The 229096-nt window shown below is 60.1% G+C and carries 221 protein-coding genes, 1 tRNA gene, 1 pseudogene and 2 riboswitches (1 of these 225 cut by a window edge); of the genes and pseudogenes, 112 read left to right on the top strand and 111 right to left on the bottom strand.

The window, feature by feature from the left end; genetic code table 11:
* On the bottom strand, positions 1 to 300 hold the beginning of the coding sequence (locus tag FHT28_RS23690) for a rhomboid family intramembrane serine protease (protein ID WP_092573765.1). It extends 471 nt beyond the left edge of the window; only the first 300 of its 771 coding nucleotides appear in the window; it begins with the start codon at positions 298 to 300; its stop codon lies off the left edge, out of view.
* A 318-nt stretch (positions 301 to 618) separates the two neighbouring features.
* On the opposite strand from FHT28_RS23690, the gene FHT28_RS23685 reads away from it, so the two are divergent.
* From FHT28_RS23685 to FHT28_RS23655, 7 genes are all read left to right on the top strand, one after another.
* Positions 619 to 1281, top strand: coding sequence for a PAS domain-containing protein (locus FHT28_RS23685; protein WP_052212158.1), 663 nt, complete (start codon positions 619 to 621; stop codon positions 1279 to 1281).
* An 84-nt stretch (positions 1282 to 1365) separates the two neighbouring features.
* Positions 1366 to 1995, top strand: coding sequence for a PilZ domain-containing protein (locus FHT28_RS23680; RefSeq protein WP_037202247.1), 630 nt, complete (start codon positions 1366 to 1368; stop codon positions 1993 to 1995).
* A gap of 45 nt (positions 1996 to 2040) precedes the next feature.
* Positions 2041 to 3027, top strand: a complete 987-nt coding sequence (gene pip / locus FHT28_RS23675) for a prolyl aminopeptidase (RefSeq protein WP_168597514.1) — start codon at positions 2041 to 2043, stop codon at positions 3025 to 3027.
* A 390-nt stretch (positions 3028 to 3417) separates the two neighbouring features.
* Entirely contained in the window at positions 3418 to 4023 is a 606-nt protein-coding gene (locus tag FHT28_RS23670; RefSeq protein WP_037202251.1) for a transglutaminase-like cysteine peptidase, read from the top strand.
* Between the two features lie 337 nt (positions 4024 to 4360).
* Positions 4361 to 5131 carry a hypothetical protein gene (locus FHT28_RS23665; protein ID WP_168597513.1) on the top strand — a complete coding sequence of 257 codons (771 nt, stop codon included), beginning with the start codon at positions 4361 to 4363 and terminating at the stop codon, positions 5129 to 5131.
* 117 nt (positions 5132 to 5248) lie between these two features.
* Positions 5249 to 6754 carry a serine hydrolase gene (locus FHT28_RS23660; protein ID WP_168597512.1) on the top strand — a complete coding sequence of 502 codons (1506 nt, stop codon included), beginning with the start codon at positions 5249 to 5251 and terminating at the stop codon, positions 6752 to 6754.
* Positions 6755 to 6883: 129 nt separating this feature from the next.
* A complete protein-coding gene (locus FHT28_RS23655; RefSeq protein WP_037202255.1) occupies positions 6884 to 7159 on the top strand; it encodes a hypothetical protein in 276 nt (91 codons plus the stop codon).
* Positions 7160 to 7172: 13 nt separating this feature from the next.
* Here FHT28_RS23655 and FHT28_RS23650 read toward each other — a convergent pair whose 3' ends face one another.
* Complete coding sequence (locus FHT28_RS23650; RefSeq protein ID WP_037202257.1) at positions 7173 to 7607, bottom strand: DUF1489 family protein; 435 nt, start codon at positions 7605 to 7607, stop codon at positions 7173 to 7175.
* Between the two features lie 107 nt (positions 7608 to 7714).
* On the opposite strand from FHT28_RS23650, the gene FHT28_RS23645 reads away from it, so the two are divergent.
* On the top strand, positions 7715 to 8734 hold the full coding sequence (locus FHT28_RS23645) for a serine hydrolase (RefSeq protein WP_168597511.1): 1020 nt from the start codon (positions 7715 to 7717) through the stop codon (positions 8732 to 8734).
* 39 nt (positions 8735 to 8773) lie between these two features.
* Here the strand turns inward: FHT28_RS23645 and FHT28_RS23640 are convergent, their stop codons facing one another.
* The gene (locus FHT28_RS23640) at positions 8774 to 10183 is read right to left on the bottom strand and encodes an L-serine ammonia-lyase (RefSeq protein WP_047556677.1); all 1410 of its coding nucleotides are present in this window, start codon (positions 10181 to 10183) and stop codon (positions 8774 to 8776) included.
* Between the two features lie 199 nt (positions 10184 to 10382).
* Here FHT28_RS23640 and FHT28_RS23635 point away from each other — a divergent pair, with 199 nt between their 5' ends.
* Genes FHT28_RS23635 through FHT28_RS23625 form a run of 3 tightly spaced genes read left to right on the top strand, consistent with a single transcriptional unit; the run spans position 10383 to position 12592 of the window.
* On the top strand, positions 10383 to 11075 hold the full coding sequence (locus FHT28_RS23635) for a DUF599 family protein (RefSeq protein WP_037202261.1): 693 nt from the start codon (positions 10383 to 10385) through the stop codon (positions 11073 to 11075).
* 41 nt (positions 11076 to 11116) lie between these two features.
* Positions 11117 to 12106, top strand: a complete 990-nt coding sequence (locus FHT28_RS23630) for a DUF1624 domain-containing protein (RefSeq protein WP_037202264.1) — start codon at positions 11117 to 11119, stop codon at positions 12104 to 12106.
* A gap of 12 nt (positions 12107 to 12118) precedes the next feature.
* Positions 12119 to 12592, top strand: a complete 474-nt coding sequence (locus FHT28_RS23625; RefSeq protein WP_168597510.1) for an isoprenylcysteine carboxylmethyltransferase family protein — start codon at positions 12119 to 12121, stop codon at positions 12590 to 12592.
* Between the two features lie 26 nt (positions 12593 to 12618).
* Here the strand turns inward: FHT28_RS23625 and FHT28_RS23620 are convergent, their stop codons facing one another.
* Together FHT28_RS23620 and mgtE are read right to left on the bottom strand one after the other, a co-directional pair.
* The gene (locus FHT28_RS23620) at positions 12619 to 13008 is read right to left on the bottom strand and encodes a MerR family DNA-binding transcriptional regulator (RefSeq protein ID WP_034504922.1); all 390 of its coding nucleotides are present in this window, start codon (positions 13006 to 13008) and stop codon (positions 12619 to 12621) included.
* Positions 13009 to 13096: 88 nt separating this feature from the next.
* The gene (gene mgtE, locus FHT28_RS23615) at positions 13097 to 14494 is read right to left on the bottom strand and encodes a magnesium transporter (RefSeq protein ID WP_168597509.1); all 1398 of its coding nucleotides are present in this window, start codon (positions 14492 to 14494) and stop codon (positions 13097 to 13099) included.
* 194 nt (positions 14495 to 14688) lie between these two features.
* On the opposite strand from mgtE, the gene FHT28_RS23610 reads away from it, so the two are divergent.
* Complete coding sequence (locus FHT28_RS23610) at positions 14689 to 15183, top strand: peptide deformylase (protein WP_047556673.1); 495 nt, start codon at positions 14689 to 14691, stop codon at positions 15181 to 15183.
* Between the two features lie 64 nt (positions 15184 to 15247).
* On the opposite strand, the gene FHT28_RS23605 is transcribed toward FHT28_RS23610, so the two are convergent.
* Entirely contained in the window at positions 15248 to 15787 is a 540-nt protein-coding gene (locus FHT28_RS23605) for a hypothetical protein (RefSeq protein WP_037202275.1), read from the bottom strand.
* 238 nt (positions 15788 to 16025) lie between these two features.
* Positions 16026 to 16946 carry an ornithine cyclodeaminase family protein gene (locus FHT28_RS23600; protein WP_168597508.1) on the bottom strand — a complete coding sequence of 307 codons (921 nt, stop codon included), beginning with the start codon at positions 16944 to 16946 and terminating at the stop codon, positions 16026 to 16028.
* Between the two features lie 362 nt (positions 16947 to 17308).
* Here FHT28_RS23600 and FHT28_RS23595 point away from each other — a divergent pair, with 362 nt between their 5' ends.
* The 5 genes from FHT28_RS23595 to FHT28_RS23575 all read left to right on the top strand — a co-directional run bounded on the left by FHT28_RS23595 (position 17309) and on the right by FHT28_RS23575 (position 19238).
* A complete protein-coding gene (locus tag FHT28_RS23595; RefSeq protein WP_168597507.1) occupies positions 17309 to 17476 on the top strand; it encodes a hypothetical protein in 168 nt (55 codons plus the stop codon).
* Positions 17477 to 17696: 220 nt separating this feature from the next.
* The gene (locus tag FHT28_RS23590) at positions 17697 to 17858 is read left to right on the top strand and encodes a hypothetical protein (RefSeq protein WP_168597506.1); all 162 of its coding nucleotides are present in this window, start codon (positions 17697 to 17699) and stop codon (positions 17856 to 17858) included.
* A 481-nt stretch (positions 17859 to 18339) separates the two neighbouring features.
* Complete coding sequence (locus FHT28_RS23585; protein WP_168597505.1) at positions 18340 to 18612, top strand: Sf3a2-prov protein; 273 nt, start codon at positions 18340 to 18342, stop codon at positions 18610 to 18612.
* A 119-nt stretch (positions 18613 to 18731) separates the two neighbouring features.
* The gene (locus FHT28_RS23580) at positions 18732 to 18971 is read left to right on the top strand and encodes a hypothetical protein (protein ID WP_037202280.1); all 240 of its coding nucleotides are present in this window, start codon (positions 18732 to 18734) and stop codon (positions 18969 to 18971) included.
* 60 nt (positions 18972 to 19031) lie between these two features.
* Entirely contained in the window at positions 19032 to 19238 is a 207-nt protein-coding gene (locus tag FHT28_RS23575) for a dehydrogenase (RefSeq protein ID WP_168597504.1), read from the top strand.
* Positions 19239 to 20110: 872 nt separating this feature from the next.
* On the opposite strand, the gene FHT28_RS23570 is transcribed toward FHT28_RS23575, so the two are convergent.
* Positions 20111 to 20195 (bottom strand) — tRNA-Leu (locus FHT28_RS23570).
* Positions 20196 to 20437: 242 nt separating this feature from the next.
* On the opposite strand from FHT28_RS23570, the gene lipB reads away from it, so the two are divergent.
* Entirely contained in the window at positions 20438 to 21154 is a 717-nt protein-coding gene (gene lipB / locus FHT28_RS23565) for a lipoyl(octanoyl) transferase LipB (protein ID WP_168597503.1), read from the top strand.
* Here lipB and FHT28_RS23560 read toward each other — a convergent pair.
* Positions 21151 to 21573 carry a helix-turn-helix transcriptional regulator gene (locus tag FHT28_RS23560; RefSeq protein WP_037202283.1) on the bottom strand — a complete coding sequence of 141 codons (423 nt, stop codon included), beginning with the start codon at positions 21571 to 21573 and terminating at the stop codon, positions 21151 to 21153. The two genes, lipB and FHT28_RS23560, sit on opposite strands and share 4 nt — an antisense overlap.
* A gap of 193 nt (positions 21574 to 21766) precedes the next feature.
* On the opposite strand from FHT28_RS23560, the gene FHT28_RS23555 reads away from it, so the two are divergent.
* From FHT28_RS23555 to sugE, 6 genes are all read left to right on the top strand, one after another.
* Positions 21767 to 22702, top strand: coding sequence for a DMT family transporter (locus FHT28_RS23555; protein WP_037202284.1), 936 nt, complete (start codon positions 21767 to 21769; stop codon positions 22700 to 22702).
* Positions 22703 to 22783: 81 nt separating this feature from the next.
* Positions 22784 to 24793, top strand: coding sequence for an acetyl/propionyl/methylcrotonyl-CoA carboxylase subunit alpha (locus FHT28_RS23550; protein ID WP_168597502.1), 2010 nt, complete (start codon positions 22784 to 22786; stop codon positions 24791 to 24793).
* A gap of 90 nt (positions 24794 to 24883) precedes the next feature.
* Positions 24884 to 26011, top strand: a complete 1128-nt coding sequence (locus FHT28_RS23545; RefSeq protein WP_168597501.1) for an S-(hydroxymethyl)glutathione dehydrogenase/class III alcohol dehydrogenase — start codon at positions 24884 to 24886, stop codon at positions 26009 to 26011.
* Between the two features lie 71 nt (positions 26012 to 26082).
* The gene (locus FHT28_RS23540; RefSeq protein ID WP_168597500.1) at positions 26083 to 26550 is read left to right on the top strand and encodes a YaiI/YqxD family protein; all 468 of its coding nucleotides are present in this window, start codon (positions 26083 to 26085) and stop codon (positions 26548 to 26550) included.
* A complete protein-coding gene (gene fghA, locus FHT28_RS23535; RefSeq protein ID WP_168597499.1) occupies positions 26547 to 27380 on the top strand; it encodes an S-formylglutathione hydrolase in 834 nt (277 codons plus the stop codon). The genes FHT28_RS23540 and fghA overlap by 4 nt, the downstream gene beginning before the upstream one ends.
* A 153-nt stretch (positions 27381 to 27533) precedes the next feature.
* Entirely contained in the window at positions 27534 to 27848 is a 315-nt protein-coding gene (sugE, locus tag FHT28_RS23530; RefSeq protein WP_037202294.1) for a quaternary ammonium compound efflux SMR transporter SugE, read from the top strand.
* 10 nt (positions 27849 to 27858) lie between these two features.
* Here sugE and FHT28_RS23525 read toward each other — a convergent pair whose 3' ends face one another.
* From FHT28_RS23525 to FHT28_RS23490, 8 genes are all read right to left on the bottom strand, one after another.
* Positions 27859 to 28245 carry a DoxX family protein gene (locus tag FHT28_RS23525; protein ID WP_168597498.1) on the bottom strand — a complete coding sequence of 129 codons (387 nt, stop codon included), beginning with the start codon at positions 28243 to 28245 and terminating at the stop codon, positions 27859 to 27861.
* A 137-nt stretch (positions 28246 to 28382) separates the two neighbouring features.
* Complete coding sequence (locus FHT28_RS23520; protein ID WP_037202299.1) at positions 28383 to 28775, bottom strand: DoxX family protein; 393 nt, start codon at positions 28773 to 28775, stop codon at positions 28383 to 28385.
* Positions 28776 to 28898: 123 nt separating this feature from the next.
* A complete protein-coding gene (locus FHT28_RS23515) occupies positions 28899 to 30431 on the bottom strand; it encodes an acyl-CoA carboxylase subunit beta (RefSeq protein WP_037202302.1) in 1533 nt (510 codons plus the stop codon).
* 63 nt (positions 30432 to 30494) lie between these two features.
* Positions 30495 to 30848 carry a hypothetical protein gene (locus FHT28_RS23510; protein ID WP_312865271.1) on the bottom strand — a complete coding sequence of 118 codons (354 nt, stop codon included), beginning with the start codon at positions 30846 to 30848 and terminating at the stop codon, positions 30495 to 30497.
* A gap of 186 nt (positions 30849 to 31034) precedes the next feature.
* Positions 31035 to 31820 carry an ATP12 family chaperone protein gene (locus FHT28_RS23505; RefSeq protein WP_168597497.1) on the bottom strand — a complete coding sequence of 262 codons (786 nt, stop codon included), beginning with the start codon at positions 31818 to 31820 and terminating at the stop codon, positions 31035 to 31037.
* Between the two features lie 9 nt (positions 31821 to 31829).
* Positions 31830 to 32483, bottom strand: coding sequence for an HAD-IA family hydrolase (locus FHT28_RS23500; RefSeq protein WP_047556655.1), 654 nt, complete (start codon positions 32481 to 32483; stop codon positions 31830 to 31832).
* Positions 32480 to 33478, bottom strand: a complete 999-nt coding sequence (locus tag FHT28_RS23495) for an RluA family pseudouridine synthase (RefSeq protein WP_037202306.1) — start codon at positions 33476 to 33478, stop codon at positions 32480 to 32482. Before FHT28_RS23495 ends, FHT28_RS23500 begins: the two co-directional genes overlap by 4 nt.
* Positions 33479 to 33663: 185 nt before the next feature.
* Positions 33664 to 34197 carry a copper chaperone PCu(A)C gene (locus tag FHT28_RS23490; protein WP_047556801.1) on the bottom strand — a complete coding sequence of 178 codons (534 nt, stop codon included), beginning with the start codon at positions 34195 to 34197 and terminating at the stop codon, positions 33664 to 33666.
* 170 nt (positions 34198 to 34367) lie between these two features.
* A riboswitch (glycine riboswitch) is annotated at positions 34368 to 34452 on the top strand.
* Positions 34453 to 34455: 3 nt separating this feature from the next.
* Positions 34456 to 34533: riboswitch (glycine riboswitch) on the top strand.
* A gap of 70 nt (positions 34534 to 34603) precedes the next feature.
* On the opposite strand from FHT28_RS23490, the gene gcvT reads away from it, so the two are divergent.
* From gcvT to FHT28_RS23465, 5 genes are all read left to right on the top strand, one after another.
* Positions 34604 to 35740 (top strand): glycine cleavage system aminomethyltransferase GcvT, encoded by a 1137-nt coding sequence (gcvT, locus tag FHT28_RS23485; RefSeq protein WP_168597496.1) that lies wholly within the window; start codon positions 34604 to 34606, stop codon positions 35738 to 35740.
* Between the two features lie 25 nt (positions 35741 to 35765).
* Entirely contained in the window at positions 35766 to 36128 is a 363-nt protein-coding gene (gene gcvH / locus FHT28_RS23480; RefSeq protein ID WP_047556651.1) for a glycine cleavage system protein GcvH, read from the top strand.
* Positions 36128 to 38992, top strand: coding sequence for an aminomethyl-transferring glycine dehydrogenase (gene gcvP, locus FHT28_RS23475; protein WP_168597495.1), 2865 nt, complete (start codon positions 36128 to 36130; stop codon positions 38990 to 38992). Before gcvH ends, gcvP begins: the two co-directional genes overlap by 1 nt.
* 150 nt (positions 38993 to 39142) lie before the next feature.
* The gene (locus FHT28_RS23470) at positions 39143 to 39763 is read left to right on the top strand and encodes an esterase (protein WP_168597494.1); all 621 of its coding nucleotides are present in this window, start codon (positions 39143 to 39145) and stop codon (positions 39761 to 39763) included.
* 1 nt (position 39764) lies between these two features.
* On the top strand, positions 39765 to 40031 hold the full coding sequence (locus tag FHT28_RS23465) for an addiction module antidote protein (RefSeq protein WP_037202314.1): 267 nt from the start codon (positions 39765 to 39767) through the stop codon (positions 40029 to 40031).
* Between the two features lie 42 nt (positions 40032 to 40073).
* Here FHT28_RS23465 and sufA read toward each other — a convergent pair whose 3' ends face one another.
* The 7 genes from sufA to FHT28_RS23430 form a co-directional block, all read right to left on the bottom strand.
* Complete coding sequence (gene sufA, locus FHT28_RS23460) at positions 40074 to 40463, bottom strand: Fe-S cluster assembly scaffold SufA (protein ID WP_037202315.1); 390 nt, start codon at positions 40461 to 40463, stop codon at positions 40074 to 40076.
* Positions 40464 to 40539: 76 nt separating this feature from the next.
* Positions 40540 to 40920 (bottom strand): SUF system Fe-S cluster assembly protein, encoded by a 381-nt coding sequence (locus FHT28_RS23455; protein ID WP_034504882.1) that lies wholly within the window; start codon positions 40918 to 40920, stop codon positions 40540 to 40542.
* An 11-nt stretch (positions 40921 to 40931) separates the two neighbouring features.
* Entirely contained in the window at positions 40932 to 42173 is a 1242-nt protein-coding gene (locus FHT28_RS23450; protein WP_037202829.1) for a cysteine desulfurase, read from the bottom strand.
* Between the two features lie 15 nt (positions 42174 to 42188).
* On the bottom strand, positions 42189 to 43463 hold the full coding sequence (gene sufD / locus FHT28_RS23445; protein ID WP_168597493.1) for a Fe-S cluster assembly protein SufD: 1275 nt from the start codon (positions 43461 to 43463) through the stop codon (positions 42189 to 42191).
* A 21-nt stretch (positions 43464 to 43484) separates the two neighbouring features.
* Positions 43485 to 44240: a Fe-S cluster assembly ATPase SufC gene (gene sufC, locus FHT28_RS23440; RefSeq protein WP_037202319.1), complete on the bottom strand. Its 756-nt coding sequence runs from the start codon at positions 44238 to 44240 to the stop codon at positions 43485 to 43487.
* A gap of 70 nt (positions 44241 to 44310) precedes the next feature.
* Positions 44311 to 45780 carry a Fe-S cluster assembly protein SufB gene (sufB, locus tag FHT28_RS23435; RefSeq protein WP_168597492.1) on the bottom strand — a complete coding sequence of 490 codons (1470 nt, stop codon included), beginning with the start codon at positions 45778 to 45780 and terminating at the stop codon, positions 44311 to 44313.
* 146 nt (positions 45781 to 45926) lie between these two features.
* Positions 45927 to 47093, bottom strand: coding sequence for a cysteine desulfurase family protein (locus tag FHT28_RS23430; RefSeq protein ID WP_168597491.1), 1167 nt, complete (start codon positions 47091 to 47093; stop codon positions 45927 to 45929).
* 233 nt (positions 47094 to 47326) lie between these two features.
* On the opposite strand from FHT28_RS23430, the gene FHT28_RS23425 reads away from it, so the two are divergent.
* Positions 47327 to 48004, top strand: coding sequence for an alpha/beta hydrolase (locus tag FHT28_RS23425; protein ID WP_034504875.1), 678 nt, complete (start codon positions 47327 to 47329; stop codon positions 48002 to 48004).
* 11 nt (positions 48005 to 48015) lie between these two features.
* Here FHT28_RS23425 and FHT28_RS23420 read toward each other — a convergent pair whose 3' ends face one another.
* Together FHT28_RS23420 and FHT28_RS23415 are read right to left on the bottom strand one after the other, a co-directional pair.
* The gene (locus tag FHT28_RS23420) at positions 48016 to 48534 is read right to left on the bottom strand and encodes a GNAT family N-acetyltransferase (RefSeq protein ID WP_168597490.1); all 519 of its coding nucleotides are present in this window, start codon (positions 48532 to 48534) and stop codon (positions 48016 to 48018) included.
* Positions 48535 to 48710: 176 nt separating this feature from the next.
* Complete coding sequence (locus FHT28_RS23415) at positions 48711 to 51125, bottom strand: caspase domain-containing protein (RefSeq protein WP_168597489.1); 2415 nt, start codon at positions 51123 to 51125, stop codon at positions 48711 to 48713.
* Positions 51126 to 51409: 284 nt separating this feature from the next.
* On the opposite strand from FHT28_RS23415, the gene tyrS reads away from it, so the two are divergent.
* Complete coding sequence (gene tyrS, locus FHT28_RS23410) at positions 51410 to 52666, top strand: tyrosine--tRNA ligase (protein WP_047638217.1); 1257 nt, start codon at positions 51410 to 51412, stop codon at positions 52664 to 52666.
* A gap of 433 nt (positions 52667 to 53099) precedes the next feature.
* Entirely contained in the window at positions 53100 to 53678 is a 579-nt protein-coding gene (locus tag FHT28_RS36890; RefSeq protein WP_348645011.1) for a hypothetical protein, read from the top strand.
* Positions 53679 to 53724: 46 nt separating this feature from the next.
* On the opposite strand, the gene FHT28_RS23400 is transcribed toward FHT28_RS36890, so the two are convergent.
* Positions 53725 to 57147, bottom strand: coding sequence for a DUF3971 domain-containing protein (locus tag FHT28_RS23400; protein ID WP_168597488.1), 3423 nt, complete (start codon positions 57145 to 57147; stop codon positions 53725 to 53727).
* Between the two features lie 130 nt (positions 57148 to 57277).
* Here FHT28_RS23400 and FHT28_RS23395 point away from each other — a divergent pair, with 130 nt between their 5' ends.
* The 5 genes from FHT28_RS23395 (at position 57278) to FHT28_RS23375 (ending at position 62221) form a co-directional block, all read left to right on the top strand.
* Positions 57278 to 57760: a peroxiredoxin gene (locus FHT28_RS23395; protein WP_037202328.1), complete on the top strand. Its 483-nt coding sequence runs from the start codon at positions 57278 to 57280 to the stop codon at positions 57758 to 57760.
* 4 nt (positions 57761 to 57764) lie between these two features.
* Positions 57765 to 58595, top strand: coding sequence for a ferritin-like domain-containing protein (locus FHT28_RS23390; protein WP_047638221.1), 831 nt, complete (start codon positions 57765 to 57767; stop codon positions 58593 to 58595).
* Positions 58596 to 58710: 115 nt separating this feature from the next.
* The gene (locus FHT28_RS23385) at positions 58711 to 60027 is read left to right on the top strand and encodes a peptidoglycan DD-metalloendopeptidase family protein (protein ID WP_168597487.1); all 1317 of its coding nucleotides are present in this window, start codon (positions 58711 to 58713) and stop codon (positions 60025 to 60027) included.
* A gap of 197 nt (positions 60028 to 60224) precedes the next feature.
* A complete protein-coding gene (locus FHT28_RS23380; RefSeq protein WP_037202333.1) occupies positions 60225 to 61742 on the top strand; it encodes a DEAD/DEAH box helicase in 1518 nt (505 codons plus the stop codon).
* 56 nt (positions 61743 to 61798) lie between these two features.
* Positions 61799 to 62221 carry an NUDIX domain-containing protein gene (locus FHT28_RS23375; protein ID WP_168597486.1) on the top strand — a complete coding sequence of 141 codons (423 nt, stop codon included), beginning with the start codon at positions 61799 to 61801 and terminating at the stop codon, positions 62219 to 62221.
* Between the two features lie 3 nt (positions 62222 to 62224).
* Here the strand turns inward: FHT28_RS23375 and FHT28_RS23370 are convergent, their stop codons facing one another.
* From FHT28_RS23370 to FHT28_RS23340, 7 genes are read right to left on the bottom strand one after another with little or no spacing between them, the layout of a single operon-like run.
* The gene (locus tag FHT28_RS23370; RefSeq protein WP_037202336.1) at positions 62225 to 62545 is read right to left on the bottom strand and encodes a TfoX/Sxy family protein; all 321 of its coding nucleotides are present in this window, start codon (positions 62543 to 62545) and stop codon (positions 62225 to 62227) included.
* Between the two features lie 3 nt (positions 62546 to 62548).
* Positions 62549 to 64183, bottom strand: a complete 1635-nt coding sequence (locus FHT28_RS23365; RefSeq protein WP_168597485.1) for a molybdopterin-binding/glycosyltransferase family 2 protein — start codon at positions 64181 to 64183, stop codon at positions 62549 to 62551.
* The gene (locus tag FHT28_RS23360) at positions 64180 to 64887 is read right to left on the bottom strand and encodes an XdhC family protein (protein WP_168597484.1); all 708 of its coding nucleotides are present in this window, start codon (positions 64885 to 64887) and stop codon (positions 64180 to 64182) included. Before FHT28_RS23360 ends, FHT28_RS23365 begins: the two co-directional genes overlap by 4 nt.
* A complete protein-coding gene (locus FHT28_RS23355; RefSeq protein ID WP_047556624.1) occupies positions 64887 to 65216 on the bottom strand; it encodes an XdhC family protein in 330 nt (109 codons plus the stop codon). The genes FHT28_RS23360 and FHT28_RS23355 overlap by 1 nt, the downstream gene beginning before the upstream one ends.
* Before the next feature lie 10 nt (positions 65217 to 65226).
* On the bottom strand, positions 65227 to 66471 hold the full coding sequence (locus FHT28_RS23350; RefSeq protein WP_168597483.1) for a VWA domain-containing protein: 1245 nt from the start codon (positions 66469 to 66471) through the stop codon (positions 65227 to 65229).
* A gap of 3 nt (positions 66472 to 66474) precedes the next feature.
* Positions 66475 to 67407, bottom strand: a complete 933-nt coding sequence (locus tag FHT28_RS23345) for a MoxR family ATPase (RefSeq protein ID WP_168597482.1) — start codon at positions 67405 to 67407, stop codon at positions 66475 to 66477.
* 19 nt (positions 67408 to 67426) lie between these two features.
* Positions 67427 to 67945, bottom strand: a complete 519-nt coding sequence (locus FHT28_RS23340; protein ID WP_173410859.1) for a flavin reductase — start codon at positions 67943 to 67945, stop codon at positions 67427 to 67429.
* A 146-nt stretch (positions 67946 to 68091) separates the two neighbouring features.
* Between FHT28_RS23340 and FHT28_RS23335 the strand changes: the two genes are divergently transcribed.
* The 5 genes from FHT28_RS23335 (at position 68092) to purB (ending at position 72570) form a co-directional block, all read left to right on the top strand.
* A complete protein-coding gene (locus tag FHT28_RS23335; protein ID WP_168597481.1) occupies positions 68092 to 69174 on the top strand; it encodes an ABC transporter substrate-binding protein in 1083 nt (360 codons plus the stop codon).
* A gap of 95 nt (positions 69175 to 69269) precedes the next feature.
* Positions 69270 to 69866, top strand: coding sequence for an Imm42 family immunity protein (locus FHT28_RS23330; protein WP_168597480.1), 597 nt, complete (start codon positions 69270 to 69272; stop codon positions 69864 to 69866).
* A gap of 105 nt (positions 69867 to 69971) precedes the next feature.
* Positions 69972 to 70658, top strand: coding sequence for a ribulose-phosphate 3-epimerase (rpe, locus tag FHT28_RS23325; RefSeq protein ID WP_037202347.1), 687 nt, complete (start codon positions 69972 to 69974; stop codon positions 70656 to 70658).
* A gap of 94 nt (positions 70659 to 70752) precedes the next feature.
* Complete coding sequence (locus FHT28_RS23320) at positions 70753 to 71166, top strand: hypothetical protein (RefSeq protein WP_246704929.1); 414 nt, start codon at positions 70753 to 70755, stop codon at positions 71164 to 71166.
* Between the two features lie 102 nt (positions 71167 to 71268).
* Positions 71269 to 72570 carry an adenylosuccinate lyase gene (gene purB / locus FHT28_RS23315; protein ID WP_168597479.1) on the top strand — a complete coding sequence of 434 codons (1302 nt, stop codon included), beginning with the start codon at positions 71269 to 71271 and terminating at the stop codon, positions 72568 to 72570.
* Here purB and FHT28_RS23310 read toward each other — a convergent pair.
* Both FHT28_RS23310 and FHT28_RS23305 read right to left on the bottom strand, forming a co-directional pair.
* Entirely contained in the window at positions 72567 to 73067 is a 501-nt protein-coding gene (locus tag FHT28_RS23310) for a low affinity iron permease family protein (RefSeq protein ID WP_037202835.1), read from the bottom strand. The two genes, purB and FHT28_RS23310, sit on opposite strands and share 4 nt — an antisense overlap.
* Positions 73068 to 73154: 87 nt before the next feature.
* Positions 73155 to 73955: a DUF2189 domain-containing protein gene (locus tag FHT28_RS23305; protein ID WP_037202837.1), complete on the bottom strand. Its 801-nt coding sequence runs from the start codon at positions 73953 to 73955 to the stop codon at positions 73155 to 73157.
* Positions 73956 to 74123: 168 nt separating this feature from the next.
* Between FHT28_RS23305 and FHT28_RS23300 the strand changes: the two genes are divergently transcribed.
* The 6 genes from FHT28_RS23300 to FHT28_RS23275 all read left to right on the top strand — a co-directional run bounded on the left by FHT28_RS23300 (position 74124) and on the right by FHT28_RS23275 (position 77897).
* The gene (locus tag FHT28_RS23300; protein WP_037202349.1) at positions 74124 to 74678 is read left to right on the top strand and encodes an alpha/beta hydrolase; all 555 of its coding nucleotides are present in this window, start codon (positions 74124 to 74126) and stop codon (positions 74676 to 74678) included.
* 264 nt (positions 74679 to 74942) lie between these two features.
* Positions 74943 to 75707: a phosphoribosylaminoimidazolesuccinocarboxamide synthase gene (gene purC, locus FHT28_RS23295; RefSeq protein ID WP_034504846.1), complete on the top strand. Its 765-nt coding sequence runs from the start codon at positions 74943 to 74945 to the stop codon at positions 75705 to 75707.
* 17 nt (positions 75708 to 75724) lie between these two features.
* The gene (purS, locus tag FHT28_RS23290) at positions 75725 to 75967 is read left to right on the top strand and encodes a phosphoribosylformylglycinamidine synthase subunit PurS (RefSeq protein WP_037202350.1); all 243 of its coding nucleotides are present in this window, start codon (positions 75725 to 75727) and stop codon (positions 75965 to 75967) included.
* Between the two features lie 103 nt (positions 75968 to 76070).
* A complete protein-coding gene (purQ, locus tag FHT28_RS23285; protein ID WP_037202351.1) occupies positions 76071 to 76742 on the top strand; it encodes a phosphoribosylformylglycinamidine synthase subunit PurQ in 672 nt (223 codons plus the stop codon).
* 131 nt (positions 76743 to 76873) lie between these two features.
* Entirely contained in the window at positions 76874 to 77281 is a 408-nt protein-coding gene (locus tag FHT28_RS23280; protein WP_037202352.1) for a hypothetical protein, read from the top strand.
* A gap of 82 nt (positions 77282 to 77363) precedes the next feature.
* Entirely contained in the window at positions 77364 to 77897 is a 534-nt protein-coding gene (locus FHT28_RS23275) for an AAA family ATPase (protein ID WP_168597478.1), read from the top strand.
* 43 nt (positions 77898 to 77940) lie between these two features.
* On the opposite strand, the gene FHT28_RS23270 is transcribed toward FHT28_RS23275, so the two are convergent.
* The gene (locus FHT28_RS23270; RefSeq protein ID WP_168597477.1) at positions 77941 to 78186 is read right to left on the bottom strand and encodes a DUF1127 domain-containing protein; all 246 of its coding nucleotides are present in this window, start codon (positions 78184 to 78186) and stop codon (positions 77941 to 77943) included.
* A 105-nt stretch (positions 78187 to 78291) separates the two neighbouring features.
* On the opposite strand from FHT28_RS23270, the gene FHT28_RS23265 reads away from it, so the two are divergent.
* From FHT28_RS23265 to FHT28_RS23250, 4 genes are all read left to right on the top strand, one after another.
* Positions 78292 to 79710, top strand: a complete 1419-nt coding sequence (locus FHT28_RS23265; RefSeq protein WP_037202355.1) for a PLP-dependent aminotransferase family protein — start codon at positions 78292 to 78294, stop codon at positions 79708 to 79710.
* A 121-nt stretch (positions 79711 to 79831) separates the two neighbouring features.
* Complete coding sequence (locus FHT28_RS23260) at positions 79832 to 80446, top strand: acyloxyacyl hydrolase (protein ID WP_210255836.1); 615 nt, start codon at positions 79832 to 79834, stop codon at positions 80444 to 80446.
* A 172-nt stretch (positions 80447 to 80618) separates the two neighbouring features.
* The gene (gene purL, locus FHT28_RS23255; RefSeq protein ID WP_092573790.1) at positions 80619 to 82850 is read left to right on the top strand and encodes a phosphoribosylformylglycinamidine synthase subunit PurL; all 2232 of its coding nucleotides are present in this window, start codon (positions 80619 to 80621) and stop codon (positions 82848 to 82850) included.
* A gap of 17 nt (positions 82851 to 82867) precedes the next feature.
* Positions 82868 to 83101 (top strand): BolA family transcriptional regulator, encoded by a 234-nt coding sequence (locus tag FHT28_RS23250; RefSeq protein WP_004108912.1) that lies wholly within the window; start codon positions 82868 to 82870, stop codon positions 83099 to 83101.
* Here the strand turns inward: FHT28_RS23250 and FHT28_RS23245 are convergent.
* Positions 83087 to 84286 carry a hypothetical protein gene (locus tag FHT28_RS23245; protein ID WP_168597530.1) on the bottom strand — a complete coding sequence of 400 codons (1200 nt, stop codon included), beginning with the start codon at positions 84284 to 84286 and terminating at the stop codon, positions 83087 to 83089. The genes FHT28_RS23250 and FHT28_RS23245 overlap by 15 nt on opposite strands.
* A 167-nt stretch (positions 84287 to 84453) precedes the next feature.
* On the bottom strand, positions 84454 to 84756 hold the full coding sequence (locus FHT28_RS23240) for a hypothetical protein (RefSeq protein WP_037202359.1): 303 nt from the start codon (positions 84754 to 84756) through the stop codon (positions 84454 to 84456).
* Between the two features lie 378 nt (positions 84757 to 85134).
* Between FHT28_RS23240 and grxD the strand changes: the two genes are divergently transcribed.
* The 3 genes from grxD to FHT28_RS23225 all read left to right on the top strand — a co-directional run bounded on the left by grxD (position 85135) and on the right by FHT28_RS23225 (position 88134).
* Entirely contained in the window at positions 85135 to 85470 is a 336-nt protein-coding gene (grxD, locus tag FHT28_RS23235; protein ID WP_034504827.1) for a Grx4 family monothiol glutaredoxin, read from the top strand.
* 137 nt (positions 85471 to 85607) lie between these two features.
* Entirely contained in the window at positions 85608 to 86840 is a 1233-nt protein-coding gene (locus FHT28_RS23230; protein ID WP_092573791.1) for a multidrug effflux MFS transporter, read from the top strand.
* 13 nt (positions 86841 to 86853) lie between these two features.
* Positions 86854 to 88134 carry a multidrug effflux MFS transporter gene (locus FHT28_RS23225; protein ID WP_047556609.1) on the top strand — a complete coding sequence of 427 codons (1281 nt, stop codon included), beginning with the start codon at positions 86854 to 86856 and terminating at the stop codon, positions 88132 to 88134.
* Positions 88135 to 88148: 14 nt separating this feature from the next.
* On the opposite strand, the gene FHT28_RS23220 is transcribed toward FHT28_RS23225, so the two are convergent.
* From FHT28_RS23220 to FHT28_RS23165, 12 genes are all read right to left on the bottom strand, one after another.
* Positions 88149 to 89072 (bottom strand): adenylate/guanylate cyclase domain-containing protein, encoded by a 924-nt coding sequence (locus FHT28_RS23220; protein WP_092573792.1) that lies wholly within the window; start codon positions 89070 to 89072, stop codon positions 88149 to 88151.
* Positions 89073 to 89192: 120 nt separating this feature from the next.
* Positions 89193 to 90017, bottom strand: coding sequence for an inositol monophosphatase family protein (locus tag FHT28_RS23215; RefSeq protein WP_037202364.1), 825 nt, complete (start codon positions 90015 to 90017; stop codon positions 89193 to 89195).
* Between the two features lie 17 nt (positions 90018 to 90034).
* On the bottom strand, positions 90035 to 90862 hold the full coding sequence (locus FHT28_RS23210; RefSeq protein ID WP_047556607.1) for an inositol monophosphatase family protein: 828 nt from the start codon (positions 90860 to 90862) through the stop codon (positions 90035 to 90037).
* 69 nt (positions 90863 to 90931) lie between these two features.
* On the bottom strand, positions 90932 to 91813 hold the full coding sequence (gene ttcA / locus FHT28_RS23205) for a tRNA 2-thiocytidine(32) synthetase TtcA (RefSeq protein WP_047556605.1): 882 nt from the start codon (positions 91811 to 91813) through the stop codon (positions 90932 to 90934).
* A gap of 60 nt (positions 91814 to 91873) precedes the next feature.
* Entirely contained in the window at positions 91874 to 92803 is a 930-nt protein-coding gene (locus FHT28_RS23200) for a glutaminase (RefSeq protein ID WP_037202367.1), read from the bottom strand.
* Positions 92804 to 92874: 71 nt separating this feature from the next.
* Positions 92875 to 93492 (bottom strand): 30S ribosomal protein S4, encoded by a 618-nt coding sequence (gene rpsD, locus FHT28_RS23195; protein ID WP_037202369.1) that lies wholly within the window; start codon positions 93490 to 93492, stop codon positions 92875 to 92877.
* Between the two features lie 223 nt (positions 93493 to 93715).
* Entirely contained in the window at positions 93716 to 95233 is a 1518-nt protein-coding gene (locus tag FHT28_RS23190) for an ATP-binding protein (protein ID WP_168597476.1), read from the bottom strand.
* Positions 95234 to 95362: 129 nt separating this feature from the next.
* Positions 95363 to 96508 (bottom strand): alpha-hydroxy acid oxidase, encoded by a 1146-nt coding sequence (locus FHT28_RS23185; protein ID WP_037202372.1) that lies wholly within the window; start codon positions 96506 to 96508, stop codon positions 95363 to 95365.
* A gap of 88 nt (positions 96509 to 96596) precedes the next feature.
* Positions 96597 to 97061 (bottom strand): GNAT family N-acetyltransferase, encoded by a 465-nt coding sequence (locus FHT28_RS23180; RefSeq protein WP_047556789.1) that lies wholly within the window; start codon positions 97059 to 97061, stop codon positions 96597 to 96599.
* A gap of 2 nt (positions 97062 to 97063) precedes the next feature.
* Positions 97064 to 97864 (bottom strand): glutamate racemase, encoded by an 801-nt coding sequence (gene murI, locus FHT28_RS23175; RefSeq protein WP_047556601.1) that lies wholly within the window; start codon positions 97862 to 97864, stop codon positions 97064 to 97066.
* Positions 97845 to 98687, bottom strand: coding sequence for an RNA methyltransferase (locus FHT28_RS23170; RefSeq protein ID WP_037202374.1), 843 nt, complete (start codon positions 98685 to 98687; stop codon positions 97845 to 97847). The genes murI and FHT28_RS23170 overlap by 20 nt, the downstream gene beginning before the upstream one ends.
* Positions 98688 to 98800: 113 nt before the next feature.
* Positions 98801 to 99322, bottom strand: coding sequence for a hypothetical protein (locus FHT28_RS23165; RefSeq protein WP_246704928.1), 522 nt, complete (start codon positions 99320 to 99322; stop codon positions 98801 to 98803).
* A gap of 321 nt (positions 99323 to 99643) precedes the next feature.
* Between FHT28_RS23165 and FHT28_RS23160 the strand changes: the two genes are divergently transcribed.
* The 3 genes from FHT28_RS23160 (at position 99644) to FHT28_RS23150 (ending at position 102056) form a co-directional block, all read left to right on the top strand.
* Complete coding sequence (locus FHT28_RS23160) at positions 99644 to 99841, top strand: hypothetical protein (protein WP_168597474.1); 198 nt, start codon at positions 99644 to 99646, stop codon at positions 99839 to 99841.
* 255 nt (positions 99842 to 100096) lie between these two features.
* Complete coding sequence (locus FHT28_RS23155; RefSeq protein WP_037202377.1) at positions 100097 to 101311, top strand: NADP-dependent isocitrate dehydrogenase; 1215 nt, start codon at positions 100097 to 100099, stop codon at positions 101309 to 101311.
* Positions 101312 to 101429: 118 nt separating this feature from the next.
* A complete protein-coding gene (locus tag FHT28_RS23150) occupies positions 101430 to 102056 on the top strand; it encodes a glutathione S-transferase family protein (protein ID WP_092573798.1) in 627 nt (208 codons plus the stop codon).
* A 46-nt stretch (positions 102057 to 102102) separates the two neighbouring features.
* On the opposite strand, the gene FHT28_RS23145 is transcribed toward FHT28_RS23150, so the two are convergent.
* From FHT28_RS23145 to recA, 3 genes are all read right to left on the bottom strand, one after another.
* The gene (locus FHT28_RS23145) at positions 102103 to 102954 is read right to left on the bottom strand and encodes an AraC family transcriptional regulator (protein WP_168597473.1); all 852 of its coding nucleotides are present in this window, start codon (positions 102952 to 102954) and stop codon (positions 102103 to 102105) included.
* Positions 102955 to 103091: 137 nt separating this feature from the next.
* Positions 103092 to 105752, bottom strand: a complete 2661-nt coding sequence (gene alaS, locus FHT28_RS23140; protein WP_168597472.1) for an alanine--tRNA ligase — start codon at positions 105750 to 105752, stop codon at positions 103092 to 103094.
* Positions 105753 to 105924: 172 nt separating this feature from the next.
* Positions 105925 to 107010 (bottom strand): recombinase RecA, encoded by a 1086-nt coding sequence (recA, locus tag FHT28_RS23135; RefSeq protein ID WP_037202383.1) that lies wholly within the window; start codon positions 107008 to 107010, stop codon positions 105925 to 105927.
* Positions 107011 to 107249: 239 nt separating this feature from the next.
* Here recA and FHT28_RS23130 point away from each other — a divergent pair, with 239 nt between their 5' ends.
* Both FHT28_RS23130 and FHT28_RS23125 read left to right on the top strand, forming a co-directional pair.
* Positions 107250 to 108194 (top strand): carbohydrate kinase family protein, encoded by a 945-nt coding sequence (locus FHT28_RS23130; protein WP_168597471.1) that lies wholly within the window; start codon positions 107250 to 107252, stop codon positions 108192 to 108194.
* A gap of 46 nt (positions 108195 to 108240) precedes the next feature.
* The gene (locus FHT28_RS23125) at positions 108241 to 109167 is read left to right on the top strand and encodes a pseudouridine-5'-phosphate glycosidase (protein WP_037202385.1); all 927 of its coding nucleotides are present in this window, start codon (positions 108241 to 108243) and stop codon (positions 109165 to 109167) included.
* A 22-nt stretch (positions 109168 to 109189) separates the two neighbouring features.
* On the opposite strand, the gene trpS is transcribed toward FHT28_RS23125, so the two are convergent.
* Both trpS and FHT28_RS23115 read right to left on the bottom strand, forming a co-directional pair.
* Entirely contained in the window at positions 109190 to 110209 is a 1020-nt protein-coding gene (trpS, locus tag FHT28_RS23120; protein ID WP_168597470.1) for a tryptophan--tRNA ligase, read from the bottom strand.
* Between the two features lie 237 nt (positions 110210 to 110446).
* Positions 110447 to 113062, bottom strand: a complete 2616-nt coding sequence (locus tag FHT28_RS23115) for a PAS domain-containing sensor histidine kinase (RefSeq protein WP_092573803.1) — start codon at positions 113060 to 113062, stop codon at positions 110447 to 110449.
* 290 nt (positions 113063 to 113352) lie between these two features.
* Here FHT28_RS23115 and FHT28_RS23110 point away from each other — a divergent pair, with 290 nt between their 5' ends.
* Positions 113353 to 114291 carry a flagellar biosynthetic protein FliO gene (locus FHT28_RS23110; RefSeq protein WP_037202389.1) on the top strand — a complete coding sequence of 313 codons (939 nt, stop codon included), beginning with the start codon at positions 113353 to 113355 and terminating at the stop codon, positions 114289 to 114291.
* Between the two features lie 98 nt (positions 114292 to 114389).
* On the opposite strand, the gene dksA is transcribed toward FHT28_RS23110, so the two are convergent.
* Positions 114390 to 114809, bottom strand: coding sequence for an RNA polymerase-binding protein DksA (gene dksA, locus FHT28_RS23105; protein ID WP_034504792.1), 420 nt, complete (start codon positions 114807 to 114809; stop codon positions 114390 to 114392).
* A gap of 289 nt (positions 114810 to 115098) precedes the next feature.
* Here dksA and FHT28_RS23100 point away from each other — a divergent pair, with 289 nt between their 5' ends.
* The 4 genes from FHT28_RS23100 (at position 115099) to FHT28_RS23085 (ending at position 118941) form a co-directional block, all read left to right on the top strand.
* Complete coding sequence (locus tag FHT28_RS23100) at positions 115099 to 115590, top strand: histidine phosphatase family protein (RefSeq protein WP_037202390.1); 492 nt, start codon at positions 115099 to 115101, stop codon at positions 115588 to 115590.
* A gap of 125 nt (positions 115591 to 115715) precedes the next feature.
* Complete coding sequence (locus FHT28_RS23095; RefSeq protein ID WP_037202392.1) at positions 115716 to 117191, top strand: YcjX family protein; 1476 nt, start codon at positions 115716 to 115718, stop codon at positions 117189 to 117191.
* The gene (locus tag FHT28_RS23090; protein WP_113118653.1) at positions 117188 to 118285 is read left to right on the top strand and encodes a TIGR01620 family protein; all 1098 of its coding nucleotides are present in this window, start codon (positions 117188 to 117190) and stop codon (positions 118283 to 118285) included. Before FHT28_RS23095 ends, FHT28_RS23090 begins: the two co-directional genes overlap by 4 nt.
* Before the next feature lie 104 nt (positions 118286 to 118389).
* Positions 118390 to 118941 carry a hypothetical protein gene (locus tag FHT28_RS23085; protein WP_168597469.1) on the top strand — a complete coding sequence of 184 codons (552 nt, stop codon included), beginning with the start codon at positions 118390 to 118392 and terminating at the stop codon, positions 118939 to 118941.
* A 63-nt stretch (positions 118942 to 119004) separates the two neighbouring features.
* Here FHT28_RS23085 and folK read toward each other — a convergent pair whose 3' ends face one another.
* The 3 genes from folK to folP all read right to left on the bottom strand — a co-directional run bounded on the left by folK (position 119005) and on the right by folP (position 120806).
* Positions 119005 to 119523 carry a 2-amino-4-hydroxy-6-hydroxymethyldihydropteridine diphosphokinase gene (gene folK / locus FHT28_RS23080; RefSeq protein ID WP_037202396.1) on the bottom strand — a complete coding sequence of 173 codons (519 nt, stop codon included), beginning with the start codon at positions 119521 to 119523 and terminating at the stop codon, positions 119005 to 119007.
* On the bottom strand, positions 119516 to 119887 hold the full coding sequence (folB, locus tag FHT28_RS23075) for a dihydroneopterin aldolase (protein ID WP_034504785.1): 372 nt from the start codon (positions 119885 to 119887) through the stop codon (positions 119516 to 119518). The genes folK and folB overlap by 8 nt, the downstream gene beginning before the upstream one ends.
* 61 nt (positions 119888 to 119948) lie before the next feature.
* Positions 119949 to 120806, bottom strand: coding sequence for a dihydropteroate synthase (gene folP / locus FHT28_RS23070; RefSeq protein WP_173410871.1), 858 nt, complete (start codon positions 120804 to 120806; stop codon positions 119949 to 119951).
* Between the two features lie 103 nt (positions 120807 to 120909).
* On the opposite strand from folP, the gene FHT28_RS23065 reads away from it, so the two are divergent.
* Entirely contained in the window at positions 120910 to 121530 is a 621-nt protein-coding gene (locus tag FHT28_RS23065; protein ID WP_047556582.1) for a DUF922 domain-containing protein, read from the top strand.
* 457 nt (positions 121531 to 121987) lie between these two features.
* Here the strand turns inward: FHT28_RS23065 and FHT28_RS23060 are convergent, their stop codons facing one another.
* Together FHT28_RS23060 and FHT28_RS23055 are read right to left on the bottom strand one after the other, a co-directional pair.
* Entirely contained in the window at positions 121988 to 122308 is a 321-nt protein-coding gene (locus FHT28_RS23060) for a 2Fe-2S iron-sulfur cluster-binding protein (RefSeq protein ID WP_037202401.1), read from the bottom strand.
* A gap of 148 nt (positions 122309 to 122456) precedes the next feature.
* The gene (locus FHT28_RS23055) at positions 122457 to 122825 is read right to left on the bottom strand and encodes an Hpt domain-containing protein (protein WP_034504779.1); all 369 of its coding nucleotides are present in this window, start codon (positions 122823 to 122825) and stop codon (positions 122457 to 122459) included.
* A gap of 493 nt (positions 122826 to 123318) precedes the next feature.
* Between FHT28_RS23055 and FHT28_RS23050 the strand changes: the two genes are divergently transcribed.
* Positions 123319 to 130179 carry a hypothetical protein gene (locus FHT28_RS23050; RefSeq protein ID WP_168597468.1) on the top strand — a complete coding sequence of 2287 codons (6861 nt, stop codon included), beginning with the start codon at positions 123319 to 123321 and terminating at the stop codon, positions 130177 to 130179.
* Between the two features lie 134 nt (positions 130180 to 130313).
* Here the strand turns inward: FHT28_RS23050 and FHT28_RS23045 are convergent, their stop codons facing one another.
* The 10 genes from FHT28_RS23045 to FHT28_RS23000 all read right to left on the bottom strand — a co-directional run bounded on the left by FHT28_RS23045 (position 130314) and on the right by FHT28_RS23000 (position 142512).
* On the bottom strand, positions 130314 to 130640 hold the full coding sequence (locus FHT28_RS23045) for an RcnB family protein (RefSeq protein WP_092573810.1): 327 nt from the start codon (positions 130638 to 130640) through the stop codon (positions 130314 to 130316).
* A gap of 143 nt (positions 130641 to 130783) precedes the next feature.
* A complete protein-coding gene (locus FHT28_RS23040) occupies positions 130784 to 132394 on the bottom strand; it encodes a glycoside hydrolase family 43 protein (protein WP_168597467.1) in 1611 nt (536 codons plus the stop codon).
* 135 nt (positions 132395 to 132529) lie between these two features.
* Positions 132530 to 133561 (bottom strand): L-glyceraldehyde 3-phosphate reductase, encoded by a 1032-nt coding sequence (gene mgrA, locus FHT28_RS23035; protein WP_168597466.1) that lies wholly within the window; start codon positions 133559 to 133561, stop codon positions 132530 to 132532.
* A 66-nt stretch (positions 133562 to 133627) separates the two neighbouring features.
* Positions 133628 to 134761 (bottom strand): Gfo/Idh/MocA family oxidoreductase, encoded by a 1134-nt coding sequence (locus FHT28_RS23030; RefSeq protein WP_047556575.1) that lies wholly within the window; start codon positions 134759 to 134761, stop codon positions 133628 to 133630.
* A gap of 11 nt (positions 134762 to 134772) precedes the next feature.
* Positions 134773 to 135534, bottom strand: a complete 762-nt coding sequence (locus tag FHT28_RS23025; RefSeq protein WP_168597465.1) for a sugar phosphate isomerase/epimerase — start codon at positions 135532 to 135534, stop codon at positions 134773 to 134775.
* A gap of 76 nt (positions 135535 to 135610) precedes the next feature.
* Positions 135611 to 138073 (bottom strand): glycoside hydrolase family 2 protein, encoded by a 2463-nt coding sequence (locus tag FHT28_RS23020; RefSeq protein ID WP_168597464.1) that lies wholly within the window; start codon positions 138071 to 138073, stop codon positions 135611 to 135613.
* Positions 138074 to 138130: 57 nt separating this feature from the next.
* Positions 138131 to 139222 (bottom strand): ABC transporter ATP-binding protein, encoded by a 1092-nt coding sequence (locus FHT28_RS23015; protein WP_037202413.1) that lies wholly within the window; start codon positions 139220 to 139222, stop codon positions 138131 to 138133.
* A 3-nt stretch (positions 139223 to 139225) separates the two neighbouring features.
* On the bottom strand, positions 139226 to 140167 hold the full coding sequence (locus FHT28_RS23010; protein ID WP_037202415.1) for a carbohydrate ABC transporter permease: 942 nt from the start codon (positions 140165 to 140167) through the stop codon (positions 139226 to 139228).
* Positions 140160 to 141065, bottom strand: a complete 906-nt coding sequence (locus FHT28_RS23005) for a sugar ABC transporter permease (RefSeq protein ID WP_037202416.1) — start codon at positions 141063 to 141065, stop codon at positions 140160 to 140162. Before FHT28_RS23005 ends, FHT28_RS23010 begins: the two co-directional genes overlap by 8 nt.
* A 211-nt stretch (positions 141066 to 141276) precedes the next feature.
* Positions 141277 to 142512, bottom strand: a complete 1236-nt coding sequence (locus tag FHT28_RS23000) for an ABC transporter substrate-binding protein (protein WP_037202417.1) — start codon at positions 142510 to 142512, stop codon at positions 141277 to 141279.
* 459 nt (positions 142513 to 142971) lie between these two features.
* On the opposite strand from FHT28_RS23000, the gene FHT28_RS22995 reads away from it, so the two are divergent.
* Positions 142972 to 144003 carry a LacI family transcriptional regulator gene (locus tag FHT28_RS22995; RefSeq protein ID WP_037202418.1) on the top strand — a complete coding sequence of 344 codons (1032 nt, stop codon included), beginning with the start codon at positions 142972 to 142974 and terminating at the stop codon, positions 144001 to 144003.
* A gap of 60 nt (positions 144004 to 144063) precedes the next feature.
* Here FHT28_RS22995 and gndA read toward each other — a convergent pair whose 3' ends face one another.
* Positions 144064 to 145491 (bottom strand): NADP-dependent phosphogluconate dehydrogenase, encoded by a 1428-nt coding sequence (gene gndA, locus FHT28_RS22990; RefSeq protein WP_168597463.1) that lies wholly within the window; start codon positions 145489 to 145491, stop codon positions 144064 to 144066.
* A 297-nt stretch (positions 145492 to 145788) separates the two neighbouring features.
* Here gndA and FHT28_RS22985 point away from each other — a divergent pair, with 297 nt between their 5' ends.
* Positions 145789 to 146187: a polyketide cyclase gene (locus FHT28_RS22985; RefSeq protein ID WP_037202420.1), complete on the top strand. Its 399-nt coding sequence runs from the start codon at positions 145789 to 145791 to the stop codon at positions 146185 to 146187.
* A gap of 6 nt (positions 146188 to 146193) precedes the next feature.
* Here the strand turns inward: FHT28_RS22985 and FHT28_RS22980 are convergent, their stop codons facing one another.
* From FHT28_RS22980 to FHT28_RS22950, 7 genes are all read right to left on the bottom strand, one after another.
* Positions 146194 to 146808: an ABC-type transport auxiliary lipoprotein family protein gene (locus FHT28_RS22980; RefSeq protein WP_051964402.1), complete on the bottom strand. Its 615-nt coding sequence runs from the start codon at positions 146806 to 146808 to the stop codon at positions 146194 to 146196.
* A 38-nt stretch (positions 146809 to 146846) separates the two neighbouring features.
* Entirely contained in the window at positions 146847 to 148217 is a 1371-nt protein-coding gene (locus tag FHT28_RS22975; protein WP_092573813.1) for an MlaD family protein, read from the bottom strand.
* A gap of 9 nt (positions 148218 to 148226) precedes the next feature.
* Positions 148227 to 149090 carry an ATP-binding cassette domain-containing protein gene (locus tag FHT28_RS22970; RefSeq protein WP_037202422.1) on the bottom strand — a complete coding sequence of 288 codons (864 nt, stop codon included), beginning with the start codon at positions 149088 to 149090 and terminating at the stop codon, positions 148227 to 148229.
* Between the two features lie 12 nt (positions 149091 to 149102).
* The gene (locus FHT28_RS22965) at positions 149103 to 150263 is read right to left on the bottom strand and encodes an ABC transporter permease (RefSeq protein ID WP_037202423.1); all 1161 of its coding nucleotides are present in this window, start codon (positions 150261 to 150263) and stop codon (positions 149103 to 149105) included.
* A 153-nt stretch (positions 150264 to 150416) separates the two neighbouring features.
* Positions 150417 to 151637 (bottom strand): MFS transporter, encoded by a 1221-nt coding sequence (locus FHT28_RS22960; protein WP_168597462.1) that lies wholly within the window; start codon positions 151635 to 151637, stop codon positions 150417 to 150419.
* 167 nt (positions 151638 to 151804) lie between these two features.
* The gene (locus FHT28_RS22955; protein ID WP_047638261.1) at positions 151805 to 152617 is read right to left on the bottom strand and encodes a UDP-2,3-diacylglucosamine diphosphatase; all 813 of its coding nucleotides are present in this window, start codon (positions 152615 to 152617) and stop codon (positions 151805 to 151807) included.
* A gap of 113 nt (positions 152618 to 152730) precedes the next feature.
* Positions 152731 to 153486, bottom strand: a complete 756-nt coding sequence (locus tag FHT28_RS22950; protein ID WP_168597461.1) for a glycerophosphodiester phosphodiesterase family protein — start codon at positions 153484 to 153486, stop codon at positions 152731 to 152733.
* Between the two features lie 221 nt (positions 153487 to 153707).
* Between FHT28_RS22950 and FHT28_RS22945 the strand changes: the two genes are divergently transcribed.
* The gene (locus FHT28_RS22945; RefSeq protein WP_037202428.1) at positions 153708 to 156020 is read left to right on the top strand and encodes an NADP-dependent malic enzyme; all 2313 of its coding nucleotides are present in this window, start codon (positions 153708 to 153710) and stop codon (positions 156018 to 156020) included.
* Positions 156021 to 156169: 149 nt separating this feature from the next.
* Positions 156170 to 156907, top strand: a complete 738-nt coding sequence (locus tag FHT28_RS22940) for a hypothetical protein (RefSeq protein WP_113118661.1) — start codon at positions 156170 to 156172, stop codon at positions 156905 to 156907.
* Positions 156908 to 156980: 73 nt separating this feature from the next.
* Here the strand turns inward: FHT28_RS22940 and FHT28_RS22935 are convergent, their stop codons facing one another.
* Both FHT28_RS22935 and FHT28_RS22930 read right to left on the bottom strand, forming a co-directional pair.
* Positions 156981 to 157808, bottom strand: a complete 828-nt coding sequence (locus FHT28_RS22935; protein ID WP_113118662.1) for a TolB family protein — start codon at positions 157806 to 157808, stop codon at positions 156981 to 156983.
* Between the two features lie 28 nt (positions 157809 to 157836).
* On the bottom strand, positions 157837 to 159516 hold the full coding sequence (locus FHT28_RS22930) for an NAD+ synthase (protein ID WP_047638335.1): 1680 nt from the start codon (positions 159514 to 159516) through the stop codon (positions 157837 to 157839).
* A gap of 246 nt (positions 159517 to 159762) precedes the next feature.
* Here FHT28_RS22930 and FHT28_RS22925 point away from each other — a divergent pair, with 246 nt between their 5' ends.
* The 4 genes and pseudogenes from FHT28_RS22925 (at position 159763) to FHT28_RS36885 (ending at position 162990) form a co-directional block, all read left to right on the top strand.
* Complete coding sequence (locus FHT28_RS22925; RefSeq protein WP_348645012.1) at positions 159763 to 161634, top strand: LTA synthase family protein; 1872 nt, start codon at positions 159763 to 159765, stop codon at positions 161632 to 161634.
* 137 nt (positions 161635 to 161771) lie between these two features.
* The gene (locus FHT28_RS22920; RefSeq protein WP_047556560.1) at positions 161772 to 162314 is read left to right on the top strand and encodes a DUF1003 domain-containing protein; all 543 of its coding nucleotides are present in this window, start codon (positions 161772 to 161774) and stop codon (positions 162312 to 162314) included.
* A gap of 74 nt (positions 162315 to 162388) precedes the next feature.
* A complete protein-coding gene (locus FHT28_RS22915; protein WP_047638269.1) occupies positions 162389 to 162652 on the top strand; it encodes a ribbon-helix-helix protein, CopG family in 264 nt (87 codons plus the stop codon).
* Positions 162606 to 162990: pseudogene (locus tag FHT28_RS36885) on the top strand (type II toxin-antitoxin system RelE/ParE family toxin). Before FHT28_RS22915 ends, FHT28_RS36885 begins: the two are co-directional and overlap by 47 nt.
* Before the next feature lie 15 nt (positions 162991 to 163005).
* Here the strand turns inward: FHT28_RS36885 and FHT28_RS22905 are convergent.
* The 5 genes from FHT28_RS22905 to rpiA form a co-directional block, all read right to left on the bottom strand.
* Positions 163006 to 163431 carry a GFA family protein gene (locus FHT28_RS22905; protein ID WP_168597460.1) on the bottom strand — a complete coding sequence of 142 codons (426 nt, stop codon included), beginning with the start codon at positions 163429 to 163431 and terminating at the stop codon, positions 163006 to 163008.
* A gap of 156 nt (positions 163432 to 163587) precedes the next feature.
* A complete protein-coding gene (locus FHT28_RS22900) occupies positions 163588 to 164961 on the bottom strand; it encodes a 3-deoxy-7-phosphoheptulonate synthase class II (protein ID WP_037202438.1) in 1374 nt (457 codons plus the stop codon).
* A gap of 150 nt (positions 164962 to 165111) precedes the next feature.
* Entirely contained in the window at positions 165112 to 166497 is a 1386-nt protein-coding gene (gene gor, locus FHT28_RS22895) for a glutathione-disulfide reductase (protein ID WP_168597459.1), read from the bottom strand.
* A 183-nt stretch (positions 166498 to 166680) separates the two neighbouring features.
* Positions 166681 to 167235 (bottom strand): DUF2059 domain-containing protein, encoded by a 555-nt coding sequence (locus tag FHT28_RS22890; RefSeq protein WP_037202441.1) that lies wholly within the window; start codon positions 167233 to 167235, stop codon positions 166681 to 166683.
* A gap of 13 nt (positions 167236 to 167248) precedes the next feature.
* Entirely contained in the window at positions 167249 to 167950 is a 702-nt protein-coding gene (rpiA, locus tag FHT28_RS22885) for a ribose-5-phosphate isomerase RpiA (RefSeq protein ID WP_168597458.1), read from the bottom strand.
* 197 nt (positions 167951 to 168147) lie between these two features.
* On the opposite strand from rpiA, the gene FHT28_RS22880 reads away from it, so the two are divergent.
* Positions 168148 to 168822 carry an HAD family hydrolase gene (locus tag FHT28_RS22880; RefSeq protein ID WP_168597457.1) on the top strand — a complete coding sequence of 225 codons (675 nt, stop codon included), beginning with the start codon at positions 168148 to 168150 and terminating at the stop codon, positions 168820 to 168822.
* Between the two features lie 72 nt (positions 168823 to 168894).
* On the opposite strand, the gene FHT28_RS22875 is transcribed toward FHT28_RS22880, so the two are convergent.
* Both FHT28_RS22875 and FHT28_RS36715 read right to left on the bottom strand, forming a co-directional pair.
* On the bottom strand, positions 168895 to 170784 hold the full coding sequence (locus FHT28_RS22875) for a L,D-transpeptidase family protein (protein WP_037202445.1): 1890 nt from the start codon (positions 170782 to 170784) through the stop codon (positions 168895 to 168897).
* 197 nt (positions 170785 to 170981) lie between these two features.
* Positions 170982 to 171107: a hypothetical protein gene (locus FHT28_RS36715; protein WP_281408366.1), complete on the bottom strand. Its 126-nt coding sequence runs from the start codon at positions 171105 to 171107 to the stop codon at positions 170982 to 170984.
* 84 nt (positions 171108 to 171191) lie between these two features.
* Here FHT28_RS36715 and fumC point away from each other — a divergent pair, with 84 nt between their 5' ends.
* The 3 genes from fumC to FHT28_RS22860 all read left to right on the top strand — a co-directional run bounded on the left by fumC (position 171192) and on the right by FHT28_RS22860 (position 175825).
* Complete coding sequence (gene fumC, locus FHT28_RS22870; protein ID WP_168597456.1) at positions 171192 to 172583, top strand: class II fumarate hydratase; 1392 nt, start codon at positions 171192 to 171194, stop codon at positions 172581 to 172583.
* Positions 172584 to 172957: 374 nt separating this feature from the next.
* Positions 172958 to 174565: a fumarate hydratase gene (locus FHT28_RS22865; RefSeq protein WP_037202453.1), complete on the top strand. Its 1608-nt coding sequence runs from the start codon at positions 172958 to 172960 to the stop codon at positions 174563 to 174565.
* A gap of 192 nt (positions 174566 to 174757) precedes the next feature.
* Positions 174758 to 175825: a GGDEF domain-containing protein gene (locus FHT28_RS22860; protein ID WP_168597455.1), complete on the top strand. Its 1068-nt coding sequence runs from the start codon at positions 174758 to 174760 to the stop codon at positions 175823 to 175825.
* A gap of 103 nt (positions 175826 to 175928) precedes the next feature.
* Here the strand turns inward: FHT28_RS22860 and FHT28_RS22855 are convergent, their stop codons facing one another.
* The gene (locus FHT28_RS22855; RefSeq protein ID WP_168597454.1) at positions 175929 to 176894 is read right to left on the bottom strand and encodes an alpha/beta fold hydrolase; all 966 of its coding nucleotides are present in this window, start codon (positions 176892 to 176894) and stop codon (positions 175929 to 175931) included.
* A gap of 45 nt (positions 176895 to 176939) precedes the next feature.
* Between FHT28_RS22855 and FHT28_RS22850 the strand changes: the two genes are divergently transcribed.
* Positions 176940 to 177425 (top strand): MarR family transcriptional regulator, encoded by a 486-nt coding sequence (locus FHT28_RS22850; RefSeq protein ID WP_168597453.1) that lies wholly within the window; start codon positions 176940 to 176942, stop codon positions 177423 to 177425.
* Here the strand turns inward: FHT28_RS22850 and FHT28_RS22845 are convergent.
* Together FHT28_RS22845 and FHT28_RS22840 are read right to left on the bottom strand one after the other, a co-directional pair.
* Positions 177419 to 178618, bottom strand: coding sequence for a low temperature requirement protein A (locus FHT28_RS22845; protein WP_168597452.1), 1200 nt, complete (start codon positions 178616 to 178618; stop codon positions 177419 to 177421). The genes FHT28_RS22850 and FHT28_RS22845 overlap by 7 nt on opposite strands.
* Before the next feature lie 37 nt (positions 178619 to 178655).
* A complete protein-coding gene (locus FHT28_RS22840) occupies positions 178656 to 179030 on the bottom strand; it encodes a DUF971 domain-containing protein (RefSeq protein WP_037202465.1) in 375 nt (124 codons plus the stop codon).
* Positions 179031 to 179163: 133 nt separating this feature from the next.
* Between FHT28_RS22840 and moaA the strand changes: the two genes are divergently transcribed.
* Together moaA and FHT28_RS22830 are read left to right on the top strand one after the other, a co-directional pair.
* The gene (gene moaA / locus FHT28_RS22835; RefSeq protein ID WP_047638337.1) at positions 179164 to 180213 is read left to right on the top strand and encodes a GTP 3',8-cyclase MoaA; all 1050 of its coding nucleotides are present in this window, start codon (positions 179164 to 179166) and stop codon (positions 180211 to 180213) included.
* 21 nt (positions 180214 to 180234) lie between these two features.
* Positions 180235 to 181017: an MBL fold metallo-hydrolase gene (locus FHT28_RS22830; protein ID WP_047638275.1), complete on the top strand. Its 783-nt coding sequence runs from the start codon at positions 180235 to 180237 to the stop codon at positions 181015 to 181017.
* On the opposite strand, the gene FHT28_RS22825 is transcribed toward FHT28_RS22830, so the two are convergent.
* Positions 181014 to 181412 carry a VOC family protein gene (locus FHT28_RS22825; RefSeq protein ID WP_168597451.1) on the bottom strand — a complete coding sequence of 133 codons (399 nt, stop codon included), beginning with the start codon at positions 181410 to 181412 and terminating at the stop codon, positions 181014 to 181016. The genes FHT28_RS22830 and FHT28_RS22825 overlap by 4 nt on opposite strands.
* A gap of 100 nt (positions 181413 to 181512) precedes the next feature.
* Here FHT28_RS22825 and FHT28_RS22820 point away from each other — a divergent pair, with 100 nt between their 5' ends.
* A complete protein-coding gene (locus FHT28_RS22820; RefSeq protein ID WP_047638278.1) occupies positions 181513 to 182220 on the top strand; it encodes a YafY family protein in 708 nt (235 codons plus the stop codon).
* A 94-nt stretch (positions 182221 to 182314) separates the two neighbouring features.
* Here FHT28_RS22820 and FHT28_RS22815 read toward each other — a convergent pair whose 3' ends face one another.
* Positions 182315 to 184867, bottom strand: a complete 2553-nt coding sequence (locus FHT28_RS22815; RefSeq protein WP_168597450.1) for a methyl-accepting chemotaxis protein — start codon at positions 184865 to 184867, stop codon at positions 182315 to 182317.
* A gap of 333 nt (positions 184868 to 185200) precedes the next feature.
* Here FHT28_RS22815 and FHT28_RS22810 point away from each other — a divergent pair, with 333 nt between their 5' ends.
* Genes FHT28_RS22810 through mobB form a run of 3 tightly spaced genes read left to right on the top strand, consistent with a single transcriptional unit; the run spans position 185201 to position 187300 of the window.
* Positions 185201 to 186112: a DMT family transporter gene (locus FHT28_RS22810; RefSeq protein WP_168597449.1), complete on the top strand. Its 912-nt coding sequence runs from the start codon at positions 185201 to 185203 to the stop codon at positions 186110 to 186112.
* A gap of 10 nt (positions 186113 to 186122) precedes the next feature.
* Positions 186123 to 186773: a molybdenum cofactor guanylyltransferase MobA gene (mobA, locus tag FHT28_RS22805; protein ID WP_037202477.1), complete on the top strand. Its 651-nt coding sequence runs from the start codon at positions 186123 to 186125 to the stop codon at positions 186771 to 186773.
* Positions 186770 to 187300: a molybdopterin-guanine dinucleotide biosynthesis protein B gene (gene mobB, locus FHT28_RS22800; protein WP_168597448.1), complete on the top strand. Its 531-nt coding sequence runs from the start codon at positions 186770 to 186772 to the stop codon at positions 187298 to 187300. The genes mobA and mobB overlap by 4 nt, the downstream gene beginning before the upstream one ends.
* A gap of 47 nt (positions 187301 to 187347) precedes the next feature.
* Here mobB and FHT28_RS22795 read toward each other — a convergent pair whose 3' ends face one another.
* Entirely contained in the window at positions 187348 to 189777 is a 2430-nt protein-coding gene (locus tag FHT28_RS22795; RefSeq protein ID WP_168597447.1) for an OmpA family protein, read from the bottom strand.
* 370 nt (positions 189778 to 190147) lie between these two features.
* On the opposite strand from FHT28_RS22795, the gene FHT28_RS22790 reads away from it, so the two are divergent.
* The 4 genes from FHT28_RS22790 to FHT28_RS22775 all read left to right on the top strand — a co-directional run bounded on the left by FHT28_RS22790 (position 190148) and on the right by FHT28_RS22775 (position 193138).
* Complete coding sequence (locus tag FHT28_RS22790) at positions 190148 to 190930, top strand: ABC transporter substrate-binding protein (RefSeq protein ID WP_037202481.1); 783 nt, start codon at positions 190148 to 190150, stop codon at positions 190928 to 190930.
* A gap of 118 nt (positions 190931 to 191048) precedes the next feature.
* The gene (locus tag FHT28_RS22785) at positions 191049 to 191852 is read left to right on the top strand and encodes an ABC transporter permease (RefSeq protein ID WP_037202482.1); all 804 of its coding nucleotides are present in this window, start codon (positions 191049 to 191051) and stop codon (positions 191850 to 191852) included.
* Complete coding sequence (locus tag FHT28_RS22780; RefSeq protein ID WP_037202483.1) at positions 191849 to 192679, top strand: ABC transporter permease; 831 nt, start codon at positions 191849 to 191851, stop codon at positions 192677 to 192679. Before FHT28_RS22785 ends, FHT28_RS22780 begins: the two co-directional genes overlap by 4 nt.
* Positions 192680 to 192871: 192 nt before the next feature.
* The gene (locus FHT28_RS22775; protein WP_034504707.1) at positions 192872 to 193138 is read left to right on the top strand and encodes an aspartate-semialdehyde dehydrogenase; all 267 of its coding nucleotides are present in this window, start codon (positions 192872 to 192874) and stop codon (positions 193136 to 193138) included.
* A gap of 18 nt (positions 193139 to 193156) precedes the next feature.
* On the opposite strand, the gene FHT28_RS22770 is transcribed toward FHT28_RS22775, so the two are convergent.
* Complete coding sequence (locus FHT28_RS22770) at positions 193157 to 193819, bottom strand: DUF2270 domain-containing protein (protein ID WP_244655158.1); 663 nt, start codon at positions 193817 to 193819, stop codon at positions 193157 to 193159.
* A 208-nt stretch (positions 193820 to 194027) separates the two neighbouring features.
* Between FHT28_RS22770 and FHT28_RS22765 the strand changes: the two genes are divergently transcribed.
* From FHT28_RS22765 to FHT28_RS22750, 4 genes are all read left to right on the top strand, one after another.
* A complete protein-coding gene (locus FHT28_RS22765) occupies positions 194028 to 194852 on the top strand; it encodes a class I SAM-dependent methyltransferase (RefSeq protein WP_168597446.1) in 825 nt (274 codons plus the stop codon).
* 130 nt (positions 194853 to 194982) lie between these two features.
* Entirely contained in the window at positions 194983 to 195675 is a 693-nt protein-coding gene (locus FHT28_RS22760) for a glutathione S-transferase family protein (protein ID WP_168597445.1), read from the top strand.
* Between the two features lie 12 nt (positions 195676 to 195687).
* A complete protein-coding gene (locus FHT28_RS22755; RefSeq protein ID WP_037202487.1) occupies positions 195688 to 196032 on the top strand; it encodes a metalloregulator ArsR/SmtB family transcription factor in 345 nt (114 codons plus the stop codon).
* On the top strand, positions 196029 to 196505 hold the full coding sequence (locus FHT28_RS22750; RefSeq protein ID WP_047556529.1) for an SRPBCC family protein: 477 nt from the start codon (positions 196029 to 196031) through the stop codon (positions 196503 to 196505). Before FHT28_RS22755 ends, FHT28_RS22750 begins: the two co-directional genes overlap by 4 nt.
* Before the next feature lie 88 nt (positions 196506 to 196593).
* On the opposite strand, the gene FHT28_RS22745 is transcribed toward FHT28_RS22750, so the two are convergent.
* From FHT28_RS22745 to FHT28_RS22730, 4 genes are all read right to left on the bottom strand, one after another.
* Entirely contained in the window at positions 196594 to 197397 is an 804-nt protein-coding gene (locus tag FHT28_RS22745) for an ATP-binding cassette domain-containing protein (RefSeq protein ID WP_168597444.1), read from the bottom strand.
* A 10-nt stretch (positions 197398 to 197407) separates the two neighbouring features.
* Positions 197408 to 198244 carry an aliphatic sulfonate ABC transporter permease SsuC gene (gene ssuC / locus FHT28_RS22740; protein ID WP_168597443.1) on the bottom strand — a complete coding sequence of 279 codons (837 nt, stop codon included), beginning with the start codon at positions 198242 to 198244 and terminating at the stop codon, positions 197408 to 197410.
* A 23-nt stretch (positions 198245 to 198267) separates the two neighbouring features.
* Complete coding sequence (ssuD, locus tag FHT28_RS22735; RefSeq protein WP_168597442.1) at positions 198268 to 199443, bottom strand: FMNH2-dependent alkanesulfonate monooxygenase; 1176 nt, start codon at positions 199441 to 199443, stop codon at positions 198268 to 198270.
* A gap of 204 nt (positions 199444 to 199647) precedes the next feature.
* Positions 199648 to 200616, bottom strand: a complete 969-nt coding sequence (locus tag FHT28_RS22730; protein WP_047556523.1) for an aliphatic sulfonate ABC transporter substrate-binding protein — start codon at positions 200614 to 200616, stop codon at positions 199648 to 199650.
* Positions 200617 to 200884: 268 nt separating this feature from the next.
* On the opposite strand from FHT28_RS22730, the gene FHT28_RS22725 reads away from it, so the two are divergent.
* Positions 200885 to 201757, top strand: coding sequence for an NAD(P)-dependent oxidoreductase (locus tag FHT28_RS22725; RefSeq protein WP_047638285.1), 873 nt, complete (start codon positions 200885 to 200887; stop codon positions 201755 to 201757).
* A gap of 55 nt (positions 201758 to 201812) precedes the next feature.
* On the opposite strand, the gene FHT28_RS22720 is transcribed toward FHT28_RS22725, so the two are convergent.
* The 3 genes from FHT28_RS22720 to FHT28_RS22710 all read right to left on the bottom strand — a co-directional run bounded on the left by FHT28_RS22720 (position 201813) and on the right by FHT28_RS22710 (position 203571).
* Positions 201813 to 202301 (bottom strand): Lrp/AsnC family transcriptional regulator, encoded by a 489-nt coding sequence (locus FHT28_RS22720; RefSeq protein ID WP_037202496.1) that lies wholly within the window; start codon positions 202299 to 202301, stop codon positions 201813 to 201815.
* Positions 202302 to 202366: 65 nt separating this feature from the next.
* Positions 202367 to 203011 (bottom strand): uracil-DNA glycosylase family protein, encoded by a 645-nt coding sequence (locus FHT28_RS22715; protein ID WP_047638286.1) that lies wholly within the window; start codon positions 203009 to 203011, stop codon positions 202367 to 202369.
* Positions 202996 to 203571: a thermonuclease family protein gene (locus FHT28_RS22710; RefSeq protein WP_047638288.1), complete on the bottom strand. Its 576-nt coding sequence runs from the start codon at positions 203569 to 203571 to the stop codon at positions 202996 to 202998. The genes FHT28_RS22715 and FHT28_RS22710 overlap by 16 nt, the downstream gene beginning before the upstream one ends.
* A gap of 123 nt (positions 203572 to 203694) precedes the next feature.
* On the opposite strand from FHT28_RS22710, the gene FHT28_RS22705 reads away from it, so the two are divergent.
* Positions 203695 to 205224 carry a HAMP domain-containing sensor histidine kinase gene (locus tag FHT28_RS22705; RefSeq protein WP_047638289.1) on the top strand — a complete coding sequence of 510 codons (1530 nt, stop codon included), beginning with the start codon at positions 203695 to 203697 and terminating at the stop codon, positions 205222 to 205224.
* A gap of 17 nt (positions 205225 to 205241) precedes the next feature.
* Here the strand turns inward: FHT28_RS22705 and FHT28_RS22700 are convergent, their stop codons facing one another.
* Both FHT28_RS22700 and cobT read right to left on the bottom strand, forming a co-directional pair.
* Positions 205242 to 205634, bottom strand: coding sequence for a diacylglycerol kinase (locus FHT28_RS22700; protein WP_168597441.1), 393 nt, complete (start codon positions 205632 to 205634; stop codon positions 205242 to 205244).
* Between the two features lie 186 nt (positions 205635 to 205820).
* Positions 205821 to 206837, bottom strand: coding sequence for a nicotinate-nucleotide--dimethylbenzimidazole phosphoribosyltransferase (cobT, locus tag FHT28_RS22695; RefSeq protein WP_113118669.1), 1017 nt, complete (start codon positions 206835 to 206837; stop codon positions 205821 to 205823).
* A gap of 128 nt (positions 206838 to 206965) precedes the next feature.
* Between cobT and FHT28_RS22690 the strand changes: the two genes are divergently transcribed.
* The 4 genes from FHT28_RS22690 (at position 206966) to FHT28_RS22675 (ending at position 209693) form a co-directional block, all read left to right on the top strand.
* The gene (locus FHT28_RS22690) at positions 206966 to 207742 is read left to right on the top strand and encodes an adenosylcobinamide-GDP ribazoletransferase (protein ID WP_168597440.1); all 777 of its coding nucleotides are present in this window, start codon (positions 206966 to 206968) and stop codon (positions 207740 to 207742) included.
* A gap of 19 nt (positions 207743 to 207761) precedes the next feature.
* Complete coding sequence (locus FHT28_RS22685) at positions 207762 to 207983, top strand: DUF1289 domain-containing protein (RefSeq protein ID WP_092573834.1); 222 nt, start codon at positions 207762 to 207764, stop codon at positions 207981 to 207983.
* Positions 207980 to 208681, top strand: coding sequence for a TIGR02281 family clan AA aspartic protease (locus FHT28_RS22680; protein ID WP_092573835.1), 702 nt, complete (start codon positions 207980 to 207982; stop codon positions 208679 to 208681). The genes FHT28_RS22685 and FHT28_RS22680 overlap by 4 nt, the downstream gene beginning before the upstream one ends.
* Before the next feature lie 106 nt (positions 208682 to 208787).
* Positions 208788 to 209693, top strand: a complete 906-nt coding sequence (locus FHT28_RS22675) for an EamA family transporter (RefSeq protein WP_168597439.1) — start codon at positions 208788 to 208790, stop codon at positions 209691 to 209693.
* 135 nt (positions 209694 to 209828) lie between these two features.
* Here the strand turns inward: FHT28_RS22675 and FHT28_RS22670 are convergent, their stop codons facing one another.
* The 4 genes from FHT28_RS22670 to FHT28_RS22655 form a co-directional block, all read right to left on the bottom strand.
* A complete protein-coding gene (locus FHT28_RS22670) occupies positions 209829 to 210590 on the bottom strand; it encodes an ABC transporter permease (protein WP_037202510.1) in 762 nt (253 codons plus the stop codon).
* Positions 210587 to 211513, bottom strand: coding sequence for an ABC transporter ATP-binding protein (locus tag FHT28_RS22665; RefSeq protein ID WP_047556510.1), 927 nt, complete (start codon positions 211511 to 211513; stop codon positions 210587 to 210589). Before FHT28_RS22665 ends, FHT28_RS22670 begins: the two co-directional genes overlap by 4 nt.
* Before the next feature lie 385 nt (positions 211514 to 211898).
* Positions 211899 to 212153 carry a hypothetical protein gene (locus FHT28_RS22660; RefSeq protein WP_092573837.1) on the bottom strand — a complete coding sequence of 85 codons (255 nt, stop codon included), beginning with the start codon at positions 212151 to 212153 and terminating at the stop codon, positions 211899 to 211901.
* 105 nt (positions 212154 to 212258) lie between these two features.
* Positions 212259 to 213446, bottom strand: a complete 1188-nt coding sequence (locus tag FHT28_RS22655; protein WP_168597438.1) for an extensin family protein — start codon at positions 213444 to 213446, stop codon at positions 212259 to 212261.
* Positions 213447 to 213691: 245 nt separating this feature from the next.
* Between FHT28_RS22655 and FHT28_RS22650 the strand changes: the two genes are divergently transcribed.
* From FHT28_RS22650 to FHT28_RS22625, 6 genes are all read left to right on the top strand, one after another.
* Positions 213692 to 214081, top strand: a complete 390-nt coding sequence (locus FHT28_RS22650; protein ID WP_037202516.1) for an acyl-CoA thioesterase — start codon at positions 213692 to 213694, stop codon at positions 214079 to 214081.
* Between the two features lie 4 nt (positions 214082 to 214085).
* Positions 214086 to 214676 carry a hypothetical protein gene (locus FHT28_RS22645; protein WP_037202517.1) on the top strand — a complete coding sequence of 197 codons (591 nt, stop codon included), beginning with the start codon at positions 214086 to 214088 and terminating at the stop codon, positions 214674 to 214676.
* 120 nt (positions 214677 to 214796) lie between these two features.
* On the top strand, positions 214797 to 216389 hold the full coding sequence (locus FHT28_RS22640; RefSeq protein WP_168597437.1) for an SEL1-like repeat protein: 1593 nt from the start codon (positions 214797 to 214799) through the stop codon (positions 216387 to 216389).
* A 58-nt stretch (positions 216390 to 216447) separates the two neighbouring features.
* Positions 216448 to 217518, top strand: coding sequence for an SEL1-like repeat protein (locus FHT28_RS22635; RefSeq protein WP_168597436.1), 1071 nt, complete (start codon positions 216448 to 216450; stop codon positions 217516 to 217518).
* A 182-nt stretch (positions 217519 to 217700) separates the two neighbouring features.
* Complete coding sequence (locus FHT28_RS22630; protein ID WP_168597435.1) at positions 217701 to 218510, top strand: RDD family protein; 810 nt, start codon at positions 217701 to 217703, stop codon at positions 218508 to 218510.
* A gap of 118 nt (positions 218511 to 218628) precedes the next feature.
* Positions 218629 to 219144, top strand: a complete 516-nt coding sequence (locus FHT28_RS22625) for a hypothetical protein (RefSeq protein WP_092573842.1) — start codon at positions 218629 to 218631, stop codon at positions 219142 to 219144.
* A gap of 53 nt (positions 219145 to 219197) precedes the next feature.
* Here the strand turns inward: FHT28_RS22625 and FHT28_RS22620 are convergent, their stop codons facing one another.
* Positions 219198 to 220448, bottom strand: a complete 1251-nt coding sequence (locus FHT28_RS22620; protein ID WP_168597434.1) for an MFS transporter — start codon at positions 220446 to 220448, stop codon at positions 219198 to 219200.
* 283 nt (positions 220449 to 220731) lie between these two features.
* Between FHT28_RS22620 and uvrB the strand changes: the two genes are divergently transcribed.
* The 4 genes from uvrB to FHT28_RS22600 all read left to right on the top strand — a co-directional run bounded on the left by uvrB (position 220732) and on the right by FHT28_RS22600 (position 226139).
* Positions 220732 to 223575 (top strand): excinuclease ABC subunit UvrB, encoded by a 2844-nt coding sequence (uvrB, locus tag FHT28_RS22615; protein WP_168597433.1) that lies wholly within the window; start codon positions 220732 to 220734, stop codon positions 223573 to 223575.
* Between the two features lie 197 nt (positions 223576 to 223772).
* Positions 223773 to 224231, top strand: a complete 459-nt coding sequence (locus FHT28_RS22610; protein ID WP_168597432.1) for an SRPBCC family protein — start codon at positions 223773 to 223775, stop codon at positions 224229 to 224231.
* Between the two features lie 155 nt (positions 224232 to 224386).
* A complete protein-coding gene (locus FHT28_RS22605) occupies positions 224387 to 225511 on the top strand; it encodes an adenylate/guanylate cyclase domain-containing protein (protein WP_168597431.1) in 1125 nt (374 codons plus the stop codon).
* Positions 225512 to 225926: 415 nt separating this feature from the next.
* Positions 225927 to 226139 (top strand): cold-shock protein, encoded by a 213-nt coding sequence (locus tag FHT28_RS22600; protein ID WP_034504664.1) that lies wholly within the window; start codon positions 225927 to 225929, stop codon positions 226137 to 226139.
* 366 nt (positions 226140 to 226505) lie between these two features.
* Here FHT28_RS22600 and dusA read toward each other — a convergent pair whose 3' ends face one another.
* Complete coding sequence (gene dusA / locus FHT28_RS22595; RefSeq protein ID WP_168597430.1) at positions 226506 to 227519, bottom strand: tRNA dihydrouridine(20/20a) synthase DusA; 1014 nt, start codon at positions 227517 to 227519, stop codon at positions 226506 to 226508.
* Positions 227520 to 227661: 142 nt separating this feature from the next.
* Here dusA and FHT28_RS22590 point away from each other — a divergent pair, with 142 nt between their 5' ends.
* Both FHT28_RS22590 and FHT28_RS22585 read left to right on the top strand, forming a co-directional pair.
* Entirely contained in the window at positions 227662 to 228357 is a 696-nt protein-coding gene (locus FHT28_RS22590) for a fumarylacetoacetate hydrolase family protein (RefSeq protein WP_047638295.1), read from the top strand.
* Between the two features lie 16 nt (positions 228358 to 228373).
* Positions 228374 to 228904, top strand: a complete 531-nt coding sequence (locus tag FHT28_RS22585) for a gamma carbonic anhydrase family protein (RefSeq protein WP_168597429.1) — start codon at positions 228374 to 228376, stop codon at positions 228902 to 228904.
* Positions 228905 to 229096: the final 192 nt, after the last annotated feature.

Here is a 229096-nt window from a genome sequence, read left to right as displayed (position 1 = left end):
TAGGCTGTTGAAGACGATGTGCTCGATCCCGCCGTGCAGCAGCGAGTAAGTCACGGGGGTCCAGAGCCATTCCAGGCCCTGCTGCGACAGCGGAAGCGCATAGCGGGCGGGAATGAAGCTGAACGTGAAGTAGAGCCAGTTCAGCGTGTCGTCGGACCACCATGGCAGGTTCATGACTGCAAAGACGATGATCAGGACGGCCAGACTTGCCAGAATGACCGGAGGCAGGTTGAAGGCCGGGACGCGCTGTTGCGGCCGCGGATCTTCAGGTTCTTGGCGCGGCAGCTGTTCATCGTCCATGTCTTGCTCTGCTTTTCCATAGATGAAGTCGACACATAGCACAGCAGGAATCAAAAAAAAGCCGTCCAACGTTGTGGACGGCGTATCGGGCGTTTCTCACAGGGACTGGCCTGAAAAGGCCTATCCCACGCCCGGGATAGTTGGTGCTGATGGTCACCTGCGTGAAGTGATGAACAATTCCTTTCATTCATTGTCGCCAAAGGCAATCGAAACCACTTGTTAACCCTAACAACCCGGCCCTGGCATGGAATTCGCTACGTCTGAGGTGAAGGCAATGAATGCCGTAGTATTCGAACCAAAATGGGACACGGACGCATTATGCGCCAGAAGACGAGCACCGAAATATTTACCTACTGGGAGCAGGTCCGCGGCGATGCGGATGCCCCGCTGCGCAATTTGATACAGCCATCGGCGGTTAGCCGTATCCTGCCCGAACTGTTCATCCTGGAGAACACTTCGGATGACAATCCCCGCTTCCGCTTGGCCGGCACTACAATCTGCAGCCTCATGGGACGCGAGATCCGCGGCGAGAATTTTGCCGCTTTATGGGCAGGAAGCCAGCAAGACGATCCGGTTCGTATTGCCGCCGGCGTGATGACGCATGTCGTCCCCGCCTTGATCAATGCCACCGGCTACAGCGTCAGCGGCCGCAGTATGACTTTCGAGATGGTATTGATGCCGCTGCGCACATCCGGCGATATCTGCGACAGGTTGCTGGGATGCCTGACGCCGACCGCTCGTTCGACATGGCTCGGCAACGAGCATCTGGATTTCCTGGCGCTCGACCGCAGCCGCCTGCTTTACGAGCGCCCTGCCCGCCTCGTGGATGCGCCGCCCCATCCGGATCCGGTCGATCTCCTGCCGGTTCAGGAAAGTGCCGGTCTCGGCGAATGGATGCGTCGGAAGTTGAATCTCGCATTGAATGACGGCGAACAAAGCAAGATTGATCCATCGCGAGACAGATTCGGTCGTGGTCTCTAAGCTACGTCTTAGGAAAGACAACCTTACCTTAAGAAGTTTCGGCTAATAACTGCAGAAGACGCAATCGGTTCGAGAAGCTTTTCCATGCATTCGTTCCAGCCGGTCCACGCGACACGGTCAAATCAGACGGCAGGCAATGCCCTTCGCAACGATCAGCGGACCTTCCAGCGGGTTCCGATCAACATGCAGGGTCGCCTGATGCTGGCTAATTACGAGGAATACGAATGCCTGGTGACGGAGATGTCGCCCGGCGACATGTATGTCACTTGTCTCGGCCGCCCACGCGCCGCTGAGCGCGTCATCGCCTACATCGATCATCTCGGCCGTGTCGAAGGCAATGTTGTTGCGATCGACGGCCGCGGCTTCAGCATGTCGATCAATGCGACCGAGCGCAAGCGCGAGAAACTGGCGGCGCAGTTGACCTGGCTTGCCAACAAGCACGAGCTCGGCCTGCCGGAAGATCGTCGTCACGATCGACTGATGCCGCGCAATACGACCAGCGAACTGACACTGGATGATGGCACAGTCCATATCTGCCGCATCATGGACCTTTCGCTGTCGGGTGCTGCCGTGGACATCGAAATCCGCCCGACCATCGGCACGCCGGTGCGCCTCGGCAACATGCGCGGCCGTGTCATCCGTCACTTCATGGAGGGCGTCGCGATCGAGTTCCTCTCCCTGCAATCGCGCGAGACCTTGCGCGAATTCCTCTGATACTGTCATCCTCCTGTTGCGTAGCGCCCGGAAATAGCGGCGTCTATGTTTCACGCTCGACGGCACGAGATGCTCTATCCGGAAATAATCCCATATGATCAGGGTCTGCTTGAGGTCGGCGACGGCCAGCGGATCTTCTGGATGCAATCCGGCAATCCACAGGGCATGCCTGTCGTCATCCTGCATGGAGGGCCCGGATCCGGTAGCTCCGCGGGAGCGCGGCGTTATTTCGATCCGCAATATTACAGGATCATTCAGTTCGACCAGCGCGGCTGCGGCGATAGTTTCCCGCATGCGTCCGAACCGAGCATCGATCTATCGGCCAATACGACATGGCATTCGGTTGCCGATATCGAGCGGTTGAGACTGCTGCTCGGCGTAGAGCGCTGGATCGTATTCGGCAATTCCTGGGGGTGCACGCTCGCCCTCGTCTACGCCGAAACCCATCCGGGGCGCGTGGACTCCATGCTGCTCGTCGGCATCACCATGACGCGGCAATCCGAAATCGACTGGCTCTACCGTGGGCTAGGTCGCTTCTTTCCCGAGGAGTGGTCGCGCTTTCGTGCGGCAGTGCCGGAGGAGGCGCGCGACGGCGATCTGGTCGCGGTCTATTATCGCCTGTTGATTGATCCGGATCCGGCCGTTCACGCGAGAGCGGCGGGCGATTGGCACGAATGGGAGGCCGCCTCGATCCTGGTCGACCCTCGCGCGACCCTGTCCGCGCGCTGGTCCGACCCGCGCTATCTGACAGCACGGGCGCGCATCATAACGCACTACTTCCATCATCGGGCCTGGCTGGAGGATCGGCAGATCCTGCGTGACATCCATCGGCTCGCCGGTATCCCATGCACGATGATCCATGGACGTCTGGATCTCGAGGCGCCTGTGGTTACCGCGTGGGAATTGTCACAGGCTTGGCCAGCAGCGCAGCTGGTCATCGTTCCCAACGCCGCCCACTCGCCCGCGACAGCAGAAATGGCGACTGTCATTGTCGAGGCGGCCGATGCGCTTCGTGCTCTCGGGACAAAATAAAAGTTCAAAAATTTCTCGCGCCTGTTTTCCCAAAATGAGACAGTCCAAGGCGATTTCCCCTGTCATGGGCATTCCGTTGACGTTCCGGTGGAAGCTTTTCGTCTCGCCACGGCGCTATTTTTGACCGAACCGACGTGTGGCTGTTAAGAATTTACCCGACCGGAAATCATTTCAAAACAGTTCGATACTGCGATTTTCCGAGCGCGAGCCAATACCGAAAACACTCAAATTCTAATCAAATTCGCCGAAAACTTGATTCAAGTTTTCCGCTTGTTTTATGAAAATTTTCTCCGGATTTGAATAAACTAAGTCCTTAATTTGACTGCGTAATTTTGCGCCGGATAAAAGCATGCGTGTCATTCTGGTCCCAATAAGAACAGGGACAGGGACATGAACTTTCAATTCGTACTTCGCGGCTGCGCCGCATTGGCGCTCGCCACTCTCGGCTTCTTCGGCTTTGCTCAGGCCGCACCTGCCAACATGACGATTACCGGTGACGCCGCGCCCCCGATCGGTCACTACGAGTTCTGCAAGGAGAACCCGCGGGAGTGCGCCTATGCCGGCGGCGACGCCGGTCCGATCCTCCTCTCCCAGGACAGCTGGAAGGCGATCCTGAAGATCAACTACACCGTCAACACGACGATCAAGCCGATGACCGATATGGAACTCTACGGCGTCGAGGAAAAATGGGCGATCCCGACCACCGCCGGCGACTGCGAGGATTTCGCATTGCTGAAGCGCAAGCAGCTGATCGATGCCGGCTTTTCCCCGTCCGACCTGCTCATGACCGTCGTGCTGCAGCCGAACGGCGAAGGCCATGCCGTTCTGACCGTTCGCACCGACCGCGGCGATTTCGTTCTCGACAACATGCGCAACACGGTAAAGCTCTGGTCGGAGACCGAATACACCTTCCTCAAGCGCCAGTCGGCTGACAATCCGGCCCGCTGGGTCAAGATACAAGACGGCCGCGCCGTCGCAGTCGGCAGTCTGAAGTGAGCCTACACGCCATATCCGATCATCGGCGACCTAGCGCCGGTGATCACGATCAGAGGCCCGGTCTCGTCCCCTGATTTCTGTCCAGGCCGGCGCCTCTGAGCCGTTCCCGCTGTCCCGGGAACGGCTCTTTTCGTTATTGGCGCATCCCTTGCAAAGCGAAAGCGAATAATTTCAGCGAGCCGGCACGACAATAGATTGGTTGCCGATGCACTTTTAATCCTTCATTAACCACTGTGGCGCCAAACATTTTCCTGACAAGACTCACCAAAGGTCTGGTGCCGCAGCGGTTTTGCCATCGACGATGGCTACCGAGGCGGAAGCAAATGAAGGCAAGAGCATGGCTTCTCCCCTGTCACACACCTCTGTGGTTGACGAACGGCCGCTGATCTCGAGCGGTCTCGTCTATAGACTTACATCAGGCGCTGCCCTCCTGGCCGCCCTCACTGTCGCCATATCCGTCGGCGGTCATTGGCTCGGCGAGAAAATCTCGCTGGCCGGCCATACGACCGAGACCAAGGCCATTGCGGTAACGATCGGCGAGGACACGCTGCACCTCGCAGCCAACACCATCCGTTTCCCGAGCGAGCGAGTAGACGGAGCGGCCGAACGCGTCGATCTTTACCTCACATGGCCGCAGATGCAGGGATACAGCGCCGCCGATCGGCTGCGCTTCGACGACATTTCCCAGTCATCCTCGCTGATTTTCCTGCAGCTTAGCCAGAGCACGATGTCGCGGGACATGTCGGGTCGCCTGGAGCCGATCTATTCGCACCTGATCGAAGGCGAGGCCTATGCCGGCCCCTACGGTCTGGCGGCGCATCGACTGCGTGCCGACGCAGGCTATAACGGCGAAGTGCTCCTGACAGCGCCACGCGCGGGCGAGCCTGATTATGTCGTGCGCTGCATCCTGCCCGCTTCGCATGCCCTGGCAACCAGTGGCGATTGTCAGAGAGACGTGAAAGTCGGCAAGGATCTGAGCGTTCTCTACCGCTTTTCAAGTAACCAGCTTGGGGACTGGCACAGCATGGATACTGCCGTCCAAAGCTTCGTGAAGGCGCGTCTTGAGGATGTCGCGGGCGCCGGAACTCCATCTGTGGGCGGTCGCTAAAATGGCGCGAAAACCTGAAACCAACTGTTCATCATAAACCGATTGGTAACGCTAGGCCCTTAGTCTAGAACGCAACGGGCGTTTCTGGAGGCGGCGACCGGATAATCGAGAATGTAAATGCAAGCAGAGAGTGATTTAGTGTCCAGATCAAACCTTCCCGCATCGTCGTCTCAGTCCGGTAAGATTCTGGCGAGAATGTTCCTTGGATTTGCGATCGCGACAGCAACGGTCACCGTGACCGTGGATGCCAACGCAGCCGGTGGCCCGAGATATGCGGGCATCGTTATCGATGCGAATACTGGCAATATTCTCTACAGCGAAAATGCTGATACGCTTCACTACCCCGCCTCGCTGACCAAGATGATGACGGTCTACCTGACCTTTGAGGCGCTGGAAGCCGGACGGATCACTCTGGACACGCCGGTCGTCTTTTCCAGGAACGCCGCCGCTCAGGCTCCGACGAAGCTCGGCGTTGGCGCCGGCCGGTCGGTGACCGTTCGCGATGCGATCCTCGGCATCGTCACCAAATCAGCCAATGACGCCGCAATGGCGCTCGGCGAGATGCTTGGCGGCTCGGAGGAAGGCTTTGCCCGCATGATGAACGACAAGGCGCGTGCGCTCGGCATGACACGCACGACCTATCGCAATCCCAACGGCCTGCCGAACACGGCGCAGATGACGACGGCACGCGATCAGGCGCGCCTTGGCATTGCCCTGCGCGAACATTTCCCACAGTATTACGGCTTCTTTTCCGAGACGAGCTTTCGGTTCGGCAATCGCGTCATACCCGGTCACAATCATCTGATCGGCTCGGTTCGCGGTGTCGATGGCATCAAGACGGGCTATACGCGTGCCGCAGGCTACAACCTCGCGACTTCGGTGAAAGTGGACGGACGCTCCATCGTCGGCGTCGTCTTGGGCGGCGCTTCGACGCCGGCCCGCGACAATCAGATGCGCAAGCTGATCGCGGAATATCTGCCGCAGGCATCGACAAGGCACATTGCTTCGAATGTCATCGCGCAGACGCCTGCGACGACGCCGAATGTTCAGGCCGCAAGCGCCCGCATGGCGGACATCAACCGCGCAAAGATCAAGAACGATGAGACCGCGGAAGTCGTCGATACTCAACAGCCATCCAGCGCGGCAGCTTTTGCGGCGATAGCGCCCAAATCCGCCAATCCATTGCTCGCGGCCAAGCCGGTCCAACGCGCCGCCTCCGACGAGGTTGCTTCCATTACGCCTTCAGATGACGGCGATGAGGACGAGGTCGATACCGTCACGACTGCGTCGACGTCCAAGGCCGATACGAAGATCGTCAAGCTGCAACGGGCTGACAAGGCGGAAAAAGCCGAGAAGGTAGCAAAGGCAAGCAAGGCTGAGCGTGACCCGACCGGCTGGGTTGTGCAGATCGGCGTTTCTTCCAGCAAGGATGGTGCAAGCGATCTCCTCGATGCAGCCAGAAGCAAGGGCGGCAAAGCATTGCGCTCGGCGAAGCCCTATACGGTCTCCTTCGACGGCGGCTATCGCGCGCGCTTCGGTGGTTTCGATGATCAGAACTCGGCAATCAACGCCTGCAAGGCTCTCAAGCGGGCTGGCGTAAAGTGCTGGGCGAGTATGGAATAGAGGTGCGGCCTGAGTTTTCATGCCGCATTGCTTGAAGATCGGTCGGGTTTCTCTTGATGATGCCTGACCTTCCGGTCCCGGATGTCCATGGGGCCGGCCCTGAGTTTGTAACGTGTACGGGGACTTGAAATGGCAGTGAACGAGAACTTTCCCGGTTTCTCGCTCGATGGCGCGGGCAAGATGAAACCGAAGAGCTTTGCTCTTCATCCGTTGCATGAGGCGGCGATGCGTTTGGCGGACCTGGGTCTCAGCCGCTCGCGTTCACGCAACAAGACGAAAGACCTAATCGGCATCCTGCTTTGCCACGGCGCGCGCGCCTGGCGCTATTCGCAGCCGGAGGCACATATTCACATCCACATCACCGCGCCGAGCGGTCGATCACCGGTCCTGATGCGGCTGCGTTAAGCAGCCGCCATGCCTACAGCAAGCCGAGCTCGGAAAGTTCTCGCCGCAGGTCGGCAGGCAGCTCAGCGACACCGCCGAGACTATCGAGATCGCGCGGCACATCCTCCTGCGGCAGATAGCGCCAGCCCTGGAAGGGGCGACGCGGCTGACCGGTCGTTTCAATGACGCTTGGGTCAAGGATAAGCCGGCAACGCTGTATGCCTTCGGCGTCAGTGAAGGTCTCGATGCCGAGCAGCTTCTGTCGCGCCTGCACCTGCCCCTTGATCACCCAGTAAAGCGAGCCTCCATCCAGCAGGTCGTCGATGCGCTTCGGTACCATGCGCGTGGTATGCGTGGTGTGCGGCTCCAGCCCGGCAGCAATGGCATTCATCGCCCGCTCGGAAACCCATTCGCGCAGATCCTCGAGCGAATCCGCGCCCACGCATAATTTGATGAGATGCAAAGCCATAACGCCGTTGAAATCCTTTTGACCGGCAGCGTCAAGCTTTTCGCTGTCGACATCCACAAACTCGATATCATCCTTATCCGAACATGGAATGATTCTCGGAGATGTCGATGAATGGCACCGACAATTACCCCGCCCGCGAATGGACAATGGCTGAAGAGCCGAGCGAGCTCGGATGGTCTCGCTCTGCCTTGGCAGAAGCGCATGAGTTTGCCGAGTCTATAGGGTCTTCCGCGATGATGATCGTGCAAGGTGGTTTGGTTGTAAGCGCCTGGGGTAACATTGCCGATGTGACGGGCATTGCCTCGATGCGCAAGAGCCTGCTCAGTGCGTTGATCGGCATACATGAAGCCGAAGGCACGGTTGATCTGGGTTTAACCTTGGCCGAGCTCGGAGTCGACGACTGCGAACCGGCGCTGACATTTTCGGAAAAGCAGGCAACTATCGAAGATCTTTTAATGTCGCGATCGGGAGTTTATCACGCTGCCGCCGATCAGGATCCCGCCACATTGCCACCTCGGGGAACTCACTCTGTCGGGGAGCAATGGTTCTACAACAATTGGAGCTTCAATGTTCTGGGGGTCATCCTCGAGCGGTTGACCGGGATTCCAATTGCCGAGGATTTTTCTCGCCGCATTGCTCTCCCGCTCCAGATGCAGGATTTCCAGCCGCAACATTTCTACTTCAAGACAGTTCCTCAATCCTCGCATCCTGCGTACAAAATCAGAATGTCGGCTCGTGATTTGGCTCGCTTGGGCCTGCTTCTTCTGAATGAAGGCCGATGGCGCGGTACCCAGATCATTCCGGCGGAATGGATAAGCAGAAGCGTCAAACCCTATACGGACCTCGGGCGTGGCGTGGGTTTCGGCTACAGCTGGTGGACCGGGCGATACGCATTACGGTCGACAACGATATCAGTTCGCGACCATAAGGAAGATATGCCGTTCTACTGGGCATCCGGTATGGGGCATCAGTATCTTATGGTCTTTCCGGCCATAGGAACGATCCTGATTCACAGGGTAGCCGATACCGCCAACGGTCCAAGCAATCAGCAGATCGAACAATTGCAGACCATGATCCTCGGCAGCCGTACGATCGGCGTGCCCCTGACCACGCCAATCACTAAATGATTTTCAATCTAGGCTAGGGTCTAAACCCGTATTGGGCACTCAGCATTCCACGACATTCACGGCAAGGCCGCCGGTCGAGGTCTCCTTGTACTTCTCGCTCATGTCGTGGCCGGTCTGGCGCATGGTTTCGATGCAGGCGTCGAGCGGCACGAAATGCTGGCCGTCGCCTTTGAGGGCAAGCGAGGCGGCGGTGACTGCCTTGACGGCGCCAAGCGCGTTGCGCTCGATGCAGGGCACTTGGACGAGGCCGGCGACGGGATCGCAGGTCATGCCGAGATGATGCTCCAGAGCGATTTCCGCGGCATTTTCGATCTGCTCGGGCGTGGCACCCATGACGGCGGCAAGCCCCGCAGCCGCCATCGCGGCCGCCGAACCCACCTCGCCCTGACAGCCGACCTCGGCGCCGGAGATCGAGGCATTGTGCTTGATGATGCCGCCAACGGCGGCAGCCGTCAGGAGGTAGTTATGGATACCGTCGCGGTCCCAATCCTCGTGGAAGTGCTGGTAATAGCGGATCGTCGCCGGGATGACGCCGGCGGCGCCGTTGGTCGGCGCGGTGACGACGCGGCCGCCGGCTGCATTCTCTTCGTTGACGGCCATGGCATAGACGCTCAGCCAGTCATTGGCGAGCAGCGGATTGATGCGGTTGCTGCGCCATTCCTCCTGCAGCTTGTCATGGATGGCGCGAGCCCGGCGGCGTACCTTCAAGCCACCCGGCATGATGCCGTCGACCTTCAAGCCGCGATCGATACAGCTGCTCATCGCGGCCCAGATGCGGTCGAGCCCGGCATCGAGATCATCGCTGCTCATGCGCGTTTCTTCGTTGGCGCGCTTCATCTGTGCGATCGAAAGACCCGAGCGCTCGGCCATTTCGAGCATCTGCTTGGCGGTGGCGAAGGGAAATGGGATGCGCTCGCCGGCCGCGGCCGGCTTCTTCTTGTCGGCGCGCATCTGTTCCAGCTCCGTATCGGTCACGACGAAGCCGCCGCCGACGGAATAATAGATGCGTTTGACGAGCAGGCGATCATCCTTGTCGAGGGCAGAGAAGCTCATGCCGTTGGCATGGCCCGGCAGCGGCACCTTCTTGTCGAAGATGAGATCGGTCTTGGGCTGGAACTGGTAGGCCGGATGGCCAGGCGGCGTGATGCGTCCGCTGCGTTCGACCTCGTCGATGATGGCATCCATATGGTCTGGGTCGACGTTGTCGGGCCGCTGTCCCATCAGGCCGAGAATGACGGCCCTGCCCGTGCCGTGGCCGATACCGGTATGGGCAAGCGAGCCGTGCAGGCTGACCTTGATCGAAGCGACATGCACGTTCGACGACGGGCGCGGCCACTCGTTCGACAGCAGCAGGTCCAGGAAGCGATTCGCGGCGGACATCGGCCCCATCGTGTGCGAGCTGGACGGTCCCACACCGATCTTGAAGACGTCGAAAACGGAAAGAAACATGGACCTTTGGTGCCTCCTCGGCAAATCGATTATGGTGAAGGCTACGCTATCGGGGCAACCTTGCACGGCGATCGACCGACATCGGATTTCATGGCAGCGACATTACATATAGGCATCGAGCGAGGCAAACAGAAGGCCATTGCGCCCGGCCAGAGCTGAGCTACAGTCGACATCGGATTGATCTGGAGAATCTGCCTTTATGACGACTGCCGACTATGTCGCCCTCGCCCTGTTCATTTTTCTCTGGGTTGCGTTGAACTGGATCACCGGCAGCGCCCGCTTCTTCAATCGCACCAGCCTGACGTTGGCGATGAACGAACGCCGGCGCGAGTGGATCTACAATTCGCTGCGCCGCGACCTGAAGATGATCGATACGCAAATCCTGTCCGGCCTGCAGAACGGCACCGGCTTTTTCGCCTCCACCTCGATCTTCGCCATCGGCAGCTGCTTCGCCCTGCTGGGCGCCACCGACAAGGTCAACGCGTTTTTCTCAGATCTGCCTTTCATTCTCAATGGTGGCCGCACCGCCTTCGAGATCAAGGTGGCGGGACTGGCCTGCCTGTTCGGCTATGCCTTCTTCAAATTCGGCTGGGCTTATCGCCTGTTCAATTACTGCACCATTCTCTTCGGTTCCCTGCCGATGAGAGAGGACGCCATTCTCGATCCCGTGCGCGCCGAACATGCCGCCGAGCGCGTCGTCCGCATGAACATCATTGCTGCGCGCAGTTTCAACGCTGGACTGAGAGCCATCTTCCTGTCGATCGGTTATCTCGGCTGGTTCCTCAGCCCCTATGTCTTTATGGTCACGACGATGTTCATCATCATCGTGCTGATCCGCCGACAGTTTTTTTCCGACGCCCGTCTGGCCATCATGGACAGCGATGTGCCATGACAAGGCCCACGATTTGAGTTCATGCCTGGAAGGACCCGCCAATGGTCGCTATCGCCGAGAGCGCCGATGCACCCGTAAAAACGCCCCGCATCGGCATTCTGGATACGGCGCGTGGCGTCGCTCTTCTGGCGATGGCAAGCTATCATTGCACCTGGGATTTCGAGTTTTTCGGCTATCTCGACGGCGGTACGGCAGAAACCGGATGGCTGAAATTTTACGCCCGCGCCATCGCCAGCACCTTCCTGTTTCTGGCTGGGTTCAGCCTCGTGCTCGCCAATACGCCCAGGATTCGCTGGCGCTCCTACTGGCGACGCCTCGGCATGATCGTGGCCGCCGCCGCGGCGATCTCCATCGTGACCTTTTGGTTTATCGGCGCGGGATGGATCTACTTTGGGATCCTTCATTCGATTGCCGCCGCCAGCCTGATAGGCTTGCTGTTCCTGCGGCTGCCGGCCTTCGCAACTCTGCTGATCGCCGCTTTGCTGGCGGCCGGCATTGTCGTCGATAACGTCATTGCCCCCTTTGGGCTGCATTCCGCCGCATTCGATACGCCATGGCTCTGGTGGGTCGGCCTATCGGAGAGTCCCCAGCAATCGAACGACTACGTGCCACTCTTCCCCTGGTTGACGCCATTTCTGTTCGGTCTCGGCGTCGCGCAGGTGGCAATGTCCTTCGGCTGGCTAGAGCGGCTGGCGACATTCGGCCCGGGCCGCAATCTGATTGCCCGCGCCGGCCGTCACAGCCTGATCTTCTATCTCGTTCACCAGCCGTTGCTGTTCGGTCTTGTCTATCTTCTGTCTCTGGTCGCCCCGGCTCCGCAGCAGGATCCGGCGGTCGGCTATATCGGGCAATGCGTGGCGTCCTGCACGCGCTCTGGCACCGAAGCCATGTGCCGCAGCTTCTGCCAATGCACGCTCGACAAGTTGCAGGCGCAAAATCTCTTCAAACCCCTGGAATCCGGGGCAATCAAGGCAGATAGCGATGAACGTGTAAGCCGAATCGCGATACAATGCACGGAAGAAGCGCAATGACAGGGTTATTCGATGAATGCCTATCGTTCGAAGTCGCTGAGTTTTCCGTGGCCGCCGCTACTCTATAGTCTTGCCGTCATTTCGGCGCTGTATCTTTATCGGGATTATCCTTTACCCTTGCCTTTTGCCTGGGCACTTCTCGCATGGTGCATAGGCGCTGCTCTGACCACTTTTGCGGTGACGCTGAACGTCTGGGCCGTCAAGACGCTGATGGAGAGGCAAACAACCGTGCTCACGCAGCGCTGCAGCCGGCATCTGGTGACGACGGGGCCATTTCGCTTCACCCGCAATCCGACCTATCTCGGCTATACACTGCTGACGGCCGGGCTTGGCCTGCTGATCGGCAATCTCTGGTTCGTGGCAATGGCGGCTGTCGCAGCGGCGCTGATGACACTTCTGGTCATCCGCTGCGAGGAAATGCATCTCCTTTCGCGCTTCGGCTGTGAATTCGAGTTCTATTGCAAGCATACGCGCCGGTGGCTTTGATCTGAGAATTGCCGGTTCCGGCGCAATCAGGTCCCCACACCGATATCGGCCAGGCGACCAAGACAGGCCTCTTCGACATTGTCGAGCTCGCTCAGCGTATCGTCGATATCCTTGCGCTTCTGGCGCAGTTCGTCGCGCTTCTCGTCGACGCGCTTCATCAGCAGCTTCAGCTGACCGATCTCGCCCGGTGGTTCCTTGTAGACCTGGATGATCTCCCGGATTTCAGCGATGGTGAAGCCGATACGGCGGCCGCGCAGAATTTCCATGATCAAACGCCGGTCGGCTGCGCGGAACAGCCGCGTGCGGCCCCTGCGTTCGGGGTGGATGAGGCCCTCGTCCTCGTAGAACCGCAACGTCCGGGTGGAAACCCCGAATTCCCGAGTGAGCTCCGTTATGCTATAATATCCGTCTACCAAGAATCCGCCCCTATCTGCCAGCGACCATAATATTGACTTTTACGTAATAGTCAATTTTCGTCCAGGAGGGCGATTTTGGCATTTCCACCTAGCGAAGCGCAAACCACCATGTCGCAAGGCCGAGAAATGCCAGATATCCGGTGCAATCCGTAACGGTTGTCACGAAGGCGGATGATGCGATCGCCGGATCAGCTCCGAATCGATGCAATAGCAAAGGCAGCAAAATGCCGCCGAGCGCGGCCGCGACAAGATTGATGATCATCGCCACGCCGATGACTATCCCGAGCTGGAAATCATGAAACCATAGCACCGCGATCGCTCCCATGATGACAGCGAACAATATGCCATTGAAAAGACCGACGCTCGCTTCCCTGCGCACGACGCGGAAGGCGTTGTAGATATCGAGGTCGCCAGTGGCGAGCGCCCTCACCGTGACGGTCATGGTCTGAGTGCCGGCATTGCCGCCCATCGAGGCGACGATCGGCATGAGTACGGCAAGTGCCACCATCTTCTCGATCGCGCCGTCGAAAACATCAATAATGCTGGAAGCTAATATGGCCGTCATCAGATTGACGGCCAGCCAGACGAAGCGCGACCGCACCGTGGAGATGACATTATCGGACAGCTCTTCGTCACCGACACCGCCGAGATGCTTGATATCCTCGTCAGCCTCTTCCTGAATGACGTCGACCACGTCATCGATCGTCAGTACCCCGACAAGGCGCTGGTTCTCATCGACGACGGCGGCCGACAGCAGGTCATATTGCTCAAAGATCTGAGCCGCGTCCTCCTGGTCCATCTCGGCCGGGATCGGATGCGATGTCTCGCGCATGATGCTCTCGACCTTGGCCTCAAGCTGCGCTCGCAGAATGCGATCGAGATCGATGCTGCCGAGCAGTTTGAAGCTTGGATCGATCACGAAGACCTGTGTGAAGGTTTCCGGTAGTTGCTCGCCTTCCCGCATGTAGTCGATCGTCTGCCCTACCGTCCAGAACGGCGGCACGGCGATAAACTCCGTCTGCATGCGACGGCCCGCGGACTGCTCCGGGTATTCCAAAGCGCGTCGCAGGCGAACGCGTTCCGTGAAAGGCAGTTGCGACAGGATCTCGTCGCGGTCTTCCTGATCGAGGTCTTCCAGAATGTAGACGGCGTCGTCCGAATCCAGCTCGCCGATACCAGCGGCGATCTGGTCGTTCGGCATCTGATCGACGATCTCCATGCGGATCGCCTCATCCACCTGCGTCAGCGCCGTCATGTCGAATTCGTCGCCGAGCAATCGGACAAGGGTCAGGCGCTCGGGCGGTGGCAACGCTTCCAGAAGGTCGCCGAGTTCGGATTCATGCAGCCTGACGACATGCCGCTCGATGACGGAACGATCGCCGCGATCGATCGCATCGCTGATCTCAGTCAGAAAATCCGAGCGTACCGCGCCATGTTCGTCGTAAATATCGGCGTCGCTGATCCCGTCTTCATCGGTCATCGTCATGAGCCGCCCCCACCTTGCAATTCGTGATCGCTCCGCATTCCATCCCTCAGAGTGAAGGGAAAAAACTCACTGTCAACAATCGGATAGGCGGAATTGCTGATATTTCGTCTTTGATCGTCGAAGACGATGGCATCGTCTCTTCCTTGCCCCTATTCTAAGCCAATCAGCATTTCGTCCAGTCAGTAGAGAGCGCTTTGCCGGTTCGTCCCATCATCCGTTTTCCCGATCCCTTGCTTCGAACCGCCTGCCCGGCGGTCACGGTCTTCGACGACAACCTGCGCATGTTCACGGTCGATCTTTTGGACACGATGCGCGCCGCGCCCGGCGTCGGTATCACAGGTCCGCACATCGGCGTGCTCACGCGCGTTGTCGTGATCGAGCTCAGTCGCGAGGATAGTGTCCGCACCTACATCAATCCGGAGATCCTCTGGTCATCGGAGGAGACCATGCGGCATGTGGAAGGCAGTGTCTCCATGCCCGGAATGACCGAAGAGATCACCAGGCCGAAGGCCATTCGTTTTCATTATCAGGATATCGACGGTACGGCGCACGAAGCAGCGGCCGAAGGTTTTCTGGCCATCTGCATCCAGCATGAGATCGACCAGCTCGACGGCATATTCTGGCTCCAGCGGCTTTCAAAACTCAAGCGTGATCGCCTGGTAAAGAAATGGGAGAAGATGCGGAGCTGAAAGCGCTTCAAAATGAAACGGGCGCCACGAAGGCGCCCGCTCGATCGTCCGGTCAATCCGGAAATCAGCCCTTGAGCTTGGAGTTGCAGAGGCTGTAGTAGCCGCCGCCCTTCTCGATCCACTTCAGGCCGCCGAGCGAATTTTTGGCCTTGTTGGCATTGTATGCGTCGACGCAGGTATGGAAACGGCCCTTGCCGGGGGTTTCGCTTGCATACTTCGGATCAACGCTTGCCGGGAAGCTGACGCCGGCCGGGGCAGCCATCGTCGGCTTTGCCGGCTCTTTGGCCGGCGGCTTGGTGGCGTCAGGCTCATTGGCGTCGACCTTGGCCGCAGCGGTCGTCGTCTTCGTGGTCTTCGGCGGCGTCGTCGCAGCAGGTGCGGTCGTTGCCGGCGCGGTCGTCGTCGTGGCGCTGGCGTCCGCACTGCACTGAGTGGCACGGAAGTCGTTCCACTTCTGGCCGTTCAAGGTACCAGCGGTCTTGGCTGCCTGATACTTGGCGCTGCACTCTTTCATGGTTAGCGCAGAAGCTGACGAAGCGAGGCCGATCGAGCCTACGACTGTGAGAGATGCTAGAGACATCAACAGGATGGCACGACTAGTCATTGGCATTTCCTCCGCTCTATGACGAATGTCGAAATTATTAATCGTATCGTCCCCATCGATTGTCAATCGACACGCGACTAGGAGGCGACGGATGACACCATATGCGGACGAAGATGAACGCAAACTGTACGAAAACAGCCATCGGGAAGAGCGGCTTGGCCTCGCTCTCAACCGTTGATGGGAATTCATGTCGTCGTCTGATTCGCGGCGAAACATATCCGCGCACGGGTTCGACGGCTCACAACAGATCGATTATTGCGGACGCGACCACGACTTCAGTTCCTGCCAATCCGACCGAGCAAAACAATGTTGTGTCTTGAGACGATCTTCGACCGATCTCCCGTTTGGCAATGATGTCAGCTAGATCAGCCATCCGATGTTCGTTGCCGGAGCCAGCGAGAAAGAAGGGAGAAGCGTGGGCGCGTGTCTGCTCGGGGGAGTCGGTCGCTATCACATCTGCAACGTCTGCAATATCGAGGCCCAGTTCGTATCCTCGTTGCGTTTTAGGCCCGACGGTATTGACATGCACACCGGGCTTCAAATCCGAAGCATGTATTATTGGCGTGCTGCTCGTCGTGGCGCAGATAACGATGTCAGCATCACGCGCAGCGTCTAGGACGCTCCCAACAGGCCTCACCTCAATACCGAGCTCCCGCTCCATCTCCTGGGCAAAGGTAGTACGGTTTTTCTCGTCTTTGCTATAGACGCGTGCCGATGTGATTTGCCGGACGGTGGTCGCTGCAGCCAGTTGAGTTCGCGCCTGAGCACCACTTCCGAGAATCCCAACAATTTTGGCATCAGGCGAGCTGAGATGCCGGATCGCGACGCCGCCAATTGCACCCGTTCGTATGTTGCCCAGGCGCTCGCCCAAGACAATTCCTTTGAGCTTCGCGTCTTCCACAGACCACACAGCGACGATCTGTGAATGCTCCACACCGTCGAACGTTTCATAAACCCGGAAGCCCGCAAGTGGCTTCTCACCCAACATTCCGCCGACTGTAAACACCAAATCGCCTCGGTTCGAAAACGAGACGTGATGCCTGGGCGGAGATATCATTTGGTCCTGAGCTCTGGCAAGGAAAGCGGCATCCAAGGCATTGATTGCAACGCCCATAAGTTCGCTCCCAACCAAATCATCATCCCTGAGTATTTTCGTCACGGTTTGACCTCCGAACTGTTAAGGCATTGTGCAACCTCAACCGTACTTCGGGTCAATGGACCCACTTAAGAAAATCCATGCCTGGTAGAAATCCTGCACCGGAATTCGCTTTTAAATGGCAGTTGCTGCAGAGTAGTGGGCATTTGACGTTCACGAGATCGTGCAATGAACCCAAGACTTGAAGTACGGACGCGCCGCCCTAACCTCTCTAATGCAGTTCCCCTCTCTTGCCCTGGATGCTCTCCCTTCCAGGGCATTTTCTTTGCGAGCACAAATGATAAGTGCGCCTGATCAATGACAATCATTCATTAATCATTGTTGGCGTAACCGTTGGTGGCATTCAAAATTTTTGGAGCTACAAAATGCATAAACTCACCCTCGCAGCTATTTTGGCCGCTTCCACGATCATTGTGTCGGGACAGGCGTCCGCGGCTCCTCGCCATCATCACAAGCCCATTTGCCATACCGATCATCACAAGGTGAAGGTGCATGGAAAGTGGATCGTCAAGACCATCCGGGTTTGCAAGTAAAAACCAAGGGGCGGCTTAGCTAGGCCGCCCCTTCTCGTTAAGGCACAGCTATCCGGCCGCAAGACAAAGGCGCCGCGAAAAATGGCAACTATTGCAAAATGACTAGCCATTAGCCCTAAGGATGCGTAGGGTGTAGCCATCGCTGGTTACCGAACCCGCGGGACACCAGCGGCCTGAGAGCGACACGCGCTCTCGCCTGCAGAGGTCAAGGAGCAATCGCATGACCTCGCATGAAGATCGAGACAATATTCTCACCGACCAGAAGTTACACGATCTTCTTAAAGTGGAAGATGAGATGGATCGTCTGGCGGGATTGAAGCGCGACCTTCCGGTTGAGCCTGGACGGATTCGAGTTGAAGACCCGCAAGCACCGTCCTCGTGAAAACGACCGCCGGTCGTTGACGGCAGGCTCCGGAATTAGACCGGATATTTCTTGATCACCAATCACACTTCCTGCCATTTAGCTGGCCTGAATTGTTTTCGCGCCCAGAGCCGAACCGCAGGCTGGGCGGTGGCGCGTGCAAATCATTCAAAAGCCATCAGAGCAGAGAAGACTAAACACGCGCTATCGGCGCATGCCTACCATGTCACGCCCCTTGTCACGCGACATCTTGCTTTTGGTCATGTAAGCAGCCTCTCACTTTGTGGTTCGAGGCAAAGATGTTCGAGGAGCGAGATGATGTCGACTTCGATTTTGACCGCTTTGACGGTATGTGCAGGCGCAATCACTGTAGCGCTGATGGTAGTTCAATTCCTTCATTGATCTCAGGGGGCAGGCTAACTCGGCGTGTCGAGATACCTTCCCTATGGCCTGCTGGAACTCCCGACTGCGCATCGCGTTACAACGTCAGGAGGATACAGCCATGAACACGCCCACGTCGACCACCCCCCCAATCCTGGCTCCGGAACTCGGACTGCCTAACCCGATACAGCCTCTGCCGAACCAACCACTTGATTTGAAAGCTTCGGACGATAGCGAAAAGGAAGCCTATGAGCGTGGGGCGGAGGCAGGCAAACGGGAGGAGGAGAGCGAGAGGAATCCTTATCCGGAGGGAAGCAAACTCGCCAAGGCCTTTGAACACGGCTATCTGGATGGGCGAAAGCTACGATCAAACGACAAGCCGCCAGAGCACTAGAATCGCTGCCACGCCTCGAAGACGACTTCTGTAGCCGCGCCAGAGGGATTGAGTTTTTCATTGGTCCTTGACTCCGACTCGGAATGAGAACATTTTGAGAACAAATCAAGGAAAACATCATGGCGATCGCCGAGAAATTCATTGTCCTGCCGTACAAAAAGAACCGCGGAAATCTTGTTCCGGCTGAGATGCGTCAGGCCTCGAATGCGATGAGCGCCGAAAAGATCGCGACGGCGATGTCGTCACGCTTTGTCGGCGTGGCTGCCTACGCGGTCATGGTTGACGATGAGACCGGCGACATGACGTCCCCTCGCCTGCTGATCCAGCATGGTGAAATCGCGGATCTCAACGCCGCCTGAAATTGACTGACAATGTGGTAATGCGAACCGCCTTCCGCGACGGAACGGAGATGTGCGTCGATGAGTGCCGAATCCCCTCTGGCTCCTGAGGAATCCGATTTCGATCCGATCGAAGCGATCCTTGCCGCCCATGATGGCGACGCGCGGGCCGCGATCGGCGACCTCGTGGAACGCATCCAGCACCTTCGCCAACAGCTTTCACTCGCGTCCGCCGCAATGAGCAGGGGCATGACGCGCGGCTGGTCGCCAAGCTTGGATCAAAGCTGACGGACCAAGACGATGGCGAAGCGGCCTTGAACGGATCGGCGCACGCTTAACTGATTGAGTTCACATGAAATAAGGCCGCTCTGTTTTAACTGTTTTTTGGCCCTGGCCGCAAAATGCCGCCAGCAATAAATATGCCAGTTCGGCATAAATCAGAAAATAATAAATAATTCCAATAGATCTATGATACACTGCGGAGGCTTAGAAAATAATCATAAAAAGGAGCATTTCCGTGAAACAATTTTATTTCACACTCAATCGCCGGCAATGCACTGTTTTCCTGATTGAAACGTCAGTTCTCACAGCTGGGCTTGTTGCTCTGTTCTCCGGCCTCTCGATACTGAAGTAGTAAGTCGGCGACACCGGATACTTTGCGCCGGTCAGGTTCTCCAAAAATCAATCAGGGATGACGACAATGATCAGACATCGACCAGTTCGCAGACGATTCAAATGCCCAATCAGCGAAAAGACCGGAACTGTGTTCGCCGATATCAGCTCCGGCAACATCCGAGTGCGGATGGAGAGGGCTGCACTTCTCAAAGCTCTCCGAATTGAGCGTGATCGACCAACGCGACCGCAGCGCGCGAGCTAGTTCAAGCGCGCAGACGACAAAAACCACGACAACGACAGTCTTCGCTGCGAACACACTGCTCACGGTTCAAATGTTGTGCCGGGATGCCGGCATAGGCCAGCCATCCGCCCAGAGCGTGCGCAAAGAACTCGCCGAGTTCAGGTGCAGCCAAAACTAACAAAATCTATACGGGGAAAGTTGAGGCCGAACTCTTGCGCAAGAAGCGCTAGAAGAGGTCGAGGTGTCCCAGGCGTTTTTCGGATGGGACACTTCGAATGAAGAACAACGACAGCGTCGTTGTCTTTGGTGCGGTCGAGAAGACTCGAACTTCCACGGGTTGCCCCACAGCGACCTCAACGCTGCGCGTCTACCAATTCCGCCACGACCGCATCGTGGTAGGGCCGGATTGCTCCGGCGCGGCTGCATGTAGCAAAAGCATCCGGGGGGCACAAGAGCGATGTGTCAGTTTTTTTAAATTCCTTCACAGCTCCTCGGATTGCGGCTTCGGAATTACCTGGCAAGCGCCGTAGATGTTTGAATTTCCGCCTGAATACCTCCATATGTGGACAACCCGTCGGCGCGCCGGATTTCCACATGAGCGGTCTGCCGGATGGGCGCAAAGGACTGGCTCATGCTTCGCACTGAACTCTCACATCAAATGTTTCCCGTAGAAGGCACCTCGCCCGTACGCTGGCGTATCGCCGATGGCCTGGTGCCCTATGACGAAGCGGTGGCGACCATGGAAGCGGAAGTCGCCGCGATAGCCGATGGGCGTGCACCGGAACTCGTCTGGTTGGTGGAGCATCCGCCACTCTATACGGCGGGCACCAGCGCCAATGCCGCCGATCTCATCGAGCCGGATCGTTTTCCGGTTTTTGCCACGGGACGTGGCGGTGAATACACCTATCACGGGCCCGGCCAGCGCGTGGCCTATGTCATGCTGGACCTGAAGTGTCGGCGGCAGGATATCCGCGCCTTTGTCGCCTCTCTCGAGGAAGTCATCATCCGCACCCTCGAATCGATGAATGTTCGTGGCGAGCGGCGCGAGGATCGCGTCGGCGTCTGGGTGAGGCGCCCGGAGCGGCCGGTGCTGCCGGATGGCACCATGGCCGAGGACAAGATTGCCGCCCTTGGCATTCGCGTACGCAAATGGGTGACGTTTCATGGCCTTTCGCTCAACGTCGATCCCGATCTTGGCCATTTCTCCGGCATCGTGCCCTGCGGGATCTCCGCCTACGGCGTTACGAGCCTGGTCGATCTCGGCCTGCCGGTCATGATGGCGGATGCGGATATCCGTCTGCGCGAGGCTTTCGAGCAGGTATTCGGCGAGACCGTCAACGACTCTTAATGCGCAATGTCCTTGCTGACGTTGCGCAGCCTGATCTGATGGTCGAGCCGTTCGATCTGGCGAGTGGTTGTCTCGATCAGCCGGCCGATTTCCTCGTGGGCCGTCCGCAAACGGGAAAGCTCGTTCCTGACGGCTTCCAGCGCGCGTTCGTCACTATCCTCGCCGGGGCCGTCGCCTGCCCCCGTCATCAGCCATGCGGGAGAGACGCCGAATAGAACCGACATCTTGACCAGAGCGGACGCCTTGGGTTCGGATCGGTCCGATTCCCAGGCAAGCATCGTTTCTTCGCTGACGCCGAGCTGGCTTGCCAGCGTCTCCAAGCTGATGCCGGCGGCGTCGCGGGCCATGGAGAGCCGCCCGCCCAGGGTATCGTCGCCCTCATCCGAAAAAATGGTCGTCTCTTGTTCTGTCTTGAACATCGGTGCGATCCCTTTCCTGGCCGCGCCGGCGAAATTCTGCGGCGCGCTTATGTTTTAGCCGGTTCCGAAGGCTGAGATAGGTCTAAGGGCGTCATCTCGCCACCATGATCTGTCCCAATTGGCAAAGTTTGAACTTTGCGGCGCATCGGATCGCTTCTTGATTGCATGCCGTTCCTGTGTTTGATGGCAGCCCATGTCCGTCGCTTCAGCCGCTCCCACCCAGCAAAACCCGCTTCAAGGCATGACGATCATGGCGAGTGCCATGATCATATTGCCGACGATGGACGCGATCGCCAAATACATGGCGAGTTTCGAAGGCATGTCGCCCGGCCAGGTGACGTTCTACCGCTTCTTCTTCCAGATCGTCTGCATGCTGCCGCTGCTCGTGACCGTTTCCGGCCGGGCGGCTTTCTCAGCCAAGCGGCCCTGGCTGAACCTCTTGCGGGGCGCTCTGCATGGAGCTGCAAGCCTGCTCTTCTTCGCAGCCGTAAAATACATGCCGCTTGCCGATGTCTTTGCGATCTATTTCGTCGAGCCGTTCATGCTCGCGGCGCTTTCGGCCCTGTTCCTCGGCGATAGGGTCGGCTGGCGGCGCTGGCTGGCGATCGTCGTCGGTTTCGGCGGCGCGATGATCGTCATCCAGCCGAGTTTCGAGATTTTCGGATTGAAGGCGCTGCTGCCTGTGGCCTGCGCCTTCCTCTTTGCGCTCTATCTGTTCATGAATCGCGCGGTCGGCGAAGCGGATTCGCCATTGACGATGCAGATCATGGCCGGTGTCGGCGGCACGCTGTTCATGACATTCGCTCTGCTGGCGGGCTCGTCGGCCGGTATTGCGGATTTCGAGCCTTCCCTGCCCGTCTCCGGGCTCGGTCTCGTGCTCCTGCTGATTCTCGGCTCGATTTCAGGCTACGCGCACATGCTCGTCGTCAGAGCCTTCCGGCTGGCGCCGTTGTCGCTGCTGGCGCCCTTCCAATATTTTGAGATTATCTCGGCCACCATCCTCGGCTATGCGATCTTCGGCGATTTTCCCAATCTTTCCAAATGGATCGGCATCGCGATCATCGTCGGTTCCGGCCTGTTCATCATCTGGCGGGAGCGCGTGCAGTCGCGATCGGCTAAATCCGCTTGAGCACGCGCATCTTGCACATGGACCGACGGCGCAATTTATGGCTAAAACACTGACACAGCAGACGTATTGGGCGGAGTTCGCATGTTCAAGAAAATCCTGATCGCCAACCGCGGCGAGATCGCTTGCCGCGTGATCAAGACGGCGCGCCGGATGGGCATCCTGACGGTTGCCGTCTATTCCGATGCCGATCGGGATGCCCTGCATGTCGAGATGGCCGACGAGGCCGTCCATATCGGCCCTGCTCCGGCCGCGGAAAGCTATCTCGTTGCTGAAAAGATCATAGCAGCCTGCAAGGAGACTGGAGCGGAAGCGGTTCATCCAGGCTACGGCTTTCTCTCCGAGCGTGCGTCCTTCTGCTCGGCGCTGGAAAAAGAGGGCATCGTCTTCATCGGCCCGAAGCCGAAGGCGATCGAAGCCATGGGCGACAAGATCGAATCGAAGAAATTCGCCAATGCCGCCAAGGTCTCCACCGTCCCTGGACATCTCGGCATCATCGATGATGCCGATCATGCCGAAAAGATTGCCGGCGAAATCGGCTATCCCGTGATGATCAAGGCATCCGCCGGCGGTGGCGGCAAGGGCATGCGCATCGCCTGGAGCAAGGATGAGGTGCGCGACGGCTTCGATCGTGCCCGTTCGGAAGCGAAAAGCTCCTTTGGCGACGATCGCGTCTTCATCGAGAAATTCGTTGTCGACCCACGCCACATCGAAATCCAGGTGCTGGCCGATGGCCACGGCAATGTCGTCTATCTCGGCGAGCGCGAATGTTCGATCCAGCGCCGGAATCAGAAGGTGGTCGAGGAAGCACCCTCGCCTTTTCTCGATGAAGCAACAAGAAAGGCCATGGGCGAGCAGTCGGTTGCGCTCGCCAGGGCCGTGGATTATCAGAGCGCCGGCACGGTCGAGTTCATCGTCGACCGCGACAGAAATTTCTATTTTCTCGAAATGAACACCCGCCTGCAGGTCGAACATCCCGTAACGGAGCTCGTGACCGGCGTCGATCTTGTCGAACAGATGATCCGTGTCGCCGCCGGCGGAAAGCTGCCTTTCAAGCAGGAAGACATCAAGCTGAACGGCTGGGCAGTCGAAAGTCGCCTCTATGCCGAGGATCCCTACCGCAATTTCCTGCCTTCGATCGGCCGTCTGACGCACTACCATCCGCCGCGCGAAGGCAAGCGCGGCAAATCCGTCGTCCGCAACGACACCGGCGTCTTCGAAGGCGCCGAAATTTCCATGTATTACGATCCGATGATCGCCAAGCTCTGCACTTGGGCTCCAACTAGGCTGGAGGCGATCGAGGCCATGGGCGAGGCGCTGGACGGTTTCGTCGTTGACGGCATCGAACACAACATGCCGTTTTTGTCGGCGCTGATGAAGCATCCGCGCTGGCGCGAGGGGCGTCTTTCCACCGGCTTCATCGCCGAGGAATATCCGCACGGTTTTGCTCCGATGGCGCCGGACGAGAGCCAGGCTGCCCTGCTTGCCGCAATCGCCCTCTCCTGCAGCCTGGTCGAATCCAACCGTCGCGAACGCTATGCCGACAGGCTGCGCCCCACGGCGGGACCGCTGCGGGAGAATTGGGTGGTCAAGCTCGGCGCCGATTACCTGTCCGTGGGGCTGCTGGATGGCGTGTTGACCATTCCATTCGAGATGGACATGCAGATAGGGGGAGAGACCGTGACGGTCGCGACCGATTGGCGTCCGGGCGACGCCGTATGGGTTGGCACAGTCGCCAAACATAGGATCACTGCCCAGATCCGCCCCGTGCTGAACGGCCTGCGCATCGACTGGCAAGGCATGTCCGTCAGGGTCAAGATCTTCACGCCTCGCCAGGCGGAGCTCGACAAGCTGATGCCGGTAAAATTGCCGCCCGACACGTCGAAGCTGCTCCTTTGCCCGATGCCCGGTCTTGTCGTCGCCATTGCCGTCGCCGAGGGCCAGGAAGTCAAGGCCGGCGAGACTCTCGCCATTGTCGAGGCGATGAAGATGGAGAACGTTCTGCGCGCCGAACGTGACCTGACCGTCGGCAAGATCAACGCCAAGCCCGGTGAAAGCCTCGCCGTCGATGCCGTCATCATGGAGTTTGCCTGATCAAAATACGGCATTAATTTCGCTTGAGCCGTCCCGCGCGCCCATGCCAATGTCCGCGCGAACCAAAACATTGCAGGAAGGGATGAAACGATGGATGTACGTGCTGCAGTAGCAGTTCAAGCCGGCAAGCCGCTCGAGGTGATGACGGTTCAGCTCGAAGGGCCGAAGGCGGGCGAAGTGCTGATCGAGGTGAAGGCGACAGGCATCTGCCACACCGACGATTTCACGCTGTCGGGCGCCGATCCCGAGGGCCTGTTTCCCGCCATCCTCGGCCACGAGGGCGCCGGCATCGTCGTCGACGTCGGTCCGGGCGTCACCTCGGTGAAGAAGGGCGATCACGTCATTCCGCTTTACACGCCGGAGTGCCGCGAATGCTATTCCTGCCTGTCGCGAAAGACCAACCTCTGCACCTCGATCCGCGCCACCCAGGGACAGGGCCTGATGCCCGATGGCACATCGCGCTTCTCGATCGGCAAGGACAAGATCCATCACTACATGGGCTGCTCGACCTTCGCCAACTTCACCATCCTGCCGGAGATCGCGCTTGCCAAGGTCAATCCCGACGCGCCCTTTGATAAGATCTGCTATATCGGCTGCGGCGTCACCACAGGCATCGGCGCCGTCATCAACACCGCCAAGGTCGAAATCGGCTCGACCGCTATCGTCTTCGGTCTCGGCGGCATCGGTCTCAATGTGCTTCAAGGCCTGCGCCTTGCCGGCGCCGACATAATCATCGGCGTCGATATCAACAATGATCGCAAGGCCTGGGGCGAAAAGTTCGGTATGACGCATTTCGTCAACCCGAAGGAAGTCGGTGACGACATCGTGCCCTACCTCGTCAACCTGACGAAGCGCAACGGCGACCTGATCGGCGGCGCAGACTATACGTTCGACTGCACGGGCAACACCAAGGTCATGCGTCAGGCATTGGAAGCCTCGCACCGCGGCTGGGGCAAGTCCGTTATCATCGGCGTTGCCGGTGCCGGCCAGGAAATCTCCACCCGTCCATTCCAGCTGGTCACCGGTCGCAACTGGATGGGCACCGCCTTCGGGGGCGCGCGTGGCCGCACCGATGTGCCGAAGATCGTCGACTGGTACATGGAAGGCAAGATCCAGATCGATCCGATGATCACCCACACCATGCCGCTCGAAGACATCAACAAGGGCTTTGAGCTGATGCATTCCGGCGAAAGCATCCGGGGCGTGGTGGTTTACTAATAGCCGCCAACAGAGTTGCATGCGGTGGATGAGTTAATCACCGCATGCTATTTGAATTATTGAAGTATCCTATGATTTATGTCGATGCCGATGCCTGTCCGGTCAAACCGGAAATTTTGAAAGTTGCCGAACGTCACGGCATCGAAGTGACGCTTGTCGCCAATTCCGGATTGCGCCCGTCGCGGGATCCGATGGTGCGGAACGTCATCGTCTCCAATGCTTTCGATGCCGCCGACAACTGGATCGCCGAGAATGCCGGTCCCGGCGATATCGTCGTCACGGCCGATGTGCCGCTCGCCGGGCGTTGCGTCGCCACCGGCGCGCTGGTGACCGGGCCGACCGGCCGGGTGTTCGACGTCGCCAATATCGGCATGGCAACCGCCATGCGTGATCTCGGCGCGCATCTTCGTGAGATCGGCGAGAGCAAAGGATACAACGCCGCCTTTTCGCCGCGCGACCGCTCGACCTTCCTCGAAACCTTCGACCGGCTGTGCCGGCGTGCAAAAGCACATCAATCATCGCCTGGAGACCAGTCTTGAACATCATTTCCCAGAACACCGCCTTCGGCGGCATGCAGGGCGTCTTTTCGCACGAATCGGAAGCCTGCAAATGCGAAATGACGTTCGCAGTCTTCGTGCCGCCGCAGGCAATCAAGGAACCCCGCCCTGTCGTCTGGTATCTCTCCGGCCTTACCTGCACCCACGCCAATGTCATGGAGAAAGGTGAGTATCGCCGCATGGCTGCCGAGCTCGGCCTGATTGTCGTCTGCCCGGACACCAGCCCGCGCGGCAATGACGTGCCGGATGAATTGACCAACTGGCAGATGGGCAAAGGCGCCGGCTTCTATCTCGATGCCACCGAGATGCCCTGGGCCGAGAACTACCGGATGTATACCTACGTCACGGAGGAATTGACTCACCTCATCGCCAAGCAGTTCCGCGTCGACATGAGCAAACAGGGCATTTTCGGCCATTCCATGGGTGGTCATGGCGCAATGACCATCGCGCTCAAGAATCCAGACCGCTTCAGGAGCTGCTCCGCCTTCGCGCCCATCGTCCAGCCTTCGACGGCCGATTGGTCGGCTCCGGCCTTCGACAAATATCTCGGCGCCGACAAATCGGCCTGGAGACAATACGACGCGTGCTCCCTCGTCGAGGACGGCGCCCGCTTCCCGGAGTTCCTGATCGATCAGGGCAAGGCCGACAGCTTCCTTGAAAACGGCCTGCGTCCCTGGCTGTTCGAAGAGGCTGTCAAAGGCACCGGCATCGGCCTGACGCTACGCATGCACGAGCGCTATGACCACTCCTACTACTTCATCTCCAGCTTCATGGATGATCACCTGAGATGGCACGCCGAACGGCTGGCATGAAACGGGTGGCATGGCAGCTATGCGCTCAATAGCTTGAAAAGCTCGTTTGGCAGAGGCATATGGTAACCCGCGCAGACGGCTGCGGCGGCCGATATCCTTTCATCGGCGGTAACATCCGCGGGGACGGCCTCGCTCTGAATAAAGGAGCGTAACATGGCTTGGTTCCTGCTTTTTCTTGCAGGCCTGTTTGAAATCGGCTGGGCAGTCGGCCTGAAATATACCGACGGCTTTACACGGCCGATGCCGACTGCTTTCACCATCATATCCATGATCATCAGCATTGTGCTGCTCGGCCTTGCGGTAAAGACCCTGCCGATGGGCACGGCCTATGCTGTTTGGACCGGCATCGGCACGGTCGGCACCGTATTGTTGGGCATATGGCTGCTCGGCGATCCCGCAACCCTCGTCCGCGTGGCCTGCATCGCCCTGATCGTCACAGGCATTGCCGGCCTCAAGCTCGCCACCTGACAAGGTACGGTCACCGGCGCTGGCGATTGTCCAGCGCCCAATCCCCGGGACCGGCAAACACCAGAAACAGGAAGATGAAGCAGAACAGCACTGCGCCATCTCCCTGATTGTTGGCCGGGAAGAAGTCGATCTGCATATGCACCATAAAATAGGCAATCGCCATTTCGCCGCTAAGGAGAAAGGCAATGGGGCGGGTGAACAGCCCAAACAGGATAAGGACGCCGCCTACGAGCTCGATTGCACCTGCCACGAAGAACAATGTCGTGATCGTGAAGGGTGCAGGGGGAAAGCCGAAAAGCTTTTGGGTGCCGTGCTCGATGAACAACAGGGCTGTAATAACCCGCAGGATTGCCAGTGCGGTTGGCTGATACGGCGACAAGCGCTCGAAAACCGACATGAAGATCTCCGTTCGAAATAGAATGCAGAAGAGATCTTGCCGACAAGGCTCCCTTTCCGCTGACAACGGAATCAACACGCGAAAGAGAAAATTATTCGCCGGGCATGGCGATCGGCCAAGCCCGGCGATGACATTGACTACTTCTTGCGATTGTCGACGGCCACAAGGCCGGGACCCGCAAAGATCAGGAACAGGAAGACGAAGCAGTAAAGAATAGCTGCGTCGCCGCCATTGTTGGCCGGGAAGAAATTCTTCGGATAATGCGCCATGAAATAGGCGACCGCCATGTTGCCGCAAAGGATGAATGCGACGGGGCGGGTAAAGAAACCGACGATTGTTGCCAAACCGCCGACGATCTCGATGATACCCTGAACCAGAAGCAGGGTCGGCAGTGGGCTTGGGAATTGGCCCCCGGGCGGAAAGCCGAAAAACTTCTGTAGGCCGTGTTCGATGAACAGCACGCCGGTGACGACACGCAATACAGTAAGAGCATAGGGCTGATATTGATTCAGCCGATCGGAAAGCGCCATTTTAAACTCCAGTTTTAACTCCCCCAGAAGCAAGCATTAGAGCGGCCGCCCCTGAACGTGAAAACACGGATTCTGACGTCCAATCAATTTTCCGTGTGGAATCCGTGACTTGCTGTCACATGCTCACAGTGGAATGTTGTCGTGCTTCTTCCAGGGATTGGTCAGGTCCTTGTTGCGCAGCATCCGCAAGCCCTGCGCCAACCGGCGGCGGGTGGAACGCGGCATGATCACTTCGTCGATATAACCACGCTCGGCTGCGACGAAGGGCGACAGGAAACGGTCCTCATACATCTTCGTATGGGCCGCTATTTTCTGGGGATCAGCGATATCCTTGCGGAAGATGATCTCGACGGCGCCCTTGGCGCCCATGACGGCAATCTGCGCCGTCGGCCATGCATAGTTGAGATCGCCGCGCAGATGCTTCGAGGCCATGACGTCATAGGCGCCGCCGAAGGCCTTGCGGGTGATGACGGTGAGCTTCGGCACTGTCGCCTCGGCATAGGCGAAGAGCAGTTTGGCGCCGTGCTTGATCAACCCGCCATATTCCTGCGCTGTTCCCGGCAGGAAGCCGGGCACATCGACGAAGGTGACGATCGGGATATTGAAGCAATCGCAGAAACGCACGAAGCGCGCCGCCTTGCGCGACGCATCGCTGTCGAGCACGCCGGCGAGCACCATCGGCTGATTGGCGACGAAGCCGACCGTGGCTCCCTCGATCCGCCCGAAGCCGCAGACGATGTTCTTGGCGAAGCTCTCCTGTATCTCGAAGAAATCGCCCTCATCCGCCACCTTGAGGATCAGTTCCTTGATGTCGTAGGGCTTGTTGGCATTGGCCGGGATCAGCGTGTCGAGCGAGGTATCGGGCTCGGTGACGGATTGATAGCACTCGATCTCCGGCAGAGCCGCAGTATTCGATTGCGGCAGGAAATCGACGAGGCGGCGCACCTGCAGCAGCGTATCGACATCATTGTCATAGGCGGCGTCGGCAATCGAGGATTTCGTCGTGTGCACGGAGGCGCCGCCGAGCTGTTCGGAGGTGACGGTCTCGTTTGTGACGGTCTTCACCACATCCGGCCCGGTGACGAACATGTAGGATGTATCGCGCACCATGAAGATGAAATCGGTCATGGCGGGCGAGTAGACATCGCCGCCGGCGCAGGGACCCATGATGACGGAAATCTGCGGGATGACGCCGGATGCAAGCACGTTGCGCTGAAACACTTCGGCATAGCCACCAAGTGCGGCCACGCCTTCCTGAATGCGGGCGCCGCCGGCGTCATAGATGCCGATGATGGGCGCGCGGTTCTTCAGCGCCATATCCTGTACTTTGGTGATCTTTTCCGCATGTGCTTCTGAAAGAGACCCACCGAAGACGGTGAAATCCTTGGCAAAAATGAAAACGGTGCGCCCGTTGACCGTACCCCAGCCGGTCACGACGCCATCGCCGGCAACCTTGCTCTTGTCCATGCCGAAATCGGTCGAGCGATGCTCGACGAACATGTCGAACTCCTCGAAGGAACCCTCGTCGAGGAAGATGTCGATGCGTTCGCGGGCCGTGAGCTTGCCTCGCGCATGCTGCGCATCGATTCGCACCTGACCGCCGCCGAGCCTTGCGACCTCACGACGACGCTCCAGTTCCTGCAGAATTTCCTTCATGAGGCCCTCTCTCCTTCGCTGCTCGGGCTTAGCACGACGCGAGCGCGGTTTGAAGCTGCCGGCTCAGTTCGCCAGCCGTGGCATGGTCAGTGAAAAGATGGAGCGGACGCGAGCAGCGATATCTTCCGCCATCAGTTCATCGGCCGTGGCAGGATCGGGAGCCACCGTTCTTATTTCAAAGGATGCCATGGCCACCACGGAGCCACCGTCCAACGCCGCTGCGTCGATGTTGACCTTGGCGCTGCTGCGATCTCGGTTGAAGCCGCGCGCCTTGCGAACATCGGTCAATCGGATGGTGATAGCGACCTGCGGCAACGTCGTGCTGTGGGCCGTTGCGGCGATCGAGGCGTTCACGCGATCATTGGTGGCGGCAATCAGCGCCGGCGATACCGGCGGCAAGGCCTGATCGGCCACCACAGTCGCGCTGCGAACGTCATAGGTTGGAGGAGGAGGATCAACGGACCAGCTCGAGCACGCAGCCAGAGCCAAACATCCCACGAGCGCCAATACGGCCCCCGGCCTCAACAACAACATGATCCCTGCCCCGACTTCCAAATCCGCAAGATACGAAGGCTGTTATAAAGGACTGGAAATCAACAATATTCAACTGCGCAGTGCGGAAAAAACGTCGGTTGCCGCCTGAAATTCCTCGAAGCGTTGCGCGCGGCGGTGCTCGGCTTCCTCATCGCTGCCCCAATGTTCGATCGTCCAGTCTTCATCGAGATGCGCCAACGACCAGACGTCGGCAAGCGGCAGCCAGCCCTCGGCAAAGGCGAGCGCCAGGATCGCGGAGCCGGTCATGCTCGTGATCGTATGCAAGCTCGCAAGCTCCATGGGCGTATCGTATTTGCGCAATGCCGCGGCGAAGGCGGAAATGGCCTCGCGGGGCTGCTGCTGGTGAATGACGCCCTCGGCCAGAATGAAGCGAGCACCGATCTCGCGTGCCGCCCACTCGATCACCGGGTTCCAGCGCTCCGACTGCCGCGCGACCAGCCGCTCCGGCTCATTGGCGCGATAGCAAAGGAGATCGCTGCCGGAAAAGCGCACGATTTCGTCGAACACAGCCTGGCTTTCGGTCGCCACACCATCGATGGCGCTGTTGACCAGACGGGTGACCGGCATTGTTGCTGGATCGATGACGTCGACTTGTCTCGCCCATTCGGCCGCCACCAGCTTGGCAAGCGCTTCCGTCGGCAGGGCCAGAGAATGCCGCGCCGGCGTCTTGACCACCTTGCCGTCGAGCGCAATGGCGTGACCGTCCTTGCCCGGGTTGATTGTCACGTCCTTGTAGAAGCGCTTCGGCAAGGGTCTCTTCATCTGGATCTGCGCGCGGCGGATCGGATCGGGATGGCTCAGCCCCTCGGAAAGATCGTTCAACAGGTCGCGCATGGCGTCACCTCAGAGAATATGGCTCAACAGGTCGTTCGGATGGTGGGCAATCGCATCGGCGCCGGCAGTCAGCAATTCCTCGACCGAAGCGTAACCCCAGGATACGCCGATGGCGGTCGCGCCGGCAGCCTTTGCCATCTGCATGTCGTAAACGGCATCGCCAATGACGATGGTGTCGTGCGGATCCATGCCGGTTTCGTCGCAGCATTCCGCCACCATGGCCGGATGCGGCTTCGAGGGGCAATCGTCGGCAGTACGCGACACCACGAAATAGGGCGCAAAACCGTTGGCTTCAAGAATATGGATGAGACCACGACGGGACTTGCCCGTCACGGCACCGAGCAGCAATTCGTCGCGGGATGCGAGAGTCTCGATCAGCGGCTTGATGCCGTCGAAGAGCGGCGTCTGCATATCCGCCTCGTCGCGCACGCCGGGAAAGATCGACTTGTAGTGCGCGGTCATGGCAATCGCCTCGTCATCGACATGCGGCTTGCCCTGCATGCGGGAAACCGCGATATCCAGGCTGAGGCCGATGATCGCCTTGGTGGCGGAAACATCGGGGCGCTTGTAGCCAAAGGCAACGAATGTCCGCGCCATGACCTCGTGGATCAGCCGCACGCTATCGACCAGCGTGCCGTCGCAATCGAAAAGAACGAGTTTCATTCGTCGTCCGGCTCCCCTGCCGATGCCATGTCGAGACCGAGAAGGTTCCATGTCTGCACCATGTGCGGCGGCAGAGGTGCCGTAACGCGCAGGCGGCCGCCATTGGGATGCGGAATATCGATATGGCGGGCATGCAGATGCAGACGCTTCTGGACACCGCCTGGGAAATCCCAGTTCGGATCGTCATCGAAATATTTGGGATCGCCGATGATCGGATGACCTATATGCAGCGCATGGACGCGGAGCTGGTGCGTGCGGCCGGTATAGGGCTCCATCTCCAGCCATGCGAGGCTCTGCGCTGCCATTTCGAGCACACGATAATAGGAGATGGCGTGATCCGCGCCCTCCTCCCCATGCTTGGCGATGCGCATGCGATCGCCGTCGGGTGTTGCTTCCTTCACCAGCCAGGTCGAAATCTTGTCCTCGTGCTTGCGCGGCACACCCTTGACCAACGACCAATAGGTCTTTTTGGTGTCGCGCTCACGAAAGGCCGCAGTCAGCTTCTGCGCCGCGCCGCGGGTGCGGGCAACGACGAGGACGCCGGATGTGTCGCGGTCGAGACGGTGCACCAGACGTGGCTTTTCGCCCTTCTTGCTCGTCCATGCCTCCAGCATCTTGTCGATATGACGGGTGAGGCCGGAACCGCCCTGCACGGCGAGGCCGGCCGGCTTGTTCAGCACAAAGACCTTCTCGTCTTCGTGCAGCAGCATGCGCGCAAGAAGCTCGCCGTCGCCGGCGTGTTTGAGGTCATTGCCACCGATGGGGCCGCTCTTCAGGGCCTTGGCGTCAACATCGAGAGGCGGCACGCGCACCACCTGCCCCGGCTGCACGCGAGCATCCGTCTTGACGCGACCGCCGTCGACACGCACCTGGCCGGAACGCAACAACTTTTGCAGCTGACCGAAGCCGAGCCCCGGAAAATGTACCTTGAACCAGCGGTCGAGGCGCATGCCGGCTTCGTCAGGCTCGACCTGTATATGTTCAATCCCGGCCATTGTTCTTCTTTCAAATGCCGCAGCATGCTCCGGAAAATACCAAACGCTCGTTGGACGGGATCATGCCAATTCAAATAACGGGGCCAGCTGCCCCGCAGCCGGATATCCCGGCCTTTCGACGTGGCTTTAGAGCATTTCGAGCAAAAGTGGAAACTGGAATTATCCGGGCCGAATATTTTTCTGGCTCAGTTTCCCTTGGCCGACACGACGGGCAGATCGAGATCGACCATTCCGGCTTTCCCGAACATCAGCATCACAGGCACCGAGCCGCCCTTTTTGAAGGGCGTCTTCACCTGCTTGAACATCATGTGCATCGTGTTCGGCGAAAGCGTCACGGTAGCACCGGCGGGAATTGCGATACCACCCTTGATCTCGCGCATCTTCATGATCTCGCCGTCCATCTTCATCTCGTGCAATTCCACCTTGCCCGCAGCCGAGGATATGACTGATGTCAGCGTGTCGTCGGCCTTGCCGCCATTGTGGATGGTAATGTAGCCGCCGCCAACCGGTTGACCAGGCAGCATGGCGCGGACATAACCGCCGCTGATGTCGAGATCGCCGAGCTTACCGGTGGCTGAACCGGATGGCGCCGCCTGCGCATCCATATGCATCCCGGCCATGCCCTTCATGTCGCCGCTCTGCTGGGCCATTGCGCCGCCTGTCGAAAGCGAAAGTGCTGCTGCTGACATCAGCAATGCTGCGACCTGACAACGGTTCATCATTCTCTCCTGCCCAGCTCCTCTATCGACCCGAAGGGATAGCCTTTCGCAACCTCGTTGCAAAGCCCCCGCTTTCACTCGCGGGATGACCGATGGAAGCGCGCGACAAAAATTTGTTCAGCGGCGACATTTGCCCCTTGCCATCTCTCTCGACTACCAGATAATGACACTCGACCTTGTTGGGAGAATCCGGCGCAAGCCGGTGCCGAAGGAGCAACCGCCCCGGAAACTCTCAGGCCCAAAGGACCAGCAAGGGGCAGACGGAACTCTGGAGAGAAACGCGCAAGCGTTCGCCGAAGGGATAACAATCTCAGGCAAACAGACAGAGGGGGCTCATCGTCAGGCGCAACCGTGCCGAAATTGTGAGCTCTGCGCTCGGATATGAGCGCAAAACCCGGAGGCGTCATTGGACGAGACCGCTGCCCTCAAGAAGACACCCCTTTACGACCTGCATGTATCGCTCGGCGCCCGCATGGTGCCGTTTGCCGGCTACGACATGCCCGTGCAATATGCCGCGGGTGTCATGAAGGAACACCTTTGGACCCGCTCTTCCGCCGGCCTGTTCGACGTGTCGCATATGGGTCAGGTGACGATCCGCGCCCGTTCCGGCAAATATGAGGACGCGGCGCTCGCGCTGGAAAGCCTCGTGCCGGTCGATATCCTCGGCCTCGCGGAAGATCGCCAGCGCTACGGCTTCTTTACCGACGACAACGGCGGCATCCTCGACGATCTGATGATCACCCATGTGGATGATTATCTCTTCGTCGTCGTGAACGCTGCCTGCAAGGAGCAGGATCTCAAGCATCTTCAAGATCATATCGGCGATAGCTGTGAGGTTACCTTACTTGATCGCGCGCTGATTGCCCTGCAAGGACCGCGCGCCGTTTCCGTGCTTGCGGAGCTCTGGGCCGACATTGCCTACATGAAATTCATGGATGTGCGCCATTGTCGCCTGCACGACGTTTCCTGCCTCGTGTCGCGCTCCGGCTACAGCGGCGAAGACGGTTTCGAGATTTCCGTACCGGCCGACAAGGCCGAGGATATCGCCAAGCGGCTGCTCGAACACCCGGATGTGCAGCCGATCGGCCTCGGCGCCCGCGACTCGCTGCGCCTCGAAGCCGGGCTTTGCCTCTATGGCAATGATATCGATCAGACCACGACACCGGTCGAAGCCGCGCTCGAATGGGCCATGCAGAAGGCTCGAAAGACCGGCGGCACCCGCGCCGGCGGCTTTCCCGGCGCGTCCCGCATTCTCGCCGAACTCGATGGTGGTGCCCCGCGCCGCCGCGTCGGCCTGAAGCCGGAAGGCAAGGCGCCCGTGCGCGGTCATGCCAAGCTCTATGCCGATGCCGAGGGCAAGACCGAGATCGGCGAGGTTACCTCGGGCAGCTTCGGCCCGAGCGTGGAATCCCCCGTCGCCATGGGCTATGTGCCCACGAGATTCTCATCGGCCGGCACGACCGTCTACGCCGAGGTGCGCGGCAAATACCTGCCCGTCGCCGTCAGCGCCCTGCCTTTCGTCAAGCCTACCTACAAACGCTGAACGTCTTTTCCAGAGAGGATTATCCATGCTGAAATTCACCGAAGAACATGAGTGGCTGAACATCGATGGCGACGTCGCAACGGTCGGCATCACGGCGCATGCCGCCGAGCAACTCGGCGATCTGGTTTTCGTGGAACTGCCTGAAGTCGGCGCCAGCTTCTCGAAGGGCGACGATGCGGCAACAGTCGAATCCGTCAAGGCGGCTTCCGAAGTCTATTGTCCGCTCGACGGAGAAATCACAGCCGTCAACGAAGCCATCACCGCCGATCCGGCACTCGTCAATTCCGATCCGATGGGGGCTGGCTGGTTCTTCAAGCTGAAGCTGAAGAACGTGAGTGATGTTGATGGTCTTCTTGATGAATCCGGTTACAAGGAGCTGATCGGATAATGACAACGCCTACGGAATTCAAATTTACCGACTACCAGCCCTACGATTTTGCCAATCGTCGCCATATCGGCCCATCTCCGTCAGAGATGACCGATATGCTTGGCGTGATCGGCTACAACAGCCTTGACGGCCTGATCGACGCGACGTTGCCGCCTGCTATTCGCCAGAAGACGCCGCTCGCCTGGGGTGCACCGATGACCGAGCGCGAGGCGCTCGACAGATTGCGCGAGACCGCCAACAAGAACAAGGTCCTCGTCTCGCTGATCGGCCAGGGCTATTACGGCACGATCACGCCGCCGGTCATCCAGCGCAATATCCTGGAAAATCCCGCCTGGTACACCGCCTATACCCCTTACCAGCCGGAAATCAGCCAGGGCCGCCTCGAGGCGCTGCTGAATTACCAGACGATGATCAGTGACCTCACAGGCCTCGATGTCGCCAATGCCTCGCTGCTCGATGAAGCGACTGCTGCGGCCGAAGGCATGGCAATGGCGGAGCGCGTGGCGAAATCGAAGGCCAAGGCCTTCTTCGTCGATGCCGAGTGCCATCCGCAGACCATCGCGCTGATCAAGACCCGCGCCGAGCCGCTCGGATGGACCGTTATCCTCGGCAACCCCTTCACCGACCTCGATCCGGTCGATGTCTTCGGCGCGATCTTCCAGTATCCGGGCACGCACGGTCGCCTCAACGACTTTAGCGGGCTGATCTCCAGATTGCACCAGACAGGCGCCATCGCCGTCGTCGCGACCGATCTGTTGGCGCTGACGCTGTTGAAATCGCCCGGCGAAATGGGTGCCGATATCGCCATTGGCTCCTCCCAACGCTTCGGCGTGCCTGTGGGATATGGCGGTCCGCACGCGGCCTTCATGGCTGTCAAGGACGCTTACAAGCGCTCCATGCCGGGCCGCTTGGTCGGCGTCTCCGTCGATGCGCGGGGCAATCGTGCCTACCGCCTGTCGCTGCAGACCCGCGAACAGCATATCCGCCGCGAAAAGGCGACGTCGAATATCTGCACCGCGCAGGTGCTGCTCGCTGTCATGGCCTCGATGTACGCCGTGTTCCACGGTCCGCAGGGCCTTAAGGCCATCGCCCAGCAGGTCCACCAGAAGGCCGTCCTGATGGCCAAGGGGCTGGAAAAGCTCGGCTATGCCGTCGAGCCGGAAAACTTCTTCGACACGATCACAGTCGAAGTCGGCCATATGCAGGGTCTCATCCTGCGTGCCGCCGTCGCCGAGGGTGTGAACCTGCGCAAGGTCGGCGAGACGAAGATCGGCATGAGCCTCGACGAGCGCACGCGCCCGGCGACGCTGGAAGCCGTCTGGCGTGCCTTCGGCGGCGATTTCCGCATCGCCGATTTCGAGCCGTCCTACCGCCTGCCGAAGACCCTGTTGCGCACCAGCGAATACCTGACGCATCCGATCTTCCACATGAACCGCGCGGAAAGCGAGATGACCCGGTATATCCGCCGGCTCTCCGACCGTGACCTGGCTCTCGACCGCTCGATGATCCCGCTCGGCTCCTGCACGATGAAGCTGAACGCTACGGCGGAAATGCTGCCGATCACCTGGCCGGAATTCTCCGATATCCATCCTTTCGTGCCGGCCGATCAGGCGCTGGGCTACCGCGAAATGATCGACGATCTGACGGAGAAGCTCTGCGCCGTGACCGGTTACGATGCCTTCTCCATGCAGCCGAATTCCGGCGCGCAGGGCGAATATGCCGGCCTGCTCACCATCCGCAACTACCATATCGCCAATGGCGAGGGTCATCGCGATATCTGCCTGATCCCGACTTCGGCGCATGGCACCAACCCGGCCTCGGCGCAGATGGCGGGCATGAAGGTGGTGGTCGTCAAGGTCAGCGACGACGGCGATATCGACATGGCCGATTTCCGCGCCAAGACCGAGCAATATGCCGGCAACCTCTCCTGCTGCATGATCACCTATCCTTCGACGCACGGCGTTTTCGAAGAGACGGTGAAGGAGATCTGCGATCTCGTGCACAAGCATGGCGGCCAGGTCTATCTCGACGGCGCCAACATGAACGCCATGGTCGGTCTCTCCCGCCCCGGCGACATCGGCTCCGACGTCAGCCACCTCAACCTGCACAAGACCTTCTGCATCCCGCATGGCGGTGGCGGTCCCGGCATGGGCCCGATCGGCGTCAAGGCGCATCTGGCGTCTCACCTGCCCGGCCATCCGGAGACGGACGGTCGCAGCGGCGCGGTCTCGGCCGCGGCCTTCGGTTCGGCCTCCATCCTGCCGATCTCGTGGAGCTACTGCCTGATGATGGGCGGCGAAGGGCTGACGCAGGCGACCAAGGTGGCGATCCTCAACGCCAACTATATCGCCGCCAGGCTGAAGGGCGCCTATGACGTGCTCTACAAGTCCAAGACCGGACGCGTGGCGCATGAATGCATCATCGATACGCGCCCGCTGGTGGACAGCGCCGGCGTTACCGTCGATGACGTTGCCAAGCGTCTGATCGATTGCGGCTTCCATGCGCCGACCATGAGCTGGCCGGTTGCCGGGACGCTGATGATCGAGCCGACCGAATCGGAAACCAAGGCTGAACTCGACCGGTTCTGCGAAGCGATGCTGGCGATCCGCGAGGAAGCCCGCGCCATCGAGGAAGGCCGGATGGACAAGACCGACAATCCGCTGAAGAACGCGCCGCATACGGTGGAAGACCTCGTCGGCGAATGGAACCGCCCCTATTCCCGCGAGCAGGCCTGCTTCCCGCCCGGCGCGTTCCGCGTCGACAAATACTGGTCGCCGGTCAATCGCGTCGACAACGTCTATGGCGATCGCAATCTGGTATGCACCTGCCCGCCGGTGGAATCCTACGCAGAGGCGGCCGAGTAGATTTTTTTGCGAAAAAGCGAAGCGGTTCAGTCGCTTCGCGAAAAGCCGACATAAATCTATTGTGAAACTTGTCTATGAAAACGCCGCGCGTCCCACCGGATGCGCGGCGTTTTTTTATGACGCGCCATGAGGCCTTGGAAGTCAGACACTATGCCGGAATGGCCGGATTTTCATTTCATCGCCGGGCGGGCGGAGCATTCCTCCTCTCCGCTGCTTCTGCTGCACGGCAGCGGCAGCGATGAGGCCGCTCTCATCCCGCTTGCGGATGCGGTTGCGCCGCAGCGGCCGTACATGGCGCTGCGCGGCTCTGTCGAATGGGAAGAAGGGTTCGCCTTCTTCCGCCGCAATCCCGACCGCAGCCTGGATCATGTCGACCTCGACAGCCAGACGGATAGGCTCTGTCGGTTCATTACAACGGCGATAGAGCGAAAGCTGCTCGCGCAGCCGCCAGTTCTGCTCGGTTTCTCCAATGGCGCCATCATGGCAGCATCGATCCTTCAGCGACGGCCCGGGCTCGCATCATCAGCAATCTTGATGCGGCCTCTTTCACCGGCACCTGACGCAGAGTTCCCGTCGATGCCCGCGCTGCCGATCCTGATCATCTCAGGCGAGAACGATCAACGGCGGGAGCCTGGCGACGCGGAACTCGTGAGACAACAATTTGCAAACGCCGGCGCGGATGTCAGCGCTCTTGTGCTGCCGACCGATCATGGCCTCCATCAAGACGAGGCCGACATCATCCGCGACTGGCTCATACGGAAAGGCATATGAAATGAACGAGGAAAATCCCTTTGATACGGATAATCCCGACAGCTACATCGCGGCCGCCTTTGAGACCGACGATCCGTCCTCCATTGCCAGGGCATTGGGCGAAGTGGCGCGCACGCGCAATATGAGCAAGCTTGCCAAGGATGTCGGCATGAACCGCTCGGCGCTCTATCGAGCGCTGAGCGGCGAGGGAAATCCGGAATTCGCGACGATCCTGAAAGTCGTCAAGGCGCTCGGACTCAAGCTGACGCCGGTGCCGGCCGCACATTGAGAATCCAACACGCTCTGAGGTGAAATAACGACAAAATCCGCTTTAAGCGGGCTGAACGGCCTGCCGTTGCGCCGCCAGGGCGGCAAGATCTGCAGGCTTCAATTCGACGGACTCGCCACAGCCGCAAGCAGATGTCTGGTTCGGATTGGTGAACGTAAAGCCCGAACGCAAGGTCGTGGTCTCGAAGCCCATTTCGGTGCCGAGCAGATAAAGCACGGCCGACGGCTCGACCCAGACCCTGGCGCCGTCGTGCTCGATCAGATCATCCTTGGGGTTCGGCTCACTTACCAGGTCGATGGTATATTCCATCCCCGCGCAGCCGCCCTTCTTGATGCCGACGCGAACGCCCTTGGCATCGGATCCGGAATTCTCGACGATCGCCTTTACGCGCGCAGCCGCGGTATCGGTCATAGTCATCACTGCAAAGCCCATGGGCTCATTCTCCTTCCGCAACCGGGGTCAAGATCCGGCGCTTCGAGTCTTAATGTAAAGCCGGCGGCCTAAAGCTTCAATACCAGCCGATGGCCACTTGCGCTTCTTCCGACATGCGGTCCGCGCTCCACGGCGGATCGAAGGTCATGCTGACGTCGACGCCGGAAACGCCTTCGACCGCGCCGACCGCGTTTTCGACCCAGCCCGGCATCTCGCCGGCAACCGGGCAACCGGGCGCGGTCAGCGTCATGACGATCTTCACCATGCGGTCGTCTTCGATATCGATCTTGTAGATCAGACCTAGTTCGAAGATATCCGCCGGAATTTCCGGATCGTAGACAGTCTTCAGCGCGGCGATGATGTCGTCGCTGAGGCGAGCCAGCTCACCCTCGGGAATGCTGGAATGCACGATCCCTTCGCGTACATCGATCTTCTGTTCGCTTTCGTCGAGTGACATCGCTTGCCTCCTTAGGCGAAGAACTTGCGCGCATATTCCAGCGCATCCGCCAAAGCATCCACTTCGGCACGCGTATTGTACAAGCCGAACGATGCACGGCATGTGGAGGTGACGCCGAAGCGTTTCAAGAGCGGCTGGGCGCAATGCGTCCCCGCGCGCACTGCAACCCCCTGACGGTCGATCACCATCGACACGTCATGGGAGTGGATACCCGCGAGTTCGAAGGAGAAGATACCACCTTTTCCGGGTGCCGTGCCGAAAACTCGCAGCGAATTGATATCCCGCAGCCGCTCCGCCGCGTAGGCCGCAAGATCGGCCTCATGTCGGGCGATCGCCTCGCGGCCGATGCTCTCCATGTAGTCGAGCGCGAAACCAAGCCCGATCGCCTGCACGATCGGCGGCGTGCCGGCTTCGAAGCGATGCGGCGGGTCGTTATAGGTGACGTTTTCCTCGGTCACGTCGAAAATCATCTCGCCGCCGCCCTGGAAAGGCCGCATCTCGGCGAGCCTCTCCTTCTTGCCGTAGAGAACGCCGATGCCGGAGGGACCATAGAGCTTGTGACCGGTCATGACGTACCAGTCGCAATCGATATCCTGCACATCGACAGGCAGGTGCACGGCGCCCTGCGATCCGTCGACCAGCACCGGAATGCCCCGCTCATGCGCGATGCGGCAGACTTCCTTCACCGGAACGATGGTCCCGAGCGCATTCGACATGTGGGTAATGGCGACGAGCTTGGTCCGTTCCGTCAGGCTTTTCTCGAAATCCTCGATATGAAACGCGCCTTCGTCGTCAACAGGCACCCAGACGAGTTTTGCGCCCTGTCTTTCACGAATGAAGTGCCAGGGAACGATGTTGGAGTGATGCTCCATGATGGAGACGACGATCTCGTCGCCTTCACTCAGCTTCGGCATGCCCCAGCCATAGGCGACCGTGTTGATTGCCTCGGTCGAGTTCTTCGTGAAGACGATATCGTCCACCGACGGCGCATTCAGGAAACGGCGCACCTTTTCGCGCGCTGCCTCATAAGCTTCGGTGGCGGCATTGGAGAGGAAATGCAGGCCACGATGCACATTGGCGTATTCGCTGGAATAGGCATGCGAGATAGCATCGATGACGATCTGCGGCTTCTGCGCCGATGCGCCATTGTCGAGATAAACAAGCGGCTTGCCATGCACCGTCTTCGCCAGGATCGGGAAATCCCGGCGAATAGCTTCGACGTCATAGGCCGTTGCAGGCATGATCTTGTCCACGAGCTTTGCCTCCAATCAGGCGTGCTTTTCCAGCCAGGCAGAGATAACGCCTTCCAGCGCCTCGACCAGGGCTTCGTCTTCCAGTTCCTCGACGATCTCGGCCACGAAGGCGTTGACCAGCATGGCGCGGGCCTTGTTCTCCGGAACGCCGCGGGCCATCAGATAGAAGAGATGGTTGCGGTCGATATCGGCGACAGTGGCGCCATGGCCGCACTGCACGTCGTCAGCGAAGATTTCGAGTTCCGGCTTGACCGAAAATTCGGCATCGTCGGACATCAGCAGCGTGTTGCAGGCCATTTTGGCATCGGTCTTCTGCGCATCCGGTGCGACCCGGATCATGCCCTGGAAGACACCGCGCGCCCGGTCGAACACGACATTGCGAATGACTTCGGTCGATCCGGTGTTCGGAACATCATGACCAAGCACCATCGTCACGTCGGTATGCGTATCGCCACCGAGCAGGTTGATGCCGCGCAGCGTCAGGTCGGCGCCCTCGCCCGTTACCTTGATGTACAGCTCCTGGCGCACCAGCTTGCCGCCGGCATTGATGACGAACAGCCTCAGCTTGGCGTCCGTGCCCAGATCGATGCGGATCTGGCCGAGATGCGTATCCTCGCTGCCCTGCTCCTGCAGGATGATCCAGGTCACTTCGGCGCGCGCGCCGATCTTGACTTCGCTCACCGAGGAGACGAGCGCGGCAGCGCCTTCGACAGCCTGGTGGCGCTCGATGACCGTCGCCTTGACGTCGGCACCGAAGGAGACCGGGAGGCGGCTGTGATTCTGCCCGCCGGCATGAATGAACTGAACCTCCAGCGGCGCGTCGAGCTCGGTACCGTCAGGGAAATCGACGACATAGCCATCGCGCACGAAGCTGGCATTGATGCGCCCGATGGCATCGTCCTTGTCGAGCGCCTCCAGACCGGCGGCGGCTGTGCCGCTGATCAGGCTATCGGCGTAGCGGCCGATCGTCAGCCCCTTGACGGCAGCCTTCTCGCTCGCCTTGCCCTGGAGAACGGAAAGCACCGAAGCCCCCTCCACCGTCGGGGCCAAAGCTTCCGCAAGACCCTTGCCGATATCGGTCGGAACCAGACGCAGCAGGTTCTTGAAATCGGTGTAATGCCAGGCCTCGATGCGACGCGTCGGCAAGCCCGCGGTCTTCAGATCATCAAGCAGGCGGTCACGAACGGCGAAAACTTCACCGTCACCCGGCAGATCGCCAAGCTGGTCGTTGTACGCCTCGATCAACGCCGTTTCGGCTGATGTCAGGCGGTTCGTCGTCTGAATGTTCATCGACGTATCCTTTCCGCCCGATCAGGCCGCAGCCCCGATGATGTCGGCATATCCATTGGCTTCGAGTTCGTGCGCCAGTGTCTTGTCGCCGGACTTGATCACCTGGCCCTTGTAGAGGACGTGAACGGTGTCCGGAACGATGTAATCCAGCAGGCGCTGGTAATGGGTGATGACGATCACGGCGCGATCCGGAGAGCGCAGCGCGTTGACGCCATCAGCGACGATCTTCAGAGCGTCGATATCGAGGCCGGAGTCGGTCTCGTCGAGCACGCAAAGCTGCGGCTGCAGCAGCGCCATCTGCAGGATTTCGGCGCGCTTCTTCTCGCCGCCGGAGAAGCCGACATTGAGCGGACGCTTCAGCATATCCATGTTGATCTGCAGCTTGGCCGCTGCTTCCTTGACCCGGCGGATGAAATCCGGCGTCGTCAGCTCGTCTTCGCCGCGCGCCTTGCGCTGCTCGTTGAGCGCTACCTTCAGGAACTGCATCGTGGCAACGCCAGGGATTTCGACCGGATACTGGAAGGCAAGGAAAATGCCCTTGGCGGCGCGCTCGGCAGCGTCGAGCTCCAAAATGCTCTCGCCGTTGTAGAGGATGTCGCCCTCGGTGACCTCATAGTCGTCGCGGCCGGCGAGGATATAGGACAGCGTCGATTTGCCGGAGCCGTTCGGCCCCATGATGGCAGCGACTTCACCCGCCTTCACCGTAAGATTCAGGCCATGGATGATCTCGGTGCCGTCTTCGGCGATGCGGGCATGCAGGTTCTTGATTTCAAGCATTGTAGAATCCTAACGAAGGAATGAACGTAGGGCGCGGCTGGTGCGCCAAAGCTAATTTTCTATGCGAGCGTCAGCCGACGCTGCCTTCGAGCGAGATGCCGATCAGCTTCTGCGCTTCGACGGCGAATTCCATCGGCAGTTCCTGCAGGACTTCCTTGACGAAGCCGTTGACGATCAGAGCGATCGCTGCTTCGGTCGGGATGCCGCGCTGCAGGCAATAGAACAGCTGGTCCTCGGAAATCTTCGACGTCGTGGCTTCATGCTCGAACTGCGCCGTCGAGTTCTTGGCTTCGATGTAGGGCACTGTGTGCGCGCCGCACTTGTCGCCGATGAGCAGCGAATCGCACTGCGTGAAGTTACGCGCGTTCGTCGCCTTGCGGTGAGCCGAGACCTGGCCGCGATAGGTGTTCTGCGAGACGCCGGCAGCGATGCCCTTCGACACGATGCGGCTCGACGTGTTCTTGCCGAGGTGGATCATCTTGGTGCCGCTGTCGACCTGCTGATGGCCGTTGGAAACGGCGATCGAGTAGAACTCGCCGCGGCTGTCGTCACCGCGCAGAATGCAGGACGGGTACTTCCAGGTGATGGCCGAACCGGTCTCGACCTGCGTCCACGAAATCTTGGAGCGATGACCGCGGCAATCGCCACGCTTGGTGACGAAGTTGTAGATGCCGCCCTTGCCGTTCTTGTCGCCCGGATACCAGTTCTGAACCGTCGAATACTTGATCTCGGCATCATCGAGCGCGACGAGTTCGACGACGGCCGCATGCAGCTGGTTTTCGTCGCGCTGCGGCGCCGTGCAACCTTCGAGATAGGAGACATAAGCTCCCTCTTCGGCAATGATCAGCGTCCGCTCGAACTGGCCGGTATTCTTCTCGTTGATGCGGAAGTAGGTGGACAATTCCATCGGGCAACGAACACCCTTCGGCACGAAGACGAAGGAGCCGTCGGTGAAGACAGCGGAATTCAGCGTCGCGTAGAAATTGTCTGATGTCGGAACGACGGTGCCGAGATATTTGCGCACGAGATCGGGATGCTCGCGGACCGCTTCCGAGATCGACATGAAGATCACGCCGGCCTTCTTCAGCTCTTCCTTGAAGGTGGTAACCACCGAAACCGAATCGAACACGGCATCGACTGCGATCCTCGACTGCTTGACTCCGGCAAGGATCTCCTGCTCGCGCAAGGGAATGCCGAGCTTCTCATATACCTTCAAGAGCTCCGGATCGACGTCCTCGAGCGAGGTCGGGCCGGACGTGCTCTTCGGCGCAGCGTAATAGTAGATTTCGTTGAAATCGATCTTCGGATAGTCGACGCGAGCCCAGGTGGGCTCTTCCAGGGTCAACCAGCGGCGATACGCCTCAAGACGCCATTCCAGCATCCATTCCGGCTCCCGCTTCTTGGCGGAAATAAAGCGGACAATATCCTCGGACAGGCCCTTCGGAGCCTTGTCCATTTCGATGGTAGTTTCAAAACCATACTTATACTGGTCCACGTCGATCTGGCGAACCTGATCGACCGTTTCTTGGACTGCAGGCATTTCGTTCTCCAATCTCGCCGGATCCAAGGTCCGGCAGCTTGTCAACGTTGCGGCAGACTTATGTCTACCCTCTATGTAGTCGGCCAAAGGGGACTTTTCAGCCCACTTGGCAAGCGGAAATTTCCGTTTCCGCAAAATTGTGGCCGTCAGGCCGCGGCACCCGCCAGTTTGCGGCGGCCCGCAATGCGGGCAAGGGCCGCTATGGCGCGATCTACGTCCGCTTCGGTCGTGGCGGGGCCGAGCGAAATCCGAAGCGCTCCGAGCTTCGGATCGCATCCCATGGCGACAAGCACATGGCTCTCGCCGACCTTGCCCGACGAGCAGGCAGACCCGGCCGAAATGGCGACACCTTCGAGATCGAAGGCGATCTGCCCTGTCTCGGATTTCAATCCCGGCAGCGTGAAGAAGCTGGTATTCGGCACGCGCGCTCCGCCCTCACCGTGAATGATGATATCGGGCGCGGCAAGCCGCATGCCTTCTTCCAGCCGATCGCGCAACGCGCCGATTCTGGCATTGCGGCCATCGAAGTCCACAAGCGCTGCCTCGGCGGCGGCACCGAAGCCGATGATGGCAAGCACGTTTTCCGTGCCGGAGCGATGCCCCTTTTCCTGGCCGCCGCCATGGATCAATGGCTTCGGCATCAGCACTTCGCCGCGCGAGATCAGCGCCCCGGCTCCTTTGGGCCCACCGATCTTGTGCGACGAGACAATCAGAAAATCCGCGCCGATCGCTTCGATATCGATCGCCACCCTGCCGGCTGCCTGCACGGCATCGACGACGAATATGCCGCCTGCCGCCTGAACGAGCTTGGCCGCTTCATCGACAGGCTGAAGAATCCCTGTCTCGTTGTTGGCGAGCATGATCGCGACCATCGGCAGCCCGCTCGCCTTGTCATGCGCAGAAAGCACCGCTTCAAGGGCCGTAAGATCGATCATGCCGCCCGATGTCACCGGCACTTCGCCGATTCTGTCCTTCGGAAACCGGCCACCCTCGCGCACGGCCGGATGTTCGACGGCCGATACATAGAGATGGCTGACGGCAAGCGGCGTCCGCCCCATGCGAAACTCCGGCGTCAACACCATATTGGCCGCCTCGGTGGCGCCGCTGGTGAAAACGACATGGGCCGGAGCAGCGCCTGTCAGGCTTGCAACCTGCCGGCGCGCGGCCTCGACGGCAGCACGTGCCGCCCTACCTTCCCCATGCACGGAATTGGGGTTGCCCTGAATATCCATCGCACGTAGCATCGCATCCCGCGCGGCCTGATGAAGCGGCGCGGTGGCATTCCAGTCGAGATAAAGGCGCGTTGCCGCCATGATCTTCTTCCTGCCTGACGTTGCTTTGCTGCGTCCGGCTCATTTTCCTTGAAATTTCAGCCGGGCATGCCTTATGACACGTTCCATAAATCGTTGCACACACAACGCGCGGAACACCGCATCAAGTTTCGAATTGTTCTAAACTGCGTTCTAGAAAAGATGAGCGCATTCGTCAAGTCAACTTGCTGCGTGCCGTTGGGTTTGAACGCAGAAAAAGAAGAGCCGGAGTATCGATGCCCGAAGTTATTTTCAACGGCCCCGCAGGCCGCCTTGAAGGCCGCTATCAGCCCTCTAAGGAAAAAAGCGCCCCGATCGCAATTATTCTCCATCCGCACCCGCAGTTTGGCGGCACCATGAACAATCAGGTGGTCTACCAGCTCTTCTATATGTTCCAGAAGCGCGGTTTCACGACCCTCCGATTCAACTTCCGCGGCATCGGCCGCAGTCAGGGCGAATTCGATCACGGCGCCGGCGAGCTTTCCGATGCCGCATCGGCGCTCGACTGGGTCCAGAGCCTCCATCCCGATTCCAAAAGCTGCTGGGTTGCCGGCTATTCCTTCGGCGCCTGGATCGGCATGCAGCTGCTGATGCGCCGTCCTGAAATCGAAGGTTTCATGTCGATCGCGCCGCAGCCGAATATCTACGATTTCTCCTTCCTTGCTCCCTGCCCTTCGTCCGGCCTGATCATCAACGGCGATGCGGACAAGGTCGCTCCGGAAAAGGACGTCAACGGCCTCGTGGAGAAGCTGAAGACGCAGAAGGGCATCCTGATCACGCACAAGATCGTGCCGGGCGCCAATCACTTCTTCAACGGCCAGGTCGACACGCTTCTGGGCGAATGCGAAGATTATCTCGATCGTCGCCTGAACGGCGAGCTGGTGCCGGAACCGGCCGCCAAGCGCATCCGGTAAGAGAAGCGCCTTTACCGGGCCATTCTGAACGTTGGGCATGAGATCCCGTCGATGACCATCGGCGGGTGATCCTGCATGCCGATCTTTCGCAGAACCCGCTGCGACGCCGCATTCTCGGGATGTGTGAAGGCGATGAACTGACCGGCCAAGCCACGCTGCAAGAACCATTGCGCCAGCGCGCCGGCGATCTCCGTCGCGTAACCATTGCCCCAGGCGTCGTTCCGAATCGAATAGCCGAGTTCGAATTCACCGCGGCCGTTTTCCTCGTGAAATCGCGAAAAACCAGCGCGACCGATGAAGCGGCCGTCGTCCCGCCTCAGCATCTTGTATTTGGTCACCCCGTCGCGCGCTTGTTCGCCGAACCAGCTTTTCAGCCGCTCTTCGGCCTTCTCCAACGTCCATGGCGCCGCTCCGGAGAGATAACGCGTCGTTTCGACCGTCGAATGCAGCTGCCTGATCAGCTCGGCATCGCCCTTGTTCCACATCGTCAAAACAAGGCGGGGAGTTTCGAGTATGATGGCGTCGCTCATCCGTCTGCCTGTTTTTCGGGTAACACATGAAACTTGCGACTCATGTTCAATCACGACGGTCACCAGCCGGCAAGCCACTAAGCGCACCGGGTCCGCTCCAGTCATCGCGATAGGCTGGCGCTCAAAGAGCAAGGGCCGCATACGCGGCCCCCCGGATCGTCAGTCAAAATCACCGTTCAGTGACATGCAGGAAGCCCCGGCGCTCCGCACTTCTTCTTTTCCGGAGGCTTCGGCGGCGCAGGCGGGGGTCTCTTGACCTGCTGCGCAGCCTTCGGCTGGGGCTGCGGTCTCGGTTGAGCCTGAGGCTTCGGAGCGGGCGCCCTCGCCTGCGCGGTTGCGTGCGGCGCCGGCTTCGGCTGTGAGGCCACGGGGTTCACACGCTGCGGGGGCGCGGCTGCGACGTGCGGCTGATTGTTGTTGACAGGCTTTGGCTTGGCAGGTGCCTTCGCGGCAATAGCCGGCGCCGCTGGCTTTGTCGTCTGACCATGGGCATTCGGCTTCGGCCCTGTGGCGACCGAATTCTGTTTCGCGTTCGGAGCGACTTGCGGCGCCGGGGTCTTTGCGACCTGATTCGGACCCTTCGCTCCCGGAAGCGCATGCACACTGCCATTCGCACCCTGTGGGGCCGGCTTCGGCTGCGCCTGTCCTTGATTGGCGGGGGTCTTGCCGGCAGCCGGCAAGGGCTGGCCATTGGCACCAGGGAGCGCATGCGCTTTGCCATTCGCACCCAGTGGAGCGGGTTTCGCGCCAGCAGCAGCCGGATTTTGCACAGTGTTGGGCGCGGATTGTGGCGATTGCGCCTGCTTCGGCTGCACCTGCCCCTTATTGACCGGGGTCTTGCCAACGGTCGGCAAGGGCTGACCATTAGCACCGGGCAAAGCATGAGCGCCGGCATTTCCGGCTTGCGGCTGCCCCGAGGGTGCGGCGGGGGAACCTGCGGGCACCTTTACCACCGCCGCCGGGTTCTGCTTCTGCAGGACGGCCGCCTTCTGCACCGAAGGCGGCAGGGCGACATGCAGCGCCGCCGCACCGGCGCCGGCGACGACCGCTGCGCCGACGAGCTTCTGCCCTGTCGTCAGACCGGGTGCCGCAGGTGCAGCCCCGTTCTCGTTGACGGTCGTGTTGTTGATGACCGTATCGTTCTCGACCGTATTATGAATGTTGTTGAAGATGATGTTGTTTTCGGGCGGGGCGATATCGCGCGGCGGGAGCACCCAGCCCGGAACCGGAACGAAGACCGGCGCCGGCAGGACGTAAAGGTCGACCGAGGGCTGCGGTGGCGCCAACACGACGAAATCCGGCGGCGGCGGCGCCAGGAAAACAACCGGCGGCGGTGGTGCATAGCCGAAATCGGCATCATCGAAATAAAGAACGGGCCGATCGATATAGACGATTTCCGGCGGCGGTGGCGGCGGCACGTCATACTCGATCACGGTGAAGGACGGAGGCGGCTCGAGCGCTGCGTCGAAATGCTCGAGACGGCGGCGGGCATCCCAGACATGCGGGCCGCGTGGATAACGCCGCAGATAGGACCAATAGGCCTCCGGCGTATCCGCGATCCACGTCTCGCGCCAGGTGATCGCCTCGCGACGGGCAGCGATAATGGCGCGTACACGTCTCGCCATGGAGTCGTTCGGATAGGCGGCGAGGAAATCCTCGTAGCCTTGCAGCGAGTCACGGTCGAGCGCCGCAAAATAGGCATCCTTCTCATCGAAATCGCGGATCGCCTTCGTACGGATTGCCGCGTTGTCGTAACTGGACACCTGGGCTGCCGGCGCATCGGGTCCACGATCGAAGAAGGTGAAGGCGTTGTTGAATTTAGACGCGTCCCAGGAGATTTCTGCGCCCTTGGTCAGATCGCTCACTCGCAGGCGCGTGCGATCGAATACGTCGCCGAGCGAAAGGCCGCCGACGCGAATCATTTCCGCCAGCGCATGGGCATAGGAGCCATAGGGACCTGCTTCCGGCGGCGCGACGGTGCCGGGCGCCGCATTGAATGCGATCAACTGATTGGCGTCGGGTTCGACAAGCGTCAGGCCGCCGGCAAGCGGCTGATTGGACTGCGCGAACGGATTGGCCCGTGCCGCGTCGAGCACCACAATGCTGCCGCGATTGTTGATCGCCGCCAGCGATTTGGTGAAATCGGTTACCCGGATCGCCTCGACGGGAACATCCGTGGCATTGGCGATCTGCGCATCCACCGGCACGAAATAATTGTCGCCCTGGTATTGAAGCCCATAGCCCGCCAGATAGACGAAAGCCACGGTATCAGGCCCCGAGGCGTTCGCTTTCGCCAGGAAGTCCCTGAGTGTATCTCGCAACCCGTTCTGGTCGAGGTCGCGCGCGCCGATGACATCGAAACCCGCAGCCTGCAACGTCTGCGCAATCAAACCGGCATCATTGGCCGGCGTCGGCAACGCGCCCGTCTTGTAGGCGGCGTTGCCCACGACGAGCGCTATTCTCTTTTCAGGGGAACCTTGCGCATCGGCCGGGTTCGCGGCGACGATACCAGCCAAAACCAACACTATGGCAAAAAATGCCCAGATCATCTTTTTGAATGACAATCCCATCATCGGAAGCAGAGGTGACATACCGGTTTCTTTCGGGAAACATGTGGCGCGCACGGGATCAACGATAAATGAATAGGATTTGATTTGGGCGAATACGCGGCGGCTTCGCGGCGTTGTTACGATGTATTCACGTCGCGAAGCGTCGGTTTACAAATCCGGGCCGCCGCTCCACCGGGCTGAAACTCGGCATTCGCACTCAACCAAAATGGTGACGCGCTCACAAATCAATGCTAAACGCGCCGCGACGTTCAACAACAGCGATTGTGCCGCATGATCCATTTATGCGGCCTCGAGAGACCAAGATCATGGCTGAGTTCAAATCCGACTTCCTGCGCACCCTGAAAGAGCGCGGCTTCATTCATCAGATTTCCGATGAAGCAGGCCTCGACGACCTTTTCGCCAAGGAAACGGTGACCGCCTATATCGGCTTCGATCCCACAGCATCGAGCCTGCATGCGGGTTCGCTGATCCAGATCATGATGCTGCACTGGATGCAGGCGACAGGCCATCGCGCCATCTCGCTGATGGGCGGCGGCACCGGCATGGTCGGCGACCCCTCCTTCAAGGAGGAGTCTCGCCAGCTCATGACCATCGACACGATCGAAAGCAACATCGCTTCGATCAAGCGCTGCTTCTCCAACTACCTCACCTACGGCGACGGCCCGAAGGATGCGTTGATGATCAACAACGCCGAGTGGCTGCGCTCGCTGAACTACCTCGAATTCCTGCGCGATGTCGGCCGGCATTTCTCGGTCAACCGCATGCTGTCCTTCGATAGCGTCAAGACGCGCCTGGATCGCGAGCAGTCGCTGTCCTTCCTCGAGTTCAACTACATGATCCTGCAGGCCTACGACTTCGTCGAGCTGGCCAAGCGCTATGACTGCCGTCTGCAGATGGGCGGCTCGGATCAGTGGGGCAATATCGTCAATGGCATCGACCTCGGTCACCGCATGGGGACACCGCAGCTCTTCGCGCTGACCTCTCCACTGCTGACGACCTCGTCAGGCGCCAAGATGGGCAAATCGGCCTCGGGCGCGGTCTGGCTGAACGCCGACCTGCTCTCGGCCTACGACTTCTGGCAGTACTGGCGCAATACCGAGGATGCTGATGTCTCGCGCTTCCTCAAGCTCTACACCACCCTGCCGATGGGTGAGATCGCACGGCTCTCGGCCCTTGCCGGCTCGGAGATCAACGAGGTCAAGAAGATCCTTGCGACCGAGGTCACCGCGATCCTGCATGGCCGCGCGGCGGCGGAACAGGCCGCCGAGACGGCGCGCAAAACCTTCGAGGAAGGCGGCCTGTCCGAAAACCTGCCGTCCGTCGATATCCCCGCTGCGGAGATCGATGCGGGCGTCGGCCTTCTGTCGCTGATCGTTCGCGCCGGCTTGGCCGGTTCGAACGGCGAGGCCCGCCGCCACGTTCAGGGCGGTGCGGTGCGCATCAACGATGAGGCCGTCAGCGACGAGCGCAAGGTCATCGGCAGCGGCGAAATCACCGCCGATGGCGTCATCAAGCTGTCGCTGGGCAAGAAGAAGCACATCCTGATCCGCCCGGCGGCTTGAGCAACCGGCACACGACTATGAACAAAGCCGGCGCATCTTGCCGGCTTTTTGTATTCGCCGCGCAGACTGAAAACCGCCGACCGATAAAGTGATGTGGACGATCAGTCGACGAAGGCAGCGCCAGTCCGGACAGCGGATATCGGCCGCAGGAAGGACAACATAGCAGCTCCTAATCGCTCGGGCTGATCATATGGAACGCCGTGACCGGCATCGGGGATCAATTCATATCGAAGCAAGGGGTTGAGCTCCCGCAGCTCACGAGCCGTATCCAGCGAAACGCCCGCTTTGTCTCCAATCACGAGAAGGATCGGGGCGTGCATGCTCTGAATGAGCTCGCGATAGTCAGGATTTGGCGGCGTGAGCACTTCGAACGCGGACATACTGGTCTGAAGTCTTGCATCGGCCAGGCATTCCAAAATCTCCGCCGACGGGGATGGGTGTCGAAGCGCGCCTGGGCAAGCAGATCAGCCCTGCCCAACGCCATGGATCGCCGATGTTCCTCAGCGATATCGCTTTCAAAAACCTCGCGCTGCCACTCTGGACTTATGAAGGTCGGATCGACCAGGATAAGGCCGGAGATTGCCGATCCAAGCTGGCGAGCCGCAACGGCTGCTGTCGGATCGCGGACTACCGGTTCGTCCTCTGTCAGGACATGAAACTCCGGAGGTGGATTATGGATGAGATTCCGGTGATCAAAACAAGGCCCAAAGGCCGAAGCCTTACGCAGAATATGTTGATTCCAAGCGAGGAGATGGTTGCTCGCGCGTTATGGGCAGCGCCCCCAGGACAATTATCTGCCGTAGGCGAAGTAAGAAAGGCGCTCGCCAGTCAATATGGAGCAGATGCCTGCTGTCCTATCACCGTCCAGCGACACTTGGCTCAGATCAGCGAAAACGGCACCGCTCCGTTTTGGCGCGTCGTGGATCCCGATCGACCATTTGCCCGACGTATGAAAGGTGGACCAGAACGCATACGGCAGCGATTGGAGGAAGAAGAACGAGCTGTTAAATGAGCCGCCCGGCCGGAGAGAGCCGCAAACCGTCACGTCGTATGTCTCATCAAAACTCAAAGATCTGCCTAAATACCCCCGGTGCGATGATCGACAGCGGATTGATCTGAATACTCGATTTCTCCAGCGTACCCGTCACCCTGAAGGTGATGCCGATCAGGCCGCGGTCGCTGCCGTTGCCCAGGATGAAGCCGACGATCGGAACCTCGGCGAACAGCCGGTTCAGGCCGTAGGCGGGCATGAACGTGCCGGTCAGATCCATCTTGCCGTTGGCATCCTTGACCGTTCCCTGGAATGTCGCCCCGACCTGCACGCCCCGCACGACGCCGTTCTCGACCGACAGCGACCCATTTCGCATCACCAGCCGCGCAAAGCCTCTTTCGAAGCTTTGCGAGCGCGTATCGATATTCTCCTTCACGGCTGCATTCAGGCTTTTGCCGTTTTTGCCGCTCGGGGTCGAAACGATGGTCGAAAGCTTCTTCTCGTCGACGATGGCGAAGTTGCGCAGATCCAGCGATCCGTCCCAGTCGTCCTGCCCGACGGAGCGCAGCGACAGATTGAGCAGGCCGCCCTTCAGGTGCTTGTAGAGATCGGCAAAACGAGCAACAGAGCCGGCGTCGCCGCTGGTGATGCGGATGGTGCCGCTGCCGCTGCCCTTGCTCATCTGGCTGACGACAGCTTCTCCGCTGAGGGTGACGCCAGAAAAGTCCACCGCCGTCGTTTTGCCGCCTGCAATGGAATAGGTACCTTTGAGATTGCCGATCGATTCGTCGTTGAATCCAATAACCTTGTCGAGATTGACATGTATCGTCGCGCTTGCCGAGTCGTCGCCGCCGCTCTTCCCGCCGCCAGATGACGATGTCTTCAGCCGCGCCAGGATCGGGCGTATATCGGCCGAATTGCCCGATATCGATACGTCATAGCCTCCACCCTTGCCGCGCTTGAGCGACAGCGCGAAATCATCGAGGGCCGAGAGCTTCACGCTGTCGAAATTCGCTGACGACAAGCTCCCCTTGCTGATCACAAGATCGCCGCTGACGCCGAAACCGTCGCCCTTGAGCGTAAAATTCTTGAGTGTCGTCTGGCTGTCCGGTCCGGACGCTTCGAGTTGCGCGGTTGCGGGAATGCCGCTGCCCTTCGACCATCCTACCCACGGAACCGTCAGCGCTGCCTTGCTGAGATCCACCTTGACGCCCTGGCGATCGTCATCGATGCGCGTCAGCTCCACTTTGACAGGCCCATCGATGATATCGCGAAGACCCGGCAGGACGGCATTGCGTTGAGCATCGCTAAGCGTCGCCGTAATGACGCGGCTGCGCTTGGCGGTCGATTTGCTGTCGGTCGGCTCGATCATATCGATCTGTGCGGGAATGCCGTCGATCTGCGCCTGAGCCTGCAGGTGCACCGATTGTGGATCGGCCGCGATCTCGCCGGTCAGGTTGTCGATCTTGCGATTGTTCATCGGCTTCAACAAATCGACATTGTTGAGCTCCAGTTTCGCCTGCCAATCCGGCGGCGGCGGCTTCTGGTCGTTGATCAGGCCGATCCGGGCATTGACCTTGGCGACGATCTTGCCGTTGAAGTCCTCCGGTTTGAATTCCGTCCGTTGCAATACCTCAAGCGGTTTGTAGGTCAGCAATTCACCCACGGCGTCGCCTGTGCCGGATATTGTCAGAGCAAGCTCCGCCATCAGCGGCTTGTCGTAGGTTGCCGGTATCGAGAAGCTGCTATCGTTCAAGGTGATCTTGCGGCCTGTCGGGAAATAGGAGGTAGCAGTCTCGATACTGACGTCCATCGTCGGGCCGGTCAGATCGAAATGTGCTTTCGTATCCCGGAGCGGCGGTATTTGGCCAGGCACGTTGAGGCGCGCGCCGTCGATGTCGAAAGCAATGTGCAACTCGTTCTGGCCGAGTTGCAGCTTGCCGGTCTGCGCAGCCTCCCGCAGCCTCCCGGCTGGAATGAACACAGATATCACCGCATTCGTCACCGAGCCGCCAAAGAGATTGTTCTCGACCCATACTCTCGGCTTCGAAGCCATCCAGAAGGGCCACAGTTGTTTCACCACGCTGGTGTCGAGTTTGTCCGCGCGGCCGCCGAAGCTGATTTCCGGCGAGCTGTCGCCGAGCTTCATGTGCAACGAACCGAACAGAGCGCCTTGCGGTGTCGATATGCCGATATTCTCGAACTGGAATTCCTTGGTCGCGGACAGAAAGTGCCCTGTCGCCTGGCCGTCGAAGCTGACCGGCTTTTCTCCGGATATCGATGAGGCTGCCGTACCGTTCTTGATCAGGAAATCGATGCCGAAGCCTCTGCCTGCGTTGGGGTCAACCCGGTCGAGATCGATCAGGGCGCCGGAGAATGGCGCGACAGTGCTGACGAATTGCACCGTCGACGGTGCGATCTCGAGTGTCTGGTGATCGAAATTATAGGAGAGGTTGATATTGGCCTGCGTCAAATCCTGCGCGTCGCGATCCATATAGAGCACGCCGGGCTGGATATTGACGGAGGCATCGAGCTTCGGATCGGTGCCTGAGCCCCCTTTGACGGCAGATAGCGTCACATCGGCGAAACTCATGAGACCCTGACGCGGCGTGCCGGTCGCATCATAGGCCATCGTCAATGGCTTGAGATCGAGATTGGAGATTTTCGCGATCAGTGAAGAGCTGTGGCCGGACTCCTGCTGCTCTGCCATCACATCCAATATCGCCACCGACCCGTTGACGGCGACCTGCCCATAAAGATGCAGCGAATTCTGTTCGGTCCGCTCGAAGGTGAGATTATCGACCACAAGAGAGATGGGATCGCCTTCCTGGCGTGGCAGCTTGACCGAAAATCCGGAAATACGCACCGAATTCGTGCCGCCGCGCTGCACGAAGCGCTGCAGAAAATCGATATCGTCGAAAGCCGAGGTCAATGCCTGGGGCAGCGCATCCACGCGCCACGCGGTCAGGTCGACGGGATCTCCTTGAGGCAGGAGCGAAGTATCGAGCGCTATGCCTTCCGCCGCAACGCTCGCCACTTCCACCCGGCCTTCGATAAGGGCGAACGGATCGAGTTCCATATTGACCGCCGACATGGTCGACAGATGTTTGCCGCTGTCCTGATCGATCACGTTAACGTCACGCGCTTCGAGAGCCAGCCGCAGATCCGATGTGAAGCGGATCACGGTCTTGCCGACCTCCGCCTTGTAGCGCGGACCGATCGCCTTATCGAGGGCCGTCTGCGCCTTCTGAGACAGCGGCACATCGAAAACGCCGCTTTCGATCGTTGCGATGACGGCGCCGAGGATGATTGCAAGAAAGGTGAAGAAAACCAGCGTCATGCGGCAGACATGCCAGACATGCGAACGGTTGCGGCTGGTGCGTTCCGGAGGGACATGCACGATCATGGGATCATCGACCTGGGCGGAAGGCAGATGATCGAGTGAAACGAGATCCTTTTTACGGAATGTTACCTTTTCGCCTCGGATCACTCCTGCGCGTCCCTTTCATTCTCAGCAATTTTTTTGGTGACGCTGCGTCCCATGTGGACGGCATACCTGAGCAGCATGTATGGCTCAACCTTAGTATCGTCTAAAAACCAGGCAAAAGAAAGTTTTTCCCATGACGGAAGTTTTTCCGATTGTTTTGAATGTGGGCGACGAGGCACCCGATTTCGATTTGCCACGCGATGGCGGCGGCCATGTGCGTCTAGCCGATTTCGGCGGAAAACCGCTGGTATTGTTCTTCTATCCTAAGGACGACACGACAGCCTGCACGACCGAATCGATTTCCTTCACCGCGCTTAAAGCCGATTTCGACAAGGCCGGCGTCGCGATCCTCGGCATATCGCCCGATACTGTGAAGAGCCATGACAAATTCGTCAGGAAACACGCGCTTTCCGTGCCGCTCGCCTCCGACGGGGAAAAGACGATGGCGATGGCCTATGGCGTTTGGAGGGAAAAGAGCATGTATGGCCGAACCTATATGGGTGTCGTGCGCTCGACCTTTCTGATTGGCGCCGACGGCCGCATCGCAAGGATATGGGATAAGGTAAAGGTAGCCGGGCACGCCGAAGAGGTTTTGGCCGCGGCGAAGGAGCTTTGACGGCATGTCAGGCGACCCCGACACGATCACATCGCTACGCGGTGGCGCGATTGCCGCCATTCGTTCGGCCGATCTCGATCGCAAGACCGGGCTCGCCCAGGAATCCGCAACGCGCTGGTTTGCGCGCACCCTGTCATTGCGTTCGCCACTCGATCCGCCGCTGGCAGATCGACCCGGCCGGCCCGAACGGCCGGAGCTGGTTCCGCCGAAGCATATGGAGAAGCGCTCGCTGCATACGCTGAAGGGCCGCATCGCGCTGCTGCATGCTATCGCCCATATCGAGCTGAACGCGGTCGATCTTGCGCTCGACATCGTCGCACGCTTCGCGACCGAGCCGGTTCCCAATTCCTTCTTCGACGGCTGGATGCAGGTCGCCTTCGAGGAAGCGAAACATTTCCGGATGGTGCGGACCCGGCTGCGCGAGCTGGGCGCGGATTATGGCGATCTGTCCGCCCATGACGGCTTGTGGCAGGCGGCCCATGCAACGCGCACTGACCTCACCGCTCGCCTCGCCGTCGTGCCGTTGATCCTGGAAGCCAGAGGACTCGACGTGACGCCCGCCCTGCAGGCAAAGATGCGCGAGACCGGAGACATGGAAAGCGCGGCCGTGCTCGACGTCATCTACAATGACGAAAAAGGCCATGTCGCCGTCGGCGCCAAATGGTTCCGTTTTCTATGCGCGCGGGAAAAGCGCGATCCGGCCCGCGCGTTCCAGGAGCTGGTGCGCGCAAACTTCCGTGGCTCGCTCAAGGCGCCATTCAACGATATCGCCCGCGCCGAGGCTGGATTGACGCCCTCTTTCTACCGCTCGCTCACATCTACAAGTAACGCCTAAAATACTAAAATAAAAGAACTTTTCCGTTTTCTGACAATCGCGCGGAAAGTATTCATTAACCATAATCCCGTGTACTCCCATTGGGTGCCTGAGAGCATCGATTGGGAGATTCTCGGTGACAGCAAAGCCTTACAACCGGGTTTTCGGCAAACAACAGCGGTGTCACACCATCATCCTCGCAAGTGGAGAGACGGTGCGCCACATGACCGTGCGTCCATGGATGGCGGCACTGTTCGTCTGCCTCGCAGGCCTGTTTTCGATCGGCTACCTGCTGGCGACCTCCTACCTCGTCCTGCGCGACGATCTGATCGGCGCGACGATGGCCCGCCAGGCGCGTATGCAATATGATTATGAGGATCGCATCGCCGCACTGCGCGCCCAGGTCGATCGCGTCACCTCCCGCCAGCTTCTCGATCAGCAGGTCGTCGAAGAGAAAGTCGACAAGCTCATCGAGCAGCAGCAACAACTGTCGTCGCGCGGCGGCAAGCTCAATGCATTGCTCGACAGGGCCGAAAGCTCGGGCCTCACCGACAAAAGCCCACATGCCGATGCGAACACGGCGGCTGCAAAGAACGAGCATGCGCAGCTGACCGCGCCAAAGGCCATCGAAAAGCTTCTTACCAACGGCAGGCCCGCAGATGTCACCCCGGACAACTCCACCCTCGCCTACGTCCCCGCCCCGGAAACGGTCGCCGATCGCGCCGACCGCGTCTTTTCGAAAGTGACGCTGTCGCTGAAACATATCGAACAGGATCAGCTAACGCGCATCCGAAATCTCACCGCAGACGCATCCGGGACGGCGAACGAGATTCAGACGATCATGTCTAATGTCGGCGTTAAGATCCCGAACGAGGTCGTGGTCAGTGATAGCGAAGATGACGACGGTGGCGTTGGCGGCCCCTATGTGGCGCCGGAAAATGTCGACCAGTTCGAGCAGTCGATGGCCGATCTCGATACGGCGCTAACGCGCCTGGAGACGGCGCGAGGTGCCGCCGAGAGCCTGCCCTTCCGAAATCCTGCGCCGGGCAAGCTCGTCACCAGCCCCTTCGGCAATCGCAAGGATCCCTTCTTCGGCACGCTGGCTCTCCATCCCGGCACCGATTTCCATTTCAGCCCCGGCGAAAAGATCAAGGCGACGGCCCCTGGCAGGATCGTTTCGGCGGGCTGGACAGGCGGCTATGGCAATATGGTGGAGATCGATCACGGCGACGGCATCTCGACGCGCTACGGCCATATGGAGGAAGTGCTTGTCAAAGTCGGCGATAAGGTCGGCACCGGTGACCCGATCGGCCTCGCCGGCAGCACCGGGCGTTCCACAGGCACGCATCTGCACTACGAAGTCCGGGAAAATGGGCGTCCTATAGACCCGATGTATTTCATCAATGCCGGTACAAAACTCGCAAGTTACATCAGCGGTCTCGGCGCGATTTAACTGCCAGGATTGTGACAAACGAGCAACAAAGATGGCACTAATCCAAAAATTGCGTTACGAATGAACTTCGGGTCGGCAGAAGCGACCGCTTTCCTTGACTCCGTGGGTATTTGGTTCTATGTCGCGCTGCATTACGGCATGCTCCTGTGTGTCGATTCATGGTGTTCGACCGAACCGAGACGGAACTAGTTTTCCCTTTGACAACATTTGCTGACCTTGGCTTGAGCCAAAAAGTCCTTTCCGCGGTAACTGACGCGGGCTACACGACACCGACTCCGATTCAGGCCGGTGCCATTCCATTTGCGCTGCAGCGCCGCGATATTTGTGGTATCGCCCAGACGGGTACCGGTAAGACGGCTTCCTTCGTGCTGCCGATGCTGACGCTGCTCGAGAAAGGGCGCGCTCGTGCCCGCATGCCGCGCACGCTGATTCTGGAGCCAACGCGAGAGCTGGCCGCCCAGGTTGCCGAGAATTTCGAGAAATACGGCAAGAACCATCGCCTCAACATCGCCCTGCTGATCGGCGGCGTGTCCTTCGAAGAGCAGGACCGCAAGCTGGAGCGTGGCGCCGATGTGCTCATTTGCACGCCGGGCCGCCTGCTTGATCATTTCGAGCGCGGCAAGCTGCTGATGAGCGCCGTCGAAATCTTCGTCATCGACGAAGCCGACCGTATGCTCGACATGGGTTTCATCCCCGATATCGAGCGCATCGCCAAGCTCATTCCCTTCACGCGCCAGACGCTGTTCTTCTCGGCCACGATGCCGGCGGAAATCCAGAAGCTGGCAGACCGCTTCCTGCAGAATCCGGAACGTGTCGAAGTCTCGGCGCCCGCGTCGACGGCAAAGACAGTCACGCAGCGCTTCGTCGCCTCGCATGGCAAGGACTACGAGAAGCGCGCCACGCTGCGCGATCTCATCCGCGCTCAGACGGACCTGAAGAACGCCATCATCTTCTGCAATCGCAAGGTAGATGTGGCCGACCTCTTCCGTTCGCTTGAACGCCACGGCTTCTCGGTCGGCGCATTGCATGGTGACATGGATCAGCGCTCGCGCACGACGATGTTGCAGAATTTCCGTGACGGCCAGATCCAGCTTCTCGTCGCCTCCGACGTCGCGGCACGCGGTCTGGACCTTCCCGATGTCGGCCACGTCTTCAATTTCGATGTTCCGATCCATTCGGAAGACTATGTCCATCGCATCGGCCGTACCGGTCGCGCCGGTCGTTCCGGCGCCGCTTTCACTCTCGTGACGAAGCGCGACACCAAGCATATCGACGCGATCGAAAAGCTGATCGGCGAAGATGTCCAGTGGCTGAACGGTGATCTGTCGGCACTGCCACCGGCCGAGGAAGGTGGGGACGACAATCGTTCTCCTCGCCGCCGCGAGCCGAAAGGCAGAGGCCGCGAGCGTGATCGCAGCCCCAGAGGCCGGAGTGCCTCGAGTCATAAATCTGATATCGACGTCGAGGATAATGGCGTCGAAGTGATCGAAGCAGCACCAGCAAAGGCCGAGAGCGTGAGAAACGAGCGCAAGTCTGAGAACAACAACAAATCCAACAACGGTTCTCGCAACAATCACCGGCCCTTCCCCGCTGCAAACGACGACAACCGCGAACGCCGCAGCCGTTATCGCGACCAGGATGACGGCCCGACACCGGTTGGCTTCGGCGACGACATTCCCGCTTTCATGCTGATCGTCGCGAACGCCAAGGGCTGATAAGTCCACATCCGAAGCGTTACGCCGGAGTTAACGGCACATTTCGGGATGTAGGCATGGGCAAACCCGGCATCGATTTCCCAGGATTAGGAACCGGTCTCGCAATATTGCGGGACGGGAAGATTTTGCTCTACAGGCGCCTCAAGGCGCCTGAGGCCGGCTTCTGGAGCATCGTCGGCGGCAAGGTCGACCATATGGAGCCCGCAGCCAGGGCCGCCATCCGCGAGGCGGAAGAGGAAAGCGGCCTTTCCATCGGCCGGACCGAATACCTCTGCACAGAAGAGGTTATCGTCGAAGCGGATCGGCAGCATTGGATTTCGCTGATCTATGTTTGCAGGGATTTTTCCGGCGAGCCGCGCCTGATGGAGCCCGACAAGCTCTCCGATTTCGGCTGGTTCGGCCGCAACGAGTTGCCACAACAACTATCCGCTTTCGCCAAAGCAACGATTGCGCATCTGAGCGAAGACGATTTTCGCTGACGCCTACTTATCGGCGCGCAACGCAGCCTCATAGGCCAGCCTTACCCAGTGCGCCATGATGTCGGGATCGTCGAAAGCATCATCGGGAACCGACCAGTAAGGCATATTGACGGCCTTGCCCTTCTTGCCCTCATAAGCCCAACGCCGCGCTCCGGCCGCCTCGAACTCCGAAGCACTGACGTCATCTGCCTTCAAAAGTATCTCGTCATCCACTTCGAGCGCCAGGATCCGGCCCATATGGTAGATCCCCTTGCCGCCGAACATTCGCTTGATCGCTACCGGCCCGAGCGACTGAAACATCTCTTCGATATCGTTATTGTCCATTCCCTATCCCTTTAAAACGCCGCCGGCGGCGATGACGGCCTCGGGCGTATCGACGTCGAGATGCGCCGCCTCGCCGATATCGACGTCGACAACCGGAAGCCCGGACGTCTCGATGATATGCCGCGCGCCGACATCGCCCTCGAGCCGCATGACCGCGTTTAGCACCCCACGCGGCAATATGACGGGGTTGCCGCGCTTGCCGCCCGATACCGCGCGCACGATCGCCTGGCCATTCGCCTCGCGAAACGCGGCGATCAAGGTTTTCAAGTCGTCGCTGGTGACGCCAGGCATATCGGCCAGCATGACGAGGACACCGTCCGCACGCTGCGCACCCTGCGTGCCGACGCCTGCAACCAGCGAGCTTGCCATGCCGGATGCATAATCCGGATTGAACACCTGCTCAACCGCAAGATCGCGCAACGCCAGCTCGATGTCGTCGCGACGGTGGCCCGTGACGACGATGACCGCAGATGCTCCGCCTGCCATGGCCGTCAAGGCCGATCGACGGACCAATGGGACGCCGTCGAACTCGGCCAGCAGCTTGTGCGAACCGCCCTCGCCCATGCGGCTCGCCCGGCCGGCGGCCAGCAGCACGACGGCAACCGATATCTGCGCCGCCGGCTTGGCGGCGATATCGCGCGGACGCGGACGCGACTGTATTTCCATGAGCAATCCTCCAACGCCCATGCCGCTGATATCCTGCGGCGTCGGTTGTTCGCCGGCTAAGATACGATCCAGCACCCAGTCGAAACCGTTTTCCTTCGGGCTGCGGGCACATCCTGGTGCGCCGACGACATGGACATCGCCCACCTTGCCGAGTACCAAAAGGTTGCCGGGATCGACAGGCATGCCGACCTGAATGACCTCACCGCCCGCAAGCCGGATCGCCTCCGGAATGACATCGCCGGCATCGATAACGGCGGAGGCGCCGAAAACGATCACCAGCTTCGGCAATTGGTCCGGTACATCCAACGCCTGACCGATCGCATCGGCGACCGCTTTCGCCCGGTGGGCGACGCGCTCCTCCCGTTGCAAAACGCTGCCTGCAAGCTGAAGCCGCTGAGAGAGGATGCGCGCCGTCTTGTCCATGACACCAGTCTTCAGCGACGGCAGCTCCGTGGCGACGAGCGACACGGCATGCGGCAGGAACGGCTTGACTTCGAAAACCGGCATTCGCCGCAGAATGTCGGCGCCGGCCGCCACCTTCAGCCCCGAAACCGCCAGCGGAATGATCTTGAAGGTCGCCACCATGTCGCCTGATCGCACCGGCACATGATCGGCAAGACAGGCAAGCGTGATGGCCGGGTCGACGCAGTTGAGCCGATCGACGGCGGCGCGATTTGCCACGAACAGGCCGTCGACCGCGCTGTGAATATTGACACGCCCGGTCGTCGCCTTGGAAAAGGTCAGGTGATCGGGTGCAACCGCTTGTGCGAGCTGCTCGGCCGCCTCGTCTTCCATAAGATCGCCGAGCTCGATCCGCGCCGCGATGACGTGATCGATCCCGGCGGCGATCAGTCGTTCGACATCGCCGTGATCAAGCTTGTGCCCTTTGGCAAAACTACCATCGGATAACCGAAGGGAATGTGCCAGAACCGCGCCCTCGGCGTTCACAGTCGAAAATTCCCCGAAGATCATGGCTTCGGGCCCTTGGGCAACGACACGTCGCGCTCGCGAAGGGCGCCGATGATCTCGGCCAGAATGGCGACCGCGATCTCCGCCGGGCTCGCCGCGCCGATGGGAAGACCGATGGGGGCGTGGATGCGGGCGAGATCCTCTTCGGTCAATCCTTCCCGCTTCAAGCGCTCCAAGCGGCCGGCATGCGTCTTGCGGCTGCCGAGCGCGCCGACATAGAAACAGCCCGTCCTCAGCGCTTGCGCAATCGGCTCGTCGTCGATCTTCGGATCGTGGGTAACGGCGACCAGCGCCATATAGCTGTCGAGCGGCCGTTCCTTCAGTGCATCCGCAGGCCAATCGGCAATCAGGTCGATACCCTCGAAACGCTCCGGCGTCGCAAAGGCCGTGCGTGGATCGATGATGGTCACATCGAAGTCGGCAAGTGCCGCCATTCGCGCCAGGACCTGACTGATATGCACCGCCCCGATGACGACGATACGCGGCGGCGGCAGGTGAACGTTCAGGAACAGACTCTGTCCTTCAACCGCGACCGGTGCCGATTTGCCCGAACGGAATGTGGACGCGACGGCATCGGCCAGAGCGCCTTCGAGCTTGTCGCCCTCGACGATCAGCCTATCAGGCCCGCCCGACAGGTCGGTGGCAAGAATCGCCGCCCGCCGCTCGCGCCGCAATTTATTCAGCTTCGCCAGTATCTGACGATCCATCAGGCAAGCCTCTCGACATAGACGCGGATTCGGCCACCGCAGGAGAGGCCGACGCGCCAGGCAGTCTCGTCGGCAACGCCGAATTCCAGCATGCGGGGCTTGCCGTTTTCGATAACGTCGAGCGCCTCGGTGATCACGGCACCTTCCACACAGCCGCCCGAAACGGAGCCGTGGAAATTGCCCTCGCTGTCGATCACGAGGTGACTGCCCGCCGGGCGCGGCGCCGAACCCCAGGTATCGACGACGGTCGCCATGGCAACGCTGCGGCCTGCTGACACCCATTCCTCCGCGATCACGAGCGGATCCAGACTTTCGGATATATTTGTCATCGGAGCCTCATTACTTACAGAGAAACCGCCGCGGATCGTAGGCATCCGCGCGGCCGGCGGTGAGAGCCGATACGAGATCGGCCAGAGATAATAGATTGTGGACCGGACGGAATTCGTCAACATGCGGCAGCATGGCTTTTACACCGCGGGCGCGCGCTTGGAAGCCATCGAACCGCAACAGGGGATTGAGCCAGATCAGCCGCCGACAGGAGCGATGCAGACGGTCCATCTCCTGAGCGAGCAGTTCCACGCCCTCCCGCTCCAGCCCGTCGGTGATCAAGAGCACGATCGCGCCCTGCCCGAGCACCCGGCGCGCCCAGAGCCGGTTGAAGTCCTTCAGCGTCTCACCGATGCGCGTCCCTCCGGACCAGTCCCGCACCGCCGCTGCGCATTCGTCGAGCGCCTGATCCGGGTCTTTGTGACGCATCGCTCTGGTGACATTGGTCAGCCGCGTGCCGAAGAGAAACGTGTGCACACGCCGACGCCGCTCGGTCAGCACATGCAGGAAATGCAGGAAGATGCGCGTATATTGGCTCATCGAACCGGAAATATCGGCCAGCACGACGAGCGGCGGCTGTATTTGCTTGGCTTGTCGAAAACGCGGCAGAATCAGCTCTCCCCCGGTGCGCAAGGCAGACCGCATCGTCGCGCGCGGATCGATCTTGACTGGTCTGTGCGACGGCGCAAAGCGGCGCGTGCGTACCCGATCCAGCGGCAATCGCAGCTTTGCGAGCTCCTTCTTGGCGACGGCAATTTCAGCGGCCGACATCTGCGCAAAATCCAACCCGCGCAGAATCTCGCTGCCCGACGTCGTAAATCGGGCGTCGATCTCGATGTCGGGCGTCTCGCGTTGCGGACGGCGGTCGTCGCGGTTATCAAGTAAGGCATCGCCCGCGCGGGCTTCGCCGGGCTTCGGCTTCTCCTTCTCACGATTGTCGGGCGCGATCGGCGACATCATCGCGATCATCTTTGCAACGAGATCGCGCGAGCGCCAGAACAGCCGGAATGCCTCGTCGAAAACCGCCAGGTCCTCATGCCGCTTGACGAAGACCGAACACAGAGCGGCGTAGAATTCCTCGCGCGAACCTATGCCGATCGCTTCCACCGCCTCGATGGCATCCGCAATTGCCCCGGGCCCGATCTTCAGCCCGGCCTTGCGGAGCGCGCGCCCGAAAAAGACGATATTATCGGCAAGACGCCCGTCACCGGGCGGTGACGGCGCAACGGTGATGCCATCCTGCGCGCCCGGTTCCATGGTTCATCCCGCCGCGAGCAGTTCGGACTTTACTTCGTCCAGCACGCGCTTGCCCTCGCTACCTTGAATACGTGCTATGTCGTCCTGGTATTTCAGCAGCGTGCCCAGCGTGTCGGAGATCGTCTCCGGGTCGAGCGCCAGTCGATCGAGTTCCGTCAGCGCGCTTGCCCAATCGATGGTCTCGGCAACGCCGGGGTTCTTGTAGAGATCGAGAGTCCGCAGCTTCTGTACATAGGCAACGATCTGACGCGACAGCGCTTCGTTGCAGCCCGGCACCTTGCGGCGGATGATTTCCAGCTCCTGCTCCGCCTGCGGATAGTCGACCCAATGATAGAGACAGCGCCGTTTCAATGCATCGTGCACTTCGCGCGTGCGGTTGGTGGTGATGATGACGATAGGTGGCTCGGTCGCGCGGATAGTGCCGAGCTCCGGCACCGTCACCTGGAAGTCGGACAGCACTTCCAGAAGGAATGCTTCGAATGCCTCGTCGGTACGATCGAGTTCGTCGATCAGAAATACCGGCGCACGCCCGCCGACACCCGACAGCGCCTGCAGGACAGGACGGCGGATGAGATAGCGCTCGGAGAAGATATCGGCCTCGATGCGACCGCGATCGGTCAATCCCGATGCTTCCGCAAGGCGGATCTCCAGCATCTGGGCCGGATAGTTCCATTCATAGACGGCCGACGAGACATCCAGGCCTTCGTAGCACTGCAGGCGGATCAGCGGCCGGTCGAGCGCCTTCGACAATACCTTGGCAATCTCGGTCTTGCCTACGCCGGCCTCGCCCTCCAGAAAGAGCGGACGCTTCATCTTCAGCGCCAGAAACAGGACAGTGCCGAGCGCGCGCCCTGCCAGATAGTCATGGGCCGCAAGCAAGGCCATCGTCTCTTCGATCGAGCTCGGCAGCGAAGGTGATGATTTTTGATCCGCCATGATAACTCCCTTGGAGGGGTTATAGCGTGTGATAGCCCCGGTTCATATACAGCAGTGCCGGCTTTGCCTCGCTGTAGCGTACGGCCATGACCTCGCCGAAGATGATGTTGTGCGTCGAAGCCTGCTTGATCTCGATCACACGGCAATCGAACGCCGCGAGCGCGTCGGCGAGCACAGGCGCCCCGGTCGCAAGCGTCTCGAATGTACCGGAGGCAAAACGCTCGTCGGTGGTCAGCGGTGTCTTGCCGGAGAAGGCGTCGGCGAGCGACTGGTGATGCGCGCCCAGCGTATTCAGCGCGAAGATCCCGCTCTTGAAGAAGATCTCGTTCTTGACGTTGCTGTTGTTGAGGCAGATCAGAACCGTCGCGGGATCGTCAGACACCGAGCAGGCAGCCGTGATCGTCACGCCGCGCCGCTCCCCTTCGAGGGCCGTGGTCACCAGCTGCACATGGCCCGCATAGCGGCTCATGGCATCGCGATAAAGCGCCGGGTCCATACGCTGCCTGTCTAGCACCACCGTCTCCTTATTCTTTCTCATATCCCGTCTTTCGCTCAATATGGCGGGCAGGCGTTAGCTTTTCTACAATAGCATTATTGAAAACAGAGTGATTTTGCTGCTTTTTCTTTTGACGATCCCCCTCAGACGGATAAAAGAGCAGGAAAATTGTCCGGGATAATCAATCGATGAACGTTCTGCGTCGCCTTCCGCTTCTGCTTGTGCTGCTTTCGGCGGCTGGCAGCAGCGACGCCGCCGGAATCCGTATCGGTGTCGTGGCGCCACAGGACGGCAACTTCGCAACGCTCGGAGCCGAGATCACGACCGGCGCCAATTTCGAGATGCAGGCCCAGAAGGATGCGGCAACCGTCATCGACGACCCTTGCACCGAGGATGGCGGCCAGGCCGCTGCCCAGGCGCTGATTGCCGCCAAGGTGCAGGTCGCGATCGGCTTCCTCTGCACCGAGACGCTGGAAGGCGCGCTGCCGCGCCTCAAGGATGCCGGCATTCCGGTCATCACCGTTTCCGTACGCTCGCGCATCCTGATGGAAGATGTGCTGAAGAACGGCTGGCCGTTGTTTCGCCTTGCTCCGGTTGATAGCGCCGAAGCCTCCATGGCTATCGATACCATCCTGAAATACTGGGCATCCGAGCCGATGGCGTTGATCGACGATGGCACGATCCACGGCCGCGAACTGGTCGGTGCGATACGCAACGCGCTCGAGGAAAAGGGATTGAAGCCGGTCTTCACCGATACCTACCGGCCCGGCCAGGATCAGCAGATAGCTCTTGTACGCCGGCTGAAGAAGGCCGGCGCCACGCGCGTTTTCGTCGGCGGCGACCGCAGCGACGTGGCCGTGATCGCCCGGGATGCCAAGAGCGAGAACATTCCGTTGACCTTGATGGGTGGCGACGCCATGCGCGCCGCCGATCAGCCGGTGCCTCTATTGAACGGCGTCCAGGCTATCGCATTGCCGGAATACGCAACTCTGCCGGCCGCACAGCCGACTGCGCAGGCCATGCGCGCGAGCGGCATCGAGCCGGATGGCTATATCCTGCCGGCCGCGGCCGCGGCACAGATCGCCAGCCAGGCGGCTGAGAGCGCCAAGTCGGAAAACAAGCCCATCGCTGACAAGCTCGTTGCCACGACTTTCCAGACAGCGATCGGACCGATTACCTTCGGGAAGAACCATGAATTGACCGAGAACCCCTATCGGCTGCTGGAATGGCGCGGCAACGCTTTCGTGCCGCTGGCTCTGCCATCGAATTGAGGCGATCCAGCCAAGCAATACGAAGCTTGTCTGACGGTGAGACACCGCGAAATCCAAATTGCTTGATCTGCCAGAGGGAATGACCGGAGATAGACATGAACTCCATTATCGTCGGCAACACCAAGTTCTTTGCGATTGAAAGTTCAATCACAAAAGCATTTCCAAGCCTCAGTCAAAGAGCGTTGGGCTACTTTGTCATCCACATCGGAGAAAAGTTATACGGTGTCCGGGAATCGGACGCCTCGATGTTGGGCTGCTCGTTCGGTAGCGTCAACGACCGCTTGCTGCAACGTGGAACACATCAAATTCCGCTTCTGTCGACCATAGAGGCGACACTGATCGCCGAAGCTTATTTGGAAGCTATTTATACCGAGACGGAACGGACCGACTATTTTGGTCTGCCAAAGACCAAGTTTATAGACGTTTTGTACAACAGCGCGGTAGTTTGGGCACCAGACGGTGATGAGGCCTTCGATGATGGAAGCCATGTTCTCCAATTCGACATCGGAAACAAAGTTCGCCTCATCGCCTTCACAAACACCGACGCTCCCGGCGAAATGATAAGCACAGTCGCAGAGGAGTGGCTCGACGCAGAGGTCTTCTACAATGTTCTTTCTCGTTGGAGTGATTTGTTTGCCGCGGAATGGGCGGTAAAGATCGAAGAAAGTGACGACGCACCCGCCACGAAATGACGAGCACCCGTCGAATCTGGGTGCCGTGTCAACGTGATCTGCATTGTTTGCCCGCCGAAGCGGTGCTAATCCAGACCGAAAAATCAGATGGAGCTCAGCTTTCCCATGACTTTGCCGATCCGCATTGCCCCTTCCATTCTTGCAGCCGATTTTGCCAAGCTCGGCCAGGAAGTGAAGGATGTGACCGAAGCCGGAGCCGACTGGATCCATCTGGATGTCATGGATGGGCATTTCGTGCCGAACATCTCCTTCGGCCCTGATGTCATCAAGGCCCTGCGCCCCTATACGACCGCCACCTTCGACTGCCATCTGATGATCTCGCCGGCCGATCCCTATCTCGAAGCCTTCGCCAAGGCGGGCTGCGACCGCATCACCGTGCATGCCGAAGCGGGCGTCCATCTGCATCGTTCGCTGCAGACGATCCGGCATCTCGGCAAGAAGGTCGGCGTCACCCTCAATCCGGCAACGCCGCTCTCGATCCTGGAAAACGTGCTCGACGATATCGACCTGATCCTGATCATGTCGGTCAATCCGGGTTTCGGCGGCCAGAAATTCATCCCGGCCATGGCCGACAAGATTCGCAACGCCAAGTCTCTGATCGGTGACCGGCCGATCGAGCTGGAGGTTGACGGCGGCGTCTCCACGGAGACAGCCGGCCTCATCATCGCTTCAGGCGCCAATGTCCTTGTAGCCGGTTCGGCAATCTTCAAGGGCGAATCGGTCGATGCCTACAAGCAGACGATTGGTGATCTGAGGGCGGCGGCTGAACGAGGTCGCGTTGGATCAAACTAATCCGACCAGCACCATCATCGCGGCGGACCGAACGCGGACCGCCGCTTCGCATTGCCTCGAACTGTTTGGTGGCTCGATCAGCTGGGGCGTGGTTATGGCCGCCTCGGCACTTGCCGCTCTCTACCTGCGCAACGGCCTTCTGACGAGCCACCTGACCGCCCTTGCCCTTGTCTATTTCCTCGGCGGCGCGCTCTCCTGGCCTATCATGGTGCCGCTGGCACGGCGCGTTGCCAGCAGTCGACCGCCGAGCGCGCGTTTCGCGGCGTTTTTCCTGGCGCTGTCGCTTGGCACCACGGCGATGACGGCATTTCTGTTCGCCATGGACTATCGCTGGTTCTATGCGCGCTGGCATGCGCCGTTCGGTTCGCTGATCTGGACATTTCAATTCCTGTTCACCGGCGCCAGCGCCGTCTACCAATTCGCCGTTCTCGGCGTTACCTTGTTCATGCCGTTCGGTTTGCTCTGCCTGATCGCCACCTCCGCTTATCTCGCGCGATATGAGCGTTGAGCCGGATGAAAGATCGGTCGGACAAACATTGTGATTGCCGCCCGTCTTTGTTATGGGGGCGCCGAGGTTTCCTTTCCCGTTAGCCAAGAAAGCTTTGAGCCCATGATCCCGCGCTACTCCCGACCGGAAATGGTCGCCATCTGGTCGCCCGAAACCAAGTTCCGTATCTGGTTCGAGATCGAGGCGCATGCCTGTGACGCGCTGGCCGCTCTCGGCGTCATTCCGAAGTCGGCCGCCGAGACCATCTGGGAAAAGGGCGGCCAGGCGACCTTCGACGTCGACCGCATCGACGAGATCGAAGCCGTCACCAAGCATGACGTCATCGCCTTCCTGACGCATCTCGCCGAAATCGTCGGTCCGGATGCGCGTTTCGTGCACCAGGGCATGACCTCCTCCGACGTGCTCGATACCTGCTTCAACGTCCAGCTCGTACGCGCCAGCGATCTGCTGCTGGCCGATATCGACAAGCTTCTGGAAGCCCTGAAGCGTCGCGCCTTCGAACACAAGGACACGGTCACCATCGGCCGCTCGCACGGCATCCATGCCGAGCCCACAACCTTCGGCGTCAAGCTGGCGCTTGCCTATGCTGAATTCGAGCGCTGCAAGCAGCGTCTGATCGCCGCCCGCGAGGAAGTCGCGACCTGCGCGATTTCGGGCGCCGTCGGCACCTTCGCCAATATCGACCCCCGCGTCGAGGAACATGTCGCCGCCGCGCTCGGCCTGAAGCCGGAGCCGGTCTCCACGCAGGTCATCCCGCGCGACCGTCATGCGATGTTCTTCGCCACCCTCGGCGTCGTCGCCTCTTCGATCGAGCGCCTTTCAACCGAAATCCGCCACCTGCAGCGCACCGAAGTCCTCGAAGCCGAGGAATATTTCTCGCCGGGCCAGAAGGGCTCTTCGGCCATGCCGCATAAGCGCAACCCGGTGCTGACCGAAAATCTGACCGGCCTTGCCCGCATGGTCCGCTCTTACGCCATGCCGGCCATGGAGAACGTGGCACTTTGGCACGAGCGCGATATCTCGCATTCCTCGGTGGAACGCATGATCGGCCCGGATGCGACCGTCACGCTCGATTTCGCGCTCGCCCGCATGACGAGCGTCATCGACAAGCTCCTCGTCTATCCGGAAAATATGATGAGTAATTTGAACAAGTTCCGCGGACTTGTTCATTCACAGCGCGTGCTGCTGGCACTGACCCAGGCCGGCGTTTCCCGCGAGGATTCCTATCGTCTCGTTCAGCGCAATGCGATGAAGGTTTGGGAGGAAGGCAAGGATTTCCTTGAGGAGTTGCTGGCCGACCAGGAAGTCCGTGCAGCGCTTTCCGAAGCGGATATCCGCGAGAAATTCGATCTTGGCTATCACACCAAGCACGTGGACACCATCTTCAAGCGGGTTTTCGGCTAAGACTTGGCCGGGCCGGCCTGATTGCGAGTAGAGGCGGTGCGGCTGACGCGCCGCTTTTTTCTTTTGTTCGCGGATTTGGCGACGATTGCGCGATCGCGTTCGACGCTTTCGCCCACATTGCCGTTGTGCTGATTTTCGCTACGCTTGGCAGCCTTCCCCACCAGCCTGTCTAGATGCTTCAGATCCTCTTCGTCGAGGTTTTCAATGCCGATGAAGCGGTTTTCAGCCGCGCTGGTGAGGATCAACTCATTGAGCTTGGCCTGAATGGCCCGCGTATCACGCGTCTGCGCGTTCTGCAGCAGGAACACCATCAGGAAGGTTACGATGGTCGTGCTGGTGTTGATGACCAGCTGCCAGGTATCGGAGTAGCCGAAGATCGGACCGGTAGCGCCCCATAAGATAATGGAGAACAGCGCCAGGACGAAGATGGCCGGCTTTCCCGTCCATTCCGAAACCTTAACCGCAAAGCGGGTGAAGATGTGCGCAAGCCAAGCCATGATCCGCATCTCCTTGATGATGCGGATCAACGTGGAAATCCTATTGCGGTTCCAACGATTGCGAAGAACCGCTGAAAGGCCGGACTTTTAGTCCTGAACCACCACCAGCTTGCGATAGAGATGCCAGGATGCGTGGCCGAGTATGGGCATGACCACGGCAAGGCCTGCAAAGATCGGGATCGTGCCGACGACGAGAAGTGCTGCGACGATCAGGCCCCAGACTGCCACGGGCACCGGGTTGATCAGCGTCGCCCGAATACTGGCATCGACCGCTGCCACCACGCCCACGTCACGGTCGAGCAACAGCGGAAAGGTGACGACCGTGGTCGCCAGCACGACGAGCGCGAAGACGAAGCCGATGAGATCGCCCCAGAACATCATCGCCCTGCCCTCGGGGGTCCTCAAAATGTTTGAGACGAAGGACCAGAGCGTGGGCGGTGCACCATCGCCGAAATAGATGAAGTAGATATTCTGCGCCGCGAACAGCCAGACGATGAATATGCCGAACAGCATGAGGCCGGCGACGATGATCGACGGCAGCGCCGGTGAAAAGCGCACGTCGAAAGCATGGCTCCACGACGTATCCTGGCCCTTTTCGCGCCGTCGACTGATTTCGTAGAGACCGATCGCCGCCAGGGGGCCGAGCAAGGCGAAGCCGGACATCAGCGGAAACAGCAGCGGCAGCAAATTCTGTCCGGAACTCCAGATCGCCAGAGCAATGCCGGCAATCGGATACATCAGGCACAAGAAGACGTAATGCGATGGCTTCTCGCTGAAATCGTCAAGCCCCAACTTAAGGGCGTCGACGAGGTCGGCGATACCGATCTTACGGATGGCGGGACGCGTAAATGTGTGGTCCGCTCCTGCCATGACGTGAAAGGCCGACATAATGCTCTCCTCCTCAACCGTGGTGCGCGGCAGGCGGTGCAAAAGTGGCGGCAAAACAGACGCCGACATCTTCATTCGCTACCGGCAGCGGCCATACTAGCAAATTTTGCCGCATTTGTCGCCTTTTTCCCTTGACAGTTGGGTTCACCTTTTCCACATCGGCGCATCATGAAAGTCTCCGACGCAGATATTCTCATCATCCCGGGTTACACGAATTCCGGCCCGGATCACTGGCAGACGCGCTGGGAGCAGAAGCTCTCCACGGCGCGGCGCGTGGAGCAGGCCGAATGGTCCAAGCCCGTTCGCGATGACTGGATCGCCCGCATTGCCGAAGAGGTGAATGCTTCCGAGCGGCCTGTCGTGCTCGTGGCGCATTCGCTCGGCGTTCCCTCGGTGATCCATGCGATCCCGCATTTTCGCAACAAGGTCGCCGGCGCCTTCTTCGTCGCACCGCCCGATGTCGCCAATCCCGGCATTCGCCCGAAACATCTGATGACGTTCGGCCCCTATCCGCGCGATCCGCTGCCGTTTCCGTCAGTCACGATCGCAAGCCGCAACGACCCCTTCGGCAGCTATGAGCACGCCGACGATGTCGCCAGCAGCTGGGGTTCCCTTCTGATCGACGCCGGCGAGGCCGGTCACATCAACAGCGATTCCGGTCACGGCCCCTGGCCCGAAGGCACGATGGTCTTTGCCAAATTCCTCAGCCAACTGAAGTCGTGATACAATAAAGGCGGACTTGGGATGGATACGCCGCGGCTCACTAGCCTGTGAAGTACCGGCCACCTTCATTCCATCGTCAGATAAAAGCCTGTAATACTGGGCATGACAGGATCCCGATTCTCGCATTGGCGCCCCGCCAAGGCCGGAATTCCGAGGTAAGGAGGCGCTGGCGGATTGTGAATTCGCTTCTTATCCGTTATGGGGACGCCCACATACGATCCACTTGCGCTGTCCCGTGAGCGCCAAAGACAGAGAACAATACCAATGAACCGTCGCCGCCGTATCTACGAGGGCAAGGCTAAGATCCTTTATGAAGGACCTGAGCCGGGCACGCTGATCCAGTTCTTTAAGGACGATGCCACCGCCTTCAACAAGAAAAAACACGAAGTCATCGATGGCAAGGGCGTTCTGAACAATCGCATCTGCGAATATATTTTCAGCCATCTGAACAAGATCGGCATTCCCACCCATTTCATCCGCCGTCTCAACATGCGTGAGCAGCTGATCAAGGAAGTGGAGATGATCCCGCTCGAGATCGTCGTGCGCAACGTCGCCGCCGGCTCGCTCTCCAAGCGCCTCGGCATCGAGGAAGGTGTGGTCCTGCCGCGTTCGATCATCGAATTCTACTACAAGTCCGATGCGCTCGAGGACCCGATGGTCTCCGAGGAGCATATCACCGCGTTCGGCTGGGCCAATCCCGCCGAGCTCGACGACATCATGGCGCTCGCGATCCGCGTCAACGACTTCATGACCGGCCTGTTCCTCGGCGTCGGCATCCAGCTCGTCGATTTCAAGATCGAATGCGGTCGCCTGTTCGAAGGCGACATGATGCGCATCATCCTTGCCGACGAAATCTCGCCCGATTCCTGCCGTCTCTGGGACATCGAAACCCGCGAGAAGATGGACAAGGACCGTTTCCGTCGCGACATGGGCGGACTGCTGGAAGCCTATTCCGAAGTAGCCCGCCGCCTCGGCATCATCAATGAAAACGAACCCGTGCGCGGCACCGGCCCGGTTCTCGTCAAGTAAGTTCAGGAAGGACAATCGTGATCAAGGCTCGTGTAACCGTCACGCTGAAGAACGGCGTTCTCGATCCGCAGGGCAAGGCAATCGAAGGAGCGCTCGGGGCGCTCGGCTTTGACGGCGTCCATCAGGTTCGCCAGGGCAAGGTATTCGACCTCGAACTCGAAGGCACCGACAAGAGCAAGGCCGAGGCGGATCTCAAAGCCATGTGCGAAAAGCTCCTCGCCAACACGGTGATCGAGAACTTCAGCATTTCGATCGACTGATTGTCGTCTTCCGCCGGCCATTCTTCCTTTGCAGCAGGCAATGGAGTATGGCTCACGAAGCACATTCCAGCGATTACCCCTAGCCTCTTGCGGGACCAGCATCATGAAATCAGCAGTCGTCCAACTTCCAGGCCTCAATCGCGATCGCGACATGATCGCGGCGCTGACCAAGATTTCCGGCCATGCGCCTGTAACTGTCTGGCAGACCGAAACCGACATCCCGGACGTCGATCTGATCGTCATTCCCGGCGGCTTCTCCTACGGCGATTATCTGCGCTGCGGCGCGATCGCAGCCCGCATGCCGATCATGCAGGCGATCAAGGATAAGGCCGACAAGGGCGTCAAGGTTCTCGGCGTCTGCAACGGTTTCCAGATCCTGCTGGAAGCCGGCATGCTGCCCGGCGCGCTGATGCGCAACGCCTCGCTGAAATTCGTCTGCCGCGAAGTGAAACTCGAAGTCGTCAATGCCGACACGGAGTTCACCAGCGCCTACGCCAAGGGCCAGATCATCCGCAGCCCCGTGGCGCATCACGACGGCAACTATTTCGCCGATCCCGAGACGCTGGCAGCGATCGAAGGCAACGGCCAGGTGGTCTTCCGTTATGCCGAAGGCACGAACCCCAACGGCTCTGTCAACGACATCGCCGGCGTCATGAATGCCAAGGGCAATGTGCTCGGCATGATGCCGCATCCGGAAAACCTGATCGAGGCTGCGCATGGCGGCAACGACGGCCGCGGCCTCTTCGCCTCGGCACTCGGCGTGATCGCGGCCTGATAGATCGTCGGGCTTGGCTCCGAAATCTTAAAATCGACGTCTTTGCGCCAAACAGCAGGGACGTCGTTATCGTTGCCTCCGGCAACCCTCGGGCAAAGAGCAGCCCTAACCGCTTCGTTGGAAAGAAATTGATGCGCCCTCGCCTCCTGACAGGACTTTACTCCGCCGCTGCCATCACGATGCTTGGGCTTCTGGTCACCTCGTGCGGCCCGCGTCCGCCGAGCATCAGCGCCACCGATCACAGCGCCCTGTCGACGATGGAGCGCGTCATGATCAATTCGAACGCCTGCTGGTTCAAATCGGCCGATCCGGCCTTTGCCGGTTATCAGCTCGCTCCGGAACTCAATTCCTTTACCGGTCGTCCGCGCATTCTCGTTGTCGACAAGAAACATCCGACCGGCCGACCGTCTCTGGTTGTCCAAGCGGAAGGCAACCCGGCCCAATTGCAGGCCTTCGGTCCGATGATGAACGGCGCTTCCGGCGGCCGTATTACGGGCGACGTCAATCGCTGGGCTGCGGGTTCGAAGAACTGCAGTTAGGCCGATGGCCTGAAGAAGCTCCGCTTCCACTCAGACACTGCAGCCGACGCATGACGTACCCTCAACTCCAGGGATCATTGTCATGGACAGGTTTGTCATTCTTTCAGGCTGCTCGGGCGGCGGTAAATCGACCTTGCTCGAAGCGCTCAGGCTTCATGGACACCACGTGGTCGAGGAGCCCGGTCGTCGCATCGTTATGGAAGAGCTGAACAGCGGCGGCTCGGCTCTGCCGTGGGTGGACACCACGGCATTCGTGCGCCGGGCAATCGACATGTCGTTGGCCGACCGCGAGGCAGCGGCAGCATTTCCAGGTATCGTGTTCTTCGACAGGGGATTGATCGACGCTGCATCAGCCCTCGAGCATCTGACGGGTGAGCCCGCTTTGACGTCATACGGTCAGCTGCACCGCTACAACAAGCATGTCTTCCTCACCCCGCCCTGGCCTGAAATATACGTCGGCGACCGCGAACGAAGACATGACCTGTCCGAGGCGATTGCCGAATACGAGCGGCTCAGCGTCGATTATCCCGCACTCGGCTATGAGATTCATATCCTGCCGAAAGTCGGCGTCGCGGACCGCGCCGATTTCGTCCATTCCATTCTGAGCCTGAGCTAAGCTGCAAACGTCCCGCCATGGCCGGCGCGAACACCATCCCATTTCAATCCCAGAAGAATGACTTGCTGACCTCGGTCCTCGCCTCGCTTGGCGTCAGCCCGACATCGCGTAGCTGATCATCCGTCAGCTCCCGCAGGACACAGCGGCTTTCGCGTTTCTGCATCCACAGCAAAAAGGACGTCCAGAGCCGATGCGCCGCGCGCGACTTTGGCTGCGTTGCCCTCGTGTCCCGGCCCGCGGCGAAAGCATCCTTGGCTTGGGCAGGATGGATTGTATCTATTGTACTCATTTCAATACTCGCTTGATGGTGACATTTCTCGAGGTACCGAGCCAAACGATACAATTGTCACTTAGTATTGACTCCATGCGCGATGCAATATAGCAAATTGTCATTATGACAAATTGGCTCCCTGACATTTCCAGCGGCAATGGGCCGGTCTATATCCGTGTTGCCGACAGCATCGAGAACGCGATCACCCACGGCGTTCTGCCGCCCGGCACGAAGCTGCCGCCGCAACGCAACCTCGCCTATGATATCGGCGTCACCATCGGCACCGTGAGCCGGGCCTACGCGCTCGTGCATGAGCGCGGCCTGGTGGCGGGCGAAGTCGGCCGCGGTACCTATGTGCTGGAGCGCTCGAACGGCAAGCAGATCGAACAGGTGGATCCGATCACGCAGGCGCTTGCCGGCACCCGCGGCCTGAATACGCCTGATGCCAGGATACGCTTCGATACGACGGCCGCCCCCGATATCGGCCAGGGCGAGATCATCGGCAAACTGTTTGCGGATATCAGCAACGAGCACCAGTCGGAGATCTCCTCCTACTCGCGGAATTTCCCGACAAGCTGGTATGAGGCGGGACAGATCTGGCTTGCCCGCAACGGCTGGCAGCCGGCAATCGAGACCGTCGTGCCGACGCTGGGCGCTCATGCCGGCGCCATCGCCGTCATCTCGGCCGTCACTTCGCCCGGCGACAAGATCGTCTTCGAGAACCTGACCTATACGCAGATCAGCCGCGCCACCCGCCTCCTCGGACGCCGGTCGGTATTGGTGGATTCCGATGAGCACGGCATCAACCCCGACGATTTCGAGCGACTGTGCCAGCAGCAGCATCCACGTCTGGCCTTTCTGATGCCGACGGCACACAATCCGACGCTCGTGACGATGCCGGAAGCACGCCGGCGCGCAATTGCCGCCATCGCACGCCGCCACAGCGTCTGGCTGATCGAGGATGATCTCTATGGCGCCATGACCGGCGACCAGAACCCGCTCATGGCGGCTATCGCGCCGGAACGCACCTTCGTGGTGAGCAGCCTGTCGAAGTCCGTTACAGCAGGCGTGCGTGGCGGCTGGGTCGCCTGCCCGCCGCATTTCGCCCAGCGAATCAAGGTCACGCACAAGATGACGACCGGCGGCCTGCCTTTCATCCTGGCGGAAACCTGCGCCCGGCTCGTGCTCGATGGTCACGCGCTGGAGCTGCGCCGCAGGTCGGTCGAGGAAATCAAGGCTCGCGAGCAACTGGCGCGGGACGCCCTGTCAGGATTTGAGTTCAACTCGCATCCGCATCTGCCGTTTCTCTGGCTGAAGCTGCCCGAACCATGGCTATCAGGCACTTTCAAGAATGCCGCCATCGCCGAGGGCGTGCTCATCGACGATGAGGATGAATTCAAGGCCGCGCGCATGGAGAAGGTCTATCATCGCGTTCGCGTCGCATTCTCATCGCCGCGACAACGAGAAGATGTCGCCGCCGGCTTCATGACGTTACGGCGGTTGCTGGAAAACGGCTCGGCCGGTTACGACAGTCACATTTAAGCAAGCCTCGTCGTTTTTATCGGCAGCGATCTTGCAAAATCCCGGCTCTTCTCTCTCGACTCCTAGCACGCTACCATTTTAAGTATGTGAAACGATTCGCCCGCCGTACTAGGGGGAGTGCATGGCCATTGACAGCGTTTCAGCAGGCAATTTGTGCAAGCGTTTAGTTACGAGTTTTCTGGCAATCAGTTCCATACTCATCGCGGGTCAGTCCGCTGCAACCGCTGCAGATGCGGTTCCCGTCGCCGCCAGCCCTAAGATTTTCGACGAACTGCGTTTCGGAGCAAGCGGCTCCATCCAGAGCGGAAACGATCACGAAAACGGCGTGTTTCCGGATGTGCAGATGCTCTTCAATCCGTTCGGCTACAATCCAACCGCTGGTTGGAAGGATCAGTTGGCGCATCCGCGCATCCATTTGGGAACCTCGATCGGCACAGCCGGCTCGGCGACCCAGGTTTATGCTGGTCTTTCCTGGACGCTGACGCATAGCAACGGCATCTTCACCGAAGCTGGCTTCGGTGGAACGGTACATTCAGGCAATCTCGATGATTGGACCGAACATGGTCCGCTGCTTGGTTGTCGCCTGCTTTTCCACGAATATGCCGGGATTGGTTACAATTTTGACAACCATTGGAATATGATGGCGCAGATCGCGCATTCCTCGCACGCCAATCTCTGCGACGGTCCGAATGGCGGCATGACGCGTGTCGGCGTTTTGGTTGGCTATAAATTCTGACGATCCGAGAACGGCCGCGAATGGTCGTGCTCACGACTTGCCTGTTATCAATGTCGGCGTGCTGCGAACGCCGGCGATTTTCCTGTCGCACGACAGGTTGACTTGCGCTAAAGAGACCTCGATCCCCTGACCGGCCTTCAAACCCCTTACAGGCAAGGACCCTCGAGCGCCCATGACCATTTCAAATTCGATCCAGATCACCCCCGAACTGATTGCCGCCCACGGCCTGAAGCCGGATGAATATCAGCGCATTCTGGATCTGATCGGCCGCGAGCCTTCCTTTACAGAGCTCGGCATCTTCTCGGCCATGTGGAACGAGCATTGCTCCTACAAATCCTCGAAGAAGTGGCTCCGCACTCTGCCGACCAAGGGTCCGCGCGTCATCCAGGGCCCGGGCGAGAATGCGGGCGTTGTCGATATCGATGACGGCGATTGCGTCGTCTTCAAGATGGAGAGCCACAACCACCCCTCCTATATCGAGCCCTATCAGGGTGCCGCGACCGGCGTCGGCGGCATCCTGCGCGACGTTTTCACCATGGGCGCCCGCCCGATCGCCGCCATGAACGCGCTGCGTTTCGGCGAGCCGGATCATCCGAAGACCCGCCATCTCGTCTCCGGCGTCGTCTCCGGCGTCGGCGGCTACGGCAATTCCTTCGGTGTCCCGACAGTCGGTGGCGAAGTCGAATTCGATGCACGCTACAACGGCAATATCCTGGTTAACGCCTTTGCGGCTGGTCTGGCCAAATCGAACGCCATTTTCTTGTCGGAAGCCAAGGGCGTCGGCCTGCCGGTCGTCTATCTCGGCGCCAAGACCGGCCGCGACGGCGTCGGCGGCGCGACGATGGCATCTGCCGAGTTTGACGAATCGATCGAAGAGAAGCGCCCGACGGTTCAGGTCGGCGACCCCTTCACCGAAAAGTGCCTGCTGGAAGCCTGCCTTGAGCTGATGCAGACCGGTGCCGTCATCGCCATCCAGGACATGGGGGCCGCCGGCCTCACCTGCTCTGCCGTCGAAATGGGTGCCAAGGGCGATCTCGGCATCGAGCTCGACCTCGATAAGGTGCCGGTGCGCGAAGAACAGATGACGGCCTATGAAATGATGCTGTCGGAAAGCCAGGAGCGCATGCTCATGGTGCTGCAGCCTGAAAAGGAAGCCGTCGCCAAGGCGATCTTCGTCAAATGGGGCCTGGATTTCGCCATAGTCGGCAAGACGACGGATGACCTGCGCTTCCGCGTCATCCATCAGGGCGAAGAAGTCGCCAACCTGCCGATCAAGGATCTCGGCGATCAGGCTCCGGAATACGACCGTCCATGGCGGGAAGCCGACAAGCGCGCTGCCCTGCCCGCCGATCTGGTACCGGCTCCTGAAGATTACGGCCAGGCTCTGCTGTCGCTGGTCGGCTCCGCCAATCAGTCGAGCCGCCGCTGGGTCTACGAGCAATACGATACCCTGATTCAGGGCAACTCGCTGCAGCTCCCGGGCGGTGACGCCGGCGTCGTGCGCGTCGAAGGCCATCCGACCAAGGCGCTGGCATTCTCCTCCGACGTCACGCCCCGTTATGTCGAGGCCGACCCGTTCGAGGGCGGCAAGCAGGCCGTCGCCGAATGCTGGCGCAACATCACGGCAACCGGCGCTGAGCCGCTTGCAGCGACCGACAATCTGAACTTCGGCAATCCGGAAAAGCCAGAGATCATGGGACAGTTCGTCGGCGCGATCAAAGGCATCGGCGAAGCTTGCCGCGCGCTCGATTTCCCGATCGTCTCGGGCAACGTTTCGCTCTACAATGAAACCAATGGCGTCGGGATCCTGCCGACCCCCACCATTGCCGGCGTCGGCCTGCTGCCGGACTGGAAGACGATGGCCCGCATTGGCGCCGCCTCCGAAGGCGACAGCGTCCTGATGATCGGCCTCGACGGCAGCCATCTCGGCTCTTCGATCTATCTCCGCGATATTCTGGGTTCGACCGATGGCCCCGCTCCGGAAGTCGATCTTTTCGCCGAGCGCCGCAACGGCGATTTCATCCGTTCGGCCATCCGCAACGGCCAGGTCACGGCCTGCCATGACATTTCATCGGGCGGCCTGGCGCTGGCCCTTGCCGAAATGGCCATCGCGTCCCGCAAGGGGCTGCGCATCGACCTGACCGAAAGCAAGACCCCACCGCATGCGGCACTTTTCGGTGAGGATCAGGCCCGCTACGTCATCGCCGTTCCGGCCGATGTCGCCGATTTCGTCTGCATCAATGCGGAAAGCGCCGGCGTGCCGTTCCGTCGTCTTGGCACTGTCGGCGGCGATGCGCTCGTCATCGATGGCCTGTTGTCGCTTCCGGTTGAGCAGTTGCGCGACGCGCATGAATCGTGGTTTCCTGCCTTCATGGATGGCAGCGCTCTCGCTGCCGCTGAATAGATCGAGGTACACCACCAATGCCAATGAACCCCGGCGATATCGAAGACATGATCAAGGCCGGCATTCCCGGAGCCAAGGTGACCATTCGCGACCTGGCCGGAGACGGCGATCACTATGCCGCCGAAGTTGTCGCGGAAGCCTTTCGCGGCAAAAGCCGCGTGCAGCAGCACCAGATGGTTTATGATGCCCTGAAGGGCAATATGGGCGGCGTGCTGCATGCCCTGGCGCTGCAGACCTCAGCGCCCGATTGAGGCTGCCTGCAACTCGCTGCCGGAGTTGAACGTCAACTCCGGCATGTTGTTCGCCGAAAACTCCGCAAAGCGGGAGGCTGGCAACGGGCCAGCCGTCATCAGCGTAAAATCGAAGAATGCCCGCACGTCCGGCCCGAGCACATATTGCCGATGGACACGCAGGAAATCGCGCTTGATCTTGGCGTAGTGCTGCGCTGTCAGCATTTTCTTGAAACGCACGAACAGGATCGCCGGCTGCTTGTCATCGGCATGCCCGCAAACCGCCACGACCTTTGTCTTGTAGAAATGGATCGCGTCGGTCAGACAGTGAACATCCACCCAGAACATCTCCTTGCAGCGCGCAAGCAAGCCAACGCGTGAGCGCAGCACGACCGCCGACCGCATGAGGGCGCATTGCAGGATGGCGCTCCCCAAGGTCGCAAACACTACGCGCTTGTCACGAAAAACCTCAGGCTGCCGCTCGAGCAGGAGACCGATCACATGCGCCGCCACGGATGAGCCCATGCTATGCGAGGAGATGACGAATTCATCGACGCCGGGCTCATCCAGCGCCTGGCGCACGCTGATCGCGCAGGTCTCCAGCCATTGCTCGTTGCCGATTCCGTTCAGCCCCGCCATCGCCACGGCCATCTCCCAGTCGGAGAAGAGATGCAGCGTATGCAACCTTTCGGCCTGCGGCAGAAAGGCATAGACGAAGAAAGCGACGGCCAAGGCGATGCTGCCGATATGACTCCAGGCGGCCAGCCCCAGCATGAACGGCAAGAATGCTATCGACAGGCTGAGCAGCAGCCCGACAAACATGAGGAGAAACGGAAATATGAAAAACAGGCCGAAACGCCATGCATGGCGGAAATAGCCTGTCATCCCTCCGGAAACGATAACCCTTGCGGCCGCCAGATAGCCCTGTGCCAGCCGCGTGAAAAATGGCCTGCCGTTCAACGCCGCAACCAGGTCGTTATGGTCGACAATATGGACACGGCTGTGCGTCCGCCAATCCGCAGCTTCGGCAGTCACATCGAAATAGGGTGCCCTACCGAAACTCTTCAGCTCGTCCACGGTGACCGAATAATCCCACACGGCGGCGCTTTGCCTGGCCGAGCGCTCGTAGCGCGCCCGATGCGCCGCCGCATCCAGCGGCTCAAAGCCAGGGAAGTGGAGAACCACCCGCTTCTTGATGCTATCCATATTATCGTTGGTCCCCAGCACGCGCTTCAGCGGCAGATACACGTAAGCGACCGCCAAGACCACGGCCTGCTGGCTTTTTCATGGCAGCGCAATGCAAAGCTATCCATTTGCCGCACCGCTACAACGAGTGAAACTTCCGTCGTCTGAGGCTGAAAGCTCGAATCAGATCAGCATTCCCGGCCGGGATAGGGCGAGATGTCAGAACACGGATCCGCGGGGGGCGCAGTCATGATTTTTTCGATGACCGAAGCCACGGGCGGTTGCGGCGTCGGCGCGGTCGACGCGCGATAACCGAAGGCGATGCTTAGAATCAAAACGATGGCGCTGACGGTAAAGGCACTGTTCAATATCGAGGCTTTTGACGTGCGCACATGCTCATAATATTCCCGCTCGCCGTCGCTGGTCTCTTCCGTACCGTAAAACTCTCGCTCCTCACCAACCTGGCCCTCGGTATAATGATGATGGCTCATGGTGTCCGCTCCCTCATATGCAATGCAATCTTCGCAAAGGACCGATACGCGCCAAACCGCATAAATCGACTGTCTCTAACAAACATACCGGTCGCATGTAAAATTAATAGCAACCTAATATTAATCAACCCTTGCCTCGATTTTATGTGTGTTGTTCAGCTCTCAGGTTGAAGGGGCTATTTCAAAACGCACTGTTCAAGAAAAGTAGCTAATCGACGGATTCGGCCATCTTTCTTAACCGCTGATGCCGAAAATCCATTCATGCGATGAAAACGACGCGTGGTACGTTTTGCGGCTGGAAATCGAGCCGGTCGCTTGCTATTTAAGAAAGAGATTTAACGCTGTGGGCCTTGACCCCGCATGTGAAAGGACTGGAAAATGAGCGGCATTCACGAATTCATTGCCAATGAAGTAAAGAACAACGATGTTGTTGTCTTCATGAAGGGCACGCCCCAGTTCCCGCAATGTGGCTTCTCGGGCCAGGTAGTCCAAATTCTCGACTATATCGGCGTCGATTATAAGGGCATCAATGTCCTTGCTGATGCCGAGATTCGTCAGGGCATCAAGGAATACTCCAACTGGCCCACAATCCCGCAGCTCTACGTGAAGGGCGAATTCATCGGCGGCTGTGATATCGTGCGCGAAATGTTCCAGGCGGGCGAGCTGCAGCAGCACTTCCAGGAAAACGGCATCAGCGTTCGCGCCGCCTCCTGACCGGTCACCGGGCTCTCGTCCGGTTTCCATAGTTCACTTCGATCGAAAGGCGCTGCTGCAGGGCAGCGCCTTGATATGTTTATGGGAATAAAACCGTGACGACTACATCCCAGGCTATGTCCCATGGGCAACTGCCCATGGGCAAACGCGAGTTCATCGTACTCGCGGCCTTCCTGATGGCGATCAATTCATTGGCCATCGACATCATGCTTCCGGCTCTCCAGCAGATCGGCTCCAGTCTCGGTGTCGAGAACGAGAACCATCGGCAATATGTGGTAACAGCCTATCTGATCGGATTTGGCTCGGCGCAGCTTATCTACGGTCCGTTGTCGGATCGCTTCGGCCGCCGCATTCCCCTGTTGATCGGCATTGTCGTCTATGTCATCTCCGCTTTCGGCATTGCCCTTATTCCGTCCTTCGCCGGTCTGCTCGCCCTGCGCTTCATTCAGGGGCTGGGTTCGGCAGCGACGCGCGTCATCACCATTTCCATCGTCCGCGACGTTTTCGGCGGCCGCCTGATGGCCGAGGTGATGTCGCTGATCATGATGGTCTTCATGATCGTTCCCGTCATCGCGCCGGGAAGCGGCCAGATCATCCTGCTGATCAGCACTTGGCACATGATCTTCGTCTTCATCGGCACCATGGCGACCCTGGTCGGTCTCTGGATGTATTTCCGCCTTCCGGAAACACTGAAGCCCGAAAATATCCGCCCGCTAACCGTCAGGTCGGTTGCATCCGGCTTCAGCATGGTCCTGACGAACCGCGTCGCGCTCTGTTACACCATCGCCAGCACGTTCCTCTTCGGCGCGCTGTTCGGCTTCATCAATTCGGCCCAGCAGATCTACAGCGGCATTTACGGACTTGGCGTCTACACCCCCGTCGCCTTTGGTGGCGTGGCGCTCTTCATGGCGCTGTCATCCTTCATCAACTCGCAGCTCGTCGGCCGTTTCGGCATGCGGCGGCTGTCGCATGCGGCCTTGCTCGGCTTCTCCTTCATTACCTTTGTCTGGCTGATGGTGCAGCTTAACGGCCCTGCCCCGATGCCCTTCCCGCTGTTCATGATCTTCTTCGCGCTGGCGATGTTCCAGTTCGGTTGGATCGGTTCCAATTTCAACTCGCTCGCCATGGAGCCGCTCGGCCATGTCGCCGGAACTGCCTCCTCGGTGCTCGGTTTCATGAGCACGGTCGGCGGCGCATCGATCGGCGCCGGCATCGGCCAATATTTTAATGGCACGGCAACGCCGATGGTCATCGGCTACTTCACCGTCTCGCTGATCGGCTTGATGTTTGTGCTGATTGCCGAAAAGGGGCGCCTCTTCCGTCCGCACAATGCGCCACCGCCGGCCGATCAATCCCTCGCTTTGCATTGACAGGCAAATTCATATGACCCCGCCTCAAGAACACACGCCGGCGCAATCCGGCTCCAATCGTATCGGCCTCGGCATCGTCGAATTCATCATCATCATCGCGCTGATGACGGCGAGCATTTCCATGGGCATCGACAGCATGCTGCCGGCGCTTCCGAACATCGGCCAATCCCTTAATGTCGCCAACCCCAATGACACGCAGCTGGTCATCGGCGTCTACTTCCTCGGCTTCGGCATCTGCCAGCTCTTCTTCGGCAGCCTGTCGGATACCTATGGCCGCCGTAGCATTCTGCTCGGAGGCCTGGCCTTTTATACGGTGACACTGTTTGCGGCGGCCTGGAGCGGCAATCTCTTCGCGCTGCTCGCTCTGCGCTTCGCACAGGGCGTCGGCGCCGCAGCCGTGCGCATCACTACGCTTGCAATCGTCCGCGATTGCTTCGGCGGTCGTGAAATGGCGCGCGTCATGTCCTATGTCATGATCGTCTTCATGATCATGCCGATGGTCGCACCTTTCGTCGGCCAGGTGATCGTTGCCTATTCCAACTGGCAATGGATCTTCATCCTGATCGGCATAGTCAGCGCCGGTCTTTTCCTGGTCGCTTTCTTCCGCATGAAGGAAACGCTTCCGACCGAAGAGCGCCTGCCGCTCTCGGTCGCTTCGGTCGTCTCCGGTTTCAAGACGGTTCTGACCAACCGCATCACCTGTGGCTACATGATCGGCCTGACGCTCTACACGGGTGTGATCTGCGCCTATATCGTCTCGGTGCAGCAGGTATTCGGTGAAGTCTACGGCCTCGGGGACACGTTTCCGATCGCCTTTGCGGCGACGGCAGCCGGCACGGCAGTGGCCCAGTTCGCCAATGGTTATTTCGTGCGCAGCTTCGGCATGCGGCGCATTTCCCACGCCGCCATGATCGTTTTCACCGTCCTGGGCGCTGTCGGCTACGTCGTCGGCATGTTCGGTCAGCCAAGCTTCACGTTCATCTATGTGCTGATCTCGATCATGCTGATGATGTTCGCTGTAATCACCACCAACTTCATGGCCATCAGCCTCGAGCCAATGGGACACCTGGCGGGCACCGCGGCTGCCATCACCAGCTCGGTCTCGACCACCGTCGGCGTTCTGCTCGGCGGCATCGTCGGCCAGATGTTCGATGGCACCGCTCAGCCGATGATCGCTGGCTTTACCATATTCGGTGCGCTCACGATCGTCGCGACGCTATGGGCCGAACGTGGCAAGCTCTTCACCCATCCCGGTGATACGCCGGCACTGGAGCCGGGCATGGGGCACGTCTGAACGGCGTACCTCTCTTACGCGTCGCTGCGCGAACGGCTGACCCAACGCAGCGCCGCGGCAATCGCAAGTCCGAAGAGTGGCCACATCGCCCAGGGTGTGCCCTGCCAGGTGAAAATGTTGATCGCGACGATGCCGATGCCGGTGACAATCATGCGGGCGATAACGATGTCGATCCGCTTGTTGCTCCGCGCAAAACGGAGCGCCCCAACCCAGGTAAGCGCGAGTATGGGCCACTTTGCCCAGAACTCGCCATGCCATGTCAACGCGTTCAGCGCGGCAAGTCCGACCGCGACAACGAACAGCGCGCCATAGCTCCGCCGCCAATCCAATAAAACGGGTTCTTTCGTTGTTTCCTCGGGCATGCGAACCGGTTGCGGTCTGGCGCGATCGTCAACTGAAGTGTCGACGACCTGCACGCCGCCGACCCGCACCGCATAGCTCGGCACGCCGCCTTCGATGTTCTTGACCTCGAGCTGACCGAGAAAATCGAAGCCGACCGCGACCTTGTTCCGCACTTGGTCGTAGACGGTATTCGAGATGACGATACCGCCCGCCGCAGCGCGCGACTGAAGCCGAGCGGCTATATTGACTCCATCGCCGTAGAGATCATTGCCGTCAGCGATCACATCGCCAAGGTTGAGACCGATGCGAAAGAGCATCTGTCTTTCGGTATCCATGGCGGCATTGTAGCCGGCCAGTTCGTTCTGGACGTCGATTGCCGCCCGTACGGCTTCCACAACGCTCGGAAATTCGGCGAAAACGCCGTCGCCCCAGGTATTGATCACCCGGCCGCCATGCGCCTCAATGAGCCGCGTCATGGCATCCCGATAACGACGAAGGGTCGCAAGCGTCCCCTCCTCATCCTTGCCCATAAGACGCGTATAGTCTTGCACGTCTGCGCAGAAGATGGTGGTCAGCTTGCGGCTCGTTTCGGACATCTGCCTCATCCTCTCGGCAAGCGCCGATCGCAGTCCTTGCCTGTTGCGGCGAAGATAGCCTTCCCGACGCGACTTTCCAAGTAGCCGCGCCGACTATCCGATCCGGCTCGATGCGGCCTGTTAGACGGTGAAAACCTCACGCCGCAGCAATTCCCAGGAATCCTTATCCACCGCGACGAGCAAGCCTCCGTCGAGATGATGCGGCAGATAGGGCGAGCCGTCGAAGCGACGCACATAAGCGCCCGCTTCCTGCGAGATCAGCGCGCCGGCGAGATGATCCCAGGGCATCAGCTTGTTGTACATCAGATAGTGGACATGGCCGCCGGCAAGCGTGCGATACTCGTGCGCCGCGCAGCGATAGTTGGTGGAGTAGCGCACCTTGGCGAGATTGCCCATGACTTCCGCGCGCTTGTCCTTCGGCAGGAAGCCGGTCGATGCCATGCCGACCATGTCTTCCAGCGCGACCGATTGCGTCACCCTCATGCGCAGCGTCTCGCCGTCGGGGCGACGCAGCCATGCGCCGCTGCCGCGCTCCGCCAGCACCCAGTCGTCGCCCATCGGATCGAAGATGATGCCGGCAACCGTTTGACCCTTGGAGATCACCGATGCCATAACGCCGAAGGCGGGGATGCCCGAGGCGAAATTGAACGTGCCGTCGACAGGATCGACGATGATGGCCAGATCCGCATCCGGCAGCTTGTCGAGCAGTGCGGGATCGGCGGCAACAGATTCTTCGCCGATGAAGAGCGCCTCGGGCCAGAGCCGCGACACCTCGGCCTTCACCATGCGCTCGGCACGCTCGTCAGCCTCGGTCACCAGATCGGTCGCTTCGCTCTTGGCGCGAACATCGCCGCTGCCAAGTCTGCGGAAGCGCGGCAGGATCTCCATCTGCGCGGCGCGGCGCAACACATGAGCAAGGGTGGTGATGTCAACGGGCGATGTCATGATATGGTCCTTTCCTGTCAGGCGCCGATGATCTCGCGGCGGATCATTTGCCAGCTATCCTCATCCGGCGCAGAAATAATGCCGCCGGTGGTCTCGCCAGGGCGGTATGGTGTGCCATCGAATTTGGCCGTATAGCCGCCGGCCTCCTGATGCGCCAGCACGCCGGCAAGATGATCCCAGGGCATTAGCTTGGAATGGCCGATGAAATGCCATTTGCCCGATGCCACCATCCAGTATTCGTAGGCGGAACAATTGAGCGAGAAGGTCATGCGTGTCTTGGCGAGATTGGCGCAGATACGCGACCTCTCCGGCTCATCCATATGCCCCCAGGATATTGCGCCGGTCATGGCGCTCAGCGCAGCGGGTGCGGCAACCGAAAGACGCCTCGCCTGCCCCTTGCCACGACGCAGAAAGGCGCCCGCACCGCGCATGGCGGTAACGGTGTCACCGAGTACCGGATCATAGATGACGCTGGCGATCGTCTCGCCCTTGGCGACGACAGCAACGATCGTGCCGAATACCGGCAGCCCTGCCGCGAAATTGAATGTGCCGTCCACCGGATCAATGGTAAAGGCCAGATCCGCATGCGCCAGTGCCGGCACAACGGACTTGTCGGCCTCATAGGCCTCTTCTCCGACGATAAGAGCGCCGGGAAAGCGCGCCTTCAGCGCCGCAGTGATGTATTGCTCGGCCAGCAGATCTGCCTCAGTCACCAGATCGATGGCCGACGTCTTTTCCGATATGTCGCCATCACCCAGATTGCGGAACCGCGGCAGGATTTCCCGCGCCGCCGCCTCGGCAACGATCGTCATCAGATGGTCGAAGTCTGTATCGGAGAAAGTCATGGAAGGCCTTTATCTTGGGAGAGGCCTCCTCTTATGACCGATTCGATGACGCTGGTGTGGCAAAACCGCCTAATCGGCGTCGGTTTGTCCAGTCATCAGCCCCGCAAAATCGAAGAGCTTGGGATCGAGCAGATGCGACGGATTCACATGCGCCAGCGCCCGCAGCATCGTATCCTTGCGGCCCGGCATGCGCCGCTCGATATCGGCGAGCATATCCTTCATCGCATTGCGCTGCAGCCCGTCCTGCGAGCCGCAGAGATCACAGGGAATGATCGGAAACTGCATGGCGGCGGCGAACTTGGCGAGGTCGTCTTCGGCGGCGTAGGCGAGCGGGCGCAGCAGCATCAGATCGCCCTCATCATTGAGAAGCTTTGCCGGCATCGAGGCCAGGCGCCCGCCGTGGAAGAAGTTCATGAAGAAGGTTTCGAGAATATCCTCGCGGTGATGGCCGAGCACCAATGCATCACAACCCTCTTCGCGCGCGATGCGATAGAGATTGCCGCGGCGCAGGCGCGAACAGAGCGAACAATAGGTCGCACCCTCCGGCACCTTTTCCTTCACGATGGAATAGGTGTCGCGATATTCGATGCGATGCGCGACGCCGATCTTCGTCAAATAGTCCGGCAGGACATGCTTCGGGAAGTTCGGCTGGCCCTGATCGAGATTGCAGGCGATCAGTTCCACCGGCAACAGGCCGCGCCATTTGAGATCGAGCAGGATCGACAGCAGCCCGTAGGAATCCTTGCCGCCGGAAAGGCCGACAAGCCAGCGCTTCTGCCCCTTCAGCATCTGGAAATCCTCCAGGGCCTGACGCACCTGCCGCAGCAGGCGCTTGCGAAGCTTGTTGAAGGAGACGGATCGAGGCGCATCGGAAAACATCGGATGCACGGCAGCAGCGCCGTCCTCAGCCTCGATATCGATCTCGTCCATTACCGTCGTCGCGATGTTCATTCCGTCGTCCTCAGTGCCTCGCCACGCTGATAGCAGAAAGCGCCGAAAGAAGACACCGCATCAATCGCCGAACACCGACCAGCCGGTGCGCGCAGCCAGCATTTCCAGCGCCACGGCGCCGAGCTGCGAATTGCCGACCTTGTTCAGGCCCGGCGACCAGACGGCAATCGATCCGATACCCGGCGCCACGGCGAGAATGCCGCCGCCGACGCCGCTCTTGCCGGGAAGGCCGACATGATAGGCGAAATCGCCGGAGCCGTCATAATGGCCGCAGGTCAGCATCAGCGCATTGATGCGCCGCGCCCGCTTCGGCGAAACGACGGAATGGCCTGTGATCGGATTGCTGCCACGCGCCGCAAGATAGAGCCCCGCCTTGGCAAGCTGTTCGCAGCTCATCGAAAGCGCGCACTGGTGGAAATAGACGCCGAGTACATGCTCGACCGGATGATCGAGATTACCGTAGGCGCGCATGAAATTGGCGAGCGCGAAATTACGGAAGCCTGTCTGCGTCTCCGAGCGCGCTACCCTGTCGTCGATGGTGATCGACTCGTCATCGGCTACATAGCGTACGAAGCGCAGGAGCTCGCCGATCGCCTCGCGCGGCGCATGGCCAGACAGCACGACATCGCTGACGGCGATCGCGCCAGCATTGATGAAGGGATTACGCGGAATGCCCTCTTCACGCTCGAGCTGGACTATGGAGTTGAAGGAGGTGCCTGACGGCTCGCGTCCCACTCGGTTCCAAAGGCTTTCGCCGATCTTGCCGAGCGCCAGCGTCAGCATGAAGACCTTGGAAATGCTCTGGATGGAAAAGGCAGTGCCCGCATCACCGACGCTGTGAACCTCGCCGTTGACGGTGGCGATCGTCATGCCGAACTGCTTCGGATCGACCTTGGCGAGCTCCGGAATGTAATCGGCAACCTTACCCTCGCCGATACGCGGCGAAAGCTCCGTATGGATGCCGTCGAGAATTGCCTGCAGATCGGTCATAGGGCGCTCCAAAGACAAAAAAGCCGCTCGAAAGGAGCGGCTTTTCCATCATCAAGAAAAATATCCGCTTTTTAACGCGAATAGAATTCGACGACCAGCTGCGGTTCCATGACGACGGCGTAGGGCACATCGGCGAGGGTCGGAACGCGAGCGAAGGTCGCTACCATCTTGTTGTGATCGGCTTCGATGTAGTCCGGAACGTCGCGCTCAGCGAGACCAATCGATTCCAGAACGATCACGAGCTGCTTCGACTTTTCGCGGACTTCGATCACGTCGCCAGCCTTGCAGCGATAGGAACCGATGTTGACGCGAACGCCGTTCACCGTGACGTGGCCATGGTTGACGAACTGACGGGCTGCGAAGACGGTCGGAACGAACTTGGCGCGGTAGACGATCGCGTCGAGGCGCGATTCGAGCAGGCCGATCAGGTTTTCCGAAGTGTCGCCCTTGCGGCGGTTGGCTTCGTCGAAGGTGGCGCGGAACTGCTTTTCACGCAGGTCGCCGTAGTAGCCCTTCAGCTTCTGCTTGGCGCGCAGCTGCACGCCGAAGTCGGAGAGCTTGCCCTTGCGGCGCTGGCCGTGCTGGCCCGGGCCGTATTCGCGACGGTTGACCGGGGACTTCGGACGACCCCAGATGTTCTCGCCCATACGGCGGTCAATTTTGTACTTGGACGATTCGCGCTTGCTCATCGCATTTCCTTTCAAACTATTTGAGCGGCCCGTTGCCGAACCGCGAAGGAAACACGCCCTCCTCTGAACTCCATTTTCGAGCTCTGACAGGCTTCTCACATTAGCGAACGGAGAAAGCCACGGGACATGTCAAATGAAACACCGGACATTTCTGCCCGGCGTTGGCGCGGTCTGTAAGGGGTCGTCATGAAAATGTCAACAGCAGGATCGAAGGAAGTGACGGCTATTCCGCAGCCGCTTGCTCTTCGCCATGCATATCAGGCGCATTGGCATCACCCGGCGCTGTCTGGCAGTCGATATCCGGGAAAGCCACAACGCGGCGACCGGAGAAATCGGTATGGACGACGACGCTGCCCTGTTCCTCGAAGTAGCTGAGCAAACGCCGGGCGCGGCGGGCGGAGTGGGTACCGTAGGCACGGGCGATCCGCGCATCGGAGGGGCAAGCTTCGCCACCGATGGCCGCCTTGGCAAGCATCAGAAAGACACCCTGCAGATCGTCGGTGACACCAGCCGAAAGCGACAGAGCCGTCGCCCATGCCTCCGTCGCCATCGTCGCCTCATCCGCGCCGGAGCGCACCACCGCCACGCGGCGGCGAAATTCCGACAGGCTCATCGGCGCACCGGGCACGCGGCGCATGCGCAGCCGCACGAGAAACTCCTGGTAAAGGACGGAATCCGTGCGGAAGGCAGAGGCCGGATCATCCAGGATTTCGGAAAGCACGGCGGTCACCCGCGCTTCGCGATCCTCATTCGACAATTCTGGCTGGCTCGGCTTCGGCTCTGCCGCAGCCGCGTTCATCGCAGGGGCGGAACGCGATAGTTCGGCCAGGATATCCGTCGTCGGGCGCGGCGCGGGTGTGGCCCGGCGAACCATCGGCTTGGAAAACTCTTCCGGATCCGGCGTAAAGATCAGATCCTCGACATCCTGAGGCGCATCCGGCAACGGCATCAGCTTCGGGCTGGAGGAACGCGCCGAGGTTTCCACGGAACCGATCGTGATCGGCAGCGGCCGCCGCGATAGCGCCGGACCAAGCGCGACGAAATTGCCGCGCTTCAGATCGCGGAACATCTCCGCCTGCCGGCGGTCCATGCCAAGCAGATCGGCAGCACGCGCCATGTCGATGTCGAGGAAGGTGCGGCCCATCAGGAAGTTGGAGGCCTCGGCCGCGACGTTCTTGGCAAGCTTCGCCAGGCGCTGTGTAGCGATGACGCCGGCAAGACCGCGCTTTCGGCCGCGGCACATCAGATTGGTCATGGCGCCGAGCGACATCTTGCGCGCATCTTCGGAGACATCGCCGCCCGCGGACGGCGCAAACATCTGCGCCTCGTCGACGACAACCAGCACCGGATACCAGAATTCGCGATCGGCATCGAACATGCCGTTGAGAAAAGCCGCGGCGGCGCGCATCTGCTGCTCGATATCGAGCCCTTCCAGCGTCAACACGCAGGAAACGCGATGCTGGCGGATGCGGTTGGCAATGCCGGCAAGCTCGGCCTCGGTGCGCTCGCCATCGACGACCACATGCCCGAACTTATCGGCCAGCGTGACGAAATCGCCTTCCGGATCGATGATGACCTGCTGGACCCATTGCGCCGACTGTTCCAGCAAACGCCGCAGCAGATGCGATTTTCCGGAGCCGGAATTGCCCTGCACGAGGAGACGGGTTGCCAGCAGCTCCTCGATATCGAGCTGGGCGCTGGTCCCGCCGGACGCCGTTCCCATGTCGATGCCGACCTGCAATGCACTTCCCCTGTCATCAAGAATCAAATGCCGATGCGTCCCATCTTTCTGAAAGGACGCGCCTTCGTCTAGCAAAGATTTCCAAGCTTCGCGCCCGTGGATTGAAAAAACCCACAGGCAATCGCGATGTCAGCGAAACCGCAGATTGGCGCGCGACAACTGGTCGACCGAGGTGCAGCCCATCAGCTTCATGTCGCGCTCGATCTCGGTGCGCAAATGCCGCAGCGCGCGTTCGACCCCCGCTTGGCCGGCAGCTGCCAGCGGATAGAGATAGAAGCGGCCAAGACCTACGGCCTTGGCGCCGAGCGACAGGGCCTTCAGCACATGCGTGCCGCGCTGGATACCGCCGTCCATCATGACGTCGATGCGGTCGCCGACGGCATCGGCGATTTCCGCCAGCTGGTCGAATGCCGCTCGCGAGCCGTCCAACTGCCGGCCGCCATGGTTCGAAAGCACGATGCCCGTGCAGCCGATGTCGACGGCACGCTTTGCATCCTCAACCGACATGATGCCCTTCAGGCAGAACTGCCCGTCCCAATGCTTCACCATTTCGGCAACGTCGTTCCAGTTCATCGACGGATCGAGCATCTCGGTGAAGTATTTGCCGATCGACATCGCGCCGCCGCTCATATCCACATGCTCATCGAGCTGCGGCAGGCGGAATTTCTCGTGCGTGAGATAGTTCAACCCCCAGGCTGGCTTGATGGCGAATTGCGCAATGCCTGCGAGATTGAGCTTGAAGGGAATGGAGAATCCGGTGCGCAGGTCGCGCTCGCGATTGCCGCCGGTGATGCTGTCGACGGTGAGCATCATGACGTTCACGCCGGCATCCTTCGCCCGCTGCATCATCGCGCGGTTCAGCCCGCGATCCCTGTGGAAATAAAACTGATAGACCTGCGGCCCCTGATGCTTCTTGCGCACCTCCTCGAGGCTGACCGTGCCGAGCGAGGAGACGCCGAACATGGTGCCGATGGAAGAGGCTGCCGCCGCAACCGCATTTTCGCCCTCGTGATGAAAGAGCCGCTGCAGGGCCGTCGGCGAGCAGTAGAAGGGCGTGGCGAGCTTTTGTCCCATGACGGTGACAGACATATCGACACTGCTGACGCCGCGAAGGACGTTCGGAACGAGATCGCAGCTCTCGAAGCTCGCCGTGTTGCGCCGAAGCGTCACTTCGTCGTCGGCAGCACCATCGATGTAATTGAAGATCGGACCGGGAAGACGGCTCTTCGCAAGAGCGCGGAAATCATGGAAATTATAGCAGTCACGCAGGCGCATGGCTCGCCTCTGCATGGAAACTGCAACCATTTTCAAAAAACATCAAATATCGTCCTCCCAATATCCCGCCGCTTAGTCCGACCTTGCACTACAGTCGATGCAACCGTGCTTCCCATTTGTAAAGCACATCCGGCTCCTTCTCCTCATTGCCTGCCCCGTCCGACTCGTCAACAACGAAGAAGCCGTGTTTTTCGTAAAAGCGGCGCGCCGGCGCATTTCGTTGAAATGTCCAGAGCGAAAGCACCGGATAGGCCGATTTGGCGACATCGAGCAAACGGCTGCCGATGCCATGCCCCTGTGCCTCTGGCAAAACGTAGAGCTGGTCGATCCAGTCCTCCAGAAATGCAATCACGCCGACCAAGCGGCCGCCCTCTTCCGCACCCCAGATCTGGCAGTCCTTGAACACCACTGCACTCCAGAAGCCGACATCTTCCTCCGTCGTATGAAGCCCGGAAAGCGTCGGAAGCCGCTCGTCGAAGGAGGCGCGGTGAACGGCCGCTGCTGCGGGCATGTCCGCGAGATCGAGTTTACGCAACGAAACCTTGTCTGCCATCATCAAGCCCTGAGCCCAAAACCCTGCATCAGCCGCCGGGTCGGAAAATCCGGCGCGCCTGAGGTGAACATTGCAAAGTCGAAATTGTCGGGATGGACGGCATCGACGGCTTGCGGCACCAGGCTGCGCGCACGGCGCGCGATCGCCTCGGCCGGATCGAGCCAGTCGACCGGCCAGGGTGCGAGCCTGCGGAAGATGTTGGCCATGAAAGGGTAATGCGTGCAGGCCAGCACGACGATGTCAGTCCTGCGTCCGTCCTTCTCGACGAAGCACTGATCGATCTCGGAGAGCACCGCCTCGTCGGAAACCACATCGCCGCGAATATAGGCCTCCGCCAGGCGCGCCAGATTTTCCGAGCCCACGAGCCGGACATGGCATTGAGTGGCGAAGGACTGGATCAGGTCGCGCGTATAGGCCCGCTTGACCGTGCCCGGCGTCGCCAGCACCGAGACCAGGCCAGAGCGGGTCCGTTCCGCAGCCGGCTTGATCGCCGGCACCGTGCCGACGAAGGTCATTTGCGGAAAGGCGGCGCGCAGATCGGCGCCGACAAGCGTGAAAGCCGTGTTGCAGGCAATAATGCAAATTTCCGGATTGTATTGCGCGAGCAGCTTGGCGAAGAGATCGATGATGCGCTCCTTCAGCGCCGGCTCTTCCCAGCCGCCATAAGGAAAACCGGCATCATCGGCGACGTAGATGAAACCGCGCTCCGGCATCAGCACCCGCGCTTCGCGCAGCACGGTCAGGCCACCGATGCCGGAGTCGAAGACCAGGATGGGTTTCAGCTCATTCGCCGCTGCTGTCATCGTTCGTGGTTTCCTTGGATGCGCTGGACGATCGGGGATGGGAACCGCTGCCGCGGGGAGATTTCCGCGTGAAGCGATCGAGAGACGAGATCACGCCGCGCAAGACGCTGATTTCCTGTTCGGTGAACGCCCGGCGCGAGAGGACAGCGCGGAGATTGTCGACCATTTTCGGCTTTTTCCCGGCAGGATGGAAATAATTGCGGGCGTCCAGCGCCTCCTCGAGCTGGTCGAAAAGGCCGAAAAGTTGATCCTTCGTCGAAGGCCGCTGTTCGATTGCCTGGAAAGGCACGGCGCCGAGATCCTCCATGCCCGACTTCATCCACTCATAGGACATCAGCAGCACGGCTTGGGCGATGTTCAGGGAAGCGAAAGCGGGATTGACGGGGAACGTCACGATCTCGTCGGCAAGCGCCACTTCCTCGTTCGTCAGGCCCCAGCGCTCGCGCCCGAAAAGAATGCCCGTGCCCTCGCCGGCCTTGAACCGGGCGCGAAGGGTCTCAGCCGCGACGACCGGCGAACGCACGGGCTTATAGCCATCGCGTTCGCGTGCCGTCGTCGCATAGACGAAGTTGAGATCGGCGACCGCCTGCTCCAACGTATCGTAGACCTTCGTCGCCTCGATGATGTGATCGGCCTTCGAAGCGGTCGCCTGCGCTCTCTCGTTCGGCCAGCCGTCACGCGGATTGACGAGGCGCAGTTCTGCGAGACCGAAATTCGCCATGGCCCGCGCCACCATGCCGATATTCTCGCCCATCTGCGGCTCGACCAGAATGACGGCCGGCCCCTCGGCTAGAAGTTGACGCTCGCTGTTCGTGCCTGCCATGACGCTTTTTCTCCGGGCGCGAACCCCGTCCGCGCAAATCACGGTCGCAATAGCGAGACACCAGCCGATCGGCAAGGTTTTTGCGCGCTGGCGCCGCGACGAACCCTGCCCGACTATTGCGGATTGGCCAGCTTCTGCTGATCGGAAGGCTGCTGTTGCTGCTGCTTGACAAGATCCTGCATGACCGATTTCAGCGAGCTCGGATTGCCGTTGTCGTCGATCGTGATGATGTCGTCGATGACGGGTTTTCCGGCCTCCTGGATGACTTCGAAACGAACCGTCGTCGTCTTCTGGTAGTCGACGTCCGATCCCATGCAGGTGGATTTCTTGAACGTGGCGAGGACTTCCGTCACATCGCCTTTGGGCGGCTGGCCGGCGAGCTTCATGTCCTCCAGCGGACAAGCATCCTGCGCGTTGACGATGACGTCGTAGTCGAACGGTGAAATCCCGTCCTCGTCGGCTGCGGGAAACTGCGCCGCCGCCTGATATTTGGCAGCAAAATCCTTGCTGTAGACATCCTTGAGCTTGCTCTCGTCGAAAATATCCTGCCAGTCGCTGTCTCCGCCTGCCCAGTTCGAGACGGTGGCATCCATGATGACCTTGACAGGAGCCGTCGCATCGGCCGCAAGCGCCATATTCGCCCCGAACGAGAACTGAAGGAATGTGAAGACAAGCGCGGATGCGGCGAATTTCTGCATGATATGATTCCGTTGCGACAGGCGAAACATGGGCGACATTAGACGCATCCACCGCTTTGGCAATGGTGCCGATTTTGAAAAACCACCCGTCGGACCGAAGCTGCGCTGATAAGATTACGACGATTTCAAAAGCCGTCTTTGTCGGCGTTCCAGGCTTGTATGTTCCTTTTACAAGGAAGGCCGGGCCTTCATTTCGAATGGATATATGCGGTTTGCTATCCGATATGCGGCGAAGACAATTTCGCCGAGGGGGACATCATGTCGCGCGGCCTGTTGGTATTCGTGCTGCAGATATTTGTCTGCCTCGCAGTTGCATTGCTCGGCGCCTGGACGTTGTTCCGGCCCAAAAGCTTTCAGGCCTTCGTGCATGAAAATTTTGGAATTTTTCCAAGCGTCAAGCCCGGCATTCAACCAATAGCTATCCTCACAAGGCTCTCATCGGCTTTTTTGCTCTGATACGCCAACATGCTGGCGCAGGTCTTCGGTGCTGAAATTCTCTTTCTCGTTCATATCGTGCAGCACCTGGCTGGTTGACACTGACATCGAAAAGTCGATCGCTACCGGAAGGTGCCATGAAGCGGATGTGATGAGCAAAAACGCCGCCTTGGCGCCGCTTTGGCTTTGCGTTCGGAACTTGCGATGCTATAGCGCTCGAGACTTCATATCACTCACGGGGACATGCGCCCCCATCAGCTTAAACGAGGCAGAAGCATGAAGAAGATCAAGGTCGCTAACCCCGTTGCCGATCTCGATGGCGACGAGATGACTCGCATCATCTGGCAGTTTATCAAAGACAAACTGATCTACCCCTACCTCGATATCGATATCGACTATTACGACCTCTCCGTCGAGAACCGCGATGCGACCAACGACCAGGTTACCGTCGATGCCGCCAACGCCATCAAGAAGCACGGCGTCGGCATCAAGTGCGCGACGATCACGCCGGATGAAGACCGCGTCAAGGAATTCAACCTCAAGCAAATGTGGAAGAGCCCGAACGGCACGATCCGCAACATCCTCGGCGGCGTCATCTTCCGCGAACCGATCATCTGCAAGAACGTACCGCGGCTGGTTCCGGGCTGGACCAAGCCGATCGTCGTCGGCCGTCACGCCTTCGGCGACCAGTATCGCGCCACCGACTTCAAATTCCCCGGCAAGGGCAAGCTGACCATCAAGTTCGTCGGCGAAGACGGCACGGTCATTGAACGGGACGTCTTCGACGCCCCGGGCGCCGGCGTTGCCATGGCCATGTACAACCTCGACGAATCGATCCGCGAATTCGCGCGTGCCTCGATGATGTACGGCCTGATGCGCAAGTGGCCGGTCTATCTATCGACCAAGAACACCATCCTCAAGGCCTATGACGGACGCTTCAAGGACATTTTCGAAGAAGTCTATCAAAGCGAATTCAAGGCGAAGTTCGACGAAGTCGGCATCACCTACGAGCACCGTCTGATCGACGACATGGTCGCCTCCGCCCTGAAGTGGTCCGGTGGCTACGTCTGGGCCTGCAAGAACTACGACGGCGACGTCCAGTCCGACACGGTTGCTCAGGGCTTCGGCTCGCTCGGCCTGATGACCTCTGTTCTCTTGACGCCGGATGGCAAGACGGTTGAAGCCGAAGCCGCCCACGGCACGGTCACCCGTCACTATCGCCAGCACCAGAAGGGCCAGGAAACCTCGACGAACTCGATCGCCTCGATCTTCGCCTGGACCCGTGGTCTCGCCCATCGCGCCAAGCTCGATGACAATGCCGAACTCGCCAAGTTCGCCGCAACGCTCGAAACCGTCTGCGTCGACACTGTCGAAGCCGGCTTCATGACCAAGGATCTGGCGCTGCTCATTGGACCGGATCAGCCGTGGCTCTCGACCACCGCCTTCCTCGACAAGATCGACGAGAACCTCCAGAAGGCCATGGCTGCCTAAGCCTCGGCAACATCAAAGCTTACGGAAACCCGGCCTCAGTGCCGGGTTTTCTTTTGTCACGCAACTTGCTGACCCGCCTGAGCGATGGCAAGAATGCGCCAAACCAAGGGAGAATCTTATGACCGAGGAACTCGTTTTCTACACCAATCCCATGTCACGCGGACGTATCGCCCGTTGGATGCTGGAGGAAATCGGCCAGCCCTATCGCACCGAATATCTCGATTTCGGCACGACGATGAAGGCGCCCGACTATCTCTCGATGAATCCCATGGGCAAGGTGCCGGCGATCAAGCACGGCGATACAGTCGTCACCGAGGGCGCGGCCATCTGCGCCTATCTGGCCGAGACCTTTCCGCAGGCGGGCCTGGCGCCGACGGCAGCCGAGCGCGGACGCTACTTCCGTTGGATGTTCTTTGCGGCTGGGCCGATGGAGATGGCCGTCACCAATCGTGCCCTTGGCTTCGAAATTCCACCCGAGCGCCTGCGCATGGCCGGCTGCGGCAGTCTGGATAATGTATTCGACACTCTGGAACAGGCAGTCAGCATTTCGCCGTACATTGCCGGCGACCGTTTCACGGCCGCGGACGTCTATGTCGGCTCCCATGTCGGCTGGGGTCTCAATTTTGGTACAATCGAAAAGCGACCGGCCTACATCGACTATTGGAACCGCGTTAGCGACCGCGATGCCTATCGCCGTGGCAACGAACTCGATAACGCGGCAATGCCGAAGCAAGCGAATGGCTGAAAGGCCAAGGCTCTACAGCCATTCCCTCGTGTGAAACATCATGCCGCTATTGCAGCGGCATGTAGATATCGGTCAACAACTCCGTCGGCTGCACGTCGCGCGGATTGTTGAGATATTCCTCGAACATGACGGCATCGCGCAGTTGCCGGCCGGAGGCCGGCAGCCATTCGGCATAGAGCCACTGATAGGCCCTATACATATCAGCATAGGGGCCCTTGTGCCGCAACACGGCATATTCGCCGCCATCGACGGCTCGCCGCTCCAGCGGAGTCTCGACGGCAATCTCCTCGCCGGCATTGACGCAGGCGTAGGAGTGCAGTTTCTCGGCCGCGACAACGTCCGGATCGTCGAGATAGACACCGATCATCCGCATATCGGGCCTGGCGAGGCCGCGCGCATAGAGCGTGCCGAACAGGGTTTCGAAAGCCTGGCCGATCTGCATGTAGGGACCCTTGTGGGAAACCCCGATCAGCGAGATCGGTGAGATGGTGCGAAGCGTAACGTCGAACATGAGCTTGATCCTTCCTTGGGTGCCGGGTTCGAAAATCGTGTGGCTTCCCTCATTCCGATATCGCGCCGGCGGCATGCCGTAGACGGATTTGAAGATGCGGTTGAACGATTGGAGGTTGGGATAGCCCGATCGCTTTGCAATGTCGCTGACCACAAGATCGGTGCGTACGAGATCGCCGGCGGCGCGGTGAAGCCGCAACCGTTTGACGGTAGCAGCCGCCGTCTCGCCATAGATCGCCCGATAAATCCTGTGCCAGTGATAGCTGGACATGCAGGCGATCTCGGCAAGTTTCTCCATATCGAGCTCTTCATCCAGATGCTCGTGGATATAGGCAGAGACCCGCCGCAGACGGGTCTCGTAAAGCGCCCATGCCGTTTCGCCGTTCATGTCCAACTCCTTGCAAATCGATCGGCCCCAAGGAACCATATCTCGATTTGACAAATCCTGCTGAGTCGGTTGCACAAACGAAAACGGCGGAGGTTAACTGCCTCCGCCGCGTCCGATATTGGAATGAAATCTGGCCCTTAGCCGGCGAGTGCCCCAGCAACCGCTTCGACCGCCTCATTCGCCTTGGCACCATCGGGGCCGCCGGCCTGAGCCATGTCGGGACGTCCGCCGCCGCCCTTGCCGCCGAGGGCAGCAGACGCGATGCGGACGAGATCGACCGCGCTGAAGCGGCCGGTCAAATCCTCGGTGACGGCAACGACGGCGCTGGCCTTGCCATCCTCGGAAACGCCGATCAGCGCAACGACGCCGGAGCCGAGGCTGGCCTTGCCCTCATCCGCCAGCCCCTTGAGATCCTTGGGGTCGACACCGGAAATGGCCTTGCCGAGGAATTTGACGCCACCGACATCGCGCACCGCATCGGCAGAACCGCCCTGGCCGCCGCCCATGGCGAGCTTGCGCTTGGCATCTGCCAATTCACGCTCCAGCTTGCGGCGCTCATCCAGCAAAGATTCGACGCGCGAAACGACATCGCCGGGCTGAACCTTCAGCGCCGAAGCGAGGCTCTTCACGCGTTCGTCCTGCTCGGCAAGATAATCACGCGCGGATTCGCCTGTCACGGCTTCGATACGGCGCACGCCGGCACCGACAGCGCTGTCGCCGAGAATGCGCACGAGCCCGATCTGCCCGGTGGCGGATACGTGCGTTCCGCCGCAAAGCTCGATGGAATAGGGCTTGCCGGCCTTGGCGCCGCGCACACCCTGCCCCATGGATACGACGCGAACTTCATCGCCGTATTTCTCGCCGAACAGCGCCATCGCGCCTTCCGCGATCGCATCGTCGACGCTCATGAGGCGGGTCGTAACGGGCGAATTCTGCAGAACGATCTCGTTGGCCATATCCTCGACGATCTTCAGCTCCTCGGCCGACATCGGCTTCGGATGCGAGACGTCGAAGCGCAGGCGCTCGGGCGCGACCAGCGAGCCCTTCTGGGCAACGTGGGTGCCGAGCACCTCGCGCAGGGCCTCATGCAGCAGATGGGTCGCGGAATGGTTGGCGCGCAGGCGCGAGCGCCGTGCGTGATCGACCGTCAGCACGACGGCATCGCCCACCTTGATCGCGCCTTCCGAAACCTCGGCGCTGTGAACGAAAAGGCCTTCGCCCTTCTTCTGGGTGTCGCCTACAACAAGCTTGCCGCTGTCGCCGGAGATCACACCGGTATCGCCCATCTGGCCGCCGGACTCGCCGTAGAACGGTGTCTGGTTGACGACGATCTGCACCTTGTCGCCGGCCGAAGCACTGTCGATAGCGGCGCCGTCCCGAACGATCGCCTGGATGACACCCTCGGCAGCCTCCGTGTCGTAGCCGAGGAACTCGGTCGCGCCGAACTTTTCCTTGAGCTCGAACCAGATGGTCTCTGTCGCCTTGTCGCCGGAGCCCGCCCAATGCGAACGCGCCTCGGCCTTCTGCCGCTCCATGGCGTCGGTGAAGCTGGAAATATCGACGCCGATGCCGCGGGCGCGCAGCGCGTCCTGAGTCAGGTCCAGCGGGAAGCCATAGGTATCATAGAGCTTGAATGCGGTTTCGCCGTCCAGGCTATCACCCTTGTGCAGGTCCGACGTGGCGTCCGACAGAAGCGACAGGCCGCGTTCCAGCGTCTTGCGGAAGCGGGTTTCCTCAAGCTTCAGCGTCTCGGAGGTCAGCGCTTCGGCGCGCACCAGCTCGGGATAGGCGCGGCCCATCTGCTGGATGAGCGTCGGCAGCAGCTTCCACATCAGCGGCTCCTTGGCGCCAAGCAGCTGGGCATGGCGCATGGCGCGACGCATGATGCGGCGGAGCACGTAGCCACGGCCCTCGTTCGACGGCAGCACGCCGTCGGCGACCAGGAATGCCGAGGAACGCAGATGGTCGGCGATGACACGATGGCTGGCGCGATGTTCGCCCTCAGCCTTCACGCCGGTCGCCTCTTCGGAGGCTTCGATCAGTGCGCGGAAGAGATCGATGTCATAATTGTCATGCTTGCCCTGCAGCACGGCGGCAACGCGCTCGAGACCCATGCCGGTGTCGATCGACGGGCGCGGCAGGTCGACCCGCTCCTGCTTGCTGATCTGCTCGAACTGCATGAAGACGAGATTCCAGATCTCGATGAAGCGATCACCGTCTTCTTCCGGCGAGCCGGGAGGGCCGCCCCAGATATGATCACCGTGGTCGTAGAAGATCTCCGAACAGGGGCCGCAGGGACCGGTATCGCCCATCGCCCAGAAATTGTCGCTGGTGGCGATACGGATGATCTTGTCGTCAGAGAGGCCGGCGATCTTCTTCCACAGATTATAGGCGTCGTCGTCAGTGTGATAGACCGTGACCAGCAGGCGCTTGGCGTCGAGGCCGAATTCCTTGGTGATCAGATTCCAGGCAAGCTCGATGGCGCGCTCCTTGAAATAGTCGCCAAAGGAGAAATTGCCGAGCATTTCGAAGAAGGTATGATGGCGGGCGGTATAGCCGACATTGTCGAGGTCGTTATGCTTGCCGCCGGCGCGCACGCATTTCTGCGCTGTCGACGCCGTCGTATAGGGCCGCTGCTCCAACCCGGTGAAAACGTTCTTGAACTGCACCATGCCGGCATTGGTGAACATCAATGTCGGATCGTTACGCGGCACCAGCGGGCTCGACGGCACGATCTCGTGGCCGTTTTTCTTAAAATAGTCGAGGAAGGTCGACCGGATTTCATTCACACCGCTCATATTGGGCCCTTCAGTACTGCCATCAGCAACTTGCGTCAAAGTCAGTGGCTTTTATCGTTCGCTCCCGGCCCTGTCCAGCCGCACGAACAAAACCGGCCGCACATCTCTTGGACAATGCGGCCGGTTTCGGATTTTGGTCTTATATCAGGCCCGGGATCGCTCCCGGAAACCGCTATTCCGCAGCGGCGTCGCCATCATCGGCATCAGGGCCGCCATTCTGCAGGAAGCGATCGGCGATCAAGCCGGCATTCTGGCGCAGTGACAACTCGATCTCGCGGGCGAGATCCGGATTGTCGCGCAGGAAGAGTTTCGCATTCTCGCGACCCTGGCCGAGGCGCTGGCTGTTATAGGAGAACCAGGCGCCGGACTTTTCGACGATGCCGGCCTTGACGCCGAGATCCACCAGTTCGCCGGTTTTGGAAACACCCTCGCCATACATGATGTCGAATTCCACCTGCTTGAAAGGCGGCGCCATCTTGTTCTTGACGACCTTGACGCGGGTCTGGTTGCCGACAACCTCTTCACGCTCCTTGACGGCGCCGATACGGCGGATGTCGAGGCGGACCGAGGCATAGAACTTCAGTGCGTTGCCGCCGGTCGTCGTTTCCGGCGAGCCGAACATGACACCGATCTTCATGCGGATCTGGTTGATGAAGATCACCATGCAATTGGACTTCGAGATCGAAGCGGTGAGCTTGCGCAGCGCCTGGCTCATCAAACGAGCCTGCAGGCCCGGCAGGCTGTCACCCATCTCGCCTTCGATTTCGGCGCGCGGCGTCAACGCCGCGACGGAGTCGATGACGAGAACGTCGATAGCGCCGGAGCGCACCAGCGTGTCGGTAATTTCAAGCGCCTGTTCGCCGGTGTCGGGCTGCGAGATCAGCAGGTTCTGCAGATCGACGCCGAGCTTGCGGGCATAGACCGGATCGAGCGCGTGTTCGGCGTCGACGAAGGCGCAGATGCCGCCCTTCTTCTGCGCTTCGGCGATCGTCTGCAGCGCCAGCGTCGTCTTACCGGAGCTTTCAGGCCCATAGATTTCGATGATACGCCCCTTCGGCAAACCGCCGATGCCCAGCGCAATATCGAGGCTCAGGGAGCCAGTGGAAACCGTTTCTATTTCGACCACGTTCTCGTTAGAGCCGAGCTTCATGATCGAGCCCTTGCCGAACGACCGCTCAATTTGAGAGAGTGCCGCTTCAAGTGCTTTGCTTTTATCCACCGATTTGTCCTCTACAAGCCGCAAAGAATTCTGAGACATTCGATCCACCTTTAGGTTATTGAAGCCGCTCTAGCAATGTCGCCGCCGATGAGAATTCTGTACTCTATTTGTTCTCCAATCACAAGAGCACAACAAGCAATTGAAAGAAAAAGGTAAAATGAATTCCGTTCTACTTTTGTTTTCTCCTTTCTTCCCAGGCACTTACGGGTCCGCGACGATCGGATCAGGCTTGTTGGCGGCCGGTCCGATTCGCCTTTTCGATTGCTGAGGAAAACCATATGGCGAAGAAGATTCTCGTTCTTGGCGGCGCTCATGTCGACCGCCGCGGTCGCATCTTCGGCGAGACGGCGCCGGGCGCCAGCAATCCGGGAGCATGGTTCGAGGAGCCCGGCGGCGGCGGCTTCAATGCAGCCCGCAATCTCGCCCGCCTAGGCTTCGACGTAAAGCTGATCTCGCCCCGCGGCGGCGACCCCTCCGGAGAGATGGTGGCCGAGGCCGCCAGCCACGCCGGCATCGACGACAAGCCTTTCGTGTTCCTCGACCGCAAGACACCGAGCTACACCGCGATCCTAGAACGCGACGGCAATCTGGTCATCGCGCTTGCGGACATGGAGCTCTACAAACTGTTCGTCCCCAGGCGCCTGGCGATTCGCGCCGTTCGCAATGCATTCGAGGCGACCGACCTCGTTCTTTGCGACGCCAATCTGCCGGCCGAGACGCTGAGTGCCATCACAGCAAGGGCGTCCTTCTGCGGCAAACCCGTCGCCGCCATCGCGATTTCGCCTGCGAAGGTGGTTCGGCTGAAGCCGTGCCTTGCCGGCATCGATCACCTGTTCCTCAACGAAGCCGAGGCCGCGGCGCTGACGGAGAGCCGTCCACAAGACCCGCGCGAATGGGTGAGCGAATTGCGCGCGCTCGGTCTGCGGAGCGGCGTGATCACCCGCGGCAAGCGCGAACTGATCGCGTTCTCGCGCGATGTCGTCATCAGCCTGCAGCCGCCCATCGTCGACAATGTCGCCGATGTCACCGGCGCGGGAGATTCGCTTGCCGCAGGAGTTCTGGCCGCCCTGCTCGCCGGCCACGACCTTGGCGAGGCCGTGCGTCACGGTGCTGCTGCGGCGGCAATCACCGTGCAGTCGCCCTTCGCCACCGCCGAAAATCTCACACCCGAGCTGCTAAAGACGATGTTGGCCCTTGTTCCAGAGGCCGCTATTCTGTCATGAAGCCTGCTCAAATCGCCTCTACCGTTTCAGTCAATTGGACACGACCATGACCAAGCCTATCTCGCCACTGCTTCCGATCTCCTATTCGAAGGAAGTCGCTGCGGCAAAGCTGCGCGGCGCGCCGCTCGTCGCGCTGGAATCGACCATCATCACCCACGGCATGCCCTACCCGGGCAATATCGAGATGGCCCGCAGCGTCGAGGCGATCATCCGGCAGGAAGGCGCAGTGCCGGCAACCATCGCCGTCATCCACGGCGTTTTGCATATCGGCCTTGAGCCGGAAGAGTTGCAGGCGCTCGCCAAGACCGAAGCCGCCATGAAGGTGTCGCGCGCCGATCTCGCCTTCGCGATCGCCGAGCGCCGCACCGGTGCGACCACGGTCGCCGCCACGATGATCGCCGCCGCCCGCGCCGGCATCAAGGTTTTCGCCACCGGCGGCATCGGCGGCGTGCATCGCGGCGCGGAGGAGAGCTTCGATATCTCGGCCGACCTCGAAGAACTTTCCCGTACCGGCGTCATCGTCGTCTGCGCCGGCGCCAAGGCGATCCTCGATATTCCGAAGACGCTGGAAGTGCTGGAAACCCGCGGCGTGCCCGTCGTAACCTATGACAGCGCGGAATTCCCGGCCTTCTGGTCGCGCTCCTCCGGCCTGCCGAGCCCGCTGACTCTGAACAGCCCCGCGGCAATCGCCAACTTCCAGACCACCCGCGAACAGCTCGGCATCGATGGCGGCATGTTGATCGCCAATCCGGTGCCGGAAGCCGACGAAATTCCGCGCGAGGAAATGGAAATCTACATCCAGCGCGCCCTCGACAGCGCCGAACGCGACGAAATCACCGGCAAGGCGGTCACCCCGTACCTGCTCGGCACCATCTTCGACATCACCGACGGTCGCAGCTTGAAGACCAACATCGCGCTTGTCGAAAACAATGCGCGGCTTGCCGCCGAAATCGCCGTCGCCCTGGCGGAATAACAAACGGAACCTCGCAGCCGCCCTAGGTCAATGTGAACAGACCAAGGGCGGCTCGCAATTCAGCGAGGGCCGCCTCCGTCCGCTCCCTTGCCTTCAGCGTGCCCTCCCGCAATATCCCCATTACATAGTCCGGTTCACTGGCAAACCGGGCGCGACGCTCGCGGATCGGCGCAAGCAGCGCCTGTAAAATGCCGTCCAGATGTCTCTTCAGGGTGACGTCGCCCAACCCACCCTGCCGATATCGCGCCTTCAGCTCGTCCACGAATTGCCGATCGTCGCAGAAGGCGTCCAGATAGGTAAAGACGACATTGCCCTCGATCCTTCCAGGATCGCTAACGCGTATGTGGTCGGGATCGGTATACATGCGCCGTACGGCATCGCGAATATGGTCCGGCGAAGCCGAGAGCGGGATGGCGTTGCCCTGTGACTTGCTCATCTTTGCCTTTCCGTCGACGCCCGGCAGGCGGCCGACGGTCGGCACCATGGCCTCTGCCTCGACAAGGATATCGCGGCCGACCTGCCGGTTGAGGCGGCGGACGATCTCGTTGGTCTGTTCTATCAGAGGCGCCTGATCCTCGCCGACGGGCACGACCGTTGCCTTGAAGGCGGTGATATCGGCCGCCTGGGCCACGGGATAGCAGAGGAAGCCGGCGGGTATATCGCGCTCGAAGCCGCGAAGCTGGATTTCCGTCTTGATCGTCGGGTTGCGCTCCAGGCGGCCGACCGTGACGAAATTCATATAGAGCAGCGTCAGTTCCGCCAGCGCAGGCAGCGCGGATTGCACGCAGATCGCCGTCTCTACGGGATCGATGCCGACGGCGAGATAATCGAGGGCGACTTCGAGAACGTTGCGACGGACCTTCTCCGGATCGTGGGCATTGTCGGTCAGCGACTGTGTATCCGCCAGCAGCAAGAACTGCCGATGGCTGCGCTGGAGCGCGACGCGGCTCTTCAGCGATCCGACATAATGGCCGAGATGGAGCGGCCCTGTGGTCCGGTCGCCCGTCAGGATGACGGGGCGGGTATCGATAGAGGAAGACATTTTTTGCTCCGCAAAAGGAGCCGCCGTAGTCGGGAAGGAAAACTGAAATGACGATGCCTACCGGATCACGGCGGCAAAGGTCGATTTCAAGACATGACGACTGCCGCTCCTAGAGGGAGCGCCACCACATACGGAAAATGGGCTTGGCAGGATCGATCATGCGCAGTTGATATCACTCATGCGCCGGCATCGGCAATATCGGCCGAGAAAAAACGTTCCGAATGGAAAATACCCCGCCTATCGGTCCAGCGTTTCCCGCACGACCACCGCGAGCTGCTTCAGCGAGAACGGCTTCGGCAGGAAGCCGAACTGCGCGTCGGCCGGCAGATTGCGGGCGAAGGCATCCTCTGCATAGCCCGAGACGAAGATGAACTTCATATCCGGATATTTCTTGCGCAATTCGCGCAGCAGCGTCGGACCGTCCATCTCAGGCATGACAACATCGGACACGACAACATCCACCTGACCATCGAGTTCGTCCAGGATCTCCATTGCTTCGACGCCGGAGCCCGCCTCGTAGACGGTGTAGCCGCGTGTCTCCAGCATGCGCTTGCCGCCACGGCGTACTGCCTCTTCGTCCTCGACGAGCAACACGACGGCAGACTTGCCGGTAAGATCCGCCGGCTCTTCGCTCTGTCCCATCGCCGCAACGCTCTGATCCATTGCCGTGACGCCGCGGCTTTCCGACGCCTTTTCTTCCGTCACGACCGACGGGTCGACCATATGACGCGGCAGGAAGATGCGGAAGGTCGTTCCCTTGCCGACTTCCGATTCCGGATGGATGTAGCCGCCGGACTGCTTGATGATGCCATAGACCATCGCGAGGCCGAGACCCGTGCCCTTGCCCACTTCCTTCGTTGTGAAGAAGGGCTCGAAAATCTTGTCCATGATTTCCGGCGCAATACCCGTGCCGGTATCGTTGACCTCGACGAGAACCATGTCCTCATGCGGCAGATAGGCGTAATTGAAGGCGCTTACATCCGCCGCCAAAAGATTGCGGGTGCGCAGGGTCAGCGTACCGCCGCCCGGCATGGCGTCGCGCGCATTGACGCAGAGGTTGATAAGCACCTGCTCGAACTGCGACAGGTCGGTTTTGACAGGCCAAAGGTCGCGGCCGTAATCGACATCCAGCTTGACATGCGTGCCTGACAAGAGCCTGTCCACCAGCATGCGCAGGTCGCCGATCACATCGGTCAGGTTGAGGATCGTCGGCCGCATGGTCTGCTTGCGAGAGAAGGCAAGCAGCTGCCGGACCAGCACTGCCGCGCGATTGGCGTTGCGCTTGATTTCCATCAGATCCGCAAAGCTGGCGTCGGAAGGCCGCGCCTGCAGCAGCAGATGGTCGGAAGACAGCAGGATCGCCGTCAGCACGTTGTTGAAATCATGCGCGATGCCGCCGGCAAGCGTTCCCACGGCGTTGAGCTTCTGCGTCTGCGCCATTTGCGTTTCGAGCGCCTTCTGCTCGGTCACTTCGACGGCATAGACGATGGCGGCCTCTTCCGGGGCTTCGTCGGTCTGGTCGATCACGGCGTTGATATAGAAGCGGAAATGCCGCGTGTCGTCCTTCGGATTGCGGGAGTCGATTGGCGGAATGTCGCCCTGTCGGTCCTTGGCGGCCGCCAGCGCCCGGCGCAGCTGAGCCCGGTCGTTGTCGTTGACGACAGTCTCCAGCGCCGCGCCGCGCTCGATATCGTCGCGCGACACGAGATCCGAGAAGAGCTTCAGGAAGGGCGCGTTGGTGCGCAGAATGCGACCCTCGCCATCGACCGAAGCGATTGCCATCGGGGTATTGTTGAAGAAGCGGCTGAAGCGCATCGCCGCCGCCGAAGCCGATTGCTCTGTGCCGCCGCCGTTCTGTCGCGTCAGCACGATCGTCCGGCTTTCGCCGGGGGCGCCATCGCGCATGGACGTGACGCTGTGGACGATCTGCACCGGCAGGCTCTGGCCGTTGGCACGGCGCAGATCGAGATCGAGCGTCACCGTCTTCTTCAGTCCCGGCTCCGCCTGCACGGATTGGATCAGCGCCAGCCCCTCGCCGGCAACGAGATCGCCTATCGTCGTCGAGCCCGGCACGAATTTCGTGAGGTCCAGACCCAGCCATTCGGCAAGCGTCGCATTGAGATAGAAGATCTCGCCCTTGCGTCCGGCCGAGAAGAAGCCGGCCGGCGCGTGGTCGAGATAGTCGATCGCGTTCTGCAGCTCCTTGAAGAAACGTTCCTGATCGTCGCGTTCGGAGGTGATGTCGGTGATCTGCCAGATATGCAGGGCCTTGCCGCGCCCCGGTTCCGGCGGCAGCACGCGCGCTTTCAGACGATACCAATGAGCATCATTGCCGCTTCCATCCCCTGGGCCGAGAGGCTTCATCAGACGGAATTCTTCCGATCCCTCCTTCGCTTCGCGCAGACCGTTTGCGAGGCGATACAGTGCCTCGTTGGATTCGCGGTTGCGCGACAGCAGCGTCTCGAGCGACTGCACCTCCGTCGCCTTGGCGGCGCCCGTCAGGCGTCCATAGGCCGCATTGGCATAGATGATGCGGCCTTTTTCGTCGGTGATCAGCGTGCCGTCGGGCTGGCTGTTGAGGAATGAGCGCGCCAGACTATCGGACTGGGGCTGCGGCATGACCTCGACGAAACCGATGATCGACGACACCAGGAAGAAGATGCCGACCATGGCGAGGATGCCGAGGCCGCCGAGCACGGCCTCATTGTCGAGCTGGCTCTTGAAGACGACAAAGGCGGCCGCGGCCGCGACGAGGACGAGCGCAAGCAGGATGATGCGCAGCGCGGTGCCCGAACGAACCCCACGATCCACCAGCGGCACGCTATACTCGTCGGACGGACGATGCTTCGTCATAGACCCCTCGTCTTCGCCTTCCCCTTGCGACATGTCGTGAACGTTACGGATCGCAGGAGTCGGACCTTTCGAATCCTTCTTTATCAACTTGCGTCACCCGCAAAAAGCTTTGCAGGCTCAGAAAGGCTTGAATTCACAGGCAAGAGCACGGAACATCAGGCAATGCCATCTTGTCTCCGGCACAATCCTGTTCATATGATCACCTCATATGAAGGCCAATGTCACGGCGGCGGCCCTGCGGTTGCTGCGCAAAGGCCGCGCTATCGGGGATAAATACGGAGTATCTCGACATGTTGGACGAAATCGCCGGAGCCTACGGCAGCCGCTTCTTCCTCGCAGTCGGCGGAGTTGGCATCGCTCTTCTCCTGCTGATCGGCATTCTCTGGATTCTGCGCCACCGAGCGCCCTCGCCTTTCGTGCGCGGTGGCAAGAACCGCCAACCGCGCCTGCAGGTGCTGGATGCGGCCGCTGTTGATGCCCGCCGCCGACTCGTTCTTGTCCGTCGCGACGGCATTGAACACCTTATCATGATCGGCGGGCCGACCGATATCGTCATCGAATCCGGGATCTCAGATCCAACGCGGACAGGAACACCGACACCGACATCGATACCAACGCCCACGCCGGTCGAAATCCCCTTCGCGTACGAAAACCGACCGGAACCGTCACAGAAAGCCGCCGAACTCGATACCCTCCCCGCCGCATTTTCGCAGCTCCCTCGATCGACCGGGGACAAGACCGACGCCTATCTGCGCACTGAACCGGCTGTCGCCGCTGCGCCGGAGCCCGCACCGCGTCAGGTCGAACGGCCTCAGCCTATCGTCACGCCGCCGCAGCGCGCATCCCAGCCCGTGACCGCGCTGACCGAGACGGAAGCCGCCGACATCTTGGAAGCCGCTCGCCATATGGTCCTGCCGCAACAACCGGCACGCGCGGCGGCCGTCGAGCCGACGGTCGCCGCACCGTCTCCCGCCGAACCTGCCAATGAATTTCAACGCGTGCTGGAAGCGGAAATGTCAAAGAATTTGACTGCCGAGCGGATCATTCCGAACGTGCAGCAGCCCCGCCAGGTTCAGCAACAGCCGGCCGCCGCATCCGCCCCGGTACAGGCTCCTGGTCCCGCACAGCGCATCGATCCCGAACTCGCCCCGATAACCGGAGCAGACAGCGCCCTACAAAAGGAGGTTGCACGCATTTTCGGCGAGATGAGCGTCAGCCGCGACAAGTAAGACGCAGTCGCGCGACTGCGTCGCCAAATGAAAAAGGCACGACGGAAATATTCGTCGTGCCTTCAGTTTTTCAATATTGGCCGAAACCGGCTGTGCAACTACTCGTCGCGATAGACCTTCTCGCGGCGCTCGTGACGCTCCTGCGCTTCGATCGACAGTGTGGCAATCGGACGGGCATCCAACCGCTTGAGGCCGATCGGTTCGCCGGTCTCTTCACAGTAGCCGTAAGTGCCGTCTTCGATGCGCTGCAATGCAGCGTCGATTTTGGAAATAAGCTTACGCTGGCGATCACGAGCCCGGAGTTCGATGGCTCTATCTGTTTCCGAGGAAGCCCGGTCGGCCAGATCGGGATGGTTTGCGCTTTCTTCTGCCAGGTGATCCAGCGTCTCGCGCGCTTCTCTTAGGATATCATTTTTCCAGGCTACCAGCTTCGCTCTAAAATAGGCCCGCTGATTTACATTCATGAACTCCTCGTCCTCCGAGGGCACATAACTGCTAAGATCGATCTTCTCACTCAACGCGATTCTCCTGAAGAACATCTCATATTGCCGGGTGTATATCCCAACCAATAGTATCGATTCAAGCCAAATAGATGCTGTCAACTGATTTTTAAATTTGTCATAAAATTCAGCTAAGGGTCTATTTTTTCATCATATATTTGCAACGGGCCGAATCCGGCCCAACCGTAACCTTCGCGTGAATAAGCGCCAAACGCGGATCTGGCGGAGCTGGCGGATCTGGGAGCAGTTGACTGTATGTGGGATCAGACGTTACCTCGTTGATGAAATCGAGCTCTGGAATTTCGCCATGACCAACATCTCGCCACCGCCTTCCCGGATCTATCTCTTGCGTCATGCGGCGGCTCAACAAGCCGCGCCGGGTCAGCGGGATTTCGATCGCCCTCTTACCGACGACGGCTTTGCCGCGGCCGAGATTGTCGCGGACAAGGCGGCTGACAAAGACTACGAGCCGGACCTGATCATTTCCTCGACCGCCCTGCGGTGTCGGCAGACTGCTGACGCCATGCGCCGTGTCGTCAGCCCATCCACCGAATTCCGCTTTGTCGATGCTCTCTACAACGGCACGTTGGAAATCTATCTTTCGCTCATAGCATCGCAAACCGACCAGGAATCCGTGATGCTGGTGGCGCACAATCCGATCATCGAGCAGACGCTGGAATCCCTGATCGGTCATGAAGCCTTGGTTGGCGCGCTTCCTCGCGGCTTTCCAACCGCCGGCCTGGCGGTTGTCGACTCGACATCGACAGGCTGGGTGCTTGCGGACTTTGTCACCGAGTAGCGATATCTGCTGATGCCAGCAAGCGCTCCAGCCTTGGCCGGAACGCCCGCCGATATAACGTTGCCTTTTCGGCTTGAGTTTCGCTTCCTATATTCACGGTCACGCTGTCATTCAGGGATCCCGCCTTGCCGCCAAGCCTGACCTCCTTCACCGACGACGCCCTGATCGCCTTTGATAATCTTGCTGATCGCGCGGCCGGCCTCGTCAACCCGACAATTCGCCTCGGTGTCACCGGCCTGTCCCGTTCGGGCAAGACCGTGTTCATCTCCTCCCTGGTACACAATCTCCTGAATGGCGGCCGCCTGCCGCTGTTCGAGGCGGTGCAATCGGGTCGCGTCTCCGCAGTGCGCCTCGAACCGCAACCTGACGATGCCGTGCCGCGTTTTCAATACGAGGACCACATTCGCGCGCTGGTGAAAGAGCGGATTTGGCCCGATTCGACACGCGCGATCTCGGAGCTGCGCATTACCCTGGACTATCAAAGCGCCAGCGGCTGGAATCGGCTGTTCTCTCCCGGGCGCCTTTCCATCGACATCGTCGACTACCCCGGCGAATGGCTGCTCGACCTACCCCTGCTCGGCAAGGATTTCCGCACCTTCAGCGGGGACACGCTGGCTTTGACCGCGACCGGCATCCGCGCCGAGCTGTCACGCGCCTGGCTGGCGATAACAGAAAATGCGGATATTGCGGCGCCTGCGGACGAAATGAAGGCGCGCGACCTTGCAACGGCTTTTGCCGATTACCTCAAGGCCTGCAAATCCGACGAGCGTTCGCTGTCGACGCTGCCGCCGGGCCGCTTTCTGCTGCCTGGCGATCTGGACGGTTCGCCGGCGCTCACTTTCGCGCCGCTGAAGCTTCCGGCTGAGGGCAACGCCCCAAAAGGCTCGCTCTGGGCGATGATGGAGCGCCGCTACGAGGCCTACAAATCCGTGGTGGTCAAACCCTTCTTTCGCGAGCATTTTGCCCGTCTAGACCGCCAGATCGTTCTCGTAGATGCCTTGCAGGCCATCAATCGCGGTCCAGAAGCGGTGCAGGATCTCGAGCGCGCGCTGACGGATGTGCTGGCCTGCTTCCGTCCCGGCGCCAATTCCTTCTTTTCCGCGCTCATCGGCCGCCGCATCGATCGCGTGCTGGTCGCCGCCACCAAGGCCGACCATCTCCATCACGAAAGCCATGACCGGCTGGAGGCACTGACCCGCCGCCTCGTGGAGCGTGCCGTCGAACGCATCGGCATGGCCGGTGCCGGCATCGAGGTCATGGCCATCGCCTCCGTGCGCGCCACCCGCGAGGCGACCGTGACGCGCGACGGACAGACGCTTCCCGTCATCGTCGGCACGCCGATGGACAAGGAAACGATCGCCGGCGAAATCTTTGACGGCAATCGCAAGACGGCAGTATTCCCGGGCGATCTGCCGGAAAATCCCCGCTGGCTGTTCGAAGCCCTTGAATCGGATGGGGCAAAGGTCCATCTGCCCGAGGTGAACGTCGTGCGCTTCCGCCCGCCGGAGCTGGATGAAACCGGCAGCGGCATCAAGCTTTCGGTGCCGCATATCCGCCTCGATCGCGCCATGCAGTTCCTGTTCGGAGACCGTCTCGCATGACGAAACCGACCGCAAACGAACCAAGCGGCCCCGCCCGCCGTCCGGCCGCCTTTTCGCTGGAGCCGGACATTTCCAGAAGCGATGCGAATGCCGCAGCCGGTTCGGAATCGCTGCGTCGCAAGCCGCAAAGCTTCGACACCGAAATCGTCCTGACACCGGACGAGGAAGACCCTTTCATCAACCCTGCCCTCGACTCGGCACTGACCGAAAGCGCCGTTGCCAGGCCACGCCGCCGTGGGTTTTCCTTCGGCAAGGTGGCGCTTAGCGCACTCGGCATCCTGGTGTCGCTCGCCTTCGGCCTCTGGACGGATCAGCTCATCCGCGACCTGTTCAGCCGCGCCGACTGGCTCGGCTATACGGCGCTCGCAACGGTCGCCGTCGGCATTCTCGCCGTCCTTGCCATCGTTGTCAGGGAAACCGCCGGCATGATGCGGCTCGCGGCCGTGCAGACCATCAAGGCGGAAGCGGAAGCCGCGATCGTCGAAACACGCCCGGCGCGGGCCAAGGCGCTGGTAAAGCGGCTCTGCATTCTTCTCGAAGCCAATCCGGAAACAGCACGAGGCCGCGCCACGCTGAAAGCCGCCGAGGACGACATCATCGATGCGCCGCACTTGATCGACCTCGCGGAGCGCGAGCTGCTCGGACCGCTCGACCGTCGCGCCCGAGCACTGATTCTCGGCGCCTCGAAGCGGGTCTCGGTCGTGACAGCCGTCAGCCCGCGCGCCCTCGTCGACATTCTCTTCGTTCTCTACGAGGCGGCAAAGCTGGTGCGGGCCATGGCCGAGCTCTATGGCGGTAGGCCCGGTACGCTCGGCATGCTCAGGTTGATGCGCGATGTGCTTGCCCATCTCGCCGTCACCGGCTCGATCGCAGTCGGCGACGGCATCGTCCAGCAGCTGATCGGCCACGGCCTGGCATCAAAGCTTTCGGCGCGGTTAGGCGAAGGCGTCGTCAACGGCATGATGACGGCGCGGATCGGAATTGCAGCCATGGATCTCTGCCGGCCATTGTCCTTCAAGGCGCTCAAGCGGCCTGGCATTGCCGACTTCGCCGGCGATCTCACGCCGAGTGTGACGGGCCGCAAGACGACATGAATGCCCGTAAATCCGGCTTTACAAGGCGCAGGAAACCAAGCATTAACCATTCTCGGGCAAAAGTGAGAACCAGATTTACGGTCCCGCCTCGCTAAGGAATGTCCATGTTTTCGCGTCAATTTCTTCTTGTAAGCGGCCTTGCCGCCGCGACCCTCTCCACAGGTGCTTGGGTTCATTCGGCTGACGCGGCCCCCCGCGACAAGGCCTTTTTCCAATCGGTCGCCGGCTCCTGGAGCGGTCCGGGCGAAATCGTCGCCGGCAAATACAAGGGAACGAAATTCACCTGCTCCCTCACGGGCAAGGCGCTCGACAGCAGCAATGCCGGCGTCAAGCTCGATGGCACCTGCCGCGTCGGCGTCTTCCAGCAGCCGATGTCGGCCGAGATCACCCAGAGCGGCGGTAGTTACACCGGAAAATTTCTGGACGGAGCCGCCGGCAAGGGTCTGGATGTGACGTCCGGTACGGTCAATGACGGTACGGTCGTGCTCGGTCTGAACCGCCAGAAGCTCAATGGCGCCATGATCGCCCGCGTGACGAACGACAAGTTGATGAACGTCACGATTTCGGTAAAGGTTGGCGAACAGATGGTTCCGGTCATCGGCGTCACGCTGAAGCGCGCCGACATCGACCAGATGGCGGTCGGATCGATCCAATAATTCCAGGCATCAAGCCATATTGATAGCGGCCGGCATCCTTCGCCGGCCGTTTTGCATTCCCTGTCAGGCCGATTGCCACCAATCGCGGCTTTCGTCCGCAACCTCGATCCCCTCGACATCGACCTCACGCAGCCAGTCCTTGATCGCGCGTCCTTTGACCGTCAGATCGGCGGCGAAATCGGCAAGCGGCATGAGGACGAAACCGCGCTCGGTCATGCGGGGATGAGGAATGCTGAGCAGCGGCTCGGCACGCTCCAGCTCGCCATAGGTCAGGATATCGATATCGATCGTCCGCGGCCCCCAGCGTTCGATCCGAACCCTTTTCATGTCGCGCTCTATACCCAGGCAAACCTCTAGCAGCGCTTCCGGCGCAAGCGTCGTATCGACGGCGGCGCAGGAATTATAGAAGAAGGATTGATCCGTCTTGCCCCAAGGCGGCGTCCTATAGAGCCGCGAGACCGAAACCACCTGGCAATCGGCCCGCGAATCAAGCGTCCGCAAGGCAAGCGCCATCGCGTGCTTGGGATTATCCAGGTTGCCGCCCAGGCCGAGCGTTGCGCGCACGGCTCCGTTCTCAGGCAAAATGCTCAACGCTCACCTGTACGTAATCGAGAACGCCCGGAACCGGAGCATTGGGTTTGCGCACCGTGATCTTCGCCCTGCGGATGCTCGGAAAACGCCGGCACAGCTCCTTCGCCACATCGAGCGCCAGCGCCTCGATCAGATAGCGCCGGCGTCCCGTGACGATTTCCTCGATGACGCTGAATGCGATGCCGTAGTTGACGGTATCGTTGATCGAATCTCGCTCCAGCGCGTCGCCGGCTTCGACGTCGAGTTCGGCGTCGACAAAGAAACGCTGACCGAGGAATTCCTCCTCGTCATGCACGCCGTGGCGGGCAAAGAACGCACAATTCTGAAGAGTGATGGTGTAGGTGATAACGCTCATGACGTCCCTCCGTTTCGAACAGACACGACGGCGTCCGAAAACCGCTCCCTATGGTCCGGGATCATGCTTTAAGTCTCGCGCGCGTCCCGAGGATAGCATCCGCGACCGCCAACGCGTCCCTGTTGATTGCGACATTATGTACGCGGAATAGGGCTGCTCCCTGCAAGCGCAATATCGCATTCGCCGCAGCCGTCCCGACATCCCGATCCGGTGCGTCGCGTCCGGTAATAGCGCCGACAAATCGCTTGCGCGAGGTGCCCACCAAAAGAGGCAGCTCGAATCGAAGCAATGCATTGAAACGCGCCATCAATTCCAGATTCTCCTCCGTGTGCTCCTTGGCAAAGCCAAAGCCGGGATCCAGCACGATATTCTGCCGGCTCACGCCGGCTGCAGCGGCGATGTCGAGCGAGCGACTGAGGAACAACATCTGATCGTCGATCACGTCGGGCAGCTTCTGCCGGTCGCGACCGGTATGCATGATGCAAAGCCCGGCGCCTGTCTGCGCCGCCAGAGCCGCGATCTCCGGCTCGCGTTGCAGGCCGAAAACATCGTTGACGATATGCGCGCCGGCTCCAACCGCCAGTCGCGCCGTATCGGCCCGATAGGTGTCGACCGATATCAACGCATCCGTCTTGCTTCGGAGCGCCTCGATGACGGGCAGCACCCGCCCCTGCTCTTCGCTGGCGCTGACGGCATCACCGCCGGGCTTCGTCGATTCGCCGCCGATGTCGATAATCGCGGCGCCATCCTCGACGCAGGCGAGCGCATGCGCAACCGCGGTATCGACGGCCTCATAGTGCCCGCCATCAGAGAAGGAATCCGGCGTCACATTGACGATAGCCATGATGACGCTCTGTTTGCCGACATCGAGGCTGCGCCCATGCGCGACATGCCAGCTTTGACTGCGAAGCTCTGCCACCAACCATCCCATCCCATTGAAATGAAAAAACCTTGCGCTTGATATTGCGCTCACAGTGGCTATGCCGCAAGGTTCGCCGAAGTTCAACATGGTAGCAACATGAATGCCGTTTGCGTCCCAGAAGATCCGTGTTTCGCTTGCGCTGTTGCTTGCGTGCTGCGTGCCCGGCATGGCCGACGCGGAGGTGATCGCCCGTAAATCCGTCTCCTATTTCGATATCAAGGGAAAGAGCGCGGACGAGCTTGACGCGGCGTTGAACGAGCACGGACCGCTCGCGATGGGCTCCAGCAGCCATCATCCCGGCGCGACAAGGATTCGCTTCGGTGGCAGCGCGACCTACAGCGAGACGAATGGCCGCTGTTATATTTCCGGCGTGAAAGTTACTGTCGATACTGAAATCATCCTGCCCCGCTGGCGTGACCGGCGCCGTGCAAGCAAGCGGCTTTCCATGATCTGGGATACTCTGCAGGCCGATATTCGCCGTCATGAGGATCGGCATGTCGAAATCGCACGCGAGCACGCGCGCCAGATGGAGAGGGCGATCCTTTCCCTGCCGTCGGCAGGCAGCTGCGACGCGCTTCAGGAAAAGGCAAACGAGGTGACGTCGCGAGAAACCGACCGACACGACGCCGATCAGGCGCGATTCGACCGCATCGAAGCAATCAATTTCCAGAACCGCATACAAAGACTGCTGTATTATCGCGGCCGGCAAAGCGGCCAGTGACTGGACGCAACAATGTTCATTTCGGACAAACAGCGGCCGGATCGCAGCCTACTGTGTGAAAAGAGCCACTATATCTGTGAATCGTCCGTCCGCGCCGCTCTTTGAACTTTACGAGAATCTGAAATAGGTTTTTCCTGTGGAACATAGAGAAGATCGGACCGGATGATTCGAAAATTCTGGGCGGGATCTCTGATGGATCGATTGGATTGCCTGCGCTGGCGGGTTCGTTCGCTCTCCTGCGCAGTCTGGGTTTGCCTTTTAAAGCATGCGCTACGTGTTCTCCTGGCGCGTCCTCAAGCCGCAGGTGTTTCCTCCCTTGCCTGTCGGTGATGCGCCCGCCTCGCCTCGCTCGCTGAAACTAGCAGAGCGAGGCTTCTTTTTGGAGCGAACCTTCGGATTTTACATCCGACAGTCCGGCATGATCGCGGCAGCCAAAAAACACTGGCTGCAGGACGTTCTAGGCCTGGCGTTCGGGAACGTGGACGACAAGCCCGTCAAGGGCGCCCTTCATCTTGATCTGACAGGAGAGGCGCGAATTGGGACGGACGTCGAAAGCGAAATCCAGCATGTCTTCTTCCATCGCCTCGGGACTGCCGACCCTTTCGGTCCATTCCTCGTCGACATAGACATGACAGGTGGCACAGGCACACGCACCGCCGCATTCCGCCTCGATGCCGGGCACCGAGTTGCGAACGGCATTTTCCATCACGGTGGAGCCCTCGTCGACATTGAGGTCAAAGCGCGTGCCGTCGAAGGCGACGATGGTCAATTTTGTCATTTAAGTGAATTCCGAAATCGTGAGTGAAGGATCGTTCGGAATTTTACTTCCAACAAATCGTTGGGGCAGTCAACATTTGCGCCACCGAAACGGTTTCACCCGTTTGGCGGCGCAATGCCTGAATTTGCCGATTTTCCAGCGGATCAGTTCAACGCGACAGCTTCAGAATGAAATTCTCGGCGTCGACGACACAGGTGGTAACCGCCGCCATGCGGGCAGCATCGCCTGCATCGCTCTCGAGCGCCGCCGCCGCATCCGCCACGCGGAAGGCACCGACGGCACTGGCTGCACCCTTCAACTTGTGCGATGCAGCCTGGACACGCTTGGCGTCGCCGCTGCCGATCTCCTGCAGACAGGAGCGCGCCTGCCTGGCGAACATCTGCAGCACCTCGACCTCGAGGGCCTTGTCGCCCATCGTCTGCTTTGCAAGGTGAACCAGATCGATCGATCGCTCCCGCGACGGGGCCGGACCCCGCGAATTGTCCGGAGATTCAAACGCGATATTCAGTGCTGCCATGTGCCAATGCTCCCGTCTTATAACTGTGACTGTTTGTGGGACGTGCCGCATGCTTGCGGCCTGGGGATGGCCATCGAGTTAAATTTTGGCACATTCAGGGCGCAAATCTCCAGACATGGTTAACGTGCGTTAAACATGCTCAAAATATTGGCTTTTCATGATGTTGCACCAGCGAAGAAGGTTAATGGTCTCTTAATGATCCACTGCCTTTACCGTGGAGTTAATTGTCATGACTGGGGGAATGTGTCACTACGATACTGATAAATTGGGTCTTTGGCGCGTGCCTTTGCCCAAGGGGTGGATAGTGGTAATGTTTTCATAACATTCGTTTGAAAAAGCAGTTATCCACTCTGAATGTAATAGGAAATCCATCATCGATAGAGATCGATGACGGAAGACCTCACGGGAGGCAGGGTTCGTCTTTTCTGGACACGGCGGAATTTCCGGAAACGACACGGCAAGCCCGATTTGAGTTGTAACGAGGCGTAACCGCATGGCGAACAAAAAGTACATCGAGTCGGTCGAGGACAAGGCCTTCCAGGCATTGGACGAAGCTTTGCAGATCGATTTCAGTGACGAGGACTTGGAGTCTCGCAGCAGCCCTACACCCGATGCCCCGGAGCGAAAATTGTCTGAGCCGACCAAGCAGACTAGGAGCGACGCAGCCCCTAAGACAGGCCCCGCACGCAACTCGACCACAACGGCTGCCACGCCACGCCCGGCTGAAGCGCCCAAGAGCCCGAACCTCGCAGCCGCCAACGATGCCAACCGGGCAAGCCCGGCCAGCATATTGAAAGCACTGGACGGCGGCTCCCAGAGCCATGCGGTGCGCAACGCCACGATCTTTTCGTTGTTCTGGATCATCGGCGGCGTCGGCCTCGCCATGCTTCTTTACGGCACTCAGATCCGGAACATCCAATCCGTCGCCGATCTCGCCGCCCTCCCCGGCGTCATTGCCTGCATCGTCGGCATCGTCGTTCCCGTACTCCTGTTCTATGCTTTCGGCATGATGATTTCCCGTGCGCATGACATGCGCAATGCGGCCCGCTCCATGGCGGAAGTGGCCTTGCGCCTCGTCGAGCCTGAGACCGTCGCCTCCGACCGCATCATGACGGTCGGCCAGGCCGTGCGTCGCGAAGTCTCCGCTATGAACGAAGGCATCGAGCGCACCATTGCGCGCGCCACCGAACTGGAGACCCTCGTTCACACCGAGGTCAATGCGCTGGAGCGCAGCTACGCAGACAATGAACTGCGCGTACGCGGCCTCGTCCACGAACTCGGCGCCGAGCGCGACGCGATCGTCAACCACGCGGAGCGGATCCGCTCGTCCATCGTCGGCGTGCATGACCAGATCAAGGAAGATCTGTCGCTGGCGACGGAAGAGATCGCCGTGCGTCTTTCGACCTCGGGCGAAGCCTTCGCCTCGATGATCGACACGCGCGCCGCTGCGCTGATGGAAAAGTCGGATTCTGCGGTCAACGCGATCGGCACCCTGCTCGCCGCCAAGACCGACAGCCTGCTGCAGAACCTCAACGCTTCCGGCTTCGCCCTCAGCCAGGAATTCGACACACGCCTGGAATCTCTGTCGTCGACGCTTTCCGAACGCGGCAAGGAATTGCTCGGCCAGTTCGAAACCCGCGCATCGACGCTCGACGCGAACACCGAAAAGCTCAACACCGCGCTCAATGAGCGCGCCCGCCAACTGAATGAGACGTTGGTGGCCCGGACCAGGGAGATCAGCGAGAGCCTCACCGGCGGCGAGCGTTCAATCACCGGCACGCTCGACGATGTGCTGGCCAAGCTCAACACCGCGCTTGATGAAAAGGGCTCAAGCTTTCGCCAGAGCCTGCAGTCGACGGCTGACGATGCCATCATGGACATCGATCTTCGCTCCGGTTTCTTCGATGAGCGCTTCCAGTCGACGATCGCGCAGCTTTCGACGGCCTTCGACGAGCGCGTATCCCAATTCACCTCCGCCTTCGACAAGCGCGCCGGTACGCTGGACAGCAAGCTGTCGGAAAGCCTTGCTCGCATCAATGAGACCTTGGGCGGCAACTCCGACGCTCTGGAAGGCATACTGACCTCCAGCATCGAACGCCTGGGTTCCACCCTTACCGACCAGTCCTTCGCGCTGGCCACGACGCTGGCCACCGGCCAGGAAGTGCTGGAAAGCGCGATCGGCTCCAAGGCAGGCGAGATTACGTCCGCGCTCCAGAATGCCACCAGCGGCATTTCGTCGGCACTCACCTCGGGCACGGGCGAATTGAACACGACCCTCGCCTCGCATGCCGGTGCCTTCACGTCGGCCGTCCAGGGCGTCACAAGCGATGTCACGACCGCGCTGCAAAGCGGCACGGAAGCACTCACCACAGCCTTTGCCGGCGGCGCCAACAACATCAACAATACGCTCTCGGCTCGCACCAGCGAGATCACGCAGGCGCTCGGCTCGGCTCACGAGCGCATCGACACCGTCATGGCGGCCCGCAGCGGCGCCCTGTTCGGCGCTCTCGCCGACAATCAGTCGCGTTTCGAGCAAACGCTTTCCGAACGTTCGGAAGGCATCATCAACGCCGTCACCGGCTCCCACGAACATCTGACCGCGGCCCTCGACGAGCGCACGTCGATGCTGGCGATTTCGCTTGCCGAGAACCAGCTTCGTCTCGAAAACACGCTGGCGAGCCGCGCCGATGCCATCACCGGTATCATTGCCGACACGCACGGCAAGATCGCTGACACGCTCGACGACAAGACGATGGCCCTCGCCATCGCTCTCTCGGAAAGCCAGTCACGCCTTGAAGATACTGTGTCCGGATATGCCGAACATGTCGCGGGCACTTTGGACGAGAAGACAAAAGCACTTGCGCGCGCGCTTGCGGAGAGCCAGGCTCGCCTGGAAAGCACCGTTTCCGGCCACGCGGAAAGCGTCACCAACGCGCTTGACGACAGGACGATGGCCCTCGCCATCGCTCTCTCGGAAAGCCAGTCACGTATTGAAGATGCCGTCTCCGGACACGCCGAACATGTCGCGGGCACTTTGGATGAAAAGACAAAGGCACTCGCGCGCGCGCTTGCAGAGAGCCAGGCGCGGCTGGAAGATACCGTTTCCGGTCACGCCGAGCGGGTTGCCGATACCCTGGATGGCAAGACCAGTGCGCTCGCCTCCGCGCTGACGAGCGGACAGGCTCATCTCGAGGAGACGCTTGCCAATCGCGCCGAAGCGATCATCAAGGCATTTGCCGGCAATCATGCCGCATTGGCTGACGCGCTTGATGACAGGACGATGGCGCTGGCCATCGCGCTTTCAGAAAGCCAGGCTCGCCTCGAAAGCACCGTCTCCGGCCATGTGGAAAGTGTCGCCAGCACATTGGACGACAAGACGATGGCACTCGCCATCGCCCTTTCCGAAAGCCAGGCGCGACTGGAAGATACCGTTTCCGGTCACGCCGAGCGCGTCGCCGATACGCTTGATGGTAAGACAAGAACACTTTCCGACGTTCTGACGGGCGGTCAATCCCGTCTCGAGGCAACGCTCGCCAATCGCGCGGAAGCGATCACCAACGCATTCACCGGCAATCACGCTGCGCTGGCCGATGCCCTGGACGAAAAGGCTATGGCCTTGGCCATTTCGCTTTCCGACACACAGTCTCGCCTTGAGAACGCCCTTTCCGGCCGCCTGGATGCCCTTTCCGACACGGTAGCCGGCACCCACGACAAGATCGTCAACAGCCTCGACGACCGGACGATGGCACTGGCGATCGCCCTTTCGGAGAACCAGGCAAAGCTTGAGGAAACACTGGCAAACAGCGCCCAGGCTATCGCCCACACTGTCACCAGCGGCCACGAAGCACTGACCAATACGCTCGATGACAAGAGCATGGCCTTTGCGATTTCTCTTGCCGAGAACCAGAGCCGCTTCGAAAATACCCTGGAATCGCGCGCCAATGCACTGCTCGACAGCGTCTCCGGCGCCGAGTCTCGCGTGACCGATGCCTTTGGCGACAAGGCGGATGCCATTCGCGCCGCCTACACCGAAAATCAGGCTCGCCTCGACCGATCGCTTGCCGCCCATGCCGAATCCCTGTCGGGACTGCTCGGCAGCAGCAGCGACCGGGTCGAGAATGTTCTCGGCACCACGACGCGCCAGCTCGAAAATACCCTCGGCGCCGGCCTGTCCCAGATGGACCAGAGCCTGGCCTCGGCCTATGAGCGCATGCGCACGACGCTGGAGGATCGCAGCAACGAGATCAGCCTGACGCTCCGCGACGCACATGAGCAACTCGATAACACGCTGCTCGAACAGACGACCGCGATCGGCACGTCCATCGCCACCAGCGCCAGCATGCTGGAAATGTCGCTCGAGGATCGCGAGGCCTCGCTGCGCCAGAGCATCGATGCCAGCGCGAGGGCTTTGGAAGAACGCCTGAACAGCGGCGCCGGCGATATCGCCGGCCGCATACAGCAGGCCGCTGGCGACATTGCGCGCTCGGCCGAGACCTTCTCGTCCAACCTCAATCAGTCGATTGACGGCATGACCAGCCGCTTCGCCGAAACCGGCTCCCGTGTCGAGGCCAGCCTGTCGACTCTCGAGAATCGCATCCACGAAGGCGTCGGCGGCGTTGCTGCCCAGGTCGACGCAGCCGGCAACCGTCTTTCCGAAACGCTAGCGAGCGGTGCAACTCAGATAGATCGGAGCGGCAGCGAGGCCGCAGCACGCATCGAAGAGCGTCTGTCGACGATGGATCGCGCGCTCAATGTCGGCCTGGAAGCCGTCAACCGCACGATCGAGGGCAAGGCCGCAAATCTCGCCACGACACTGCGCACCGCCGTTGCCGATGCCGCTCAGGGCATGGACAGCGAAGCAACGCGCACTGCCGATCTGCTTGCTAGTACCGGTCAGCAGTTTGCCGATAATCTCGGCAGCCACAGCGATGCTTTCACCCGCGCCATGACAGAGCGCTCCGACGATCTCGTTAACCGCGTCTCCGAAACGCAGAACCGGCTGGCAAGCCAGGCCGCAGCCGTTGCCCAGACCTTCTCGGAGGCTGGCAACGCGATCGTCGCCAAGGTTGCCGAAGCCGAAGGTCTCGTCAGCAGTCAGGTCGATACGATCTCTCAGGCCCTGTCATCAGCCGAACAGTCGCTGGAAGCCCGTGGCGCGTCCATCCGCAATACGCTGACCGGCGGCAGCGAGCAGATCGCTTCCACCATGGCGCAGGTCGAGCGTGCCCTTGATGAGCGCGGAAACGCCATCCGCACCTCGCTGGAAGACCGCGCCCGCCAGATCGACGCCACGCTGACCGATGTCGACAAGGCACTGGAAGCGCGCGGCGCATCGATCCGCAATTCGCTCGATGAACGCACCCGCGAGCTGAACTCCATGCTGGCAGGGCGCTCCACAGAACTGTCGCGCCTCATCGACGAAAAGGCCCGCCCGATCGTCGACCGCTATGCGGCAACGGGCCAGGAAGCAGCCGCCCTCATCTCGGCGGCGGCTCAGGAAAGCAGCGATCGCCTGCGCGCCGAAAACGCCGCTCTGATCAATGCCATTGCATCGCGCACCGAACACGCGGTCAACACCGTCAGCACGCTCGAAAACAATCTGCTGGCAAGCGTCAACGGCATCATCGCCCGCCTGGCGGAAAACAACTCGACGATCGCCGGTCTGTTGACCAATGCCGCCACTGAGTTCGCGACCGTGGACGATCGCCTCAGCGCGACCTCGGTGCGCTTCGCCGAATCCGCCACGAAGGCCGGCGAGATGGTTTCGGCCTCCTCGCGCCTCCTCGAAGGCAAGGTCGACAAGCTCTCGGAAATCACCGGCCAGACCCTGTCGCAGGTCGGCAACATCGTCGGACGCTTCGACGAGCATTCCAAGGTGCTGTCGCAGGCATCCCAGCTTCTGGGTGCTGCGCAGTCCAATCTCGTGTCGACGCTCGAAGAACGCGAAACGGCATTGCAGAACCTGGCCGTCGGCCTCGTCCAGCGTTCGGAAGAGATCGAGAACACCATGCGCGCCCTCGGCTCGATGGTGGAAACCGCCTTTGACCGCGCCGAACAGCGCTCCAATCAGGTCACCGGCAATCTGCGCCAGAGCGTGCAGTCTTCCTTTGCAGATATCGGCCGCGTACTCTCAGATACGGAGAAGCGGGCCGAGGAAGCAGCAGAGAGCATGCGCGGCGTACTTCACAAGGCCAGCGAAGACGCAAGCCAGGCAGTGGAAAGCACCTTCGCCAGTGCCGAGCGTCGCTCCAACGACCTGAGCAACCGTCTTCGCGGCGGCCTCACGGCTTCCTTGTCCGAAGTCGAGCAGATGTTTGCCGAAGCCGGCAAGACGTCCGATGGCGCGGCTCAGCAACTGCGCGAGACCCTGCGTGTTGCTGTCGACGACGCTGTCGGCCGCTTCGCCGGGGCAACCGACGAGATCCGCCGTTCGGCCGGCGATATCCGCAGGGAACTCGACCTGACCCGCAGCGAATTGAAGCGCGGCGCTTTCGATCTTCCCGAAGAGGCCAAGGAAAGCGCTGCCGCCATGCGCCGCGCCGTGGCTGAACAGATCAAGGCCCTGCAGGACATCTCGCAGATCGTCGGCCGCTCGACGCAGCAGCTGGAGATCTCAGAGCCCTCAGCTCGCGCACTGGCAGACGTACAGCCGGCCCAGCGCCCGCGGCCAGCGGCACCTGCCCCGACCGCCGCCGCCGCTCCCAGGCCGCAACAGCCTGCTCCGCAACAACCTGCTCCCCAGCAGCCCGCTCCCCAGCAGAGCCTACAGCAGCCGTCGCAGCCTTCGATCGAATCCTTGGGCCTGCGCGGCTCCATCCCGGCTGCTCAGCCGCAGCGACCGGCAGAGACGCCCGCTCCGGCTCGTCAGGAAACGGCAGGTGGCGGCTGGATCAGCGATCTGCTGCGCGGCGCTTCTCGCGACGAGAACGCCGACCTGCCGCCACCCCGCCAGACCGCACCGCGTCAACAGACAGAAACGGCAGCGGCTCCCGTGGCCCGCAATCCGCGTCACGTCGTCGAGTCGCTGAACTCCCTATCGGTGGATATCGCCCGTGCCATCGATCATGATGCTTCGGTCGATCTATGGCGCCGCTACCAGCGCGGCGAACGGGATGTCTTCACCCGCCGTCTCTACACGCTCAAGGGCCAGCAGACGTTCGACGAGATCAAGCGCAAGTATGATCGCGAGCCGGAATTCCGCACCGCGGTCGATCGCTACATCGCCGATTTCGAAAAGCTGCTTGCCGACGTTGCCCGCACCGATCGCGACCGCACCGTCACGCAATCCTATCTCACCTCCGACACCGGCAAGGTCTATACCATGCTGGCACATGCCGCGGGCCGCCTGAGCTGAGATTGAAGCAAGACAAAGTGCATAAAATCCCCGGTTAAATGCCGGGGATTTTGATTCAAGCCGATATCAATCATTGATACGAAAAAGGCGACCTCGAAGGTCGCCTTTTCTCGTCGCCAAGGTCCAGTCGAAACCTATCGGGCGTCATGCACCTTCGAAATCAGCCCGCTCGTAATCCCGACAAGCAGGATGCTGTTATTGATGCGAACCCAATGATAACCGCGCGGCGGCGACGTCAGACGAAGAGCACGATAGTCGATCTCAGTCGCACGACGTCGATCGGAAGCGGACAGACGACGACCTTTGACCCAGCCGCCCTTGCGGACGATCACCTTCTTCTTCACCACTTCCTTCTGAACGACGACCTGTTTGCCAGTCGGCGCTGGCTTGACTTGCGCTGTCGCAGCCAGCGGCATCGCCAGGACCGACGCCGCAAGAAGGACGGTGAAGATTTTTCTCATTGGTTGTTTCCTCGTTTCAGAATCTGCGCGCGAACCTATCCCGCCGGACATGAAGCAAATCTGACGGTTGGATTACAATTTCGTAATGAAAATGATTAGCTTGTGTGAATTTCCTGAAACACCGTCACAAGCCGCTAACGACTTCATAGCTCATCATAATTGAACCAGTCGAAATCCGCCATCTTCGCCCGGCCCGACGTGTCGAAGGCGAACATGCCGGCAAACGCGCCAGTGAACGAGCCATGTTCACCGCGACCGCCCTCATCCGAAATAACACCGGCATCGAGGACGGGACCGATGGCCTGCCACGCCCCCATGCCTTCCGCCTGCCAGAAGAACTGAAGGTCGTTGTCGCGCACCTCCATGGCAAGCTGGATCCGCCCGTCGGGCACGGCGACGCCGGCATCGATCGGAAAGCTCAAACGGCCGTTCGGATAGTCGCCGGGGCAGGTCATGATGGTGACGCAGCGCCCGAGCTTTTCATGCAGGGTCACGGCAATCGCATGCAGCTTGAAGCGATTGTAGTAATGCGTCAGACCGGCGACCTGCTGATAGGTATCCGGCTCGAATTCGACGACCGTCTCGGCGCGGAAGCTGTGATGTTCCTGCCGGCGGGCGACGAGAGCCTGCTCGAACCAGGAGCCGATGCTCTCACGGGCGAAAAGCCTGAGATGGCCTGATCGCTCTGTCAGGCTGAAGATCCGCTCCGGCTTTGGGGTGCGCAGCCACTGGAAATCCATGGGCAATGTGCGCTCGTCAAAATTATAGCCGCTGCGGCGGGGCTTCTCGATGCGCTCGGCGCCAGTCAGGCCAGGCACCTCGACATCTGGCACGCTGGTGCCGTTTTCCAGGTAAAGCCAGCCGTCGTCCTTCCAAACGCATTTCTGCAGGCCGGTCTCGCGGCCGAGCGTGCAACGGCGATGCGGCGGCAATGGCCGGCCGCATAGATGCGTGTGGTAGAACCGACCGTCATGCGTCTCGACATACTGGCCATGTCCCGCCCGCTGCAGCGCAGCCTCCGGATGATCCTTGGACGTGATCAGATATTTGTTCGGATGCAGCTCATAGGGGCCCTCGAGATTGCGCGAACGCGCCATGGTCACCGCGTGATCATAGCCGGTGCCGCCTTCGGCAGTGGTCAGATAATACCAGCCATCGCGCTTGAAGAGATGCGGTCCTTCGACCAGGCCAAGATCGGTGCCCGAGAAGATATTCCTGATCGGCCCCTTGAGGCACTTCGCCGCCGCATCCCATTCCTGCAGGAGAATGCCGTCGAAGGCCGGCGTCTTCGGGGAGCCGCCATAGCTCTCCGTTCGGTGGTTCCACTGCATGTTGACGAACCATTTGCGTCCATCATCGTCATGGAAGAGCGATGGGTCGAAACCGGAGGAATTGACGTAGGACGGCTCGGACCATTCGCCTTCGATGGTCGGCGCGGTCACGATATAATTATGCGCGTCCTTGAAGTTGCCGTCGTAGCGCTTGACGTCGGTATAGACGAGCCAGAACAAGCCATCCGCATGGGAAAGGCACGGCGCCCAAATGCCGCAGCTATCGGGCTCGCCGCGCATGTCGAGCTGTGATGCACGCTCGAGTGGCCGGCGCACCAAGGTCCAGTTCACCAGATCGCGCGAATGATGGATCTGCACGCCCGGATACCATTCGAATGTCGATGTGGCGATATAGTAGTCCTCACCGACACGGCAGATGGACGGATCGGGATTGAAGCCCGGCAGGATCGGGTTGCGGATCATGGAACATCTCCTCCAGAGAACACCTTAATATGCGCCGTTCGGACGGCAATAGATACGATGACCGACCACCTGCATGTCCGCTCCACCCGGACAAAGCAAAACGCCCGGAACATGGTTCCGGGCGTCTCAAGCTTATCAGTCGCGCTCGGCCGACTTGGCCCAGAGATTGACGTCGGCCTCACGGGCGTAGACATCGATCTCGTTCAGCTCTTCGGCCGTGAAGTTGAGATTGTCGAGTGCCTTGACGCAATCGACGATTTGCGACGAACGGCTGGCGCCGATCAATGCCGAGGTGATACGGCCGCCGCGCAGAACCCAGGCAATCGCCATCTGCGCCAGCGTCTGGCCGCGCTTCTCGGCGATCTCGTTGAGTTTGCGGATATTGTCGATGATCGACGGACGAATGAAATCCCGCTTCAGGAAGTGGTTCTGCGCGGCGCGGCTGTCCTCCGGAATGCCGCCCAGATATTTCGTCGTCAGCATGCCCTGGGCAAGCGGCGAAAAGACGATGGAGCCGATGCCGAGCTCATCAAGCGTATCCACCAGACCGTCATCCTCGACCCAGCGATTGAGCATGGAGTAGCTCGGCTGGTGGATCAGACATGGCGTGCCGAGTTCCTTGAGAATTGCGGCAGCCTCGCGCGTACGCTGCGAGTTGTAAGAGGAAATGCCGACATAGAGCGCCCTGCCCGAACGGACGATATGATCGAGCGCGGCGCAGGTTTCTTCGAGCGGCGTATCAGGGTCGAAGCGGTGTGAATAGAAGATGTCGACATAGTCGAGCCCCATGCGCTTCAGGCTCTGGTCGCAAGAGGCGATCAGGTATTTGCGGCTGCCCCATTCTCCGTAAGGACCCGGCCACATGTCGTAGCCTGCCTTGGACGATATAATGAGCTCATCACGCAAGCCGGCGAATTCGGAGCGCAGGATCTCGCCGAAGGCAGTCTCGGCACTGCCGGGAGGCGGACCGTAATTGTTGGCGAGATCGAAATGGGTGATGCCGAGATCGAAAGCCGTGCGGCACATATCGATCTTGCGGTCATGTGGCGTGTCACCACCGAAATTGTGCCAGAGTCCCAGCGAAATCGCCGGCAGCTTCAGACCGGAGCGGCCAACCCTGTTGTATTTCATTTTCGCATAGCGGTCGGATGCCGGTTGCCAAGCCATGATAACTATTCCTTTGAGATGAAAAGCGCGCGGGTTGCCCCGCGCGCAAACTAGCTTTTCCTATGCTTACTTCAAGAGCGCTTGCGCCTCTTCGATACCGAGTGCCGCCGGCTGCGTGCAGGTCGTGGTCAGATCGATGAAGCGGTTTTCCGCACCCGACTTCAGGATCGACGTCATGACGTCGACGCCATGCAACGTGCGGTCGAGCGAGCAACGCGCATCGCGCCCGTCGATCAGCGATGCCGCCATGTCGGCAAGACCGGCCGTGCGGTAGTTGGCGCGCGGGCCGCTCGGGCTTTCCTGGTTGGCTATGCCGAAGGGATGCGCCCAGTTCTCGAGCGGCTTGATGTCCTTGTCGCGGCCGCTGGCTTCCACCGTACCACCGAAGAAGTTCGGGTCGGGCACGTAGAGCGAACCCTCGGTGCCGTAGAGTTCCATATTGGCATGGCGATGCGACCAGACATCCCAACTCGCCGTCAGCGTGATCGTCGCACCGCTGACGAATTCCAGAAGCGCCTGGATCGTCGTCGGCGTCTTCACCGGAATGATTTCGCCGTTGCGCGGCTCGCTGGTGATGGTGCGGGTCGGCGATGCCATGGATGTCATGGCACCGACACGCTTCACCGGTCCGATCAGGTTGATCAGATTGGCGATATAATAGGGACCAAGGTCGAGGATCGGGCCGCCCCCCGGCAGGAAGAAGAAGTCCGGGTTCGGATGCCACATTTCCATGCCTGGGCTCATGACATGGCAGGAGCCCGAGGTGATGCGGCCGACGCCGCCGTCATCGATGAATTTGCGCGCCAGCTGATGTGCACCGCCAAGGAAAGTGTCGGGGGCGCAGCCGACGGCCAGCCCCTTCTCCTTGGCGATACGCCGCAGTTCTTCGCCCTGCTCCAGAGTCAGCACCAGCGGCTTTTCGGAGTAGACATGCTTTCCCGCCTCGAGAATGCGCTTCGAAACCGGAAAATGCGCGTCCGGGATGGTCAGGTTGACGATGACGTCAAGCTCGTCATTGGCGAGCAGTTCGTCGATGGTCTGGGCCTTGACCTTGTATTCCTCGGCGCGCAAGCGCGCCGCGTCCATGTTGATATCGGCGCAAGCCAGCACATTGAGCCCCTTGAAGAGCGGCGCGAGCTTGAAATAAGTCGTTGAGATGTTGCCGCATCCGATGATGCCGACGCCAAGTTCCTTAGCCATGTGGAAATGCCTCAAAAGCTCTTGAAGGATGCGATGGAGCGCGTGATCAGGCGATCGACGTCGCTCGGATTGTCATGTTCGATAACGTAATGCTTGGTCTTGGTGCCGGCCAGCGTCTTGATCAGCTTGGCCCAGGGAACCGTACCATATCCAAGGTCGGCCCAGCCGTCTTCATTCTTGTTTTCACCTGCCGGCGCGATGTCCTTGACGTGGACGGCCGTGATGCGCGAACCGAGCTTTTCGATCCAGGCGAAGGGATCGCCGCCGCCGCGGATGACCCAGGCGATATCGGCTTCCCAGGAAATATCCGGAGCCCCTTCAAAGATTTGCTCGATCGGTAGAGAGCCGTCGGCCTGCTTGACGAACTCAAAGTCATGATTGTGCCAGCCGAATTCGAAGCCTGCATCCTTGTAAGGCTTGCTCATCTCCTGCAGGCGCTTTCCGAAAGCAAGCCAGCCGGCTGCGTTCGTCGGGCGTTGATCGGCGGCCAGATGCGGGGCATAGATCGAGTCCATGCCAAGGATCTTGCCGATCGTCAGCGACTTCTGGACCTGGCCATCAAGGAAATCCGGGCTGAAATGGCCGCTTGCCATCGTCAGGCCGTTCTTGTCGAGTTCGGCGCGCAGGCTCTTCAGGCCCGCCTCGTCGAGGTCGGTATAGATGCCGCCGAAGCCCTCGACTTCCGCGTAGCCGGCCTTGCCGAGCTTTACGAAAATCTCGGAATAGGGCTGGAAATTGCGGGCGCTATAAAGCTGAAATCCAAGTTTCGTCATCGCTAGTCCTCCATGGCCTCGTGGCCGTCTGTCATGAGCTTGTAGCCCGAAATCGCCGCCGCTGCGGCGGAATAGCTCAATCCACCGATTGGCTGGATTGCAGATCGTAGATACGGAATGCAGGCACGCCGCCTGCCAATGGCTTGGCCGGCGTAAAGACGATGCGGCGGCTTTCGCCGGCGGCAAGATCGAAGGCGTTGTCAGAGTAGCGCCCCTCAGTCTCGCTCTCGATCATCACAAACAGCGCAAGTCCCTTTGCGGTGACGGTGAGCTCCACCGTACCGTTTTCCTCCTTCTCCTCCCTCAGCACCGTCAGGCCCGCGGGCTGAAGCTCCAGAGCCTTATAGGTGCCGTGGACATACTGCCCCTCACCGCCCATGCCGTTCGATGCGGTGAAACGCCACGCCAGCAGGCAATCGGCAGGAATCTGATCCGCATCGATCGACAGCGCGACCACCGCCGCATCCGGCGTGCAGACCGCATGCGCCGTCGTCAACGGCACACGCTCGCCATCAAGCTTGAGCAGCGAAACCGAAATATCCGCGGTCACATCCGCATTGGTATCGTTGACCAGCGAGAAGCGGATCGTCTTGTTATCCTCCGACGGGATCGCCGCGACCGATACCGGCTGGAAGAAGCGTCGCACCAGATAGTGCATCACCTTCCATCGGCCGCCGTAATCCAGGCTCGACCACGAAGCCACTGGCCAGGTGTCGTTGAGCTGCCAGTAGATCGTGCCCATGCAATGCGGCTTCAGCGATCGCCAATATTCCACCGCCGTCTTGATCGCGAGGCCCTGCTGGACCTGGCTCAGATAGACGAAGTTCGGAAAATCCTTCGGGAAGCGGAAATAGCGGAACATCGTGCCGGCGATGCGCTCGTTGCCGCCGGCATTCTTCTGGTGCAGCTCCATCACCGGAGACGCGATGTTCATATCCTTCGCCTCGGCATAGGTCTTGATGACAGGCATCGAGGTGTAGGACTGGAAGCCGAATTCCGAGCAGAAGCGTGGACGAACGGTGCGATAATTGTCGAACGACTTGTTCTCGTGCCAAACCGACCAGTAATGCATGTCGCCGGAGCCATCGGCATGCCAGGCATCGCCGAAGTTCAGATAGCCGGACGCCGGGCTCGACGGCCACCAGATCGCATCCGGCGCGGCCTTCTTCATCGCCCGCTCGATCGTCCGGTTCAGGCGATCATAGGAAACGAGGTAGCGATCGCGATCCTTACGAGATTCCTCGAACCAGGTAAGCGCGCCCACCAGCTCGTTGTCGCCGCACCAGAGGACGATCGAGGGATGCGTCGCCAACCGACGAACCTGATAATCCACTTCGGCTTCGACGTTCTCCAGGAAATCGCCGGTCGAGGGATAGAGATTGCAGGCGAACATGAAGTCCTGCCACACCATCAACCCGAGCCGGTCGCAAATATCGTAGAACCAGTCGTGCTCGTAGAAGCCGCCGCCCCAGACGCGGATGATGTTCATGTTGGCCGCAGCGGCCGATTGCAGCAGATCCTCGGTCAGCTCCGGCTTGGAGCGCGAAAACAGCGCGTCGGCCGGAATCCAGTTGGCCCCGCGAGCAAAGATCTCGCGGCCGTTCACCTTCAGCGCAAAACGGCTGCCGGCCTCGTCTTCGTCTGTGATCAGTTCGACCGTCCGCAGGCCGATCTGCCGCGTGACGGTCTCGAAATTCGTCTCTACCGACAGAGCATAAAGCGTCTGCTCACCATAGCCGGCTGGCCACCAAAGCTTCGGCTTGTCGACATGGAAGAGATGGGTGATCGAGGTTTCCCCGGCATTGACGCCGACATCGAGGCGCACTCGCTCGTCATCCAGTTCGAAATAAAGCTGCGCAACGCCCGTTCCCTTGGCAAAAAGCGCCACCGTCACCTTCAGATCGACGGAACCGTCGTCATTGTGGATCTGTTGGGTGACGACGTTCTCGATGCGGGCGATTTCGAGCTTCTTCAGCGCGATCGTGCCGTAAAGGCCGAGCGGCGCAATCGCGATGTTCCAGTCCCAGCCGAAATGGCATTGCGGCTTGCGCAGCATGTTGCCGTTCGGGATCGGCGAATTGTTCGTGCTGTATGGGATGTAGAAGGGCTGCTTCGCCTGCAGCTCCGCCCCCTCTTTGATGCTTGAATGCAGGACTATGCGAATGTTGTTCTCGCCCGCCTTCAATACCTTCGAGACATCGGGGCGATAGCGCTGGAAGCAATTATCGGCTTCGAGCACCAACGCGTCATTGACATAGACACTTGCGACGGTGTCGAGATAGTCGATATCGAGATACCAGTCGCCACCGGTGTCATCGAGAGTGAAGCTGCGTCTCAGCTCCCAATCCTGCTTGGCGACCCACTGCACGACCTCCTCGTTCCGGCCGAAATAGGGATCGGGAATGAGGCCTTCCGCATTGAGCGCGGCATGGACATCACCGGGCAGAGACATGAAAAGAGAATGATCGCTGCCGGGAGACGTGAGCTTCCACGAGCCAGCCAGATCGATGGCAAAATTATCGTTGATCGAAGATGACATCGGACCTCCCCGGACCGCTGTAAAAAGGAGGCGGCAAGGCCGCCCCCATGCATATGATCATATTCTGAGTTCTGTCTGCGCATCAAAGAGCGATGCGACAGACATGTCAAAGCCAAGCTTCACACCCGTACCGGGGCTAAAACGCCTGGCACCGTTGACGCGCACCGACATGGTATGGCCGGCATGCTTCAGCCAAAGCAGATTGTCAGCCCCCATCGGCTCTTCGATATCGACGGTGGCATTGTGCGCCTCCGCGCCCGGCGCCAATTCCTCGTTGACCTTGATGTGCTCGGGACGTACGCCGAGTACGACCTTGCGCCCGGCCTGCAATGCCTCACCGGCCCTGTAGCCATCGAGCGAGAATAGCACGTCGTTGGTGGCAAACACGACCTTGCCTTCGCGGTTCACCAATTCGCCCTTCAGGAAGTTCATCGAAGGCGATCCGATGAAGCCGGCGACGAAGAGATTGCGTGGCTCGTTATAGATCGTTGTGGGATCGTCGAGCTGCATGATGACGCCGTTCTTCATGATGGCGATGCGGTCGGCGAGCGTCAGTGCCTCGATCTGGTCGTGCGTGACGTAGATCATCGTGTTCTTCAGCGACTGGTGCAGCCGCTTGATTTCCACACGAAGCTCAGAACGCAGCTTCGCATCGAGGTTCGACAAGGGCTCGTCGAAGAGGAAGACGTCGACATCGCGCACCAGTGCACGGCCGATCGCCACGCGCTGGCGCTGGCCGCCCGAAAGCTCTGCCGGCTTGCGCTTCAAGAGCGGCTCGATCTGCAGGATCTCGGCCGCACGCGCGATGCGCTTCTTGATCTCGTCGTTCGGCACCTTGGCCACACGCAGACCGAAGGACAGGTTCTTTTCGACCGACATCTGCGGATAGAGCGCGTAGGACTGGAACACCATGCCGATGCCGCGGTCCTTGGGCTCTTCCCAGGTGACGTTCTTGCCCTTGATGAAGATCTGGCCTTCGCTGATATCCAGCAGGCCGGCAATGCAATTGAGCAAAGTCGACTTGCCACAGCCCGACGAGCCGAGGAGCACCAGGAATTCGCCGTCATTGATCTCGAGGTTGAGAGTTTTCAGGACGTTGACGGCGCCAAAATTCAGCGAAAGGTCTTTGATGGAAACGCTGCTGGTCATGGATCACCCCTTCACTGCGCCGGCGGCGATGCCCCGGACGAAAAGCCGTCCGGAGACGAAATAGACGACCAGCGGAACAAGACCCGTCAGGATCGTTGCCGCCATGTTGACGTTGTATTCCTTCACGCCCTGGACAGAATTGACGATATTGTTGAGCTGCACGGTCATCGGATAATATTCCGGCCGGGTGAAGACGACGCCGAACAGGAAGTCGTTCCAAATTCCCGTGATCTGCAGGATCATTGCGACGACGAAGATCGGCAGCGACATGGGCAGCATGATGCGCAGGAAAATCTGCCAGAAACCCGCGCCGTCGATGCGCGCAGCCTTGAAGAGCTCCACCGGCAGCGATGCGAAGTAGTTACGGAACAGAAGCGTCAGGATCGGCATACCGAAGATGCTGTGCACCAGGATAAGTCCGCTGAGCGTGCCATAGATACCGATTTCGCGCAGCACGATGACGATCGGATAGATCATTACCTGATAGGGAATGAACGCGCCGACGACGAGGATGGAGAAAAAGAGATCCGCCCCCTTGAAGCGCCAGTTGGCAAGCGCATAACCGTTGACCGAAGCGATCGCGATCGAGAGGATCGTGGACGGTACGGTGATGCGAACCGAATTCCAGAAGCCACGGGAAAGACCGTCGCAATTGAGACCGGTGCAGGCCGTCGCCCAGGCTTTCACCCATGGTTCGAATGTGATCTCGAGCGGCGGCGAGAAGATATTGCCAAGCCGGATTTCCGGCATTCCTTTCAGCGAGGTGACAATCATCACATAGAGCGGCAGCAGGTAATAGACCGCGGCAACGAAGAGCGTGCCGTAAAGCATGATGTTGCGGCCGGAGAGCGCCGGGCGCGGCTTGCGGCCGTTCGGTCCGGAGAAGGTCTTGCCGCTCGCGGCCTCGCTGCCATTCGCATTCTTGAGAGTAACAGAATCAGCCACGCTTGCGCCCTCCGCCGAATTCCAGGTAGGCCCAGGGGATAATGATGATGGCGACGGTCACCAGCATCATGGTGGAGGCTGCAAATCCCTGACCGAGGTTCTGCGCCTGGAACATGTAGTCATAGACATATTTCGCCGGGACTTCGGACGAGATGCCAGGGCCGCCGCTGGTTTGCGCGACGACGAGGTCGTAGACCTTGACGATGCCGCTGGCGATAATGACCAGCGTCGTAATGAAAACGGGCCGCATCATCGGAATGACAACGAACAGATAGGTCCTCCACATAGGAATCCCATCTACGCGCGAAGCTTTCCATATGTCCTCATCGATACCGCGCAGGCCGGCGAGCATGAGGCACATTACAAGACCCGTTCCCTGCCAGAGTGCGGCGATCAGCACGCCATAGATAACGATGCTCGGCGTATAGAGCGGATCGAAGGTGAAACTCGTCCAGCCGAGCGAACGCACCACCGACTGGATGCCGAATTCAGGATTGAGAAGCCACTGCCAGACCAGACCGGTGACGATGAAAGAGAGGGCGAAAGGATAGAGGAAAATCGTGCGGAAGGTGTTTTCGAACCTGATCTTCTGGTCCATCAACGCCGCCAGCACGAAGCCGATGACGAGACTGAAGATCATGGACAGCACACCATAAATCGCAAGATTCTCGATGGACATAATCCACCGTGGCGCCGCCCACAGGCGATGGTACTGATCCAGCCCCACAAAGCTGAGGCGAGGCAGCAGCTTTGAACTGGTGAAAGAATAAACCACTGTCCAGATTGAGCCGCCAAGGAAGATGACGACAGCCGTCAGGATCATAGGAATGGATGCAATCTTCGAGTTCAGATTGCGCAGATATTGATTTGGCCGGCCGGCTTTCGCTTGACCCGTCATTGTAGCTCCTTCTGCATCGCAACTGCTTCGACGATCAGAAACTGGGTTTGACCACGGTTCCTGCGCTTCCCCTCACTCTCGGCAACCGCTACATAGATGCGGATCCGTCGTCCGTGAGGGCCGCTGTGGCAAACCGGATCACGCTATGTGTCCCGGCCGTGATACCGGCCCGCTACGCGAAGCCGGTATCACTACAGCGAGAAGGTAGAGGTCAATCGGCCGCGGCGATGATGTCTACGAAGCGCTTCTGTGCCGCTTCCGGCGTCATCGCTGGATTTGCGAAGAACTCGGAGAACAGGTCCTCCTTCTGCTTCTGGGTATCGGCGGAAAGAAGCTGGTCCGTACCCTCGATCACGTTACCCTTCTTCAGGATCTCGAGGCCCTTCTTCATGCAGTCGTTGGCTTGCGCGAGATCCACGTCACCACGAACGGGCAGCGAGCCCTTCTTCAGGTTGAAGGCGACCTGTGTCTTCGGATCAAGCAGTGTCTTGGCCAGCACTTCCTGAGCCTTGGATTTGGCATCGTCCTTCAGCAGCGGGAAGTAGAATGCATCGCCCCCTGTCGAGATGACTTCATTGACGCCGAGGCCAGGAAGGCAAGTATAATCCGTGCCGGCCTTCTGGCCCGCCAGCGCGAACTCGCCCTGCGCCCAGTCGCCCATGATCTGACCGCCGGCCTTGCCGGTGATCACGAGGTTCGTGGCCTGGTTCCAATCCTGGACGTTGGAGCCCTTGGACAGCTTGCGGGCATCGTCGGCAGCCTTGAAGACCTTTGCGATTTCCGGTCCGGCAGCGACTTCCTTATCCTTGTCTCCGAATACCTTCTGGAAGGTATCCTTGCCGGCGATGGCGACCATCAACACGTCGAAGGCACCCGCGGCCTGCCACGGCTGACCACCCAAGGCGAGCGGAACGATACCGGCCTTCTCCAGTGCCGGACCAGCGGCAACGAACTCATCCCAGTTCTTCGGAACCTCGACGCCGGCCTTCTTGAAGGCTGCGTTCGAGAGCCAGAGCCATTGCCAGGAGTGGATATTGACCGGGGCGCAATAGATCTTGCCGTCGATCGTGCAGGAATCGAGCAGGCTGGACGGGCGTATGACATCCTTCCAGTGCTCCTTGGTGGCGACATCGGTCAGGTCGCGCATGAGGCCGGCCTGCACAAGCTCCTCGGCCTGGCGGCCGTGGTTGAACTGGGTGGCGCCCATCGGATCGCCACCGGTGATGCGGCTGACCATGATCGGACGCGCAGTACCGCCGGAGCCGGCAATCGCACCATCAACCCAATGATTGCCGGTGGCGTCGAACGCCTTTGCCAGCTCGGCCACCGCGGCAGCTTCGCCGCCGGACGTCCACCAATGGGTTACTTCCAAATCTGTCGCGTTGGCTACCCCCAGCGGCAACACGACCGACGCAGCAAGCGCAGTCGCCATCAAACGAATATTCATGAGTTCTCCTCCCTCACTGAAACGTTGCCGGAAAAACCTAGTCGAATCATTTTCGCCGCGCAACCGCCAACTCGTGATTTTTTTGAAGATAGTTGAATATACAACCTATAAGTAAGTATTTTCTGTTGAATACACGATCTGTACAGAGCTCATTCAACTGAAATCTCTTCAAGGATTTTCCATAAATAACTGTTTTTGTTTCATATTTTTAGAAACTATCTCCGCAATTCTCCAGATGCAGCTCCGCGGCTGCAAAGCTTTCGATGGGTAAGCAGCGATGCAACCTTTAGGAATTTAGACAAAAGATGCATCGAAAATAAAGCTCGACATTCGTACTGTATCGTTACAGTTTTGATCATTGGCGAGGAACAGTCGGATTGCGTCTATGCTTGCGATACTGGCGTGAGCAATATAAGCGGATTGGTCGCGGGAGGCGGCCGGGAGGCGAGCTTGTACGAAATGGACAATAAGAAAACGTCAGGGGGCGGCACTCAGCCCGCACCGGAGCGGCCGACACTGAAGACGATCGCCTTCATGACGGGGCTTGGAATTACCACCGTTTCGCGGGCATTGAAGGATGCCCCCGATATCGGCGCCGAGACCAAGGAGCGGGTGCGCATGGTTGCCCGGCAATTGGGCTATCAGCCGAATCGCGCCGGCGTGCGCCTGAGGACCGGCAAGACCAATGTCATTGCGCTCGTGCTGAGCATCGACGAAGAGATCATGGGCTTTACCAGCCAGATGGTCTTCGGAATTTCAGAGGTTCTGGCCGGCACGCAATACCATCTGGTCATCACGCCGCACTCGCACAGCAAGGACCCCTTGGTTCCCGTGCGCTATATCCTCGACACCGGCTCTGCGGATGGCGTCATCATATCGCGTACGGAGCCGGATGATCCGCGTGTTCGGTTGATGCACGAACGCGGCCTGCCCTTCGCCACGCACGGGCGGACGGACATGGGCATCGTTCACCCCTTCCACGACTTCGACAACGAGGCCTTCGCCCACGAGGCCGTTCGTGCACTGGTCGCCAAGGGGCGGCGTCGCCTGGCGCTGCTGCAGCCCGCCAGCAAACTGACCTACTACTCGCATATCCGCATCGGCTTCCAGATCGGCCTGCACGAATACGGCGCCGAGGAGATCCCGCTGAGGGTAACGACCGATGCGCCGCTGGCCGATATCAGGGACAGCGTCGAGGCGCTGATGCGCGCTCCGCATCCGCCTGATGGAATCGTCTGTTCCAGCGGCGGCGGCGCCATCGCCGTCAATGCCGGCATCGAGGCGGCTGGTTTCCGCCTCGGCCGTGATATCGATATGGTCGCCAAGCAATCGACTGACGTGCTGAACTGGATCCGCCCGGAGATCATCACGATTTATGAGGATGTTCGTCATGGCGGCCGAGAGCTGGCCAAATCCGTCATCGCCCGCATCGACGGGATAGAACCGGAATTGCTGCAAAGCATCAGCTCGCCTGTCTGGCCGAAGAGCTGACGGTAAAAGGCCCACCGGATTTCGCCGGCGGGCCTTTTCAATATAGATTCTGCAGCTCACTCAGCCGTTTGCGCCACTGCCCCATGGGCCGTGATGGATGTCCTTGCCGTCGATACGGTCGAAGCCGTGCGCGCCGAAGAAGTCGCGCTGGGCCTGGATCAGGTTGGCGGTGCCGCGAGCCTGACGATAGGCGTCGAAATAGGTCAGTGCCGAAGCGAGCGCCGGGACCGGCAGGCCGGATGCCGTGGCGGCCGAAACGATGCGCCGCAGCGACGGGATCGATTCTTTGACCATCTCACCGAAGGCCGGTGTAACGATCAGGTTTGCCGCATCAGGCGCCTTGGTGAAGGCGCTGGTGATCTCGTCGAGGAACTGCGAACGAATGATGCAGCCGGCACGCCAGATCTTGGCGATAACAGGCATCGGCAGCGACCAGTTGAACTCCTTCGATGCTTCGGCCATGACAGCAAAGCCCTGCGCGTAAGCGCCGATCTTGGCGGCGAACAGCGCCAGTTCCAGATCCTTCAACAGGTCGGGACCGAAGGCGATCGGGAACTTGTAATCCGGCGTGCCGAAGATCTTTTCGGCGGCCTCGCGCTGGCTCTTGAGAGCCGAAAGGCTACGGGCTGCAACGGCGGCTTCGATGGCGGTCGCCGGAATGCCCATGTTCTGCGCTTCGATCGCAGACCACTTGCCGGTGCCCTTCTGGCCGGCCTTGTCGAGGATGACGTCCGGCATGGCGCTACCGGTCGCCGGGTCCTTGGCGGCCAGAACCTTTTCGGTGATCTCGATCAGGTAGGAATTCAGCCGGCCCTTGTTCCAATCGCCGAAGATACCGCTGATTTCGGCGGCACTCTTGCCGAGTCCATCTCGCAGGATGCCGTAGATTTCGGCGATCATCTGCATGTCGGCATATTCGATGCCGTTGTGGATGGTCTTGACGAAATGACCGGCGCCGTCATTGCCGAGCCAGGCAACGCAGGGATCGTCGTTGTATTTTGCAGCGATCGACGTCAGGACTTTTTCGACGCGCTTATAGGAATCCTCGGTGCCGCCGACCATGATGGACGGGCCATGACGCGCCCCTTCCTCGCCGCCGGACACGCCCATGCCGATGAATGTCAGGCCAGTATCCTTCAGGCGATCGAAGCGGGCCATGGTGTCGCGGAAATTGGCGTTGCCGGCATCGATCATGATGTCGCCCTTGTCGAGATGCGGCTGCAGCGCCGCCATCTGCTGATCCACCGGCTCGCCGGCCTTGATCATGATGATGATCGGCCGCGGCGGGCGGATCGCCTCGACGAACTCCTCGATCGTCTTGCAAGGAATGATCTTGTCCTTAAGCGCGCCCGCATTCGCATAGAATTCGTCCGTCACTTGCGGCGTCCGGTTGAACACCGCGATCCTGTTGCCTTTTTCGGCAATGTTGAGCGCCAGATTCGATCCCATCACAGCAAGACCGATCAGCCCGATTTCTGCCTTTTCCACGACAATCCTCCAATGAGTCGTTGACCACATCCGGCGCCGCGCCGGTGGCGCAGAGGACGCGGCAACATCCGATAGGACGCAATGCCTCCGTCAATCGATGCGAGTTGCGACGGCCTGCGTTGGGCGTTGTTGTTGCATTCCGAGCGTGAAACGGCAAGCCTTCGACAGCCCCGAATCGCCCGCTTTGCAGGACTGTGCAAAAATGTTGCGGGATTCGCGGCCCATCCATTTTCCATGCGCGCGAGCCCGCAGCCGATCGCCAGTCCGCCGAGAGAAAATATAGAGGAGGAGACCATTATGTCGACCATGATCGCGAAGATCGTGCATATCTCCATCGATCGTCACTGGACGGAGGTCTACGGTTTTGCCAGCCGTCCGGAAAACATGCCGCTATGGGCTTCCGGCCTGGCATCGGGATTGAAGCAGGATGGAGAGGACTGGATCGCGGAGGGCATTCTTGGCACCGCCCGCGTACGCTTCGCCGCCCGCAACGACTTCGGCGTCCTCGACCACAGGGTGACCTTGGATTCCGGTCTTCAGGTTCACAACGCGCTGCGGATCGTGCCGAATGGCGACGGCTGCGAGGTCATGTTCACCTTGCTTCAGCTCCCCGGCATGACCGAAGAGCAGTTCGCGGCCGATGCCGCGCATGTGTTGAAAGATCTCGGGACTCTCAAAGAACTGATGGAGCGATAATGGCCCTTAAAGCGAACGCAACGTCCAATCGACAAGCTCGCTGGTCACGCCCGCAAACGCGGCATCCAGCGCCCGCACGAAATCGGGATTGCTGCCGCCGCTGACGGGCACGACCTTCCGGAAGATATTCTGCGCCTTTACCGTACCCGTGCGGTCGTTCAGAATCTTTTCCGAGATTTCGACCGTCGCGGTTTTCTGGCCGCCTACGGTATTGATCTCGAAGGAACGAATGTCGGTGACGACCTGATAGTCGATCGCCAGGCCCTGCCCCGGCACGCCGACGCCACCGAGCTTGCCGGTATTCTCGAAAGCCTCGACCAGCTTCGACTGCACCATCCTGCTCAGCTTGTCGCTCCATTGCGACTTGCCGAGATACTGGATTTCCGAAGATGAAACGCGGATGACGATCTGGTTGCTGTCCAGCGCCTGCAGCGCGGTCGGCGGCGGGATGAGTATCTGTCGGTTCTTGACCGAAGGTCCGTTCGCCTTCACCGACGCGGAAAGATCGTAGGTGTCGTTGTTGGAGGAACTTCCGCAGCCCGCCAGCAAGGCTCCTAGCAATGGCAATGCGATCACAGCTTTCCACACCTGATGACGCTCACTCGACACGCAACCGACCATATTCCGCTTATCCCCTGGAGCCCAGATATCGCTATTCATCAGTGCCGCGCTCGGCCATCATATGTCTTGACCGTATCCCCACCGAAGATCAGTCGCTGTGGATTGCGGTCGAAATTAGTGATTGTAGTATTCAGATTGTCAACCGTGCCCCGCATGTCATTAATGAGAGTTTGGACATCGCGCAGGCCGCCACTCGAAAACTTCTGCAGATTATCGGCGATCGGGCCGATACGGGAATTGAGATTGTCAGCCATCTTCTTGAAGGATTCCAGCGTATCCTTGGCTTCGGCGAACAGCGATTGCGTGCTGTCGTTGCCGAGCAGGGAATCGACCTTCGTGAGAATGCCGTCGACCTTGCCGGACGCCGAGTTCAGCTTGGTGGAGATGTCCCGCGCATTGGCGATCGTCTGGTCGATATCCTGCTGATGCGCCGCAACGGTATTGGCCACATCGCGAATAGACGCGACAGCGGTGCGAGCCTGCTTCGTCACGTCGGCAATGTCATCCATCGATCCCTTGATCTTCGCCGGATCGATCTGCGCGACGATGGCGTCGACACGATCCAGCGTCTGCTGCGCCTTCTGGCCGAAGGTGGTGTAGGTGTCGGCCGTCTGCTTGAAGCTTGCGATGGTCGCCTTCAGATCGGTCGTGGCATCCGCCACGTTGGCGGTAATCCTGTCGGCATTGGCGATGACGTCGTTGACCTTCTGGGCATCGACTGCGCGCACCAGTTTCTCAATTGCATCCAGCGTCGAGTCGATGCGCGTCGAAACGGTCTTGAACGTATCGCCAAGCTGTCCGACGCTCGCCAAGAACTTGTCGATATTATCGGAATTGTCGGCGATCGCCTTGGAGAATTTCTGCGCGTTGCGCACCGTATCGGTCAGCGGCCCGCGCGAATCCGAGACGAAGCCCTGGATGTCGCCGATCGTATCATTGGCGCGGTTGAGAATCTTGTCCGCCGTGGTCAACAGGTTCGTGACGCTGGACTGATCGGCAAGCAGCACGGCGCGTTTGCCGGTGTCGATCGAACGTTTCAGGATATTCTCGTCGCCGTTGCGGCCGCCGGAAAGCTCGATATAGGCAGCACCTGTCAGGCCCTGAATTTCAAGAATAGCCTTGGTGGACGTATAGACCGGCGCATCGGCACGCACCTGCGTGAATGCCAGCGAGTAGTTTGGATCGTCGGCATCGATCGAAAGGCTCTGCACCGAACCGACCTGAATGCCGTTGAAGCGAACCGGTGAACCGACGCTCAAACCGTTCGCAGAACCGGGGATGCGCACCACGAGTTCGACCATCGGACCGCCGCGGCCATATTCCGCCATCCAGTAGACGAAGCCGAAAGCGGCCGCGATAACGAGCAGCGTGAAGAACCCGACGATCGTATAATTGGCTTTGGTTTCCATTGTCTCCAGTCACTTCTCGCGGCTGTGGGGGCCTGCGCCGTTGTCGTCGTTGTGCTCCCTGATGTCTTCGCGCGGCACGATCGAACGTGCGCGCTTGCCCCTGAAATAGGCTTGTACCCAAGGGTCATCGCAGGCGAGCATGTCCTCAACTGTGCCTTCCACCAATACCCGCTTCTGTCCAAGAACAGCAATACGGTCGCAGACGGAAAACAGGCTATCGAGGTCGTGAGTCACCATATAAACGGTCAGGCCGAGCGTGTCGCGTAGCCTGGCGATCAGCTCGTCGAACTCCGCCGCGCCGATCGGATCGAGGCCGGACGTCGGTTCATCAAGAAAGACCAGGTCAGGATCGAGCGCCAGGGCTCTGGCAAGTGCTGCGCGCTTGATCATGCCGCCGGAAAGCTCGGATGGATATTTGTCGGCGGCGTCGGCAGCGAGACCCACCATGCGGATCTTCATCAGCGCCAGCTCGTCCATCATCTCTTGCGGCAGGTCCAGATATTCCCGCATCGGCACCTGAATATTTTCCTTCACCGTCAGCGAGGAAAACAAGGCGCCCTGCTGGAAGAGGACGCCGAGGCGCATATCGAGCTGGTTGCGCTCTGGCTCCGAGAGCGTGTCATAGTCTTCACCGAGGATCTCGATCTTGCCCGAGCGGCGCGGCAGCAACCGCAGTACCGTGCGCAGCAGCACCGACTTGCCAGCGCCGGAAGCGCCCACGAAACCGAGGATTTCGCCGCGATAGATATTGAGGTTCAGTTTATCGAGCACGACTTTCGATCCGAAAGCGACGGTGACATCCCGTGCCGACAGCACGATATCCCTGCCGTGCTCATCTCTTTCCAACGGGATTTCCGAGTGAAGCGCGCTCATCGTCGTCATCCCTCAGAAGTCGATCGCTGCGTAGAACATGGCAAAAAGCCCGTCCATCAGGATCACGACGAAGATCGACTTCACGACCGACGAAGTCACATGCTGCCCCAGCGACTCGGCACTTCCGCCGACCTTCAATCCCTCGACCGCCGCGACGATGCCGATGACCAACGCCATGAACGGAGCCTTGATCATGCCTGAAATGACCGTGGAAAGGCTGATCGCCTCATGCAGGCGGGAGATGAAGGTCGCAATGGTGATACCGGAATAGCCCCAGGCGACCATCGCCGCGCCAAACAGCGAAGCGAAATTGGCAATGATCGTCAGCAGGGGCAGAGCGACGGTCAGCGCCACCAGCCGTGGGAAGATCAGCACGCCGATGGGGTTTAGACCCATGACCTTCAGCGCGTCCACTTCCTCGCGCATCTTCATCGAGCCGATCTCGGCGGTGATCGCGCTGCCGGAACGACCTGCGATCATGATCGCCGTCAGAAGCACGCCGATTTCGCGCAATTGAAGGATGCCGACGAGATCGACGACAAAGACTTCCGCACCGAAATAGCGCAGCTGGAACGCGCCTTGCTGCGCGATGATCGCTCCAATCAGCGACGACATCAGCAGGATGATCGGAACGGCCCTCACGGCCATGTGGTCGATCTGATTGACGATCGAAGCCGGCGAGACGCCGCTGCCGCGTCCGAACTTGAGCTGCGCACCGCGTACTGCGGAGCCCAATATGTACATGGCAGCAATGAGATTGCCCCAAAGTTCGTAGACATTTCTGCCGATCGGCGCAAACAGCCGCTCAGGCAATGATATCTTCGCCTTCGGCTCGCCCTTCTCCGCGTCCGGATCCTCGTCGAAGGCGGTCAGCAGCTCGTCGATATGCGAATTGGAGCCCTCGATCGTCACGGTGGCGCCATGCGCCTCCTGGCTCACCTTCAATCGCCGGATCAGCAGCGCACCGGCCGTGTCGACATCGGAGAGATCGGAAAGATCGATCACAACCTCGCCACCGGCGCTCCGTTTCGAGAGCTGCTCGATCTGCCGCAGCACGCCGTGCACATTGGCGCTACGCCAATTGCCTTCAAGCCGATAGCGATGCCCATTGCCATCGGGCTCTTCATCGATCCTCGGTGCATCGGATTTCTGTTCGGCTGCTTTCAAGCTCATGCGTCTTTCAAATGTGGCATCACCAACGTCGACTCACGGAGCCCGCACGACGCCGATGTTTAATACACCGACTGCACGGGAGATTGCTATGCTGCGCCGCGGCCAACATATGTCACGGCTTTTTGATATCCAAATGAATTTGTTGCATCCGCGTTATGAGACGCCGTGTGCGCCTCCGCCGATCGCCGAACTCCTGGGCCGGAGGTTGCGCGCGAAGATGACCATGCCCAAGCCGAACGCAGCCACCGCTGCCATCACATAGTAGCTGGAAAGGTCTAGCCAGGCATAGAGATAGCCGGACGCGAGCGTCATCAAGCCGAGGAACATGCCGTTATAGAAATAATAGGCGCCCTGGGCGGACGCCTCCTGCGTTTCCTGAACGGATCCGACGATGCGGCGCTGGATGCCGGTATGCACACAGGCATAGGTGCAGGAATGGAAGCACTGCAGCAGGAAATAGCCGGCGAAACCGAGATTGATGGGGAACAGGATCCAACGCAGGACGCACATGCTCGAGCCGAAGAAAATCAGCGTCCACGCACTGAAACGGCGACTTAGCATTCTCGAGAGGAAGAAGACCATTACCTCCGCCGCCACGCCGATGCTCCAGAGAACGGCGATCTGGGTTCCGGAAAAGCCGAGCTTGTGCCAATAGATCGACGCGAATGTGTAGAGCATCGCGTGGCTCGATTGCTGCACCGAGACCCCGATCATCGTGATCAGCAATTGCGGAGAGCGCAGCGAGCTTCCAGTCGGCGACTGCAGATTGATCGGCTGGTTGCGCCGCCGCGTCGGCCCGATACGCGGCGTGATCAGCGCCGTGAGCATGGTCAGCACGAAGCCGGCGACCATGACGGGCAGTACCATGGTGCCTCCCCACATCCCGATCATCTGGCCGCCGAAAAGCGTCGAAACGATGAAGATGATCGATCCCCAGACACGCATGGAGCCATAGTCGAACCCCCAGCGGCGCACCCCCGACATAGCGATCGATTCGACCACCGGCACATAGGGCGCGTAGGTCGCGCCCTGGACGCCATAAACGAGCAGCACGGGCCAGAATTCGCTCGTCCAGTAAAGCGCGATCGCCGTCAGCAATGACAGCCCACCGGACCAGAACAGCACATCGGCGCGTTCCTTCATGTGATCGGCAAACACCGCGATGACGGGCGTCACCAGAACGCGCACGACCATCGGCACGGCGATCACGAGACCGATTTCATGATCATTGAAATTCAATCCCGCCAGCCAGACGGGGAAAAACGGCAAAGCGATCCCGTTGACGAACAACGGCGCGCAGTAGGACAAGGCGGTGCGCAGACGGAAATACGAAGGCGCGCCCTCGCCCTGCAAGGATTTTATCGCGGGAATCATGACAGACCTGAAGGGAACTGAATTTGTCCCTATCACGCTATCGAGAGTACGACTATGGCGAGAAATAGCCAAATCGTAACGTTTCGGAAAAAACCCGAATTACAGGCGCCTCATAACGATCAATAATTATGACAGCCTGTTATTGCGTCCGTGAAGCGGCGCTAAAATTAGGCTGCCTGGGCGCCGACGCCGAGTGCCTTCGGCAACTCTTCGACAGATATACCGGCCGGCTCCGTCTCAAGGATCGACCGCCAGGTAAGCAGCTCGAAAGTGCCGTCCTCATGCTCGGCGATCGCCGTGCAGCTTTCCACCCAGTCACCGGTATTGATATAGCGGATGCCGTCGAGATCCTCGATGACAGCGTGATGGATATGGCCGCAGATCACGCCATCGGCATCGTTGCGCTTGGCTTCCTCGGCGACGACACGCTGGAACTCGCCTATGAAGTTGACGGCATGCTTCACCTGCAGCTTTGCCCAGGCCGAGAACGACCAATAGGGCATGTTCAGGCGACGGCGCACGGCCGCGAGGCCGATATTGATCAGAATGGCCATGTCGTAGGCCCAATCGCCGAGATAGGCGAGCAGGCGGGCGTTACGAACGACGACATCGAATTCGTCGCCATGCAGGACGAGATACTTCTTCCCGTCGGCAGTCTCGTGCATGGCGCGTTGCGCGACTTCGATGCCGCCAAAGTGCGTGCCGGGGAAATCGCGCAGGAATTCGTCGTGATTGCCGGGGATATAAACGATCCGTGTGCCTTTGCGCGCCTTGCGCAGAACCTTCTGCACCACGTCATTGCAATCCTGCGGCCAGTACCAGTTTCGCTTGAGGCGCCACCCATCGATGATATCGCCGACGAGGAAAATGGTATCGGCATCGTGGTAGCGCAGAAAATCGAGAAGGAAGTCCACCTTGGCGGCCTTCGAACCGAGATGTACGTCAGAGATGAACAGTGTACGGAATCGCCGGGTGTCCATGTTTTCATTCACGAACTATAAGTCCGTGCCCTATCCAAACTTGGCTATTCCAAAACCAGACTCGTGTTTCAGGAAGATGACAAACCCTGTGTCTGCTGGCCTATCGGGCTGGATCAGCCACGTTTGGCCGCGATGGCGAGATCGGGACGATCGGTTGTAAAACTGGCGACACCGAGGCGAAACATCGCTCTTGCCGCTTCGCTCGTATGCGCGGCCCAGCCGTGCACCGTCATGCCGCTCCTGCGTACGATGCCCATGACTTCGGCGTCCAGGGCGTCGGCACGCACCGCTATCTCGCGCACACCGCAGCTGCGGAGCGCGGCGATGATCCCATTCCAGCCAAGCTGCGCAGTCATTTGCGGCGAACAAAGAAAAATGAAGCCGAGCAACTCGCCGACGTTCAAACCGCGGTCACCAAGTGCTTTGCCAAAGGCTTCGAGACGCGGCAGGGCGAAACTGGTGATCATCGTCCGTGATACCATGCCGGTCGCCATCAACTCATCGACGATGCGGGCCTCCATCCCCTCATAGGGCGTGCCGTCCGCTTTCGTCTTGATCTCCAGTCGCAGATCGACCGGGGACGGGCCGAAGATATCGATGGTCTCAGCAAGGGTCGGAATAGTCTCGCCGTCGCTTCCGATCACGACATGGCGCATCAGCTCTTCATGGCTGAGATCGACAATAGCCCCTTTGCCGTCGGTCATCCGGTCGATCAGGGCATCGTGATGCACAACCAGCTTGCCGTCCCGCGTCTGGTGAACGTCGAATTCAACGAGATCGACATCAAGCTTGGCCGTCCTTGAAAAGGCAAGCCTGGTGTTTTCTGGCCATAGATGCGCGCCGCCGCGATGAGAAGCGATCAATGTCATGGAGGGTCCTTCGTCTGCCGTTCTCATAAGCCCACGCGATGAACCCCTTATGACTGTCCGAGCGGCGAAGCGGGGAAGCATAGCCCTCACCGGCCCCAAGACGGACACCGGCGAATCCGCGATGACAAAAAAGCGGTCGGCGACGTCAATTGCATACTGTGAACGCGAAGCGATTGATGTATTCAGGGGACTCAAAGCATAGGCAGGAATGGAGAAGTGTGGTGGATACGCACGATACATCGAAGGCAGCCAAGAACATGGCGAGTGGCGATCTCGACGAACAGGCTCTCTACTTTCATCGTTATCCCCGCCCCGGCAAGCTTGAAATCCAGGCCACCAAGCCGCTCGGCAACCAGCGCGATCTGGCGCTGGCCTATTCTCCGGGCGTGGCCGCACCCTGCCTCGCCATCCGCGACAATCCCGAGACGGCAGCGTACTACACGTCCCGCGCCAATCTCGTTGCCGTGATTTCCAATGGTTCGGCCGTCCTCGGCCTCGGCAATATCGGCCCGCTCGCGTCCAAGCCTGTCATGGAAGGCAAGGCGGTTCTGTTCAAGAAATTCGCCGGCATCGACGTGTTCGACATCGAAGTGGCAGCGCCCACCGTCGACGAGATGGTCAACACCATTTCGGCGCTGGAGCCGACCTTCGGCGGCATCAATCTGGAAGACATCAAGGCGCCTGAATGCTTCGACGTCGAACGGCGCCTGCGCGAAAAGATGGAAATCCCGGTTTTCCATGACGATCAGCACGGCACCGCCATCATCGTCGCCGCCGCCATCCTCAACGGACTGGAACTGGCCGGCAAGAAGATCGAGAACGTCAAGATCGTCGCCTCCGGCGCCGGTGCCGCGGCGCTTGCCTGCCTCAATCTGCTCGTCATACTCGGTGCCAAGCGCGAAAACATCTGGGTCCACGACATCGAGGGCCTTGTCTACAAGGACCGCAACGTGCTGATGGACGAATGGAAGTCCGTCTATGCCCAGGATAGCGACAAGCGCGAGCTCGCCGAGTCGATCCCAGGTGCCGACGTCTTCCTCGGCCTTTCGGCCGCAGGCGTGCTGAAGCCCGAGCTCCTCGAGAAAATGGCGGAAAAGCCGCTGATCATGGCGCTGGCCAACCCGACGCCGGAAATCATGCCCGACCTCGCCCGCGCCGCCCGTCCCGATGCGATGATCTGCACCGGCCGTTCGGATTTCCCGAACCAGGTGAACAATGTTCTCTGCTTCCCCTATATCTTCCGTGGCGCGCTCGACTGCGGCGCCAAGACGATCAACGAGGAAATGAAGATGGCCGCGGTGCGCGCCATAGCCTCGCTCGCCCGCGAAGAGCCGTCCGACGTTGCCGCCCGCGCCTATACCGGCGAGACCCCGGTCTTCGGTCCGAACTATCTGATCCCCTCGCCCTTCGATCCGCGCCTGATCCTGCGCATCGCTCCGGCTGTGGCGAAAGCGGCCGCCGAAAGCGGTGTGGCGCTGCGCCCCATCACCGATTTCGATGCCTACATGGACGAGCTCAACCGCTTCGTCTTCCGGTCCGGCTTCATCATGAAGCCGATCTTCGCCGCTGCGAAGATTGCCGAGCGCAAGCGCGTCGTCTTCTCCGAAGGCGAAGATGAGCGCGTGCTGCGCGCCGCACAGGTTCTGCTTGAGGAAGGCACAGCCACCCCGATCCTCATCGGTCGTCCCTCCGTCATCGAGACCCGCCTGAAGCGCTACGGCCTCAAGATCCGTCCGCATACCGATTTCGCCGTCATCAATCCGGACGACGATCCGCGCTTCCGCGAGTATGTCGAGCTCTATTTTTCGCTCGTCGGCCGCAGCGGCGTCATCCCCGAGGCCGCCCGGACGATCGTGCGCACCAACACGACCGTTATCGGCGCGCTTGCCCTGAAGCGCGGCGAAGCCGATGCGTTGATCTGCGGCCTCGAAGGCCGCTACGAGCGCCACCTGCGCATCGTCCGCCAGATCATCGGCAAGCGCCCGGATGTTCGGGATTTTTCGGCGCTGAGCCTGCTCATCTCGCAGCGCGGCGCAACCTTCTACACCGATACCTACGTGTCGTTTAACCCCGGCGCCGAGGAAATCGCAGAGTCGACGGTGCTGGCGGCGGAGGAAATCAAGCGCTTCGGCATCACGCCGCGTGCCGCCCTCGTCTCGCACTCCAACTTCGGCTCGCGGGAATCGGAAAGCGCCACCAAGATGCGCAATGCCCTGGCGCTCGTTCGCGAAGCCGCGCCGGAGCTGGAAGTCGATGGTGAGATGCACGGCGACAGCGCCATTTCCGAAAGCCTGCGCCGCCACGTCATGCCGGACAGCACGCTTTCTGGCGAAGCAAACCTGCTCGTCTTCCCCAATCTCGATGCCGCCAACATCACGCTTGGCGTGGTCAAGACCATGACCGACGGGCTGCATGTCGGGCCGATCCTGCTGGGTACGGCCCTTCCGGCCCACATTCTTTCGCCTTCGGTCACTTCACGCGGTGTCGTCAACATGGCAGCCCTGGCCGTGGTCGAGGCATCGCAACTGGCCTGACGAAGCATTTTTTTGCGGCCGCCCGAGCATGGTGGCCGCAAATCACAATTCGCTAAAATCCTCTCGAAATCCATGTGTTTTGATGGATACGTTGTTAAGCTCCAAAGTGTAGTTTCCAACGAAATCAACCCGCCTTCGAGAACAGAATCGTGAACCGCGGCACAAACCTAGTTTCCATTGCCCTGCTGTCCCTGTTGACAGCCACACCGAGCTTCGCGCAGGCCAATCTGTGCGACGAATTGCGCGGCCGCTACGCCGATACCGCTGAAGTGGTCGGCGCGAGCCAGGAGACGCGCCAGCTTTCGCGCGCCATAGTCCAGCAAAACACGATGATCCGCCGCTTGATGAGTGATCTGCGCAATCAGGGCTGCGTCGAAGACAGCAGCATGGTGATCATCGGCTCAAACAACGAAGGCGTCTGCGACGACATGCGAACGTCGCTCGATGGAATGCGGCACGATCTCGGCATGTTGGTAGATCAGCGCGATGAGAGCGTCGGCCGCATCGACGCGGCCAGCCTTAAGCGCCGGCAACTGCTGGATACCATGCAGAGGAACGGTTGCAGCGCGCCGGCCTCGGCCACGCCGGATATCGTCATCGATACCCGCACCAAGCTCGACGCCTATGCGCCGCAGCAGCAGTCCCTTGCGCAGCCGGAAAGCTCGATTACCATAATCGAAACGCCAAAACCCCAGAAGAATTCCGGTCTGCCGCAAAAGCAGGCTCCGGCGGTGACGCAGGCCGAGCAGCAGCAATTCCCGCCGGACAGACCCTACGATCCGTCAGCCAACAAGGTCCGTCAGGTCGGGCCGCAATTCCTTGCGACCGACCAAGGTGGCATTGACCTGAAGCATCCGAAAGAGGCCGGGCCGCAGCCGACGCAATAGGCTGCCGCAACAGGGAAATGATGACTTCGTCGCCTACTTCCTGCGCGAGGTTGCGGTAAGAGCGTCCAGAGCGTCAGGCCGGCTCGTAACGGACATAGGCGAACTCGTCGCCATCGGGCGACCAGTTCGGCACGTTGATGCTTCCTTGTCCGCCGAAGAGTTCGAACAGCGTCGTGAGATCGCCGCCATCCATATCCATCAACCGCATCCGCACATTCAGATCGCGCGGATGGTCGAAGACTTCAGGATCGTAGGAGATCAGCACGACCTTGTCGTTCCTGGGAGATGGATGGGCAAACCAATTGCCATAATTATCATCGGTCAGTTGCTGCAACCCCGTGCCGTCGGGATGAATGCGCCAGATCTGCATGAGACCGGTGCGGCTGGAGTTGAAATAGATCCATTGCCCATCGGCCGAAAAATCCGGGCCATCGTTGCGGCCCTCGCCATGCGTCAGCCGCGTCTCTTCACCGCCGTCGATCGAGATCGTGTAGATATCGAAGACGTTGTCGCGGATGCCGCAATAGGAGAAGCGCTGCCCGTCGGGTGACCAGCCGTGCCAATAGGACGGCAGGTTGGTCGTGACCTGCCTAGGCGTGCCGCCTTCGGCCGGCAGCACATAGATGCAGGATTTGCCATGCTCCGTCTTGTCGGAAATCGCGATCAGCGATCCGTCGGGAGAAATCCCATGATCGTTGTTGCACTGCGTGGCGAAGCCGGTATCGACGCGAACGATCTTGCCAACGCCACCCAACGGCAGCCGGTAAAGCAGACCGTCGCCGTTCAGCAGCAAATAGCGTCCGTCAGGCGAATAGTTCGGCGCCTCGATCAGCTGGTCCGTCTGGAAGACCACCCGGTTCGCACCCGTGCGGATATTGTAGATCTCGACCGAGCTGCGCATACTTTCCCCTTTAACGCCGGCGTTGCGATCAGCGATCGCGGAACCGGTTGGTGATCGGATAGCGGCGATCACGACCAAAATTCTTCTTGGTGATCTTCACGCCCGGAGCCGACTGGCGGCGCTTGTACTCGGCGAGATAAAGCAGATGCTCGATACGATGCACTGTCGCGACATCATGTCCGCGCGCCACGATCTCTTCGACCGACATTTCCTTTTCCACCAGGCATTCGAGGATATCGTCGAGCACCGGATAGGGCGGAAGCGAATCCTGGTCTGTCTGGTTCGGCCTCAGTTCAGCCGAAGGCGCCTTGTCGATGATGTTGTAGGGGATCACCTCGCCTGAAGGGCCGAGCGCGCCCGGCGGCACATGCAGGTTGCGCCAGCGCGACAACGCATAGACCTGCATCTTGTAGAGATCCTTGATGGGATTGAAGCCACCGTTCATGTCGCCATAGAGCGTGGCATATCCAACGGACATTTCCGACTTGTTGCCCGTCGTCACCACCATCGAGCCAAATTTGTTGGAGATCGCCATCAGGATGGTACCGCGGGCACGGCTCTGCAGATTTTCCTCGGTGATGCCGCTTTCCGTACCTTCGAACAGATCGGACAAGGCCGTCGTGAAGCCGGTGACAGGATCCTCGATCGGCACGATATCGTAGCGGCAGCCGAGCGCCTTGGCGCAATCCGCCGCATCCTTCAAAGAATCCTCTGAGGTATAGCGATAGGGCAGCATGACGGTGCGTACGCGCTCCTCTCCGAGCGCATCCACCGCAATCGCCGCGCAGATCGCCGAGTCGATACCGCCGGACAGGCCGAGCACGACCGACTTGAAGCCGTTCTTGTTCACGTAGTCGCGGAAGCCCAGCAGGCAGGCGCGGTAATCGGCCTCCTCGCCTTCCGGAATATGCGCCATCGGTCCTTCGGCGCAATGCCAGACGTCGCCATTCTTCTTCCAGGTGGTGACTGCCAGCGCGGTCTCGAACTGGCTCATCTGGAACGCCAGGGTCTTGTCGGCATTGAAGCCGAAGCTCGCGCCATCGAAAACAAGTTCGTCCTGGCCGCCAACCTGGGCGGCGAAAATGAGCGGTAAACCTGACTCGATCACCTGCCGCAATGCGACCTGGTGACGGACATCGACCTTGCCACGATAGTAAGGCGAACCATTCGGAACCAGCAGGATTTCCGCACCGCTCTCGGCCAGCGTTTCGCAGATGCCGAGATCGTTCCAGATCTCCTCGCAAATCGGTATGCCAAGGCGGACGCCGCGAAAATTGACAGGCCCCGCGATGGTCCCTTCGTCGAAAACCCGCTTCTCGTCGAACTCGCCGTAGTTCGGCAAATCGACCTTGTCCCTGATGAAGATGACTTTACCGCCATCTAGCACGGCCACGGAATTGTAGCGGCCGGTGTCGTCCTGCCGTGGGACACCGACGACGACGCCTGGCCCGCCATCGGCGGTATCGGCAGCGAGACTTTCAACGGCTTTCCAGCAGGCGCGGATGAAGGCCGGCTTCAGCACCAGATCCTCCGGCGGATAGCCGGAAATGAACAATTCCGTCAACATCAGGAGCTGCGCGCCTTCGCGCGCCGCCTCGGCCCGCGCTTCGCGCGCCTTGGCCAGATTGCCGGAAACGTCGCCGACCGTCGGATTGAGCTGCGCGACGGCGATACGGATGGTCTGAGTGATCGGGCCTTGCTCTGTCATGCCATACATTTAGCGATGGCATTCTTCTTCCGCAACCGCCTTCGTTCACCTGCAGGTATCAAAGATCGCACTACGCGCATAGGCGGTATTTTTACCCGGAAAACTACCAGGTCAGCCTTGCGGTTCATCCAGAATTCATGACAGAAACGTGACAATTATATGAATACCCTATAGCATTCGGAGAAACCCTTGGTCGATCTGGTCATTGGTTCCGCTTTGGCGGGCAGGCTCGTTCTTTTCCAGAAAATCGGCGCAGCGAGGCAGAAATCAGCCGTCCTGCGCCAAGTTCTGAGCCTTACTCTGACCTTGCTGCTCGCACTGTCGATCGTCATTGCCGTCGAATGGATTGTGCGCGGTGAGTTTTCGACCGTCCCGTCCTATCTCTTTTCTCCGTCTCGCCCCGGCTTCACCACCATCGGCATCGTCATGCTGACTATGCTCATTTTGGATGCGGCTCTCGGCCGAGCGCATCTATCGGTCTTGATCGTCGCACCGCTGCTGTTGGTTCCGGCGTTCATCTCCAGCCAGAAGCAGAACTATCTCTCCGATCCGCTCTATCCGTCTGATTTCCTGTTTGCACGGCAGATCATGGAATTGATGCCTGTGATGGTGCGCGATCGGCCGTGGACCGCCGCGGCACTCGCCATCGGCGTCATTGCGTCCCTCGCCGCCCTCGCCTTTCTGTGGCGCCATGCTTGGCAACACGCCGCCGCGCTATCGCAAAAGGCGCGCATGATCAGGCTGTCGGTATGCCTGCCGCTTGCGGCGCTGTTCGTTTCGCAGATGGACCCGACGCAATATTCCTCCATCCGTGAGAAACTGCGCATCATCCCGATCGTCTGGGATCAGAAGGAAAACTACAGCTACAACGGCTTCGTCATCGCCTTCTCGCTCAACCTGCCGATGGCCGATGTCAAATCCCCGGCGGGCTACGGACCGGATGCGATCGATGCCATTCCGGCGAGAAACTACGGCTATCTCTCCGGTCCGCGCGAGAAGCCTGACGTCATCATGCTGATGAGCGAATCCCTCTGGGATCCGACCCGGCTGTCCAATGTCGCCTTTACGCCCGATCCGATGCCGACGATCCGCTCCAGACAATCCGGTTACGTCTTTTCGCCTGAGTTCGGCGGCATGACCGCCAATGTCGAATTCGAGGCGCTGACGGGCTTTTCCAATGCCTTCCTGCCCTATGGCAGCATACCCTATCAGCAATATGTGCGCCGGCCCATGCCGTCGCTTGCCACCTTCTTCCGCGGCGAAGGCTATGCGGCACGCGCGCTCCACCCCTTCAGCGGCTGGTTCTGGAATCGCAACGAAGTCTACAAGGCTTTCGGCTTCGAGGAGTTCCACACCGATGAAACCCTGCCGCCGATGGAGAGGCGCGGCATGTTCGCCGCCGACGATTCCCTGATGAAGGAAATCATGCGCGAGGGAGACGAAGCCGATCAGCCATTCTTCTTCTTCGCTGTCACTCTCCAGGGACATGGCCCTTACGAACCCAATCGCTTTGCACAGAATACCGTCGATATCACCGGCAACCTGAACGACGACGATCGTGCAACGCTCGCCACCTATGCGCAGGGCGTTCGGGAATCCGATGACAGTCTGAAGATGCTGATGGATTGGGCTGAAAAGCGTGACCGTGAAACCATCATCGTCCTCTGGGGCGATCACCTGCCGCCGCTCGGCAGCGCCTATCCGAACACCGGCTACATGCCCCAGCAGGTGGCGACGCGAAAGGCACCGCTCGACGTCATGAAACAGGAGCACGAAACGCCGCTGGTCATCTGGTCGAGCAAGAATGGCGTACGCAAGGATGTCGGCACGATCAGCCCGTCGCAACTGCCCTATCACGTGTTGAAAACAGCCGGATATGAGCATCCCTTCTACACCGGCTTCCTCGGCCGCGTGCAGAAGAAATACACCATCGTCGACCGTTATCAGCTCGCGACGCGCGACAACGAGACTTTCCCGGACTGGGCGCGCAACGAGCAGCACCTCGATCCGACGGTGCGCGACTATCGCCATCTGCAGCACGACATCATGTTCGGACGGGAATACGGATTGGACCGCTTCTTCCCGTCGCATAGCTGGCTGATCAGCCAAGGGAGTTAGCGGATCGAACACAATGGTCGAGCCGAACACGCAAGGTTGGATTCGATCCACCATGCTGCAACCCTTTTCGCGTTGCATTTTCGTTGGGCAGTCGAATACTTGGCGCTCAAAGACGATCAAGCCCCCGGAGTATCCTCATGTACAATCTGCCAAATTTCGTCCACCAGCATTTCGACAAGACGGCCGAAGAGCTGGGCGAGACAGAAAAGCGCGTGCTCAAGAAAGCGCATGAGCGCAAGATCGTCTCGACCGATATCAACGCGGCCTTCTCCGCCAATGCGTCCTATGGCGAACGCCTCGCCGACGGCATCGCCCGTGTTGGAGGCTCCTGGGCCTTCATCGTCTGCTTCCTGCTGTTCCTGGTCTTCTGGTGCGTCGTCAACACCATCGTACTCCTCACCCGCGCCTTCGATCCCTACCCTTTCATCTTCCTCAACCTCGTCCTCTCCATGATCGCCGCCATCCAGGCGCCGATCATCATGATGTCCCAGAACCGCCAGACCGAACGGGATCGCTTCGAAGCAGCCAAGGACTATGAGGTCAATCTCAAGGCTGAACTCGAAGTCCTCTCGCTGCACCAGAAAATCGACATGCAGGTGCTGACGGAGCTTTCTGTGGTCAAGGAGGAAATCGCCAAGCTGAGCAAGCTGGTGACGGAGAAGAACGGGGCTAGTGGGTGAGCCATCACCCCACGCTCGGAAATTGACTTTTAGCATGTCTCCTATATTTTGTAATACAAAATTAGATAAATACGATGAAAAATCAAAGGCAGCTTTCGAATCCTATTACGCTTCGGGTTCCCGCCGACATCCTCGCTGAAATCGAAGAGATCGCGGATGTCTGCGAGCGGACGCGCAGCTGGGTCTTTGTACGAGCGCTCAAATCTTATCTGGCGACCGAAGGTCGCGAAGTATTGGAGATCGCAAAGGCTCGCCGGGAAATGGCAAACGGCGAAGCATACGATCTTGATGATGTCGTCAGCGAAGTGGCGACGGCCATCAAAGGGGCTGCTGCTTGAAAGAGTTCGCCTTTCGGCCGGCGCCAGAGCATATATCAAGTCGGAAGCGCAATACCTGAAAGATAGAAGTCCCACAGCGGCTCTCCGCTTCCTCGACGATCTGAACCGGGCTCAGAACAAGCCTGCTTCGTTTCCCCCAGATGGGTTTTCGGAGCAATGAACTGCCAATTCCCGGCGTTTTACGATTTACGATGGGAGATTATCTCGTCGATTACGAAATTGCCGGTGACCTCATAGAGATCAGAGCCATTCGCCACGGTCACCAAAGACCTCCGGGTCTCCCGATCGATGATGATTTCGACTATGAAGACAATAACTTCGAGCAGCCCAAGACTTGATGGCACCATGCTTTATCAGTCTGATGGCCCTGCCGTGGGCAGCCCCGGCCGCCCCTGCCTGTATTGCGGCAGCCCATCGGTGATATCGTAGTAATCGCCCTTGTCGGCGCAGTAGATATGATAGGCGATCTCAAGACCGCTCGGTGGGTCGAAAAGCCCGGCCATGATCGAGATTTCCTCGGCCCCGTCAGCCGCCCAGAACAGCGCCGAGCCGCAGGTCTTGCAGAAGCCGCGACGGGCAAATGTGCTGGCGCGATACCAGGTGATTGCCTCTTCCCCCTCGATGAGGAGGTTGCCGATCGGAACGTTGGTGGCGGCATAGTAGAGCCCGGTCTGCTTGCGGCACTGCGAACAATGGCAGGCGACGACCTCCCGTAGCTTGCCACGTGTCTTGAAACGTACGCTGCCGCAAAGGCACGCGCCGGTATGTTCGTCGTTCATAGTCGCTCCCCTTTTTCAGGGAACCTTCCCGAGAACGATATGCCGGTCAATCTCAAAGAAATGAAACGCATCTTCAGCCGGATTGATCTATCCGGCACAAATGCAAACGGGCCGGCTTTCGCCGGCCCGTTTGATAAATCAGAGATCCGTTTTCCCTCAGCCGTGGGCGCGCAGACGCTTCTCGTCGCGGCCGCCCTTCATCCGCTCGGCAAGCAGGAAGGCTAGCTCGAGTGCCTGGTCGGCATTGAGACGCGGGTCGCAATGGGTGTGGTAACGATCCTGTAGATCTTCGGCGCCGACAGCGCGGGCGCCGCCGGTGCATTCGGTCACGTCCTTGCCGGTCATCTCGATGTGGATGCCGCCCGGATGCGTGCCTTCGGCGCGGTGAATCTGGAAGAAGCTTTCGACTTCCGACAGAATGCGCTCGAAGGGACGCGTCTTGTAGTTGTTGAGGGTGATCGTATTGCCGTGCATCGGGTCGCAGGACCAGACGACCTTGCGGCCTTCCTTCTCGACGGCGCGGATGAGCCGCGGCAGGTTGTCGGCAACCTTGTCGTGGCCGAAACGGCAGATCAGCGTCAGACGGCCGGCCTCGTTCTGCGGGTTGAGGATATCGATCAGGTTGAGCAGATCGTCGGCCTGCAACGAAGGGCCGCACTTCAGGCCGATCGGGTTCTTGATGCCGCGGAAATATTCGACATGCGCATGGTCGGCCTGACGCGTACGGTCGCCGATCCAGAGCATGTGGCCTGAGGTGGCGTACCAATCGCCCGAAGTGGAATCGACGCGGGTGAACGCCTCTTCATAGCCGAGCAGCAGCGCCTCATGGCTGGTGAAGAAATCGGTCTCGCGCAGGCTTGCATTGCTATCGGAGGTAATGCCGATCGCCTTCATGAAATCCATGGTCTCGCTGATGCGATCGGCAAGCTTGCGGTAGCGCTCGCCCTGCGGGCTGTCCTTGACGAAGCCGAGCATCCATTTGTGGACGTTTTCGAGGTTGGCGTAGCCGCCCATGGCGAAGGCGCGCAGCAGGTTGAGCGTCGCGGCAGACTGGCGGTAAGCCATCATCTGACGTTCCGGATTGGGAATGCGCGCTTCCTCGGTGAACTCGATGCCGTTGACGATGTCACCGCGGTAGCTCGGCAGAGATACGCCGGCCTGTGTCTCGATGCCCGAGGAACGCGGCTTAGCGAACTGACCGGCGATGCGACCGACCTTCACGACAGGCAGCTGAGCGCCGAACGTCAGCACGACGGCCATCTGCAGGAAAGCGCGGAAGAAGTCGCGGATCGTGTCGGCGCCATGCTCGGCGAAGCTTTCGGCGCAGTCTCCGCCTTGCAGCAGAAAACCGTTGCCTTCGGCGACATTGGCAAGATGCGCTTTCAGACGGCGGGCTTCACCGGCAAAAACGAGCGGCGGATAGCTTGCAAGCTGCGCTTCCGTTGCCGCCAGTGCCGCCGGGTCCGGATATTCCGGCACCTGCTGGATCGGTTTCTGCCGCCAACTGCTGGGTGTCCAATTCTGTGCCATCTCACTCACCTGCTTGTGCACCCGGTCTTTGCCGGGCGTCCCGTCGTAAATAACGCGCGCTTATAAACCTTTGCCGGTCGCTTGCAAAGGCGGGCGAACTACTGTGCGAATCTTTTATGGCGCTGGCGACGACTGCGCCGATCCAATCCGTTACACGCGCTCGCCATTGCTAATGCGATAGCTCGGCGAATACATCGTCACCAGTTCTTCCGACGCGGTCGGATGAACTGCCATGGTGCGGTCGAAATCGTCCTTGGTGCAGCCCGCCTTGATGGGTATGCCGAGCAGCTGCGCCATCTCGCCGGCATCATGGCCGAGAATATGCGCGCCAATCACCTTGCGGTCGGCGGCATTGACGATCAGCTTCATGATCATCTTCTCATTGCGGCCCGAAAGCGTCGCCTTCATCGGCCGGAACTGCGCGCGATAGACCTCGAGCTCCGGATAACGCTTGGCCGCGTCCTCTTCGGTCAGGCCGACCGTGCCGATCTCCGGCTGCGAGAAGACGGCCGTCGGGATCAGCTCATGATCCGGCCGCGTCGGATTGTTTTTGTAGACGGTTTCGATGAAGCACATCGCCTCGTGGATGGCCACCGGCGTCAGCTGGACCCGATCGGTGACGTCACCGAGGGCATAGATGTTCGGCACGGAAGTGCGCGAATATTCGTCGACGACGATGGCGCCCTGCTCGTTGATGGCGACGCCGGCTGCTTCCAGTCCGAGATTTGCGGTATTCGGCGTGCGACCGAGTGCAAGCATGACCGTATCGACCGTCAAGGCCTTGTCGTTCTTCGTCCGGACGCTGAGCCCATTCTCCGTCTTCTCCACGCTCGTGATGATGTCGTGGCAAAGAACGCGGATGCCCTTCTCCTCCATCGCCTCATGCAGGCCCTTGCGCAGATCGTGGTCGAAGCGCGACAGGATCTCGGCGCCGCGGTAGATCAGCGTCGTCTCGACGCCGAGTCCATGGAAGATATTGGCGAATTCGACGGCGATATAGCCGCCGCCGGCGATCAGGATCGACTTTGGCAGCTCTGCCAGATGGAAGGCTTCGTTCGAGGAAATGCAAAGCTCATAACCGGGCAAGGCCGTATGCAGGTTCGGCCGACCGCCGGTCGCGATGACGATGGTTTCCGCAGTCACCGTCTGCCCGGTCTTCAACAGGCGGACTGTATGAGCGTCCACGAGTTCGGCGCGCGTGTCGAATATGTCAGCCTTGGCATTGTCGAGCCCCTTGCGATAGAGCCCTTCCAGCCGTGCGATTTCCTTGTCTTTCGCCTCGATCAACTTCGTCCAGTCGAAGCTGCTTTCGCCGACCGTCCAGCCGAAACCGGCCGCATCCTCGAGATGCTCGCTGTACTGCGAAGCATAGACAAAAAGCTTTTTCGGCACGCAGCCGCGAATGACGCAGGTGCCGCCGTAGCGATACTCTTCGGCAATGCCGACCTTCTTGCCGAGCGATGCCGCCACGCGCGCGCCGCGCACGCCGCCGGAGCCGCCGCCAATCACGAAAAGGTCGAAATCAAACGAAGGCATCGGTGGCTCCTGTAGACATGACAAGGCGCGCAAAGCGCTGATGGGGGTCGGCATTCATATAGGAAGCCGGAGCATAAAAAGAAAAGCCCGGAATGATCCGGGCTTTGAATTTGCAACCGCCTGCCGATTATCCCGAAAACGTGAAACACAGTTTCGAGAACGATCGCAGCAAAGAATTGCGGTTTACTGCTTCGGCGCAGGCTGTGCGGCAGCGCCTGCATTCGGCGCGACAACCGGCTGCTTGACAACCTTCTGCAAAGCATCATTGCTCTGGTTGGCTAGATCACGCGAAATACCCTGGCTCCAGATATCGGCGGCCTTGTAAAGCTCGCGCGTCGCCAGCGGACCATCCTTTAGAAGCTTCTTGCCGGCCTCCGAATTGTAGAAATCGGCGATTGCCTTGAGCTCTTCCGCCGAGAAGGCCTTGGCGTAGGTGACGGCGGCTTCGTGCTCGAGATCGGCGCGGCGCGGGGCAAGCGCCAGAGCAGTGGCATCAACCGTCGAGTTGATCGCGTCACCAAAGTTCGGATTGGCTTGGATCATCGTGCTCTTCAGCTGCTCGGCGAGGTTCGGCAGGATGTTGTCGAACTGATTGGTGATGCCGAGCGCGTTGATCGCGGCGCGGGCAGCCTTGATCTGGTCCTCGGATACTTCCTGAGCGCTGACAGAGCCGAACGCGATGCCCGAAAGAAGGATGGTTGCAGCGGCAAAACGGCCAAGACCCGCAAATTTGATCATGAGATGAGTGCTCCTATGTATTGTTCGCCTGCAACGTGCGCGCACCGGCAGGGCCGGCAATGATCGCCAATGTCGCCATATTGATAAAGAGCCCGTGTTCGACAACGCCGGGAATCGAATTGAGCGCATTCGACAGCGCCTCTGCATCAGGAATGCGGCCGAAAGATGCATCAATGATAAAATGTCCGCCGTCGGTGACGAAGGTGTGGTCACCCGAGAGACGAAGATTGAGAGCGCCGGATAAGTTAAGACGCGACGCAGCCTTCTCGATGAGGATGCGCGTCGAAGCAAGGCCGAAAGGATTGACTTCGATCGGCAGCGGAAACGCGCCAAGCGTCTGAACGAGCTTGCTTTCGTCGGCAATCACGATCATGCGGGCCGACGAGGCTGCGACGATCTTTTCACGCAGCAGCGCGCCACCACCGCCCTTGATCAGAGTGAGCGCACCGTCCAGTTCGTCGGCACCGTCAATGGTGAGGTCGAGTGCAGGAAGCTCGTCGAGCGACTTTAGCGGCACGCCCAACTCATTGCAAAGCTTTGCCGTCCGTTCCGAGGTCGGAACACCCTCGATCGAGAGCCCGGACGCGACTTTCTCGGCGAGCAGCCGAACGAACTCCTCCGCCGTGGTGCCCGTGCCGATCCCCAGCCGCATGCCGCTCTCGACATAGGTCAGGGCCGCCCTCGCAGCCTCAATCTTCATCTGGCGGGCGTCCATGCGCCACCTGCTCCCATTGTTACGTTGGTCTGCTGTTTACACGGCTCTCCAGCCAAACGAAAGCCAAAATAACGGCACAAGATAGAAATCCCCGCGCCTCTTTGCCGAGGCTTCCCGGGCCTTCTGTTGCAATTGCCCGCGCGATCTTCTAACTCCGAAAGACGCTCTATTTCTTCTTATACAAAGGCCGATTCCTCGTGACATCTCCTCTTGTCGTATTCGATCTCGATGGCACGCTGCTGGACACGCACGCAGATCTCATCATCAGCCTGAACCACACGATCGCCGCGCTCAAGCTTCCACCGGTCAGCTATGACGACGTGACGCACCTCGTCGGCTATGGCGCGCAGGTGATGATCGAACGGGCCTGCAAGCTGCATGGCTATACGCTGACCTCGGAGGAATTGCCCACCCTGATGCAGCGCTTCATTACCCATTATTCAGAGACGATGCCGGGCGTCACGCAACCCTATCCCGGGCTCGTGGCTGCACTCGGCGCGCTGAAGGGCAAGGGCTACAAGCTGGCCGTCTGCACAAACAAGATGGAATCCCTTGCACGCACGCTTCTCGATAGGCTCGATCTCACGCATTATTTCGAAACCATAACCGGCGGCGACACGTTCGCCGTGCGCAAGCCGAATGCCGAGCACCTGATCGGCACCGTCGAACGCGCCGGCGGCGATATCGGCCGCACCGTCATGATCGGCGACAGCGTCAACGATATTCTTGTCGCCCGCAACGCCGGCGTCCCTTCGATCGCCGTCCCCTTCGGCTATTCCGATGTCGGCATCGAAACGCTCGGCCCGAGCCGCATCATCTACCACTACGACGAACTCACGCCCGAACTCGTCGAGGGGCTGCTCGCCGCCTGAAATATTCACATTCCTAAATTGCAAAAGGGCGGCCGATCGGCCGCCCTTTTGTCTCTCGACGTTACGCTCAACTCAAATCTGAGCCGTGCGCGACTTGGTGGTCGTATCGAGCGCCTTCTGAGTCGCCGCGTCGCGGTCGTAGACGTCGTTGAAATATTGGACAACGCCGTCCTTGTTCGGCCAGGCGGTGAAGTAGGCGATGTAGATCGGGAACTTCTGCGGCACGGCGACGGCCTTGTTCTGGCCGTCTGCGATCTGCTTGGCGACATCATCGACCGTGGTGTTCAGGACGGCGGCAGCCATCGCGCGCGGATCGGCAAGGCGGACGCAACCATGGCTGAGCGCGCGCATGTCTTTCTTGAAAAAGCTCTTCTGCGGCGTGTCATGCATGTAGATCGCATGCGAATTCGGAAAGAGGATCTTCAGTTCGCCGAGAGCATTATCGCCGCTGGGCGGCTGGCGCACGGAGATGTTCTTGGTCGAGCCATACCAGTCGACGCTGGACGATGCCACGGCTTGGCCACCGACTTCGACCTGGTAACCCATACGATCGAGATAGTTCGGATCGGCGCGCAGCTTCGGCAGCATCTCGTTGATGATGATCGACTGCGGAACACCCCAGAACGGATTGAACTCGACGGTCTGCACCTGATTTTCAAAGAAGAAGGTCTGATGCTGCTTGCCGCCGACGACGACGCGCATCGACAGCTGTTCCTGGTTATTGTTGTAGTAATAGACCATGAATGCCGGCTGGTTGATCAGGACGTAGCGCGGTCCGAGTTCAGGCGGCAACCAGCGCAGCTGTTCCATGGCAATGATCAGCTTCTGGATTTTCGTGTCGTTGTTCTCGCCGACCATGGCGCGAACCGAAGACGGGCCGATCACGCCGTCCGAGGTCAGTCCCTTTTCTTTCTGGAAGTCTTCGACCAGCGACACGAGGTCGGGCGTATAATCCGGTGTGCCCAGATAGGAAGCAAGAACGCCGGCATGCGCGGTCTTCAGCGCATCAGATCCGCGATGCTGGATCGCCTTGACGATATTGGCCATCTCCGGCGAGCTGCCGCCCGGCTTCAGAGTGCCGGTCAAAGAGATGGAAATATGGCTGCCATCGGAACTGGCCTCCGCCCTGAGCTTCGCAAGCTCGGCTTTCAGCAGCACAAATTGCTGGTTGGAAGGATTGCGGCTGTTGAGATAGGCGGCAACGTCCGGGCTGGCGCGCAGCAGGTCGAGCGTAGCCGGCAGATTGACGTCCTTGCGCTTGAAATCGTGATAGCCGGAGATCCTGTTCGGGTCGAGACGGCCACGGACCGTATCCTGGACGAACATCAGCACCTTGCTGGAGAGCGCCAGTTCGAATTGCGTGAGGGCGCGGTCGCGCATCACCGGGTCGGCGGCGGCGTCGAAGCTCGGCGGCGTCACCGCATAATCCGAGGGGTCGAGACCGACGGAACCGGCGTCGGCGAGAACGGCCATCGCAGCCTTCGCCTTGTCGGTGACAGCATGATCGGCGATCCAAAGCAACGGCTTATTCTGATCAGCGTAATAGGACTCGATTGCCTTGGCCACATCGTTGGTGGCCATGACGTGGGCATCGGCAAGGTAGCGGCGCTGCGACAACTCGGTATCGACGGCAACCGGTGCAGGCGATGCATCGGCAACGGCTCCGGTCACTACCGGATCGGCAAAATGCGTCGTCGACACCAGACGCATCGCGTCTGCCTTGTAGGTATAATATTTCGGCGCGCTGACCGTGGGAAGCGGCAGCTTGGCCTGCCCGGGCTCCATCATTGTTTGCGCCGGGTTGGCTGGAACCGGAGCAGACACTTGCGTGCTCTGCTGACGCCCCTGACCACCGCGGATGAAATCCATGAGGGTCATGGCGTTCGCGGACGTGACGCCGATGGCGGAAAGGCAACAGGAGAGAGCCAGGACGGATGCTGTGGCTTTGGTGACGAGTTTCATTCTGTAATCAGTCCCTTGTCGAGCGGTAACTTCGAGCTAGCGGTGCTGTTTTCAACCCGGCCGCGATGTCGGAAACATCGTATAACGACTACAATGAAAACGGCGAGACCCCGCCTTTCGTTCAATGCCTCAACTTCGCGTTACAAAGCGGAGACGTTTTCCACGATTTAATTCACACAAAATTATGAAATTATTGGTTAATCTTCTATTGAAATTTCCTGAGATTTTTGCGCGACGGAAAAAACGCCTTCAAGAATATCTACGGAGCGTGTTAAAAAGAGCACGCCTGAGCGGGCGCGTGAAAACATGATCGCCCCTGTCATGAAATAGCCCCTTCGGTGTTTTCATAAGCGTCGTTCCGGCCTATATGACTGCTATCTATTTCAATGGAAAGCAGGATCAGGAACATGACTTCCACCCGCACCGAAACCGATACTTTTGGCCCGATCGAAGTCGCCAGCGACCGCTATTGGGGCGCGCAAGCGCAGCGCTCGCTCGGCAACTTCAAGATCGGCTGGGAAAAGCAGCCTCTCTCGGTCATACGCGCCCTCGGCATCGTCAAACAGGCAGCTGCGCGAACCAACATGGAGCTTGGCCAGCTGGACCCTGCTCTCGGTAAAGTGATCGTCGCTGCCGCGCAGGAAGTCATCGACGGCAAGCTCAACGACCATTTTCCGCTTGTTGTCTGGCAGACCGGCTCCGGCACGCAGTCGAACATGAACGCCAATGAGGTGATCTCCAACCGCGCGATCGAAATGCTGGGCGGCGTCATGGGCTCGAAGAAGCCCGTCCATCCGAACGATCACGTGAACATGAGCCAGTCGTCGAACGACACCTATCCGACGGCGATGCACATCGCCTGCGCCGAAGAGATCGCTCATCACCTGCTGCCGGCTCTGCGGCATCTGCACGCGGCGCTGGAAAAGAAGGTCGCCGATTTCGCCCATATCATCAAGATCGGCCGTACCCATACGCAGGATGCAACGCCGCTGACGCTGGGCCAGGAGTTTTCCGGCTATGCCGCCCAGGTCGCCTCGGCCATCAAGCGCATAGAGCTGACATTGCCGGGTCTCTGCGAACTCGCCCAGGGCGGCACGGCCGTCGGCACCGGTCTCAACGCGCCGATCGGCTTTGCAGAGAAGGTGGCAAACGAAATCGCTGGGATCACCAGCCTGCCCTTCATCACGGCCCCGAACAAGTTCGAGGCGCTTGCTGCGCATGATTCGATGGTGTTCAGCCACGGCGCGATCAACGCGGCAGCGGCTGCGCTCTTCAAGATCGCCAATGACATCCGCCTGCTCGGCTCGGGCCCGCGCTCCGGTCTCGGCGAACTGGCGCTGCCGGAAAACGAGCCGGGCTCGTCGATCATGCCGGGCAAGGTCAATCCGACGCAGTGCGAGGCGATGACCCAAGTCTGCATCCATATCTTCGGCAACAATGCCGCCCTGACCTTTGCCGACAGCCAGGGGCACTTCGAGCTCAACGTCTACAATCCGATGATGGCCTACAATTTCCTGCAGTCGGTGCAGCTGCTCGGCGACGCCGCCGTCTCCTTCACCGACAATTGCGTTGTCGGCATCGAAGCTCGCGAGGATAACATCAGGGCCGGCCTGGAACGTTCGCTGATGCTGGTGACGGCGCTCGCGCCGAAGATCGGCTACGACAATGCCGCCAAGATCGCCAAGACGGCACACAAGAACGGCACGACGTTGAAGGAAGAAGCTTTGGCGAGCGGACTGGTCTCCTCGGAAGAATATGATGCCATCGTCCGCCCGGAAACGATGATCGGGCCGAAATAGGTTCGTCATTCGGTGAGGTCAGACACACCCGCCGGTGACTCAATTGCCTGCCTGGCCCCTTCCCCCAACCCTCTCCCCGCTCATGCGGGGAGAGGGAGTTTACCGCGTAAAATCACAGACCTTCCATCCGTGTGGAGCGACCGTCGTCTTGCTTGGTCGTCCCCTCGCCCCCGCGGTGCGGGGAGAGGGTCAGGGTGAGTGGCCGGGCAAAAGGTCTCGGCATGGGAGGACCCACCCGACCTGCGCATCTTTCCATCGACGATCTGCTGCTTTGAAACTCCTTAGGGGCGGCCAAGCAATTGCTTTTGGCTCGAGCCGGATCTAGATCGTTTCCAAACATCTTCCTCCGCCATCCGGCTTGAAAGGTTTCCCAAATGGCTGACGATCTATTTCCACTCGGCGACGACACGACCCCCTACCGCAAGATTTCCAGCGATTACGTCTCCGTCGACGCATTCAAGGGCCAGGAAATCCTGACCGTCGATCCGGAAGGCATCCGGCTGCTAGCCGAGACAGCCTTCGCCGATATCAACCATCTGCTGCGCCCGGGCCATCTGAAACAATTGGCGTCAATCCTCGAAGACCCGGAAGCGACCGACAACGACCGTTTCGTGGCCTATGATCTGTTGAAGAACGCCAACATCGCCGCCGGCGGCGTGCTGCCCATGTGCCAGGATACGGGCACCGCGATCATCATGGGCAAGAAAGGCCGCCGCGTCTGGACCGAAGGCGGCGACAGCAGTGCGCTGGCCAAGGGCGTGCTCGACGCCTACGAGAAGAAGAACCTGCGCTATTCGCAGCTCGCCCCCATCAAGATGTTCGAGGAAAAGAACACCAAGAACAACCTGCCGGCGCAGATCGATATCTATGAGGAAGGCACCGACGCCTACGAATTTCTCTTCGTGGCCAAGGGCGGCGGTTCGGCCAACAAGACCTTCCTTTATCAAGGCACGCCATCGCTGCTGACGCACGACCGCATGCTGGACTTCCTCAAGGAGAAGATCCTGACGCTCGGCACGGCGGCCTGTCCTCCGTATCATCTCGCCATCGTCATCGGCGGCACATCGGCCGAGATGACCCTCAAGACGGTCAAGCTTGCCTCGACACGCTACCTGGACTGTCTTCCCACGGAGGGCTCCGAAAGCGGGCACGCCTTCCGGGATATCGAAATGGAAAAGGAAATCCATAAGCTCACGCAGAGCCTCGGCGTTGGCGCGCAGTTCGGCGGCAAGTATTTCTGCCACGATGTCCGCGTCATCCGCCTGCCCCGCCACGGCGCCTCGCTGCCGATCGGTCTCGGTGTCTCCTGCTCAGCCGACCGTCAGGCCAAGGGCAAGATCACCCGCGACGGCATCTTCATCGAGCAGCTTGAGACCGATCCGTCGAAATATATGCCTGAGATCGACGAGGCGAAGCTTTCCGAATCGACGGTTCGCATCGATCTCAACAGGCCGATGGCCGATGTCCTTTCCGAGCTGTCGCAGCATCCGGTCAAGACACGCCTGTCCCTGACCGGCACCATCATCGTGGCGCGCGACCTAGCGCATGCGAAGATCCGCGAACGCCTGGAAAAAGGCGAAGGCATGCCCGAATATCTGAAGAACCATCCGGTCTACTATGCCGGCCCGGCCAAGACGCCCGCCGGCTACGCATCCGGCTCCTTCGGTCCGACGACGGCAGGTCGCATGGACAGCTATGTCGATCAGTTCCAGTCGTTCGGCGGTTCGATGATCATGCTCGCCAAGGGCAACCGTTCGCGCGCCGTGCGCGAGGCCTGCAAGACGCATGGCGGATTCTATCTCGGCTCGATCGGCGGTCCGGCTGCGCGCCTGGCTCAGGATTGCATCAAGAAGGTCGAGGTGCTGGAATATCCCGAACTTGGCATGGAAGCCGTCTGGAAAATCGAGGTTCAGGATTTCCCCGCCTTCATCGTCATCGACGACAAGGGCAACGACTTCTTTCAGGAGCTCAACCTAGGGTAACAATATCCAGGCAATCCGGGTCCAAGGAAGGCGCCACTGGCGCCTTCCTTAGTAAAAAATGCTTTAGCTATAAAACATTTGAATAAATCTATATTTGCGAATGAATTTCCACGGTCATCCTCTTAATATTTTTCAAAGAATCTTGGTATAAGTAAAAATAGTGATTTAGTTGACATATAACGGAGCTCACCGATGAGTACGGCGATTGCGCCGAGGGCGCAAACTCCCGACGTGGCAGGGCAGATTACCTACGCCATGCGATCCATGGGGGTCGCAGCTATTCCGCGCAATTACGAGCTATTCTATGAGGCCTATATCGGATCCAATCCTACTCTGACCCGTGAGCTGGCCGCTCTCGGGAGCAGCGCCACGCAGGAGGAATTGGACGCGATCGGGGCCAAGTATTTCTCCGTCCATGCGGGCCGTATCTTCGATGACGCGCACGTACGCCTGACCACGGAGCTGGACGCCATCCTTCGCGCGCTGCGGCAGGAGCAGGCGACGCTCGAAAGCTACAACCGGCTGCTCGGCGAAACCACCGAACGCATAACCTCCAGAAGCAACAACAGCGCTGACCTGCTGCGCAACGCCATCGATATGCTCACGGTCGCGACCGGTGACACCATGGCTCAGGGCGAAAAAACCGTTGAGAACGTCGCGCAGCGCAGCCAGGAAATGGATGAGGTTCGCAAGGAACTGGACGAATACAAGCGCATTGCCAATACCGACGCGCTGACGCGGCTTTCCAACCGCCGCGCCTTCGAGGATCGCCTGGCCTCCGTCTTCGGCAACCGGCTGACCCGTCCGACGACGGCGCTCGTGCTGGCCGATATCGATCATTTCAAGAAGATCAACGATACCCACGGCCACCCGGTCGGCGACAAGATCCTTGCCACCGTCGCCTCTATTCTCCGCGCCAATGTCCAGCGTGATGTCTTCGTCGCTCGCGTCGGCGGCGAGGAGTTCGCACTGATTCTGGAAGGCACCACGGTGGAAGAGGTCACGGCGATTTCCGAGCGGATCCGCCGCGCCCTGGGAGCGACGCCGTTCAAGAATTCGCGAACGAAGATCGACTACGGTCCGATCACCATATCGCTCGGCATCTGCATGGGCTCCGAAGCTTCGGAGCCCGGCGAGCTCTACAAGAAGGCCGATCTCGCACTCTATTGCGCCAAGAATGCCGGCCGCAACTGCAGCAACGTCTACCAGGAAAGCATGCAGAAGGATTTCACCAAAAGTTGGCTCATCTACAAGAACTAGAAATGAAGCCAGCCAACCGCCGGCGCCGCCTTCCCAGGCACGCCGGCGGTTTTGTTTGCCGAAGCGGCTCGGCGGCGCGAATCCGGCGCGGCGCATCCCGTTGCTACGATAAGCGCCGTACTGGAGTTCGGTAAAACGACAGCACCGTCCCGTCGTCGTCCTCGTGCGAATTTCCCGTTTTGACCGTCTCCGAAAGAAAGGCACTTATCGCCTCGAGCACCGGAGCGGCGCTGACGATGCGCCGGTGCCCGAAACCGTTGGCCCAGAAGAGGCGAACATTCCCGCCCCCCGCGGCATAGGCGCGGGCATGGTCGGCACTCACTTCCTTGTCGTCCTCGGCATGGACGACGAGAACCGGCAGGCCTGGATTGAGAATGCCGCGCCGTTCGTCATAGGCGGCAAGCGCCCGCCCTGTGACACGCCCGGCCTCCGCCTCCAACGCCATCTGGGTCGCAGAGCCAAGGCCCATCAACTCACCGAAATCCCTGAACAGCCATCCCATGGCACTCGGCGCTCCGATCAATACCAATCTCTCCGTCTGGAGCGGCTCGATCCCAGGCAGAAAGCCCGCGGAGGCAAGCGCCAGCGACGCTCCGCCGAAGGAGTGCCCGATGGCGCCATCCAGGGCACCGAAGCGGATGGAGGCAGCCGCGATAGCGGAAACCGCAAGGCGCACATTGAGGAAACGTCCGGCCGAGCGGCCGTGGCCTGGAAGGTCGAGCGAGATCACTTCCGCCCCCGTATTCGCCAGAAAAACGGTCAGCTCAGACATATATTCGCTGCTGGAACCCCAACCATGCACAACAAGGTAGCGCTTGCGTGGCCCCTTGGCTCCTCCGTTGAAACGATAGGCCATCGCCCTGCCGCCCGGAAAGGACAGCATGACCTGTTCGGCCGTAACAAGACGTTGTCTGCCCTCCATATGTGCCGCCCTGGCCTTGGAGCCGCGAGGCCGCCGCGACGGCGTCAGGCAGAAAAGCCTGAAAGCTGCCTTGCCGGCGAGCTCCGGAGAAAGCCTGCCGAGACCGGATAATCCCGACCGGGTGACCTTGAGCGCAAAGGATGGCATAGTGGGAATCCAGAAATGTTCAACTATGAACAATAAAGTACAACGATGAACAAAAATCAATCCCTTCCCTGGGACCATCCGCGTTTTCGAAGCTGGATCGCCGTGGCGCGCGCCTGCCAGCTGATGCAGCAATCGCTCGGTCGCGCGCTCGCGCATCTCGACATCAAGCCGCCGCACCTCGACATTCTCATCAATCTGTTTCGCTTCGAGGGTATCTCCCAGCAGGAGCTAGCGCGCAAGCTGCTGGTCGGCCGCTCCAACATGAGCATGCTGCTGCCGCAGATGGAAAACCGCGGCCTGATCGAACGCCGTGGAGATAAGCAGGACAAGCGCGTTCTGCGCCTCCATCTGACAGAGGCGGGCCGGCGCGTCACGGAAGAGGCCATGACCATTCAAACCGCTCTCATCGACCGCATGCTGTCGCATGCACCTATCGAAGAGTGTGAGAGAATGACTGTGCATATGGAGCGTATCGTCAGCCTGCTGATGCAGGACGAGAGCGAACCTCTGGAGACGGTCGGCGATCAGTGATCGCCGGTCGAGCGCGCCGACGGGACGACCCTTGTCAGGGACGCAAACTCCCAGATCGCCACGACGACGAGCACGGCTGTTGCGAGAATGCCGAGTTGGTAGACCACGACCTCCGGCAAGGTGAAAAGCAACAATCCCAATCCGACGAGGCCTACCAGATGCGACAGTGGCGGCCGGCCGGTCGTCACCCCCTTGAACCAGAGATTTCCGATCAGGAACACGGCCGGGCCGCCGAGAATGGCAGCGGCGGTGTGCATATCGGCCTGGTCGTGCGGATGCGCGAACAGGAATTCGTCGCCAACCACGCTCAGGATGATGCCTGCAAGAATAGGGATATGCGCATAGGTAAAGGCCTGCCGCGCAAGGCTGCCGGGCGTGTCGTCATGCTCAATGCGGTGGGCCGCACGCTCATGCCCGAACTGGAAGTAAATCCACCACAAGGCAACAGTGCCGGCGAAAGCGGTGATGAACACCGCGACGATCAAAGGCGAGACCGGCTGTTCGGCAAAGGTCTTGCCGGCCTGAAGGACAGCTTCGCCGAGGCAGATGATGATGAACAACGCGCAGCGTTCGGCGATATGCGCGCCGGATACGTCCCAATCCGCAGCCGTCGACTTGCCGAGACCCGGAACCCGGAAGCCGAGCGCAGGCGCTGAATATTCGATCACGAGCGCGGCCAGCCAGAGACCCACCCGCATCTCGCCTTCCATCAACGCGCCAACGATCCAGAAGACGCCGGACAGGACCAGCCAAGAAGTGATGCGAAGGAAATTGCGGTGATTGGCGGGGCTGACATCCCTGAGGGCATAGACCGTAAACAGGGAACGGCCAACCTGCATGAAGACATAGGCGCCCGCAAAGAAAATCGCCTTCTCGCCAAAGGCATCGGGAATAGCGGAAGACAGTATAAGCCCGGCAAACATCAGAACGAACAGCATGATGCGCACAGGCATACGGTCGGGGTCGAGCCAGTTCGTGACCCAAGCCGTGAAGACCCATACCCACCATACCGCAAAGATCAGTATGACGGATTCCAGGGCTCCCAGCGGCGTGAAGTGCTCCGCCAGGGAATGCGCAAGCTGGGAAATCGAGAAAACGAACACCAGATCGAAAAACAGCTCGACGAAAGAGACCTTGCTCTCGTTCTTGCCACCCTTGGCGCGAAGCCAGCTTACCCTACCCCCAAGGACCATGCCTACCTACGTCCTTTTCCCATTGATGGCGCCAATGCTAATGTGGCCTTGCAGCCGTGTCGCGGCTGAGACCTTTTTCCTTCAGTTCGGCTTCGTAGGCCGCAAAGAGCTCCGCGCCCTTCTCGCCGAGTTCGCGCAGATAGGGCCAGGTGAAAATACCGGTATCGTGCATATCGTCGAAACCGATGCGCACCGCATAGTTGCCTGTTGGCGTCATCGACATGATGCCGACATTGCGCTTGCCCGGTACGGTGATCTTCTGCCCCGGTCCATGTCCCTGCACTTCGGCGGAAGGCGACAACACCCGCAGCATCTCGGCAGGCAAATCGAAGCTCGTTCCGTCGTTGAAGCTCACCACAAGGTGATGGCGGTCCTTCGTTACCCTCAATTCGGTCGGCCAGACGTCACTCATCGCTTTTTCCATGCGTTTCAATGCCTGTTCGAGAATTATGCCGCCGTTCGTTCACGCGCAAGTGCAATCAAAATGCATTTTCCTTGACGCAACAATCGCCTATGCACACATTAGCAGTGTAATGGAGGTTTGTGTGAATAGCATTGTTGGTACGATAGGCAATGGATCGCCGCTTGTGGCGGATGCGTCCCCGATGGTTGACCCTTTCGGACGGGCGGTCACCTATCTGCGCGTCTCGGTCACCGACCGCTGCGACTTCCGCTGCACCTACTGCATGGCCGAGCACATGACCTTCCTGCCGAAGAAGGATCTGTTGACGCTCGAAGAGCTCAATCGCCTCTGTTCCGCCTTCATCGCCAAGGGCGTGCGCAAGATCAGGCTCACCGGCGGCGAGCCGCTGGTGCGCAAGAACATCATGTTTCTGGTCCGCGAGCTCGGAAAGCATGTCGGTGACGGTGCGCTCGACGAATTGACCTTGACGACGAACGGTTCGCAGCTCGCCCGCCATGCCGACGAACTCTACGATTGTGGCGTGCGGCGCATCAACGTCTCGCTCGACACGCTCGACCCCGACAAATTCCGCAGCATCACCCGTTGGGGCGATTTCGCCAAGGTGATGGAGGGCATCGACGCGGCACAAAGAGCCGGCCTGAAGATCAAGCTCAATGCCGTTGCTCTCAAGGGCTTCAACGAGGCCGAAATTCCCGAGCTGCTGCGGTTCGCCCACGGCCGGGGCATGGACCTGACCGTCATCGAGACGATGCCGATGGGTGAGATCGATGAGGATCGCACCGATAAATACCTGCCGCTCTCCCAGCTGCGCGCCGACCTGGAGCAACAATTCACGCTGTCCGATATCCCCTACAATACAGGCGGCCCGGCCCGTTATGTCAAGGTGGAGGAAACCGGCGGAAGACTCGGATTCATCACGCCGATGACGCATAATTTCTGCGAGAGCTGCAACCGCGTGCGGCTCACCTGCACGGGCACGCTCTACATGTGTCTCGGACAGAACGACGCCGCCGATTTGCGTACGGCGCTGCGTGCGACGGAAGATGACGCTCTCCTTTATGCCGCGATCGACGAAGCGATCACCCGCAAGCCGAAAGGTCATGACTTCATCATCGACCGTACCCATAACCGGCCGGCTGTCGCGCGCCACATGAGCGTCACCGGCGGCTAGCCGACCTCGAGAAAATCAAAAATGCAGCTTGAGTTCATTCGCAATGCGACGCTGAAGATCAACTATGGCGGCCATCTGCTGTTAATCGACCCCTATTTCGCGCCGCGCCACAGTCTCCCGTCCTTTACCGGCCGCTCCCCCAATCCAATGACGGAATTGCCCCGCGCGATCGACGACATTCTCCAAGGGGTGGAGCTGGTGATTGTGTCGCACCTGCATACCGATCACTTCGATTCCGTGGCGAAGAAACGCGTCCCGAAGGGCCTGCCGCTCCTCTGCCAGCCTGGCGACGAAGGCTCTATCAGGGAAACCGGATTCGCTGATGTTAGACCCCAGAACGAGACTACGGTCTGGCAAGGGATAACGATCACGCCGCGGCAAGGCAGCCACGGTCTCGGCCCGGTCGTGGAGAAAATGGGACATGTTATCGGCTTCACGCTGGAGGCTGCCGGCGAACCCACCGTCTATTGGGCAGGCGATACCGTGCTCTACCCGCCGGTTGCCGAGACGATCCAGCAGGTCTCCCCCGACGTCATCATCACCCATTCCTGCGGCGCGCGCTGGGACGGCGATCTTATCGTCATGGATGCGGAGCAGACGGTCGCGCTCAGCCGCCTCGCCCCGCAAGCAATCGTCGTCGCAACCCATATGGAAGCGCTAGACCATGCGACGATAACGCGACAAGACCTTCGCCAGGCAGCGGATACAGCCGGTATCGATCCATCGCGCCTGCTGATACCTGCCGATGGTGAAACGCTCCATTTGGAGCCGGTGATCCGATCGCGCTTCGCCAAGCACGACTAGCGGGACGCAAAGCGCTTTTTCGCCGCATCGGTCGCCGGCATGTACAGCGAGACTGCGGTTCCCTCCGGGTCGCGGAACTGAAAGGTCTTATTGCCCCAGGGCATCATCTTCAGCTCGTGTACTAGAGGAACCTTGTCCTTCAGGCGCTCGTATTCGGCGTCGATGTCCGCGACCTGGAATTCGATGCAGGCGGTGCGATTGGCGCCGGGCTCGGCGCTTCCCTCTTTCCAAAGAGCAACGGTTTCGACAGCGCCGATGGCCAACGTTGCAGCTGACGTCTGGATCTCGGCAAAGACCGGGGCCAGCCATTCGGCCTGGAGCCCGGTAATCATTTCATAGAAGGCGACCATGGCCTTTATGTCAGCCGCGATGATACGGGTGAAAGCGAACTTCATAACTGGTCCTTTTGATTGCATACAAAGCCTTTGCGGCTCTGCAGAACCCCTTGTCGCATAACCCTGCTGCCACCATACTGTCAGCAGGAGTAAGTATGCGATGCGCCGTGCCGACCGACTGTTTCAGATCATCCAGATTCTCCGCCGATCGACCCGACCGGTGACCGCGAACGCGCTGGCAGCAGAGCTGGAGGTCTCGAAGCGCACGGTTTATCGCGACGTGGCGGATCTGATAGGCCAACGGGTTCCAATCGAAGGCGAGGCAGGGCTGGGCTACCTGCTTGCCGCAAGCTACGACATGCCGCCGCTGATGCTGGCGCCCGACGAACTGGAGGCGGTGGTGCTGGGCGCGCAGTGGGTCGCTGGCCATTCCGACAGGGTGCTCGCCAACGCGGCGCGCGATGTGGTCGCGAAGATCGCCGCTGTTGTTCCCGAGCGCCTGCGCCCCTTCATCGTCGAGCCGACCGTCGGCGCAAGACCGACCAGCGGCAAGCCGGAAGAGCGTGTCGATGCGTCGCTGCTCAGATCGGCAATCCGTCACGGCATGAAACTGCGGCTCCGCTACAGCTCCGAAGCAAGCGAGGAGACCGAGCGAACAGTGTGGCCGGTGATCCTCGGCTATGCCGAGACGAGCAGCCTGCTGGTCGCTTGGTGCGAGCTGCGACAGGGTTTCCGCCATTTCCGCACCGACCGGATTGTCGCCGCCGAGATACTTAAAGAACCTATCGGCATGCGATCGGGCGAATTGCGCCGCCGCTGGCAGCGCTGGCGTGAAGAGCAAGTCCGGCCGTCCCCGGGCTTGCTGTGATCACAGCCCTGTTTAGGTTTTAGCCCAATCGAAAAGCGCCGGCTCATTGGCCAGCGCTTTTCAAATAGTTATAATATTCTACTAATGTAATACTTCAGGCCGCACGATAGCGCGTGACCTCTGCGGGACCATGGTGTTCGTAGCCCACATCGCCGTCCCCCGTGCGGAAGCGATCGATCTTTTCGGACAACGTGTCGACACGCTGGCGCAGACCGTGGATCTCGGCATTGTTCTCCTCGACCATCGCTGCATTCCGCTGCGTGATCAGCTCCACTTCGGCGACGGCTCGGGTCACTTCCTCGATGCTGGTCGACTGTTCGGTGGTGGCCGAAGAAATATCGGCCACCAGCCTCTGCACGCCTGTGACATGGCTGATTATCTCCGTCAATGCCGCACCAGTCTGCTCGACGAGGCGAACGCCATTCTGCACCTGGGAGGAACTGGCCGATATCAGGCCCTTGATTTCCTTTGCCGCATTGGCGCACCGCTGCGCCAGCTCGCGCACTTCCTGAGCCACCACGGCAAAGCCGCGACCTGCCTCGCCAGCACGCGCCGCCTCGACGCCTGCGTTCAGCGCCAGAAGATTGGTCTGGAAGGCGATTTCATCGATGACGCCGATGATGGTGGCGATCTTCTCGGACGAACGGTTGATCTCGCTCATCGCGCCGACAGCCTTGGCGACCACTTCACCGGACTGGCTCGCATAGGCCTGCGTCTCGTTGACCGACGTCGCCGTCTGCCGCGCGCGGTCCGCCGTGGAGCGCACGACATCGCTCAGGCGATGCAGCGCCCGCGAGCTTTCCTCGAGGGCTGCCGCCTGCTGTTCGGTGCGGCGCGCCAGATCGTCGGCCGACGTGGCAAGGTTGCCGGTGCCGCCCTTGATCTCTTCCGCCGTGTAACGGACATCCGTCAGGGTTTCGCGCAGGGCTTCGATGGCATGATTGTAGGTGAAGGCCATTTCGACGAAATCAGCGGAAAGGTCTTCGCGCATGCTTTCTTCCAGATTGCCGTCGGCAAGCTTGGCAAGAACATCCGCCAGCGCGTTCAAGGCCTGCTTCTGCTCGGCTTCGATACGGGCACGCTCGGCGGCACGACGGGTGGCCTCCTCCTCCGAAAGCGCCCGGGCGCTCTCCGCTTCCCGCTCCAACCGGACGTTCTCCAATGCAGCGTCCCGGAAGACGCTGACGGAACGCACCATGTCGCCGATCTCGTCGCCGCGATTGCGTCCGTCGATCGCTACCTCCAGATCGCCGCTCGCAAGCCGTGTCATGATCTCGGTGACGCGCTTCAGCGGTCCGCGCAGGGTTTCCACTAGCATCAGGCCGCCGACGATGGCAAGCAGCGTGCCGAGGATCATCGCGATCACGGAAACATTGGCCGAGCGCTCGCTGTCTTCCTTGCCGAGTTCCTGCGCCTGGGCGACGAAACTGCGAAGCGATGTCATCGCATCGGCCAGCAGTTGGTTGGATTGGACGCGTGTCGTCTTCCAGTCGGCTGCGGTCTGCAGCAGGTCGGCCGATCCGTTCGTCAGGCTGTCGATCAAGGGCTGCATATGGGCCGCGAAATCGCGCATCGTCGCATTGGTCTGGCCGAGCGTCGAAATCTTCTCAGCAGCGACCTGCAGATCCTTGAGATCGGCCATGACAGGCTCGCGCGATGCGGCATCGCGGACATTTTCCATGCGCGATGCGTGCAATGTCAGGCGGTCGGTGATCCCAAGCGCTTCATCGACATGATCCAAAAGCTCCTTCTGACCGTCGATGATCTTGTCGAGGCTGACGAAGCGACCAGCGGCAGTGTCGCTGTTCTTGGCCGACTGCAGCGTCATGTCGCCTTCGATCTTGACGAAACTCTGCAGGATCGGTCCCATCGCCTCGACCTTCTGATCGGGCGTGTCGGAACTCTTCAATACGGCATCGAGCTTGTCGGCGGCATCGGAGGCGTTATTGACAAGGCCGGCGCCGCGCTTGGAGACCAACGCCTTGGATACCCCCACCTGCTTCAGAATGGCGTCGGCATAGGTGCGCGCATCCGAGACCTCTTCCGTGGAGTCGGCCGCCATCTGCACCTGGATGCGCAGATTGCTCATCTTCTCCGACAACCCCTTATAGGCCGCGGCATCGTAAAGCAGTTCCTTGGCGAAGGTCTCCTTGTCGCTGAAATCCTTGCGGATGATATCGATCTGCTTGGCAGCGGCCTTGCCGGTGGCTTCCACACCCTGCACTGCCTTGCGGATTGCCTCGACATCGCTGTCCTGCTTCTGCCGGATCGCCCAGAGCGTTGCTTCCTGGGTGCGCATCTTAGCCGCAAGATCGCTGACAGGAACGATCTTGGCGCGCTGATCGTCGCTGAGCAGGCCGCTCAGCCGGTGCACGCCCTGCTCCTGCGCATCGATCTTGTCGGCGAGCGCCTGACGCGTGTCGGCGGACGGCGCTCCCGTGAACTCCTGGAGGGCAGCCTGCAAATTCTCGAAATCGCTGATGTTTTCGATCGTCGCACGCGTCACGGTCATGTGGCCGTTCAGAATATTCGCCGTGTGATAGCCGACCAGGCCGACGCCGGCGATGAGGACCACCAGCGGCACCACGAAGATGAGAACCTTGGTCACAATTCGGCGGCTTTGCAGAAGACGGTCAATGAAAAACATACGGCGCCCCAACTGGATTATCTAAGTCGACGGCGAAGGCGGGATCGTCATTCCTGCTGCGCTGCGGTAGGTGCTTCTGCCTCATGCAAAACCGCTGCGAGCCTCGGGAAATAAGATTGAATAAGAATTAATCGCACGCCTAAAACCCTGCCGTATATGCAAAAAAATACAACCGACGCATCATTTTACGACTGCTGCGCGAAAATACCATTCCTCTCGGTGACAATTGCGCTGCAGCGCACAATCGAATTCCGCCACCATGAAAAGACAAGCGATTACAATTTGCTGAAAACGGCGCTAATCCAGACTGACAATCCGGAGACTCGTTTTTTCATGCGACTGACCAAGAATATGCAGGGCGCACTTTTCATGGCCGCATCCATGGCCGGCTTCTGCAGCAGCGACGCCCTGTCCAAAACGGTTATCGTCTCGATGAACGCCGGCGAAATCATCTTCATCCGCGGCTTGTTTACGGCCTTCCTCGTCTATCTCCTCGCCCGCAGAATGGGTGCGCTACGTTCCTGGAAAGTCATTCTGCAGCCGATGATCGCTCTGCGCATCGCCTGCGAAGCCATTGCCGCGGCAACCTACATCACCGCACTCGGGATGATGCCGATCGCCAATGCCTCGGCCATTCAGCAGGCCGTGCCTCTGGCGGTGACGCTCGGTGCGGTGGTGTTTCTGAAAGAGCCTGTGGGATGGCGGCGATGGGCGGCAATTACGGTCGGCTTCCTCGGCGTCCTGATCATCATCCGGCCCGGCCCGGAGGGCTTTACCACGGGGGCGCTCCTCGCCATCGCCTGCATGTTTGCGACGGCCGCCCGCGACCTCTCGACACGCTGCATCAGCAAGGACGTGCCGTCGCTGATGGTCACGGTATGTACCGCAATCTCCATTTCCGTCTTCGGTGCCTTCTGCATCGTTCCGCTCGGCGGCTGGCAGCCTGTAAGCATCACGTCTCTCCTCCAGATCCTGCTCGCATCCATTCTCGTGCTGATCGGCTATCAGGCTGTCATCCTCGCGATGCGCACCGGCGAAATCTCCTTCGTCGCGCCCTTCCGCTATCTGAGCCTCATCTGGTCCGCCTTGCTGGGCCTGCTCGTCTTCGGCGAGATGCCTGACAGTTGGGCCATCATCGGTGCCGCGATTGTCATCGCCTCCGGCATCTATACATTCTATCGGGAAAACAAACGGCGGGCCGCCGAGCGCGTCGCGCAGGAATCAGAGCCCCGCGTTCCCGCCTGAGGTCGCAATCATGTCCGGCTTCATCGCCAATGCCGACGATATCCCAGTCGTCCTGCTCGCAGGGGGCCGGTCGAGCCGCATGGGTGTGAACAAGGCGTTTGTCTTATTGGGTGGAGAAAGCCTTCTCGCCCGTATCTCGACACGAATCACGCAGCGACAAAGAAAGCCCGTCGCGCTCAACGCCGATCCTGATTGGCCCGACACGCTGGGGTTGACGCTTGTCCCGGACGGGATTCCCGGCAAGCTCGGGCCGCTGGCAGGCGTGCTCACCGCCATGCGGGATACGGCGCTGCGCTATCCGCAGGTTTCGCATGTTGCCACTGTCCCCATAGACAGCCCCTTCTTCCCGCTCGATCTGATCGCGCGGCTGGCGGATGCCATTCAAGGCCGCGACGACATTGCGATCGCCACATCGTTCGACCGTGACCATCCCACTTTCGGTCTCTGGCCCGTCTCCGCCACCGCCGATCTCGAGACGTGGATCGTCTCGGACCCGAAACGGCGCGTCAGAGATTTTCTCGCACGCCATGACGTCCGAACGGTGAAATTCCCCGCGGTCGAAACGCGGATCGGTCCTCTCGACCCCTTCTTCAACGTCAACACTCCAACCGATCTGATCGAAGCGGAGAAATGGCTCGCCGCACTGGAAGGCATCTCATGACAACACCCCGACCGAAGATCTTCGGCATTGCAGGCTGGAAGAATTCCGGCAAGACCGGACTTGCGGTGCGCCTGGTCACCGAATTCACCCGGCGCGGTTACAGGATCTCGACCATCAAGCATGCGCATCATGACTTCGATATCGACAAGGTGGGCGCCGACAGTTTTCGCCATCGCGAGGCCGGAGCGCACGAGGTCACCATCGTCTCAGGCACGCGTTATGCCATCATGCACGAATTGCGCGGCGCGCCTGAACCAAGCTTCGAGGAAATACTGGCGCGTCTCGCTCCCTGCGACCTCGTGCTGATCGAGGGCTACAAGCGCGAGCCCATCCCGAAGATCGAGGCACGCCGCCTGGAGGCCGTCAACCGGGAGCCGCTCGCAGCACACGACCCCCATATCGTCGCCATCGCCGCCGACCATCCTCTGGAGGATGCGGGTTCGCTCGAAGTCTTCGACCTCGACGACACGCTGGCAATCGCCGATTTCATTGCCGCAACGGTCGGCCTTGATGAGCCGGCAAAATAAAAGGCCGCCGGTTTCCCGGCGGCCTCGTAAATTGGCTCGAATCCGACTTAACGGTTGGACGCGACCGGACGCACCAGCGGCGTGATGCGGCGGATGGTGACGCGGCGGTTCTCCTGCGACGGTCCGAGCGTGTTCACCTTGAGATACTGCTCTCCGTAGCCCTGGGTGACCAGGTTCTCAGCCGGGATGCCATAGACATCGCTGAGCACATTGGCGACCGATTCCGCACGGCGGTCGGACAGGATCAGATTGCTTTCTGCCGAGCCGACAGCATCCGTATGGCCTTCGATGAGGAAGGTCTCGGTCGGATCCCGCTTGACGATCTGCGATATCCCGTCGGCAACACCCCGCAGCGAGCTGGCTTGCGACATCGGAATGTCGGCGCTGCCCGTTGCGAAGGTGATCGTGTCGAGATCGATACGACGGATCTTGTCACGGATGCGGGCCGAATACCGCACTTCGTTGACCGAATAGATCCGCTCGACCGGCTCGACCGGCGGTTCGCGCAGGAAGTCGTAGTAATCCGCGTTGCGGTTGGACGCCGTGTCGATGATGTACTGGCTCAGCGGAATGAGCAGGCGCATCGGCGGCAGGTCATCGCCCGGATCGCGGAAATAGTTGTCGTGGTCGGGCTGCTGCTCGAGCTCAGGCGAGTAGAACAGAACATATTCCCGGCCGCTGGCATCGATGCGGGACCGCTGGATGATGTCACCATAGCGGTTGCGGATGGTGATGACGCGATCGCCGTCCGGCTGGTCGATCGTCTCGCGATAACGATCCCTGGGCAACTGCTCATAGGTGGGCCGCTCACCGCCGCGAACGAAGCGATCAGTATCGTCATGGCGAACGACGTAGTTGTTGTCGACGTTCACGATCGTGCGATTGTCCTGATTGATGATGGTTTGCACCGCCGTTCCCTGCGGCGAGGCAAAGTCCGGCCGGCGATCGATCCGGCGGCCTTGCTCGCTGGTCACGGCTTCCATCTTGACGGGCGGTTGCGGCTGGCCGCCAGGAGCCGCGCGCTGCGCCTCGGCGTCAGAGGTCGGCGGCTTCGTATAGGCCGGCGGCGGCTGCTGTGCCGGGGCATTCTGCGCCTGCCCGTTCTGGCCCTGCCCCTTCTGACCCTGGGCACCCGGTGCGCCGGGATTCTGCCCACTGTTCAGATGCTCGCCGCGGCGAACCGCATCCTTCTGGCTGTCCAGAACAGCGCTGCCGTTTTGAACAGGCAGGATGACGGGGCCCTTCGCCGAGGCTGGATCTTCCGCAATCTTCTTGCGGCGCTCCAGGTCCTGCGGCGAGATTTGTTCTGCCGGAGGCAGCTGGATCTCGGCACCTTGCTGTGCGCTACCATTGGCCGGCGCGGGTGCGGCATTGCCATTGGCAGGCGCAGGCGTTGCACTGCCATTGGCCGGAGCAGGTGTTGCAGTGCCCTGTGCCGGCGTCTCAGCGGCCTTATTCGGTTGCTGCTTGCCGGGCTGCGGTGCGGCCTGGTTTTGCTCCTGACCCTGCTGCCCCTGGGGCTCGGTCTTCTGAGCCGGCTGCTGCGGATTAGCCGCCGGTTGTTCGCCCTGCTGCTGATTCTGCGGCTGCTTGCCGTGCGTCTTGTCTCCGGCCGGCTTTTGCCCCTGCTCCGCGCCGGGTACTACCTGCGTTCCGGGTTGGGTTTCAGGCTGAACCTGTGTCCCCGGCTGAGTCTTATGACCCTTCGGAGGCTGGCCGGCAGGTACTAGCGGCTGCTCAGCCGGCTGCTGCGCCGGAGCCTCGGATTGGATCTGTTGCTTGGGAGGGGCTTTCTGTTCAGGCTGCACCTGCTTTTCGGGTTGAGCCTGCTGATTCTGCGGCTCACCAGCGGCAGGAGCGACCTTCTGAGCCGGGGCTGGCTGCTGCGCCTTCGGCGCGGGCTGGCCCTGCGGCTGTTCGGCGGCAGGCTGCTTATGCTCTGCCTTTGGCTGCGGTGCCGCCTCAGGCTGCTTTGCTTCAGGCTGCTTTGCCGGCTGCTGGGCATTCTGCTTTTGCTGCTGTGTCGCAGGTGCCGGCTCCGGCGCTGCAGCCTTGGGCTGCGGCTTGGCTTCGGGCTGCGCCTGCGGTGCTTCGGCCGGCTGCTTGTGTTCAGCCTTGGGCTGTTCCTGCTGTGCCGGCTGCTGATGTTCCGCTTTCGGCGGCTGCGCTTCCGGCTGCTGCTTCGGCGGCTTCTGTTCCGCGCCGCCTTCATGCTTCTGGCCTTGCGGTTCGCCCTGGCCGCCCTCGCCAGGCTTCTTGTGCTTGAGCTGTTCTTCGTCCGGTTGAGCCGCAGGCGCCGCCTGCTGCGCGACCTCGATGCTCGCATTGGCACCACCCGCGACGACGCCGACAATGTCATTGGTCAATGGCGCGACGGGCTGCTCGCGCAGTGCCGCAGCCGCCGCCGGCTCGAATGCGAGCGATAGCGAAAGCAGCGGAAACGCGGCACTGGCAAATAGTCTGGATCGCTTACCCATATGGGTCTCCTCTTATGATCTTTGTTCGCCGAATTGCGAATCTCTCAGCGGGCGACGTGATGTCTCACGAAGCAGGCCGAATTTCGGTTCTCGTGAGACTGAATCGCGGCAGGCCGCTATATGTTCCGGGACTATTAGGATGCCGCAATTAACCCTGGCTGAATGCGCCGGACGGCTTCCATTCAGATTTCCCGCGCGCGCTTTCGCATTGCCTCGGGATCGCACGGCAACGATCATCCTCGTAATTCCAGTTGCAATTTTCGAAAAAAAAGTACGAATATCGCCGCAAGGCGGGTCACCCACCCGCTCCACTCGAGCCGGACGCCAATCAACAATAATGAGCTGCCGGCCGCCAACAGAGAGGATCAATATGCGCATCTCCACTCGTCTTCTTGCCGCTGCGTCCTTCGCCGCTATGTCGCTTCTCGCCGGCGCGGCGCTTGCGGACGGCGACACGATCGTCATCGGCACGGACGCCACCTACCCGCCGTTCGAATCGCTCGATGCCGGCGGCAAGTTCGTCGGCTTCGATATCGATATAGCCAATGCGCTTTGCGATCAGATGAAGGTCAAGTGCACCTTCGTGAACCAGGATTTCGACGGCATCATTCCGGCCCTCCAGGCCAAGAAGTTCGACGCAATTGTCTCCTCCATGTCGATCACGCCGGAGCGCGAGAAGATCGTCGACTTCACCAACAAGTACTACAATACGCCGCCGGCGATCGCCGTGCCGAAGGATTCGACCATCAAGGAACCGACAGACGAAGCCCTGAAGGGCAAGTCCATTGGTGCCCAGTCCTCGACGACGCACGCCAACTACGCCTCCGCCCATCTCAAGGATGCCGAACTGAAGCTCTATCCGTCGGCTGATGAATACAAGCTCGACCTCGGCAACGGCCGCATCGATGCCGCCATCGACGACGTTGTCGTGCTCTCCGAATGGGTCAAGTCGGATGCGGGCGCCTGCTGCAAGATGCTCGGCACGCTGAAGATCGATCCGGTCATCAACGGCGCCGGTGCGGGTATCGCCGTTCGCAAGGGCGATACGGCTCTCAAGGACAAGTTCAACGCCGCCATCGCGGCGATCCGTGCTGACGGCACCTACAAGAAGATTCAGGACAAATACTTCGATTTCGACGTTTACGGCGACTGATCGCCCGTCGATTCCCTTGGAAAAGACGACGGCGGAAGCTTGCTCTTCCGCCGTTTTTGTTTGACAACGAGAATAATATAAGCAGAAACGCGGCAAAAGCCGCTAGGGGAAATACGGCATGAGCGGATTGTTTTCCGCGCTGGGTTCCTTGTGGACCTGGCTGAGTACGATTTTCGACCCGTTGTGTGGTCCGGCCGGTTTGTTCACTGTGTTCGGCCAGAATACGATGCTCGCCTGCGGCGATACGGGCTGGGGCGATGAACTCGCCGGCGGTCTGAAGGTTACCATTGCCGTTGCGGTCCTGACACTGCCGCTCGGCCTGGTCATCGGCTTCTTCGTCGCGCTGGCGCAACAATCGGAGGAGAAGTCGCTACGGCTCGCGGCGGGTGTCTTCACCACGATTTTCCGCGGCCTGCCGGAGCTGCTGACGCTTTTCATCATCTATTACGGCATGCAGATCCTGCTGCAATCGGTCCTTGCCAGATTTGGCTATAACGGACCCATCGAGATCAATGCCTTCGCCGCCGGCATGTTCGCATTGGCGATCGTCTTCTCGGCCTATTGCTCGGAAGTGCTGGTATCCGCCTTCAAGGCAATTCCGAAAGGTCAATACGAGGCGGGCGACGCACTCGGCTTCCACCGCGTCCGTACCATGCGGCTGATCATTCTGCCTCAGCTTGTTCGCATCTCGCTTCCGAACCTCGGAAACCTCTGGATGAACCTGCTGAAGGACACGTCCTACGTCTCGATCATCGGTCTTGCCGACATCATCCGGCAGACGGGTATCGCCGTGCGCGCCACGAAGGCGCCCTTCACCTTCTATTCAATCGCCTGCCTGTTCTATCTGACGCTGGCCGTCACGTCCTCTATCGGCCTCTTCTATCTCGATCGATGGGCCAAACGTGCGGAGGTTCGTCGATGAGCCATGCCGAAATCCTGATCGCGGCGCAACCGGCACCGCCCAAGACAATCAGAAAGCTATCGAAGTCCCGCATCGCCGGCTATTTCTTCCTGACGCTCTGGAGCCTTCTTGGCATTTCGCTGCTGGCGATGATCGTGACCAACTGGGACGTCGAGAAGCTTGATACCTATGGACCGCGGCTTCTCCACGGCCTCTGGATCACCGTCAAGCTGGTCGGCATGTCCTTCATACTCGGGGCGATCCTGTCGATACCGCTGGCATTCGCCCGCATGTCGAAAAACAAGATCCTGAGCACCCTCACCTACTGCTATGTCTATCTTTTCCGCGGCACGCCGCTGCTGGCGCAGATATTCATGGTCTATTACGGCTTCCCGAGCTTTCGCTGGCTCTTCGAGGATATCGGCCTCTGGTGGTTCTTCAAGGATCCATTCTATTGCGGCGTCTTCGCCATGACGCTGAATACGGCCGCCTATCAGACGGAAATCGTCCGCGGCGCCGTCCAGAGCGTACCGAGCGGCCAGCGGGAGGCTGCAAACTCTCTAGGCATCCATACGTGGATCGCCTTCCGCAAGATCATCATTCCCCAGGCGCTTATCGTCGCTCTGCGTCCCTACGGCAACGAGATCATCCTGCTGATCAAGAGCTCGGCTACGGTGTCGATCATCACCGTCTACGATCTGATGGGCGAAACGCGCTACGCTTTCTCGCGCACCTATGATTACCAGACCTATCTCTGGGCGGCGATCTTCTATCTGGCGATCGTTGAGCTCATGCGTAACGGTTGGGCCCGGATGGAAGGGCAACTGACACGGCACCTCAAGCGCTGATGCAGCAGCGGCGTCTTAAGCGCCGCCTGCTCACTTGGCAGCACTCGCCCGCATGCGCTGCTAACACATTGATTTTCATGATAAAAATTTCTTTTACGACACTTTTGTAAAGCTTGGGTTTACTATGAGCTGTTTCCATATCCTTGTGACCCTGAGTCACGAACAAAAAATGGGAACGGAAAGTGAGACCTCATGCACGAAGACATGCAAAAGCAGCTGCAAGGCTATGGGTTGACGACGGCGCAGATCTTGTACCGCCTGCCCGATCATCCTCAATTTCTCCAGACCTATATCTGGCAGGACTATGACCTCGCCCCGAACTTCCCGGAAATGCGCGGCTTCCTGAAGTTCTGGCAGGAGAAGTTGGACGGACCGCTCCATTCGGTGCGATATGTTCATCGCAAGCTGATATCCGCAACCGAGTGGCGGGCATTGAAGGGCGAATTCATTCTGCACTAGGCCGGCTGCGCCGATCGTTCAGACATGCGCCTCGCCACGGGTGAAATCACTGTCGTCCGGCCCGCGACGCAGCACGCCATAGAGAATGGCAGCATAAAAGACAGCAACTATCGCAATCACCGGCCAGCCGGGGATTGGTCCGAGCGCCGCGTTGTCGGCAACATAGCTCCACGAATGCGCAAACTCCTGCGGCGCGCCTTCGCTTTGCAATTTCGGCGTCGAGATTTTCAGGATCCATGCAAGCAGAAGAATGACATACATCCAGCAATAATTCCGCCGCAACCGCCGCCCCATCGCATCGAAATAGCCGAGCAGAAACCGCGGCGCCCGCAAGCTCTTGGCGATGGACAGTGCCCAATCGGGATTGAACTCTGCTTCCGGGGCGAGGATCTGCGCAAAATAGCTGCGTTCCAACTGCCGCACGCGTGCGCGATAGATATCGAAGAAGCGATAGCGCCGCGCCTCGATCATCAGCAGCAGCGAGATCAGCATCATGCCGAACAGCAAGACGCCGTGATGCGAGGTCGGCGAGGACAGCGATACGGACAATAGCGCGGCCACGACGGTGATCGCCCAGTTCGACGTCCGGTCAATGCGGTCCCGCCAACTGGTCATCCGGCCAAGCTCGCCGCGATAATAGTGGCTCAAGGTGCTGGTGATCTCCCCCGGTGTCGAAGGCATCGGCGGCCGTTTCTGATCCGTCGCGCCGTCGATGAGATGGGATGTGGTGAGTTCCGTAGCCATGGTCTCTTCCTCCCTTTTCTTTTTTTGAGCGACAGCCGCATGGCCCGCCGTTGCCGCAAGCCATATTTTGCTCCTCCAAGGCAAGCATTGCAAAAGCCGATCAAGCGCCTTAATGCCTGCGGGACAAACGAAAGGCGGCTGATCCATGGCAAAGAAGAAGATCGACGAAGACGCGCTGGCGGAAGCCTACAATCGCGCCCTGGCGCTGGAAAAGGCCGGCGATATCGACGCCGCCGTGAGCGCCTATGAGGAAGTGCTGGCCATCGACCCCGAGGACCACGGCGGCGCGGCCGTCCGCATTGCCTCGATGGGGCGTGGCGAAACACCTGTGAAGGCGCCGGATGCCTATGTCGAAACGCTGTTCGACCAGCATGCCGAGGTTTTCGAGGACGTGCTCGTCGAGCAGCTCGGCTATCATGTCCCGGCCCTCGTCCGCCAACGCCTGCAGGCGCTCGGCCTCGGTCCCTTCAAGCGCATGCTCGACCTCGGCTGCGGCACGGGCCTCACGGGAAGCACCTTGCGCGACATCGTCGAGGACATCACCGGCATCGACCTCTCCGAAAACATGGTCGAGGTCGCCCACGAAAAGGACATCTACGAAACCCTCTTCGTTGCCGAGGTCGAGGATTTCCTTGACGATAATGACGAAGAGGCTTTCGACCTGATCACCGCCACCGACGTCCTGCCCTATCTCGGCGCACTGGAGCCCCTGTTCTTCGGCGCAGCTGACAATATGACGCCTGGCGGCCTCTTCATCTTCTCTTCCGAAACCCTGCCGGATGCGATCTTCGCCGGGCGCCCCTATATGGTCGGCGCGCACCAGCGTTTCGCCCACGCAGAGGCCTATGTGCGCGAGCGGCTGAAGGAGACGGGCTTCGAGCTGATCGAGATCAGCGACATCAATGTCCGGATGCAGGAAGGCCAGCCGACGCCGGGCCATCTGGTCATCGCGCGCCGCCTTGCAGACTGACATCACCGAAGCTGGGCAGAGGCAATAGTTATCCAAATGGATAACTATTGCTTGCAAGATGACGTCCGAGCCGTTACTTAGCCATTTAGATAAGTTTCAGCTCGAACCTTGATGCGGGAAAGGTCGTCGCATGTCCCTTGTTCTCTATCAGCATCCCCTTGCCTCCTTCTGCCATAAGGTGCTGATGGCGCTTTATGAGAATGGCACGCCGTTCGAAAGCCGGATCATCGACCTTGGCAATGAGGCATCGCGCGCATCGCTGGTGCGCCTCTGGCCCATCGGCAAATTTCCCGTGCTGCGTGACGAAACGCTTGACAGCACCATTCCCGAAACCAGCATCATCATCGAATATCTCGATCGGCATTATCCAAGTACGACACCGCTGTTGCCGCTCGATCCGACGGATGCCCTATGCGTCCGGCTCTGGGACCGCTTCTTCGATCTCTACGTTCAGGAGCCGATGCAGAAGATCGTTGCGGACATACGCCGACCGGACGACGCACGCGACCCTCAGAGCGTCGCCGAAGCACAAGCGCTGCTGCGCACCGCCTACGGCATGATCGAGCAACAGCTCAGCGAGAAGACCTGGATCACCGGCGATAGCTTGACTATGGCCGATTGCGCCGCGGCACCTGCCCTCTTCTACTCCGAAACGCTCGTGCCCTTCGATGAAACACAATCCCGACTGAAGGGATACTACCAACGCCTTCTCGACCGCCCGTCCTTCGCCCGTGTACTTGAGGAAGCGATGCCCTATTTCCACCTCTATCCCTATCACGAGAAACTGCCCGCCCAATTCCGCCCGGAAAAGTCGCATGATTGAAGAGCCGGTCGCATGATTGAAGAGCCGCAGGCACTCGACCGGATGTTTCAGGCGCTTTCCGATCAGAGCCGGCGCGACATGATCGACCGGCTCGGCCGGGGTCCTGCTTCCGTAACGGAATTGGCGCAACCCTTCGCCATGGCGCTGCCGACCGTAATGAAGCATCTGCATGTGCTGGAGGCGAGCGGCCTGGTATTGTCGGAAAAAACCGGCCGGGTGCGGACCTATCACCTTCGCAAGGAGGCGCTAGCATCGGTTGAGCGCTGGGTTGCCGAACGCAAGGCATCGTGGAACAAGACTTTCGACCGTCTCGATCTTTTTCTCGCGGATGCTTCAACGGAGACAACGACCGAATGAGCACAAAATTAACGGAACACAGGACGCTCACCATAGAGCGTCACTTCCAGGCACCCCTGTCGCGAGTCTTCAATGCCTGGGCGATCGCCGAGCAGAAGCGGCAATGGTTTGCCTGCCACGAGGATTGGGTTCCGTTGGAATTCAGGCTCGACTTTCGCGCCGGCGGCAGCGAAAGCAGCCGCGTCGCCTCGACGGACGGCGTCGTGCATGCCTATCAGGCCCGCTACATCGACGTCGTCGAGAACGAGCGCATTATCTATGCCTTCGACATGATGCTCGACGACGTCAGAATTTCCGTATCGCTGGCAACGGTCACCTTCACGCCGGAGCCCGCGAGCACGAAAATGTCCTTCGTCGAACAGGTGGTTTTCCTCGACGGCTACGGCGACAACGGATCGCGGCTGATGGGCACTGAAATCGGCTTTGATCGCCTTCGGCTCTACATCGAGGGCGACGAGACCAGGCCGAATTAGAGCGATTAAGCGTTGTCTAATTGCTCTGTTTCGTTGCTTTTGCATAATTCCGGACGGAAAATCGCTCAACACTTTTCCTGGAATTGCGCTAGCCGGCGCGCGCCTCGCCGAGGATCGCGGCCAGCAGCTGCCCCTCGAGTTCGGCCAGCGCCGGATTGCCGTGACGTCGCGGATGCGGATAGGGAACGGCAAGATCGAGCACGATCCTCCCTTCGTCCAGCACCACGACGCGATCTGCAAGGTGCACGGCTTCGCTCACATCATGCGTTACGAGCACTGCGGTAAAGCCAAGCTCGCGCCAGACGCGGTTGAGCAGCTCCTGCATGCTGATGCGGGTCAGCGCATCCAGGGCGCCCAGAGGCTCGTCGAGCGCAAGCACGCCGGGCTTGCTGACGAGTGCCCGGGCGAGCGCCACGCGTTGCTTCTGGCCGCCGGAAAGCCTGGACGGCCATTCGCCTGATTTCTCCGCAAGCTGCACTTCTGAGAGAACCGAAACCGTTGCACCGCGCACTAGATCGCGGGGTACACCCTCGCCCAGTCCGACAGCCACATTGTCCGCGACCGAAAGCCAGGGCAGCAAGCGCGGCTCCTGGAAGACGATGCGGGTATTGGGTTCCGTGTCGCTGCCGCCCGCCACCTCGAAGCGCAGATGCCCCTCGCTCGGCTCATCGAGCCCCATCAGGATGCGCAGCAGTGTGCTCTTGCCGCACCCGCTTTTCCCGATCACGGCGACGAACTGGCCGGCAGGAACATCGAGATCGATGCCGCGCAGGACTCGATTGTTCCCGAAGCTCTTTTCCAGCCCCCTGATATGTATGGCGGCAGCACCCGCGGCTTGCGGAGCGACACTTGCGGCTTGCGGTCGAAAACGATCCGGTGCGATCACGCTCATGGCACGCTCCTCAATTCTGATAGGCCGGGTTCCAGCGGAGCGTCCTGCGCTCGATTGTCCGTGCGACGACATCGGCAAGCTTTCCGAGGATGGCGTAGATGACCAGCGTCAGGACCACGACATCGGTCATGCCGAACTCACGGGCATTGTTGGCCATGTAGCCGATGCCCGACGATGCGGCGATCGACTCCGCAACGATCAGCGTCAGCCACATGATGCCGAGTGCGAAGCGCAGTCCGACAAGGATGGACGGCAGGGCGCCGGGAAAGATCACTTTCCTGAACAGCGTCCAGTAGCTCATGCCGTAGACCTTCCCCATCTCGATCAGGCCGCGATCCACATTGCGCACGCCGTGATAGGTGTTGAGATAGATCGGGAAAAGCACGCCGAGCGCCGTCAGGAACAGCTTCGATTCCTCGCCGATCCCGAACCAGAGGATGACAAGCGGCACCATGGCAAGGTGCGGAATGGTGCGCAGCATCTGCAGCGTTGTGTCGGTCAACTGTTCAGACAGACGCGATACGCCGTTGGCGATGCCGAGCAGGAAGCCGAGCGAGCCGCCGACCAGCAGGCCGGCAAAGGCGCGACCGGCGCTGACGAGAATGTTGTTCGGCAGCTGACCGGAAATCGTCGTCTGCCAGAAGGCGGTCACGACTGCTGCGGGTGACGGCATGATGCGCGTCGAGATCCATCCGACCGACGAGCCGAGCTGCCATGCCGCGATCACGACGATGGGCAGCAGGAAGGGCAGAAACCGCTCGATCGAGATGGTCTGCCTTGCAGCCTTGACCGGACGAGCCCGGCTTTCGGCGCCGACGCGTAGGAAGGAAGTATCGAATGCCGACATGGGGATCTCCTTGGAAGGATGGCTCACGAGCCGGAAACGACTTTCAGATTGCCGCCATGGCTGCCGCCGGCAAAAATCTGCTTCGCGCCGAACTCGTTGCGGAATCCGGCTCGCTGCTCCTCGCGGTTCAATCCGAGTTCGGGGAACAAGAGCTCCGCGACGCGATAGGCTTCCTCCAGATGGGGATAACCGGAGCCGATCACCGTTTCGATGCCGAGTTCCTGATATTCACGCAGCCTTGCCGCCACCGTCTTCGGTGACCCCACAAGCGCCGTGCCGGCACCAGCGCGCACCAGGCCGACGCCCGCCCAGAGGTTCGGCGAAACTTCCAGCTTGTCGCGGCGGCCGCCGTGAAGGGCCGCCATGCGCTTCTGGCCGACCGAGTCGGACTGCTTGACGAACTGCTCCTGCGCTTCGCGGATCGTCTCATCGTCGAGCTTGGAGATCAGCCTGTCGGCCGCGGCCCATGCCTCCTCATCCGTCTCGCGGACGATGAAGTGCAGGCGAATACCGAAGCTGACCTCGCGGCCCCGCTTGGCGGCAGCGGCCCGCACCTTCTCGATCTTCTCGGCCACCAGCGCCGGCGGCTCGCCCCAGGTCAGGTATTTGTCGACACGGCCGACAGAGAATTCGATGCCGGCATCCGAAGAACCGCCGAAATAGAGCGGCGGGCGCGGCGACTGCACCGGCGGCAGGCCCAGTCTTGCGTTGGTGGCCTTGATATACTTGCCCTCGAAGGTCGAAGATCCCTTCTCCAGCAATTCCTCCCAGACATGGAAGAACTCATCGGCGTGGGCGTAACGCTCGTCATGCTCCAGATGAATGCCGTCGCCTGCCAGCTCCGCCGGGCTGCCGCCGACGACGATGTTGAGCAGCACGCGACCGTTCGAAACGCGGTCGAGCGTCGAGGCGAGACGGGCGTAATAAGCAGGCGAAGCGGTGCCGGGACGGATCGCCACCAGGAATTTCAGCTTCTGGGTATGCGCCGAAAGAGCCGCCGCCGTAACGAAGGACTCCTCGCAGGAGACGCCCGTCGGCAGCAGCACGCCCGTATAACCCAGCCGATCGACCGCCTGTGCGATCTGCTGGAGATAGCCGATCTCCGGGCCGCGATTGAGGTCGGTCGTACCGAGATAAGTGCCGTCGCCGGAAGTGGGAATGAACCACAGGAAGTCGATGGGTTTTGCAGTCGCGGTCATGAAGTGTTCCTGCCTTCTGGATGCGCGTGGTCGGGAGCCACTTCCCGATGCTTCGATCGGATAGTGACATAGACTATGAATTATATCGACAATACAGATTTTCTATTGCCGGGCGTTCGGCGGAATATTTTTCCCCATGCGGACCCCCGTCCGCGATGTTTGAGACGCGGGCCGCACGGGCATCTGCAAGCAGGCCGCCAGTGCTCAGCTCGCCTTCGGCCGCCAGACGATATCAGTGACGGTCAGCTTCTTCGGGACAATCCCGAGATTGTAGAATTCATCGGCCAGCCCCTGCTGATAGGCGACCGCCGCATCGGTAATGGTCGAAACACTGCCAAGATCCGAGCCGGGGCGCGTCAATGTTACCCGCGTCACGTCGGCCGGAACGCCGGTGATCTGAGACAGGGCCGTAACTGTGTCGTCGAGATTGGACTGAGCCGCTGCCCCCACCTTGGCGAGTTCGGCGATCACGTCGGTAATGACCTGCGGATTGCCCTTGGTGAAATCGCCGTTCGCCAGGAAATAGCTGAAGGAGTCGACGATGCCGCGGGCAGTCGCGAGGATGCGGGTATCAGGATCCGCTTCGGCAATGGCAAGATAGGGATCCCAGATCGACCAGGCATCGATGGCGCCTGTCTTGAAAGCGGCCGAGGCATCCGGCGGCGCAAGATCGAGCGCCTGGACGTCGTTGACCGTCAGTCCGCCCTTGCGCAAGGCCTTGACGGTCACGTTGTGAGCGCTGGAGCCGCGCTTGAAGGCGACCTTCTTCCCCTTGAGGTCGGCAAGCGTCTGGATCGGCGAATCCTTGCGGACCAGAATGGCCGAGCTTTCGGGGCTGCCCGTGTAAAGGCCGACATAGAGCAGGTTGCCGTTGGCGGCCTGCGCAAAGAGCGGCGGCACATCGCCGGTCGCGCCGAAATCAAGAGCACCCGCACCGAGCGCTTCGAGCAGCGGCGGGCCGGACGTGAATTCCGACCATTCGACGGAGATGCCACGACCGGAGAGCAGTTTTTCCAGCGCTCCCTTACGCTTGGCGAGCGCCAGAACACCGTTCTTCTGCCAGCCAATGCGAAGGCTCGTCGCCGCAGCGGCACGTGCCGGCCGGAGGGAGGGCAACGCGAAGGCAGCTGCCGTGGCGCCAAGGAGGCCGAGTGTCTGTCTGCGCGAAATCATCGAAGATCCTTTTCATGGCGCCTTGGCGCTTCCTGCGGCCGCCGGCTTGTTTATCGATGCTTGAGCATCGCAAATCCATAGAATATATCGACAAAGGATATATTGAAGTTTCTCACCCGAGACGAAATTTGGTTTCGAAAAACATCATAAATTAGAAATGAAATTTCAAATCCTGTGGCACCGTGACAAGTTAGCCGATAAATCGGTCTTCCGTCCCTCTAGCCTTTCCGCTAAGCCTTCAGTCAAAATCGGTCAGGGAGTAACGAAAATGGCAAAGGTCGCATTCATCGGCATGGGCGTCATGGGATATCCCATGGCGGGGCATCTGAAGGTCAAGGGCGGGCATGACGTCACCGTCTACAACCGGACCATTGCCAAGGCCGAGGCATGGGCCAAGCAGTTCGAGGGCAAGTTCGCCCCCACCCCGGCTGAGGCCGCCGAAGGCGCCGACTTCGTTTTCACCTGCGTCGGTAATGACGACGACCTGCGCTCGGTCACGATCGGCGAAAACGGTATCCTTTCAGGCATAAAAGCCGGCGCGATACTCGTCGACAACACCACCGCCAGCGCCGAAGTGGCACGCGAACTCTACGCTGCCGCCAGGGAGAAAGGCGCCAACTTCATCGATGCGCCCGTCTCCGGCGGGCAAGCCGGCGCGGAAAACGGTGTGCTGACAGTCATGTGCGGCGGCGATGAAGCCGTGTTCGAGAAGGCACGACCTGTGATCGACGCCTATGCTCGCATGGTCGGCCTGATGGGAGCGGTCGGTGCTGGCCAATTGACCAAGATGATCAACCAGATATGCATCGCGGGCATCGTTCAGGGTCTTGCCGAAGGCATCCACTTCGGCAAGCAAGCCGGCCTCGATATCGAAAAGGTGGTGGAGGTCATTTCCAAGGGAGCCGCCGGCTCCTGGCAGATGGAAAACCGCCACAAGACCATGAATGTCGGCAAATATGATTTCGGCTTTGCCGTCGACTGGATGCGCAAGGATCTCGGCATCGTGCTCGCCGAAGCCCGCCAGAACCAGGCCAAGCTGCCGCTGACCGCGCTCGTCGACCAATTCTACGGCGATGTTCAGGCCATGGGCGGCAACCGCTGGGATACGTCATCCCTGCTCGCACGGCTGGACCGGAAGTAACGAAAGTCTATCAGCTGAAATAACGATTCGGCTGAGCGCCCTTGCGAAGCGGCGCTCAGTCCTCGTTCGACTTCGCATTCTCCAGCAGCATGTAATCCAGCGGCAGCTCCGTCGAATACTTGATCTGCTCCATCGCAAAAACCGACGATACGTCGCGGATTTCTATCTTAGCGATCATGCGCTTGTAGAAAGCGTCATAGGCGGCGATATCGGGAACGACGACCCGCAGCAAATAGTCGACATCGCCGCTCATGCGATAGAATTCCACCACTTCCGGGAAATCGGCAATCACCTCGGAGAAACGCTTCAGCCATTCGATGGAGTGGCTGTTGGTGCGGATGGAAACGAAAACGGTGACCTTGGTGTTGACCTTTTCAGGATCGAGAAGCGCCACGCGGCGGCGAATGACGCCGTCCTCTTCCATCTTCTGGATGCGGCGCCAGCATGGTGTCGTTGACAGCCCGACCTTCTTGGCGAGATCGGCCACGGCCAGAGTGGAATCCTCCTGCAGAAGACGCAGGATTTTGCGGTCAAGACGGTCCATTTAAGCATCCCTTCGAATTATATTCTCTCTATAGCCTACTTTAAGCGGGAGAAAAGAAACTTTTTTCAAGAAATCAGGATTTTCACACGTTCTTGTAACGCGGGGAGCAACTCCGCCTCAAACCAGGGATGACGCTTCAGCCAGCCGCTGTTGCGCCAACTCGGATGCGGCAACGGCAGAACGGCCGGCGATCGGCGCGAGAGTAAATAGTGCCGCCATTCCGCGACCGTTTCCGTCATCGACGCCATGCGCTCAGCGCCGAGATGCCATGCCTGGGCATACTGACCGATCGTCAGGATCAGCTCGATCTGCGGCATCGCATCCACGGCCTTCTGCCGCCATAAAGGCGCGCATTCCCTGCGCGGCGGCAGATCGCTACCGGCTGCGTCATAGCCGGGAAAGCAGAAGCCCATCGGCAACATGGCGAAATGGTCGGGGTTATAGAAGCTCTCGCGATCGACACTCAACCATTGCCGCAGCCGATCGCCGGAAGCATCGTTGAACGGCAGGCCGCTCTCGTGAACGCGCAGGCCAGGCGCCTGCCCCGCAATCAGGATACGCGCCGTCGATGAGAGCGTCGCGACCGGCCGTGGCTCATGCGGCAGCCGATCCGCCTCGCCTTTCGCCGGCGCGTCCCGACAGAGTCGACATACGGCAATCGCCGAATGCAGGGCCTGCAATTCACTTTCCCGCTTCACTGCGTCCTCCATCCGACGAGTTGCTGCAGATAGTCGATCAGGCCTGTGAGCGAATTGCTTCCATTGGATTGCGCCACATTCTCCTCGCGCCGATAGTCCTTCGGCCGCTCGAAATCACCGGCCCAAACTCCGGCCTTCGCCTGCCGCGCCGCGTGCTCCTCGGCGGTATAGCCGCCGTAGGACAGCGCCATGCCGCTGCGAACCATTTCACCATTGATATCGAGCTCGCCCGCCATGCAAGTTACGAGCAGCCGGCCATAGCGATCATGGTCGCGTCCACGGCATTCCGGTGTGCCGGCGTTAATAAGTGTGTTGAGGGTTCGGCGCGCTTCTTCGCCGCAAGCCCAGTCTATGCCGTTGCGTCGACATTGTTGACGATACTCAGGCGCATCGATGCCAAGCAGTCGGAAGCGCTCGCCATCGGATGAGAGCGTATCACCATCGATAACGAAAAAGCTGCCGGTTTGAATGAGTTCCGGGCGATTATTCATCTTCAACGCCAGCAAACCGAGCACCGCGAGCAGAGCAAATGTGGTCACGCCGTCACGAAACAGGCGGCTGGACCGCGTCACGCTACTGCCTCCTTTAAGAATAAATCCTTGGCAAAGATGGCAAACAAATCATTTCGTCGCAGCATCTTCTTAAGATTTGACCGCTAGTCTGTAATCTCACGCAGGCCAAGTTTCAATGTGTCCATGAGAACCGGCGTCAGCACATCGACAGATAAAAACATCGTCGACCGATCGCGCAGTCACCGCAACCGGGCTGTGTCGAAGGCCGTGCGGCAGACGCGCGAGCGCCTGCAAACCGGCCACAGCCGCAACTTCGATCGCGAACTTATGGTCATGCATATCGACACGTTGCTGCAAGGTGCGGCAATCGTGCCGATCTTCGCCATCGTCGTCGCGGCGCTCGGCGTCTATCTGACGCGTGACGTCCAAATCTTCTTCTGGACCATTCCCATTCTGACGGCGCATGCCATCAACATGCTGCTCGGCAGACGAGCAAAGAAGCAGGACATAACCGCCGAGAGCGCCAGGAAATGGCGTCAGATCCTGTTGCTGGGACAGCTGCTTGTCGGCCTCTGTTGGGCAATCTTCGCCATGCAAGGCTGCGCGACCTGCGGCGGCGACAGCTTCAGCCTCTATAAGGGCGCGACATTGCTGGTGGCCATCTGCATCACGGCGATGGCCAACTTCATGCTGCCGCGCGCCGTTCCCTTTTCCTTTGCACCGGCCACGGTAGCTCTTGCCGTAACCGCGATCCTGACACGAAAGCCCTCCGACATCGCGCTGACTGCGGCGGTCTCCGTCGCCGTGATTTTCTTCACCCTCATCACCAATCGGATGTTTCAATCCAATCTGAAGATCCTTTCCTTCCAATCTGAAAAGGATGATCTGATCGTGGAATTGGAAGTCGCAAAGTCCATGTCCGACGAGGCGCGCAGGCGTGCCGAGGAGGCAAACCTCGCCAAATCACGCTTCCTCGCCTCCATGTCGCATGAACTCAGAACGCCGCTGAACGCCATTCTCGGATTTTCCGAGGTCATGTCGGCTGAGGTCATGGGGCCGTTGAACAATGCGACCTATCGCGAATACACCACCGATATTCATCGCTCCGGGCAGCACCTGCTCAACCTGATCAACGAGATCCTCGATCTGTCGCGCATCGAAGCCGGCAAATACGAGCTGAACGAGGAAGCAATCTCGCTGCTCGATGTGGCGGAGGATTGCATCGGCATGGTGCAGCTGCGCGCCCGCGGCAAGAACATATCCATCTCGTCTCAATTCGAGCCGCAGCTTCCCTCGATATGGGCAGATGAAAAGTCCTTGCGTCAGGTGATCCTCAACCTTCTGTCGAACGCCGTGAAATTCACGCCGCAAGGCGGCGAAATCAGCGTCAAGGTCGGCTGGACGGCCGGAGGCGGACAATATGTGGCAATCAAGGACAATGGGCCTGGTATTCCCGAAGAGGAGATCCCGGTGGTCCTCTCCGCCTTCGGGCAGGGCTCGATCGCCATCAAGAGCGCGGAGCAAGGAACCGGCCTGGGGTTGCCGATCGTGCAGGCCATCCTCGCCAAGCATGACGGTCAGTTCATGTTGAAATCCAAGCTGCGTGAAGGCACCGAGGTCATCGCCATTCTGCCGGCCAGACGCGTGCTGCAAAGCCTGCCGGCCGTCGAGGACGCACCGCTCATCGAACGGCGCAAGAAGAGCTTCGCCTGAGGTTCGTTTTCCGGCGCCTAGCGGAAAAGCAAATGGCTGCCGACAACGTAAAGCATATAGATGCCGGCAGCGACCAGCATGCAAAACACGGCGAAGGAGCCAAGATCCTTGGCATACTTGCCGACATTGGAAATCTCCGGCGAAATCCGGTCTATGACCTCTTCTACGGCTGTATTCATTGCTTCGATCGCAAAAACGCCGAGGAAAAGCACCATGCCAATGACGATCTCACCGAGGCTTGCACCGATTACGATCAGCAGGATCAGTGAAACCGCTGCAAACAGCAGCTCCTGGCGAAAAGCAGCCTCCTGAAGCAGCCGTTGAAAACCACCCCAGGAATAACCGGCAGCGGCAAAGAAATGCCTGAAACCCGTTTCCTTGGTGACTGCTGGTTTCGAAAACTCGGCCATGCCCGCTCCGCCCGCAATGTTCCGATTGCAAATTAGACGCTTCGCGAATACCGCCTCAGCTTCGATGAAGCAAGACGACACTTTCGAACGCCCTCGAAATTCACTACAGATTTATGACGTGAAACGATCGCTCCACAGGAAATTCAGTGGCGAAATACCTCTCCGGCATCTCGCCACCATATTCGATCAGTGCTTGTTGGCGACACCGGCGCTTTCGAACGTCGCCATCCCGGAATGGCAGGCCGCGGCGGCCTTGACGATCCCGGCCGCAAGCGCCGCGCCGGTGCCCTCACCGAGCCGCATGCCGAGCGCCAGGAGCGGTGTCTTGCCGAGCTTCTCGATGGACCTCAAATGCCCCGGCTCCGCCGAAACGTGACCGATCAGGCAATGATCGAGCGCGGATGGATTGGCTGCCTTGAGGACGGAGGCGGCAGCGGTCGCGACATAGCCGTCGATGATAACAGGGATGCGCTCCATGCGTGCCGCAAGAATGGCGCCAGCCATGGCGGCGATCTCACGACCGCCGAGACGACGCAGGACCTCCAGCGGATCGGAAAGATGAGCGCGGTGCAGCGCGACCGCCTTCTCGACGGCAACGATCTTGCGCCTCAGCATCTCGCCCTCGGAGCCCGTTCCCGGACCCACCCAGTCCTCCGCTTTGCCGCCGTAAAGCGCATAGTGGATGGCGGCGGCGATGGTGGTGTTGCCGATGCCCATCTCGCCGATGCAGAGCAAGTCCGTACCGCCGGCGATCGCCTCCATGCCGAAGGCCATGGTCGCGGCACAGTCGCGCTCACTCAGCGCCGGCTCCTCGGTGATGTCGGCCGTCGGAAAATCGAGCGCCAGATCGAAGACCTTGAGGCCGAGATCATAGGTGACGCAGATCTGGTTGATCGCCGCGCCACCGGCGGCGAAGTTCTCCACCATCTGCTGCGTGACGGAAGGCGGGAATGGCGTAATTCCCTGCTTGGTGACACCGTGATTGCCGGCAAATATCGCGACCAGCGGCCGGGTCACCGCCGGCGGCCGGCCGGTCCAGGCCGCCAGCCAGAAGGCGATCTCCTCGAGCCGACCGAGCGCGCCGGGCGGCTTGGTGAGCTGCGCGTCGCGCTCGCGCGCCGCCACGAGCGCCTGCGCATCCGGCCCAGGCAGGTCGCGCAGCAGGGTGCGGAAATCGTCGAATGGCAAGCCGGTTACGCTCATGAATGCCGTTCCTTGTCTTTTGGTCTCAAATCAGGTTCTTTGCGTGCGACTCTATTAGTCTTCGGAATCGGCGCGAACAACTCCAAAAGCGCCCGATGCTGTCGCGCCGGTAGCGGGGAGAGGAAGAAATGCGGGAATACATGCGCGACATCGCGCGCGCGGTCGCCTTTTTAAGTCGCATTCCCGTGCCGACCTCGTTTTTCACAGGCTATGACGGCAAGCTCGCGCGGGTTTCCCGCGCCTTCCCCTTTGCCGGATTGCTGATCGCCCTGCCCGCCGCCTTTGTCTTCGGTGTGCTGCTTGCCCTTCACATCGATCCGCTGATGGCAGCGCTGCTGGCTCTCACGCTGCAAACGGTCATCACAGGTGCGCTGCACGAGGACGGTCTCAGCGACACCGCTGACGGATTGGGTGGCGGCAAGGACCGCGAGCGCGCGCTTGCCATCATGAAGGACAGCCGCATCGGCACCTATGGCGCTTGCGCGCTGATCCTCTCCTTCGGGCTGCGCGCCGCGGCATTGGCGGCCATCGGCCGTGGCACCCTGCCATTCGATGCAGCAGCCGCTCTTCTGGCAACCGTCGCCCTCAGCCGCGGCGCGATGGTGTGGCACTGGTATGCACTCCCTCCCGCCAAACCGGATGGAATCGCGGCTTCCGCCGGCAGGCCGGATGGCGATGCCATGCAGCTGGCGCTGATCGTGGCACTAGGCCTTGCGACGTTCCTCATTTGGCCGAGCCTGGGTATTCCCGCGCTTGTTCCCTGCCTTCTCGTAACCGCCGCCGCGACGTTTCTCGTCACCCGACGCGTGCGCCAAAGACTGTCCGGCCACACCGGCGACACCATCGGCGCGACGCAGCAGATTTGCGAGATCGCATCCCTGTGCACTCTTGCTATGTGCATTTGAAGCATCGATATATGATCTCATGCTGACACCCTGCATCCTTGTCTGTTCCATCGATACGAACACCGGCTATTGCTTCGGCTGCGGACGCACGACCGAGGAAATCGGTGCTTGGATGACGTATAGCGACGACGAACGCCGCGAGATCATGCAGACCCTGCCCGAGCGCCTGACGAAGGTCGAACGCAAGCCTCGCAGGGAAACCCGCCGCCAACGGCTGGCGCGGGAGCGCAGTACCGCATGAACCGCTTGAACATCGTTCTCGCCATTCTCGGGATCGGCCTTGCGCTGCTCATCTTCAACAACAGCGGCGGCACGACCTTCGGCATGCACAATGACGACTTCGCCCGCATCGTCTATCTGTTGCCGATCGCCCTGATGATGAGCGCCGCAGTCTGGGCGAGCCGACAGACCGTCAGCCAGTCGCTGCGCAATCTCCTGATCTGGCTGGTCGTCATCATGGCGTTGGCAACCGTCTATATCTATCGCCACGACGCCGAGCAGGTCGGAAACCGCGTCTTCGCCGGATTGATGCCGGGACATGCGGTCGTGGTTACCACAAGCGAAGGCGGACAGGAGATCATCCTCCACAAGCGCTCGAACGGGCATTTCGAAGCGGAAGTGCTGATTAACGGACAGCCGATCGATATGCTCATCGACACCGGCGCCAGCACCATCGCGCTTTCGCAGGAAGACGCCGAACGCGTCGGCATCATCCCGGAAAACCTCACCTATTCCATGACCGTGCTGACCGCCAATGGTCGCGCCAAAGCCGCTCCCGTCGAGCTCGGCTCGGTCGCCATCGGCCCGATCAAGCGCCGTGACGTCGAGGCGACCGTGGCCGAGGCAGGCAGGCTCGACCAGAGCCTGCTCGGCATGAGCTTCCTGGAGACTTTGGGCTCGTTGCAGATGCAGACCGACGAGCTTCGGCTCAGGGATTGAGCGAGGCGAACGACGGCAATCGATAGTTCGGCCGGGATCGAAGCATTCCTCGGTCCCGTCACTCTAAAAGACGGCAGATCTGAACCGTACAAAGAGTGAAATGCGCATGGCATCCGCAAAGACCAACATAACGACAGAGTTGCTGCTTCTCTTGATCCTCGCGACCTGCTGGGGCGCGTCCTACAGCTTTATCCGCGTCGGCGTGGCGACCATTCCGCCAATCACGCTGATTGCCGCCCGCACCTTGATCGCCGGCCTCGTTCTCCTTGCGATCATTCGCTGGCGCGGCCTCCATCTGCCGAGAGATGCGGCGACCTGGCGGCGCTTTCTCGTTCAATCCTGCCTCAACAGCGCGATTCCCTTCACGCTGATCGCCTGGGCCGAACAGACGCTCGACGCCGGCCTGGCAACGATCCTGAATTCCACGACACCGATCTTTGCATTCCTGCTCTCGGCAATCCTTCTTCGCAGCGAGCGGTTGACGGGACGCAAGCTGTTCGGCGTCGTGGCCGGCATGGCAGGAATTTGTCTCATCATCGGCCTCGATGCATTGAATGGAGTAGGCCGGCAACTGCCCGCGCAGTTCGCCGTCATCGCCGCATCGGTCTGCTATGCCAGCGCCGCACTGTTCGGGCGCAATTTCAAGGGACTGGATCCGATGATGCCCGCCGCCGGCTCGTTGCTATGCGGCGCCGCTCTCCTTATCCCCGGCAGCTTGTTTTTCGAGCATCCTTGGCAGATCACGCCGTCAACGGCCTCGATCCTGTCCCTGCTCGGCCTGTCGATCGTTTCGACCGCCCTCGCCTTCAGCATCTATTTCCGGCTCATTCAAACTCTGGGTTCGGTCGGCACCACTGCGCAGGCCTACTTGCGCGTTCCCATCGGCGTCGGGATAGGCGTGATCTTCCTCGGCGAACCCGTATCCTCGACGGCAGCCGCGGGTCTTGTCTGCGTCGTAGCGGGTGTCATGGCCATGACGATCGCACCGCGCAAAAAGATGGCAGCCGGTTGAACGCGCCGTGGGGGCTGAAGAGACATCAGGTCAGCAGCGATAGATCGCCCCGGACGAAAATGAGATTGTCGGAGCGCCGGACCGCGTCATCCGCAATTGCCTGCCATATTGAGATGTCCGACGATAGCGGCGTGCTTAGTTTCTCAATCGGTACCCCGTCCTGAAAATCCATCCGAGAACACCCAGACAGATGACCAGGAAAAGCGTGATCATGGCAAGGCTCAGCACCGGATTGACGTCGGCGATACCGTAGAAGCTCCAGCGGAAGCCGCTAACGAGATAGAGAACCGGGTTGAGGTGGCTGACGGCCTGCCAAAAGGGTGGCAGCATGTTGATGGAATAGAAGCTGCCGCCGAGGAAGGTCAGCGGCGGCACGACGAGCATGGGAATAAGGTTCAATTGCTCGAAATTCCCGGCCCATATGCCGATCATGAAGCCAAACAGGCTGAAGGTCACCGCCGTCAGCACGAAGAAAAGGATCATCATGAACGGATGCTGGATGGTGATGTCAACGAAGAAGTTCGCCGTCAGCAGGATGATCAGGCCGATCATCATGCCCTTGGTCGCCGCCGCGCCGACATAGCCGAGAACGATCTCGGTCATGGCGACCGGAGCGGACAGGACTTCATAAATCGTGCCCGTGAATTTCGGGAAGTAGATGCCGAAGGAGCCGTTGCTGATGCACTGACCGAGCAGCGTCAGCATGATCAGGCCCGGCGTGATGAAGGCGCCGTAGGAAATGCCGTCGACCATGTGGATGCGCGAGCCGATGGCGGCGCCGAAGACGATGAAGTAGAGCGAGGTGGAAATGACCGGCGAAACGACGCTCTGCAGCAGCGTGCGGCGCGTGCGGGCCATCTCGAAGGAATAAATGGATTTGATCGCCTCGAAGTTCATTTGCCTTCTCCCACCAGCGATACGAAGATGTCCTCGAGCGAACTCTGGCGCGTCGAGAGGTCCTTGAAGTGGATCCCTTCGGCTGCCAACCGCGACAGAAGCACCGCGATGCTCGACTGTTCGTGCTGGGCATCGAAATCGTAGATCAGCGTCAGACCGTTTGATCCGAGCGAAAGCCCGTTGCCTTCGAGGCAGTGCGGTATGGCATCCAGCGGCTCGCTGAGATCAAGGATCAGCTGCTTGCGGCCGAGCTTGGCCATAAGCGCCTTCTTCTCCTCAACGAGCAGCAACTGGCCGCCATTGATGACGCCGACACGATCGGCGATCTCTTCGGCTTCCTCGATATAATGCGTCGTCAGGATGATCGTGACGCCGGAGCCTCGCAAGCGCTCGACCACGTGCCACATGTCCTTGCGCAGCGTGACATCGACGCCGGCGGTCGGCTCGTCGAGAAAAAGGATCTGCGGTTCGTGCGACAGCGCCTTGGCGATCAGGACGCGCCGCTTCATGCCGCCGGACAGCTGGCGAAGCGTGTTGTCCTTCCTGTCCCACAGCGAGAGGTCACGCAGCACCTTCTCTATGTGTGCGGGGTTCGGTTTCTTGCCATGCAGTCCGCGCGAAAAGCTCACCGTATTCCACACGGTCTCGAACTGGTCGGTGGTCAGCTCCTGCGGCACGAGGCCGATCATGCTGCGCGTGGCGCGAAAATCGCGCACGACGTCATGGCCGCCGACCATCACCGAGCCACCGCTCGGATTGGCGATCCCGCAGACAATCGAAATCAATGTCGTCTTGCCGGCACCATTCGGCCCGAGCAAGGCAAGGATTTCTCCCTGCTCGATATCGAGATCGATACCTTTCAGCGCCTGGAATCCGTTGGCATATGTTTTCGTAAGACTGCGGATGGAAATGATCGGAGCCATGATGCAAGTAAAGTCCGGTCTATATGATTAATTTCGCGGCGTTTGCCCGCTATATAGCCCGTCTTGTGCTTTTACCATCCCGCGGAGCTGAAACACAGCGTTCGCTTATGCCAAATAAGCTGTCATCAAATCGTGACCTTCGTCGGGCATATAAGCCCTTAGGTGAGCAACGTTCGTCGCAACTCCGCCCAACGCCTCTTGGCGACTTCGTCAGCGCCGACAATACTCCATAGTTTATTGCCGCCACATTGATATTGCATCGCATCATTGCAACATGAAATTGTTTTTTGGAGCAGGCAAGGATCCCCGTCGTTGCCATGCGCCGCTCAAGCCGGCCCTCGCCGGCTTTTCTTTTTTCGCCAGCTTATGACCGAAGACGCGCCGATTACCAACTGCCGTTTACACCGCAACCGGCTGGCGGCAGCGTCTTGTGCTCGAAACGGGCTTTCAACATCTCGCAGCCCTTGTCGCGTATGGGTCCGGGCATCATCGTATTGAGACCGATGCCGACTTCATCGAAGGGATCGTCCGCATAGGCGACATAGGCGTACCAGCGCCCGCCGATCACGACGACAATGGCGACCAGAGCAGCGAATAGCGCGCGCCCCAGGCTTCTTTTTCTTCTCGGTGCTTCTTCCATGAAACCCTCACTCGCCCCGGTCGTCGCAATTAACAGCGATTTCCCTCTCAGATAAATCAGCTTTCGTCGCCGGCAAGGGTGTATGCGTCTCCGGCGAACCGCCAATCAAAGGCTGCAATAACGCCGGCCGCCGTTGCGTTCCCTGAGGTCGAAGTGGAAATGATTCCAATGTTCAGGGTTGCTGCCCGGCCCGAGTACGGTATCGAAATAACGGCAGCTGTCGATGCGAACAGCCTTGAGCAGCCGACCCTCTCGGAAGGAGAACAGGCCCTTCTTGCGCACGTCGATCACATGGCCGTTCTTCAGGATGAAAGTGCCGACATCGATGGCATTGCCATGAGCGTGCTCCGACATCGGATTATAACGTTGCCGGCTATTGTTCATCCGGCGGCAGGAATAGCCGCCGAGCGGCACGATAGTGCCGATGCCGGTCCAGTAGCGGGTGCGTGCTGCCGGCGCCAGTTCGTTCTTCACCCATTTGGCGAAGGCCAGGGTGACCTGACAATTCAGCGTGACGGCCGGCCTGACGGCGATATTGCCGGAAAGCCCGCTCAGCGAAATCGGATAGGGAACCTGGCAGGCAGGGCCGTTCGAAATCGCCGGCTTATCGACATAGACGACGCCCATGCGCCTTAGTTCCTGCCGGCAGGCGATTTCGGAAGGCGGCATCATACCTGGAGGCGATTGGGGCGCCTCGAACTGATCGATGCGCGGCATCGGATTGTCAACGCGTGGCAGCATGGCCAGTTGCGTGCCCGGCTGCCGCCGCGGTACGGGTGATTGATTGAGCTCGGCCTGGGCTGCCGGCCGCTGAAGGATCGAACGATTGGTCTGCACCGGCGCGTCCGAGCCGATACCGTCGACAACAGGCTGGTCGGTTTCGCCCTCGGCAATGTTCTGCTCTTCCTCCTGCGCCAGTCCGACGACAGATGCTGATCGAGCCTCTTCGCTCAGTCCGACGCCAAGTTCCGCATCCATATTGACGCCCTGAGACGGAACATCCGATTGCTGAGCCAGGCCCGCCTCGACATCGGTCGTGGTCACGGCCTCTCCGGTTCCGGCAGAACGGCCATTACCATTGTTATAATTGCTGGAGGCTGAAACGACGGGGTCCTGCGCCCCTGGATAGGCAAATTGCCGCTGCGCCACGCTGCGATGCGGCTTGATCGAGCCGACGCGCGCGGTGCTGTCGACATTCGACGGCGGCACAAGGCTATCGGCCGTGCATGCGACCAGCGCCGACGACAACATCAGCGGCAGCAGAGCCCGCCGTAGAATGGGTAAATAGGCCATAATCCTGATCCGTTGCCCCAGCCACGGTCGGTAACGATGACAAATCCTAAACGGGAACGGTGAACGAATGCTTACCGCGGCAAATCGCGGTGTATCGGGACAACACCAGGAGCGGGCAGAAGGTTCGAATGAGGCCGAGCAGCCTGCGAGTTCCCAGGATGAAACACGGACAAAGTCTTTCCCATCGCGGTCGGATTGCATAGGTTGGTCACGGGAATCGGTGTGCTGGCAATAGGAGCAAATGGATGAATGACAACGTCAAACCGAAAGGCGAGCTGACATTGCGCACGCTGGCCATGCCTGCAGACGCCAATCCCGCCGGCGACATTTTCGGCGGCTGGGTCATGGCGCAGATGGATTTGGCAAGTGGCATCCGCGCAGCTGAGCGGGCTCGTGGCCGCGTGGTCACCGCCGCCGTGAAGGAGATGGCTTTCGAGCTGCCGGTCAAGATCGGCGATACGCTGAGCGTCTTCACCGACATCGAACGCGTCGGCCGCACGTCGATCACGCTAAGGGTCGAAGCCTGGGCACACCGTTCGCGCTACAATGCGATGGAGAAGGTGACGGCTGGGACATTCATCATGGTAGCCCTCGACGAGAACGGGGCGCCGAAGGCGGTGCCAGCGGAGACCTGATGTGATAGAAGCCGCGCATTCGCCGGAAGTTTACGGCTATATCAGGACGGTCATGAGCATGGTCATCGGCCTTTCTCTTGCGCAGCTTCTGACGCGCCTTGCCGGCTTCGTCCAATCGCCCGGGAAGAACCGCGTCTATTTCGTCCACATCGGCTGGGTGCTGTCGATGTTCCTCTACATCATCCATTTCTGGTGGTGGGAATATCGGCTGCAGTCGCTGCAGGTGATCACCTTCGCGGTCTATCTTTTCCTGATCTGCTTCTGTTGCCTCTTCTACTTCCTCTGCGTACTCCTTAATCCACCGTCGATCGACGAATATGGCGGTTTCGAGGAATATTTCATTTCCCGCCGGCGTTGGTTCTTCGGCCTGCTTGCCGTCACCTACGCCGTCGATCTCATCGACACATGGCTGAAGGGAGGAGCCTATTTCCACTCGCTCGGCTGGGAGTATCCGACGCGCAACGTCGTCTACATCGTCCTTTGCATTGTCGCGGCCATGACGGCCAATCGGCGGTTCCAGGCGGCATTCGTGACGGTCGGGCTGATCTACCAGATCACATGGATCTTCCGCCTCTATGACGTGATGCCGGGATAGGGATTGAGATCCAGTCGCCTTAAAACCACTGCCATTTCCATGCTCTACAATTCTTGACCAAGACATCGCCATATTGTTCAGATCGATTGACCTCTGGAATATGGGTGGGAGACTCAAGCCTTGAAAACAAAGAGCTATGCATTGGGATTGGCGCTCGCTCTTTCGTTGCCCTGCCTTGCCTACGCCGAAGATCCCGCACCGGGCCCGGCAAATACTACCATCGACCTGAAATACTGGATGGAGTTCGCGAAGCAAGGAAACGCCGCAGCGCAATATGGCCTCGGCTATCGCTACGCCAACGGCCAGGGCGTGGAGCGTGACGATGCACAGGCGGTCGAATGGTATGAGAAAGCCGCCGCCCAGGGGAATGCCCAGGCCCAATACGCCCTCGCCTACATGTATTCGAACGGCCGCGGTATAGATGCCGACCAGAAACAGGCGAACGATTGGTATCTGAGGGCCGCGCAACGCGGCAACGCCGACGCGCAATATGCCATAGGCTATTCGTTGGCGAACGGCCGAGGCATGGATGCCGACAACGAACAGGCCGTCAACTGGTACCAGAAATCCGCAGCCCAGGGCCAGGCGCAGGCGCAATATGCCCTCGGCTACATGTATGCCAACGGTCTCGGCGTTCAGCAGGATTACGCCATCGCCCTCGGCTGGTATCGCAAGTCTGCCGACCAGGGCCGTACCGATGCTCAATACGCACTTGGCCATCTGTACGACAACGGCCAGGGCACGGCAGAAGATCAGGCAGGAGCCATAGACTGGTATAGAAAGGCTGCCGATCAGGGATACGCGCAGGCCCAATATGCTCTCGGCTACGCCTATGCCAATGGTAGGGGCGTCGAACGGAGCGATGCCGATGCTTATTCCTGGTACAGGAAAGCTGCGGACAAAGGTCGCGCCGACGCACAATACGCGGTTGGCTATAGCCTCGCGAACGGATTGGGTGTCTCGCGGGATTATAGACAAGCGCTGCAGTGGTATCGAAAGTCAGCCGATCAAGGGCGCTCCGACGCGCAATATGCTCTCGGCTACCTCTATGCCAACGGTCAGGGCGTCAAGGCCGACGAAAGCGCGGCGGTGAAATGGTATCGAAAATCGGCTGATCAGGGCGACGCACAGGGTGAATACGCCCTCGCCTTCATGTATTCAGGCGGTCGCGGCGTTGCGAAGGACTACGGCAAGGCGCTCGAATGGTATGGCAAATCCGCCGATCAAGGCCAGGCGGACGCGCAATATGCCCTTGGCTACATCTATCAGAACGGCCAGGGAACCGCACCGGACAAAACGGCCGCGGCAAGCTGGTATCGCAAGGCAGCCGACCAGCACAATTCCCAGGGTCAGTATGCGCTCGCCTATCTCTATTACCAGGGTGAAGGCGTTGCGAAAGACTATGGACAGGCCGCCGATCTGTTTCGAAAGGCCGCCGAGCAAGGCGATGCCCGCGCTGAATACGGTCTGGGATATATGTATTATAACGGCTATGGGGTGCCGAAGGATTCCGGAATCGCCGCCGACTGGTTCAACAAGGCGGCCGCCAAGGGGTTGCCCGAAGCGCAGCACGGTCTCGGCTACATGGAAGCCAACGGTGAAGGCCCGATCAAGGATCTTGGACCGCTGGGTCAAGGACGCTCCGCCGACGGCGGCACCGGCGATTCCCTTGGCTGGATCACCCTTCGCCTGCTGATGGCGCTTGTGCCGTAGCATTTGCAAAAAAGTTCGGCATTGATAATTTAATGGATCGTCGATTGAGGGGTAGATCGTGAATTGGAAGAAGGGGGCCGTCGGATTGCTCTTCGCGCTGGCATCCATGGGCGTGGCACATGCCGATATCGGCCAGAACGCCCATGACCGCGGAGATTTCAAATCGGCATTGGACTATTGGCGCCCACTGGCAAGCAAGGGGGATGTCGCGGCCCAGATCAAGCTCGGCCAGATGTATGAGGAAGGTGACGGCGTCCCGAAAAATCTCACGCAAGCCCTTAGCTGGTACAAAAAAGCAGCCGACCAGGGCAATGCCGAGGCGCAATTCAATGTCGGCACCATGTATGACCAGGGTGAAGGCATCGCCACCGATAAGAACCAGGCGGTCCTGTGGTACCGAAAGGCTGCGGCACAGGGAAATGCCAATGCGCAATATAATCTCGGTGTGATGTACGACACTGGCGAAGGCCTGCCGCAGGACAAGTCGCAAGCTTTCGCCTGGTATAGCAAAGCCGCCGAACAGGGTGATGCGGATGCAGAGTACAATGTCGGGGTCATGTACGATCAGGGAGATGGCACGGGCAAGGATAAGAGCCAAGCCGTCGCTTGGTATCGAAAGGCCGCCGACCAGGGCAAGGTCGAGGCAGAATATAACCTGGGCATCATGTATCGCGATGGCGAAGGTGTCGCCAAGGATGGTGCCGAAGCCCTGTCCTGGTTCCGCAAGGCGGCCGATCAGGGAGATGCCGACGCCCAGTACAATATCGGCGCCATGTATGCCGATGGTGACGGGATCACGCAGGACGATACCCAGGCGATCGCATGGTTCCTGAAAGCCGCGGCACAAAATGACGTCGAAGCGGAATACAATCTCGGCGTCATGTTCCGCGACGGAGAAGGCGTTGCCAAGAACGCGGTTCAGGCCGTCTTCTGGTTCGAAAGAGCGGCCTCGCATCGCTATGCCGACGCGGCCTATAACCTCGGCATCATGTACCGAGATGGCGATGGCGTTCCGGCCGATCCGGCCAAGGCTCTCGAATGGCTCCGCAAGGCCAAGAGCCTTGGTTATGATGGCGGCTCGGATGACGAGCAGGACGAGCCGTCGGACGGGAAGACCATCCCGATATGAGACGACCGTACAGGTCAGCCGGCAGCCGCTCCATTTTGTCGACGGCGTCTCATCCCTCTCCAGCGAATCGCCGCAAACCATGCTACCTCCTGCAACTCGAAGTACGTCATGCTGCGCCTGACGGCTGCAACGCCGACTGAAAAGCGGGGGAACACATGAGTTTTGCAGCCTCGGATCGCCAAATGGCTTCCTTGCCGCCGCGCCATTTCTGGCGGCGGCTCGGTGCCTATCTGGTCGACATCATTATTTTCCAGATCGTTTTCACGTTTCTGTTTCTCGCCGTGTCGAAGGTGACCCCGTGGGACATGACGCTGCCGTTTCTCCAGAACCAGCAGTGCACCGAAACGACCTCGGGACCGCTCATTCCGAAGATAGAAGCCGCATGGCCGCTGCAGCCGGGCGAAACGAGAAGCAACCAGCTGTGCCACATATCCTGGCTCGGCAGCAAAGGATACACCGTCTTCGTTTCGAAAGTCGTTTCACAGCAGGGAACGGGAACGTCCATACGTGCCGTCTCCGCACCGGTAGACGACAATGGAAATCCGATCGATCCAAGCGTTACGATGCGGCCATCGTCCAGCATCGTTCTCCTCCTCCTGCCCCTTGCGTTCGCCTACGCCTCAGCCAGCGGGAAACGAACGCCAGGCAAGCGATTGCTCTCGTTGCGCGTGACGACCGTCGAAGACGGTCCGCTGGCCCTCGGTTTGGCGGCAAAGCGCGAGATATTCAAGTTTCTGCCGTTTGTGCTGATCGCGATCTTCAATCTCGTCAGCCTGTTTCTCCTGCCGTCGTCCTTGCCGCCCTTCGAACAATTGATCCAGCAGGCCCGCGATCCCAACCTTTTCACCGCCAGCGGCCTCTTTGCCCTGACCGGCGCGCTGGCACCGATGCTGTTCGTCTTCACGCTCATCTGGTGGCTCTACCCGCTGATCGTATGGCGTGGCCAGACCTTCTACGACCGCTTCTGTGATACCAAGGTCGTCAAGGGCTGAGCCACTTACCCGCACAGTGTCTCGACGATGGGGGATTGCCTTGGCGGTGGAAGACATGAAAGACTGCCGCAGGCCGGGACATGTTTTGCTGCTTCTTCTCATCAGAGGATAGATCGCCGTGAATCTGAAATATGCCGTACTTCCCTCCTCGTTTTTGCCATCCGTTCGCATGGCATTGCTCGCCTCAGCCATCATCCTGCCCCTGTCGCCGCTGCCGATCGCAGCGACGCCCGCCGAGGCCGCGCCTGGCTCATGCTGGTCGCTGCTGCAGAGCAAGTTCGGTCCGCAGATCGAGAAGTCGGTGAACGAAGCCGATCCCTGCAAGAAGCTGCCGGGTGTCGATCACAAGGAAAAATTCGAGGTCAAATCGCTCGATGTCTGCGATGGCCCGACCGGCGACGTGCAGATCAACGCGCACGCCGAAATGGAATGCAAGTCGCATGGCCTGTTGAAGACGACGATCAAGGGTCAGCTAGACGCATCCATGACGGTCGATGTCGGCGCCTGCCACATCACCGACCTGCGCCTCGGCATCAACGGCCCGATCGGCGAGCTGATATCCTCCGTCGGAGGATTGCAGGACCTCGCCCGCGGTTTCGCACAGGCGAAGATTTCCGAGATCTGCGGCAAGTAGATCAGAGGCCGGCGAAAACCGCCGGCCTTGCTTAAACGGGATGGCGAGCCGGTTCAGCTTTGCACGGCACCATCTGCGTCGGCGGCGGCCTTATCGCCAAAACGAACCCCCTTCTTTTCGAAGCCGAAGCCGGCAAACAAGGCCACCACGACGGCGACGACGCAGGCGACGATCAGCAGCGCCGTGGCGTAGTCACCATTCCACCGCTTTGCCAGCCCCGCCTGGATCGAGGCGTTGCCCGACGCCAGCAGGTTGCCGAGCTGATAGGCAAATCCGGGGAATGTGCCGCGCACTTCATCCGGCGACAATTCGTTGAGATGCACGGGCACGATGCCCCAGGCGCCCTGCACGAAGAGCTGCATCAGGAAAGCGCCGATCGCGAGCATCACCGGCCCTTGCCCGTAGACCCAGAGCGGCGCGACGGGGATCGCCAGAAGCGCGGCGATGATGATCGCGCGTCGCCTGCCGATGCGCTGCGACAGCACACCGAAAGACAGACCGCCGACGATCGCGCCGATGTTATAGACGATGGCGATGGCGCCGACCGTGTAGGAATCATATTGCCGCTGGGCTTCCAGGAAGGTCGGGTAGAGATCCTGCGTGCCATGACTGAAGAAATTGAACGCAGTCATGAGAAGCACCGCCCAAATGAACAACGGAATATTCTCACGCAACACGGTGAGGAATGGCCGTTGCGGCTTGGATTGCCGCTGCACAAAGGCCGGCGATTCCTGCACGTTGCGGCGGATATAGAGCACCAGCAGCGCCGGCAATGCTCCCACGACGAACATGCCGCGCCAGCCGATGATCGGAAACAGCAGGAAGAAAACGATCGAGGCGATCAGATAGCCTGAGGGGTAACCCGCCTGCAGGATGCCCGAAACAAGGCCGCGCGAATCCTCCGGTATGGTCTCCATGACAAGCGATGCGCCGACCCCCCATTCGCCGCCCATGGCGACCCCGAAGAGGGCGCGAAGGACGAGGAACATCGTCAATCCCGTCGAAAAACCCGTCAGGAATTCGAAGACCGAGTAAAGCAGCACATCCACCATGAGTGTGACGCGCCGGCCGTAACGGTCGGCCGCGAGGCCGAAGATGAGCGCACCGATCGGTCGCATCGCCAGGGTGAGGAAGATGGCAACGGCAACCGCCGGAACATCCGTGTGAAACTCCTCGGCTATGTGCTTGAGAACGAAAACCAATATGAAGAAATCGAAAGCATCCAGCGTCCAGCCCAGATAGGCTGCGATGACGGTGTTTCGTTGCTGGGGGGACAAGGAACGTAAGCTATCCAATGCGGTCATCATGATCCTCCGACCGGATGGCGGCGGCGAGGCGGGCAATTCCGGATGCCGTCGAAGCTGGGGGAACCCGGCGCTGGCCGGGCATGTCGACGTTGCGGTGGTTCCTCCTTCGGCGCCTGTGAGGATTGCGCTATGCGGACTTTCGGATCGGCGATAACGCACCAGCCGCCTCTGGGTTGTAACACATTCGACATCATCGACGAATGGAAAAATCCGCTACGCTGTTTCCCTTTTGTACTCTTTGCCCCTTCACATCGGCGCGTTCTGTCGCCATATTCGCCGCATGGCCAGATCACCGAAAAAATCCCCCGCCCCGTCCGGTTTCGAAGAGGCGCCGCAGGCATCGTTTGAAGGTGCGCCGCTCAGCGGCGGCGTCGCCGATTGGGTGAAGCAGCTGGAAGCTGATGCCGAAATGTCTGGCGTCGAGACGCAGCGGCAGATCGCCTCGAAGGCTGGCAAGCACCGCAAGAAGGTGGAAATCGCCGCCTCCAAATCGGCGCGCGGCACCTCCATGGGCGGCTCGACCGATCCGAAGACGCGCGCCGCCGCAGGCCTCAACCCGGTCTCCGGCATGGATACATCGCTGGAAAATGCCGCCAATGCCGGAACGGCCGTCACGGCGACCGTCGAGGCTTTGTCGGCACTGATCGAAAGCGGCAATCCGCTTTTCAAGGACGGCAAGCTCTGGGCGCCACACCGCCCTGCCCGGCCGAACAAATCCGAAGGCGGCATCCCGATCCGCATGGCCTCGGACTACGAGCCCGCCGGCGACCAGCCGACCGCCATCCGCGATCTCGTCGAGGGCCTGGACAATGGCGAACGCAGCCAGGTGCTGCTCGGCGTCACCGGCTCGGGCAAGACCTTCACCATGGCCAAGGTGATCGAGGCAACGCAACGCCCTGCCGTGATTCTCGCGCCGAACAAGACGCTGGCAGCTCAGCTCTATTCCGAGTTCAAGAACTTCTTCCCCGACAATGCGGTCGAGTATTTCGTCTCCTACTACGACTACTACCAGCCGGAAGCCTACGTGCCGCGCTCGGACACTTTCATCGAGAAGGAATCCTCGATCAACGAACAGATCGACCGCATGCGTCACTCGGCGACGCGCTCGCTTCTGGAGCGCGACGACTGCATCATCGTCGCCTCGGTCTCCTGCATCTACGGTATCGGCTCGGTCGAGACCTATACAGCGATGACCTTCCAGATGAATGTCGGCGACCGGCTGGACCAGCGCCAGCTTCTCGCCGACCTCGTGGCGCAGCAATACAAGCGCCGCGACATGGATTTCATTCGCGGCTCCTTCCGCGTGCGCGGCGACACCATCGAGATCTTCCCCGCCCACTTGGAGGATGCCGCCTGGCGCATCTCCATGTTCGGCGACGAGATCGACGCCATCACCGAATTCGACCCGCTGACCGGCCAAAAAACCGGCGACCTGAAATCGGTAAAGATCTACGCCAATTCGCACTATGTCACCCCGCGCCCGACGCTGAACGGCGCCATCAAGGCGATCAAGGAAGAGCTTAAAATCCGGCTCGCCGAACTGGAAAAGGCCGGACGTCTGCTCGAGGCGCAGCGCCTGGAGCAGCGCACCCGCTATGACGTCGAAATGCTCGAAGCCACCGGCTCCTGCGCCGGCATCGAGAACTATTCGCGTTACCTCACCGGCCGCAATCCCGGCGAGCCGCCGCCGACGCTGTTCGAATATATCCCCGACAACGCGCTGCTGTTCATCGACGAAAGCCACGTCTCGGTCAGCCAGATCGGCGGCATGTATCGCGGCGACTTCCGGCGCAAAGCAACGCTGGCCGAATACGGCTTCCGTCTACCCTCCTGCATGGACAACCGGCCGCTGCGCTTCGAGGAATGGGACGCCATGCGCCCGGATACGATCGCCGTGTCGGCGACGCCGGGCAGCTGGGAGATGGAACAGTCCGGCGGCGTCTTTGCCGAACAGGTCATCCGTCCGACCGGCCTGATCGACCCGCCGGTCGAGGTCCGCTCGGCCCGCAGCCAGGTGGACGACGTGCTCGGCGAGATCCGCGAGACAGCCGCCAAGGGCTATCGTACGCTCTGCACCGTGCTGACGAAGCGCATGGCCGAGGACCTGACGGAATATCTGCACGAACAGGGCGTGCGCGTGCGCTACATGCACTCCGACATCGACACGCTGGAGCGCATCGAGATCATCCGCGACCTGCGCCTGGGTGCGTTCGACGTGCTCGTCGGCATCAACCTCTTGCGCGAAGGTCTCGACATCCCTGAATGCGCCTTGGTCGCCATTCTCGACGCTGACAAAGAAGGCTTCCTGCGCTCGGAAACCTCGCTCGTCCAGACCATCGGCCGCGCCGCGCGTAACGTCGACGGCAAGGTTATCCTCTATGCCGACACCATCACCGGCTCGATGCAGCGGGCGATGGACGAGACCAGCCGCCGCCGCGAGAAGCAGATGGCCTACAACCTCGAACACGGCATTACGCCGGAATCGGTAAAGGCGAAGATTTCCGACATTCTCGACAGCGTCTACGAGAGGGACCATGTCCGCGCCGATATCGGCGGCGCCTCCGGCAAGGGCTTTGCCGATGGCGGCCACCTCGTCGGCAACAACCTGCAGACCCATCTCAACGCGCTGGAAAAGGCCATGCGCGATGCCGCCGCCGACCTGGACTTCGAAAAGGCCGCACGCCTGCGCGACGAGATCAAGCGCCTCAAGGCGGCGGAACTGGCCGTCATGGACGATCCGATGGCAAGAGAAGAGGCGAAGAGTCTCGAAAACGGCAAGGGTGGCCGGCCCAATCCTTCGAAGCCCCGCCCTTCCGGCTCCGCACCTCAGGGCGAAGAGGCCGCCAGTGCGGTCTCGAGCAAAGAGGGCGGAACGCAGGGCTCCTATTTCGCCAAACCCAGCCTCGATGAAATGGGACCCGGCAGCGATGCCGGCACGCCGCTTTTCCGAAAGAATACACTCGACGAGATGACCGTCGGCCGCACCGAAAAGCCGATAATCGGCAAGGTGCCCGACAAGCCGGTCATCCGTGCGAAGCCGGGCGTCGGCTCCTATGAAGATCCGGTGGACGAAAAGCAGCGCAAGGGACGAACGAAGGGCAAGACGGGACGACCCGGACGATAGAGGCATTGGCCTCAACGGAAACCCGTTGCCCGAGGCCGCCGTTTTATGAGGAGTGGCGTCATGCGAGCATCGAGCCATGTCTTGCTGGCAAGGCGCCTGCTCCTACATGACATCATGTGAGGAGGACCGCTGAGGGATGTGAGGCGCTCGGCCGCAGCTCGTTTTGGCGGGGAAACGATAGACCACGGGAGAGACCGATGTCAGAGCCTCTAGTCGTCCGCCGCGAGACTCATGTCTCGGCGCCACCCGCCGCATTATTTGCACTGCTGACCGACCCCGAAAAGATCCTGCGCTGGATGGGCACGGAAGCGCAGATCGAGCCGCAGCCCGGCGGCCTCTATCTGGTCAACGTCACCGGCACCCGCTTCGCGCGCGGCTCGTTCCGCGAGGTCGTGCCGGTTCATCGCCTGGCCTACAGCTTCGGCTGGGACGGCAGCGAGGAGGTTCCGCCGGGATCTAGCCTAGTCGAGATCGATCTGATCGAGGAACCACCGAACGGAACGCTGCTTCGCCTCACCCATACCGGCCTGCCGACAGCGGAGCAATGCGAAGGCCATGCGAAGGGCTGGGCTCATTATCTCGATCGTCTCGCCGAAGTCGCGGCCGGACGCGACCCCGGCCCGGACTGGTGGCACGGGCAAGACGGCGAGCGCTGACGGTGCTCGAGACACAGTGCCGGTAGGCCCCGCGGACTGATATACTGGAGTTGTAACCTCGAAAGCGCTCACCAGCGCGTCGAGCGCCTGCGCCAAGCAATCGCGGTAGCAGCGAGGCGGATGACAGCCTGCAACCGCCGTGGCATGATCGCGGCATGGATTTGCCCGCCCCCCTTGCCTGGCTGGTAGACGAAGCCGGCACCTCGCCCAGCCCCGAACGCCTCCTGGCCGATCTGGGCGGTCGACTGCTGTCGACCGGCCTGCCGCTTGCCGGCGGCGCCCTGACGCTCGCCGTCCCGCATCCGATCGTCACGCAACGCACCTGGCTGTGGCTGGCTGAGACCGGCGCCGTGATCGAGGCCCTGGGCTTTGCCGGCACGTCCCTTGGCCAAGCCGGACACGACTGGCTTGGCGGGCTCGGCCCGATATGCGAGGAGACGATCGGCACGGCGCCGGACAGCCCTGTGCTGGGCTGGGCCGGTGCACAGCCGTTCGATCCCTCCGCGGTCGACCGCCTGCGCCAGGTCGCGCGCTTTGCCGCGGCCCCTCTCGCGGGCCTTGCCGCGCGCGCGGCGCTATCCGCCCTGCTGGAAGCCTATCTCGGACGAAGGAGTGCCGCCCGCGTGCAGGACGGCGCGCTACGCCGCAGCACCGGTGAGACCATCCGAGCCGCCCTTCTCTGCGCCGACCTCAGGGATTTCACCGCCCTTTCCGAGGCGACAGAGCCGACTGTGGTGATCGCCGCCCTCGACGCCTGGTTCGACCGCGTCGCCGGCGCCGTGCATGCCTTCGGCGGCGAGGTGCTCAAATTCATCGGCGATGGCGTCCTGGCGATCTTCCCGGTTACCGGAACGCCGGCTGAGGCCTGCGAAGCCGCGCTGCGCGCCGTCGCCGCCATCCGCGCCGGCATGGCCCATCTCGACGCGACCCGCCTGACGCAAGGGCTGCCGCCGCTCCCCTTCGGCGCGGCCCTGCATTTCGGCGACATGCTCTGGGGCAATATCGGGGCCGCCGACCGTCTGGACTTCACCGCCATCGGCCCCGCCGTCAATCTCGTCAGCCGGCTCGAAGGCCTGTGCAAGCCGCTCGGCCGCAACGTCCTCATCTCGGGCGCGGTGGCGGCGGAGACGAACATGGTGCTGCTTCCGCTGGGAGAGCATGAATTGCGGGGGATTGTTGAGCCTTGCATGGTGTTTACCTTGGTGGAGAACGGCGAAGAGAAGAAGGCCGCCGGATTGACCATGGTCCCGACTTCGGGAAGCCCTTCGCGAGGTGCGTAAGCAGCGGCACGATTGGCGAGAATCTACGGCCAACCAGATCGGGCTAACGCGTAGCAAAACGGTAAAAGGCAAGTCCGCATTGACTCATAATACTTAAAGGAACCACCGATCGAGAATAGGATGAAGCACCTAAGGCCTTCGAACCCATTGATTCCTTGCCCATTTCAGCCACCAAATAAAACACCCCTTGCCTTTTTCCAAAAACCCTGTCACCCATATGCATGCTCGGGCATTTGCATGCCGGTGACTGGACTGATTTGGTGATCCGCTTGCGGCAGGCAGCGGTTGGGTTCCGACCCGCGCAGACGTTCTTTCCCCGTACGTGACTTCTCGACTGGCTTTCGCATGTCGCGGAGGCAAAGCCGTCTGGGTTTCCCCGGATAAACTAAGACTGATGGGTAAAGGACTATCCCCCATGGCCACCAAGGGCACCGTAAAATTTTTCAACCAGGACAAGGGTTTTGGTTTCATCACTCCTGATGGCGGCGCGAAGGACGTTTTCGTCCACATCTCCGCTCTCCAGGCTTCCGGCATCCAGTCGCTGCGCGAAGGCCAGCAGGTCACGTTCGACACCGAGCCGGATCGCATGGGCAAGGGCCCGAAGGCCGTCAACATCCAGGCTTCCTAAGCCTCTGGTGACAGCCTGATTAAGGTTTCTGACGGCGTGGTGCAAACCGCGCCGTTTTTCGTTTGTGAGGCCTTGGTGTTTGCCCGGCTGGGGCAACCCTCGTCCCTCGAGGCTGCAGCCCCTTCGACAAGCTCAGGGCCTTCCGCACCCCAGGATAAGGGTGGAGTTAGCCTCACGGCGTTGTTCAAAGCCAATTTTCGATCAGATCCGGTCGCGGTCGATTAGAGCATTTCCAGGAAAAGTGCGAAGCGGTTTTCCGTCTGGAATGCGTAAAGAAACAAAAAGATAGAGCGTTTTCGCGATTCGAAGAAAAGCGAGAACGCTCTAGCCCTCGTGGCGAGGTGGCCCGAAGGCCCCTCGAACCCCTCAAGCGCTCGCCCGCTCACCCTCACCGGCAAAATCCACCGCGGCGAAAGCCGCAGCGATCACCTCCGGCCCGGCGCCCGGCTTGTTGGCGTCGGTAGAGAGAATTTGCCGGTAGCGGCGCGAGCCGGGCAAGCCGGTGAAGAGGCCGACCATGTGGCGGGCGACATGGTGCAGGCGGCCGCCATTGGCGATATGGCGCTCTGCATAGGCCATCATCCGGTCGCACAGGTCGCTCCAATCGGCCTCAACAGCCGGATCGCCGAAGAAGCGATGGTCGACGTCGGCGAGGATGGCCGCATTCTGATAGGCGGCGCGGCCGAGCATGACGCCGTCGACATGGGCAAGATGCGCCCCGGCCTGATCCAGTGTCTGGATACCGCCATTGATGCCGATAAACACATCGGGCCAACGCTGCTTCATGCGATAGACGATGTCGTAATCCAGCGGCGGGATCTCGCGGTTTTCCTTCGGCGACAGGCCCTTCAGCCAGGCCTTGCGCGCATGGATCCAGATCGCGTCGGCTCCGGCGTCGAGCACGCGACTCATAAGCTCAGGCAGCGCCTCTTTCGGCTCCTGTTCATCGACACCGATGCGGCATTTCACCGTGACGGGGGCCTTCGATACCGCCTTCATCGCTGTGACGCAGGCAGCCACCGTCTCCGGCGTCAGCATCAGGCAGGCGCCGAAGGTGCCGGACTGCACACGGTCCGAAGGGCAGCCGACATTGAGGTTGATCTCGTCATAGCCATAGGCTTCCGCAATCCGCAGCGCCTCGGCAAGCTTGGCCGGATCGGAGCCGCCGAGCTGCAGGGCGACGGGATGCTCGCTCGCATCATGGCCCAGCAGCCGGTCGCGCGGACCGTGAATGATCGCATCCGCCACCACCATCTCGGTATAGAGCAGCGCATGGCGGCTCATCTGCCGGTGCAGATACCTGCAATGCCGGTCAGTCCAGTCGATCATGGGAGCCACCGCAAAGATCTTGCGGCCGTTTTTCAGCGCGTCGCTATACATGGGATACCTTTCTGCCCCGCGCTCTACACCAAAACCTTTCCGAAGGCCAGTTTTCCCGGCAGCGACAATGATGCTAGGTTGCCGCATGGAGTCGGAAGGCAGCACGCCTTTCCGAAAGCAATGAGAGTTTCGAAAAGCCCATATGAACGCCCCGCTTACGACAGTTATTCCACCACCCGCCCCCGTCCTCTTGCCAATCGAGGGTGAAGCCGAGCTCTTTCCGGTACGCCGCGTCTATTGCGTCGGTCGCAACTATGCCGATCACGCCATCGAGATGGGGCACGATCCCAGCCGCGAACCGCCGTTCTTCTTCCAGAAGAATCCAGACAATCTGCTTGTTTCGAGCGATTTCCCCTATCCCCCGTTGTCATCGGACGTGCATCACGAGGTGGAGCTTGTCGTCGCGCTGCGTAGCGGCGGAGCCGACATCCCGGTCGAGCAGGCGCTCGACTGCGTTTATGGCTATGGCGTCGGCATCGATTTCACCCGCCGCGACCTGCAGGGCGAGGCCAAGAAGCTCGGTCGTCCCTGGGAGATCGGCAAGGCCTTCGAGCATTCCGCGCCCGTTTCCGCGCTCGTCCCGGCCACCCGCGTCGGCCACCCCGACAAGGGCGGCATCTGGCTGATGCGCAACGGCGAAGCGGCCCAAAGAGGCGACCTCTCCCAGATGATCTGGAAGGTGCCTGAGGTCATCGCCGAGCTGTCCAAGCTCTTCACGCTGGCTCCAGGCGACATCATCATGACCGGCACACCCGCCGGCGTCGGCCCGGTTGCGCGTGGCGACAGGATCAGCTGCGCCGTCGACGGCGTCGCGACGCTGATGCTGAACGTCATTTGATCGAGGAGGACGAACCATGCCGCTCTACGCCCTTGCCGACCTGACACCGAAAACACCCGGTCCCGAACTTTATTGGATCGCACCGGATGCGAGCGTCATCGGCAAGGTCGAGATCGGCGAGGATGTCGGCATCTGGTTCGGCGCTGTGCTGCGCGGCGACAACGAACCGGTCGTCATCGGCAAGTCCACGAATATCCAGGAAGGCGCGATGGTGCACACGGATCCGGCCTTCCCGGTCACGATCGGCGAAGGCTGCACCATCGGCCACCACGCCATCATCCATGGCTGCACCATCGGCGACAACTCGCTGATCGGCATGGGCGCGACGGTGCTGAACGGCGCGAAGATCGGCAGCAATTGCCTCGTCGGCGCCAATGCGCTGGTCACCGAAGGCAAGGAGTTTCCGGACGGATCATTGATCGTCGGCGCCCCGGCAAGAGCGATCCGCACGCTGGACGAGGCCACCATCGAAGGCCTGCGCCGCTCGGCCCGCAATTATGTCGCCAATTGGCAGCGCTTCGCCCGCGATCTCAAGAGACTGGATTAGAGCAATTCCAGGAAAAGTGCGAAGCGGTTCTCCGTCCGGGATTGCGCAAAAACAATAGCATAGAGCGGTTGGGCGATTCCGTGAAATGCGCAGCGCTCTAGCACTACTTTGGCAGATTAACCGGCCATTTACGATGATGGGCCATCTTGGGCGCTTTCATAGGGGTGCGCGAGATGGCGGAATTGGACGCTG

This window comes from Rhizobium sp. SG570 (genome assembly GCF_012275345.1).
Taxonomy (GTDB): Bacteria; Pseudomonadota; Alphaproteobacteria; order Rhizobiales; family Rhizobiaceae; genus Rhizobium; species Rhizobium lusitanum.
The sequence above is the reverse complement of the archived record's forward strand: the minus strand, read 5'-3'. Positions and strand labels throughout refer to the sequence as shown.

Bases quoted from the DNA above. Each gene is read 5' to 3' on its own strand.
- FHT28_RS22855 (WP_168597454.1), bottom strand. From the start codon at position 176,894: ATGCCATCCTTTGCGCTCAAGGTCACCCGGTCGGGATTATCCGGTCTC.
- FHT28_RS22650 (WP_037202516.1), top strand. From the start codon at position 213,692: ATGAATGACAACGTCAAACCGAAAGGCGAGCTGACATTGCGCACGCTG.
- FHT28_RS23240 (WP_037202359.1), bottom strand. From the start codon at position 84,756: ATGAGCCATCATCATTATACCGAGGGCCAGGTTGGTGAGGAGCGAGAG.
- FHT28_RS22690 (WP_168597440.1), top strand. From the start codon at position 206,966: ATGCGGGAATACATGCGCGACATCGCGCGCGCGGTCGCCTTTTTAAGT.
- FHT28_RS22600 (WP_034504664.1), top strand. From the start codon at position 225,927: ATGGCCACCAAGGGCACCGTAAAATTTTTCAACCAGGACAAGGGTTTT.
- FHT28_RS23520 (WP_037202299.1), bottom strand. From the start codon at position 28,775: ATGGCGCTTTCCGATCGGCTGAATCAATATCAGCCCTATGCTCTTACT.
- FHT28_RS22890 (WP_037202441.1), bottom strand. From the start codon at position 167,235: ATGATCAAATTTGCGGGTCTTGGCCGTTTTGCCGCTGCAACCATCCTT.
- FHT28_RS23005 (WP_037202416.1), bottom strand. From the start codon at position 141,065: ATGACGGGTCAAGCGAAAGCCGGCCGGCCAAATCAATATCTGCGCAAT.
- FHT28_RS23425 (WP_034504875.1), top strand. From the start codon at position 47,327: ATGCCCGAAGTTATTTTCAACGGCCCCGCAGGCCGCCTTGAAGGCCGC.
- FHT28_RS22850 (WP_168597453.1), top strand. From the start codon at position 176,940: ATGAACAAAAATCAATCCCTTCCCTGGGACCATCCGCGTTTTCGAAGC.
- FHT28_RS23580 (WP_037202280.1), top strand. From the start codon at position 18,732: ATGGCGATCGCCGAGAAATTCATTGTCCTGCCGTACAAAAAGAACCGC.
- FHT28_RS23550 (WP_168597502.1), top strand. From the start codon at position 22,784: ATGTTCAAGAAAATCCTGATCGCCAACCGCGGCGAGATCGCTTGCCGC.
- FHT28_RS23085 (WP_168597469.1), top strand. From the start codon at position 118,390: ATGTTTTCGCGTCAATTTCTTCTTGTAAGCGGCCTTGCCGCCGCGACC.
- FHT28_RS22790 (WP_037202481.1), top strand. From the start codon at position 190,148: ATGCGCATCTCCACTCGTCTTCTTGCCGCTGCGTCCTTCGCCGCTATG.
- FHT28_RS22975 (WP_092573813.1), bottom strand. From the start codon at position 148,217: ATGGAAACCAAAGCCAATTATACGATCGTCGGGTTCTTCACGCTGCTC.
- purQ (WP_037202351.1), top strand. From the start codon at position 76,071: ATGAAATCAGCAGTCGTCCAACTTCCAGGCCTCAATCGCGATCGCGAC.
- recA (WP_037202383.1), bottom strand. From the start codon at position 107,010: ATGTCTCAGAATTCTTTGCGGCTTGTAGAGGACAAATCGGTGGATAAA.
- FHT28_RS23155 (WP_037202377.1), top strand. From the start codon at position 100,097: ATGAAGAAGATCAAGGTCGCTAACCCCGTTGCCGATCTCGATGGCGAC.
- FHT28_RS23320 (WP_246704929.1), top strand. From the start codon at position 70,753: ATGGCCGCCTCGGCACTTGCCGCTCTCTACCTGCGCAACGGCCTTCTG.
- FHT28_RS23490 (WP_047556801.1), bottom strand. From the start codon at position 34,197: ATGAACCGTTGTCAGGTCGCAGCATTGCTGATGTCAGCAGCAGCACTT.
- FHT28_RS23165 (WP_246704928.1), bottom strand. From the start codon at position 99,322: ATGGCGCTTGCGGCCGATGCGACGGCTCCTGTCAAGGTCATCATGGAT.
- FHT28_RS23540 (WP_168597500.1), top strand. From the start codon at position 26,083: ATGATTTATGTCGATGCCGATGCCTGTCCGGTCAAACCGGAAATTTTG.
- folB (WP_034504785.1), bottom strand. From the start codon at position 119,887: ATGAGCGTTATCACCTACACCATCACTCTTCAGAATTGTGCGTTCTTT.
- FHT28_RS23335 (WP_168597481.1), top strand. From the start codon at position 68,092: ATGAACGTTCTGCGTCGCCTTCCGCTTCTGCTTGTGCTGCTTTCGGCG.
- FHT28_RS23065 (WP_047556582.1), top strand. From the start codon at position 120,910: ATGCCGTTTGCGTCCCAGAAGATCCGTGTTTCGCTTGCGCTGTTGCTT.
- FHT28_RS23245 (WP_168597530.1), bottom strand. From the start codon at position 84,286: ATGGATAGCATCAAGAAGCGGGTGGTTCTCCACTTCCCTGGCTTTGAG.
- FHT28_RS22840 (WP_037202465.1), bottom strand. From the start codon at position 179,030: ATGAGTGACGTCTGGCCGACCGAATTGAGGGTAACGAAGGACCGCCAT.
- FHT28_RS22965 (WP_037202423.1), bottom strand. From the start codon at position 150,263: ATGAGCTTGAAAGCAGCCGAACAGAAATCCGATGCACCGAGGATCGAT.
- FHT28_RS23020 (WP_168597464.1), bottom strand. From the start codon at position 138,073: ATGTCATCTTCGATCAACGATAATTTTGCCATCGATCTGGCTGGCTCG.
- FHT28_RS22755 (WP_037202487.1), top strand. From the start codon at position 195,688: ATGATTGAAGAGCCGCAGGCACTCGACCGGATGTTTCAGGCGCTTTCC.
- FHT28_RS23645 (WP_168597511.1), top strand. From the start codon at position 7,715: ATGAATGGCACCGACAATTACCCCGCCCGCGAATGGACAATGGCTGAA.
- FHT28_RS23650 (WP_037202257.1), bottom strand. From the start codon at position 7,607: ATGGCTTTGCATCTCATCAAATTATGCGTGGGCGCGGATTCGCTCGAG.
- FHT28_RS23275 (WP_168597478.1), top strand. From the start codon at position 77,364: ATGGACAGGTTTGTCATTCTTTCAGGCTGCTCGGGCGGCGGTAAATCG.
- FHT28_RS23230 (WP_092573791.1), top strand. From the start codon at position 85,608: ATGGGCAAACGCGAGTTCATCGTACTCGCGGCCTTCCTGATGGCGATC.
- FHT28_RS23455 (WP_034504882.1), bottom strand. From the start codon at position 40,920: ATGTCACTCGACGAAAGCGAACAGAAGATCGATGTACGCGAAGGGATC.
- FHT28_RS23210 (WP_047556607.1), bottom strand. From the start codon at position 90,862: ATGACTTTCTCCGATACAGACTTCGACCATCTGATGACGATCGTTGCC.
- FHT28_RS22845 (WP_168597452.1), bottom strand. From the start codon at position 178,618: ATGGTCCTTGGGGGTAGGGTAAGCTGGCTTCGCGCCAAGGGTGGCAAG.
- FHT28_RS22935 (WP_113118662.1), bottom strand. From the start codon at position 157,808: ATGCGCAGCTCGGTCGAGATCTACAATATCCGCACGGGTGCGAACCGG.
- FHT28_RS23505 (WP_168597497.1), bottom strand. From the start codon at position 31,820: ATGCGCGACCTGTTGAACGATCTTTCCGAGGGGCTGAGCCATCCCGAT.
- ssuD (WP_168597442.1), bottom strand. From the start codon at position 199,443: ATGACCGCGACTGCAAAACCCATCGACTTCCTGTGGTTCATTCCCACT.
- FHT28_RS23595 (WP_168597507.1), top strand. From the start codon at position 17,309: ATGCATAAACTCACCCTCGCAGCTATTTTGGCCGCTTCCACGATCATT.
- FHT28_RS23055 (WP_034504779.1), bottom strand. From the start codon at position 122,825: ATGGCAGCACTGAATATCGCGTTTGAATCTCCGGACAATTCGCGGGGT.
- FHT28_RS23225 (WP_047556609.1), top strand. From the start codon at position 86,854: ATGACCCCGCCTCAAGAACACACGCCGGCGCAATCCGGCTCCAATCGT.
- mobB (WP_168597448.1), top strand. From the start codon at position 186,770: ATGACAACACCCCGACCGAAGATCTTCGGCATTGCAGGCTGGAAGAAT.
- FHT28_RS23350 (WP_168597483.1), bottom strand. From the start codon at position 66,471: ATGGAACCGGGCGCGCAGGATGGCATCACCGTTGCGCCGTCACCGCCC.
- FHT28_RS23680 (WP_037202247.1), top strand. From the start codon at position 1,366: ATGCATTCGTTCCAGCCGGTCCACGCGACACGGTCAAATCAGACGGCA.
- FHT28_RS22950 (WP_168597461.1), bottom strand. From the start codon at position 153,486: ATGACATTGATCGCTTCTCATCGCGGCGGCGCGCATCTATGGCCAGAA.
- rpsD (WP_037202369.1), bottom strand. From the start codon at position 93,492: ATGAGCAAGCGCGAATCGTCCAAGTACAAAATTGACCGCCGTATGGGC.
- FHT28_RS23100 (WP_037202390.1), top strand. From the start codon at position 115,099: ATGACCAACATCTCGCCACCGCCTTCCCGGATCTATCTCTTGCGTCAT.
- FHT28_RS22795 (WP_168597447.1), bottom strand. From the start codon at position 189,777: ATGGGTAAGCGATCCAGACTATTTGCCAGTGCCGCGTTTCCGCTGCTT.
- gor (WP_168597459.1), bottom strand. From the start codon at position 166,497: ATGCCTTCGTTTGATTTCGACCTTTTCGTGATTGGCGGCGGCTCCGGC.
- FHT28_RS23470 (WP_168597494.1), top strand. From the start codon at position 39,143: ATGCCGGAATGGCCGGATTTTCATTTCATCGCCGGGCGGGCGGAGCAT.
- FHT28_RS23125 (WP_037202385.1), top strand. From the start codon at position 108,241: ATGACCAAGCCTATCTCGCCACTGCTTCCGATCTCCTATTCGAAGGAA.
- cobT (WP_113118669.1), bottom strand. From the start codon at position 206,837: ATGAGCGTAACCGGCTTGCCATTCGACGATTTCCGCACCCTGCTGCGC.
- sufB (WP_168597492.1), bottom strand. From the start codon at position 45,780: ATGCCTGCAGTCCAAGAAACGGTCGATCAGGTTCGCCAGATCGACGTG.
- FHT28_RS23260 (WP_210255836.1), top strand. From the start codon at position 79,832: ATGGCCATTGACAGCGTTTCAGCAGGCAATTTGTGCAAGCGTTTAGTT.
- lipB (WP_168597503.1), top strand. From the start codon at position 20,438: ATGCTTCGCACTGAACTCTCACATCAAATGTTTCCCGTAGAAGGCACC.
- FHT28_RS23355 (WP_047556624.1), bottom strand. From the start codon at position 65,216: ATGACAAATATATCCGAAAGTCTGGATCCGCTCGTGATCGCGGAGGAA.
- FHT28_RS22665 (WP_047556510.1), bottom strand. From the start codon at position 211,513: ATGGCTCCGATCATTTCCATCCGCAGTCTTACGAAAACATATGCCAAC.
- FHT28_RS23090 (WP_113118653.1), top strand. From the start codon at position 117,188: ATGACGAAACCGACCGCAAACGAACCAAGCGGCCCCGCCCGCCGTCCG.
- FHT28_RS23655 (WP_037202255.1), top strand. From the start codon at position 6,884: ATGGCAGTGAACGAGAACTTTCCCGGTTTCTCGCTCGATGGCGCGGGC.
- FHT28_RS22675 (WP_168597439.1), top strand. From the start codon at position 208,788: ATGGCATCCGCAAAGACCAACATAACGACAGAGTTGCTGCTTCTCTTG.
- ssuC (WP_168597443.1), bottom strand. From the start codon at position 198,244: ATGTCGGCATTCGATACTTCCTTCCTACGCGTCGGCGCCGAAAGCCGG.
- FHT28_RS23025 (WP_168597465.1), bottom strand. From the start codon at position 135,534: ATGACGAAACTTGGATTTCAGCTTTATAGCGCCCGCAATTTCCAGCCC.
- FHT28_RS22900 (WP_037202438.1), bottom strand. From the start codon at position 164,961: ATGGCACAGAATTGGACACCCAGCAGTTGGCGGCAGAAACCGATCCAG.
- fumC (WP_168597456.1), top strand. From the start codon at position 171,192: ATGACTTCCACCCGCACCGAAACCGATACTTTTGGCCCGATCGAAGTC.
- FHT28_RS22825 (WP_168597451.1), bottom strand. From the start codon at position 181,412: ATGAAGTTCGCTTTCACCCGTATCATCGCGGCTGACATAAAGGCCATG.
- FHT28_RS23365 (WP_168597485.1), bottom strand. From the start codon at position 64,183: ATGATCTTCGGGGAATTTTCGACTGTGAACGCCGAGGGCGCGGTTCTG.
- FHT28_RS23500 (WP_047556655.1), bottom strand. From the start codon at position 32,483: ATGAAACTCGTTCTTTTCGATTGCGACGGCACGCTGGTCGATAGCGTG.
- FHT28_RS23605 (WP_037202275.1), bottom strand. From the start codon at position 15,787: ATGACTAGTCGTGCCATCCTGTTGATGTCTCTAGCATCTCTCACAGTC.
- purB (WP_168597479.1), top strand. From the start codon at position 71,269: ATGATCCCGCGCTACTCCCGACCGGAAATGGTCGCCATCTGGTCGCCC.
- FHT28_RS23250 (WP_004108912.1), top strand. From the start codon at position 82,868: ATGCCAATGAACCCCGGCGATATCGAAGACATGATCAAGGCCGGCATT.
- FHT28_RS22920 (WP_047556560.1), top strand. From the start codon at position 161,772: ATGTACAATCTGCCAAATTTCGTCCACCAGCATTTCGACAAGACGGCC.
- FHT28_RS23375 (WP_168597486.1), top strand. From the start codon at position 61,799: ATGGGCAAACCCGGCATCGATTTCCCAGGATTAGGAACCGGTCTCGCA.
- FHT28_RS22865 (WP_037202453.1), top strand. From the start codon at position 172,958: ATGGCTGACGATCTATTTCCACTCGGCGACGACACGACCCCCTACCGC.
- FHT28_RS22680 (WP_092573835.1), top strand. From the start codon at position 207,980: ATGAACCGCTTGAACATCGTTCTCGCCATTCTCGGGATCGGCCTTGCG.
- FHT28_RS22685 (WP_092573834.1), top strand. From the start codon at position 207,762: ATGCTGACACCCTGCATCCTTGTCTGTTCCATCGATACGAACACCGGC.
- FHT28_RS22715 (WP_047638286.1), bottom strand. From the start codon at position 203,011: ATGGAGGACGCAGTGAAGCGGGAAAGTGAATTGCAGGCCCTGCATTCG.
- gcvP (WP_168597495.1), top strand. From the start codon at position 36,128: ATGACAACGCCTACGGAATTCAAATTTACCGACTACCAGCCCTACGAT.
- FHT28_RS22955 (WP_047638261.1), bottom strand. From the start codon at position 152,617: ATGGACACCCGGCGATTCCGTACACTGTTCATCTCTGACGTACATCTC.
- FHT28_RS22605 (WP_168597431.1), top strand. From the start codon at position 224,387: ATGGATTTGCCCGCCCCCCTTGCCTGGCTGGTAGACGAAGCCGGCACC.
- FHT28_RS23575 (WP_168597504.1), top strand. From the start codon at position 19,032: ATGAGTGCCGAATCCCCTCTGGCTCCTGAGGAATCCGATTTCGATCCG.
- FHT28_RS22700 (WP_168597441.1), bottom strand. From the start codon at position 205,634: ATGGCCGAGTTTTCGAAACCAGCAGTCACCAAGGAAACGGGTTTCAGG.
- mgtE (WP_168597509.1), bottom strand. From the start codon at position 14,494: ATGACGATGACCGATGAAGACGGGATCAGCGACGCCGATATTTACGAC.
- FHT28_RS22775 (WP_034504707.1), top strand. From the start codon at position 192,872: ATGCACGAAGACATGCAAAAGCAGCTGCAAGGCTATGGGTTGACGACG.
- FHT28_RS22590 (WP_047638295.1), top strand. From the start codon at position 227,662: ATGAACGCCCCGCTTACGACAGTTATTCCACCACCCGCCCCCGTCCTC.
- FHT28_RS23050 (WP_168597468.1), top strand. From the start codon at position 123,319: ATGGCGAACAAAAAGTACATCGAGTCGGTCGAGGACAAGGCCTTCCAG.
- pip (WP_168597514.1), top strand. From the start codon at position 2,041: ATGTTTCACGCTCGACGGCACGAGATGCTCTATCCGGAAATAATCCCA.
- FHT28_RS22860 (WP_168597455.1), top strand. From the start codon at position 174,758: ATGAGTACGGCGATTGCGCCGAGGGCGCAAACTCCCGACGTGGCAGGG.
- ttcA (WP_047556605.1), bottom strand. From the start codon at position 91,813: ATGAACATCGCGACGACGGTAATGGACGAGATCGATATCGAGGCTGAG.
- rpiA (WP_168597458.1), bottom strand. From the start codon at position 167,950: ATGGACGCCCGCCAGATGAAGATTGAGGCTGCGAGGGCGGCCCTGACC.
- FHT28_RS23670 (WP_037202251.1), top strand. From the start codon at position 3,418: ATGAACTTTCAATTCGTACTTCGCGGCTGCGCCGCATTGGCGCTCGCC.
- FHT28_RS23180 (WP_047556789.1), bottom strand. From the start codon at position 97,061: ATGGCAGACAAGGTTTCGTTGCGTAAACTCGATCTCGCGGACATGCCC.
- FHT28_RS23495 (WP_037202306.1), bottom strand. From the start codon at position 33,478: ATGGCCGGGATTGAACATATACAGGTCGAGCCTGACGAAGCCGGCATG.
- FHT28_RS23160 (WP_168597474.1), top strand. From the start codon at position 99,644: ATGTCGCGCGGCCTGTTGGTATTCGTGCTGCAGATATTTGTCTGCCTC.
- FHT28_RS22630 (WP_168597435.1), top strand. From the start codon at position 217,701: ATGGCTTCCTTGCCGCCGCGCCATTTCTGGCGGCGGCTCGGTGCCTAT.
- purC (WP_034504846.1), top strand. From the start codon at position 74,943: ATGAACCGTCGCCGCCGTATCTACGAGGGCAAGGCTAAGATCCTTTAT.
- FHT28_RS23045 (WP_092573810.1), bottom strand. From the start codon at position 130,640: ATGAGAAAAATCTTCACCGTCCTTCTTGCGGCGTCGGTCCTGGCGATG.
- FHT28_RS22765 (WP_168597446.1), top strand. From the start codon at position 194,028: ATGGCAAAGAAGAAGATCGACGAAGACGCGCTGGCGGAAGCCTACAAT.
- sufC (WP_037202319.1), bottom strand. From the start codon at position 44,240: ATGCTTGAAATCAAGAACCTGCATGCCCGCATCGCCGAAGACGGCACC.
- FHT28_RS23640 (WP_047556677.1), bottom strand. From the start codon at position 10,183: ATGTTTCTTTCCGTTTTCGACGTCTTCAAGATCGGTGTGGGACCGTCC.
- FHT28_RS22985 (WP_037202420.1), top strand. From the start codon at position 145,789: ATGTCGACCATGATCGCGAAGATCGTGCATATCTCCATCGATCGTCAC.
- uvrB (WP_168597433.1), top strand. From the start codon at position 220,732: ATGGCCAGATCACCGAAAAAATCCCCCGCCCCGTCCGGTTTCGAAGAG.
- FHT28_RS22720 (WP_037202496.1), bottom strand. From the start codon at position 202,301: ATGGACCGTCTTGACCGCAAAATCCTGCGTCTTCTGCAGGAGGATTCC.
- FHT28_RS22660 (WP_092573837.1), bottom strand. From the start codon at position 212,153: ATGGAAGAAGCACCGAGAAGAAAAAGAAGCCTGGGGCGCGCGCTATTC.
- FHT28_RS22620 (WP_168597434.1), bottom strand. From the start codon at position 220,448: ATGACCGCATTGGATAGCTTACGTTCCTTGTCCCCCCAGCAACGAAAC.
- FHT28_RS22780 (WP_037202483.1), top strand. From the start codon at position 191,849: ATGAGCCATGCCGAAATCCTGATCGCGGCGCAACCGGCACCGCCCAAG.
- FHT28_RS23015 (WP_037202413.1), bottom strand. From the start codon at position 139,222: ATGACCAGCAGCGTTTCCATCAAAGACCTTTCGCTGAATTTTGGCGCC.
- FHT28_RS22725 (WP_047638285.1), top strand. From the start codon at position 200,885: ATGGCAAAGGTCGCATTCATCGGCATGGGCGTCATGGGATATCCCATG.
- FHT28_RS22760 (WP_168597445.1), top strand. From the start codon at position 194,983: ATGTCCCTTGTTCTCTATCAGCATCCCCTTGCCTCCTTCTGCCATAAG.
- FHT28_RS23130 (WP_168597471.1), top strand. From the start codon at position 107,250: ATGGCGAAGAAGATTCTCGTTCTTGGCGGCGCTCATGTCGACCGCCGC.
- mgrA (WP_168597466.1), bottom strand. From the start codon at position 133,561: ATGGCTTGGCAACCGGCATCCGACCGCTATGCGAAAATGAAATACAAC.
- sufD (WP_168597493.1), bottom strand. From the start codon at position 43,463: ATGAACATTCAGACGACGAACCGCCTGACATCAGCCGAAACGGCGTTG.
- FHT28_RS23465 (WP_037202314.1), top strand. From the start codon at position 39,765: ATGAACGAGGAAAATCCCTTTGATACGGATAATCCCGACAGCTACATC.
- gcvH (WP_047556651.1), top strand. From the start codon at position 35,766: ATGCTGAAATTCACCGAAGAACATGAGTGGCTGAACATCGATGGCGAC.
- FHT28_RS22815 (WP_168597450.1), bottom strand. From the start codon at position 184,867: ATGTTTTTCATTGACCGTCTTCTGCAAAGCCGCCGAATTGTGACCAAG.
- FHT28_RS23560 (WP_037202283.1), bottom strand. From the start codon at position 21,573: ATGTTCAAGACAGAACAAGAGACGACCATTTTTTCGGATGAGGGCGAC.
- FHT28_RS22915 (WP_047638269.1), top strand. From the start codon at position 162,389: ATGAAAAATCAAAGGCAGCTTTCGAATCCTATTACGCTTCGGGTTCCC.
- FHT28_RS22705 (WP_047638289.1), top strand. From the start codon at position 203,695: ATGAGAACCGGCGTCAGCACATCGACAGATAAAAACATCGTCGACCGA.
- FHT28_RS23420 (WP_168597490.1), bottom strand. From the start codon at position 48,534: ATGAGCGACGCCATCATACTCGAAACTCCCCGCCTTGTTTTGACGATG.
- FHT28_RS23150 (WP_092573798.1), top strand. From the start codon at position 101,430: ATGACCGAGGAACTCGTTTTCTACACCAATCCCATGTCACGCGGACGT.
- FHT28_RS23525 (WP_168597498.1), bottom strand. From the start codon at position 28,245: ATGTCGGTTTTCGAGCGCTTGTCGCCGTATCAGCCAACCGCACTGGCA.
- FHT28_RS23145 (WP_168597473.1), bottom strand. From the start codon at position 102,954: ATGAACGGCGAAACGGCATGGGCGCTTTACGAGACCCGTCTGCGGCGG.
- FHT28_RS22995 (WP_037202418.1), top strand. From the start codon at position 142,972: ATGGACAATAAGAAAACGTCAGGGGGCGGCACTCAGCCCGCACCGGAG.
- FHT28_RS22905 (WP_168597460.1), bottom strand. From the start codon at position 163,431: ATGAACGACGAACATACCGGCGCGTGCCTTTGCGGCAGCGTACGTTTC.
- FHT28_RS23625 (WP_168597510.1), top strand. From the start codon at position 12,119: ATGAATGCCTATCGTTCGAAGTCGCTGAGTTTTCCGTGGCCGCCGCTA.
- FHT28_RS23000 (WP_037202417.1), bottom strand. From the start codon at position 142,512: ATGAATATTCGTTTGATGGCGACTGCGCTTGCTGCGTCGGTCGTGTTG.
- sugE (WP_037202294.1), top strand. From the start codon at position 27,534: ATGGCTTGGTTCCTGCTTTTTCTTGCAGGCCTGTTTGAAATCGGCTGG.
- FHT28_RS23390 (WP_047638221.1), top strand. From the start codon at position 57,765: ATGTCAGGCGACCCCGACACGATCACATCGCTACGCGGTGGCGCGATT.
- FHT28_RS23395 (WP_037202328.1), top strand. From the start codon at position 57,278: ATGACGGAAGTTTTTCCGATTGTTTTGAATGTGGGCGACGAGGCACCC.
- FHT28_RS23110 (WP_037202389.1), top strand. From the start codon at position 113,353: ATGTTGGACGAAATCGCCGGAGCCTACGGCAGCCGCTTCTTCCTCGCA.
- grxD (WP_034504827.1), top strand. From the start codon at position 85,135: ATGAGCGGCATTCACGAATTCATTGCCAATGAAGTAAAGAACAACGAT.
- FHT28_RS23660 (WP_168597512.1), top strand. From the start codon at position 5,249: ATGCAAGCAGAGAGTGATTTAGTGTCCAGATCAAACCTTCCCGCATCG.
- alaS (WP_168597472.1), bottom strand. From the start codon at position 105,752: ATGAGCGGTGTGAATGAAATCCGGTCGACCTTCCTCGACTATTTTAAG.
- dusA (WP_168597430.1), bottom strand. From the start codon at position 227,519: ATGTATAGCGACGCGCTGAAAAACGGCCGCAAGATCTTTGCGGTGGCT.
- FHT28_RS23555 (WP_037202284.1), top strand. From the start codon at position 21,767: ATGTCCGTCGCTTCAGCCGCTCCCACCCAGCAAAACCCGCTTCAAGGC.
- FHT28_RS23305 (WP_037202837.1), bottom strand. From the start codon at position 73,955: ATGTCGGCCTTTCACGTCATGGCAGGAGCGGACCACACATTTACGCGT.
- FHT28_RS23340 (WP_173410859.1), bottom strand. From the start codon at position 67,945: ATGAGAAAGAATAAGGAGACGGTGGTGCTAGACAGGCAGCGTATGGAC.
- FHT28_RS23200 (WP_037202367.1), bottom strand. From the start codon at position 92,803: ATGACCGATCTGCAGGCAATTCTCGACGGCATCCATACGGAGCTTTCG.
- FHT28_RS23310 (WP_037202835.1), bottom strand. From the start codon at position 73,067: ATGGCTTGGCTTGCGCACATCTTCACCCGCTTTGCGGTTAAGGTTTCG.
- FHT28_RS23515 (WP_037202302.1), bottom strand. From the start codon at position 30,431: ATGAAGGAAATTCTGCAGGAACTGGAGCGTCGTCGTGAGGTCGCAAGG.
- FHT28_RS23635 (WP_037202261.1), top strand. From the start codon at position 10,383: ATGACGACTGCCGACTATGTCGCCCTCGCCCTGTTCATTTTTCTCTGG.
- FHT28_RS23170 (WP_037202374.1), bottom strand. From the start codon at position 98,687: ATGGCAGGCACGAACAGCGAGCGTCAACTTCTAGCCGAGGGGCCGGCC.
- FHT28_RS22730 (WP_047556523.1), bottom strand. From the start codon at position 200,616: ATGATTTCGCGCAGACAGACACTCGGCCTCCTTGGCGCCACGGCAGCT.
- FHT28_RS22745 (WP_168597444.1), bottom strand. From the start codon at position 197,397: ATGAGCGTGATCGCACCGGATCGTTTTCGACCGCAAGCCGCAAGTGTC.
- FHT28_RS22875 (WP_037202445.1), bottom strand. From the start codon at position 170,784: ATGAAACTCGTCACCAAAGCCACAGCATCCGTCCTGGCTCTCTCCTGT.
- FHT28_RS23630 (WP_037202264.1), top strand. From the start codon at position 11,117: ATGGTCGCTATCGCCGAGAGCGCCGATGCACCCGTAAAAACGCCCCGC.
- FHT28_RS23185 (WP_037202372.1), bottom strand. From the start codon at position 96,508: ATGCGCCTGCGTGACTGCTATAATTTCCATGATTTCCGCGCTCTTGCG.
- FHT28_RS23415 (WP_168597489.1), bottom strand. From the start codon at position 51,125: ATGTCACCTCTGCTTCCGATGATGGGATTGTCATTCAAAAAGATGATC.
- rpe (WP_037202347.1), top strand. From the start codon at position 69,972: ATGACTTTGCCGATCCGCATTGCCCCTTCCATTCTTGCAGCCGATTTT.
- FHT28_RS23590 (WP_168597506.1), top strand. From the start codon at position 17,697: ATGACCTCGCATGAAGATCGAGACAATATTCTCACCGACCAGAAGTTA.
- FHT28_RS23300 (WP_037202349.1), top strand. From the start codon at position 74,124: ATGAAAGTCTCCGACGCAGATATTCTCATCATCCCGGGTTACACGAAT.
- trpS (WP_168597470.1), bottom strand. From the start codon at position 110,209: ATGTCTTCCTCTATCGATACCCGCCCCGTCATCCTGACGGGCGACCGG.
- FHT28_RS23430 (WP_168597491.1), bottom strand. From the start codon at position 47,093: ATGGCGGCAACGCGCCTTTATCTCGACTGGAATGCCACCGCGCCGCTT.
- FHT28_RS23265 (WP_037202355.1), top strand. From the start codon at position 78,292: ATGACAAATTGGCTCCCTGACATTTCCAGCGGCAATGGGCCGGTCTAT.
- FHT28_RS23270 (WP_168597477.1), bottom strand. From the start codon at position 78,186: ATGAGTACAATAGATACAATCCATCCTGCCCAAGCCAAGGATGCTTTC.
- FHT28_RS23360 (WP_168597484.1), bottom strand. From the start codon at position 64,887: ATGGATCGTCAGATACTGGCGAAGCTGAATAAATTGCGGCGCGAGCGG.
- FHT28_RS23030 (WP_047556575.1), bottom strand. From the start codon at position 134,761: ATGGCTAAGGAACTTGGCGTCGGCATCATCGGATGCGGCAACATCTCA.
- sufA (WP_037202315.1), bottom strand. From the start codon at position 40,463: ATGGGCTTTGCAGTGATGACTATGACCGATACCGCGGCTGCGCGCGTA.
- FHT28_RS36715 (WP_281408366.1), bottom strand. From the start codon at position 171,107: ATGACAGGGGCGATCATGTTTTCACGCGCCCGCTCAGGCGTGCTCTTT.
- FHT28_RS23215 (WP_037202364.1), bottom strand. From the start codon at position 90,017: ATGACATCGCCCGTTGACATCACCACCCTTGCTCATGTGTTGCGCCGC.
- FHT28_RS23220 (WP_092573792.1), bottom strand. From the start codon at position 89,072: ATGTCCGAAACGAGCCGCAAGCTGACCACCATCTTCTGCGCAGACGTG.
- FHT28_RS22810 (WP_168597449.1), top strand. From the start codon at position 185,201: ATGCGACTGACCAAGAATATGCAGGGCGCACTTTTCATGGCCGCATCC.
- FHT28_RS23040 (WP_168597467.1), bottom strand. From the start codon at position 132,394: ATGATCCGCAACCCGATCCTGCCGGGCTTCAATCCCGATCCGTCCATC.
- FHT28_RS23545 (WP_168597501.1), top strand. From the start codon at position 24,884: ATGGATGTACGTGCTGCAGTAGCAGTTCAAGCCGGCAAGCCGCTCGAG.
- FHT28_RS23115 (WP_092573803.1), bottom strand. From the start codon at position 113,062: ATGACGAAGCATCGTCCGTCCGACGAGTATAGCGTGCCGCTGGTGGAT.
- FHT28_RS22670 (WP_037202510.1), bottom strand. From the start codon at position 210,590: ATGAACTTCGAGGCGATCAAATCCATTTATTCCTTCGAGATGGCCCGC.
- FHT28_RS22820 (WP_047638278.1), top strand. From the start codon at position 181,513: ATGCGCCGTGCCGACCGACTGTTTCAGATCATCCAGATTCTCCGCCGA.
- FHT28_RS22830 (WP_047638275.1), top strand. From the start codon at position 180,235: ATGCAGCTTGAGTTCATTCGCAATGCGACGCTGAAGATCAACTATGGC.
- FHT28_RS23060 (WP_037202401.1), bottom strand. From the start codon at position 122,308: ATGACAAAATTGACCATCGTCGCCTTCGACGGCACGCGCTTTGACCTC.
- purL (WP_092573790.1), top strand. From the start codon at position 80,619: ATGACCATTTCAAATTCGATCCAGATCACCCCCGAACTGATTGCCGCC.
- murI (WP_047556601.1), bottom strand. From the start codon at position 97,864: ATGACAGCAGCGGCGAATGAGCTGAAACCCATCCTGGTCTTCGACTCC.
- FHT28_RS22960 (WP_168597462.1), bottom strand. From the start codon at position 151,637: ATGATTCCCGCGATAAAATCCTTGCAGGGCGAGGGCGCGCCTTCGTAT.
- FHT28_RS22930 (WP_047638335.1), bottom strand. From the start codon at position 159,516: ATGACAGAGCAAGGCCCGATCACTCAGACCATCCGTATCGCCGTCGCG.
- FHT28_RS36890 (WP_348645011.1), top strand. From the start codon at position 53,100: ATGGGTGTCGAAGCGCGCCTGGGCAAGCAGATCAGCCCTGCCCAACGC.
- FHT28_RS22585 (WP_168597429.1), top strand. From the start codon at position 228,374: ATGCCGCTCTACGCCCTTGCCGACCTGACACCGAAAACACCCGGTCCC.
- FHT28_RS23665 (WP_168597513.1), top strand. From the start codon at position 4,361: ATGGCTTCTCCCCTGTCACACACCTCTGTGGTTGACGAACGGCCGCTG.
- FHT28_RS22750 (WP_047556529.1), top strand. From the start codon at position 196,029: ATGAGCACAAAATTAACGGAACACAGGACGCTCACCATAGAGCGTCAC.
- FHT28_RS23370 (WP_037202336.1), bottom strand. From the start codon at position 62,545: ATGGACAATAACGATATCGAAGAGATGTTTCAGTCGCTCGGGCCGGTA.
- tyrS (WP_047638217.1), top strand. From the start codon at position 51,410: ATGGCTGAGTTCAAATCCGACTTCCTGCGCACCCTGAAAGAGCGCGGC.
- FHT28_RS23585 (WP_168597505.1), top strand. From the start codon at position 18,340: ATGAACACGCCCACGTCGACCACCCCCCCAATCCTGGCTCCGGAACTC.
- FHT28_RS22610 (WP_168597432.1), top strand. From the start codon at position 223,773: ATGTCAGAGCCTCTAGTCGTCCGCCGCGAGACTCATGTCTCGGCGCCA.
- FHT28_RS22770 (WP_244655158.1), bottom strand. From the start codon at position 193,819: ATGCCTTCGACACCGGGGGAGATCACCAGCACCTTGAGCCACTATTAT.
- FHT28_RS22980 (WP_051964402.1), bottom strand. From the start codon at position 146,808: ATGGTCGGTTGCGTGTCGAGTGAGCGTCATCAGGTGTGGAAAGCTGTG.
- mobA (WP_037202477.1), top strand. From the start codon at position 186,123: ATGTCCGGCTTCATCGCCAATGCCGACGATATCCCAGTCGTCCTGCTC.
- FHT28_RS22655 (WP_168597438.1), bottom strand. From the start codon at position 213,446: ATGGCCTATTTACCCATTCTACGGCGGGCTCTGCTGCCGCTGATGTTG.
- FHT28_RS22970 (WP_037202422.1), bottom strand. From the start codon at position 149,090: ATGAGCGCGCTTCACTCGGAAATCCCGTTGGAAAGAGATGAGCACGGC.
- FHT28_RS23280 (WP_037202352.1), top strand. From the start codon at position 76,874: ATGCGCCCTCGCCTCCTGACAGGACTTTACTCCGCCGCTGCCATCACG.
- FHT28_RS23330 (WP_168597480.1), top strand. From the start codon at position 69,270: ATGAACTCCATTATCGTCGGCAACACCAAGTTCTTTGCGATTGAAAGT.
- FHT28_RS23685 (WP_052212158.1), top strand. From the start codon at position 619: ATGCGCCAGAAGACGAGCACCGAAATATTTACCTACTGGGAGCAGGTC.
- FHT28_RS23345 (WP_168597482.1), bottom strand. From the start codon at position 67,407: ATGGCGGATCAAAAATCATCACCTTCGCTGCCGAGCTCGATCGAAGAG.
- FHT28_RS22785 (WP_037202482.1), top strand. From the start codon at position 191,049: ATGAGCGGATTGTTTTCCGCGCTGGGTTCCTTGTGGACCTGGCTGAGT.